This is a genomic window from Humitalea rosea (genome assembly GCF_003253705.1).
GTDB classification, from domain to species: Bacteria; Pseudomonadota; Alphaproteobacteria; order Acetobacterales; family Acetobacteraceae; genus Humitalea; species Humitalea rosea.
The window spans coordinates 1-228,982 of record NZ_QKYU01000002.1 but is presented as its reverse complement, the minus strand read 5'-3'; the positions used below and the strand labels follow the sequence as shown (position 1 = coordinate 228,982).

The window sequence follows — 228,982 nt, the reverse complement described above, 5'->3', positions numbered from 1 at the left end:
GTGGTGTCGCGCCAGGAATGGTTCAGCCGCGGCGTGGTGATTGCGGGCTGGGGTGCGACCAGAACGGCCTTGGGCATCGCCGCCGCGCTATCCCGGCGGTCGAACGACAGATCCGCCCGCTGTGCGCCGATGCGATAGCCATAAAGCGCGTCGCTCCAACGCACATCGCCCAGCAGCATCTTGGCGTAAGGGTCAAGCAGCAGCTTGTTGGGGTTGAAGCGGTGACCCTCCAGCGGGCGGTACGGGCCGTAGACCCGATACCCATACGGCCGCCCCGGCGCGATCCCAGGCAGATAGCCGTGCCAGACACCATCGGTGCATTCCGGCAGGTCGAACCGCTCCATCTCCCTGCGTCCGTTCCGATCGAACAGACACAGCACCACGCGTTCAGCATGCGCCGAGAAGAGCGCGAAATTCGCGCCCGCACCGTCAAATGCCGCGCCGAGCGGATAGGGCCGCCCAGCCTCGAGACGCTCTGGAAATCGTGGCATCGGTGTCAGCCGCCTTCGGGAAGAAGCATGAGGGTGGCGAGGGGCGGGATCGTCAGCAGGACGGATTGCGCATGGCCATGCGCGGGCACCGGTTCCGTCATGACCGCACCACCATTGCCGAGCCCCGAACCACCATATTCCGCCGCATCGGTGTTGATCCTCTCGATCCATCGGCCGGCGCGAGGGACGCCGACGCGATAGGAAATGCGCGGCACCGGGGTCAGGTTGCAGACGACCAGCGCCATCGGATCGGCCGAGGTGCCGTAACGGAAGAAGGCATAGACGCTGTTGGCCCGGTCATCGCCGATCACCCAGCCGAACCCGCCCGGATCAGCGTCGCGGCGATGCAGCGCGGGTGTCGTCGCCATCACACGGTTGAGGTCCCGCACCAGGCGCTGCACACCCAGATGCATCGGGTCCTCCAGCGCCGGCCAGTCGATCGCCGCATCATGGTTCCATTCGCGGTCCTGCGCGATCTCGCAGCCCATGAACAGCAGCTTCTTGCCCGGATGGCCCCACATGAAGCCGTAGTAGGCGCGCAAATTGGCGAAGCGCTGCCAGCGATCGCCCGGCATCTTGGCGATCAGGCTGCCTTTGCCATGCACCACCTCGTCATGCGACAGGGGCAGGATAAAGCGTTCGCTGAAAGCGTAGACAAGGCCGAAGGTCATCGCGTCGTAGTGGAAGCCACGGTGGATCGGGTCACGCTCCATGTAATGCAGCGTGTCGTTCATCCAGCCCATGTTCCACTTGAAGCCGAAGCCGAGCCCCCCTTCGGACACCGGCTTCGACACGCCGGGCCAGGCGGTGGATTCCTCGGCGATCACCGTGGCCCAGGGCGCGTGTTCCGCGACAGCCTCGTTCAGTTCCTTGAGGAAGGAAATCGCCTCAAGATTCTCGCGCCCGCCATGGATGTTCGGGACCCACTCACCAGCCTTGCGCGAGTAGTCGCGGTAGAGCATCGAGGCGACCGCATCCACGCGCAGCCCGTCGCAGCCGAATTCGCGCAGCCAGTGCAGCGCCGAGGCGATCAGGTAGCCCCGGACTTCATGCCGCCCGAAGTTGTAGATCAGCGTGGACCAATCCTGATGGAAGCCCTCCCGCGGATCGGCATGTTCGTAGAGCGCGGTCCCATCGAAATGGCCAAGCCCGTGCGGATCGGTCGGAAAATGCGCCGGAACCCAGTCGAGGATGATGCCGAGGCCAGCTACATGCGCGCGGGCCACGAAACGACGAAAGGCGTCGGGATTGCCGAAGCGCGAGGTCGGCGCAAACATACCGACCGGCTGATAGCCCCAGCTGCCATCGAAGGGATGTTCGGTGATGGGCATCAGTTCGAGATGCGTGAAGCCCATGCCTGTGGCATAGGGCACCAGCCTGTCACCCAACTCATCCCAGCTGAGCTGGCGGCCATCCTCATGCCGCATCCAGGACCCGGCATGAACCTCATAGATGCTGATCGGCGCATCCGGGCTGTGGCTCGGCCCCTGAAGGCCCTCCAGCCGCGGCGGCATCGGGTCCGGCACGACCGAGGCATTGGCCGGCGACTTCTCCGCCTGGCCGCCGCAGGGATCGGCCTTGAGCGGCAGCGTGGCGCCGTCGGGACCGAGCAATTCGTACTTGTAGCGGGTGCCGGGCAGCAGGCGCGGAATGAAGATCTCCCAGACGCCAGCTTCGATCCTGCGGCGCATCGGGTGGCGCCGCCCATCCCAGCCGTTGAAGTCGCCGACCACGGAAACCCGCTGCGCGTTCGGTGCCCAGACGGCGAAACGCACGCCGGGAATCCCCTCAACCTTCATGGCATGCGCGCCGAGCACGCGGCCAAGTTCGCGGTGCCGGCCTTCGGCGATGAGATGCAGGTCGAGCGGCCCCAATAGCGGCGGGAAGGCGTAAGGGTCCTCCGTCTCCGATTCGGCTTTCGGCCAGGTGATGCGAAGGCGATAGGGCGCCGCACGATCCACCGTGCCGACGAAGAGACCCGCCGGATGGGTCTGGGACAGCGCCCCCAGGGTGGCGCCATCCGCCGCGAGCACGGTGACCGCCCGCGCCCCGGGCAGGAAGGCGCGCACGACCTTGCCCTCCGCGGTGTCATGCGGGCCCAGCAGGGCGAAGGGGTCGCCATCGCGCCCCTCCACGAGGCGCGTCATCGCCGGTGTCATCTCAAGCATCCTCCGCCTCCTTCGCTGCCTCCGGCAGGCTCACCCCGGCGAGGGCGAGCAGCGCCGCGATGGGTATGCCGACCCAGGCGGGACGGTTGGTAAGTTCGTAGGTCAACTCATACGCCGCCTTGCCGGCGACGAAGAGATCGACCAGCGCCTGCCGGTCCCGCGCATCCTTCGGCCAGATCGGCGCCTCGCCGATCGTTTCCTCGTAGGCGGCAAGGAAGACCTCGCGCGCCGCGCCGCGCCACCTCGCCACCAGCGCAGGGCGCGGGTCGGGCGGGCCCGGTGGATGCGGGGTGAGATCGCGCATCGCCGCATCCGCCGCGTAGTCGAGGCTGCGGAGCATGCCGGCGACATCGCGTGCCGGTGCGCTCTTGGCGCGGCGCTCGTCGAGCGGGCGCAACGGCTCGCCCTCGAAGTCGACGATCACCGCATCACCCGCCGCGACGAGCACCTGCCCCAGGTGCAGATCGCCATGGATGCGCGTCTTCAACCCGCCTGCCATGGGGCGCCCGGCGGCGCGGATCGCGGCGAGCAGCGGCTCCCGTGAGTCCAGCAACAGGGCCGCGGGCGCTGCCGCCTCGGCCGGCAGGTCGCCGAGGCGCCCGGCCAGCAAGTCCAGCGCCTCCGCGGCCTCCTCCGCCGCATTGGCGGTCCAGGCCTCGACGTCCTTCACCTCCAGCGGCTCGGGCGCGAAGGCAGGATCGTCGCTCTCCCGGGCCAGCGCCAGATGCATCTCGGCGAGACGCCGGCCGAGGGTCGCGAGGAAAGGTGCCAGTGTTTCCAACGGATGTTGGGCGTCTGGGGCGGTTCCGGCCTCATCACCGGAATGGTCATGTACCAGCGCATCATCGAGCAGCCGCTTGAGTTGGCCAAGCGTCCAGGCCCAGGCATCGCCCTGGTTCCGCACGAAGCTCTGGGCCACGGCAAGCAGCCGCTCCTGACCATCCGCGCCCACATGCACGACGTCGCCAAGATAGGCGGGCGTGCCCTCGAAGCCGCCGGGCGCGGTCAAATAGCGTCCCATCTCGGCCTCGGGGTGGATGCCGAGGAAGGTGCGGCGCACGAGCTTGAACATCAGATCGCCGACCATGACGGTGCTGTTGGACTGCTCACCCACGAAGCGCACGATCGGCGCGTCAGCATCCGGCACGAAGTCGGCCATGCGGGCGGCGGGGCGGAAGCGGATTTCGCCGCCGCCTTCCGCGCAGGGCAAGACCGCACCGCTCGCGAGCGAGGACACCATGGCGCGGATGAAGGGATCGCGGGCAAAGGCATCGGTGACCAGCCCGACCCGCCGACCGCGACGGGCGCGGGCAAGGGCCAGCTGTGTCGTCAAGGCCGAGAAGCGCTGATCCTGATCCTCGAAGGCCACACCGAAGGGCAGGAAATAGCGGTCGTCGCTGCCGCTTACCGTCTCGATCTCGCCCAGCACCATCTCGCCTTCGCTGGTGTTCAGCACGGCGGCGGCGACGAGGCGCGCCTCCGACAGCCGCGTGCCCTTGCCGTGATACCAGCGGCGCAGCGGCAGATAGGCCGGCAGCACCTGGGTCTCGAAGACCTTGCGGTCCAGGTCGCCAAAGGCCGTCTTCAGCCCGTCCCGCATCACGAAGGTCACGAGCTCGGGCATCGGCTGCGGCGCCTGCGCGTGCCAGCCCGGCAGCGCTGCCTCCTCGGCCAGCACGAACCAGAAGAAGCCGAAGGGCGGCAGGGTCAGCAGATAGGTCAGGTCGCCGATCGGCGGAAAGGGCGTGCGCCCCATCAACTCGATCGGGATGCGGCCGTGCCAGGCGGAGAGGTCGAGTTCCACCGCCTGCGGCGAGCGCGAGAGGTTGGCGACGCAGAGGATCGCCTCGCCCTCACGTTCGCGGATATAGGCGAGGATCTTGCGGTTGCCGGGATACAGGAAGCGGTATTCGCCACGCCCGAAGGTCGCGGCATGGCTCTGCCGCACCGCGACCATGCGCCGCGTCCAGTTGAGCAGGCTGTATCGGTCGAGCAGCTGCGCCTCGACGTTCACCGTCTCGAAGCCATAGATCGGGTCCATCACCGGCGGAAGCACGAGGCGCGCGAAATCGGCGCGGCTGAACCCGCCGTTGCGGTCGTTCGACCACTGCATCGGCGTCCGCACGCCGTCGCGGTCGCCGAGGAAAATGTTGTCGCCCATGCCGATCTCATCCCCGTAGTAGATGACGGGTGTGCCGGGCATCGACAGCAGCAGGCTGTTCATCAGCTCGACGCGGCGGCGATCGTGTTCCAGCAACGGTGCAAGGCGCCGGCGGATGCCGAGGTTGATGCGCGCACGCCGGTCGGCGGCATAGGTGCTCCAGAGATAGTCGCGTTCCGAATCCGTCACCATCTCGAGCGTCAGCTCATCGTGGTTGCGGAGGAAGATCGCCCATTGGCAGCCGTCCGGGATCGGTGGCGTCTGGCGCAGGATATCTGTGATCGGGTAACGATCTTCCTGTGCGATCGCCATGTACATGCGTGGCATCAGCGGAAAGTGGAAGGCCATGTGGCATTCGTCGCCGTCGCCGAAATACTCCTTCACATCCTCCGGCCACTGGTTGGCTTCGGCCAGCAGCATGCGGTCGGGGTAGTGGGCGTCCAGCTCGGCGCGGATCTTCTTGATGATGTCATGGGTTTGGGGAAGATTCTCGTTGTTGGTGCCCTCCCGCTCGACGAGATAGGGCACGGCGTCGAGCCGCAGCCCGTCCACACCCATCTTCAGCCAGTAGTGCAGCACATCGAGGATCGCCCGCAGCACCCGCGGGTTGTCGAAGTTCAGATCCGGCTGGTGGCTGTAGAAGCGGTGCCAGTAATAAGCCTTGGCAACATCGTCCCAGGCCCAGTTGGATTTTTCGGTATCGCAGAAGATCACGCGGGTCTCGCCAAAACCCTTGTCGTCGTCTCGCCAGACGTAGAAGTCCCGCTGCCAGGACCCCGGCTTGGCGAGGCGGGCGCGCTGGAACCACTCGTGCTGGTCGGAGGTGTGGTTGATGACCAGCTCGGTGACCACGCGCAGGCCGCGCTTATGCGCCTCGGCCACGAAGCGCTTGAAGTCGCGCATGGTCCCGTAATCGGGGTGGATGCCGCGATAATCGGCGATGTCATAGCCATCGTCGCGCCGCGGGGATGGATAGAAGGGCAGCATCCAGACGACCGTCACGCCGAGGCCGGCGATGTAGTCGAGCTTGCGGATCAGCCCTTCGATATCGCCGGTGCCGTCATCGTTCGAATCGAAGAAGGACTTCACATGCACCTGGTAGATGACGGCGTCACGGTACCAGTGCGGATCGGTTTCGGTCATGCGTGACTCCCCGGCGGGGTGATGCGCCAGAGCGCGAAGGGGCGATAGCCCGGATCAAGTCGAAGATGCTGGACCTTGCCCCGCCAGCGCCAGGATCGGCCATCCATCAGATCCTCGACCAGGACCTCAGCGTCGTCCGGCAGCCCGAGTTCCCAGAGCGGAACCTCGAAGCTTGCTTCCTGGGCGTTGAAGGGATCCATGCTGACGGCCGCGACGATGAGGTTGCTGCGGTCGGGCGTCATCTTGCGATAGGCCAGGATGTTGTCGTTCCAGCAATTGAGGAAGCCAAGGCCGAGATGCGTTTGCAGCGCGGGGTTTTCCCGCCGCACGCGGTTCAGGGTCGTCACCTCGGCGATGATGTTGCCAGGCCGGTTCCAGTCCCAGGCGCGGATCTCGTATTTCTCCGAGTCCAGGTAATCCTCCTTGCCCGGCATCGGCGTCGCCTCGCACAGCTCAAAGCCGGAATACACCCCCCAAAGCCCCGACAGCGTCGCCGCCAGTGCCGCGCGGATCAGATGCCCCGCGCGGCCGGAGCGTTGCAGGAACACCGGATTGATATCGGGCGTGTTGACGAAGAAATGCGGGCGGTAGAAATCCGCCGCCTCGGTCTGCGTCAGCTCGGTGAGGTATTCAGTCAGCTCCGCCTTGTTGTTGCGCCAGGTGAAGTAGGTGTAGCTCTGCGTGAAGCCGAGCTTGGCCAGGCGCTTCATCATCTTCGGCCGGGTGAAGGCTTCCGAGAGGAAGATCGCGTCCGGGTACTGCATCTGCACCTCGGCGATCATCCATTCCCAGAAGGGCAGCGGCTTGGTGTGGGGGTTGTCCACGCGGAAGGTGCGAACCCCCTCCCCCGCCCAATGCAGGATCACGTCGCGCAGCGCCAGCCACAGCCCCGGCACCGCATCGGGCGCGTAGAACTCGACGTTGACGATGTCCTCGTATTTCTTCGGCGGGTTCTCGGCATAGCGCAGGCTGCCATCCGGCCGCCAGGCGAACCAGCCGGGGTGATCGGCGAGCCAGGGATGGTCTGGGCTGCACTGGATCGCGAAATCCAATGCGATCTCAAGCCCCTGCAAACGCGCCGCCTCGATCAGCCGGCGGAAGGCATCGACCCCGCCAAGCTCCGGATGCAGGGCATCATGCCCGCCCTCCGGCGTGCCGATGGCATAGGGGCTGCCCGGATCATTCGGCCCCGGCGTCAGCGTGTTGTTGCGGCCCTTGCGGTTGCTCAGGCCGATCGGGTGGATCGGCGTGAAATACAGCACGTCGAAGCCCATCCCACGCACCCGCGGCAAATGCCGCACCACATCGTCGAAGGTGCCGTGCCGGCTCGCGTCGTCGGAGGCCGAGCGGGGGAACATCTCGTACCAGCTCGCGAAAGCGGCGGCGCGCCGATCCGCCATCACCGGATAGAGTTGCTCCGTCCGCACCGCCTGGGTGCGCTCGGCGCAGCGCGCCATCAGCAACAGCGCTTCCTCCGACAGCAGATCATGCAGCCGGTCGCCGTCGCCGCCCGCCTGCAACCGTCGCAGCATGGTGGAGAAACGCTCGGCATCGGCGGCCTCGGCACGGCTTGCCGCATGCTCGACCAGAGCCACGCCCTCACGCAGTTCCAGCGTCACCGGGATGCCGGCGGCATGCTTCTTCTCGACCTCATCCCGCCAGGTGGCGAACAGGTCGCGCCAGGCCTCGATGACGAAGCGATGCACGCCGCGCATCTGAAGCGGCAGATGGCCCGACCAGCGGTCGTTCTCCCCGCGCGTCATCGGCGCTTCGTACCAGATGGCCTTGCCCGGCACCTGCCAGGCGACGACCGCGGCAAGTTTCTCGTGGCCATCGGCAAAGAGGTCGGCGGAGACCTCCACGGCCTCGCCCGCCAGGCGCTTCACGGCGAAGCGGCCGTCATCCACCGCCGGCGCCACGCGCTCGATGGCGATGCGCGGCTGGGCGCGGGCCAGGGCCTCGGTCAGCGGCGCGGCCTCCAACTGTGGGGTCGCGGCGGCGCGGCCGGAGTAAACCCGCACCTCACCCGCGGCGAGCGCCAAGGGGCGGCCGGGCACCAGCAGATCCTCGCTGCCCACGGGAAAGATCTGACGCAGCTCGGGGAAGCGGCCATCGAAGGCGCCCAGCATCCGATCGGGCAGGAACGTCGCCGCGGCATCGGCCGAGGCATTGGCGACGACCAGCGCCGCCGCCTCCGCCACCCGCAGATCGCCGCCGAGGGCGCGGGCGAAGGCCAGCACCGGCGCGCCGGGCCCGGAGAGCGGCAGCATCTGCCCGGGCGCGGTCAGCGCCTCGCAGCCGCGCAACAGGGCGGTGATGGCGGCGACCGGCTGCTCCAGTTGCACGGCACCCGGATCATCCGGCCAGTGCCAGTCGGCGGGGCGGTCGGCGGTGAAATCCATCGGCCGGCGGGCACCATGCTCGGCCCCCATCGGCATCATCAACCCCGCCCCGGTGGTCGCCGCCAGGGCCAAAGCCCGCCGCAACACCCGGCCGCGCGTGGCGATGTCGGGCGCATGCAGCCCGGCGCCGAGGCGCGGGCCGGATGGGTCCTCGACCAGCCCCATCGCCGGCAGCGTCACCCTGCGATCCTCGTATTCCCGCCCAAGCCAGGGGGCGCGGCCATCCCACCAGGGGGTGCTGGCAACGCTGCGGTCGAACCCTGCGCCGGCCAGCGCATCGACCTCGGCGGGGGCGAGCCCGGGCGTCCAGGCAATGGCGGTGAAGGTCGGGCAGGCGGCGCGGGCCGCTGCGATCACACCCTGCCAGACCGGGACCGGGACATGCTGCGGCGCCAAGGCGCGGATGCCCGAGACACCGGCCGCCGCCCAACGCGCGAGCAGGCCGCCGAACAAGGCCACCGCCTGCTCGCGCGCGCCCTGGGTCTCGAATCCGGCAGCGACGGCATCGCCGCGCGGCATGGCCCGCCGCGGATCGGGGGGCATGCCGTCTTCGGCGGGGGAGTGGCGGAACAGCTCGGGCCAAGCATGCAGCATCGGCGAATCCGCCGCGACGTGATCGGTCACGAGATCGACGAACAGCGCCATGCCCTGCGCCGCGGCGAGGCGGGAAAGCGCGGTCAGATAAGCCTCGGCCCCACCCTCACCAAGCAAGGGATGCGCCTGCGCGTAATCCGCGACGTCGAAGAGATTGCCGCTCATGCCGGGCCGGAAGGGGGGGGCGATCAGCAGCGTATCGAAGCCAAGCCCCGCAATGCGCTTCAGATGCGCGGCGGCCGCTTCCCCGCTGCCGAGCAGCAGGGGCGAGGCGTAGTAGATGGCGATCCCAGCCGGCCGCGAGGCCGCGACGGCGGGCGCAACGAGGGCGGTTTTCTGCGGGCCGGTCGGCCGCGCCTTCCGAGCGCCCGACAATTATTCACTCCCCCGGGCAAGCACTGCCGTAATCCGCGTCACCTGAAAAGATGAGAAACCGCGAGGCGTGTGATATATCGCAATATCCATAGCCATAACTCCATTAAATCTCATCAATTCCAAGGAATATCCAGGGGATTTCCCGATTTTATCCAGCATGTATCTGCCGTACCGAGCAAGATGGATCATTCAGTTCATCGAGACTCTAGCGATTTTCTGATGAATGGTCAAAAATGATCACGCGACCCAACGAGTCGGGACGATCCCCCGCAGCCACGATACGACCCCCACCTCCTCCCAGAACGCAGTGAACGGGGGGTCCACAGGGGGGCACCTTCGTTCACAAATCCGTGTGCCGGGGCGTGGGCGGAGGCACCCGGCGCCGCGACCTCGATCGCCGCCATCTCCCCTGCTTGCCAGGGACTTCGGTATGGCTCGGGCGGATGTCCAGGGGTGGGCGGCGCCCTGGCCGGGATGAAGAGGCCCGGCTTTGCCGCAGAAACAGCCAAATCCGGCCAGCATTCCGCAATCTGCCGAGGACCGGGCCGGCCCAGCCTAGGCCATCTACAGGCGGGAGCCGAGCCATGGACCTCCAGACACTGACCACCGTTCACACACTCATCAGCCTGGTGGCGCTGGTGGCCGGCGCGGTCGTGGTGGCGGGGCTCATCGCCGCGCATCCCCGGCCGGGCTGGACCGTCTTCTTCCTGATCACCGCCATCGCGACCAGCACCACGGGCTTCCTCTTCCCCTTCAACGGGGTGTTGCCCTCGCATGTTGTCGGGGTGCTGGCGCTGCTGGTGCTGGTGCTGGTCCTGGCCGCCCGGTACGTCTTCGCCTTTGGCGGCCCCTGGCGCCTGGTCGATGCGCTCGGACTGGTCGCCAGCGAGTATCTGCTGGTCTTCGTCGGCGTCGCCCAGGCCTTCGCCAAGACGCCCTTCCTCCACGCCGCCGCGCCGACACAGTCGGAGCCGCCCTTCGCGGTCGCGCAGCTGGTCGCGCTGCTCGGCTTCGCCGTCCTCGCCTATCTGGTGGCGCGCGCCGCGCGCCGGGGTGGCGGTGTGCTGGCATAGGACGCGCACGCCAGGACGGCCGCGGGCCCGGCCCAGGCGCCGTGGCCGCCCCCTGGACCCATCGCGGGCGGAAAGGGTAAGCCTCACACGCGCAGATGGGGGCGAGTGTGGATGTCGGGACCGATTCCATCGCAAATGAAGGTGGCGCTGGAGACGATCCTCTCTGGTCCGACGGAGGCCCTGGGGTTTGATGCCTTCCTGGTCGCCTGTGCCGATCGCTTTGGCGATGTGGCGGTCGCCGCGGCGATCCCGCGGCTGTGGGAGAAGCAGGCGGGCCGTGAGGCCATCCTCGCCTATCTTCATCGCAGCCACCGCTATGACGAGTACCTCTTTCGCGCACGCGCCTGGCTGGTGGAGAGCGGAACCACGAATGGCCCGCTGATCCGGCAGATCGCGAACGACCATCTGACCATGGGCGCCGGCCGCGCCTTCCTCCGGCTGCTCGACCGCATGCCGGGGCTGCGGCCGCATCTGGGCGGGACGCATACGCGGCTCCTGCTTGCGCAGGGGCGGGAGGCCGAGATCGCCTTGACGGCGGATGAGGCCTATGCCGCCGGGGCCGAGGACCAGCTTTTTGCGTTAGGCTGGCAGGACTTCAAATCCGGCCGCCTGGCCGAGGCCGCGATCATTCGCCAGCGCATCGAGGCGCTGTGGGCGGTCCGGACCCGGCGGCTGCTGAAGGAGCACGACATCGCGGCGCAGGCAGCACGATGGGAGGCGGCACCGCTGCATGACATCCTGCCCTTCACCTTTCCCGGCGCCGCCGACCCTGCGCTGGCGGCGGCGGTCGCCGATATGGCCCTGGCGACCCTGCGCGCCGTCCCGGCCGCGCCCCCCCCGCCGGAGGGCTTGCCCCCGCTCACCGTCAACTACCTCGGCCGCAACGGTGCGGAGGCACGGCAGGCATTGCACGCCCGCGGGATCAACCCCCTGGCCCTGCTCGCCTGCGCCGAGGACCACGAATGGGTCGAGACCGCCGCCGCCACACAGACAGCGCGCGAAGCCACGGCCTGGGCCCTGCCCCGCCTCTCCGACGAGACCTTCTTCTATGGCTACTGGGGAATGAGGAGCCTCTCCGCCGGCCGCGCCGTCAACTGGCTACGCGGATTTTCGGCCCATCGCGGCCTGCGCGCGATCTGCCCTTGGTCGCTGCGCCCGGTGTTGGCCACCGAGAGCCATTGGTTTGAGGCATCTGCGCACTACCGCTTCGAGGGCGAGCACGTCTTCTGGATCAGCAACTTCGGGCACCAGTTTCTGCGCGGCCTGTTCTGGACCGATGACCAGGCGGTGGTCGTGGGGCTGGCGCCCCAGCGCGGCATGGATCAGGCGCGCCCGCTGCTGCGCCGCTTCGCCGAGCATCTGAAGCGCGAGGCTCCCGCCGTGGCGGCCTACCGGTCGGGGCCGCGGCGGATCGCCATCCTATCCGGCGTACATCGTAACATCGGCCACAATTACATGAACGAGGTGTCGGGCCTGCACCGGCTGCGTTCCAGCAGTCTGATGCCCGCCGGCGCGCTCTATATCCGCGGCGCCTATGATTATTACGACGCGCTCGGCCTGTTCGGACTTGCCAAGGATCCGATCAACGGCGGCAACGACGCCGAGCTGACCCGGCGGGTGCTCAGGGATGGCCTGCTCCTGATCTGGCCGACCGATGAGGCCGCCTATCGCGGCGCGAGCCAGACGATCCTGGACGCGGCGGAGAAGGCCCCGGCTTCACCCCGACTCATCGCCGCGCTCTCCGCGCTCGAGGGGGCGGATATCGTCATCATTCTCGGCCTGCGAACCAAGCGGCGGGCCTGGCTCAGCCAGATAGCCGGTTTCTGCGAGCTGTTGTCCCACATCGAGCGGCTCTGCACCGAGGAATGGCAGGCCCGGGTGGCGGTCATCTTCGAGGGCTATACCGGCACCATCGATGGCAACCCGCAGGAGGAGGCGGCCATCGCACATGAGGCCGGGCTGGTCGATGCGCTGCGGGCGCGGGCGGATTTCGACTTCACCGGCCCCGTTGCCGTATCCATCGGCATGACGCTGTTGGAGAAGGCGCGGCTGTTCCGGCACGCCGACATCGCGGTGATGCCGAAAGGCAACGGCCACCTGCCGACCCTGGCCTGGGTGACCAACACCCCCACGGTGATCCACAGCAACTCCGCCGACCTGGCCGGCGTGCTGGTCGAGATTGCCCTGTTCGACGACGGCGTGCCGCCGGTCATGCTGGACCGCGCCCAGTCCATCGACACGCTGGTGCCGGTCATGACCTCCTCCGCCACGCGGCTGCCGATCGCCCAAATGCAGTCAGAATCCTATGACATCGTCCCGGACCGGCTGTGCCTGGAGGTGGAGCGGATGATCCGCCAGCGCCTGCGCGCGAAACGCGGCCGCTGAGCGCCGCTACGGCCGCGCAGCCGCGCCCGCCAGCAGTGCCTCGTATTCCGCGGGCACGCCGCAGAAGATCACGCTGGCCTGCGGCACGAGGTCGTAGTGAATGCGGGCGCCGGCCCGGATAAGGTGGTTGTAGAGCGGCGCCACATACAGCTCCGCCGCGCTGGGTGCCGCGCGCTCCTGCGCCAGCGCATCGAGGAAATCGCCGGCTCGGGCGAAGTGGTAGAGGCCGGTGCAGCAGAGATCGGAGATCGGCCGCTTTTCCGCCGTCTCCAGCGCCAGCGGCTCGGGGCCAGGCGACGGGCGCACGTAGGACCAGTTGGCGCCGGCCCCCCGGAATACCTCCAGATACCCGTCCGACCCCGCCCACCAGGGCGCCGCCGGGAAACGAAAGCCAGGGCGGAAGGTGTCGATGTTGAAGATGCTGATGGGCCCGCCCGGCGCCACCGCGGCCTCCCGCAGCCCGAGTTCGACCGTCTCGGCCTGGCCGGCGGTAGGGGCTTCCAGCAGTTGCACCTCGGCCTGCCGGATGCCCAGCGCCGCGCATTCGGCGGCGATGAAGGCCCCGGTGCCCGCGATGTCGCGGGCGATGAACAGGAAGGGGTGGGTCACGAAACAGGCGCGGAAGCTTTCGACCGCATGCGCGAAGACGCTGCGCCCGGCCAGCGGCAGCATGTATTTCGGCAGGCTGTAGCCGGCCTCGGCGAAGCGCCGGGACTGGCCGGCCATGGGGATGACGATCATGCGGGTGCCGCCTCCATCAGCGCGTGCAGACGCAGCGCATTGGCGATGAAGGCGCGCTGTCGGTCCGGCCGGTCGGCATGCAGCGGCAGCATCGACAGGAACAGCCCAATGGTCAGCGCGCGGACGTCCCGGCTGTCGGCCGCCACGCCGCCGATGACCGTCTCCCGCAGCGCCTGTTCCAACCAGGCGTGATGCGGCGCCGGTTCGAAGCTCAGGGCGAAGCGGGGACCGTCCTGCGCCGGCATGGCATAGCGGCCGGAGATGATGTGGTCGTAGCGGCCGATGATGGAATGCGAGAGCTTGGCCATGTCATACCGGATGTCGCCATACAGGCTCGTCTCGCCCGGCGTCACGTAGCCGCGCGGGTCAATGACGCGGATGCGCTGCACCCGGCTGTCGTAGAGCATGTTGCTGAAGCAGAGATCGCCATGCATCACGGTGGCCGGGCGGCCGGTGCCGAGATCGATCAGACTGTCCAGGCTCTCGGCGATCCGCATCAGCGCGGGCATCGGGCGGCCCTCATAGGACAGCGGAGCCTCCACGTCGAAGCCGCTGGCATCGGCAAATTGCCTGAGCCGGGCGGTGGTCTTGTTGGCCGCGAGCGCGCGCAGCATCGCATCGCCCGAGCCGGGCCCGACGCTGTCCGCGCAGGCCTGCAGGAAGCTGCGGCAGGACTGCATGACCTGCATCCAGCTCGGCCGGCCGAGCGTGCCGAAGACGAAGAGCTCGGCCAGGGTCGGCAGGTATTCGTATTCCGTTTCGTAGTAGCCGCGGCCATCGGCTTCCCCGGAATCGATCAGCCGCGCGCAGTAGGGCCGCAGTCGGGGCGGCACGCCGGCGAACCAGTCCACCTCGGCCCGCATCTTGGCGACATCCTCGCTGGATTTGCGCGCGACCAGCCGGTCGATCTGCAGCGTGTTGAAGCTGCGCGCGGTGACCAGCAGGCGACGGGAGCGGAAGAAGGTGGCGAGGTGGCCGAAATCATACCAGGCCGCGACCGGGGCCGCGCGCAGGGGACGCGCCGCGTTGTAGGCCAGTAGCCCGGCGATGAAATCGCTCCGGGCGCGGGTCAGGGACCGGACCAGCGTGGCGCTGCTGGCAAAGGAGAACACCCCGCAGGCCACCGGGTCCCGGCGCTCGTCGGGCACGCCTGCGACCAGGGTGGTCAGGCCGCTAACATACCTGCCGCTGGCGTCCAGATGCACCTCCGCCCAGGCGTAATCCTCGCGCCCGCCGGCGATGCCCAGGCAGTCGGCATCGATGGCCTCCAGCCCCTCGACGAGGGTGTCTCCGTGCAGGATACGGACCTCCTGGTCCGGCTGGCTGATCAGGTTGAGGGCGAAGACCACGGATTCGCCCAGGCGCAATTCGGCCGGCACCGGCAGGATGGTGACGCCCCGCGCGGCCAGCCGCGCCCGGTCGTGCTCGGGCACGGCATAGGTCTCGGGCAGGGTCATGTAGAGCGGCCATGCATCGCCGAGCAGGTCGAGTTGGTACTCGTACAGGCGCTTCACGCCGACGGGCAGGAAGCAGGGCGGCAGGCGGCCGAACTCGGCCGCCAACTCCTGCCCGACATAGGCGCCGGAGGTGATCAGCCAGCAGCCCTTCGGCGCCGCCGTCATATCGCCGAGGTCCGCCCGATCAATGCCGCGATCTCGCCTGGGTCCAGGCCGAGGAATTCGGCAGGGCGGATGGCACGGTCATCGACGTAGAAGCCCTCCGTCCCGCACCACGGCTTGCCGACATGGATCTCGTCATAGGGAACGTCGTGGCGACGCAGCCATTCGATGATGACAGGCAGGGTATGGGCGTTGATGCGTCCGATCGAATTGTCGAAAGACCGCATGTTGCGGGCGGTCTGGATGATGATGGTGAAGCCCATGTCCCGATAGGCTTGCATCCGGGCGATGATCTCCAGGTTCGGCAGTTTGTCGGCGTATCCCCGACCATCGCCCTCATGGGTGATCGTGCCGTCAAGATCCATGACCAGTCGCTTCATACGCCCCCCGCCCTATCGCCGCGAACCAGCCGGCGGGGGCAGCCTGCCCGTCGCGAGGCCCGCGGTCGACCGGCCCGCGCTTCACATTCGCGGCGGCGGCGCGGTCGTCAGGCGACGGCCGCGGCCGACCGCCGCTGTTCCAGCACCCGCAGCACCGCCCGGACGATGCCGCGATAGCCGGTGCAGCGGCAGAGGTTGCCCGCCATCTCCTCCCGCACCCGCGCCTCATCCGCCTCGGGCAGGCGCAGCACCACATCCCGCGCGGTGATGAGCATCCCCGGCGTGCAATAGCCACATTGCAGCGCATGCTCGGCGGTGAAGGCCGCGCGCAGCGCCGCCATCACCGCATCCTCGGCAAAGCCCTCGATGGTGCGGACGGAGGCGCCGTCGCAGGCTCCGGCATGGGTGATGCAGGACCGCGCCGGGGCGCCATCCAGCTCCACCGTGCAGGCGCCGCAGACGCCATGCTCGCAGCCCAAATGGGTGCCGGTCAGCAGCATGCCGCCGCGCAGAAGATCGGCCAGATGGGTGCGCGGCTCCGCCTCCAGCGTGGTGGCGGCGCCGTTGACGGTCAGGCTGATCGCGGAGCGGTTCATGCGTCCTCCCTCGCGGCCAGGCCGGCGCGCTGCAATGCGGTGCGGGCCAAGGCGGCACGCCAGGGCTCCAGCGGGCCAAGCCCTGCGACGATGCGGGCCGCCTCGGCCTCTGGTGCCGCCAGCAGCAAAGCCCCGGCATCGGCGATCACCAGCGGCGGGGTGTCCAGCGCCGCCAGCACAGCGCGCACGGGCGCGCCCGGCACGGCCAGAACGCAGGCGGTGGCCTTGGAGAATTCGCCGGGCTTGCGGCAGAATTTCCAATGACCCCAACGGGTTCCGGCCGGCAGCAGCGGCAGTTCGATCGCGCGCAACAACTCATCCGGTGCCAGGGCCGTCTCGAACAGCCCGCGCAGGAAGCCATCCAACGGGATGCGGCGCTCACCGGCCGGGCCGAAGGCGATGGCCTCGCCCATGAACACCGGCAGCACCGCGACCCAATCCGCCGCCGGATCGGCATGCGAAAAGCTGCCGCCGATGGTGCCGCGGTTGCGCACGGCGCGATAGGCGATGCGGCGCGCCACCCCGGCCAGGATGCGGCCGAGCAGCCCCGGCACGGCGCCATCCTCGATCGCCGCATGGGTGGTGCCGGCGCCGATGCGGCAGGTCGCTCCGGTGACGGTGACGCCGGCGAAGCCCGGCAGATGGCGCAGATCGGCCACCGCCCCCGGCTGCGCCAGCCGCAGGTTCATCATCGGGCCGAGCGATTGCCCCCCCGCCTGGGCGCGCGCGCCACCGCCGAGCAGGGCCAGCGCCTCCGGCCAATCGGCGGGGCGGGCATAGGTGAAGGCCGCGGGCTTCATCGCGCGGCCTCCAACGCGGCCAGCACCCGCGCGGGGGTGGCCGGCAGGTCCAGCACCTCGGCGCCGAAGCGGTGCAGCGCGTCGTTGATGGCGTTCACGATGGCGGCCGGCGGGCCGATGGCGCCGCTCTCGCCGATGCCCTTCTGGCCGAAGCGGGTCCAGGGGCTCGGCGTTTCCATATGGTCGAGGCGGATATCCGGGACCTCGGTCGCGCCCGGCAGCAGGTAATCCGCGAGCGAGCCCGCCAGCGGCTGGCCGGCGGCATCGAAGGGCATTTCCTCATAGAGCGCGGTGCCGATGCCCTGGGCCACGCCACCCAGCACCTGGCCATCCACGATCATCGGGTTGAGCAAGGTGCCACCATCCTCGACCACGAGGTAATCCTCGATCGCGACCTCGCCGGTGTCGCGATCCACCCGCAGGGTGACGGCGTGGCAGGCATAGGAGTGGGTGCCGGTATCGGGATCGGGGCGGTAGCCGGCGATGACCTCAAGCCCGCCCTTGTCCACGTCACGGGCCAGATTCTGCGGCTGGCGGTACCAGGTGCGGGCGATCTCGGCGAGGGTGACGGCGGCCCCACCGTCCCGCCGCCGGATCGCGCCACCCGACAGTTCCACCGCCCCCGGCTCGGCCTGCAACAGCGCGGCCCCGATCGCCAGCGCCCGCTCGCCGAGCAGCCGGCAGGCCTCGGCCACCGCGCCCCCGGCCATGACGGCGCCGCGGCTGCCCCAGGTGCCGGTGGAATAGGGCGTCAGCGCGGTATCGCCATGCACGACGCGGACGCGCGCCGTCTCCACGCCCAGCACCTCATGCGCGACCTGCGCCAGGGTCGTCTCCATGCCCTGGCCATGGCTGTGCACGCCGGTGCGGATTTCCAGCACGCCATCGGGGGAGAAGCGCGCCGTCGCCTGCTCGAACCCCGGCACGATCGGCACCCCCCAGCCGGCATAGACCGAGGTGCCATGCGCGCCCTGTTCGCAGAACACCGCGAGGCCGAAGCCGACGCATTCGCCGGCGGCCTGCCGCGCCCGGATGCCCGCGAGATCGACGCTGGCCATCGCCCGGCGCAGCGCCTCCGGATAGTCGCCGCTGTCAAAGACCTTGCCGACCAGGTTGCGGTAGGGCATCGCCTCGGGCGGCACGAGATTGGCGAGGCGGATGGCCGTGGCGCTGATGCCGAGCTTGCGCGCCAGCGCATCCATCGTCGTCTCCAGCGCATAGCAGACGCCGGTGCGGGCAACGCCGCGATAGGGCAGGATCGGCGGCTTGTTGGTGCAGGCCGAGACGGTGCGGAAGCTGAACTTCGGCAGGGTATAGGGGCCGGGGAAGATCGAGCCGATCTGTGCCGCTTCCAGACACGCCCCGAAGGGGTAGGAGGAATAGGCGCCGGCATCGACGGTGGCATCCACCTCGGCCCCCAGCAGCCGGCCCCCGGCATCGGCCCAGGCGGTGACGATGTAGTGGTGCTCGCGACAATTCGCGTTCGCGGTCAGATGTTCGAGCCGGTCCTCGATCCAGCGCACCGGGCGGCCGAGGCGGATGGCGAGATGCGCGCAGACCACCTCCTCGGGCAGCAGGATGCCCTTGTAGCCGAAGCCGCCGCCGACATCGGGCGCGATCACCCGCACCTGGCCTTCGTCAAGGCCGAGGATCTCGGCAAGCCCGGTGCGGCTGACATGCGGCATCTGGGTGGAGGTGGTGACGATGAGCTGCTCCAGCCGCGGGTCCCATTCCACCAGCACGCCGCGCCCTTCGAGCGGCGCCATGCATTGGCGGGAGGTGCGCAGGCGGCGCGTGACCTTGGCCGCGGCGATCGCGTCCAGCTCTGACAGATCATCCTGCCGCGTGGTTTCGAGGAAGGCGTTCTGCGACCAATGCTCATGCACCAGCGCCGTACCCGGCAGGCCGGCGGAGAGCATGTCGCTGACCACCGGCAATTCCTCGTAGTCCAGGACACAGGCGGCGACGAGATCCTCGGCGCAGGCACGGCTCGGCGCGACGCAGGCGGCGATCGCCTCGCCGACATGGCGCAGCTTGTCCGTGGCCAGCACCGGCTGTTCGGAGATGCGAAACCCCGGCAGGCCGGAGACGGCGCGGATGTGGCCGACGCCGTCGAGGTCGGCGAAGGTGAAGACGCGCTCAGCCGCACCCTCCGGCTTGGTCATACCAAGCAATCGCGCATGGGCGACCGGGCTGCGGAGGAAGGCGACCTCCAGCATGCCCGGCAAGGTGATATCCGCGACGTAGCGGCCGCGGCCGTGCAGGAAGCGCGCATCCTCCTTGCGGAGTAGGCTGGCCCCGACGCCCTGGGCCCTGACGCCTTGTGGCGAGGTCACGCCGCCTCGGCCAGGATCGGCTGAGGCAGAACCACGGAATCGGAGTCGTACCGGCGACCGGCACGCAGGCAGAAGACCGGGCGCAGCAGGCGTTCGGCGATGACCTGCGTGCCCTCATTGTCCTGCAGCAGGAAACGGCCGCGCTCATCGGCGAGGACGGAGACATCCGCCTCCCGCCCGACATGCAGGCTGCCGATCTCATCGCTCATCCGCAGCATCTCGGCGCAGTTGGAGGTGACCATGCGCACCACCTGCGTGAGATCCAGGCCCAGCGCCAGCATGCTGGTCATCGCCGAGGCCAGCGAGAAATTCTGCTTGCCGGCGAACAGATGCATCTCGTCCTTGTCCGGATGGGACTCCGGCGTGCCGCGCGGCTTGGGGATGGTGGTGTTGTAGCCATGCATGTCGGCGCCGAGGGTGTCGGGCACGATGCCGGCCTCGATCACCAGCCGGGCCATCTTGAACGAGAAATGCGAGCCATGGCCGACATCGGTCTTGAGCCCGCGCGCCATCGCCTCACGCACCAGCGGGTGCAGCTTGCCGTGGCGGTCCACGAAGCCGCCGGGGTGGCGGGTGAAGGGATGCGCCAAAATGTCGCCGGCGCGCATGATCTCGATCATCTCGGGCAGGATGGCGTCGGGGTCGAAGGACTCCTTGTCCTCCGGCAGCGGCCAGAGCTGGCCGAAATGGATGTAGAGCGGCCGGTCCACCGCGCGGGCGATCTCGGCGGCCCGGCGCATCGCCTCATTGCCCCAGCGGGTGAAACCGCCGATCTCGGCATGGCCCTTGATGCCGCGCACCAGATCGGCGTTCTCCCCGGCGCAGCGGATCGTGTCCTGCACGGCGATGCAATCGGGGCGGTAGAGCTCGGGGTAGTAATGCCCCTCCAGCCCGCCGACCATATAGGCCGAGAGGAAGGCGAGCACCCGGCTGGCGGCGGGCTTGACCGCGAATTCCCGGAAGCCCGGGAAGGTCAGCACCGAGGGGCCGCCCTGGTCCACCAGCGTGGTCACGCCGGACTGCACGCCGACCATGTCGGCATCCAGCCCGAAGCGGCCGGTGACGTAGCGATAGACATGGGCATGGGTGTCGATCATCCCCGGCAGCACCAGCCGGCCGGAAACATCGATCACCTCCTTCGCCGGGCCGGGCAGCGAAGGGCCGATGGCGGCGATCCGCCCGTCGCGCACGGCGACATCGAAGATGCCGTCGATGCCCTGGGCGGGGTCGATCACCCGGCCGCCGCGCAGCACGGTGTCATAGGGTCCTGCCTGGGTGAAATCCATGATCGGCCTCCTTCGGACAGGCGGCGCCCGCCAGGTTGGTGTCTGTGCATCCGCATTGGCACAGCGCTGCACAGGGCAGCATGCCGGATCGGAGGCAGGGAGAAAACGCAAAAGCCATGCCACCGCCGCACCAAGCGGCACCCTGGCGAATGGCCGCGGGCGGCCCCCAGGAAATGTGGCTGTAGGCACATTTTTTGGCAACTCCCCCGGCGCACGCTCAATGCATGGGCACTCCCCGGGCCGCGCAGCGCCCTTCGCCGCCGCCAAACCGGCGCTGCCGGGCTGGCACCCTGCTTGCTTCATCGGGATCAGTCGCCGCTGTGCAGAGCCGGAGTCGCCCCCATGTTCACCTCCCCCTTCCGACGTCGTTCGATCCTGGCCGCGGCGCTCTGCCTTGCCGCCCTTCTGCCGGCGCGGTCGGAGGCGCAGACGCCGGCCCCGGCCCCAGTCCGATTCTCCTGGGATTGGGCGCCGCAGGGCTACCACGCCATCTGGGCGCTGGCGGAGGAGCGGGGCCTGTTCCGCGACGCCGGCCTGCGGGTCCAGATGGACCGCGGCTATGGCTCGGGCGACACCATCAGCAAGGTCGCGACCGGCGCCTATGATGTCGGCTTTGCCGATGTGAACGCGCTGGTGCAGTTCAATGCCCGCAACCCCGACCGCCGCGTCATCGCCGTGCAGATGGTGTTCGACACCAACCCCGCCGCCGTGGTCACGCTGCGCCGCAGCGGCATCCGCACCGCCGCCGATCTGCGCGGCCGCAACCTGGGCGCGCCCGAGGGCGAAAGCAGCCGGGTGCTGTTCCCGGTCTTCGCCCGCGCGGCGGGGGTGGACGCCAGCACCATCCGCTGGACCTCGATGACCGCCAATCTGCGGGAGACGATGCTGGCCACCGGCCAGGTCGAGGCCATCACCGGGTTGCAGATGGCCGCGGTGTTCAGCCTGCGCGCCGCCGGCGTGCCAGCGCAGGATATCGTCGTGCTGCCCTATGCGGCGGCGGGCGTGGACCTTTATGGCCATGGCATCATCACCTCGGCCGCCTTCGCCGAGAGCCACCCCGAGGTGCTGCGTGGCTTCCTCCGCGCCTCGCTCGGCGGGCTGCGTGCGGCGCTGGCCGATCCGGCCGCCGGCATGGCGGCGATGAAGCGGCGCGAGCCGCTGTTCGACGAGGCACTGGAGCTGGAGCGCTTCGCCATGGCCCGCGACGTCGCCATCCTGACCGATGGCGTGCGCCAGAAGGGCTTTGGCACCATGGAGCCGGATCGCATGGCCCGCCTCGTCGCGATCAATGCCGAGGTCAACCAGATCGCCAACCCGCCTGCTCCCGAGAGCCTCTACTCGACCGCCTATTTGCCGCCGCTTGCGGACCGCATGCCGTGAGCGAGCCGGCGCTGCTCGGCAAGGTCGCCGTGGTCACGGGCGGTGCCGCCGGCATCGGCTATGCCCTGGCCGAAGGGCTTGCCCGGCGTGGCGCCGCGGTACTGATCGCCGACCGGGACGGCGCCGTGGCCGCCGCGGCCAGGCTGCGCGCCGCAGGCTTCAGCGTCGAGGGCATCGCCGCCGACGTGTCCTCCGAAGACGACACCGCGGCGATGGCCGAGGCCGCCGAGCGCCTCTTCGGCGGCATCGACATCCTGGTGAACAACGCCGGCATCTATGCGACGCTGACGCCGCGCCCCTTCGAGGCGCTGGACGTCGCCGAATGGCGGCGGGTGCTGGATGTGAACGTGATCGGCACCTTCCTCTGCTGCCGCGCGGCGCTGGCGGGGTTCCGGCGGCGCGGGGGCGGGCGGATCGTCAACATCAGCTCCGGCGTCGCCTTCAAGGGCAACCCGTACATGGCGCATTACGTGGCGAGCAAAGGGGCCGTGGTCTCGCTGACCCGGGCGCTGGCGACCGAGCTTGGCCGGCATGGCGTGCTGGTGAACAGCGTCGCGCCGGGCTTCACCCTCAGCGATGGCGTGATGAAGAATCCGGTGCTGGTGGCGGGGGTGAAGGAGCCTTCGCTGCGAAATCGCGTCCTGGCACGCGACATGCTTCCAGAAGACCTGGTCGGCGCCGTCTGCTTCTTCGCGGGCCCCGATGCGGGCTTCATCACCGGCCAGACGCTGGTGGTGGATGGAGGGGCCTATTTCCACTGACGCGAGGGAGCCGAGCCATGTCTGAGATTCCGGTCATCGACCTCAGCGCCGCCCTGGGCGGCAGCCCGGCCGAGCGGCTGCGCGTGGGCCGGGAGATGGATCGCACCTGCCGCGAGATCGGCTTCTTCACCGTCACCGGCCATGGCGTCTCCGCCACCGCGATGGACAACCTCCGCGGCCTCGCCAACACCTTCTTCGCGCTGCCGCTCGACGAGAAGCAACGCGCCCTGCATCCGGTCAAAGGCACCCCGCGCGGCTATATCGCACTGGGGGTCGAGGCGCTGGCCTCCGGCAATGCTGTGGCGACGCCGCCGGATCTGAAGGAATACTACCACTTCGGCCGCGAAACCTGGCCCGAGGAGGCGTATTACACCTCACCAGAAGGGCAGCGGTACTTCCGGCCCAACCTCTGGCCCGAACGGCCGGCGGGTTTTGCCGCCGCCGCCGCCGCCTATTACGCGGCGATGGAGACGCTGACGGTCGAGATGATGCGCCTCGCCTCGCTCGGCCTCGGCATCCCCGAACACTTCTTCGACGACAAGATCGACCGCCACATCACCGCGATGCGGCTGAACCACTACCCGGCGCAGGTGGCGCCGCCGGCGCCGGGCCAGCTTCGGGCCGGGGCGCATACCGATTACGGGCTGCTGACCATCCTGAACGGCGAGAACGTCCCCGGCGGGCTCCAGGCGCAGATGCGGGACGGCCGCTGGCTGGATGTCGAGACCGATCCCAGGACCTTCGTCGTCAATATCGGCGATCTTCTGATGCGCTGGACCAACGACCGCTGGATGTCGAATGTGCATCGCGTGGTCAATCCGCCCGATAGCGCGGCGGCACGCAGCAGCCGGCTGTCGATCGCCTTCTTCCACCATCCCAATTACGACGCGCGCATCGAATGCATCGCGTCGCCGCCAGAATTGGGATCAGAATCGGGATCAGAATTGGGATCGGCGAAATATCCGCCGGTCCTGTCTGGCGCCTATCGGGACGAGAAATACCGCCAGACCCGCGTCGCTGCCGCCTGACACCCCACAAGGAGCCATCCGCATGCTGAACCGACGCACCGCCCTCCTGGCCGGGCTCGCCCTGCCCGCCCTGCAACGCACCGCCTGGGCCGCCGATCCGATCAAGATCGGCATGACGCAGCCGCTGACCGGCGCCGTCGCCGCCTCGGGCAATTATGTCGCCAATGGCGCCAAGATCGCCGTGGAGGTGCTGAACCGCGCCGGCGGCGTGCTCGGCCGTCCGCTGGAGCTGATCCTGGAGGACAACAAGTCCAACCCGCGCGAGGCCGTCGCGGCGGTGGACAAGCTGGTCCTGCGCGACCGCGTGCCGGTGCTGATCGGCGCCTGGAGCTCCACCTACACCCTGGCGATCATGCCGAAGCTGCTGGAATACAAGGTGCCGATGGTGGTCGAGACCTCCTCGGCGTCGCGCATCACCACCTCCGGCAACCCCTATGTCTTCCGCATCGCGCCGACCTCGGCGATGGAGGCCGTGGCCTTCAGCACGCAGCTTGGCAAATTCACCCCGGCGATGCGCAAGGTGGACTTCCTTTCGGTGAACAACGACTTCGGCCGTGGCGCGGCGGAGAAATTCTCCGAGGCGCTGGCCGCCAAGGGCGTCACCATCGGCCGCACCGAGACGATGACGCCGGAAGCAACCGATCTTTCGGCGCAGCTCGCAGCCCTGAAGCAATCCGACGCCGACACCATCTTCCTGACCACCGGCGTCGAGCAGCAGACCCTGGCCTTGCGTCAGGCCGTGGAGCAGCGCCTCGGCAAGCGCTTCGTGACCACCGGCGGCTCCTTCCCCGATGCGCTGATCGCCAACCCGCTGCCGGCCGGCAACACCAGCTTCCACATCCTGTTCTACGCGCCCTGGTTCCCCGAGCGCGCGCCCTACCCCGCGATCGCCGAGGCCTATACCGCCGAGTGGAACAAGAACAACTGGGAGTTCGCCGGGCTGACCGAGGGCTTCCGCGGCTATGACGCGGTGCTGACGGTGGTCGAGGCGATCCGCCTGGCCGGCAAGCCCGAGGCCGAGGCGATCCGCGAGGCGCTGTGGAAGGTCGATATCCATGGCGTGAACGGCGACATCCGTTTCGCCAAGGAAGGCCCCGCGGGGCAGGAGAGCGGCCAGAACCAGCCGAACGTCGCCATCGTCACGCTGTCCGAAGGCAAGACCGGCCTTCTCTGAAAGCATTCGGCCGGGTCGCCACGGCCCGGCCCGACCCCAAGGCGGACGTGATGGACCAGGCTCTGCAACATCTCGTCAACGGGACGGTCCTCGGCGGCACCTATGCGCTGCTGGGGATCGGGCTCACGCTGATCTTCGGCGTCATGCGCGTGGTGAATTTCACCCATGGCGAGCTCTACACCTTCGGCGCCTACATGGCCTACGGGCTGGTGGCGCTGCTGCATGTCGATTTCTTCCTGTCGCTGGTGCTGGCCACGATGCTCGGCCTGGCGCTCGGCGCGCTGATCGAGCTGGTGCTGCTGCGGCCGATGCGGAAGGCGGATATCGATTCCGTCATGCTGGTGATGATCGGCGCGGCGCTGGTGCTGCAGAATGCCGGGCTCTGGGCCTGGGGCGGCGTTGCCAAGCTGGTGCCCACGCCCTTCGCCGGCACGCCGCTGGTCTTCGGTCCGGTATCGGTGCTGCCGCTGCGGCTGTTCGTGCTCGGCGTGGCCGCGACCCTGCTGCTGGTGTTCTGGCTGCTGCTGGAACGCACCCGTGCCGGCATCGCCATGCGCGCGACCTTCCAGGATGCGGAGACGGCATCCCTCATGGGGGTGCGCGTGGGCTGGGTGCATACCGCGACCTTCGCCATCGGCTCGGGGCTTGCCGCCGCGGCGGGGGCGCTGCTGGGGCCGGTGTTCATGGTCTCCCCGGCCATGGGCGATCTGGTCGGGCTGAAGGCCTTCGCCATCGTCATCCTCGGCGGGCTCGGCAACCTGCCGGGTGCGGTGATCGGCGGCTTCGCGCTCGGCTATGTCGAGGAATTCGGCGGCGGCTTCGTCTCCAGCGAATACCGCGACGCCTTCGGCTTCCTGCTGATCATCCTGGTGCTGGCGATCCGCCCGCAGGGGCTGGTCGCGCTGAAGGAGCGCGTCGGGTGAGCGCGGTCTTCGGCTGGCTGTTCGTCGCCGCCATGGCGGCCGTGCCGGTGGTGTTTCCCGACCCCTATGTGCTGTCGGTGCTGACCTCGGCCGGCATCTTCATCATCGGCGCGATCAGCCTGAACCTGCTGCTGGGCTATACCGGGCAGCTCAGCCTCGGCCATGCCGCCTTCTTCGGATTGGGCGCCTATGCCAGCGCGCTGGTCTCGCTCGGCTTCGATATCGGCATCGGCTTCGGGCTGCGGCTGCGGCTGGACCCGCAGCCGGTCTTCGTCGGGTTTCTGGCGGGAATCGCGGTCGCGGGGGCCTTCGGCTGGCTGCTGGGGCGCCTCGCCTTCCGGGTGCGCGGGGCCTATTTCGTCGTCATCACCATCTGCTTCGCCCAGGTGCTGCGGATGGTCGCACTGAACTGGGTGGAGCTGACCCAGGGGCCGATGGCGCTGATCGGCATCCCCCCCGCCTCGCTCTGGCTGCCGGGCCAGGGCGTGGTGCCGCTCTATACCAAGCCGCAGAGCTTCTGGCTGGTGCTCGGCGTGGGCACGCTCGCCTTCCTGCTGGTGCGGCAGGTGGTGCAGTCGCGCATCGGCCGCGCCTTGGTCGCGCTGCGGGAGAATGAGACCCTGGCGCGCTCCGTCGGCATCCGCGTCACGCATTACCTCGTCATCGCGACGGTGCTTTCAGCCGGTATCGCGGGGGCGGCGGGCAGCCTCTTCGCGCATTACGTCCGCATCATCGACCCGGACGTGTTCCTGTTCATCTACACCGTCACCATGGTCATCATGGTGATCACCGGGGGCAAGGGCACCCTCTGGGGGCCGGTGGTGGGCGGGCTGATCTTCGGGCTGATGCCCGACCTGCTGCGCGGCTCAGCCCCGCCCGAGGCGCAGTGGATCGCCTATGGCGTGCTGATGATCCTGCTGGTGATGTTCCTGCCGCGCGGCATCGTGCCGGCGGTGGCGGGGCTGTTGCCCGCGCGCCGCAGGCCCGCGCCGGCCATCGCCGCCATGGTGGAGCCGGCGCCATGACCGCGCTGCTGGAGGTCGAGCATGTCGCGGTGCAGATCGGCGGGCTGGTCGCCGTCGCCGATCTCAGCTTCACGGTGGAGGAGGGTCAGGTCGTCAGCCTGATCGGCCCGAATGGCGCGGGCAAGACCACCGCCTTCAACGCCATCACCGGCTACATGCGCCCCCGCCAGGGCCGCATCCGCTTCCGGGGCCAGGACCTCGCCGGGCTGTCGCCGGAGCGGATCGCCGCCCTGGGGCTGGTCCGCAGCTTCCAGCGCACCAGCATCTTCGGCCCCTGCACGGTCTTCGAGAACGCGCGCATGGCGCTGCACCTGCGGGGCGAATCCGGCCTGCTCGGCGCCTTGCTGCGCCTGCCCGGCATGCGGCGGGAGGAAGCCCGGCTGCGCGAGGAAGCCTTCGCCATGCTCGATTTCGTGGGGCTGACCGCGCGGGCGGAGGTGACCGCGGACTCCCTCGCCTATGGCGAGCAGCGCCGCCTCGGCATCGCCCTGGCCGCCGCCGCCGCTCCGCAACTGCTGCTGCTGGACGAACCCGCCGCCGGGCTGAACCCGTCGGAGACCGCCGAATGCATGGCGCTGATCCGCCAGCTTCGCGACCGCGGCACCACCATCCTGCTGGTGGAGCATGACATGGCCATGGTGATGCGCATCTCCGACCGAATCGTGGTGCTGAACCAGGGCCGCATCATCGCCGATGGCCCCCCCGCCGAAATTCGCGAGGACCCCGAGGTGATCCGTGCCTACCTCGGCACCAGCCGGGAGGTGCCGCATGCTGCGGCTTGAGGGGATCGAGGTCGGCTACGGCCGGGTCGCGGCGCTGCGCGGCGTCTCGCTGGAGGTGCGGCAGGGCGAGCTGGTCAGCCTGATCGGCGCCAATGGCGCGGGCAAATCCACCACGCTGAAGACCATCAGCGGGTTGATGAAGCCAAGTGCCGGCAGCATCACCTGGGACGGGCAGCCGATCACCGGCCTCTCCCCGCGCGAAATCCTGCGCCGCGGCATCGCGCATTGCCCGGAGGGCCGCCGCGTCTTCCCGCATCTGACGGTGCGGGAGAACCTCGCCATGGGCGCGTTGCTGCGCCACGACAAAGCCGGCATCGCCGAGGATCTGGAGGCGATGTACGCACGCTTTCCCCGCTTACGCGAACGCGCCGCCCAGGCCGCCGGCACGCTCTCGGGCGGCGAGCAGCAGATGCTGGCGATCGCCCGCGCGCTGATGTCCCGCCCGCGCCTGGTGATGTTCGACGAGCCCTCGCTCGGCCTCGCGCCGAACCTGGTCGAGCAGGTGTTCGAGATCGTGCAGGAGGTGCGGCGCCAGGGGTTGATGGTGCTGATGGTCGAGCAGAACGCGCTGGCGGCGCTCAGCCTATGCGATCGCGCCTATCTGCTGGAAACTGGGCGCGTGGTCCGCTCCGGCACCGGCGCGGAATTGATGGCGAGCAGCGATGTGCGCGAAGCCTATCTCGGCGGCCGGGCCTTCGCCGCCTGAACCGGAGTGCGAGCAGTGACCAAACCCGAAGACTGGCGTGGCTGGGATCGCGAGACGCTGAGCGCCGCCTACAACAACTCCGCGGCCGTGGCCGGCTCCGCCGCCACCGTCGCCGGCTGGGCCGCCGATTCCAAGGCCTTGCGCACCGCCCGCCCCGCCGGGTTGGACAAGCCCTATGGCGCCACCCAGCGCGAGGGCTGGGATCTGTTCCCCGCCGCCGACCCGGCCGCCCCCTGCCTCGTCTTCATCCATGGCGGCTATTGGCAGCGCAACGCGCGGGAGGGGTTTTCCTGCATCGTGGAGGGGGCGCTGGCCAAGGGCTGGTCGGCCGCCCTGCCCGGCTATGCCATCGCCCCGGATGCGAGCCTGACCGAGATCACCGCCCAACTCCGCAGCGCGATGGACTGGCTCCAGGCCCATGGCGCCGCGAACGGCATCGCCGGGCCGGTGATCGTCTCCGGCTGGTCGGCGGGCGGGCATCTGGCGGCGATGATGGCCGATCATCCGCTGGTGCGCGGGGTGCTGGCGATATCCGGCGTCTTCGATCTGGCGCCGATCCAGGGCACGGCGTTGAACGACGCGCTGTCGCTGACCCAGGCCGAATTGCTGGCGCTGTCGCCCCAGAAACTGCCGCTCAGCGCGACGCCGATCGCCGTCGCCTATGGCGGCGCCGAACTGCCCGAGTTGCAGCGCCAGTCCCGCGAATTCCACGCCCTGCGCGCCGCGGCCGGGGCGCCCGGCCCGCTGCTGCCGGTGCCGGGAGCGGACCACTTCACCATCCTGGCCGAATTGCGCGCGCCCGGCGGCAGCCTGCTGGCTGCCGCCGAGGCGCTGCTGCATGGCTGAGGACGCCGAGCTTCGCACCGATGTGCTGGTCATCGGCGCCGGCGGCGCGGGGCTTTATGCGGCCATCGAGGCCGCGCGCCAGGGGGCGCAGGTGCTGCTGCTGGACCGTTCGCTGATCGGGCGGGGTGGCGCCACGGTGATGGCGCAGATGACCGTGGCCGTGGCGCTGGGGACCGAGCAGCCGGACGATCCGGCCTTCCATCTGCGCGACACCCTTGCCGCCGGGCGCGGGCTCTGCGACCCGGCGCTGGCCCGCCTGCTCTGCGAGGAGGGCGTCGAGGTCATCCAGGAAATGGACGCCTGGAAGACCGGCTGGGCCCGGCATGCGGATGGCCGCATCCGCCAGGCGCATGCGCCGGGGCATGACCGGCCGCGCTGCGTCTATGTCGATTTCCTCAGCACCGGCCCCGCCGTCTCCCGCACCCTGCGCACCCAGGCGCAGCGCCAAGGCGGCATCCGCCGCATGGGCGAGATGCTGGTGACCGACCTCGTGCTGGCCGATGGCCGGGTGCAGGGCGCGGTGGCACTCGACCTCGCGCATGGGCGCGCCGTGCGGATCGCCGCGGGTGCGACCATCATCGCGACCGGCGGGCTGACCCGGCTGTATCGGCGCAACAGCGCCTCGGCCAATATGGCGGGCGATGGCTATGCGCTGGCGCTGCGCGCCGGGGCCACGCTGATCGACATGGAATTCGTGCAGTTCTTCCCAATCGGCCATCTGGCGCCGCGGCTGATCGGGATGGACCCGATCATGTGGGACCCCTTCCGCTACAAGCTTGGCGGCCGGCTGCTGAACAGCGAGCGAGAGGAATTCACCGACCGCTACGGCGCACCGCCCGAGGGCGGGCGCTATGTCGTGACCCGCGACCTCGCGACCTATGCCATCACCAAGGAGGTCGCGGCCGGGCGCGGTTCGCCGGCCGGCGGTGCCTGGCTGAGTTTTGAGCATGTGCCGGAGGCCGAGCTACGTGCCAATTTCGGCCCGGTGATCGACAGGCTGGCGGCCAATGGCATCGACCTGACCAAGACCGCGATCGAGGTCGCGCCCATCGCGCATTACCACATGGGCGGCATCCGCGTGGACACGCGCATGGCGACCGACCTGCCCGGGCTGTTCGCGGCCGGGGAGGCGGTGGGTGGGGCCAATGGCGCCAACCGCCTCTCGGGCAATGCCATCACCGAGGCGCTGGCCTTCGGCCGCGTCGCGGGCCGGCAGGCGTCGGCCTTGGCGAAGCAGGAGGGCATCGCCTGGACCGATCCCCGGGCGCGCGAGGCGCTGGCGCTGGCCGGGCGCGCCGGGGCCGTCCGCCCAGGCTTCAACCCCGCGGCGATGTTCGCCGCCCTTCAGGCGACAATGGCCGAGGAGGTCGGCGCCTTCCGCACCGCCACGGGCCTTGCCCGCGCCGCGACGCGGATCGCCGCTCTGGCCGCCGAGCTGGGTGAGGCCCCGCCCGGCGCGCCGCTGCCGCATGATCTGGCGCGGGCCGATTGGTTCGACCTGCGTGCCGGCCTGCTGGTCGCGCGGGCCGTGGTGCTGGCCGCCACCGCCCGCACCGAAAGCCGCGGCGCGCATCAGCGCGAGGATCATCCCGGCCTGGATGCCGCCTGGACCAGCAACCAGACCGTGACCTTGGCCGGCGGACGCCTCGCCCTCGGCCAGCAACCCGTGGCAGCGGCGGCATGAGCATCGCGATCCTTTCCATCCATCGTGGCGGCCCGGGCGAGGCGCCGCGGCGCGATGTGTTCGAGGTGCCCTTCGAGGCGGGCCAGTCCGTGCTCGACGGGCTGCGCTGGGTGCGGGAGCATACCGACCCGGGGCTTGCGATGCGCTACGCCTGCCTGAATGCGAATGCCTGCAAGGAATGCATGATGCGGCTGGATGGCGCCGTGATCTATGCCTGCACGGCGCGGCTGGAGGCACGCGAAATGCGGCTGGACCCGCTGCCCAACAAGCCGCTGCTGCGCGACCTGGTCACCGCCATCGCGCCGCCGGATGAGCGGCCGCCGGACGCCGCCTAGCGAACCTTCGGCGGCGGATCGCCAACCATGCCGTGGCGGGTCACCAGCTCCCGCAACACCCGCAGGAACGGCCCGCGGCGCCGTTCGGGCAGCGGCTCCACCAGCCGGCTATGGGCGCGGTCCACGCAGGCCTGCATGGCGGTGAAGACCTCGATGCCATGGGTGGTCAGGAAGAGCATCTTGGCGCGGCGGTCCTGCCCGCGTTCGGTCCGCAGCAATCCGGCGGCTTCCAGGCGGCGCACCACATCGGCGGTGGTGAAGCGGTCCAGCCGCAGCCCGATCGCGGCCGCGCCCTGCTCCAGGCCCGGCGCGCCCGCCAGCAGGGTCAACAGGCTGTACTGCACCGGCGTCACCCCGAAGCCGGCGCATTCTTCCTGGAACATCGCCGAATGCACCTGGTGCAGTCGCCGGATCAGCACGCCCGGCCGCTCCATCAGCGCCGCCCCCGGATCGGAAGGGCGCGGTCCGATACCCTGCGGCGTGGCGGCCGGCGATGTTGGGCGACGTGTCATGCGCGGGGCTGCTCCTGACGATGGCCACCAGGATGGTCTTCGTCAGGGCCGTTTAGGCCGCGGGGGCGGCGCGGGGCAATTCCCCGCCCGCGGGTTCAGTCCGGGCGAATGTTGTGCGCGCGGATGATGCCACCCCAGCGGGCGCGATCCGTGCCGATCTGGCGCAGGAAATCCTCCCGCGAGCCACCCAGGCGCTGCAGCCCGTTCTCATCGAAGCGACGCTGCACATCGGGGGCGGCCAAAGCGCGGTTCAGCTCGGTATTCCAGCGCGCCACCAGCTCAGGCGGGGTCTGGCCGGGCAGCACCACGCCGAACCAGTTGGGGATGACGAAATCGGGCAGCCCGTCCTTGGCGATCACCGGCAGCTCCGGCAACAGCGGCGAGGCGGATGCCGCGCCATAGGCGAGCGCGCGCAGGCCGCCACCCCGGATCTGCCCCATGAATTCCGGCATGTTGCCGAACATCACATCGACGCGGCCGGCGGTGATGTCGATGATCGCCGGCGCCCCGCCGCGATAGGGGATCTGGGTGATCTGTGACCCGGTCAGCGAGGCGAAGAGCACGCAGGACAGTTGTTGGCTGGACCCCGCGCCCACCGTGGCGCAGGTCGTGGGGCGGGCGGCATTCTTGCCGGCCTGCGCCAGATCGCGCCAGGAGGTGATCTCCGAGTTCGGGCCGGTGACGAGGACGTTGTAGACCGAAGCCACGGGCACAACCGGGATCACATCGGTTTCCACATTATAAGGCACCGCCTGCATCTGCGGCGTGATGGTCATGATGCCCATCGAGGCCAGCAGGATCGTGTAGCCATCGGGCGCGGCGCGAACCAGCTCCTGCGTCGCGATCACGCCGCCGCCGCCGGTGCGGGTATCGACCACCACATTCTGGCCGAGCTGTTGCGAGAGCTGATCGGCAAGGATGCGCCCGATCAGATCCGAGGTGCCGCCCGGCGAGAACGGGTTGAGGAAGCGGATGGAACGGTTTGGAAACGCCGGGTCGGCGGCATTGGCCGAGGTTGCGAACAAGGTGCCCGCCGCGAAGAGCACGGCTGCGACCCGCCTGTGGAATTGTGTCATGAATGCCTCCTCTCTGGTGATGCGCCGCCCTCTGTCGGGGCGATCGCCGTGAACTCAGATGTAGCCGGGGCCCTCGATCGCGGGATGGGCGAAGAGCCAGTCGTCATCGACCTCCACGCCGATGCCGGGGGTCTCGTTGGGGCGAACGCAGCCATCGGCGCCGATGCGCCAGGGCTCGCTGACCAGCGCGTCGCGGAACAGGTTTTTCCGCGAGACATCCGCTTCGAAATAGCCGGGGTTGTCGATGGCGCAAAGGAAGTGGATCGTTGCCGCCTGGTTCAGCCCGGTCATGGAACTATGCGGGTGGATCGCGATCTTGTAGGCTGAGGCGATGGCGGCGATCCGCAGCGCCTCGGTCAGCCCACCGCATTTGGACAGGTCCGGCTGCCAGATCCCGATGGCGCCATCATCCAGCAGCGGCGCGAATTCGAACCGGGTGAAATGATTCTCGCCCACCGCGAGCGGGGTGCGGCCATAGCTCCGCGCCTGGGCATAGGCGCGGCGATCATGCGGGGGGAAGGGTTCCTCCAGCCAGCCCATGCCGAGCTCGTCCATGACCGGCATGACCCGGCGCACATCCTCCAGCCGATAGGCGGTGTTGGCGTCCGCCAACAGGTCGATGTCCTCGCCGAAGGCCTGGCGCACCGCCCGCATCCGCGCGATGTCGTTGGCCACGGTATCGCCGATCCGCAGCTTCACGGCGCGATAGCCGGCCTCGATATGCGGGCGGGCTTCGGCGACCAGCTCGTCGGGCGGCTGGTAGCCGAGCGCGACACCGCCGGCATAGGCCGGCACCGGCTTCGACGCGCCACCGAGCAGCCGGTACAGCGGCATCCCCGCGGCCTTGGCGCGAATGTCCCACAGCGCCATGTCGAGCCCCGACATCGCCAGCGCGCAGCCCGCACCCATGCCGTGGCTGGCCAACTGACCACGATAGATCTTGTGCCAGACACCAACCGTGTCGGTTGCCTCCATGCCCAGCACCAGCCGCTTCAGCGTGGTCTGCAACAAGGCCGCGACGGCGGTATGGGCGCGGCCATGGTGGCTCTCGCCCCAGCCGATCAGCCCGTCGTCGGTGGTCACCTTCACCACCACCGCATCGCGCTTCACCGCGCGGCCGACGCCGAGGGCGACGCTGCCGCCCTCCGGCACCGGGAAGGAGGTCGGGAAGGCCTCGATATTGGCGATCTTGGTCATGCGCCTGCTCCCGGCTTCTGAGCGTATCGGTCAAGGAAGGATTGGCGCACGGTGATGCCGAGGCCCGGGCGGTCGGGAATCTCGATGTGGCCGTCGAGGACAGGGAAATCCTCCTCGATCAGGTCGTGCAGCATCGGGTTGTGGCCGAGCGAGTATTCCAGGATGAAGCCCGCGCTTTGCGTCGCAGCCAAATGCATGCCGGCAGCGAAGGCCGGCGCGCCGGACCACAGATGCGGCGCGAGCCGCAGGTTGAAGGCCGAGGCCAGCGCCGAGATCCGCAAGCCCTCGGTGAGCCCGCCGGCGATGGCCAGATCCGGTTGCAGCACATCGGCGGCGCGCAGCTCCGCGATCTCCCGGAAATCATGCCGGGTGAATTCACTTTCCCCCGTGCTGATCGGCACGGTCGAGCAGCGTCGCACTTCCGCGAGGCCGTGCTTGTCGTCGGCGCTGACCGGCTCCTCGAACCAGAACAGGTCCTGGTCCTCGACCATGCGGCAGAAGGCGCGAGCCTCGGCCACCGTCCAGGTGCCATGCGCATCGGCCATCAGCTTGATGTCCGGGCCGAGCGTCTTGCGCGCGGCGCGCACCCGTGCGGCGGAGCGCGCGGGCGAGCCATCCATCACCCCCACGCGCATTTTTACCGCGCGGAACCCGGCCTTGTCGCAATAGCCTTGCAGCTGCGCGCCGATGTTGTCCGCATCCGCCCAGCCGCCCGAGGCATAGGCCGGCATCCGCTGCATCCTGCGCCCGCCCAGCAGCCGCCAGACCGGCACGCCGAGCGATTTGCCGAGGATGTCCCATAGCGCCACATCGACGCCGGCGATCGCCGAGATCGACAGGCCGCGCCGCCCGACCTGGGGCAGGCCATGGCCATTGGCAATCGCGAAGCCCTCACGCGGCGTGTTGTACATCACGTCCCAGAGCCGCGAGATGTCGCGCGGGTCCTGGCCGATCAGCAGCGGCGCGTAATCCTGGTTGATGATGGCCGCGAGGCCGGCGCAGGCGGCGGCGCTGCCGACCCCCGCCTTGGCCTCGCCCCAGCCGACCAGACCGGTGTCGCTATCCACCCGCACAATCACGGAATCGAAGGTGGTGACACGGCCGAAGTCGCTGGTGTGCTGGCGATCGAAGGGGATCGGCACGCGGCACCAGGTCGCGTGGATCTGCGAGATCTTCATGCCGAGACCAGCTCCGGGGTGCCCAGGGCGCGGCGCCGGTCGCGCGACGCTTCCCAGGCGGATGGGTTGACGAAGTTGCGCGGGCGCTCACCGCGCAGGATGCGGATGGTGTCCTCGGCGGCGCCGGTGCTCATCCGCACCACCGCCTCCCGGCTGAGCCCAGCGGCATGCGGGGTCAGCAGGACATTGGGCAGGGCGCGGAGCGGATGGTCGGCGGCCAGCGGCTGCTCGTCGTAGACGTCGAGCGCGGCACCACCGATGCGGCCCTCGCGCAGCGCCGCAAGCAGGGCCGTGCCCTCCACCACCGGCCCGCGCGCGAGATTCAGCAGCCAAGCGCCGGGGCGCATGCGCGCGATCCGCGCGGCCGAGGCGAGGCCGCGCGTCTCCGCCGTCAGCGGGCAGGCGAGCGCGATGTAGTCGCTCTCGGAAAAAATCGTGTCCAGATCGGCATAGGTGACGTCGGGCGGCATGGCGGCGCGGTCGCGGCGATGGCCGATGACGCGCATGCGGAAGCCATGCAGCGCGATCTCCGCGAGGCGGCGGCCCACCGCGCCGACGCCGATGATCCCGAGGGTACGGCCGCGCAATTCGCTGGCCGTCGCGGTGCGGCCGCGCGCGATATCCCAGCCCTTGGCGAGCAACTCGGCATACATGCCCTCGGCATGGCGCGCGATCGCCAGCATCTGGGCGATGGCGAATTCGGCCACGGAATCCGCGTTGGCGCCGGGCACATTGGCGACGAGGATGCCATGGGCGGTGCAATCCTCCACCGGGATCATGTCCACACCCACGCCCTGGCGCACGGCGGCGAGCAGGCGCGGCGCGCGGGCGGCCAGGTCATCCGGCAGCTTGCGCCGCACCACCACCGCATCGGCACGGGCCAGCAGCGCATCCAGGCCCGCGGCTCCCGGCAGCTCCACCGCATGCCCGGCGGCGCGCAACAGAGCCTCGCCGGCGGGATCGATCGGATCGGTCAGGGCGACCAGCATCCTCAGGCGACCTTGTATTGCGCGAGCACGGCGCGATCGACTTCGATGCCGAGCCCTGGACCATCGGGCACGCGCACGATGCCGCGGGTCTGCACGATCGGCTCCCGCGCCAGATGGTCGCGCAGCGGGTTCGGCGTCTGCTCGAATTCCAGCATCGGCGGCATTGGGCGGAAGGCCGGCGGCGTGTCGGGCAAGGCCGCCAGGAACTGCACCGTTGCGGCCAGTCCGATCGCGGAGCCCCAGGCATGCGGCACACATTCCACCCCATGCGCCGAAGCCATGGCGGCAATCTTGCGGCATTCGCTGATGCCGCCGGCGGCGCAGACATCGGGCTGCACGATATCCATCGCCTTGCGCGCGATCACGTCCCGAAAACCCCATCGGGTAAAATCATTCTCGCCACCGGCCACCGCCATATCCAGCGCCCGCGTCACCTCGACGTAGCCGTCGTGGTCCTCGGGGCTGATCGGCTCCTCGAACCACAACAGGTCCAGCGGCTCCATGGCACGGCCGAGGCGGATCGCCTGCGGCACGGTGAAGCAATGGTTCGCATCCACCGCGAGCTTCACATCGGGCCCGATCGCCTCACGCACCGCGGCGACGCGCTTGAGGTCGAGGCGCGGATCGCCAAGGCCGATCTTCATCTTGATCGCGGTGAAGCCTTGCGCGACGTATTTTTGCGCCTCCTCCACCGCTTCCTCGACCAGCCGGTCCATGTCGATGAAGTAGAGGCCGGTGGCATAGGCGGTGATCTCGGTGCGGTGCGCGCCGCCGATCAGCTTGTGGATCGGCTTGTTCACCGCGCGGCCGATGATGTCCCACAGCGCGATGTCGATGCCCGACAGCGCCGCGATGGTCATGCCGGTAAGGCCATAATCCTTGATGCGGTTGTAGAGATCCTCCCAGACCACCTCGACATCGAAGGGATCGCGGCCGATCACGCGGCTGCGATACTGCGTCTCGATGATCGCCTTGTTCACCACCGCCGGGCCGTAGCATTCGCCCCAGCCGGTGATCCCTTCATCGGTGGTGATCTCGACGATGCAGGAGGCGCGCGTGGTGTAGAGCCAGCCACGGGCCGAGGTGAAGGGCTGCTCCACCTTGGATTGCAGCACATGGCAGATGACGTCGGTGACCTTCATTTTTTGCTTTCCCCCCAACGCTCCGCAGGTTCAGTCCCCGCGTGATCGTCGCTTCAACAATTCCAGCCAGTAGCCTTCGACACTCTGCAGATGGCTGCCCATCGCCGCCTCGGCCGCATCCGGGTCGCCCGCCGCCACCGCGTCGCGCATGGCGACGTGCTGCTGATGCGAAAGGGGCGCGCGCATCCCATCGGCGAAGTACTGCCAACGCCGGTTCCGCGACATGAGGTAGAAGGCGTTGACCACGCGCAGGAAGACATGATTGCCCGTCGCCTCGACCATCGCGAGATGGAAGGCGGCGTCGTAATCGGCGAGGTTCTCGCCAAGCGCGACAAGCCACGCGCCCTCGGCGAGGATCGTGTCCAGGCGCTGGATGTCGTCGGTGTGGCGGCGGCTGGCGGCGAGGCGCACGCCCTGGATTTCCATGATCCGGCGCAGCTCGACGACCTCGCGCACCTCGGACTCGGCCAGTGGCACGCCAAGCTCGGCTTGCAGCACCATGGCCTCGATCGAGCCCTGGCGCTCCACCGATCGCAGATAGATGCCCGAGTTCGGGCGCCGCTCGACCATGCGCAGGGTTTCCAGCACCGCCAGCGCCTCGCGCACCGCGCCGCGGCCGACGCCGAAGCGTTCGGCCAGTTCACGCTCGGAGGGCAGGCGGTCGCCAGGTTCCAGCCGCCGATGGGCGATGAAGGGCAGCAGCCGGCCGATCAGATTGCCCCGCTCGTCGAGCGGGGCGGCGGGGGGCAGGCTGCGGCGGTCATCCGAACTGGTCATACCAAATTGGTACTACCAGACAGGGACAAGTGGCAAGGGCCTCCTCAGAGGCTGTTCAGCGGCACCTTGAGGAAGCGCTTGCCGCTGTCATCCGGGGGCGGCAGGGCGCCGGCGCGCATGTTGACCTGCAAGGACGGCAGGATCAGCCGCGGCATGGCCAGCGTCTTGTCGCGCGCCTCGCGCATCGCGACGAAGGCATCCTCGCTGATGCCATCCCTGACGTGGATGTTGTGCGCGCGCTGTTCGGCGACGGTGGTTTCCCAACGGATGTCCCGCCCGTTCGGCCCATAGTCGTGGCACATGAACAGCCGCGTCTTCGGCGGCAGGTCCAGCACGCGCCGGATCGAGCGGAACAGCGTGCGCGCGTCCCCACCCGGGAAATCTGCGCGCGCCGAGCCGCCATCGGGCATGAACAGCGTGTCGCCGACGAAGGCGGCATCCCCGATCACATGCGTCATGCAGGCGGGGGTATGGCCGGGGGTATGCATGGCCAAGGCCGGCATGGTGCCGATGCGGTAGGTATCGCCGTCCTTGAACAGCCGGTCGAACTGGCTGCCGTCGCGCTGGAACTCGGTGCCCTCGTTGAACACCTTGCCGAAGGTGTCCTGGACGATGGTGATGTTCTCGCCGATGCCGATCTTCCCGCCGAGCTTGCCCTGGATATAGGGCGCGGCGGAGAGATGGTCCGCGTGGACATGGGTTTCGATCAGCCATTCCAGCCGCAGCCCATGCGCCGTGATGTGCGCGATGATCGCGTCGGCCGATCCGTAGGAAATCCGGCCGGCCGCGTAGTCGATGTCCATCACCGAATCGATCACGGCGCAGGCCTCGGACGCGGGGTCCTTGACCACGTAGCTGACGGTGTTGGTGGGCGCGTCGAAGAAGGCGGTCACCTCGGGCTTCACCGAGAGGGCGAGGGTGTCGGTCATGCGAAGCCTCCTCTGTGTATGTCAGGCCCGGGAATTTGCGCTCCGGGGCAGACTCCGTTGATTGGCCAGCCAGCGGGCGCCGGCCATGCCGGCCAGCATCGCTGCCACAAAGATCGCCGCGGCGCCGCCGCCGGTGCCAAGGGCGGTGAGGGCCGGACCCGGGCAAAACCCCGCAAGCCCCCAGCCGATGCCAAAGATCGCCGGGCCGAGGATGATGCGCGAATCAATCTCCCGCGCCGTTGGCAGATGGAAGGCGGTGTCGAAGACCGGCCGCGCGCGCCGCAGCACCAGCCGGAAGCCGACGAAGGCCACCGCGATCGCGCCCGCCATGACGAAGGCGAGGCTGGCATCCCAGCCGCCGCTGGGGATCGCCGCGACATCCAGGAAGTTCAGCACCTTGGCCGGGTTGGACATGCCGGAGACGACAAGGCCGGTCCCAAACACCAGCCCGACCAGGAATTGCACCAGGATCACCATGGCGTATCTCACAACAAATGGCGGGTGACGAAGACGGTGGCGATGGCGGTCGTCATGAACACCAGCGTCGCCACCAGCGAACGCGGGGACAGCCGCGCCAGGCCACAGACGCCATGGCCCGAGGTGCAGCCATTGCCCCAGACCGAACCGAAGCCGACCAGAAGCCCCGCCACGACCAGCAACGCGGGGCCCGCCTCGATCACCTGGGCCGGGACGGTGCCGGTCAGCAGCATGATGGCGAGCGGTGCGGCGACCAGCCCAAGCACGAAGGCCAGGCGGCCACCAAACCCGTTATCACCATAGGGCGGCAGCAACCGCGAGGCGATGCCGCTGATCCCGGCGATGCGGCCCGTGGCGGCCATCAGCATCACGGCAGACAGGCCGATCAGCGCGCCGCCGAGCAGCGAGGCGAGCGGGGTGAAGGTGGTGAGGGCCATATCGGCGATCCCCTTCCGAGGAAATTGATATTTGCTTCATACATTCGCATATGCTAAAATGTCAAGATGAAATTGGATCTCATGGATACCCCTGTCGCAGCCCTTGAGGCGAAGGCCGAGGAGGCCGCGCGGATGCTGACCGCCATGGCGAACGCCAAGCGGTTGATGGTGCTGTGCCATTTGCTGGAAGGGGAGAAATCCGTCGGCCAGTTGGCGGAGCTTGTCGGCCTGGCCCCCGCCGCGCTGTCGCAGCATCTGGCCCGGATGCGGGATCTGCGGCTGGTCGAGACCCGGCGGGATGGCCAAACGATCTACTACCGCCTCAGCAGCGCCGAGGTGGAGGCGATGCTGGAGACGCTGTATCGCCTCTACTGCGCCCCGGCCGCCTGACGCGCCGGCCCCGGGGCGATATGGCCGAGCTGCTGGGAAATGGCCTGGCTCGCGGCGACGCAGCGGGCGCGGCAGTCGCGCAGCTTGGCCTCGGTCAGCCGCGCCGTCGGGCCGGTGATGCAGAAAGCGCCGGCGACACCGCCCTTGGCGTCATGGATCGAGGCCGCGGCCCCCGCGATGCCGATCTGCCACTCGTCGCGGGATTGCGAACTGCCCTCCGCCCGGATGCGGGCCAGATCCTCCCGCAACTGCGCCTGGGTCTGGATGCCGAAGGCGGTGCGGGGCGCGAATTCGGCGACGGCGGCCTCGATGAAGGCCTCGGGCTGGAAGGCCAGCAGCACTCGGCCGAAGGCAGAGTTGCAGATCGGCAGCCTGGTGCCGAGCGGTGAGAATATCTGGAGGGGGTGCAGCGAGTCGACCTTGTCGATGATCAGCACCTCCCGCTCCTGCACCACGCCCAGCATGGTGGTCTCGCCCGTCTCCAGTGCCGCGGCCTCCAGCAGCGGGCGGGCGACCTGGGGCAGGCTGAGGCCCCGCACCACGCCGATGCCCATTTCCCAGAGTTTCACCGACAGGGCGTAGCGGCCGCTGTCCTCCTCCTGGCAAGCGTAGCCCTGGCGCACCAGCGTATCGAGCAGCCGGTGGACGGTGCTCTTGTTGATCTGCAGGTCCCGCCCGAGCTGGCTGACCCCGACCGGCTTGCCGGCACGGGCCATCGCCTCGATGAGCTGGAGCGCCTTTTCGACCGTGACCGACATGCGCTCAGGCGGCCTGGATCTGGGACAGGCGGGGGTGGGGCATCAAGCGATCCTCGGACAGCGGCGTCATCGCCTGTTCCAAATATAGGCACGGCGTTGCAAATCAACCAGGATGGCAGCATGCTCCACCCCGCAGCACCAACAGGGCCGATGATGCCGCTCGATCCCACGGGGCTCATGGCCCTCTCTATTCCCACACGCAATGTGGCCTATGCCGATCGGGACAGCCTGCTCTACGCCCTGGCGGCGGGGATGGGCGCGGGGGGCGAGGCGGCGGATCTGCCGTTTGTCTGGGAGCGGGGCCAGGGGGAACAAAGCCAGCGCGTGCTGCCCAGCATGGCGACGATGCTCGCCTTCGACGACAGTTGGCTGGAGGCCGGGAAGATCGCCTTGCCGCAGGTGGTGCATGGCGCGCTCGACCTGCGCTTCTTCCACCCCCTCGCCCCTTCCGGCGCGGCGCTGGCGGAGACCGCCATCATCGGGCTGGATGACAAGGGCGCGGGGCGGGGCGGGCTGGTCTTCACCGAGACGCTGCTGCGCCAGGACGGGGCGGTGGCGGCCAGCGTGCTCTCCACCATGTTCGTGCGCGGCGCCGGCGGCTTCGGCGGTGCGGTGGGCCAGGGTGTGACGGCGGCCGGCGTGCCGGAGACCGCCCCCGATGCCCAATCCCGCGTCGCCACAGCGTTGAACCAGGCGCTGTTCTTTCGCCTGCTGGGCGATCGCAATCCGCTGCACGTCGATCCGCGCCTCGCCCGCGAGGTGGGGTTCGAGCGGCCGATCCTGCACGGCGCCTGCACCTTCGCCATCGCCTGCGCCGAGGTGCTGCGGCGCTTCTGCGGGCATGATCCGGCGCGGCTCACGCGCTTCGCCGCGCGCTTCGCGGGGCCGCTTTATCCGGGCGAGACCCTGGCCTTCAGCTTCTGGCGGGTCGCAGGTGGCATCGCCTTCCGCGCGGCCGCGGCGGAACGCGCCGCCCCCGTGCTGGACAATGGCTTCGCCGGTCTGGCCGCCGATGCCTGACGACAGGCGCCCCCTGCTCTTCACCCATTGGGGCGCCTACCGCGCCGAGGTGAAGGATGGCCGGTTGCAGGCCCTGGATGGGCTGGAAGGCGATCCCGACCCCTCCCCCATCGGCCGCTCCATCCCCGGGGCGCTCACCGACGATCTGCGCATCCGCCAGCCCATGGTGCGCGCCGGCTGGCTGGCGCATGGGCCGGCCAGCCGCGCGGCGCGGGGGCAGGAACCCTTCGTGCCGGTGTCGTGGGAAAAGGCCGAGGCGCTGGTGGCGGGGGAGATCCTTCGCGTCGCCGCGGCGCATGGCAATGGCGCCATCTTCGGCGGCTCCTATGGCTGGGCCAGCGCAGGGCGCTTCCATCACGCGCAGAGCCAGCTGCACCGCTTCCTGAACCTGGTCGGCGGCTACACCGCCTCGGTCACCACCCATAGCTATGCGGCGGCCGAGGTGCTGCTGCCGCATATCCTCGGCAGCCAGGACAGCCTGGTGGCGCGGCACACGCCCTGGCCGATCATCGAGCGCCATACCCGGCTGATGGTGATGTTCGGCGGCCTGCCGGTGAAGAACACGCAGATCTCGGCGGGCGGTGTCGGGCATCACACCATCGCGGAGTCGCTGCGGCGCTGCCGCGATGCCGGGACCGCATTCGTGAACATCAGCCCGATCCGCGAGGATACCGCCGCCGAGTTGGGTGCGACCTGGCTGCCGCTGCGGCCGAATACCGACACGGCGCTGATGCTGGCCCTGGCCCATACGCTCTGGGCCGAGGGGTTGCACGACACCGCCTTCCTGGACCGCTGCTGCACGGGCTTCGATCGCGTCCTGCCGTATCTGACCGGCGCGGCCGATGGCCAGCCCAAGGATGCCGATTGGGCCGCGGCGATCTGCGGGATCGAGGCCGAGACCATCCGCGCCTTGGCGCGCCGCATGGCCGCGACCCGTACCATGATCGCCGTCGCCTGGTCGCTGCAACGGGCGGATCATGGCGAGCAGCCGCTGTGGGCCGCGATCACCTTGGCCGCCATGCTGGGGCAGATCGGCCTGCCGGGCGGGGGCTTCGGCTTCGGCTATGGCGGCAGCAACCGCATCGGCAATACGCCGCATCCCTTCTCCTGGCCCGCGCTGCCGCAGGGCAGGAACCTGGTCCGGGACTACATCCCGGTCGCCCGCCTCGCCGACATGCTGCTGAACCCCGGTGGCGCCTATGCGTTCAACGGCGCGCGACGGCGCTACCCGGATATCCGCATGGTCTATTGGGCGGGCGGCAATCCCTTCCATCACCAGCAGGACCTCAACAAACTCGTCCGCGCCTGGCAACGGCCGGAGACGGTGGTGGTGCATGAGCCCTGGTGGAATGCCATGGCCCGGCACGCGGACATCGTGCTGCCCTGCACCACCTCGGCCGAGCGCAACGACCTCGGCATCGCCACGGGCGAGGCGCATCTCTTCGCCATGCGGCAATTGATCGAGCCCGTCGGGGAGGCGCGCAGTGATTTCGCCATCCTGTCCGGCATTGCCGCCACGCTTGGCCTCGGCGAGGCCTTCACCGGCGGGCGGGACGAGATGGGCTGGGTGCGGCACCTTTACGCCCTCGCCCGCCAGCGTGCCGCCTCACATGACCTGAACCTGCCGGATTTCGAGGCGTTCTGGACCGATGGCCATATCCGGCTGCCACCGCCGACGACGGAGAAGAACCTGTTCGAGGACTTCCGCGCCGCGCCGGAAACGGCACCTTTGCCCACGCCATCCGGCCGCATCGAACTCTTCTGCGATGCCATCGCGGGATTCGGCTATGCGGATTGCCCGGGCCATGCGGTTTGGCTGCCGCCGGCGGAATGGCTGGGCGCGGCAGAGGCAGCGCAATTCCCCTTGCACCTCATCTCCAACCAGCCACGCACGCGGCTGCACAGCCAATACGACAATGGCCGTGTCGCCCAGGAGTCGAAGGTGGCGGGGCGCGAGCCGGTCCTGCTGCATCCGGCCGATGCCGCGGCGCGCGGCATCACCGATGGCATGCTGGTGCGGGTCTTCAATACGCGCGGCGCCTGCCTCGCGGGCGCGGTGCTGAGCGATGCGATGATGCCCGGCGTCGTCCAGCTTGCGACCGGTGCCTGGTTCGACCCGGGGCCGGATGGGCTGGAGCTGCATGGCAACGCCAATGTTCTCACGCTGGACAAGGGCACCTCCTCCCTCGCGCAGGCACCCATTGCCCATTCGGCATTGGTCGAGGTCGAGGCCTTCATCGGTGAGGCGCCGCCCCTGCGCGTGATGACCCCGCCCGCGATCCTGGCGCCACGCCGGTGATGCGGCCGGCTCGCGTTTTCCCGTCAACAGCACAAGGTCCACGATGATCGATCAGAGCTACTGGGCATCCAAGCGCGTGCTCATCACCGCGGGGGCCGCCGGGATCGGGCTCGCCATCGCCAAATCCTTCCATGACCTCGGGGCCAAGGTCTGGGTCTGCGATATTTCCGAGGCGAGCCTCGCGACCGCGGCGACCGCCCTTCCCGGCATTGGCACCATGCGCTGCGACGTGTCCGATCCTGTGCAGGTCGATGCCTTCGTCGCCGCCGCGGTGGCGGCGATGGGCGGGCTCGACTTCGTCATCAACAATGCCGGCATCGCGGGGCCGGCCGCGCCGGTCGAGGATATCTCCACCGAGGACTGGCTGCGGACCCAGGCGATCAACGTCAACGGCCAGTTCTTCGTCGCCCGTGCCACGGTGCCGCATCTGAAGGCGAATGGCTGGGGCGTGATGGTCTGCATGGCCTCGGTCGCGGGCAAATACGCCTTCGCGCTGCGCTCGCCCTATTCCAGCAGCAAGGCGGCCGTGATCGCCTTCGCGCGCGGCCTGTCGGTCGAACTTGGCCCGCACAAGATCCGCGTGAATGCCATCGCGCCCGGCGTGGTGAACGGTGATCGCATTCGCCGCGTCTTCACCGACCGCGCCGCGACCAAGGGCATCACCTATGAGGAGATGGAGCAGATCGCGCTGCGCGCCGTCTCGCTCAAGACCGCCGTCGATCCGGAGGAGATCGCCGAGATGGTGCTCTACCTCTGCGCGCCCACCGGCCGCGCCATCACCGGCCAGGTGATGAGCATCTGCGGCGGCCTCGAATACACGGAGTGAAGATCATGGCTGCAAGCAACAAGATCATCATCAGCTGCGCCATCACCGGTGCCACCCATACGCCGACCATGTCGCCCTATCTGCCCGTAACGCCCTCCGCCATCATCGACCAGGCCGCCGAGGCGGCCGAGGCGGGTGCCGCCATCCTGCATCTGCACGCGCGCGACGCGGCGACCAGCCGCCCGACCGGCGACCTCGACACCTGGTTCCATATCCTGCGCAGCCTGAAGCAGCGCACCCCCGCCGTGCTGAACATGACGACCGGCGGCAGCACCTTCATGAGCATCGAGGACCGGCTCGCCGCTCCCCTCGCGGCAAAACCCGAGCTGTGTTCCTGCAACATGGGTTCGATGAACTTCGGCACCTACACCATGATCCCGAAATACAAGGGCAAGTGGAAGCACGATTGGGAGGAGGACTACCTCGAAGCCAGCCGCGGCGCCATCTTCCGCAACACCTTCGCCGATATCGAGGCCATCCTCGACAAGCTCGGCGCCAATGGCACGCGCTTCGAATTCGAATGCTACGATGTCGGCCACCTCTACAACCTCGCGCATATGATGGATCGCGGCTTGGTGAAGCTGCCGATGTTCGTGCAGCTGATCGTCGGCACGCTCGGCGGCATCGGCGCCGAGCCCGAGAACCTGGTCTTCATGAAGAAGACCGCCGACAAGCTCTTCGGGGACCAGTATCGCTGGTCGGTCCTGGCCGGGGGGCGCCACCAGCTCAACATGGGCACCATGGCCGCGACCATGGGTGGCAATGTGCGCGTTGGCATGGAAGACAGCCTCTACGCCGGCAAGGGCAAGATGGCGACCAGCAATGCCGAGCAGGTGCGGTTGATCCGCGAGATCCTGGAGCGCCTGTCACTGGAGATCGCGACGCCGGATGAGGCGCGGGAGATGCTGGGGCTGAAGGGCGGCGACCAGACCGCCTTCTGACGCGACGGCTCAGCCGGCCTTGGCCCATTCGGCCAGATGCAGGCTGCGCCAGTCGATCTTGTTGCTGCCCGAACGCGGCAGGCTGTCGACGAATTCCACGAGGCGCGGCACCTTGTAGGCGGCCATCACGCCCCGCGCCCATTCGATGAGCGCGGGCGCCTCCAATGTGGCCCCGGGGCGCAGCACGACAAAGACCTTCACCGTCTCACCACGATACGGATCGGGTGCGGCGATGACGCAGCATTCGCGGATGGCGGGGTGGTGGTAGAGCGTCGCCTCACATTCCGCCGGCCAGACTTTGAAGCCGCTGACGCTGATCATCCGCTTCAGCCGGTCGGAGATGTAGAAATACCCCTCCTCATCCACCCGCCCCAGATCGCCTGTCCGCAGGAAACGCAGCCCATCGCGTTCGAGGAACACCTCCGCATCGGCATCGGGGCGGTTCCAATAGCCGCGCATGAGCTGCGGGCCGGCGATGATGATCTCGCCGAGTTCACCGACCGGGACCTCATCCAGCGTTTCGGGATCGATGATGCGCGAGACCGTGTCCTGGATCGGGATGCCCAGGCATTGCGGCTTGGGGCGATCCGGCGGGTTGAGATGCGTCGCCGCGATGGTCTCGCTCAAGCCATAGCCTTCGACGAAGCGCAGGCCCCATCGGCGATCCAACTCCGCCGCCACGGCCACCGGCATGGTCGATCCCCCGCCGGTCAGGATACGGAGCTTCGCAAACGCACGTTCATCGAAACCCGGTGCCGCCAGCACATCCACGACCATGGTGGGCGCAGCACTCCAGAGCGTCACCCCGTAGCGCGTGAACAAAGGCGAGATCAGATCTCGATCCCATCGCGCCATGATGACAACCGTCGCGCCCGACACCACGCAGCCATTCAGCGACACCTGCATGCCGGCGACGTGGAACATCGGCATGAAGCCGGTGACCACGGTGTCGTCATCGTAACCATACCACGCTGCCTGGGCGAGGGCGGTGAAGAGCGTGCTCGCATGGGTATGCGCGCAGGCCTTGGGCTTGCCAGTCGTGCCGGACGTATAGGGCATAACGCAAAGATCATCGTGCCCCGCCATATCCGGCAATGGTGCCATCGTCTCGGCAAGCGCTGTCGGCCAGGCGATCGCGCCCTCGGGCAATGCGGCGGGCAGCACGGATTCGGCCATCACCGGCGGCAGATGGAACGGCGAGGGATCGGGCACTTCGTCGGCATAGGCGGCAACGATGACATGGGCGAGCGGTGCCGGCATCAAACCGGCAAACCGGCTCAGGACTTCGCCCCCCACCAGCGCCACCCGCGCGCCGCTATCCTCGCAGAGATAGGCCAGCTCCGGCGCCATGTTCATCGGGTTCACCGGCACCACCACCGCCCCGGCCCGTAGGATGGCGTGGTAGCCGATGGCGAAATGCGGCGAGTTCTGCATGTCCAGCAGCACCCGGTCCCCCCTCCGCACCCCGCAGCGATGCTGCAGGAAAGCCGCGAGCCGTTCCACCCGCGCCAGCATCTCGGCGAAGGTGATCTCGGCGCCATAGAAGACGAGGGCGATATGATCGGGTCGTCGCGCGGCGGAACGGCGCAGCGCCTCACCCAGGCTGCGGGGCATGGTGCCGATGCTGCGGGGCACGCCCTTGGGCCAGAACGGCGATTGCTCTGTCATGCCCGTGTTCCGAATAGAGAAACGCAGTTTCAACCGAACAGCGTCAGCCTGTCCAGCGCGGCGGCCGCTTTTCGGTGAAGGCGCGGGGACCTTCCACACGATTGGGCGAGGCACGCATCCGGGCATAGGCCGGCATGTCACCGCCCCGCATCGTCGCGTAGGCGTCCCGCACCGAAAGATGTGACGTGCGCTGGACAATCTCCATCGTCGCCGCAACGGCGGTGGGCGCCGCGGCACGAATCATCCGGGCCAGGTCAAGCGCCGCCGCCATCACCTCCGGCGCGGGAACCAGGCGGTTGATGAGGCCATGGCGATGCAGATCCTCCGCGCTGGCGAAACGGCCGGTGAGCAGCAGATCCATCGCCAGGGCCGGTGGCAGGCGGCGTGGGGCACGGATGACGCCGCCCCCTTCCGCGACGAGGCCGTGCCGTACCTCGGGCAAGGCAAAGCGCGCCTCGGTGCTTGCCACAACGAGATCGCAGGCCAGAACAAGTTCGAAGCCGCCACCTGCCGCGATGCCATTCACGGCGGCGATGACCGGCTTCACCAGGCTCCACCGCTCCGTCAGCCCCATGTATCCGCCGCTGCCAAAGCCGTCCTCGTCGCCGTGCCCGGCGGCGACCTCCTTCAGATCCCACCCGGCGGAAAAGAAGCGCTCACCGCCCCCGGTCACAATGCAGACACGCAAGGCGTCGTCAGCCTCAAAGCGACTGAAGGCGGCATCCAGCCCTTCGCTCATTGCCTGGTCGATGGCATTGGCCGGCGGGCGGTCCATGGTGATGACGAGGATGTCGTCCTCGACGACCTCGACCCCGATCATGCGGGAAGGGGATCGAACGCCCAGGCCTTGCAGACAATCTTCCAGCCATCGGCGAACTTGACCAGCAGCAGGTCGTCGACAAAGCGGTTGGGTGCGAGCGCATCCCTGACGCGGACATGCGCGGTGCTCGGGCTTGCGATTGCAACGCTCAGCACCTCATCGATGCGCGGATCGTTGCGGCTGGCAGGCGCGGGCCGGCCGGAGACGCGGATCATGTAGCTGTCCAGATCGACGGCATCGGTCGCACCGCCCTCGCTGGTGAACAGCTGCGCCTGCGGATGGAACACCGCGCGAAAGCCCTCCACGCTGCCATCATACAATGCGTCGAAATAGCCCTGCACCGTGGCCAGGACAGCCGCCTTGACATCATGCTCGATCACTTGGCGCTCTCCATCATCCGGTTGTGTTCACGGTCGGCAAGGTCGAGGCTCCTGTCCAGAATGTCGAGCAAGGTTTCCGACTGCGCCTCGGAGATAATCAAAGGCGGCGCCAGGAACAACGAGACCTGTTCGCCGCTGGTGCCGATCACGGCCCCTGCCTCCAGCGCGAGCGCCGCGACGCGGGAGGCGATAGGCGCCTCGGCGGTATCCGCCAGCCAGCCGCGCCAATCGGGGCCGTGCAGTTCGATCGTCCAATGCAGCCCCTGCCCGGCAACGCGACAGACGCTGGGATGGCGCCGCGCGATCTCTTCCAGACGCCGGGCGTAAAGCACTTCCAATCCGCGCACCCGCTCCAGCAAGGCTTCCTCGTGCAGGATGCGCAGATAGGCGCTGACCGCCGCCATGGTCATGGGGTGGCCGCGCAGCGTGCCATAGTTCTGCCAGCTCGTGCCTTCGAGCCTTGCCACCAGATCCTTCGAGAGCAGCACGGCGGCGACGGCCACGGCACCCCCACCCAGCCCCTTGCCCATGGTCACGATATCTGGCCGGCTCTGCCCGCCCTGGAAGGCGAAGGGACGCCCGGAGCGGCCAAGTCCGGTCACCACCTCATCGGCGATCCAGAACGCGCCCTGTGCCCGCGCCATGGCCGCGACAGCATCCTGGTAGGCGCCATCATGGTAGAACCCGCCCTGGGTATAATCGAGGATGACGGCTGCCGAGCCGGCCAGCATCGCCGGCACGCCCGCAAGCCGTTCAGCCAGCGGCGTCACCGGACCGGGCGGGCTCAGATACAACGCGCCCTCTGGCGCCGGCAGTACATGCACGGGCGCGCAGGGAAACGGGCGCCTGGTGCCGCCATTGGGTGCCGCGAGGCCGCCATGCCATTGCGGCTGCACCGTCACGTCCCGCGACAGGCCGACAAGGCCGTGGTAGGCCCGCTCGCGCGTCGCGATCGCGTGCCGGCCCGTCAGCGCCTGGGACAGCGAAAGCGCGATGTCATTCGCCTCGCTCCCACTCAGGCAGAAGCGAACGGCGCCGGCCCAGCTTTCCTCGCCTTGCAAGCCGTAGTCGAAGAAGTCCTCCGCGGCCTGGTCACGGCCAAGCCAGCTCCAGCCCTCGCTGACCACCGGCACGCCGGCGGCCTCACGCAAGGCTTCGACCATACGCGGATGGGCATGACCGAGCGGCCCGCCGGTGTTGCTGCCATCGAGCACACGGCGGCCGTCCTGCAGATGGAAATACACGCCCTGCCCGCCCACCACGCGGGGCGCTTCCGTGCCGGCGTTCAACCCAGTCCGCAGCAGCCTGCCCATCACGCGCCCCTTTACGATCGAAGTACCGAGGCTAGGGTCCGAATCCGCGGGACGACAGCGCCAGTTGCGACGCAAAGCGATGAGCCAGAGGCGGCGTCACGCACGAAGCTTCGCTGCTACGGCAGCAAGACGCGGCATCGCCTCGGCCTCTTGCAACCGGCCATAGCCGATCACGAGGCCCTGCCGGTCAGGCGTTCCGAGATAGCATTGCGACAAGGGCTGGATGAAATTTCCGGCCTGCCGACTGCGCTCTGACGCTTCCCGATCGCTCATGCGTGCGGCCATAGCCGGGGTGAACAGCGCGGTCAGATGCAAGCCCGCGGCCGTGGGCGCCACCTCGAGATCATCGGGCATCAATGTCCGCACAGCATGCAGCACCGCCTGCTGCCGCTCGGCATAGAGCTTCCGCATCCGACGCAGGTAGCGCAGCAAATGGCCCTGGCGCAGGAATTCCGCCAGGGCCGGTTGCGCCGTTCCGGCCGAGTGCACATCGATCCGGGCGCGACCTTGCCCGAAGGCTTCGACAAATCGACGGCTGGCGACGAGATATCCCAGGCGCAGACTCGGCATCATGACCTTGGAGAAGGTGCCGAGGTAGATGACGCGGCCCATGCGGTCGAGCGATTTCAGCGACGCCGCCATGCTGTCGCGGTGACGGAACTCGGAGTTGTAGTCATCCTCGATCACCCAACTTCCCTGGCTGCCGGCCCACTCAAGCAGTTCCAGCCGCCGCTCCAGCCCCATCACGACGCCGAGTGGGAATTGGTGCGATGGTGTCACCACGGCGAGCTTGGCACGCGGCGCCCGACGAATGCCCTCGGCGACGATCATCCCCTTCTCATCGACCGGAACCGGCACCAGCTTCGCGCCCGCAGCCTTGAGACTCCAGCGCGCCTCAATGAAGCCCGGCTCCTCCACCCAGACCTCATCGCCAGGATCGAGCAGCATGCGACAGCAGAGGTCGAGCGCCCCCGAGCTGGCGGGGGTGATGACAACTTCTTCCGGCCGGCAGAGCAGGCCGCGCACGGCGCCGAGGAACTCCGCCGTCGCCTCGCGCAACGGATGCCAGCCGAGCGGCGACATGTCGATGCAGGCGGAGCGCAGCGGGTTGTGCCATGCCTGCCGCAGCAATCGCGCCCAGATATCAAAAGGAAAGTTGCTGATATCCGGCGTGCCGGTGCTGAAGGCAGATCCGGTCTCGAAGACATACTCCGTGCGCAGCAGCGAGGTCCAGCGATCGGACAGGAAGCCGTCCGGCGCATCCGCCTCGGGCATCGGTGCCGCGGCCCCCGGCGCCAAAGCGATATCCGCAACCCGCACCCCGCCGCGCGGAACGGAGACCAGGTAGCCCTCGGCGTAAAGCAGGTCGCAGGCGGCCAATACGATGGCACGCGAACAGCCGAGCTCTGAGGCGATGTCCCGCGAACCGAGCAGCCGCGTGCCCGCCGGCAGACGGCCATCGAGGATGCGCTGGCGCAGATGCGCCGCGAGTTGCTGGTAGAGCGGCAATTCCGCGCGGCGATCCAGATGCATCCCGGCCATCGACATGCGCCGGCCCGCCATCACACCCCCCGCCTCCATCAGCGGGGGAGTCTGCCTATCCCCGGTCGGGAACGCCATAGCCGCCGCCGCCGCAGGCTTCCAGCGTCACCAGATCATCCTGTTGCAGCAGCATGTTGGCCTTGCCCGAAAGGATTTCCACCACACCGTTCCGCTCCAGCGTGATGCGGAAGGGCAGCCCGGGCTTGCCCCCCTGCAGCCCAAAGGGCGGGATGATGTTGCGCTCGACACAGGTGGTCAGCCACATCGAAGGCGCCAACACGCGATAGCGGCGCACCACGCCGTCCCCACCCCTGTGCCGCCCGGCGCCGCCGGCACCGCGGCGGATGGATTGTTCCTCAATACGGATTGCGTAATTGGCCTCGATCATCTCCGCCGGGGTATTGGAGGTATTGGTCAGATGCACGCGCGTCGCGGGAACGCCGTCGCGATCGTGGCGGGCGCCCTCGCCGCCGCCATGGACCTCATACAGCATGCGCCAGGGCAGCCCTTGCCGTGGCTCGGCGAAGGCGAGCAGCCCGGAGGTCGTCGGCCCGCCGGCGGAGAGCCGTTCGGGGATCACATTCTCCATGGCGCGGAATATCGCATCCACGATCCGCATGGAGGTTTCATGATTGCCGGCGGCGACGGCGGCATCCCAGCCGGGCTCCAGGATCGAGCCAGGCCGGGTGATGATGGTGAGTGGCCGCAGCGCGCCGGCATTCTGCTGCATCTCACGCCCGCTGATGATCCGCGCGGAATAGGCGACGGCGGAGCGCGCGATGAAGGGCGTCATGTTGCAAAAATTCGCGACACGATCCGACGACCCGGAAAGGTCAAACAGCGCCTCATCGCCCTTGATCTCGATGCGGACATGGATCCGCGCCGGGGCGCCATCCGGGCCGCCATCGTCGAGGAAATCCTCGCCCTCATAGGTGCCATCGGGCAGATCGAGGATCGCGGCCCGCATCTCGGCCTCCGACAGATCATGCAGGCGCACCATGGCATCGAGGAAGGTCTGCGTGCCATGCTGCGCGCAAAGCTCGTGGATGCGCCGTTCGGCCGCATGGGTGGCGGCGATCTGCGCCAGCAGGTCGCCCTCACAGGCGACCGGGTCGCGTACATTGTGCAGGATGAAATCCAGCACCGGACGATTGATCCCGGCGGCGCTGGCGATCGGCATCGGCGGTATCCGAATCGCCTCCTGGAAGGTATCGAAGGCCTTGGCGAAATAGCTGCCGGGCCAGGTGCCGCCGACATCGGGCCAATGCGCAAGGCTGAGCGCGAAGGCCACGATCTTGCCATCCACGAAGACCGGCCGCGCCACTTTCACATCATTGAGGTGGTTCCCACCCAGCGCGCCAAGATTGTAGATCAGCGCATCACCTTCGCGCATACCCTCGGCCGGGCAGACCTTCAGCAACTCCTTCACCGTATAGGCCATGGCGCCAAGGTGGATCGGGATGTCGCGCCCTTGCCCGACCAGCCCGCCCTCGGCGTCGGTGACGGCCGAGGAGAGGTCCCCCGCCTCGCGCAGCAGCGGCGACCGCGCCGAGCGCGTCATCACCAGGCTCATCTCCTCCGCCGCGGCGGAAAGCCCGTGGCGAATGACCTCGACGACGAAGGGATCGAGCGTGCTCATGCCGCACTCCTGGTCAGGAAGAGGTTTCCGGCCGTGTCGCCTCGTGCCTGCCACCCGGGCGGCACGATGACGGTGGACCAGGCGTCCTCGATGATGGCCGGTCCTTGCACGATGCCGATGAGCGTCTCGCGCGGCAGGATCGCGGTGGCGACGCTGCCCACATCTGGAAAGACGCAATCCCGCGACCGCGGCGGCCGCGGTGGGCGACCGACATCGGGCCGCGCCAGCGCCGTGGTCGAGGCCTTGCGCGCCTGCACCCGCAGCGCCTCGATCACGCAGGGTTCGGAGGTGGCATAGCCAAAAAGTTCGCGATGGCGGCGGTGGAATTCCGCTTCCAGCCCCGCGGGGTCCAACGGAATGGCGAAGGGCACCGGCAGGGAGTCGCTCTGTGCCGCGTAGCGCATCAAGGCGATGTGCTCCATTTCAATGCCCGCAGCCTCGACGCCATTGGCGATCAGCGGGCTGGTCGCCTCGCTTGCCATCTCCGCAACGCGGGTCGCGAAGCCAGCCAGTTCCAGACCATCGAGCGCCAGGCGCACCGTGCGCTGTTGCAGGAAGCTGAAATCGGCGGTGAGGCAACCGAGCGCCGAGAAGGCGCTGGAGGCCGCCGGCACGATGACCTCGGTCAACCCATACATTTCGGCCAAGCCGGCCGCATGCATCGGCCCGCCGCCACCAAAGGCGAGCAACGCGCAGTCGCGCCCATCGACGCCACGTTCCACCGTCACGCGGCGCAGCGCGCGCGCCATCGCGGCATTGGCAACGCGGATGATGCCGAGCGCGGTTTCGGTAAGCCCAAGCTTGAGCTCCGCCGCGATCGGCGCAATGACGGCGCGGGCCGCATCGACGTCGAGGCTGATGGTGTCACCCAACTTCGCATCCGGGTCGAGGTAACCAAGCACGGCATTCGCATCGGTGATGGTCGGCGCCAGGCCGCCACGGCCGTAGCAGGCGGGGCCAGGTTCCGATCCCGCGCTCTCCGGGCCGACGCTCAACCCTCCGGGCCCGAGCTTCACGATGGAACCGCCGCCGGCACCGATGGAATGCACCGCCAACATCGGCTGGCGCAGCGGCCGGCCGCCGATCATGCGCGTATCGGTCATCTCCGCGACGCCATCGACGATCAGGCAGACATCCGTGGTGGTGCCGCCCATGTCGAAGGTCAGCACCCGTGGCCGGCCAAGATCGCGCGCGAGGCGCGCCGAGGCCGATACCCCCGCCGCCGGGCCGGACGCCGCCATGACCAACGGCCGCAGCTTCACCGCCGGCACCGGCACCATCGCCCCCGCCGAGTGGAACACCTGCAAGCCCGCCCCGATCGGCAGCTTCTCCTCCAACTCGGTCAGGTACTCGACCGCGATCGGCATCGCCGCGGCATTGAAGGCGGTGGAGGATGTGCGTTCGTATTCGCGCGCTTCCGGGTTGATCTCGTGGGAGACGCAGACATGCGGCACCACGTCGCGCAGGCGCTCAGCCAGCAGCTTTTCATGCACCGGATTCGCGTAGGAATGCAGGAGGGAAATGGCGACGCTCTGGGCGCCGCTCGCGCGCAGCCAGACCAGCAGGCGCTGGATCTCCGCCTCCTCCAGCGGCTTGAGCACGGCGCCGGTGTGGTCCAGCCGCTCCTGCACGCCGAAGCACAAGGCGGCGGGCACCAGCGGCGGCGCTTTCGGCGGCAGGTCGAGGCGATACAGCTCCTGGCGGCGATAGCGGCCGATCTCCAGAACATCCTCGAAGCCCGCGGTCGCGACCAGCGCAACCTTTGGCAGCCGGCCTTCAACCAAGGCATTGGTGATGCGCGTGGTGCCATGCACGAAGCGGCGCACATCCGCCTGCCCCAGCCCCACTGCCGCCAAGGCTTCCAGCATCGCGCGCACCGGCGCATCGGGGCGCGAGGGCACCTTGGCGATGCGGGTCTCGTCGCTGCCGGGGCGCACGGCGATGATGTCGGTGAAGGTGCCGCCGATATCGGTGCCGATATCCCAGATCCGCTGCTGCACGCGACTCGTCTCCATCAGAACGCCATCCCGCGAAGGCCAGGCCAACGCGGGGTGGTTCGGGGTTGCCTCAGCCGACAAGCGCAGCCTCGGGATCGAAATGCGGAATGGCTGCCAGCAATTCGCGCGTATAGGCCGCCTTGGGGTTCGCGAACAGCGCCTCGCTGGCGCCCTGTTCCACGATGCGGCCCTGGCGCAGCACGATCGTGCGCTCGCACATCATGCGCACGACGTTGAGATCATGGCTGACGAACAGAAAGGCCAGATCCTCCTGCCGCCGCAGATCATCCAGCAGCTTGAGGATGAGCGCCTGCACCGACACATCCAACGCCGCCGTCGGCTCGTCCAGCACCAGCAGCCGCGGCTTCAGCGCAATGGCGCGGGCGATGCCAACCCGTGCCTTCTGCCCGCCCGACAATTGATGTGGGAAGCGCGACAACAAGTCCGGCGGCAGGCCGACGCGATGGGCGCACTCCTCGACGCAATGGCGCAATGCGCCTCCCTCCTTCAGCCCCCCCAAACGCCGCAGCGGATGGGCGATGCTGTCGAAGGCGGAGAAGCGCGGGTTGAGGCTTTCATGCGGGTCCTGAAAGACGATCTGGATCTCCCGCCGGAATGGCGAGGTGTGGAAATCCCGCGCCGGCAGCCCCCCGATATCCTCGCCACGGAACAGCACATCGCCGGCACTGCGGTCGATCAGGCGGCAGATGAGGCGTGAGATGGTGCTCTTGCCCGAGCCGGATTCCCCGACCAGACCCAGGCTCTCGCCGGGCCTGAGGGTGAAGGACACATCATCGACCGCCGTGACCCGCCCGTAGCGCTTCACAAGGCCCTGAACCTCCAGCAGCGGCGGGGTGCCGGCCGGTTCTGGCGCGCGCGTCAGGGGTGGCGCCGGCGCCTCGCCGACCAGCTCCGCGACGGTGGAACGCGGTGTCGGCGATGCGGCGACCAGGCGGCGCGAATAGGGGTGGATGGGGCGTTGAAACAGCGTCACCGCATCGGCGCGCTCGACGATTTCCCCGTCCTGCATCACAGCCACCTGGCCGCAGTATTGCGCGGCGAGGCCGAGGTCGTGGGTGATGAGAATCAGCGCCATGTCGCGCTCCGCCGTCAGCCGCGCCAGGAGGTCCATCACCGTCTTCTGCGTGGTGACGTCGAGGCCCGTGGTCGGCTCATCGGCGATGAGCAAGGCGGGCGCGCGGGCGATCGCCATGGCGATCATCACCCGCTGGCACATGCCGCCCGACATCTCATGCGGATAGGCATCGAAGCGCTGCTCCGGGTCACGGATCAGCACGGCATGCAGCAGCGCCAGCGCCTGGTCGCGCAAGGAACCGGCCCCGCTGCCGGCGCCCAACGCATCCATCACCTGCCGGCCGATGCTGCGGATCGGGTTCAGCGCGGCGCGCGGGTTCTGGAACACCATGGAAATGGCACCACCCCGCAGCGCCTGCATGTCGCCGCCGGTCGCATGGGTGATGTCACGGCCACGAAAGAAGATGCGCCCGCCGGTGATGCGCCCCGCGCGATCGAGCAGCCTCGTGACGGCATAGGCGGTGACGGATTTGCCCGACCCGCTCTCGCCGACAATGCCAAGCGTCGCACCGGGTTCGATCTCCAGCGAGACGCCCCGCACCGCCTTGACCTCACCCGCGCGGGTCGAGAAGCCGACATGCAGATCCTCGATCCGCAACAGGGGCGTGCTCATGTCCGCATCCGCGGGTCGAGGATGTCGCGCAGCCCGTCACCCAGAAGGTTGAAGCACAGCACGGCAAGCATCAGCGCCAGCCCAGGAAACGCCACCAGCCACCATTGCCCCGCGCTGATGAAGCGGGCGCCCTCGGCGACCATGATGCCCCATTCCGGAGTTGGCGCGGTGACGCCGAGACCGAGGAAGGACAGCCCCGCCGCGTTCAGGATGGCCCAGCCGAGGTTCAGCGAGATCTGCACCGCCATGGCCGGCAGGATGTTCGGCAGCAGGAAGCGCAGCACGACCGAGAGATGGCCCTCGCCGCCGGCCCGTGCCGCCTCGACCCATCCGGCATCGCGGCGCACATTCACCTCGGCGCGGGCGAAGCGGATGTAGAAGGGCAGGTTGATGACCGCGGTGGCGATGATGATGTTCTCGACCCGGTTGCCAAGCGCTGCCACCAGCGCCATGGCCAGCACGAACAGCGGGAAGGCCATCAGCACATCCACGACGCGGCCGACCACGCGATCGAGCCGCCCGCCGCGATAGCCGCAGAAGCTGCCGATCACCGCCCCCAGCACGAAGGACACGCCGACCGCCGAGGCGGCGATGGCCAGGTCCAGCCGCGTCGCCGCCATCAGCCGGCTGAGGATGTCGCGCCCAAGCTGGTCGGTGCCGGCCCAATGCGCCGCCGAGGGCGGCTGCAAGGCGCTCGCCACATCCGATTCGATCGGGTCATAGGGCATCAGCCAGGGCGCGAAGGCCGCCAGCATCAGCAACAGCACGGCGCCCAAGGTGGCAACGGCGGTGACGGGATTGCCACGCAACACCCAGCCGGCGTGGCGCAGCGTGGCGATCATGCGACCGAGACCCGCGGATCGGCGATACCGTAGAGCACATCGATCAGCAGGTTCACCATCACGAAAACCGCGGCCATCAAAAGCACGAAGCCCTGCACCGGCGCGTAATCCGATGCGAGCAGCGCATCCAGCGCGTAGGAGCCGATGCCGGGCCAGGAGAACACCTTCTCGACCAGCACATTGGCGCCGAGCATGGTGGAGAACACGATGCCGATGATGGTCAGCACCGGCAGAATCGCATTGCGCAGCCCATAGACCGCAACCACCCGCCAGCGCGACAGCCCGATGGACCGCGCGGTGCGGATGAAGTCGCTGCCCAGCACCGAAAGCATCGACGCCCGCGTCATCCGCGCCAGCGGCGCCAGCACGAACAGCGCCATGGTCAGCGCAGGCAATACGAGTTGCGCGGCCGCCGCTTGCCACCCCTCCCAATCACCGACCAAAGCGAAATCGATCAGCAGGAAGCCGGTGATATCGGGCGGCGAGGCGGCGAAGATGTCGAGCCGCCCGGTCGGATCGGGGGCGATGCCGAACTGCACGTAGAAGACGTAGACCAGCAGCAACCCCGAGACGAAGGTCGGCACGCAGACCCCGAGTGTGCAGACCATCCGCACCGCATGGTCGATCGCCGATCCCGGCCGCACCGCCGCGAGGATGCCGAGCGGGAGCGCGAGCCCGAGGGCCAGCACCAGCGCGCAAAGAGTCAGTTCGAGCGACGCCGGCAACCGCTCCCCCAGATCATGCACGACCGTCTGCCCCGTGGTCAGCGACCGGCCCAGATTGCCGGTGCCGACGTCGTAGAGGTAGCGCAGCAACTGCTCCGGAATGGGCCGGTCCAGGCCCAGATCCTTCCGAACCGCGTCGATCTCCGCCTGCCCCGCATTGGGGCCGGAGGAGAAGAACACCGCCGGATCGCCCGGCAGCACGCGCATCAGCAGGAAGGTGAACACCACCACCCCAAGCAGCGCCGGCAACGAAGCCAGCAGACGCCCGCCGATACGCCGCAGCACCCGCATGCTCAGCCCCGCTTCAGGTCGCGGTAATCGATCTGGCGATGGAACCAGTAGGTGTAGTTGTTGACGTCGGCGGCCATGACCGCGTCGGTATTGGCCTGCCACAGCATGATCTGCGGCACCTGGTCGCCCAGCAGGGTGATCATGCGCTTGCAGGCGGCATCGTATGTCGCGGGATCGGTTTCGAAGCGCGCGGCAGCCGCCAGCGCGTTGACCTCGGGGTTGTTCCAGCTGCTGAAGTTCCAGCGCTGCTCACGGGTGAAGTAGATCCGGAAGAAGTAGTCCGGCGCCGGCAGCCAGGCCGTGCCGCTGTCGGTGAAGAAGGGCACGCGCTTCTCGGTGATCATCGTCGCCATCTGCGAGTCAGGCATCTTCTGGATGGTGACGTCGATGCCGATCTTGGCGAGGGATTCCTTCACCAGCGCGGCCATGGGCTCGGCGAAGGGCGCATAGCTGGTGGCGAAGGAGAAGGTGGTGGCGAAGCCATTGGCATGGCCCGCCTCCGCCATCAGGGACTTGGCACGATCCAGGTCGAGGTTCAGCGGCATCGCCTGCGGAAAATCACTGCTCGGTGCCTCCGTCCAATGCGCACCGAACAGCGCCTTGCCACGGTTGAACTGCGCTGCCTGGAAGATGTCGCCATAGGGGATGGCCGCGGCAATCGCCTGTCGCACCTTCACATTGTCGAAGGGCGCCATCTGGGTATTGAACACGATGGCGTTGAAGGCGTTGGTCGCCGGGATCGAGACCACCTTCACCTTGCCGCGTTGCTGCAACATCGGAATGTCGCTGGAGGCGAGATCGATCGACAGATCGGCATCGCCTCGTTCCATCAGATTGCTGCGGGTCGCCGCTTCCGGCACCGTCTGCAGGATGATGCGCTTGAAGAACGGCAGGTTGCCGCCCGCGCCGCCCTTCCAGGCTTCGTTGCGCTTCAGGATCAGCTGCTGCCCCGGGCGATTGGTCTCGACCATATAGGCGCCGCTGGCGGCGGTGTTCTCCTTCATCCAGGCCAGCGCCCAGGGGTCGTCGCTGGTCGCGTGCTTCTTGGCCAGGGTGCTGTTGACCATGATCGCGAAGGGCACGCAGAGATTAGCCAGTGCCAGTCGGTCAGGCTGATCGAGCTTCACCTCCACGGTGCGCGGGCCGGTGATGCTGAATTGCTCGGCCTTGGTCAGCGAGCCGCTGGAGAGCTGGCTCGGCGCCAGCGAACGGGCGAGGACGGCGCGATCGAGCGACCATTTGATGTCCTCGGCGGTGACCGGCGTGCCGTCATGCCAGGTCGCATCGGGGCGCAGATGGAAGGTCAACGTGCGGCCATCGGCGGAGCGTTCGACCTTCTCGGCCAGCTCACCGCGAATATTGTCCAGGTCGAAGACCCAGTTGCCGTCCAGTTGCTTGCGGCCGAAGCTCGCGAGCCGGTCGTAGACGCTCATGGCGACGCCATAGCTCTCGCGCGTACTGCCCGGCGCCGTCGGATCGAGCGAATTCACCGTGCCGCCCATGACATGGCGCAGCGTTTCGGCGCGGGTCTGCGCCGCTGCCTCCTGCGGCAGTGCGGCGCTGCCCATGGCGCCGCCGACGGCGGCCCCGAGGACGCCCTTGAGACCTTGCCTGCGATTAAATGTCATACCAGCCACCCCCGGCGTTAGCCATGTCGGCGGCACTTCGTCCCTGGTCATTTTTTCTTCCCCTTTGGAGCGCAGTTCACCTGTCCGTGAAAAGTGCCAGATTTCGGCCAAAGCCGTGAGCCAGATCAGGGCCGGCTCAGCAGGATCACCACATGATCGCCGCTGACCACCACCGTGCCATCCGCCTTGAGCAGCGCGCCACGTTCCGTCGCGATGCCACGGCCGGGCTTGGAGCTTGCTCGCTTTTCTACCAGCTCCAGGCGCAGATGCACCACATCGCCGGGCTCCAGCGGGGCCAGGAAGCGCACCTTGTCCCAGCCGAGGGAGGCGATGACGCTGCGGTCGAAGCCGCCCATCTCCGCCTTCAACCCCTCGACCAGCGCCAGGGCGAAGAGCCCATGGGCGATCCGGCCGGAGAACCCCGCCGCGCGCGCAAAGGCGTCGTCCATATGGACGGGGTGGCGCTCTCCGGTCAGTTCGGCATAGCGGTCGATATCGGCCAAAGTGATGGTGCGGGCCGCGCTTTCCAGCACGGTTCCCGGCGTGAAGTCCTCGAACCAGATCTGTTCGGTCATGTGGCCCCCAATGCGCGCTGGCCACGCAGCCGCGGAATGGCCGCGAGCAGGCTGCGGGTATAGTCATGCGCCGGGCGGTTGAAGACCTGCTCGGCGGTGCCGCTCTCGACGATCTTGCCTTTGTACATCACGATAATGCGGTCGCAGAGCAGCCGCACGACGTTGAGATCGTGGCTGACGAACAGCTGCGCCACCCCCTCCTCCCGCCGCAGCCGCGTCAGCAGCCGCAGCACCACCGCCTGCACCGAGACATCGAGCGCGCTGGTCGGCTCATCCAGCACCAGCAGGCGCGGTTCGACCACCATGGCGCGGGCGATGCCGACGCGCGCCTTCTGCCCACCGGAGAGTTGGTGCGGGTAGCGCGGCAGCAGCGCCAGCGGCAGCCCGACCCGTGTCGCCGCGCGCTCCACCCTGGCACGCAGCGCCGCCCTGCCCTCATGCGGCAGCAACTGGCCAACCGGATCGGCGATCGCCTCGAACACGCTGAAGCGGGGGTTGAGGCTCTCGGTCGGGTCCTGGAACACCATCTGGATCAGCCGCCGTTGCGGCAGGCTGGCGAAGCGTCCCGGCGAAATGCGCTGGATCGGCGTGCCCTGCAGCAGAACCTCGCCGGCATCGGCCGCGATCAGACGGTTTATCATGCGCGAGAGCGTCGATTTGCCGCAACCCGATTCCCCGACCAGCCCCACGGCCTCACCAGGGCGGATCACCAGATCGACGCCATCCACCGCGCGCAGCATCGCGGTATCGCGCGGCTTCCAGAAATTCGACAGCCCGCGCGGGCGTGCGAAGGCGTAACTCTTGCTCAGGCCACGCACCTCCAGCACCGGCGCGGCAAGCCGGTCGCCGCGGGGCGGCGCGGGGGGCAGAGGTTCCTCATCCGGTGAAAGATCGTCGATGACATCAACCGAGGATGGCGTGCTGCGCAGCAGGCGGCGGGTATAGGGATGCCGGGGACGCGTAAAAATCTCGGCGACGGGGGCATCCTCCACCACCTCGCCCGACTGCATCACCAGAATGCGGTCGCAGTATTCGGAGGCCAAGGCGAGGTCGTGGGTGATGAAGATGGTGCCGACACCGCCCCGCCTTACCGCGTCGCGGAACACATCCATCACCGCCGCCTGGGTGGTGACGTCGAGCCCCGTGGTCGGCTCATCGGCGATCAGCAGCCGCGGCGCGCAGGCCAGCGCCATGGCGATGCCGATGCGCTGACACATGCCGCCGGACAGCTCGTAGGGATAGGCGCTGGCGCGGCGTTCAGGCTCGGCGATCCGCATCTGGCGCAGCGCATCGAGCACCCGCGCCCGCAAGGTGGCGGTGGAGCCCGCATCATGCCGCGCGATCACATCAGCGATCTGCACGCCAACGGGACGGATGGGATTCAGCGCCGTGCGCGGGTTCTGGAAGACGATGGACATCGCCGCCCCGCGCAACTCGTTCAGCGCCCCCTGCCCCAGCCGCAGCAGATCCTGTCCGCCGAACATCGCCTGGCCGCTGCTGACCCGCCCCGCGCGGTCCAACAGCCCGAGCAAGGTGAAGGCGGTGACGGATTTTCCGGAGCCGCTTTCCCCGACGATGCCAAGCATCTCGCCGGGCGCCAGGTCGAAGGAGACGTGCTTCAGCGCCGGGACGATGCCGGAGCGGGTGCGGAATTCGACCGACAGGTCACGCACCGAAAGCAGCGGCGCCGTCATGTCCGCGTCCGCGGATCGACGACATCCCGCAGCCCGTCGCCCAGCAGGTTGAAGCAGAACACCGCCAGCATCAGCGCGAGGCCGGGAAAGGTTGCGATCCACCAGCGGCCGGAGACGATGAACTGCGCGCCCTCGGCGACCATGATCCCCCATTCCGGCGCCGGCGCCCGCACGCCCAGCCCGATGAAGGACAGCCCCGCCGTATTCAGCACCGCCCAGCCGAGGTTCACCGAGGCCTGCACCACCAGCGCCGGCAGGATGTTCGGCAGCAGGAAGACCCGCAGAATACGCGCATGGCCGGAGCCGCCGACCCGCGCGGCCTCGATATAGCCGAGGCTGCGCCGCACGCTGACCTCCGCCCGTGAAAGCCGGATGTAGAAGGGCAGGTTGATGACCGCCGTGGCATAGACAACGCTGGACACCGAATTGCCCAGCGCCGCCACCATGCCCATCGCCAGCACGAACAGCGGAAACGCCATCAGCACATCGGTGGTGCGGCTGCCGATGGTGTCGAGCGGCCCGCGGAAATACCCCATCGATGCGCCGATCACCGCCCCCACCGCCATGGACAGCAGCACCGCCGCGAAGGCGATGGCCAGATCCAACCGCGCCGCCACGACGACCCGTGAGAACACGTCCCGCCCCAACTGGTCCGTGCCGAACCAATGCAGCGCGGAGGGCGGTTGCAAGGCCACCGCGGTTTCGGTCGCGATGGGATCGAAGGGCACCAGCGCCGGCCCGACCGCGGCACAGCCCAGCAGCAGCACGAGCAGCAGCAGCGCCACCAGATTCACCGGGTTCTCCGCCAGCACATAGCGGAGCAGCAACAGCCGCTCACGCATGGGTCAGCAGGCCGGTACGCGGATCGATCACGGCATAGAGCAGGTCGATCACAAAATTCACCAGCACGAATATCCCGGCCATCACCAGCATGAAGCCCTGCACCGGCGCGTAATCCAGCGAGATCAGCGAATCCAGCGCATAGGAGCCAACCCCCGGCCAGGCGAAGACCCGCTCCACCAGCACATTCGCACCCAGCATATTGGAGAAGATCATGCCGAGCGTGGTGACGATCGGCAGCAAAGCATTGCGCAGCGCATAGGAGACGATGATCGTCCGTCGCCTGAGCCCATTGGCGCGGGCCGTGCGGATGAATTCGCTGCTCAGCACGCCCAGCATGGCCGCACGCGTCATCCGCGCCAGCGGCGCCAGCGCGAACAGCGCCATGGTGACCGCGGGCAGCACGATCTGTCGCGCCGCCATGCCAAACCCCTCGGTATCGCCGGCCAGCAGCGTGTCGATCAGCAGCAGCCCGGTGATGCGCGGGGGCATGATGGCGAAGGGATCGATGCGCCCGATCGGCTCCGGCGCCCAGCCGAGCAGATAATACAGCAGATAGATCAGCAGCAGCCCGCTGACGAAGGTCGGCAGCGAAACGCCGGCCGTGCTCAGCACGCGGCAGACGTGATCCAGCAGCGAACCCGGCCGCAGGGCGGCGGCAATGCCGAGTGGCAAGGCCACCGCGATGGCGATGGCAAAGGCAACCAAGGTCAGTTCCAGCGAGGCCGGCAGGCGTTGCAGCAGATCGGCCGCCACCGGCTGCCCGGTGCTGATCGACTGCCCCAGATCACCGTGCGCAAGCTGGCCGACATAGACGAAGAACTGCTGCCACAGCGGCAGGTCCAGCCCCAGTTTTTGCCGCACCGCCGCGATGGTGGCGGCATCGGCCGTGACGCTGTTGGCGAAGAACACCGCCGGGTCGCCCGGCAGCAGATGCGTCAGCACGAAGGTCACCACGACCACGCCGGCCAGCGTCGGCACCAGGCCGAGCAGGCGGCCGACGAGAAACCCCATGCGTCAGGCCCGTTTCAACGACCGCAGCTCAAGCATCCGGTGGAAGAGGTATTTGTAACCCTCCACCGACTTCTGCATGCCGGTATCCAGCGCCGGCTGCCAGAGCAGGATGATCGGCACCTCCTGCTTCGCCAGGTTGATCATGCGGGTGACATCGGCCTCATAGGCCGCACGGTCGCTCTCGAACCGCGTCTTCTCGACCAGCGCCTGGAACTCGGGGTTGGCGTAGCTGCCGAAGTTCCATCGCGTCGGACCATTGTAGAAAATGCGGAAGAAGTAGTCCGGATCAGCGAAATAGGCGGCCGAGCCCTCGAAGAAGAAGGGCACTTCCTTGTTCTGCAACAGCGTGCCGAGCTGGCCGCCGGGCACCTTGTTGATGGTGACGCGGATGCCGATCTTGGCCAGCGATTCCTGCACCAGCAGCGACACCGGCTCCGCCACCGTCGCCAGCGACAATTCGAAGGAGAATGTGGTCTCGAACCCGACCGGGAAGCCGGCCTCGGTCAGCAGCGCCTTGGCCTTGCCGAGGTCGGTGTCATAGCCCAGCGGCTGCGGGAATTGCGTGCCATCGGCCTCGTTGGGCTTGCCGCCGAACAGCGGCTGGCCGCGTTTGAACAGCGCCGCATCGAACATCTGCTGGTAGGGCAGCGCATAGGCGATGGCCTGGCGCACCTTGACGTTGTCGAAGGGCGCCTTGGTGTTGTTCATCCCGATGAACTGGAAGGCGCCGGACATCGGCACGCCGACGACCTTCACCTTGCCCTCCTGCGCCATCGAGACAGCGTCCTGCGGCGGCAAATCCTGCGCGATATCGGCATCGCCGCGTTCCAGCGAGGTCCGACGCGTCTGCGCATTCGGCACCATTTGCCACAAGACGCGGCGGAAGCCCGGCAGCGCGCCATTCTTCCAGGCATCGAAGCGCGACAGGGTCAGGCTCTGGCCGGGAGTGTGGGTGTCGAGCTTGAACGGCCCGCCGCCCGCGACATTGGTCTTGAGCCATTCGGCGGCCCAGGGATCGGCCGCGGTTGCGTGTTCCTTCGCGAGTTTGGAATTGAAGATGACCGGATAGGTGCCGGCGAGGTTGGGCAAGGTGAAGCGATCGGCCCGCGGCACGGTGATGCGGATGGTGCGCGCATCGACCACGGTGAACTGGTCGGCGCTGGTCATCGAGCCGGTGGAGAACTGCGACTTGCCGACCGGTGTGTTCACCACGCGATCGAGCGACCACTTCACATCCTCGGCCGTGACCGGGCTGCCGTCGTGGAAAGTGGCATCGGGCCGCAGGTGCAAGGTGATGGTCTTGCCGTCGTCCGTGACCTCGTAGCGCTCGGCAAGCTCACCCTCGATCTTGTAGTAGTCGAAGGTGAGCGTCCCATCCGGCCGTGTCTGCGTGCCGAAGCTCAGCAGGCGGTCGTAGGTATTCCAATGCGCCTGAATCGCGCTGCGGTTCACGCCGACGCCGATGGGATCGAAGCTGTTCGGCCCGGCCTCGCTGAGGACCCGCAAGCTCTCCGCGCGGGTCTGGGCATGGGCCCATCGCATCGGGGCCAGGCCCATGAGCCCGGCGGCAGCGGCCAGCTTGCCCAAATCACGACGATTCATCGCTACTCTCCCGTTCGAATGCGGTCGATACCCGGTTTTTCCCCACCATTGACAGGGCCTTTGGCCCCCGGAAATATGGAACAGCGTTTTTAGAATTGAAACAAGTGGAGATCCACATGGATCCGGCGGGCCCTGAGGACCTCAAGCTGCTCGCCCAGGGCGTGCGGTCCTTCGTCGAGGCGGAGTTGCAGCCGCATGAGGCTCTGGTGGAGCGGCTCGACGCCGTTCCGGACGAGTTGTTCCGCGAGATCCAGCGAAAAGCCCTGGCCGCCGGCTTCTATGCCTTGAACATGCCGGAGGAACACGGTGGCGGCGGCCTCACCTCCCCCGAGCGCGCGGTCGCGGAGATCGAATTCGGCCGCGTGAGCCGTGCGCTGGGCGTGATCTGCAACCGCCCCGCGCCGATCCTGAAGGCCTGCGTCGGCGACCAGATCGAGACCTATCTGCGCCCCACCATCCGCGGCGAGCGTTGGGAGTGCTTTGCGCTGACCGAACCCGGCGCCGGATCGGATGCGCGGGCGATCATCACCAAGGCGGTGGGTGACGGCGACGACTACATCATCAACGGCACCAAGCAGTTCATCACCCTGGCGATGCGGGCGGATTACATCATCACCTTCGCCGTCACCGGCGTGGAGGATACACCCCGCGGGCCGCGCAAGCGCATCACCGCCTTCCTGGTGGACAAGGGCACGCCGGGCATCACGGTCACGCCGCTCGACGTGCTGTCGAACCGCGGCATGAAGTCCTGCATCATCTCCTTCGACGATGTGCGGGTGCCGGGACGCAATATCCTGGGCGCGGAGGGCGGCGGCTTCGCCATCGCCAAGACTTGGATTTTTTCGGGCCGGGTGATGCTGGCGGCGAATTGCGTGGGCCTCGCGGAGCGTGCCATGGGCATCGCCGCGCAATGGGCCAATACCCGCGTCGCCTTCGGCAAGCCCATCGGGCAGTTCCAGGGCACCTCCTTCAAGCTCGCCGATATGGCAACCGAGATCCACGCGACCCGGCTGATGGTCTTCGATGCGGCGGCCAAGATGCAGGACGGCACGATCACCCAGCGCGAGGCCTCGCAGGTCAACCTGTTCGGGTCCGAGATGGTCGGGCGGGTGACCGACAATGCGCTGCAAATCCTGGGCGGCATGGGCGTCACCAAGGACCTGCCGCTGGAACGCTTCTGGCGCGATGCGCGGGTGGAACGCATCTGGGAAGGCACCTCGGAGATTCATCGCGACATCATCTCCAAGGATGTGCTGCGGGAGTTCAGCGCATGAGCTCGCGCATCAAGGTTTCCGCCAATGGCCCGATCCTGGAGATCATGTTCGACCACCCGCCGGCGAACGCCATCGACCAGCGCGCGAGCCGGGACCTGGACGCCGCACTCGACAGGCTGCGCGACGACCCCGCGCTCCGGGTCGGCATCGTCTGTGCCAACCCCGAGGGCCGCATCTACTCCGCGGGCTGGGACCTCAAGGCCGTGGCGGCCGGCGATGGCGGCCAGGATTTCGGCAACAACGGCTTCATGTCGCTGGAGCGGTCCGATCTGAACAAGCCGCTGATCGCCGCGGTGCATGGGCTCGCGGTCGGTGGCGGGTTCGAGTTCGCGCTGATGTGCAACATCGTGCTGGCCACGGCGGACACCGAATTTGGCCTGCCCGAGTTGATCCGCGGCTTCCTGCCCGGGGCCGGCGGGCTGTGGCGCGTGCTGCGGCGCCTGCCCACCAACATCGGCTATGAACTGCTGCTGACCGGCCGCCGCCTGACCGCCGCGGAAGGTGAGCGGCACGGCTTCGTCAACCGCATCGTGCCGAAGGACGCGTTGCTGCCCGCCGCCCGCGCCATGGCCGCGCAGATCTGCGCCGGTGCGCCGCTGGCGGTGGAGGCCTTGCTCGAAGTCGCGCGCGCCGTCGAAACCCTGCCGGACAGCGAGGCCTTCGCGATGATGCGCTCGGGCCTGCCGACGCATGAGCGCATGATGGCTTCCGAAGATTTCCATGAAGGCCCACGCGCCTTCGCCGAGAAGCGCCCACCGCGCTGGAAGGGCCTGTAGCATGGACTTCGACCTCAACGACGAACAGCGCGCCATGCGCGACGCGCTGCGTGCCTTCCTCCTCAAGGAATGCCCGATCGAATACGTGCGAGAGTGCGACGAGAAGGAAGCCTACCCCTACGAGCTTTACGAGAAGCTGGCGGCGCAAGGCTGGCTCGGCATCCCCATCGCCGAGGAATATGGCGGCACCGGCGGCTCCTGCATGGACCTCGTGCTGTTCCTGGAAGAACTGGCGCGGCATTTCGAGGCCGCGGCGAACCTCTACTACACCACCATCGTCATCGCCGCCGATGCCATCGGCCATTTCGGCACCGAGGCCCAGAAGCGCGAGCTGCTGCCCAAGCTTGCCGCCGGCAAGCTGCGCTTCGCCTTCTCGCTGTCCGAGCCGAATTCCGGCTCCGATGCCGCCTCGCTGCGGACGCGCGCGGTGATGGATGGCAATGAGTGGCTGATCAACGGCCAGAAGATGTTCTGCTCCGCGGCCCAGGTCGCGGATTACATCCTGCTGATGGCGCGCACGGATACGGAGGCCCCAAAGCACAAGGGCATCACCATGTTCCTGCTCGACCCCAAGGCGCCCGGCGTCGAGATCCGCCGCTTGAAGAAGCTCGGCCTCAAGCCGATGGATCTGAACGAGATTTTCCTGACCGATGTGCGCGTCCCTGCCGATGCCATCATCGGGGAAGCGAACAAGGGCTGGACCAACGTCCTCAAGACCCTGGATTACGAGCGCTGCTGCCTCTCGGGCGTCAATGTCGGCGCGGCGCAATCTGTGCTGGAGAAATGCCTCGCCTATAGCCAGGAGCGCGAGCAATTCGGCCAGAAGATCTCCTCCTTCCAACTCACCCGCGCCAAGCTCGCGGATATGGAGATGGAGATCGATGCCGCCAGGCTGCTGACCTACCGCAGCGCCACGCTGGTGGATAAGGGCATCGCCAACAACAAGGAATCGGCGATCGGCAACCTCGCCTCATCGGAGACCTATGTCCGTGCGGCGCTGAACGGCATGCGGATCATGGGCGGCTGGGGCTACCTCATGGAATACGACATGCAGCGCCACTTCCGCGACAGCAAGCTCGCCGAGATCGGCGGCGGCACCTCGGAAATCCTGCGCATCGTCATCTCGCGCGAGATGCTGAAGGGCTGAACCTTAGCCCGCCAGCAGCGCCAGCCAGCGGCGCTTGCCGGCCAGCACATGGTCCTCGCCAAGCCGGCGCGCCTCGGCCGCGTCGCCCGCGGCGATGGCGGCCATGCAGGCGGCGTGTTCGGCATTGCTGTCCTGGCGGTTGCCGACCGCGACCAGGGATTCCCGCCGCGCCCGCCAGCCCTCGCGCAGCGCGGCATCATAGGCCGCCGCCACCCGGCGATGCCCGGCGGCGGCGAAGATCGCGGCGTGGAAGTCGAGGTTGAGCGTGTAATAGGCCTCGGCGTCGGTCTCCGCCTCCATCGCCACGACGAAGCCATGCAGCGGCGCCAGCAACGCCGGCGTCGCGCGCAGCGCCAGCCGCGCGCAGGCGAAGCCGTTCAGCAGCGCCCGCATGTCATAGACCTCGGCGACATCCTCGGCCTCCAGCACGCGCACCCGCATGCCGCGATGGACCTCGCCCTCCACCAGCCCGGTCTGTTCCAGCGCCCGCAGCGCCTCCCGCACCGGGCCGCGCGAGACGCCGAGGTCGGCCGCCAGCGCGGCCTCGTTCAACCGGGTGCCGGGCGGCAGGCTGCCGTTGAGGATCCGCGCCTCCAGCGAGGAACGGACGACATCGGTCAGGGCGCGGCGCGGCGGGGGGAGGGTATCGGGCACCGGGACAGTGTCGCGGGCGCCAACACCTTTGGTCAACCTATTGTTGACAATCTGTCGGCATACCGAAAATATGAGGCCATGACCGACGCACCCTCCCCCTGCACCGCGCTGTCGCGCTTCACTGTCCTCGATCTGACGCGGGTCCGCTCCGGCCCCACCTGCGTCCGGCAACTCGCCGATTGGGGCGCGAATGTCATCAAGATCGAGATGCCGGAAGGCCTCGACCAGGGCGATCCGATGGGCGGCCCCCGCATGGGTTCGGATTTCCAGAACCTGCACCGCAACAAGCGGGCGCTGACGCTCAACCTGAAGCAGCCCGAAGGCGTCGCGCTGCTGAAGCGCCTGGTGGAAACCGCCGATGTCATCGTCGAGAATTTTCGGCCCGATGTGAAGGAGCGCCTGGGCATCGGCTATGCCGACCTCTCGGCGGTCAACCCGCGGCTGATCTATGCCAGCATCTCCGGCTTCGGCCAGGACGGCCCCTATGCCGGGCGCCCGGGCTTCGACCAGATCGCCCAGGGCATGGGCGGGCTGATGTCCATCACCGGCGAGCCGGGCCACGGCCCCATGCGCGTCGGCATCCCCATCGCCGACCTCACCGCCGGGATCTTCGCGAGCCAGGGCATCATGGTCGCCCTGCTGGAGCGTGAGGTTTCGGGCAAGGGGCAATGGGTGCAGACCAGCCTGTTGCAGGCCCAGGCCTTCATGCTCGACTTCCAGGCCAGCCGCTGGCTGATGCAGGGCCAGGTCGCCAAGCAGGCCGGCAACGACCACCCGACCAGCATCCCGACCGGCGTCTTCCCGACCGCGGACGGCTTCGTCAACATCGCGGCCAGCGGCAATGCGATCTGGGCGCGCTGCGCCAAGGCGCTCGGGCTCGACGCGCTGATCACCGACCCACGGTTTTCCGGCGGCGAGGAACGCTCGGAGAACCGGCATGCGCTGAACGCGCTGATCGCCGAGAAGACCAAGGCCTTCGCCAGCGAGGAGCTGGTCGAGAGCATGAACAAGGCCGGCGTCCCTTGCGGGCCGATCAACACCATCGACAAGGTCTTCGCCGATCCGCAGGTGCAGCATTTGGGCATTGCCCAGACGCTGAACGGCAATCGCACCGCGACCTATGTCGGGCAGCCCTTCACGCTGTCGCGCACGAACTCGGCCATCGTTTCGCATCCCCCGGCGATCGGGGAACACACGGATGCGATCCTGGCCGATCTTGGAATGGATGCGGCCGAGATCGCGCGGCTCCGCGAAGCACAGGTGGTTTGAAGATGGATGGCATGACGAGCCCGATGATGTTGTCGCGCAAGGGCGACGGCATCGGCTGGATGACCTTCAACAATCCGGCGCGGCACAATGCCGTCTCGATGGAGATGTGGGAGGCGGCCGAGGCCATCCTCGCCGACTTCACCGCCGATCCCGCGGTGCGCGTCATCGTCATCAACGGCGCCGGCGGCCGCGCCTTCGTCTCCGGCGCCGATATCTCGAAGTTCGAGAGCGAGCGTTCCTCCGAGGCCGGCGTCGCCGCCTACCAGGCACAGACCGCCCGCGTCTATGACGCGCTGGCCGATTGCCCGAAGCCGACGATCGCGATGATCCAGGGCCATTGCATCGGCGGCGGCACCGCGCTCGCGGTGTGCTGCGACATGCGCATCTGCGAGGAGCGCGCGAGCTTCGGCGTGCCCGCGGCCAAGCTCGGCCTCGGCTATCCGCTGAAGGGCATCCGCCGCCTCGTGGACCTCGTCGGCCCGTCCTTCGCCAAGGAGATCTTCTTCACCGCGAAGAAGTTCACCGCCGAGGATGCGCGGCTCATGGGCCTCGTGAACCGCGTCGTGCCGACCGATGGGCTCGAAGCCTTCGTCACCGACTACGCCGCCACCATCGCCGGCAATGCGCCGCTGACGGTCGGTTCGGTCAAGGCGATCGTGGCCGAGGCGCTGAAGGATCGCGGCCAGGCCGACAACGCGAAATGCGATGCGCTGGTCGCCGGCTGCTTCGCCAGCGCCGATTACATCGAAGGCCGCCGTGCCTTCATGGAAAAGCGCCCGGCCCAATTCCAGGGGCGCTGACACCACAGGACCAGGGTCGCTGACGCGCAGTCGGGGCAACCGCCGCGCGATAATTGGGGAGGCAAACACCATGTTCCAACGTCGCACCATCCTGGGCGCAACCCTGGCCATGCCCGCCATCGCGCGGGCGGAAGAGCCCTTTCCGAACCGGCCGATCCGCGTCGTCGTCGGCTTCGCCGCCGGCGGCAGCACGGATCTGAACACCCGCACCATGGCGCCGAAGCTCAGCGAACTGCTCGGCCAGCCGGTGATCATCGAGAACCGGCCCGGCGCCAGCGGCAATATCGCGACCGAGACCGTCGCCCGCGCGACGCCGGACGGCCATACCCTGCTGATGGGCACCATCGCGGCGCTGGCGGTGAACCCCAGCCTCTTCGCCAACCTCTCCTTCGACCCGCAGACCGATCTGACGCCGATCGTGATGGCCGGCAACGTGCTGAACGTGCTGGTGGTGCCCTCGGACCGCCCCTGGCGCAGCGTCGCCGATCTGATCGCCGCGGCGCGCGCGGCCCCCGATACCATCACCTATGGCAGCAGCGGCGTCGGCGGCGCCGGGCATCTCTCGGGTGCGCTGCTCGACCAGTTGGCGGGAATCAAGACCGTCCATGTGCCGTATCGCGGCGGTGGACCGCTGATGACCGACCTGATTTCCGGCAAGACGGATTATGCCTTCTCCACCGGCCCGACGGCGCTGCCGCAGGTCGAGGGCGGGCGGCTGCGCATCCTCGCAGTCCCCAACATCACCCGCAGCATCCTGCTGCCGGAGGTGCCGACCGTCGCCGAAACCCTGCCGGGCTTCGAGGTGCAGAACTGGAACGCCCTGGTTGGGCCGAAGAACCTGCCGCGCGCCATCGTGGACAAGCTCAACGCCGCGATGCGCGAGACGCTGGCGGACCCGACGGTCGCCGCCAACCTTGGCCGCCATGGCGTGGAGCCGATGCCCTCGACGCCCGAGGAACTCGCCCGCTTCATCCGTGACGAAACCGCGAAATGGGCGCCGATCGTCCGCGCCGCGAACGTCAGCACCAACTGATCACGCAGGCGGCGGGACGGCCTCCACGGTCCTGCCGCCGCCATAGGCGACCAAAGCGGTGATGCGCTGCTCGATGCTCGGATGCGTCGCCCAGAAGCCCGCGCCCGCCTCGCCGGCCGGCCAGTCCAGCATCATCGCCTGCACCTGCTGCGGCAGCGCCTCGATGTTGCTGTGGCCGGCGACCTTCCGCAGCGCCGTGATCATCGCATCCGGGTCCTGCGTCAGCGCGACCGAGCCGGCATCGGCCAGGTATTCGCGGTTGCGGCTGAGCGCCATGCGCAGCAGCGCCCCCAGCACCCCCGCGACGATGATCAGCACCACGCCGACGATCACCGCCCCGCCATTGTTGTTGCGCCGTTGGCCACCGCCGCCCATCGCGCGGAAGCGGATGCCGCGGCCGATGATCTCGGCCAGCAGCGACAGGATGCCGGCGAAGACCGCCGCGATCACCCCCAGCCGGGCATCGCCGTTGCGCAGATGCGTCACCTCATGCGCCAGCACCGCCGATAATTCGCGGTCATCCAGGCTGTCCAGCAGCCCGCGCGTGACGCTGACGCTGCCACGATCGCGCGCGAGGCCGGAGGCGAAGGCGTTGCGCGCCTCGGTCTCGATGATGGCGAGGCGCGGCATCGGCAGGCCACGGCTGATGCACAGCACCTCCATCGCATTCCACAGCCGGGGCTCCTCCAGGCGGGTGACGGCGTGCGAGCCGGTCATCCGGTCCAGCATCCATTGATGCAGCGCCCAGGCAATGAGGAACCAGATCCCCGCCGCCACCAGCGACACCACAAAAATCGCCGGCAGGGCGTTCCAGGCGACGGCGAAACTATCCGCAGAGCCTTTGCCGTTGCCGCCCCCACCCAGGATCAGCACCAGGCCGAACCCCGCCATGGTCAGCAGGACCGGGAAGCCGGCCAGCAAGGCCCAGCCACGCGCGGCGGTGTTCCAGCTCCAGCTCTGAAGCCCGGTCGCGGTCAGCAAGGTGTCAGAACTTCACGGCCGGGGGCGTATAGGCAACCTTCCGCTCATCCTCCGGCATCGAGAAGCTTTCCTGCGCCCGGAACCCCATGGCGCCGGCGAAGAGCACCGCCGGGATCTGCCCGATCGCGGCATTGAACTCGGCGACGCTGTTGTTGAAGAACCGGCGGGAGGCCGCGATCTTGTTCTCCAGATCGGAAAGTTCGCGTTGCAGGCCGAGGAAATTCTCATTGGCGCGCAGGGTCGGATAGGCTTCCGACAGCGCGAAAACCTGCCGCAACGCGCTGCTCAGCGCCCCTTGCGCGACGCCGGCCTCGGCCGGGCCATGGGCGCTGGCGGCGGCGTTGCGGGCGGCGATCACGGCTTCCAGCGTGCCGCGTTCATGGCCGGCGGCCCCCTTCACCGATTCCACGAGGTTCGGCACCAGATCGAGACGCTGCTTCAGCATCACGTCGATGTCGCTCCAGGACTGGGTGACCGTGGTCCGCAGCGACACCAGGCGGTTGTAGATCACGACGAACAGCATCACCGCCGCGGCGATGATGCCGAGCACAACCCAAAGCCCTGTGGACATGCGCCAATCTCCCTGTGCGGTTGGCGGATTTAGGCCCGCCGCCCGAACGATTGGCAAGTCACTCGATTTGCACGACCCCGGCATCCGCCAGCGCCCGCGCGTCGAAACCAAGCTCGGCCAGAAGGGCGGCGGTGTCATGGCCCGACACCGGCGGCTGCGTCCGCAGCGGCAGCGGCCCGTCGCCCATGACGATGGGGGTGACGGGCAGACGCGCCTCAACCTCGGGGGTCAGGGCATGGATCGGCATGCCACCGCCCGCCAGCAGATGCGGGTCGAGGAACAGATCGTCGGGCCGGTTGACCGGGGCGGCGGGGATCAGCGCGGCATTGCAGGCCGCCATCACCTCGCGGATCGTCATGGTCGCGAACAGCGCGGTCAGCCGCGGCATGATCCGGTCCCGATGTGTCACCCGCTGGCTGTTGGTGGCGAGCCCCGGATCATCCCCAAGATCGGACAGTTCCGGGAAGGCCGCGACCAGACGCTGCCAATGCTGGTCGCTGACCACGCCCACAAAGACCTGCCCGTCGGACACCTCGAAGATGTCATAGATCGCCCAGGTCTGGCGCCGCTCCGTCATCGGCGCCAGAGGCGTGCCGGAGATGGCCCCGGCCGCCATGTGCTGCGCGACCAGGAAGGCCACCGTCTCGAACAGGCTGGCGGCGACGGCCTGGCCCTTGCCGGTGATCTCTCGCTGGTGAAGGGCCGCGAGGATGCCGATCACCCCGAACATGCCGCCCATGATATCGACCACGCTGGCGCCCGCGCGCAGCGGCCGCCCCGGCGGGCCGGTCATGAAGGCGAGGCCGCCCTGCATCTGCACGACCTCGTCCAAGGCCGGCAGGTTCTCGTAGGGGCCGGGCAGATAGCCCTTCAGCGAACAATAGACGAGGCGCGGATTGACGCGGGCCAGCGCCGCGGCGTCCAGCCCCAGGCGCTCCATGGTGCCTGGCGCGAAATTCTCGACCACCGCATCGGCGGTCTCCACCAGCTTCAGCACGATCTCCTTCCCGCGCGGGTCCTTCAGATCCACGGCGAGGGACCGCTTGTTGCGGTTGAAGGTGCCGAAGAAGCCGACGCCGAAGCCCCCCAGCCGCCGGGTGCGGTCGCCGCCGGGGGGTTCGACACGGATCACCTCCGCCCCCAGATCCGCCAGGATCACCCCGCAGGAGGGGCCCATGATGGTGTGACCGAAATCAAGGATACGAAGCCCGGCGAGCGGAAGTGACATCAATATGCGACCTGTCCTGCGTGGTGCCGATAGATGGCGCGGCGTTCGGGGGGCACCGGGCAGCGGCCGGCGGCGCGTTCCAGCAAAGCGCGCGCCTCGGCGGCCATCCCCGCCTTCATCGCGCTGTCCAGGAACAACAGTTCCAGCACTGACTGCTGCGCGTGGCTGCCGCCAAGCTCGCCCATGGTGGAGAGCGCGGGGCGCATCGCCGCCACCGCCTCGGCATGTTCGCCGCGCGCGTGGTGCAGCGCGGCGCGGCAGGCGGGCAGCCCGCTGCGGGCCAGGATGCGGGCATTGGTGCCAGTGCCTTGCGCGCCCTCGGCCACCGCATCCAGCAACCGCGACGCCTGCTGGAAGCGCCCGGTGGCGCCCAGCGCCATCACCCAATGCGGCAGGGTGAAGGCCGATTGGGTGTCGCCGATGCGGGCCTCGGCCTTGTCGGCCAGCTCGACCCAGCGATTGCCGACATCGACCCCCTGCAAGCCCAGCCGGAACAGCATCGAGGCGGCGTTCTGCACATCGACGAACATGTCAGGCAGCGCCTCGGTCAGCGGGCTGGCGAGGTCGCGGAAGCCGCGGTCGTAGAGGCCCAGCACCTGCGCCGTATCGCCATGCTCGAAGTGAAAGAGCGCGCGGTGCCACAGCAGATGGTGGCGGATGCTGTTGGCCTGTTCCCAGTTCGGCTCCAGCGCGGCGAGCCAGGTGATGCCCTCGCTGCGCCGCCCCTGCATTTCCAGCACATGGGCGACGCCATGCGCGGCCCAGACATCGGTCGGCACCAGATCGACCGCCTGCCGCCCGGCCGTCTCGGCCTCGGCATAGCGGCCCACTTCCTCGAAGGCGAAGCAGCGGCAGGCGAGCCAGCTTGGCCAATGCGCGAGGTCGCTGCCCCAATGCGGCGCGGTGCGTTCCACCGCCGCCGCCATCTGCGGGCCGCGGCCCAGCCAGAAGGCGACGAAGTGATGCAGCCGGAAGGCCAGGGCATCGGTCGGATGCTCGGCCAGGATCAGCTCCCAGATCGCCAGCGCCTGGTCGCTGTCATCCCGGGTCCAGGCGTCCAGCGCCGCGGCATGGGCGCGTTCGCGCGGGGTGCCGCCCGCCGCCAGCGCAAGTGCGGCGGATTTGCGCGCCGAGGGCAGCGCGCCGGCGTTGTAGGTCAGCATGGCGAAGCTGCCGCGCAGGATGGCGGCGAAGGGCGCCCCCGGGTCCAGCGCCAGGAACGCCTTCAGCTTCGCCGGGGTGTCCTGGCGATAGGCCATATAGGCGGCGATGGCGGCGTCGAAGGCACAGGCGGCCTCCGCGGAGGCCAAGGTGACGGGCAGGCCGTGAGCGTCGGTATGCATGGGCGCAGGATCGGCCGCGCCGCTTACCAGCGCAAGCCGGTCAGGGCGGCGATCGGTGAAACCCCGGCGATCTTCGCCTCCAGCGCCAGGGCTTGCGGATCGGGGCGGCCATGGGCGATGGCGGCAAGCCCGGTCAGCGCCCAGACCGCATCGATCCCCGCCGCCTGCGCCCCGGCCAGATCGGTGCGCGGGCTGTCGCCGATCGCGACCACACGGGACAGGTCGCCGATGCCCAGCAGTTCCAGCACCGGCGGGTAGGAGCGCGGGTCGGGCTTGCCGACCTCGAAGATCTCGCCGCCGCCGAGGGCCGCGTAGCGATCGGCCAGCGCGCCCGCGGCGATCAGCTTGGCGCCGCCGACCATCACCTCGCGGTCCGGGTTGCAGCAGATCATCGGCAGTTTGCGGGCGGCGGCGGCGCGCAGGGCGGGTTCGTAGAAGCGCACGTCATGCGCGCCCAGCACCGGCTCCGGCCCGGTGTTCAGCACGAATTCGGCGCCGGTCGCCGTTTTGATCAATTGCAGGTCCAGCCCCTCGGCGATCGAGAGGTCGCGCTCCGGGCCGATATGGAAGGCGCGGGTGCCGAGCCCCGCGAAGAAGGGCAGGTCCCGCCGCAGCAGATAGCGCCGGGTCAATTCGCCGCTGGTCATGATCCCGTCGTAGAGCGCCGCCCCGATCCCCATGCCCGCCAGCATGTCGGCGATGAACCAGGCGCGGCGGGGGGCGTTGGAGAGGAAGACGACCTGCTTGCCCATCGCCTGCAACTGCGCCAGCGCCTGGGTCACCCCGGCATAAGGCTGCCGCCCGTCATGCACCACGCCCCAAAGGTCGAGGATGAAGCCGTCATATTTCTCGGCCAGGTCGGCGATGCCGTCGAGGATGATCATGCGTCCACTCCCACCGCCGCGGCGGCCGATCCAAACCCATCCCGCCGCAGCAGGGCCGCGAGCCCCTGCTTCATGCGGGGCACCAGCGCCGGCCCGTCATAGGCCAGCGCCGCATAGAACTGCACCAGCGTCGCCCCTGCCCGGATCTTGGCATAGGCATCCTCGGCCGAGCCGACCCCGCCGCAGCCGATCAGGGTGAGACGGCCGGCCGCCAGCCGGAACACCGCGCGGAGCATCGCCGTCGAGGGCGCGAACAGTGGCGGCCCGGACAGGCCACCGGCCTGGACCTTCTGCGGGCTGCGCAGGCTGTCGGGCCGGGCGATGGTGGTATTGGCCACGATCAGCCCCGCCACGCCGCGCGCGACACAGGCCTCGACCAAAGCGGGCAGCGCGTCCTCGGCCAGATCGGGGGCGATCTTCACCAGCACCGGCATGGCGGGGCCGATGGCCTGGATCGAGTCCAGGATGGCGATCAGCCGCGCCTCGCCCTGCAGGTCACGCAGGCCCGGGGTGTTGGGGCTGCTGACATTGACCACGACGTAATCCGCCGCACCCGCCAGCGCCTGCACCATCGCGGCATAGTCGCGGGTGGGCTCGCTGCCGTCCTTGTTGAGCCCGAGGTTGGCGCCCAGCACCGCCGGCAGCGGCCGCTTCAGCGCCAGCAGCCGAGAGCGGAAGGCTTCCAGCCCGTCGTTGTTCATGCCCATCCGGTTGATGACGGCGCGATCCTCCGCAAGCCGGAACAGCCGTGGGCGCGGATTGCCCGGCTGGCCGCGTGGGGTCACGCTGCCGGCCTCGACATGGCCGAAGCCGAGCCGCATCAAAGGCAAGATCGCCACGGCGTTCTTGTCGAAACCGGCGGCGAGGCCCAGCGGATTGCGGAACTCGCGCCCGAAGGCGGTCACCGCCAAAATCGGGTCGTCCGGGGTCCGATCGGTGCCGGCGAGGCCGAGGGCGAGGCCGCGCAAGGCGAGGCCATGGGCCGCCTCCGGGTCCATCCCACGCAGGAGGGGCATCAGGGCGGAGGCAAGGGCGGGTGTCATATCACGCGCTTGTTGCATCGCGGCACCACCTTGGGAAGGTTGACCCGGCGCCCCCACGGCCGCAAAGCCCGCCGGTGCGCGCCCCCCTGACCATGTTGCTCGGCCTTGGGCTCTTCGCGGTGCTCGACGCCAATTCCAAACATCTCTCGGGCGTCTATCCGGTGGCCCAGGTCATCCTGCTGCGCCATCTGGTGCTGCTCGTGGCGCTGGTGGTGGCGCGGCTGGTCTGGCCGGGCGCGGGCGGCGCGTTGCGCTCCTCGGCGCCGGGCCGGCATCTGGCGCGGGCGGGGGGGATGCTCGGGGCCTCGGTCTGCTACTTCCTCGCCTTCCGCTCGCTGGCGCTGGCCGAGGGCTACCTCGTCTTCTTCACCGCCCCCTTCATGACCCTGGGCCTCGCGGCCTGGCTGCTGCGGGAGAAGCTGCCGGCCACGGCCTGGATCTGGGCGGGGGTCGGATTTTCCGGCGTGCTGATCGCCATGGCGCCGGACCTGCGCTCGGGCGGGAATTGGAACGCCTATCTCTTCGCCTTCGGCGGCACCATCTGCCACGCCATCGTCATGACCGCGAACCGCGGGCTGCGGCATGAGGGCGGCTTCGCGCGGCTGGTGGTCTGGCCGGCGGCGCTGGCGGTGCCACTGCTGCTGCCCTTCGCCATCGCCGAATGGCAGCCGCCGCCGGCCTCCGATTTCCTGGCGCTGGCGGCGAACGGGCTGCTGGCGGGGGCGGCGAACCTGTGTCTCGCGGTCGCCTTCCGGCTGGCCAATGCCGCCCGGCTGGCACCGCTGGAATATTCCGCGCTGGTCTGGGCGGTCGGCTTCGACGTGCTGTTCTGGAACGACTGGCCGGGGGTCTGGACCCTGGTGGGGGCCGCGGTGATCGTGCTGGCCTGCGGGATGAGCCAGCGCGGGATCAAGCCGGCGCCCGGTTGAGCCGTTCAGGCTGAGCCGGTCATCCGCGCGACCAGCAGCCGCACGCGCGGGGCCACGATCGTCAGCAGCGGAAAGGCGATCAGCCAGGACATGGCCCAGGCGCGCAGCCAGCGCGGCAGATAGCCCGCAAAATCCGGCGCCATCCCAAGCGCCACCGACACCGCCGAGACGAAGCAGGTCATGATCGCCGAGACGATCAGCCCGAACAGCAGCGGGCCGTGGCGGGGCGGGATCCGCATCAGGCGATGCCCTCGGGGAAGACATGCAGCCCATCCGCGCCGAGCGGCAGCGGCACCACCCGCCGCACCGCCGCCATCGGCAGCGGCCCATAGAGATGCGGGAACAGCCCGGGCCGCGAGCCGCCCGCCGCCGGCTCCCAGACCAGCACCGCCCCCAGCGCCGCCGGGTCCGCGCAGACCAGCAGCAGGTCGGTAATGCCGGCGCGGTGCTTCGCGGCACTGGCCCGGACCTGGTCGGGGTTGGAGAAATGCAGGAAGCCGTCGCGGCGGTCATCCGCGCTGCCGGTATAGGCGCCATCCTGTTCGGCGGCGGTCCAGTCCGGGCGGCGGACGAGGGTGAGGATCATCATGTCCATGGCGGCGGCTGCTACACCGCCGCGGGACGCCGGGCTACCGCTTTTGGGCGTGGTACTGCGCGGCGGCGGCGGCGGCGCTGCGGCTCACCTCGTCCAGCTTCTCCTCGATCCGCAGCAGATGCTGGGTCAGGCGCTGGTCCACGTCCCGGATCAGCGACAACGGCACATAGGTGCGCGCGACCTCGACCTTGAAGGCCGAAAGATCCTCGCGCGTGCGGGCCAGCGCATCGGGTGGCGGGCCGGCTTCGCGGGGCGCCAGGCGCTCCGCCAGCTCCCGCCGCAGCATGTAGATCAGCCAGATCATGGCCGCGACCAAAGGCGTCTGGGCCAGCTGGGTCAGCACTTGCGTATCGGTCATCGGACCCCTCGTGGCGGAATGAGCATTGCGGGGCCATGCCGCCCACCCCATTTTCCGGGTCGGGCAGCATGGAAACGGGACGATGTGGAACGAACCCTATCTTGAGACCTGCTGCCGTTCCGCCCTGCATCGCCTGTCACAGGTGAGCCGCGAGGGCCGGCCCGACGGGCTGAAGGACAATGGCTGCCTGCGCCGGTTGGCCGGCATGGGCTTTTGCGCGCAGGGGGCGGACGACCGCTGGTGGCTGACCGAGGCCGGCGTGGCGCGGCATGCCTCCGAGGTGCTGAAGCTGCGCCCGACGGCGGCCTAACCCCGCCAATCCGGGCGGCGCGGCGCCGGCGGCAGCCCCGGCAGCCGCACCGGCTCGGCCAGCAGGCAGCCAGCCAACGCATCCAGCGCGTCATCATGGCCGCCCGGCGTATCCGGCTGCCATTCGGACATTTCGGCGAAGAAGCGCGGGGTCGCGGCCTGGTCGTGCACATGCAGGCGCCGGGCCGCCATCACCGGATCCAGCGCGCCCAGGATGCGGCGGGATTTGGCCTCGCGCTGGGAGACCTCCACCACCGCGCAGGCCGCACCGGCGCGCGCCATCTCCCGCCGCAGGATCGCGGGCAGGAAGCGGCCGATGCCATTGGTCTCCACCCGCACCGCCGGCAGCAGCAGATCCCGCGCGATCCGCGCCACCGCCGCGCATTGCTGCGTCGCGGGGTCGGTGGCGCTGGCGGGGTCATGCGTCAGCCAATGCAGCCGGTGCAGATAGTGGTTGCCCTCCGCATCCGCGTAGCAGGCCGCCAGCACCGAGCCATCCCCCTGCCCCGGCCGCCCGAAGGCCGGGTCCCAGAACGCCCCGCCCGAGACCATCCGCCGCCCCATCAGCCGCAGCACCGGGCGGCCATTGGCCTCGGCATAATCGGTCTCCTCGGCGTAGCGGACCATCACCGCGGGATCCAGCCGCGCGGCCTGCACCGCGACGGGTTCGAGCTGCATCTGGCGGCGGAACTCGATCGGGCCGACGCGGGTCCGCAACGCCGCGACATGCGCCGCCGAGAACCGTTCCGGCCAGACGCTGGCACCATCGGCATCCAGCAGCGGGATGCGCAGCGCGCGAAACCCGACCGCGAAACCGGCGGGGTCGTAGAGCGTCTCGCTGGTATGCGGCGTGCCGACCAGCAGCATGCTGCCGCCGGGGACGAGGACGAACTCCGCCTCCCGCAGTCTTTCACGCAATGAGTCGCGCTTGCCGGCGGTGTCGCAATTCCCGGCGACCTCGACGTCATCGCCGATGATCACCTCGGCGCGGCTGCCGGTGATGTTGCCCTCGATGCCGGCCGCCAGCATCGACGGGTCGCGCAAGGCGCCCGGGCGTTTGACCGAGAAGCGGTCGGCCGCCCAGGACTCCGGCGCCGCTTCGCGCAGATGCGCGCAGAGCGGATGCCGTTCGATGATGCGCCGCACGTTGGAGACCATCTTCGTCGCCAGCGCGTGATCGGCGGCCAGGACCAGGATGCGCGTATCCGGCCGCCGCGCCAGCAGCCAGGCGCAGTAGAGCCCGACCAGCGTCGATTTGCCGCAGCCGCGAAACGCCATCAGCAGCTGATGGCGCTCCCCGGCCGCCTGGCGCGTCTGCAGCCAGCGCGCGATCCGCCGGTGCAGCGGCGGCAGCGCCAGGCCCTGGCGTTTGTTCCAGACCCAGATGAAGGCATCGAGATCGGGGTCGCCCATGCTTGGCTACTCCTCGTCGTCAGGGGGACCCATGTCGGAGCTGGCCTGGGCCAGAAGATCCTCGCCAGCGGCGACGGCTTCGGCGGCGCCGCCCGTGGGTTTGAGCAGTTTCAACAGATGTTCGAGATGCGCGAGCGCCGCGCGCCCCCCCGCGTGCCAGGCGGTGAAGGCCTTGGGGTCCTCATCCGCCGAGGGCGAGCATCGCCGCAGGTAGTCACTGTACTTCGCGACCACGATGGCCACGGCCTCTTCCAGCTCCTCCTTTCCCCGCAGGTTTGGCGCCGTCACGCCTTGACCACCCGCACCCGGACCGTGCCGGGGTTGAGGTCGATCGCGACGGCGGTGCGGTTCCAGGCGGTGACGGTGACGATATCCGAGGCCCCTACCTGCGCCAGGAACAGCATCCCGCTGGTCGCGAGGCTGAAGGCAGCCTGGCAGTAGTCGCCCGGCCGCGTGCCCGGCACGGTGACGTTGAGCGTGGCCGAGGCCCCGGCGGCAACGCTGGGCGGGTCCCAGGCCAGTTCGGCCCGCAACTCGCGCACGCCATGCGGCATATCCGGCAGCCCATAGAGCACCGGCGGGGAAAACACCGGATCGCAGGCGAGACGCATCGCGCGCACCTCGTAATCCGCGGTCAGCCGGCCAACCCCGATGATGGCGTAAGCCACCTGCGGTTCCAGCCGCACGGTCTGCAACCGCGTCAGCGCCGCATCGGTCATATCCGCCGAGCCCTGCCACCAGCGCGCCCCGGTGGAGTACTGCATGGTCTGGCCGCTGGCGCGCACCAACTGCCCCGCCGCGTCGGTGAGCAGGGCCTTGTCGATATCGAAGCACTGCACGATGAGGCGCGGCGCGTCCGCATCCACGGCCAGCGCGAAATCCCGGCAGGTGCGGCTGTCCACCACGAAGCCGAGTCCGCGCCCGCCGACCAGGATCGCGCCCCGGTCGGTCAAGGTGATGCTGTCCAGCGCCGGGAAGGCAAAATCCGAGACCAGGCTCGGCGTGCCACTGACATTGGTCGAGAGCACGGCCATGCGTTCGAAGCCGACTTCGGTGGTATTCCAACGGATCGATGCGGCCCGCAGGTTCGGCACCGAGGCGAGTTCCCTGACCGCTTCCCGATGCGCGATGGCCTGGTGGTGGCGGCGCACCACCGAGCCAGTGCGTGTGGCGGTGGTGGTGTAGTCCACATCGACAAGGTAGCCCTGGCTCGCCCAGGCGACCTCATAGACATGGTCCTGCGCCGCGGCGGTATGGCGGGCGACGAATGCGTCGCAGCCCTCCATCCGCAGGTTGCGGACGATGACCGCGCGGCTGTTCACCTCGACCAGGAAGGGGATGCCGGTGATCGGCTTGTCCCGCGACTGCAACTCGAAATTCGGTCCGTCGAAGACATGTCGGTTGTGCGCGACATAGGCGCCGGGGGCGGCGGAGAAGCGCACGCCGTAGCGGTCCTTGTCCACATTCACCGACATGCCATGCGCGAAATGCCCGCCGTAGTAACGCACCGATGTGTTCCAGGCCGCCGCCGTCGCCGTCCGCACATCCAAGCCGATGCCGTTGTTCACAAGCCGGTCGAGATGGACCTCGCTATCCTCGAAGCCGCGCTCGACGCCGAGGGTGCGGACGCCGATACAAAAACCCTCGACCTGGCGAACGTCCAGCACGCTGGCATCGAGGTTGCGCGCGACGATGCCGATGTCGTTCTCATCCGACCAGTCGCTGATCGTGGCGCGCAGGACGCGCAGGCCGCGATAGGATTTTTGGGTGTTGCGCACCGCCGCACCGTCGCCAAGCGTCAGCGCCGTGGTCCCGGCCGGGCCCGCATAGATGATCGAGCCCAGCATCACCAGGCCCGCCGCCCCGCCGCCCAGCACCAGCGGCATGGTGGTGCGGTGCGAGCCCTCGCCGATCTCCAGCATCCGGCCGGAGGCGACGGCGGCATTCATCGCCGCCTGCAAGGCCGGCCCGTCGTCGTTCAGCCCATCCGCCATGGCACCGAAATCGCGCGCGGTCAGGCGTTCGGCGAACTTGTCCTCGGCGGTGCGCGGGATGGCGCCGCTGTAGGGGCTGGTCATCACCGCCGCATCGCGCGGGAAGGAGGTGATGCCGCCCAGGCTGTCGAAGCCCAGCAGCCGGTTCGCGCGCATGTCCCGCGGCGGCATCACCATGCCGCCGCTGGGCTCGGAGGGGTCGAGGCGCAGCGTGCCGCCCATCTCCTCGCGCAGATCCTGCAAGGCGGCGACCTGGCGGTCCAGCTCGTCATTCAGCGTATTGGCGCGCAACAACCCGTTCGACTGGTAGTCGGTCACGCGCTCGACTTTTACGCGCCGGCGCAGGGTCACGACAGAGCCCGTTGCGGGCGCCGGGGCGAAGGTGACGCTGCCACCTTCGCTGAGCCCGGCGCCGGAGATGTTGTAGCCCGGGGGCGAGGCGGTGCCTGCGACCAGCACCTCCAGATCCTCGGCGCCGAAAATCGGGAAGGGATAGGTGAAGACGGTCTGGGCGCCATCGGCCGCGTATTGCACGCGCGGTGCGACGTCGCCGATGCGGATGTGCTCGGACATCGGGGGTTCCTGTCGTGTGCGATTGCGAACGGGTGTGTCTGGGTCTCAGTCGAGCAGCGAGCGCACGGTGCCGCCGAAGCTCTGCCCGGCGCGCAGCCAGGTCGTCAGCGAGCCATCGGTGTTCAGCAGCGACCTGCGGCCCGCCGCGAGGCGCGCCTGGAAGCCGGCATTGCTGTCGGCCTGGGCGGCGGCGGCATCCTCCGCCATGCCGGCCGTGATCGCCGCCGCCGAGCCCTGGTCGGGGCTGACGCCGGAGGCCGCAAGGCGGGCGCGGGTGGAGGCCACGGTGCGATCCAGCGTCGCCTGCCGCTCGCGCGCATCGGTCGATGATTGCACGGCGATCTGTTCGGCGCGCTGGAGGGCCTCGGCCTCGGCCTGTTGGCGCTGGGCCTTGGCCTGGGCGGATTGCGTGCTCGCCTGACGGCTGGTGGCGTAGAGCGAGACGCCGGTGCCGACCAGGGTCGCGACGGGGGCGAGTGCGGCCATCAGTCGGGCATCCTTGTTTCGGTGGTGACGGACAGGAGCGTGACGGGCAGCGGCGTGTTGCCGGAGATGCGCCAGAGCGGCTCGGCCAGCGTCCGGCGCCAGCCAAAGGCGCGCAGCGCGATGTCGCCGGTGAAGCGTGGCGGCGCCGCATCCAGCAGCGCCGTGTCCAGCCGCCGGAACGGCACCGGCCGCAGCCCGCGGCCGAGATCGACCTCCAACGCCGCGGTCTCCAACAGGCGGAAGGTGACGGCGACAAGGCGAACGGGGCCGGTCCGCACGCCCATGCTGGTGCTGGCCTCGGGCGGCAGCGGCTCGACCTCATGCGTGAAGGGCAGGCCGACCTGCACCGAGAGGCTCGGCGGATCGACCGCCACCCGGCCATCGGCAACGATCCCGAGGCCGCGCGGCGCGCCATCGGCCAGCACGGTGACGCTGTGGCCCTCCAGGTGCGCGAGGCCCGACCAGACATCCTGTTCGGTCGCCGCCGTGCCGGAGAGTGCGGCATCCGACGAGACATCCGCATCGAAGCGTTCGAGCCTGAGGCTGCCCGCACGCTCGACCGTGACATAGACAGCGCCGTCCAATTCGGCGACGGCGCGAAAGGCGCCCTCCGTCTCCTGCCGGGTCCAGGCGGTGACCTGTTCGGTGCGGTACAGCGTCAGCGTGGACAGCCCGCCATCGGCCATGACCAGATGCAGCAGCCGCGTCACCTGGTCATAGGCCATTGAGACCGGGCGCGCGATCAGATGATGCGCGACCAGCGCGAGGTCGCTCGCCTGATAGGCCTGCTGCACATCGGTATAGGCGAATTCATGCACCGCGCGATTGCTGCGCGCGATGAAGATCGTGCTGCCATCGACATCGACGGGCGGCACGATGCGATCCACCGGGCTGCCCACGCGCGTCTGCCGCGTGAGCTGGATCGAGGAGGGTGTCAGCGGATCGCCGCTCACCATCCATTCCGCGCCGGAGGTGAACACCTGCAGATGCCGGCCGCTGAACACGCCGCGGATCGCATTCACCTGGTCCGACAACAGCGAGAACTCGATCCCCTGGTCGTCGAGACCCGCGCCCAGGTCGAAATCCGACAGATCGCCGGATCGCGACAGCCACAGCCGGTTCGGCAGGTCGCGCGACCCGCCGAGCACCAGCCGGTCCTGATGGAAGCAGGCCGTCACCGGCCAGCCGCGTGCCGCGCAGAAGGCCGATTCCTGCCAGTCCGGCGTCGCATTGGTATCGGTCAGCGTATCGATGACCGTGGCCACGACATGCTGCGCATTGACGAAAGCCGTGATAGCAACTTGCTTCCCCGCGATCAGCAGCCGCGACCCGACATGGGTCGGCAGGAAAATGGGCGCCGCGGCCGTGACCGCGACCGAGCCACTGGTGGCGCTCGCCGCGATCATCAGATCGGGGGGGGCGAAACGCGCCCAAGGGCTGCGGGTGAAGGCGAACTCCTGCACCGTCCAGGCGGTGTGCCCGGTGCGGGTGATGCGCTGCGGCGGCATCTCGGGATGCAGCAGGATCAGCGTATCGGCGTTCTGGGTGAAGGCGAGATGCGGCAGCATCGCCTCAGTCCAGGGCCCCGCCACGCTCACCACCTCGGCGTCGTTCACGAACACCGCCATGCGCTGATGCGTCAGCACCAGCAGATAGGTCTGCTCGGTGTTGAACTCGAAGGCGATGAGGCGCGCGGCCCCCGGCAGCATGGCGAGATGCCGCAGTCCCGGCCTGCGCGCGACGCCGCCGGTCGGCTGGATCACCACATTCCGCAGCCGTCGCGCACCGGCCTCATAGGCGCGCAGATCGGCGCGGCCGAGCAGTTCGGGCGCGAGTTCGCCGGCGGTGAAACTCGTCTTGATGCGGGTGACGCTGGGCATCGGCTCAGCCCCGCGCCGCAATCAGCGGGAAATTGTCGAAGGACTTCGCCGTCGCCTGCTGGCTGTCGGCCAGGCGCGCGGTGCGCAGCGCCTGGTCGGCCAGGCGGTGTAACGCCTCGGCGCGGCTGCTGGCCTCGGTCAGCGGCAGGCAGAACTCCGCGGCCAGGCGCGCGACCAGCGCATCGGCGAAGAAGGGAGGGAAATCCGATTCCTCCGGCCTGAACACATAGGTCAACGTCACCGCCTGGGCATTCGCATGCAGCCGGTTCTCATGGATGCGGTAGCGCAGGCCCCGCCCCGCGCCCGAGGTGCCGGCCGACAGCGCGCGCAGGAATCCGCTGGGAAGCTGGAAGGCAGCATCGAAATCGGCGACCGGGCGGGCCACCAGCCGCGGCAAGGTGGATTGCCCGGTCGCGAAGGACCACGGATGCACGGACAGCATCGAATCCCGCACATGCGGATAGAGATTGGCCGCCACCTCCGCCTCGGCGGTGCCTTCCTCCAGGCTGGCGACGGGCGCGGCACCGAGCTTCAGCAGCGCGCGCGAACACAGAACAAGCGCGGATAGCGCCATGTCGGATTCTCCTGGGGAAAAAGGGCGGGGTTCCCCCGGATGCGGCGCATCCGGGGGGGGCGCATTACTCCGCCGCGCGCATCCGCACGACACCTTCGCCATCCACCAGCACCGCGCCCTGGCTCATCATGTTGAGGACGAAATGCGCGGCACGATCGCCGTGCCAGGTCACGTCGGTCGTCACATCCTGCGCCGAGGCATGGCCGATCGCGGTCTTGTGGTAGAAGTAGCAGAAGCGCGTGCTGCCGCTGAGTGTCAGGCCCGAATGCGGCATCCACATCGCGCCCAGCCAGGACTTGGCCTGCGCGCCCTTCCACGGCAGATCGGTGTCACCGACGTAGCGGCTGTCGGCGAACTCCTGGATCTGCAGCAGCTGGCTCCACTGCTTCCAGCCGACGATGGCGTAGCGCTGGCCGTCATCGGGGATGTCGGCCGCACCCATCATCTCGAAGGCCAGCAGCACCTTCGCCTTGGTCAGCCCATCGGCATCGGTGGTGCCGGCGGCGGTGCCGACGGCTTCGGCGGTGGCGGTGTCGAGGGCCGCGATGATCAGCTCATCGGTCTTGCGGCCGAGCGCATAGGCGCCGGCATTGGCGATGACCTGGCGTTCCTCGATGTTGGTCTTGATCTCGTCGAGCCGGTCGATCCATTCGCCGGCGTAGTAGTCCTGGAGGAAGCATTCAGCGTTGCTGTACTGTAGGTTCATCACCGGCACGACGCCGTTGCGCGCCTTGGCGGCGGCGGTGCCCTTGCCGACGCGCGGGAAGACGGTGCTGGCACCCTTCACCTCGCCGCGGCTGCGGATGGTCGGGCGCAGCTTGCTGCCCTGGCGCTGGTAGGCGTCTTTCACTTCGGACTCGAACTGCTTCACGAAAGCGGCGTCGATCGTCATGCGGAATCTCCGTGGAGAAGGTCAGGGAAAGGGCGCAGCACCGGTTCTCCGCGAACGGACCGATGCGCGCCCAGGGCCCGCGCGCCCGGAACCCCGGGTTCCGCGCAGGCAAACATCGGTCAGCCGCCGACGAGGCGCCGAAAGCCCTCGGTGACGCGGCTGACGAATTCGGGGTCGCGCTTCTGCCAATAGCGCGGGTCGCGCATCATCTTGCGCAGCCCCGCCTCATCCATCGGCCCGGGCGCGTCGGCGTTGCGGCCGAGCGCCGGCTCGCGGCGGTCCATCATGCCGGCGAGCGCGATGACGCCCTCGGCCGTGCCGGACATCGCCTCGAACACCGCGGGCGGCAGGTTGGCGCGGCCCCAGGTGGCGAGCTGGCCGGCGATGGCGCGGAAGCGGTCCTCGCCACCGAAATGCGCGATCAGCTTGTCGCGCTGGCGGGTCGCCTCGTATTCGGCGGCGGCCTCGGCGATGGCGGGCAGCAGCTTCTCGGCAGCGAGGTCATAGACGAGCTGCGCCTGCTCGGGCGTGAAGCCCGCCGCATGCAGCTTGGCATTCACCGCCGCATCGGGGCTGCATTCCGGGCAGGGCGCGGTGATCTCATAGCCATCCGGCGCCTCGGGGATGCCCATGGCGGCGCGAAACCGCGTGATCTCCTCCGCCGTCGCGTCGGTCGCGGGCGGGGCCATGCGCTGGGACAGGCGGCGTTCCAGCTCCAGATAGGATTTCAGCAGCGCATCGACCCGGACGGAGCCCGTCGCCGGGTCCAGGAATTTCTGGGGAATGGCGGGGGCCGGGTCGAGCTCGGCGGTGATCAGATTCTCGCTCATGCGGTCATTCACTCCTTCGCGGTCAGGATCGAAGCCGGCACGTCGAGCGTGCTGGCGAGAAAACGGGCGGCGGCGGCGATATCGATCTGCGCCATGCCCTCGGCCCCCAACGCCGCCGCCTGTTGCAGGAACAGCGCGGTATTGGCGGCATCGGCGCGGGCCTGGAGCCGGGCGAGCGGGCTGCGATAGGCGAGCCGCACCTCCCGCCCATCCAGCAGGATCGGCGGCACCTCCCCCCGCCGGCGCAGCACGCCGAGCGCGCGGGACACCAGCGGCGACAGCAGCTCCGATTGCAGCCGGCCGTAGCAGGCGCCGAGGATGCGGGCGGTCTCGGCACTGCGTTCCAGCACCTCGGTCGCCGTGCGGTCGCGCCCCGGGCGCGGGTTCAGCCGGTCGGCCAGCAGGGCCGAGCGGATACGGGCGCGCAGATCCTCCAGCACCAGGTTCGACACGTCGAAATTGCCTGGTGCCGCGAGCGGCGTGAGCCCGGCCGAGCCCGGTGCCTTGGGGATGATCGCCCCCGGCACCAGCTCCACCGTCGCCGGGTTCAGCACCCCGTCGTCATCGGCCTGCCAGATGCCGGTCGCGGCGATGGAGGCGTTCTTGAGGATCAGCTCGACGACCTTGTTGGCGGTGCGGATGTCGGGCAGCGCCTTCATCACCGGGCCCCGGCCGTAATCCTCGCCCGGGGCGACCAGCCAGCGGAAGGCGATGAAGGGGCTCTCGGAAAAACGCCCCTCGGCCAGCAGCACCGGCGGCGTGTTCGGCGGCGACAGCACCGCGGCGAAGCTGTAGCCGCCACGGCCATCCGGCCAGACCGCCTCCAGCACCGGCAACCGGGCCTGGCTGTCGTCGGAGACCGCCACCGGCGCCTTGGGGAAGCGTTGCAGGATCGCCGCCGGCGTCAGCCGCGCCGAGCGGAACACCGTGTCCAGCCGGCCGCTGCCGCTGTCCTCCAGCACCGCCTCGGCCAGCGGCACGGCGGCGATGCGCAGGGCGGAGGCATCGCCGGGCCGGGCTTCCTCGACCAGCAGCACCCCCGTCCCGCAGACGACGAGGTCCAGGAAGGCCTGGTGCATCGCCAGCGAGAAACCGGCGCGGTCCAAATGCCCGGCGAGCGCCTCCGAGGCGTTTTCCAGCAGATCCGGCAGGCCCGGGACATCCGCCATCTCCCGCGTCGGCTGCAGGCCGAACCAACGGGACCAGGGTGGCGTCAGCTCCGACAACAGGGATGCCGCCAACTCCTCGGCGGCATCGGCGGCGGTGCCGTCATAGAGCGCGGGCCCGCCCTGGCCCGGGGTGCGGGCCAGAACATGGTCGCGGCAATCCTGCCAAACGCTCTCCCACGGGCGGCGCCGGTCGAGTGCGGCCGCATGGCGGTCGAGAAGGGTTTCGGGGGTCATCCTCATTCCCCCAGCAGAGAGCGGCGGGTGCCCAGCGTGGCGCTGGGCGCCGCGTCGAGCACGCCGCGGGCGGAGGTTGCGATGGTGCCCGCCAGACCGCGACGGGCGCGATCGGCATTGGCGACGCGCGCGGCACCCGCGGCCTCCTCGGGCGGCGTGGTATCGACCGGCAGCTCCGTGGGGGCGGTGCTGGCGATCGGCTGCGGGGCTTTGAACAGGCCACCCATACGGCTCGGCGCTCCTTGGGATCGGGGCGACATCCCGCATGGCTCGCCCCTGGGGGGAGAGGCTGAACCATGCGGAGGATCGCGGGAGGGAGGGGGTTGGTGTGCCGCGGAAGGCGCAATGCGCCCCTTGGCGATTGGGGATTTAGCCTAGGGCACGGAATTTGTCAAGAAGTATTTCCTAGGCTTATTATCTTGACGAATCAGACCCTGGAACAGCCCGCGCGGGGTCAACGCGAAGGGGGCGCCGGGGCCCAGCAGCGCCCGGCACACGCCCACGCAGGTCAGCGGCGCCAGGCCCGGCAAGGCGGTGGGGCGGGCCGCCACGGGGCGATACGGGCCAAGCACGGCAAAGCCCGCGCGCAGCCAAAGCCCCGGCAGATCATACTCCGGGCCCGCCGGCAGCCGCGTCACATGCAGCCGCCCGGAGAGCGGGTCCACGATCGTCCAGCCCGCCTCATCGCGCAGCCCGGCGAAGCAATGGCGGAAGCCGGGCGCCAGCAGCCGCTGCCACGGCAAGGTGGCGGCGCCACCAAAGCCGAGGAAAACGGCCGGCTCCGCCGTGCGGAGATGCCGGCTCACCGCAGCGGCACGATCGTGCAGGCCTCTTCCGGCCTGGGGAACACGCCATCGCCCGAGACGATGCCCTTGATCCGCAGCGGCCAGTCCAGGCGCTGCATCGCTTCGGTCCAGAGCTTCGCATCGCCGCGTTCGGGCGCGAAGCGCGCGTCGGGGACGGTGTGCCGCTCCCCCCAGACCCGCATCACGCGGACATGGGCAAGCTGGATGCGGCGCTGGCGATACAGGCGGTCCAGCACCAGGATCACGTCATCCGGCTCGCAGGGGCGCAGCACCTCGCCACGCCCGGCGGCGACGCGGGCGCCGTCGCGCCGGGCGGTCAGGGCGGACATGGTCCAGAACCAGGCCTCCTCCGAGGAGTGGAAGGGCAGCGCCCGGTCCAACGGGTCGAGGCGGCGGGTCGAGCGGGGGGCGGGTTGGGGCATCGGGGGCTCCGGAAAGCGTCCCTGGGGGGTCGGGACAGTTCCGATCTAAACCTTCAGTCCTAGGTGTCAAGACCTTTATAGGTCTTTTATCCTGTTGCAATGGGGGTGATAACCTAGGATACTGAACCCATGAGACATGAAGACGTGTGGCGCGCGCTCGATGCCCTCGCCGCTGAACATGGGATGAGCGCCTCCGGCCTCGCCCGCCGTGCCGGGCTGGACCCGACCGCTTTCAACCCCTCCAAGCGGACGGGGCCGGATGGGCGCGCGCGATGGCCCTCCACCGAAAGCGTCGCCAAGGTGCTGAACGCGATCGGGGCGCCGCTGGAAGCCTTCGCCGCCTTGGTCTCGGGCAATCCCGGCACCGGCGGTGGCGGCCGGCGGCCGATCAGCGGGCGGCGCATTCCCCTGATCGGCATGGCCCAGGCGGGCGGCGAAGGCTTCTTCGACGATGGCGGCTATCCGGTCGGCGGCTCCTGGGACGAGATCAGCGTGCCCGAGGTGCCCGACCCGCATGCCTATGCCCTGGAAATCCACGGCGACAGCATGGAGCCGGTGTTCCGCGACGGCGATCTGGTGATCGTCTCGCCGGGTGCCCCGGTCCGGCGCGGCGACCGCGTCGTGGTCCGCACCCGCAGCGGTGAGGTGATGGCCAAGGAGCTGGTGCGGCAATCGGCCAAGCGGATCGAACTCGCCAGCCTGAACCCCGCGCATCCGAATTATGGCTTCGACCTGCCCGAGGTCGCCTTCATCCACCGGATCGTCTGGGCCACTCAGTGAAGCTCCCGGCCGCGGCGGCGCTGCTGCTGCTCGCCGGCTGCGCCTGGTTCGAGCCCCCGCCGATGCCGGCGCCCCCCGCCATGGGCCCCGATACGGCGGAACCGGAAGGGCCGGCGCTGTCGCTGACGATCGGCGGGCGGCGCTCCGTCGCTTTGCTGGTGCAGCAGAATGGCGAGCAGCGCATCTGGCGCGGCCGCAACGGGGTGGTGGTCGCGACCGATGGGGCGCGGGTGGTCGCGACGGCGGGGCTGCCGGTCTGGGTGACGGCGACGCGCTTCGACGGCGCCGACCCGCTGGATGATCCGCTGCACCTGCTCGGCCAAAGTGCCACGGTGCGGCGTCAGGTGGATCTCTCGGGGCCGCACCGCGATCCGGCGCGGATGCGCTTCGGCGTGGCGCTGGCCTGCACCCTGCGCGGGCGGATGGATGCGGCGCTGCTGCTGATCGAGGAAGGCTGCAACGGCGCGGGCAGCACCGTCCACAACCGCTTCTGGGCCGACCCGCAGACGGGGGCGATCTCTCACAGCGAGCAGTGGATCGGCGGGCCGGATATGCTGGCGATGGACGTGCTCAGGGCGCCGCCGGAGTAGGCGCCCCTATTTGTCGTCCTCCGCATAGGGATTCTCGCTGCCGCGAAGCTGCACCCGGATCGGCACGCCCCCCATGTCGAACTGCTCGCGGAAGGAATTGACCATGTAGCGCTGCCAGTCATCCGGCAGTGCCTCGGCCCGCGTGCCGAAGACCACGATGGTCGGCGGCCGCGCCTTCGGCATGGTCAGATAGCGCAGCTTGATCCGGCGCCCATCGACCAGCGGCGGCTGGTGCTTGTCCTTCACCACCTCGAACCAGCGGTTCAGCTCGCCGGTGCCGATGCGGCGGTTCCAGCGCTCATGCGCGGCGCGCACCGCCGGCATCAACTTGTCCACGCCTTGCCCGGTCGCCGCACTCATCGGCACCACGGTGATGCCCTTGAGCTGCGCCAGCGAGGTTTGCAGCACATCCTCCACACCCTTCCGGGCGGCGTTGCGGTCCGGCACCGCATCCCATTTGTTCAGCGCGAGGACGATCGCCCGCCCCTCCCGCTCCGCCAGCCGGGCGATGTTGATGTCCTGCTGTTCCAGGCCGAGCGTCGCATCCAGCACCAGGATCGCGACCTCGCATTCCTTCAGCGCGCCGATCGAGGCGCCGGTGGACATCTTCTCCAGCTCCAGCTCCACGCGGGCCTTCTTGCGCAGGCCGGCGGTATCGACCAGCCGCACGCGGCCTTCCTCGTCGCTCCACTCGACGGTGACCGCATCGCGGGTCAGGCCGGGTTCGGGGCCGGTGATCATGCGCTCCTCGCCCACCAGCGCGTTCAGCAGCGTGGATTTTCCGGCGTTCGGGCGGCCGACGATGGCCAGGCGCAGCGGCTTCTCGGCGCCCTCCGGCTCTTCCTCCGGCATCTCGGGCAGATGCGCCACGATCTCGTCCAGCAGCCCGCCGAAGCCCTCGCCATGCTCGGCGGAGATCGGGATGGGCGTGCCGAGGCCGAGTTCGAAGGCCTCCATCGCCGCCAGCGCGCCGCCGCGGCCCTCGGCCTTGTTGGCGAGCAGCAGGATCGGCGCCGGCACTTTTCGTAACAGATTGGCGAAGGCGCGGTCGGTCGGCGTCAGCCCCTGGCGGGCGTCGATCACGAACAGGATCAGGTCCGCCTGCCGGATCGCGACCTCGGAGCTGGCCCGCATCCGCCCGGGGATGGTCTCGGGGTCGGCTTCCTCAAGCCCTGCCGTGTCCAGCAGGATCACCGGCCGGCCGCCCATCTGGGTATGGGTTTCCTTGCGGTCGCGGGTGACGCCGGGGGTGTCGTTCACCAGCGCCAGGCGTCGCCCGGCCAGGCGGTTGAAGATGGTGGATTTGCCGACGTTGGGGCGGCCGACGATGGCGATGCGGCTGGCGCCGGCGGTGGGACGGAATTTCATGCGCCCCACCTACCCCGAATCGGCGCCGATGGATAATCCTGAGTTCTACCCGCGATAGGCGACGAGGCTCGCGTCATCCGTCGCGAGGTACAGCGTCGAATTCACCACCGCCCCCGGCAGCGTCACGCCGCCCGGCAGCCGCAGTTGCCCGGTCACCACACCTGCCGCCGGATCGACCAGCAGCGCCTGGCCCTTGCTGCCCGGCACGATGATGCGGCCGCCGGCGAGGATCGGCGCGGTGAAGCTCGCCGCCTGCCAGTCCTTCTCCTCGCCCGCCGGGGCGGGATCGAGCGGCAGAATCCAGCGCACGCGCCCATCGCCGCGCCCCAAAGCCACCAGATCGCCCGTCTGCGACACCAGGAACAGCCAGTCCCCCGCCACCGCCGGGGTTTCGGTGCTGCCAAGGTTGCGCTCCCAGATGCGGCGGCCCGAACGCAGGTCCAGCGCCAAAGTGGTGCCAGCGAGCGAGGAGGCGAAGACCCAATCCTCATGGATCACCGGCAGGCCGCGGATGCCGGAGAAATCGCTCAGGCCCCCGCGCCCGGAGCCGCCGAGGCCCTCGCTCCAGAGCACACGCCCATCGGTCGCGCGCAGCCCGGTCAATTCGCCCGAGGCGAAGCCCGCGACCACCGTCTCGCCCTCGATCGCCGGGGTCGGCAGGCCGAAGGGCACCGCCGGGGTCGGCGGCGCGCGATGGGTCCAGAGCCGGCGCCCATCCTCGGCCGAAACCGCCACAAGCTGGTTCTCGATGGTCGGCACGAACAGCCGCCCGGCGGCGAAGGCCGGGCCGCCGCGGGCCGGGGCCGGCAGGCGCGCGCGCCAGCGGATCTCACCGGTCGCGACATCGAGCGCCAGCACCTCGGCCAGGCCCGTGGTCACATAGACGGTGTTGCCGTCGATGACCGAGCCGGCGCCGATATTGCCGGCGTCATCCTCCTCGGGGCGGGTATCGCGGCGCCAGCGCTGAGCGCCGGTCGCGGGATCGAAGCCGGAGACGATGCCGAAGGCATCGCCGACGACGGCCAGATCGGCGGACAGGACCGGCCCCGCGACCATGCGCTGGCGCCGCCCGGTGCCGCTGCCGAAGCCGCTGCGCCAGACTTCCCGCAGATTGCCCTCAAGCAGCGCATGGCCCGGGGCATGGGCGGCATTGCCGCCGATCACCGGCCAGGAGGCGATGGGGGCGGGTTCGGGCAAGGTGACGGCGCGGCCCGCCAGGGCGGGATCGGCCTCCAGGCTGCGGCGGCTGCCGAGGACCGGCAGGCGTTCGCCCTGCAGCGGCCGCTTCTTCTCGCCGAAGATGTTGTCGATGGTGTCGCAGCCGGCCAGCAAGGCAGCCCCGCCAAGCAGCACGCCACGGCGGCCGTAGGATCGTGTCATCTCGCGGATATCCTTCAACCGCCGTTGGCGGGCGCGGTGCCCCCAACAGGCGGGGCGACGGGAGCGGCGGGGGGGGCCACGGGGCTGCCGACCTGGGCAGCGAGGCGCTGCACCCGGTCGCGCAACCCTTGCGGCGCCGCGGGATCGGCGGCCAGGGCCTGCAGCGCCGTGCGGGCCGCATCCTGGTCGCCGGCACGCAGGGAGACCAGCGCGCCAAGCTCACGCGCGCTGGCGCCCCAGGGCCCATCCCGCAGCGGCGCCAGCCGCGCGGCCAAACTGGCGGGCGGGTCGATCTCGATCCCATGCAGGACCCAAAGCAGGCTGGCCAGATCGCGCCAGAGCGGATCGACCGCGGAATCGGCGGCGACCGTGTTCCATATCTCGCGCGCCCGGGCCTTCTCGCCGGTTTCATCCAGCAAGGCCGCCTCACGCATGCGGATCAGCATCTGATAGCCGGCGGGGGCTTCCGGCAGCAGCCCGGCGAAGCGGCTCGCCATGACCGTCAGATCGGCGCCCTGGACCTGTGAGGCCTGGTGGATTTCGAGGAAGGCGGTCGCGGTCGTGGCGGCCTTGCGGGCCTCATACCAGCGCCAGGCCTGCCAGCCGCCCAGCCCGATCATCGCCGCGATGAAGAAAACCGCGATCGGGCTGCCGTAGCGCAGCCAGAACCGACGCGTCTTTTCCGCCCGAAGATCCTCGGCAACTTCGTCAAAAATATCGGGCAAGTGGGGGTCCGTCCGGGCTTGGGGCGATGCTGAGGCGCGGACCATACAGGGGCCATCACGGTGCGTTAAGCCCGCGCGGGTCTCATGCCCGCGTGATCCGCGCCTCCACCCTGCTGCTGCTCCTGATCCTGGCGGGGTGTGAGGCCGCGATCGGGCCCGCGATGGTGGCGACCGGCGCCTCGGTGGTGCTGACCGGGCGGACCCTGCCGGACATGGTCATCTCGGCGATCAGCGGTCGGGATTGTTCCCTGGCCTATCTGGATGGGGGCGAGGCCTATTGCCGCAGCGACCAGCCGCCCGCGCCGGTGCCCTTCTGCACCCGCAGCCTCGGCAGTGTGGAGTGCTGGCGGGCGCAGCCGCCGCTGGCCATGCCGCCCTCCCGCCAGGTCGCGGACAGCCCCCCGGCCCAGCCGCCCGCGCGGCCCTGGTGGGAACCACAGGGGCGCGGTCAGCTGCCCCAGAGCTGGGCGCCGGCGCGGGCCGCCCCTGCCCGGCCGTAGCGGGCCGGCTCATCGCCCAGCAGCCGCCACCCCGCGCCGGAGAGCGCGCCGAGGGCCGCCGCCTCCTGCGCCCGGTCCCGGGTGTGGATCAGGCACAGGCCGGGGCGCGCGGCGGCGAGGGCCGCCAGCGTCGCGGCGGCGCTGCCCATGTCCAGGATCACCAGATCCCAGGGCGCCCGCCCGAGCAACGCCGCCCCCTCCGTGCCGGTGACCATGGCGGCCCCGTTCAGGCGACGCAGCGGATCGGCCTCGGTCGTCACGATTTGGCCGAGCATCCGGCCCCGCCCGAGCGCCGCGCGAACCGCCGCCTCCACGCCGAGGCCGCAGCCCAGGGCCAGGACATGGAAGGCACCATCCCGTGCCGCGGCCGCGCTCAGCGCCGCGATGACGGGCAGCGAGGGGGCCTCGGCCGCATCCGGCGCGGCGGCGGCGGCCACGGCCACCGAGGCCAGCAGCCCGGCACGCCCCCCGGCGGAGGCACGCCCAAGCAAGGCCAGCACCCCGGTCGATGCCGGGCCGCCAGATGCGGCCGGCGAAAACGCGCGGCCGAGCGCCGCCGCCCATCCCTCGGGCCTGGGCATGGTGGGGGCCGCGGTGCGCGGCCGGCCGGCGGGCACGGCCAGGCGGCCCATGCCGCGCAGCCTGCGCGCCCAGCCCGGCCGGGCCCCGGTGTCAGACACGATGAGTCTCGGCGAAGGGGACCGGCCGGCCGGCCGGGGCGCCCAGCACCGTATCCTCCCGCATCACCGCCTTTCCACGCACCACGGTCGCCACCGGCCAGCCGTGGCAGACGTGGCCCGCGAAGGGCGTCCAGCCGCAGGGGGAGGCGATCCAGCTTTCCTCGATGGTGCGGACCGCGCCCATGTCCACCAGCGTGAAGTCCGCGTCATAGCCCGCCGCCAGCCGGCCCTTGCCGACCGAGCCGTAGATCCGCGCCGGCCCCGCCGCGAGCAGATCCGCCAGCCGCGATAGCGACAGCCGCCCGGCCGAGACATGGTCCAGCATCATCGGCACCAGGGTCTGCACCCCGGTCAGCCCGGCCGCGGTCGCGGGCCAGGGGCGTTCCTTGGCCTCGCGGGAATGCGGGGCGTGGTCGCTGCCGATGGTGTCCACGGTGCCATCGGCGATGGCGCGCCAGGCGGCCTCCATATGCCGCTTGTCGCGGATCGGCGGGTTCATCACGGCATAGCCGCCGAGGCGGTCATAGGCCTCGGGCCCGTATTGGGTGAGGTGGTTCAGCAGCACCTCGACGCTCGCGACGTCGCGGAAATCGCGCAGATAGCCGAGTTCCTCCTCGGTGCTGACATGCAGGATATGCGCGGGGCGCCCGGTCTTGCGCGCCAGCGCCATCAGCCGGCGGGTGCCGAGGAAGGCGCATTCCACGTCGCGCCATTCCGCATGCAGCCGGTGCGGCCCGCCCGCGGCGTAGAGCGGCTTGCGCTCCTGCAGGCGGTACTCATCCTCGGAATGATAGGCGATGCGGCGGCGGCCGGAGCGCATGACCGCCTCCAGGCTCGCGTCATCCTCGACCAGCAGATCGCCGGTGCTGCTGCCGGCAAACACCTTCACGGCGCAGACATTGGGCTCCAGCTCCAGCGCCGCGAGGTCCGGGATGTTGGATTTTCCGGCGCCGACATAGAAGCCGATGTCGCACCAGCTATGCTCCGCCGCATAGCCGCGCTTCCAGTCGAGCTGCGCCTTGCTGGTGATCGAGGGCGCGGTGTTCGGCATGTCGAAGACGGCGGTGATGCCGCCCAGCACGGCGGCCCGGGTGCCCGTCTCCATGGTCTCGACCGCCGGATCGCCGGGGTCGCGCAGATGCACATGCGGGTCGGTCAGGCCGGGCATGACGTGCAGATGGGCGCAGTCGATGGTCTCGGCGGCCTCGGACGTCCGCAGGTCGCCGATGGCGGCGATCTTGCCGTCGCGCACGCCGACATCGGCGGTTTCCACGCCCCAGGGCAGCACGCAGCGGCCGTTCTTCAGGATCAGGTCAAAATGCGTCATGCGGCCCCGCGTGTGGCAGAAAACGAACTGCGGCCTTTGTCGCATCCCGCCGTCGCCTTGCCAAACCCCGGGGTCTATGGAGGGTGCCGCCTCCCTCCCCTTCAGGATTCCGATGACGCCCCCCCCTGTTCCTGCGCGGCCCAGCTACGACCCTTCGCGGCCGATCGCGGTGCTGCTGCTGCTGACCCCGATCCTGGCCGTCATCCAGTTCCGCGGCCTGGCGCCCGCCATCCTGATCGGGCTGCTGGCGACCGTCTTCCTCGCCTGGCGCCGCGATGGGCGGCTGCCCTTGCCGCGCGGGGCGGCGAGCCTGATCCTGCTCGGCTTCTTCGCCTGGGCGCTGCTGGGCGCGGCCTGGGCGATGGATGCCGGGCGGGCGATCGAGACCAGCCTGCGCCTGGGCGCCTTCGCCATGCTGGGGGCGGCGGCGGCAAGCGCGGTGACCGGCGCGGATGAGGCGGCGCGGGCCCGGCTCGGGGCGCATCTGGCCTGGGGCCTGGGGATCGGGGCCGGCTTCGCACTGGCGGATCACCTCAGCGGCAATGCGTTGCGCGGGCTGATGCGCGGGCAATGGACGCCCTCCCCGCATCTCTATGCCGGGCTGAAGCCGGCGGTTTCGGTCATGGCGGTGCTGCTGCCGATCCTGGCCTTCCTGCCCTCGCTGCCCCGTTGGCTTCGGTTGGTGCTGACGATCTTCACCGTCATCGTGGTGCAGAGCCTGATCGCCGATGCCGCCAAGATCGCCGTGCTGGTCGGGCTGGCCGCCGGGGCGCTGGCCTGGTGGCGGCCACGGCTGGTGGCGGCGGGCCTGGGGATCGGGCTCGCGGTGGTGTTCCTGGCGACGCCGCTGGCGATCCGCGGCCTGACCAATGCCGGGCCGGACCTGAGCCATATCCCCCCCAGCGCCGCGCATCGCGTGCTGATCTGGGAGTTCGTGAACAGCCGCATCGCCGAACGGCCGATCTTCGGCTGGGGGCTGGAATCGGGCCGCGCCATGCCGGGCGGCAAGACGCCGGTCGCCACCCCCACCCTGGACCGCTTCGGGCTGAACACCGGGCGCAGCCCGGACTGGCTGCGGACGGCGGCCGAGCAATTGCCGCTGCATCCGCACAATGGGGCGATGGAAGTCTGGCTCGACCTTGGGCTGGTCGGCGCGCTGCTGGCCTCGGCGCTCGCCTGGAGCCTTTCGGGGCTGGCGTTGCGGGTGCTGCCCGCGGCGGCCGGGCTCGGGGCCATGGCCTCGGTCGCGGTGGTGGGGCAGCTCAGCTACGGCATCTGGCAGGCATGGTGGATCGGCTTGCAGATGCTGGTGGTGGTCGCCTTGGCGGCGCTGCTGCCGCGAGGGCCGTCAGCGAGGGGCTGAACACGCATCCCTGACGGAAGGGCCGCGTGAGCTATCGGCCGGTCAGCGCCGCCAGAAATTGCGGCGCGACCTCCGCCCATTGGCGCGGCCCGCGTGCAAAAGCCTGCGCCTTCCGCCCCATTTCGGCGAGCGAGGCCGCATCCCCCAGCAGCCGGCCCAGGGTCGCCGCCACATCCGCCGCATCGGCGCCGTCACAGAGCAGCCCGGTCTCCCCCGCCAGCACGGCATCGCCGGCGCCACCATCCCGCCCCGCGACCGAGGGCAGGCCATGCCATCCGGCCTCAAGGAAAACGAGGCCATAGCCTTCGACCGAATTGCCCTCGCGCCGGTTCGGCATGACGAAAAGATCGGCCGAGCGGTACAGCGCGGCCTTGGCCGCCTCATCCACCCGGCCGAGGAAAAGCACGCGGTCGGAAACCCCCTCGGCCGCCGCCAAAGCGCGCAGCCGGGCCTCATCCTCCCCACCGCCGGCGACCAGGTACAGGATGCCGGGATGGGCCATCCGCAATCCGGGCAAGGCGCGGATCACCTGGTCGATGCCTTTTCGCGCTTCCAGCCGCGCCAGCGTCAGCAGCACCGGCCCCCGCCCCGCCACCTGTGCCGCGACCTCGGCCAGTGCGGTGGCGGAGGGCTCGGGCTGGGGTGGGATCGGCGGGTTGATGATGGCGAGGCGCCCCGGCGGCACATAGGGGCCGACCAGATCGGCGGTGTAGCGCGAGATGGCGATGACGCGGGTGGCACGGCCGAGCGCCGCCTCGATCCGCCGCCGTTTGCGCGCCGTCAGCCGTGCGGGGAATTCGGTGCCATAGGTCAGCACCGCCACCGGCAGGCTGGTGGGGGGGATGAGTTCCAGGCTCTTCCAGGTGTCGGCGATGATCGCGGTGATGTCGCCTTGCCCCAGCCGCCGCCGGATCGCCCAGGCCTTGTGCCAGCGCCGCAGCGGCTTCGGCCCGCCGAAGCGGCGCAGCGCGAAGGGCGGCGCCACCCATTCCGCGCCGCCCTTGCGGATGTGGTCGGCCAGGACCGACACGGGGGCAAGGTGGGTCGCGATGCCGCCCATCAGCGCCTCGATCCCGCCGGGGTCGGGGGGGAAGCACTGGGTGACCAGCAGGATCACGGCTCCGGCGCGCCATGCGCACGGGGTTCCAGCCGCGCCTTGAGGTAGGAGAGCAACGGAAACGCCCCGGTGCAGAAGGCCAGCAGCACGCCCCAGGCGCCCTCCCGATAGCCCTTCCGCGACACGTAGGATTTGAACCCGCGCATCACGAACCGGCGCAGATTGCCACGCAGGGTGCCGATGTTGCCGGAGGCGATGAGATCCTTGGCCTTGGCGGTGGAGTAGCGGTCCAGCCGCTTCAGCATATCGGCGATGTCGCGGTCCACGAGGTGGATCAGCGCCCCGGTCTGCAGCCGCGGGCCTTCCTTGCCGGTCCAGTCCAGCCCCGGATGCACCCGCTGCGCCCGCCACTGCTTGGCCCCGGCCCGGAACAGGCGCGGGACCGAGGTGGTGCCGAAGCTGCCCGCCCAGCCATGCCGCAGCAGCCGGTCGCCGACGTAATTGTCCACCGGCACCTGATGCCAGGCGAAGGGGCTGCTCGCGATCACCCGGCGGATCTCGATGGCGAGGTCGGGGCTGACGCGCTCATCGGCATCGACCTCCAGCACCCAATCGCCGGTGCAGGCGGCGATGCCTTGGTTGCGGCGGGTGCCTTCCAGCTCCCAGGCGCCCTCGATCACCCGGGCGCCGGCGGCGGTGGCGATGGCGGCGCTGGCATCGGTGGTGCGGTCCAGCACGACCACGATCTCATCGGCGAAGCCGAGGGCGGCGAGGCAGTCGGGCAGCCGCTCGGCCTCGTTGCGGGCCACGATCAGGGCGGAGAGGCGAAGGGTCACGCCAGCACCTCATCCAATGGCGCGCGGGCAAGCAGGCCGGTGGCGGCGGCGACCACCGCATCGACCGGCAGATCGGCCATCGGCGCGGCGCCGGGCGGGCCCTCGGCCAGCACCGCCGCGGCACGGCGCCCGACCGGGCCGTATTCGGAGGCGGGTGTGGGGCCGAACAGCCCGATGGTCGGCACGCCCACGGCGGCGGCGAGGTGCATCAGCCCGGAGTCATTGCCGACGAACAGCGCGCAGCGCGCCAGCGCCGCCGCGACCTCGGGCAGGCTGGCCACGCCGACCAGGTCGATGGCGCCGGGCAGCCCGGCCAGCACCGGGGCGGCGGCGGTGCGTTCCTCGGCACCCGGCCCGCCCAGGACCAGGATACGGGCGCCGGCCAGGGAGCCGTCGGGCGCGGTCAGCCGCCGCGCCAGTTCAAGAAACCGCTCGGCCGGCCAGACTTTTCGCACCCAGTTCGCGGTTGGGCCGAGCGCCAGGATCGGGCCGCCGCCAACTCCCAGCAGGGCCGCTGCCTGCGCGACATCCTCCGGCGCGTACCAAGCGACCGGCCGTGGCGCGGGGCTGAGGCCCAGGGTCTGCGCCAGATGCAGCAGCCGATGCCCCGGCCTGCGCCCACCGCGCATCACCGCCCGGCGCCGCGCGAGCAACATCCAGGCGATGGCCGAGCCGCGCAGATCCACCACCAGATCCCAGCGCCGCGTCACCACCTGCGCCCAAAGCCCCAGCCAATGCAGCGACCAGCGTTGCTTGGTCACGGTGATCAGCCGCTCCAGCCCCGGCATCCGGGCGAAGACGCCGGTCGCGACCGGGCCGCAGGCGACGGTGATCCGGGCGCCGGGATGGGCGCGTAACAGATGGTCCAGCAAGGCGGTGGACAGCACCGCATCGCCGATCCGCGTGGAGGAGATGAACAGAATTCGCATCGTCGTGGCGCTTCCCTAGCACGGAAGGATTTTTCCCGCGCGGGGGCGGACTTGTCCGGCAAGGCGCGGCGCATCACGTCCCCAGGATGACGCAGATTTACCCCACCGATCGTGAGGTGCTGGCCCTGACCGGAGAGGACGCCCCGAGCTTCCTGCAAGGCCTGGTGTCGGCGGACATCGCCGCCCTGGCCGATGGCTCGGCCGCCTGGGCCGCGCTGCTGACGCCGCAGGGCAAATGGCTCGCGGATTTTTTCGTGGTGCGGGACGGCGATCGGCTGCTGCTGGATGTGGAGGCCGGGCAGGCGGCGATGATCTCGGCCCGGCTGATGCGGTTCCGCCTGCGCTCGAAGGTGGCGATGGCCCCCGCCGGGCTGGCGGTCACGCTCGGCTGGGAGGGGGCGCCGCCGGCGATGGGGCTCGCCATCGACGACCCCCGTACGCCGGAGGCCGGGTTCCGGCTGCTGCACGAACCCGGCGAAGGCCCCGCCGCCACCGCCGACCGTGACGCCTGGGACCGGCACCGCATTGCCCTCGGACTGCCTGATGGCAGCCGGGACATGGAGCCCGAAAAATCCATCCTGCTCGAAGCGGGCTTCGATGAATTGAGCGGCGTGTCCTGGACCAAGGGCTGCTGGATGGGCCAGGAGCTGACCGCGCGGACGAAATACCGCGGGCTGTTGAAGCGCCGGCTCTGCCCCGTCGCGGTCGAGGGCCCCTTGCCCGCGCCCGGTACGCCGATCCTGGATGCGGAGGGCGCCGAGGCCGGCGAGATGCGCTCCGGCACCGATGGCATCGGGCTGGCGCTGCTGCGCCTGCGTGCCATCGCGGCCGGCGCGGCGCTGCGGGCGGGGGATGCGGTGCTGACCCCTCGCCCCCCCGCCTGGCTGACATTGCCAGAGAACATGCCGCCGAGCGTGCCACCGAGCATGGCTTAGCGCAGCCGGTCCACCAGGCTGCCCTGGAACAGCCGCAGTCCCTGCGACCAGCCCCAGGCGACGGCACCGGATCGGTCCGCCCCGGCCAGCCAGGTTTCGGCGCCGAGGCTCTGGAGGCCGCCCATGGCAGAGACGCTGGCGGGCAGCAGCTCCGACCAGCCCAGCCGCAGCAGCGCCCCCGGCCCCATCGCCTGCAACAGCGCCGGGGTGAGCAGATCCAGCGCCCCGGCCGCCGCAACCTCCAGCGCGACGCGGTAGCCGCGCAGCCCGGCGAAACGCACCGCCATCATCGCCGGACCGGGCGCGCGCAGCAGGTCGCCCAGGTCCAGGCAGAGAATGACGCGCTGGCGCATCGCCTGCGGCAGCGCCTGGTCCATGCGCAGCCAGTCCCCGGTGGCGAGGGCGGCGGGGGCCAGGGGCAGCGAGACCGCCCCGGCGCCAGGGCCGGCCCGGCCCAGCTCCGCCGCCTGCCGCGCCGCGACGGCGGCGCGCAGCGGTGCATCGGGGCGCTCGCCGCTCGCCCCGCCCAGATGCGCGACCAGGGCCGGCCAATTGGGGCGCTCATCCACCCAGGCCGGGCCCGCACCGCCCTCCGGGTCCAGCCGCCGGACCGGCTGGCGCAGCAGATGCGCCGAGAGATCGGCGCGCGCGAGCGCCTGCAGGGTGGCCGGGCCTGTCCGCATCTCCGCGCCATCCGGCGCAATGGCGGGGGCGGCACGGTCGCCGATCAGCGAGGCCTCCAGCAGCGCCAGAAGCCGCGGCGCATCCTCCGGCAACCGCAGGCGATGCAGCGCCACGGCCGCGGCGGCGGGGTCGAGCACGGCGCGCAGGCTCGCCTCGGCCGTTTCCAGCGCCAGGGCCGGCGGCAACACCGCCGCGACCAGCGTGCCATCGGGCAGCGAGAACAGCCGGATGCGCGGGGCCCTGCGCAGTGGCGCCGCGGCTTCGTCGATCAGGCGCCGGTGCAGCGCCCGCGCGCCCCCCGGCACCGCCAGCGCCGGGCGCCAGAGCAGCAGTTCGCGCCGCGCGCCGCCTTCGACCGTCTGGCGGATCAGCGCCGCCAGCTCGGCCGGCCCGCCGGGCTGGGCGGTCAGCGCGGGCGGGGCATCCAGTGTCGCGATCATGGCAGCCACCGCCGCAGCAGCGCGGGATTGTCGCAGCCGGTGGGCTCGACCGCCGCCGCCCGCGCGGCGCAGGCGCCGGCGGTGCAGCCGGTGCTGGCGGGGCAGGCGCCGAGGCGGGTCGCGGCCAGCAGCGCCTCCACCACCGCCCCCGCGTAGCGGCTGACCCCCTGGCGCAGCCCCCAGGCGAGGGCGGCGGGCGTATCGGCCCCGCTCAGTACCACCCGCCCCGGCAGGGTCGGGTCGCGCAGCGCCGGGGCAAGCGCGGCCGGCAGCTCGGCCGACCAGCGCAGCAGCAGCAGATCGGCCGGGATCGCGGAGAGGCGCAGCCACCCGGCCAGCGGGGCGCCGATCGCCCCGATCGCGAGCCGCCCGCCGCCGGCCCGCAGGCCGTCCCGCCATGCCTCCAGCAGCGCGGGGTCCGCCAGCAGCGCGGCGGGGGCGACGGCGGTTCCCCCGAAGCCGGCGGGGGGGCCATCGCCGCGACTCAGCTCCCGCCAATGCAGCGGATCTTCCGAGCCATCCCCCGGCGGCCCGCGCCAGCCCGCGAGGCGCGGATGCGCCCCGCGCGCCAGAATCACCACGGCCTCGCGGCGCATCGGCTGGAGTTGCGCGGCCCTCTTTGGCCCGGGCGCGCCGCCGCTGAACCAAAGCGTGGCGGTCGCGACCAGCGCCTGCGCCTCGGCCGGGACCGCAAACAGCGGCAGCGCCAGCCCGGGGGCGAGCACCGCCGCCGCCTCGCGCACGCCGCGCAGCCCGGGCAGCGTGCCCAGCAGCAGCACCGCCCCCTCCGCGCCCAGCAGCACCTGGCCATGGTGTTCAGCGGCATGCGCCTCGGCCAGGGCTCGTAAAAATCGCGCTAGGACAGCATCTTCGCTCGCCAGCGGCGGCAGCAGCAGCACGCCATTCGCCCCGCCCCGCGCCGCCGACAGCAGCGCGCGCAGGCGCGGCGGCACCCGCGGTTCCAGGCTGGGATGGCCCGGCGGGACAGGGCCGAGCGGGGGCGCGCCGAGGGCCAGAGCCAATGACATGGGCGAGTCTCCGTTCCGGGCAATCCTTGCGGCCGGGCAGCATCCTGCCTGCGTAGCCTGCCGCGCAGACATGAAGGCTTCGCCAACGCGGGTTCTCGGGCCGAACTCCCGCGCGGGCTCCTTGCATGCCCTCCTTCCCTTGGGTTAGGCACAAGCGATGGACCTCCCCGTGGACGCCGTACCCCCCTTGCCCGATGCCGGTCGTGCTCCCGATGAGAACGCCCGTCTCGCCGATGCCGTGCGGGCCCTGAAGCGGACCTCGGTGCTCGTGGTCGGCGACGCCATGCTCGACCGTTACGTCTATGGCCGCGTTACCCGCATCAGCCCGGAGGCGCCGGTCCCGATCCTGACCGTGGAGCGCGAGCTCGCGATGCCCGGGGGGGCGGGCAATGTCGTCCGCAACCTGACGGCGCTCGGCGCCGCAGTCGCCTTCATCACCGTCGTCGGCGACGATGTCGCCGGCAGCGACCTGACCGGGCTTGTTGGCGGCCAGCCTGGGGTTGAGCCCTGGCTGCTGGTCCAGGGCGGCCGCGCCACGACGACCAAAACCCGCTTCATCGCCAGTGGCCAGCAATTGCTGCGCGCGGACCAGGAGGTCGCTAGGCCGATCCATCCGCGCCTCGCGGACCGGCTGGTGAAGATCGCCTCCGACACCATCGCCGCCACCACCGTCATGGTGCTGTCGGACTACGCCAAGGGCGTTCTGGCCGATGACACCGCGGCCAAGCTGATCGCCGCCGGCCGGGCGGCCGGGCGCAAGGTGATCGTCGACCCCAAGGGCATCGACTTCAGCCGCTACCACGGTGCCGACATCGTCACCCCGAATCGGGCGGAGCTTGCCGCCGCCACCGAGATGCCGGTCGATTCGGAGGAGGGGATCGTCGCCGCCGCCCGCGTGCTGCGCGACCGGCACGCCTTCGGCGCCGTGCTGGTGACGCGCAGCGAGGATGGGCTGACCTTGCTCGATGGCGACACCGTCCGCCATTTCCCGGCCGAGGCGCCGGAGGTGCATGACGTCTCCGGCGCCGGGGACACCGTGGTGGCGGTGCTCGCCGCCGCCATCGCCGCCGGGCGGGACCTGCCGACCGCGGCCAGGCTTGCGAACATCGCGGCCGGCATCGTGGTCGGCAAGGTCGGCACCGCCGTCGCGCGGGAAGACGACATGCTGGAGGCGCTGAGCCTGGAGCGCGGCGCCCTGCGCAAGATCATGAGCCGCGCCCAGGCCGCCGAGATGGCCGAACGCTGGCGGCAGCGCGGCTGGCGGGTCGGCTTCACCAATGGCTGCTTCGACCTGCTGCACCCGGGCCATGTGCATCTGCTGGAACAGGCGCGCTCCTGGTGCGACCGGCTGATCGTCGGGCTGAACGCGGATGAAAGCGTGCGCCGCCTGAAGGGCCCGACCCGCCCGGTGCAGGCCGAGGCCGCCCGCGCCGCGGTGCTGGCGAGCCTTGCCACCGTCGATGCCGTCACCCTGTTCGCGGAGGACACGCCGCTCGAACTGCTGAAGGCGCTGCGCCCCGACGTGCTGGTGAAGGGCGCCGATTACTCGGTCTCCGAAGTGGTCGGCGGCGAGCTGCTGGTCGAATGGGGCGGGCAGGTGCGGCTGGCGGAGCTGCTGCCCGGCAATTCCACCACCGCCACCGTCGCCCGCATCCGCGGATAGGGCTGGGCGACATCATGGACTGGGCGACGCTGTTCAACCCGCGCCGCCTGGGCGAGGCCGAGGCCCGCACCGCCCCCAACCGCAACCCCTGGCAGATCGACCAGGACCGCATCGTCTTCAGCCGCCCATTCCGGCGCCTGCAGCAGAAGACCCAGGTCCATCCCTTGCCCTTCAACCCGCATGTGCGGAACCGGCTGGTGCATACGCTGGAGGTCGCCTCGGTCGGGCGGTCCATCGGCTATGCGGTCGGCTCGGCGTTGATCGAAGAGTTGGCGGCGGCCGAGCGCACGCCGGATGACCTGGGCTACCTGGTCCAGGCGGTCTGCCTCGCGCATGACATCGGCAACCCGCCCTTCGGCCATGCCGGCGAGGCGGTGATCGCCGAATGGATGACGCGCTGGCTGGCAACCCATGGCGAGGGGCTCGATGCGGACCTCGGCGCCTTTGACGGCAATGCCCAGGGCTTTCGCATCCTGACCCGGGCCGATGCCTATCGCGATCGCGGCGGGCTGCGGCTGACGCTGGCCTCGCTCGGCGCCTTCCTGAAATACCCCTGGACGGCCGGGGATGCGCGCGCCGCCAAGGGCGGGCTGCCGGCTCAGAAATTCAACGTCTTCGCCACCGAGGCCGCGATCTTCGCCGAGGTCGCCGCCGCCTGCGGGCTGCATGGCCGCCACCCGGCCGTCTGGCTGATGGAGGCGGCGGATGACATCACCTACAGCCTCGCGGATCTGGAGGATGCGGTGGAGATCGGCATCCTCGGCTATCGCGACTATGCCGAATTGGTGAACCCGCTGGCGGGCATTCCCGCCGACCGGCTGGCCGCCGAGGGCAGCGACCCGCAGCGCATTGCCTGGCTGCGCAGCCGCGCCATCGGGGCGATGATCGAGGTGGCGACGCAGACCTTCCTGGCCGACCACGCGGCGATCATGGCCGGAACCGCGACCCGCCGCGACCTCGTGACCGATGTGCCGGGCGAATGGGCCGGGCGTGTCGCCGCCTTCGACGCCATCCGCGCGATGAACCGCGAGCGCGTCTACGTCCATGCCCGCAAGGCGGAGTTCGAGATCGGCGCGGGGGATGTGCTGGGCAAGGCGCTGGAGGTCTTCCTGCCCGCCTGCGTCGAGTATTTCGAACGCGGCGAGGAAGGATGCAGCCTGCGAAGCCGACAGGCGCTGGCGATGATGGGCGACTACCACCCGATCCCGCGGCTGGGGCGCAGCGAGACCCTGCGCTGCGCCGTCGATTTCGTGGCCGGGATGACCGACAACTACGCCTCCTGGCTGGCGGCGCGGCTACGCGGGCTGGACCCGCCGCGGTGATCCGCGGCGGGCCCGTGTCCGCGTCAGGCGCGGGCGGGCGTCCGGCTGGAGCCCAGCAGGCGGCCGAGGTCCAGCGCATAGGCGCCGGCCCCGAGCCCAGCCTGGACCAGCATCGTCGCGATCCAGAACACCGGGTATTCCCAACCGCCGCCGGCGGCACTGAACACCCAGCCATTGCCCGTGTGCTGCAAGGCCGCGCCGATCAGGATCGGAAGGGTCAGCAGGCTGACCGCCGAGACCCAGACGCCGGCGATCAGCGCGAGGCCCGCGGCGATCTCGGCGACGATCACGATGGCGCCGAAGATCGGCGGATAGCCGAGGCTGCCGAAGTATCCCATGGTCCCGGCAACGCCGAAGGTGGCGAGCTTGAGCAGCCCGCCATGGGCCAGGAACATCAGGCCGAGGGACACCCGAAGCAGCAGGGCGGCATAGGGGGCGGTCTTTTTCGTGTCGAACATCGTCATCTCCATTGCGGCGATGATCGCCGCCATCACAGCCTTGATGCCCGGTTCCCGACGCGGCTTCCAAACCTCCTTCGGAACGAGCATCATCACGCCAGTGAATGACAGCAGGGGTAAATGGCGGATCTCGGCTCCCTCGACCTGAACCTGCTGCGGGTTTTCGACGCGGTGGCGCGCGAGCGGCATGTGACCCATGCGGCGGAACGGCTGAACCTGTCCCAGCCCGCCGTCTCCAACGCCCTGTCGCGGCTGCGCGCGGCGCTTGGCGATGAGCTGTTCCTGCGCCGCCCGGGCGGGGTGGAGCCGACCGCACTGGCGCTCTCCCTCGCCACCCCGGTCGCCGATATGCTGGACAAGCTGCGCGAGACCCTGGCGACCCATGCCCCCTTCGACCCCGCCACCGCCACCCGCGTCTTCACCATCGGTTGCAGCGAATACGCCGAGGCGGTGCTGGGCCCACCGCTGCTGGAGCAGATCACGGCCCAGGCGCCGGGCTGCCTGCTCGCCATCCGCCATGCCGACCGCACCAATGCCGAGATGATGCTGGAACGCGGCGAGGCCGGGCTCGCCGTCGCCGTGCTGCCCGAGCCGCCGGCGCTCTACACACGGGTGCGGCTGCTGCCCGAAGCCTTCCTGACCCTGGTCCGCCCCGGCCATCCGCTGGCGGAGGGCGAGTTGACCCTGGCCCGCTTCACCGCCTTCCCGCATCTGCTGCATTCGGCCAATGGCAGCAAGGATGGCGCGCTGGACGAGCCGTTGCGCGCGGCGGGGTTTCCGCGCCGGCTGGGGGCCGTGGTGGCGCATCTCTCGGCGGTGCCGGAGATGCTGCGCCGGACGGATCTGGTGATGACGCTCTCCGCCCGCCTCGCGCAGCAGATGGCCGAGGCGCATGGGCTTTGCATCCGAACCTGCCCGATCGAGATCCGCCACACCCGCCTGTCGATGGTGTTCCACCGGCGGTTCGAGGCCGACCAGGGCCATGCCTGGCTGCGCCGCACCCTGCTCTCCGTCGCGCGCGGGTTGGGGCCGGCGCCGGCATGAGCTTCGACACGGTGATCGTGGGGGCGGGTTCCGCTGGCTCCCTGCTGGCATTGCGCCTGGCCGAGGCAGGGCAGTCGGTCGCGGTGATCGAGGCGGGGGGCTCGGACCGCCACCCTTACGTCCATATCCCCGCCGGCTACGCCCGGATCCTCACGCATCCCCGGCTGACCTGGGGGTTTTCGACCGCGCCCGATGCCGAGCTTGGCCTGCCCGCCTACGACTATCCGCGGGGCAAGGTCTGGGGCGGATCGTCCTCGATCAACGGGCTGGGGCATGTGCGGGGGCATCCCTCGGACTACGACCTCTGGACCCAGCATGGCGCGCTGGGCTGGGGGTGGGAGGCGATGCTGCCCGCCTTCCGGCGCCACGAGGCTTTTCGCGGCCCTGACCCGGACGGCTTGCGCGGGCGGGACGGGCCGATCCCGGTCTCGCCGCTGGCCGAAACGCCGCCGCTGCTGGCGAAGATGATCGCGGCGGCCGAGGCCGTGGGCATCCCGCACAATGAGGATATGAACGGCCCCCGCCGCGAGGGCGTGGCGCTGTTCCAGCAGACGCGGCGCGGGCGGGTGCGGGTTTCCGCCGCGCGCGCCTGCCTGCTGCCGGCGATGAAGACCGGGCGGGTAAAACTGTTCGACCGCTCACTGGCGCTGCGCGTGGTCGTGGAGGACGGCCGCGCCACCGGCGTCGCCATCCGCCGCGATGGGCAGGACCAGGTGGTGTCGGCGCGGCGGGAGGTGGTGCTGGCGGCCGGTGCCATCGGCAGCCCGCATCTGCTGATGCTGTCGGGCCTGGGGCCGGCCGGAGCCTTACAGGCCCAGGGCATCACGCCGCTGCGCGACCTGGACATCCCCGGCATCGGCCAGAACCTCCAGGACCACTTCATCGTCCGGCTGAGTTTCCGGCTCGCCGAGCATCGCTGGTCGGCCAATCGCCGCATCGTCTGGCCGCGGCTGGGGCTGGAGGCGGCGCGCTGGGCGCTGCGCGGCGATGGCGTGCTGACCTGGTCGCCCGGGATGATGGCGGTCTTCGCCGATTCCCGCCGCATCGAGGCCGGGCTGCCACCCGAGGCCGATGGCATCCCCGATGTGCAGTTCAACGCCGGCCCGCTGTCCTGGCGGGAGGGGCAGATCGGCGTGCCGGAGGCCGAGCCCGGCGCCACCGTCGGCGTCTGGCAATGCCGGCCGGAAAGCCGGGGCGAGGTGACGCTGCTCTCGGCCGATCCGGCCGCCGCCCCGCGCATCGCGCCGCGCTACCTGGCGACGCAAGGCGATCGCGACGCGCTGCTGCGCGGGCTGCGGCTGGCGCGGCGCTGGATGGGGGCCGGCCCGCTCGCCGGCATCGTGACCGGCGAGGCGCGGCCGGGGCCCGAGATCGCGACCGATGCGGCGCTGCTGGCGTTCTCGCGGGCCTCGGGCGGCACCGTCTACCACCCCTGCGGCAGCGTCCGCATGGGCGGCGAGGATGCGCCGCTCGACCCGCAGCTGCGTCTGCGCGGGATCGGCGGCTTGCGCGTGGTGGATGCCAGCGTCTTCCCGACCATGCCGGTCTGCAACATCAACGCGACGGTGCTGGCGGTGGCGGAACGGGCGGCGGAGATGATGACGGGCTAGCTCAGCGCCCGCCCCGCCCCTCGAACCGCACCGTCAGCAGGATCGCCGCCCCGATCGCGAGGAACACCACCACGGTCGCCATGCCCGCCCGCTGGCTGCCGGTCGTGGCGGTCACCACCGCCAGCGCCGCCGGACCCAAAAAGCCGGTGATCCGCCCGGACAGGGCAAACAGCCCGAAATAGGCGGTGACCTCCCCGGCCGGCGCCATGCGCGCCATCAGCGTGCGGCTCGCGGCCTGGGCCGGGCCGATGAAGAGGCCCAGCGTCAGCGCCAGCACCCAGAACGCCGCCTGGGTCGTGGTGATCAGCAGCCCGGTGCCACAAATGATCAAGGCGCCGAGTGCCACCAGCACCGTCCGGCGTGAGCCGATCTTGTCCTCGATCAGCCCGAACCCCGCCGCGCCCAGCCCGGCGGTGACGTTCAGCGCGATGCCGAAGATCAGGATCTGTTCCAGGCTCATCCCGAACACCCCGGCCGCATAGATCGCGCCGAAGGCGAAGAGCGTGTTCAGCCCGTCGGTATAGAACAGCCGCGCCAGCAGGAAGCGCAGCAGGGCTGGGTCGGAGGGCAGGCGCTTCAGCACCGTCGCGATCTCGGCCAGGCCCAGCCGCGCCGCCGCCACCCAGCCGGGCCGCGCCCCCTTGGGGTCCGGCAGGGCGATCAGCACCGGCCAGCCGAAGACCAGCATCCAGCCCGCGACCAGCAGCGCCGTGGCGCGGACATGCTCGGCCTGCGAGCGGTCCAGGCCGAAGGGCGAGGGATCGGGCCGGATCAGCAGCACCAGCGCGACGCCGAGGCAGGCGAGCCCCCCGGCATAGCCGAGCCCCCAGGCCAGCCCCGAAATGCGGCCCAGCCGTTCGGGCGGCGCCACCTGCGGCAGCATGGCGTTGTAGAAGACGGTGCCAAGCTCGAACCCCACCGTCGCCACGCCGACGCAGACCAGCGCCCAGAGGGTGGAGTCCACCGAGGGCGTCGCGAACCAGACCAGCCCGGTCGCGACCGCGGTGACGAGGGTGCAGACCAGCAGCATCAGCCGCCGCCGCCCCCCCGCATCGGCCACCGCCCCCAGCAGCGGGCAGGTCAGCGCCAGGGTCAGCCCGGCGATGGTCTGCATCACGCCCCATTGGGCCTGCCCGGTGGCCGGGTCCGGCGCGATGCCTTGCGAGAAATAGGCGGCGATGACGAAGGTCGAGACCACCGTCGGAAAGGCGCTGTTGGCCCAGTCGTAAAGCGCCCAGGCCCAGGCCCTGCGGTTCACGCCGCGAGCCGCGACAGCGCCCGCAGGGCCACGGTGAAGGCGGCGAGTTCCCCGCTCGCCGCCGCCTCCTGTGCCAGGCGCATCGCGCTGCCCACGCCCGGCGCCGCCGCCGGATCGGCGCCGCCGAGGCGTGAGGCGGCCAGGCGGCTCCGCATCGCCATCAGATCATCCAGCAGCGCCGATTTCGCGCGGGTGCCGAAGGTGCCGGGGGCGCGGGCGGCGGCGATGGCGGCGCGCAGCGGGGTGAGGGCGAAGGCCTCGCCGATCTCGGCCCAGGCCTCGGCGGCGGCTTCGGGCTCCACGCCGGCCTCGGTCGCCAGCCGCACGATGCCGGGCGAATCCGCCAGCGCATCGGCGCTGGCGGCCAGATGCGCGGCCTCGGCCGGGATGCCCGCGGCGATCCAGGCGAAGCCCGCGGGCAGGTCGCCGGCCGCGAGCCGCCGGATGCCGGGGGCGAAGGCGGCCTGCGCCGCCTCCAGCGGCAGGCTGCCCTCGGGCAAGGTGAGCAGCAGCCGCGCCGCCGCCTCATGCAGCCGCCGCAGCGCGAGCAGCACGGCATGGCGCGCCTCGGGGGGCGCAGGCGCCGCATCGGCGGCATCGGCGGCGGCGCCGATGCCGAACAGCAGATCCGCCAGCACGGCGGCCCGCGCCGCCCGGGCCGGATCGGAATCCGTGGCCAGCCGGGCGAAGCCCGCGCAGCCGAGCCGGTTCGCGACCTCGTTCGAAAGGATCGTGCCCAGCAATTCGCGCCGCAGCCGGTGCCGCCGCGCCTCATCGCCGAACCGCTCCCGCAGCGCGGGCGGGAAGTAGTCGAGCAGCAGCGCTTCCAGCGCGGGGTCGTCGGGCAGGTCGGAGGCCTCGATCGCCTCGTTCAGCCAGAGCTTGAGATGCGGCAGCAACGCCGCGATCTCCGGCCGGGTCAGCGCATCGCCCGAGAGGCTCCGCGCGGCCAGCGCCTCCGCCCCCGGCAGCCCGGCGGTGACGCGGTCGAGCAGCCCCGCCGCGTCCAGCCGCAGCATCAGCCCGCTTTGGGCGGACAGCGCCTCGGCGCCGGCCATGGCCTCCAGGGTGACGGCGAGGCCCTGCTGCGCATTGTCGCGCAGCACCAGCGCGCCGACGTCATCGGTCATGGCGCGCAAAAAATCCTCGCGCTGGCGCTCGGTCAACGCACCGCTGCGGATCGCATCGGCCAGCGCGATCTTGATGTTGACCTCGTGATCGCTGGTCGAGACGCCGGCCGAATTGTCCAGCGCGTCGGAATTCAGCCGCGTGCCCGTCCGCGCCGCCTCGATCCGCCCGGCCTGGGTAACGCCGAGGTTGGCGCCCTCCCCGATCACCCGCGCGCGAATCTCCCGCCCATCGGCGCGGATCGGGTCATTGGCGCGGTCACCGGCCTCGGCCTGGGTCTCGGTCGAGGCTTTCACATAGGTGCCGATGCCGCCGAAATAGAGCAGGTCGACCGGCAGGCGCAGGATCTTGCGCATGATCTCGGCGGGGGTGGCGCGGTCGGTATCGATGCCGAGCAGCGCCCGCGCCTCGGGCGAGAGCGGCAGGGTCTTGGCGCTGCGCGGCAGGATGGCGCCGCCCGGTGAGAGCAGCAGCGCGTTGTAATCCGTCCAGGACGAACGCGGCAGCGCGAACAGTCGCGCCCGCTCATCGTAGGACACTGCGGGATCGGGGTCGGGGTCGACAAAAATGTGGCGGTGGTCGAAGGCCGCGAGCAGCCGCGTCTGCCGCGACACCAGCAGCCCATTGCCGAAGACATCGCCCGACATGTCGCCCACGCCGGCGCAGGTGAAGGGTGTCGCCTGGATGTCGTGCCCCATCTCGGCGAAGTGGCGGGCGACCATCACCCAGGCCCCCTTGGCCGTGATGCCCATGATCTTGTGGTCGTAGCCCTGGCTGCCGCCCGAGGCGAAGGCATCGCCGAGCCAGAAGCCGCGTTCCAGCGCGATGCCATTGGCGATGTCGCTGAAACTCGCGGTGCCCTTGTCGGCGGCGGCGACGATATAGGGATCGTCGCCATCCCGCCGGCGGCTGCCGAGGCTCGGGATGACGCCCTCCTCCCCGATGTTGTCGGCGAGGTCCAGCATCCCGTGGATCAGGATGCGATAGGCCGCGATCCCCGCCGCCTGGAACGCCGCCCGATCCGTGGGCGGCGCCTTCAGCACGAAGCCGCCCTTGGCCCCGGTCGGCACGATGACGACGTTCTTCAGCCGCTGCGCCTTCATCAGCCCCAGGATCTCGGTCCGAAAGTCCTCGCGCCGGTCGGACCAGCGGATGCCGCCGCGCGCGACCGGGCCCGCGCGCAGATGGCAGCATTCGATGCCGGGCGCGTGGATGAAGATTTCCCGCCAGGGGCGCGGGCGGGGCATCTCGCCGGCCAGCGCGCTGTCGATCTTGATCGCGAGATAGGGCTTGGCCTCGAAAAAATTGGTCCGCAGCACCGCATCGACCAGCACCGACAGCCGTTGCAGGATGCGGTCGGCATCGGGATCGGTGACCGCCTCCAGCGCCTCGGCCCATGCCGCGTCGAGTTCGGTGGTGTCATTCGCCAGCGCCGGGTCGAGCCGCATGCGGAAGCGCCGCACCAGTAGATCGGCGCAGAGCGGATGCAGCGCCAGCGCGGTTTCGATGCTGGCCTGCTCGACGCCGAAGCCGACCTGCTTCAGCCAGCGCGCCATGCTCCGCAGCAGCCAGGCCTCACGCCAGCCGAGCCCGGCACGCAGCACCAGGCGGTTGAAGCCATCGGCCTCGATCCGACCGTCCAGCAGGGCGGCCAGCGCGTCCAGCAGGGCGGCGAACCGTTCGGGCGGGGCCTCGGTGCCAACCTCCAGATGGAAGCGGTGCAGCGCCACCGGCCCAAGCCCCTGGGGCGCCAGACGCCAGCCCTGTTCCTCGATCGCGCGCAGATCCAGGCTCTCGAACAGCGGCAGCATGTCGGCCAGGGGCAAGGCATTGCCGGGGTTGGCCAGGGTCAGCGTCAGGCTGCGCGCGGGCGCGCCGGGGCTGCGTTCCAGGGCGGCGGCGGGGCGGCCCTCGGCGATCGAGCGTTCGGCGAGGGCGATATCGGCCACCGCGCGGCCACCCGGCACGCTTTCGCGATAGGCGGGGGGGAAGGCATCCTGCCAGCGCAGCAGCAGGCTGGCCCCTCCGACCTCGCCCTGCTCGGCGACCAGCGCCTCGGCCAGATGTTCGGAGAAGCCGCGCGCGGATTGCACCACCGCGGCCTCCAGCACCGCGGGATCGACCTCGGCGCGATGGTCCGGGTCGGTGCCGATGACGTAGTGCACGCGGGCCAGCGGCGTGTCGCCAAGGGCGATATAGGTGGCCGAGAGCCGCCCCTGGAAGGCGCCGGCGATCAGCGCGCCGACCCGTTCGCGGGTGCGGGTGTCGAAGGATTCGCGTGGGAACCAGGCGATGACCGTGGCGAAGCGGCCGAAGGGATCACGGCGGACATGGATCGCCGTGCGCGGGCGGATGCCGAGGTCGAGCGCGATCCGCGCGCCGTCCAGGATTTCCGCCTCGGTCGCCTGCACCAGCTCGTCGCGCGGCCAGGTGTCGAGGATGTTGCGCAGCGCGCGGCCGTCATGGCTGCCGGCCTCGACGCCGGCCATGGCCAGGATGCGCTCCACCTTGCCGCGCAGCAGCGGGATCGAGCGCGGGTTGCGGTTATAGGCATCGGCCGCGAAGAGCCCGACGAACAGCCTGACCGCGACCACCCGCCCGTCCGGCCCGAACACCCGCGTGGTGACGACATCGGCATGCTGCGGGCGATGCACGGTGGAGCGCAGATTGGCCTTGGCGACGGTCAGCGGCACCGCGGCCGCGAAGCCCGCCGCCACCGCCGGCGGCACCGCCGCGAGGTCCCGCAGCGCATCGAACACCGGCACGGCGGGATCGCGCAGCAGCCCGAGCCCCGGCTCGATGGCGGAGATGCCGCCATCCGGGGCGATCTCCAGGCGGCGATGGCCCACCAGGACGAAGTTCTCCTCCGCCAGCCAATCCAGCATGGCCACCGCTTCCTCGACATCCTGCGGTGCGGCGCTGACCTCCTGCCGCGCCTGGCGCAGCAGGGCCAGGGTGGCGGGGAAATCGGCGACGGCGAGGCGGACGTCGGACAGGGCGCGGGCCAGGGCGGCCTCGGTCGCCACCCAATCGGTGCGGCCGGCGGGGGCGATCTCGATCCGCATCATGCTCTCGGGCGGCGCCCCGGGGGCGCCGAGTGCCAGCAGCCGCCCATCGGCATCGCGCGTGGCGCCGAGCACCGGATGCAGCAGGCGGCGCACCACCCGCCCCTGCCGCGTCAGCGCGCCAAGGGCGCTGTCCACCAGGAAGGGCATGTCATCGGTGACGATCTCCGCCACCGCCGAGGCGCCGCGCCCGGCCCCAGGGGCCAGCAGCCGCACCCGCGCCGCCCCGCCCGGCGGGCGGTCGGCGGCAAAGGCGTAGAGCGAGGCCGCCGCGGCCGCAGGCTGGTCGGCCGGCATCCCGGCCAGCTCGGCGGTCGGCGCCGAGGCGTAGAGTTTCCGCAGCAACACCGCGGCATCGGCGGGCAGATCGGGCGCGAGGCGGGCCAGGGCCTGTTCGGCGGCGCGGAACAACTCCGCGCGTGTTCCGATATCGGCGTCGGGCATGGCGGTCGCTCCCTGATTGGTTGACCTATCCTTGGCGCGCCCGGCCTGCCGGAGGCAAGCTCAGCCGTGTGTCAGACCCCCCGCAGCCCCGGCTAGCGCGGCGCCTCCACCCCGCCCGAACTGGGAATGCCGGCGCGTTGCAGGCAGGCGCGCAGGGCGCGATTCTCCGCCTCGGCCGCTTCGCGCTCGATGCGGGACTGGTTGCTGACATTGGCCGGGTTGGACTGCTGGCGCAGGGATGCCGCCGCCGGATCGTTCCGGGCCTCGGCGCGGCAGGGCGCCCAGCCGGGCGGGTCCTGGCGGGCGGGGGTGCTGGCGCCGCAGCCTGCGAGCAGGGACAGGGCGAGCAGGGACAGGCCGGGCAGGGAGAGGCCGGGCAGGGAGAGGCCGGGCAGGGAGAGGCCGGGCAGAAGGGTCGCGCGCATCATGATGTGGCCAGCCAGTCCTCGATCAGGCGCCGGGCGATGCTGTCCACACGCGGCAAAGCGAAGCCATGCGCTTCGGGATCGGCCAGTTCGGCGCGGGTGAACCATCGGGCGTCCTGCAATTCCTCAGGATCGATGGTGACGGTATCGGACAGCCCCTGCGCGTAAAATCCCAGCATGATGCTGGCCGGGAAGGGCCAGGGCTGGCTGGAATGGTACTGCACATGGCCGACCTCGATGCCGGATTCCTCACCGACCTCGCGGCGGACGGCCTCTTCCAGGCTCTCGCCGGGTTCGACGAAGCCGGCCAGGGTCGAATACATCCGGCTGTTGGGGAACCGGGTGGAATGGCCGAGCAGGCAGCGGTCGCCGCGCACCACCAGCATGATGACGGCGGGGTCGGTGCGGGGGAAATGCTGGGCGCCGCAGCCAGTGCAGGTCATCGCATTGCCGGCATTGCGCGGCGCGCACAGGCTGCCGCAGACACCGCAGAACTTGTGCCTTGTGCGCCAATGCATCAGCCCGCGGGCATGGGCGAGCACCGAGGCCTCGCCCGGCGGCAGCAGCCCCGCGACGGACCGCAGGTCGGTGAAGGTGCCGATGGTGTCGGTCAGCAGCGGCAGCGGGTCCTCGGCGGCCGAGCAATCGACGGCGAAGACCGGACGGTCCTCCCACAGGCCCAGCAGCGCCCAGGGGCCGCCGGCCATGCGCAACGCATCGGCGGCGGCGGGGGTGAGGAACAGCGCCTCGGGCGTGCCCTCCTCGACCCCGCGCATCAGGCTGCGGCTGCGCCACACCGGGGCGAACAGCGCGCGCGGATCGGCCAGGGCGGCCGCCAGGAAGGCTTCGTCGTCGCGTCGGTTGCTGACGCGGTCGATCGGGCTTCCGGTATAGGCATTGAGGCGGGAGGCGGGGATCGTGAGCATGGCCGCTGTGTTTGACATGGGCGGGCCCCGATGGGGAGGGGGGGTGGCGGCGCCGTGCGCGCCGGGCTCTTATCCCGCCGCATGACCGGCCCCTGGCAAAACTTCATCCCCGCCGCCCCAGCCCCGCTTGGCTATCACGGCTTCTATCCCGCCCCGATGCCGGACGGCTCCTGCTTGGAGCTGCCGCTGCGGGACCGCGGGACCCATGCGGTGGCGGGGCTGATCGTGAACCAGGCCTCCTTCACCGTGCTGCGGGCGCTGGCCGCCTGGATGACGGCGACCGCCCGCAAGCATGGCGCCGAGGTGGTCGTGGGGCTGCCGACCCTGGGCCAGAGCCTGGCCCCGCTGGTCGCCGAGGGGCTCGGCCATACCAACTGGGTGGCGCCCGGCTGGTCGCGGAAGACCTGGTATGACGAGGCGCTGTCGGTCTCCGCGACCTCCTCCACCAGCCCCGACCCGCGCGCGATGTGGCTCGACCCCAATCTGCTGCCGCGCCTCGCGGGGCGGCGGGTGCTGCTGGTCGATGACGTGCTGGCCTCAGGGGTTTCGGCCGCCGCCGGCGTCGCCCTGCTGGCGACGGTGGGGGTGCGGCCGGTGGCGCTGAGCGTCGCGATGATCCAGGGCGACCGCTGGCGCCCGCTCTGGGCCGAGGACATTCCGGTCAGCGCCGCTTTTGCCACCCCCTTGTTCGATCCGCATCCCGCCGGCTGGCTGCCGCGCCCGGAAACGGCACCGCACGCGCTGTGCCGCCCCTGAAGGCCGCCCCGGGCGGTTGACAGCCCCCGGCACCGGCCGGAGCGTGGCGCCTCACCGGAGTCGAATGCATGCGCCTGTTGCCAACCCTCGCCCTTGCTCTTGGCCTGCTGCCGCAGATCACCGGGGCCCAGATCGCGGGCGCCCAGACACTGACGATGGGGGTGCAGTCCACCTTTGGCGTCGATCCGCATTTCCTGTTCCTCGGCCCGAACATGGCGGCGGCGCGGCACATCTACGACAGTCTGATCGGGCGCGACCCGGAGAGCCGCTGGGTCCCGGGCCTTGCCGAATCCTGGGAGGCCGAGGGCGACAACGCCTGGGTCCTGCATCTGAAGCATGACGTCCTGTTCCAGGACGGCAGCCCCTTCACCGCGGCGGATGTCGCCTTCTCGCTCGCCCGCATCCCGAATGTGCCGAACAACCCCGGGCCCTATACGCCGAACCTGCGCACCATCACGGGCGTGGAGGTGGTGGACCCCTACACCATCCGCCTGACCACCGACCGGCCGAACCCGACGTTGCCGGGGCAGTTGACGAATGTCTTCATCGTCTCCGCCAAGGCCGCCGAGGGCGCCACCACCGCCGATTTCGCCTCCGGCCGCGCCGCCATCGGCACCGGGCCGTTTCGTCTGGTCGCGTTTCGCGGCGCGGAGGGCATGAGCCTCACCCGCAACGAGAGCTGGCACGGCGGCCGCGCCCCTTGGGAGAAGGTGGAGGTACGGGTGATGTCGAACGACGCCTCCCGCCTTGCCGCCCTGCTCTCGGGCGATGTCGATCTGGTCGAGGAGATCTCGCCGAGCGATGTCGAGCGGCTGGAGCGCGATCCCCGCGTCTCGGTGTTCAAGCGCCCCTCCGACCGCGTGATGTTCCTCCTGCCCCTGGTCGGGCCGGAGCGCGTGGCGCTGATCACCGATACCGCCGGCCAGCCGCTGGACCGCAACCCGCTGCGCGACCTCAAGGTGCGGCAGGCGATCTCGCTGGCGCTGGACCGGGGGGCGCTGGTCTCCCGCGCCATGGACGGGCAGGCGGTGGCGACCGCGCAGCTGGTGCCGGAGGGCTTCGGCGCCTGGGACCCGAACCTGCCGGCGGCACGGCCCGACCCGGCGGCGGCCCGGCGGCTGCTGGCCGAGGCGGGGTATCCGCAGGGCTTCGGGCTGACCATCGGCTGTTCCAACAACCGCTACGTCAATGATTCGCGGATCTGCCAGGCGGCGGGGCAGATGCTCAGCCGCGCCGGGCTGAAGGTCTCGGTCGAGACCCAGCCGGGCAGCGTCTTCTTCCCCCGCACCGTGGCCGGGCGGAACGACGTGCCGCTGATCCTGTTCGGGCTGTCGCTCTCCTCCTCGCGCGACGCCTCCTACCTGCTCGCCACGGTGATGCACACGCAGAACCGGGCCATGGGCATCGGGCAGGGCAACCGGGGCGGCTTCTCCGACCCCGAGCTGGACGCGATGATCGAAAACTCCGCTGTCATGTCGGGGCCCGAACGCGAGCCGGCGCTGCGGGCCGCCATGCTGGCGGGCATCGCGCGCGGGGCGGCGATCCCGCTCTACAATCAGGTGACCATCGCGGCGGCGCGACGGGGCATCACTTACACGCCGCGCATGGACGAACAGATGGTCGCGACCTACGCAAGCCCCGCCCCGTGAGCACACGCCCCCTGATCGCCGGCAGCCGGCATGCCGTCTCCGCCGGGCATTACCTCGCGGCCAGCGCCGGGCTCGCCATCCTGGAAGCCGGTGGCAATGCGGTGGATGCGGGCTGCGCGGCGGGGCTCGCGCTCGGCGTGCTGCAACCCGATCTGGTCAATGTCGCGGGTGTGGCGCCGATCCTGATCCGCATGGCGGATGGCACGACGGAGACGATCGCCGGGCTCGGCCACTGGCCGGCCTCGATCCCGCCCGATCACTTCATGCGCAACCATGCGGGCAAGATGCCGCCCGGGGTGCAGCGGACGGTGGTGCCGGCCGCCCCCGATGCCTGGATCACGGCGCTGGAACGCCACGGCACCATGGGTTTTGCGGAGATCGCCGAACCGGCCATCCGCTTCGCCGCCGAGGGCTTCTTCGTCTATCCCCTGCTGGCCGAGAGCCTCGCCGGCCACGCCGCCGAATATGCGCGCTGGCCGCAGAATGCCGCGATCTATTTGCCCGGCGGCGCGCCGCCGCCGGTCGGCAGCCGCTTCGTGCAGACCGATCTCGCCGCGATGCTCACCCATATGGCCGATGTGGCGCGCGCCGCCGGCGGGCGGCTGGAGGGGCTGGCCGCCGCCCATGCCGCCTTCTACCGCGGCGACATCGCGGCCAGGATCGTCGATTTCATCCAGGCCGAGGGCGGCTTCCTGTCCCGCTCGGACATGGCCGGCTTCCATTCGCGGATCGAGCCCGTCGTCTCCCGCCGCTGGCGCGGGCATGAGGTGATGGTCTGCGGCCCCTGGTGCCAGGGGCCGACCCTGCTGGAAGCGCTGCTGCTGATGGAGCGGGCGGGCTTCCACGGCATGGCGCACAACTCGGCCGATTATTTGCATCTGATGGCCGAATGCCTGAAGGCCGCGATGGCCGACCGCGAACACCATTTCGCCGATCCCGCGATCTTCGACGTGCCGATCGAGCGGCTGCTGTCGGAGGAGCACATCGCCGCGCGCGTCGCGCTGTTCGACCAGGAGCGCGCGCATCCGGGCGTGCCCGAGCCGCTGTTCGGCCCCGACCTCGCGCCCCGCGTCACCGGCGCCGGGCATCCCACGGTGGAGCCCGACACCTCCTACGTCGCGGTGGTGGACCGCTGGGGCAACGCCTTCAGCGCCACCCCCTCCGATGGATCGTGGAATGCGCCGGTGGTGCCGGGGCTTGGCATCGTCGCCTCCTGCCGCGGCACCCAGTCGCGCCCCGATCCGCTGCATCCCTCCGGCGTCGGCCCCGGGCGGCGGCCGCGGCTGACGCCGAACCCCGCGCTGGTGGTCACGCGCGATGGCGGGGTGATGCCCTTCGGCACCCCGGGCGGGGATGTGCAGATCCAGGCGATGCTGCAGGTGCTGCTCAACCGCTTCCACTTCGGGATGGATCTGCAAACGGCAATCGAGGCGCCGCGCATCGCCTCCTACGCCACGCCCTCCTCCTTCGCGCCTTACGAATCCTATCCCCGGCGCCTGGCGGTGGAGGGGCTGGTGCCCGAGACCGTGCGCCACGCCTTGGCCGCGCGCGGGCACGACATCCGCGACTGGCCCGACCGCACCTGGCTCGCGGGCAGCGTCGAGGCGGTGGAGACCGACCCCGCGACCGGGTTGCGGCTTGCCGGCGCCGATCCGCGCCGCCCGGCCTATGCGGTGGCAATGTAGCGGGGCCGGCAATCCTTCGATAGCGTAACAGGCTCTGACGCCCGGGGGCTGCACGCATGGACCAGACATTCATCGAAGGCACGGTGGCGGCGATCGAGGCCTGGCACGGCATCAGCTTGCCGAACGACCGCGCCCTGGCGGCCCTCTCGGATCTCCAGGCCGCCCTGGCGGAATTCGCCATGATCCGCGACGGCCTGGCCTTCGAGGATGAGCCGGCGAGCTTCGAAGCCGCCTTGGCCGCGACGAAGGAGCCCGGCTGATGCCGATCAGCGAATATCCGACCCTGACCGCCGCCGCCGATGCCTTCGCCGCCGGCGAGGTTTCGGCCGTGGCCCTGACCGAGGCCTGCCTGGCCCGCATCGCCGCGCATGATGCGGCCCTGAACAGCGTGATCCGGCTGGATGCGGAGCTTGCCCGCGAACGCGCCGCCAGCCTGGATGCCGCACGGTCGCGCGGCGAGGCGCTGGGCCCGCTGGCCGGCGTGCCGATGATGCACAAGGACATGTACTACCGCGAAGGCCGGGTCAGCACCTGCGGCAGCCAGATCCGCAAGAATTTCGTGGCGCCGATCACCGCCACCGCGCTGTCCCGCCTGGATGAGGCCGGGGCGATCGACTGCGGCACGCTGAACATGGCCGAATTCGCCCAGAACGCCACTGGTCACAACGCGCATTTCGGCGATTGCAGGAACCCCTGGAACACCGATTACTGCACCGGCGGCTCCTCCTCCGGCTCCGGCGCCGCGGTGGCGGCGGGTTTCGTCTATGCGGCGCTGGGCTCGGATACCGGCGGCTCGATCCGGCTGCCGGCGACCATGTGCGGGATCACCGGGCTGAAGCCGACCCAGACGCGGGTGCCGCGGACCGGGGTGATGCCGCTGTCCTTCTCCTTCGACAATGTCGGGCCGCTGGTCCGCAGCGCCAAGGACGCCGCCCGGCTGCTCAAGGTCATCGCCGGCAGGGATGAGCTGGACCCGACCAGCGCGCGCGAGCCGGTGCCGGATTACGAGGCCGCCCTGACCGGCGACCTGCGCGGCAGCCGGATCGCGGTGATCGAGACCTACTTCCTCGAAGACGCGGATGCCCCGGTGATGGCGGCCTTCGAGGCGGCGCTGGAGGTGCTGCGCGGGCGCGGGGCCGAGGTGACCCGGATCGCGCTTCCCATGATGCGGGCGATCAATGCCTGCACGGCCATGATCTCCCGCGTCGAATCGGCCACCATCCATGCCAATTGGATGCGGGATCGGCCGCAGGATTACGCGACCCACCTCTCGGCGCGCATCTATGCCGGCTATGGCGTGCCGGGGCCGACCTATGTCGCCGCGCTGTCGATGCGCGGGCCACTGCTGCGCGCCTTCGTGGCCGAGGCGCTCTCGGCCTATGATCTGGTCGTCACGCCGACCCTGCGCACCCGGGTCCCCACCCGCGCCGAGACCGATGCGGATGCCGATATGGCCAATTGGGGGCGGATGATGGCGGCCTCGGCCAATACGCGGCCGTTCAACTACCTCGGCCTGCCGACCGTCTCGGTGCCCTGCGGCTTCGACGACCGCGGCCTGCCGGTGGGGCTGCAACTCGCGGGGCGGCCTTTTGCCGAAGCGCGCATCCTTGCGGCAGCGGATGCCTTCCAACGCGACACCGAATGGCACATGCGGGCACCAAACCTCGCCTGATACGGGTTTGCTGCCCTTGCGCCGCATGGCGGGCATGCGGAGACTGACCAACAACCCATCGGGACCCGAAGATCGTCGTGACGGAAACCCCTCCTGCCTTCGATGAGATGAACGACCAGGGGGGCACGCGCGCCCCCTATGCGGGGATCGCCCGCTATCTGGAGGCCGCCGGCGAGGCCGCGCTGGAAAAGAAACGGCTGGACGCCGAGGTCCTGTTCCGCCGCATCGGCATCACCTTCGCCGTCTATGGCGAGGGCGGCGACCCGGAGCGGCTGATCCCTTTCGACATCATCCCGCGCGTCCTCGGCCGCGGGGAATGGGACCGTCTGGCACGCGGGCTGGAACAGCGGGTCCGGGCGCTGAACGCCTTCCTCGCCGATGTCTATGGCCCGGGGGAGATCATCAAGGCCGGCAAGATCCCAGGCCCGCTGGTGTTGGAGAACGAGCTTTACTGCAAGCACATGCGCGGCTTCGTCCCGGCGCGCGGCGTCTATACCCATATCGCCGGGATCGACCTGGTCCGCACCAGCGCCGATGACTTCTATGTGCTGGAAGACAATTGCCGCACGCCCTCCGGCGTCTCCTACATGCTGGAAAACCGCGAGGCGATGCTGCGGCTCTTCCCCGATCTCTGCGCCACCCACCGGCTGCTGCCGGTCAGCGACTACCCCGAGGAACTTCTGGAGACGCTGAAATCCATCGCGCCGGCCAATTGCGCGGGCGATCCGACCGTCGTCGTGCTGACGCCGGGGCCCTACAACTCGGCCTATTACGAGCATTCCTTCCTGGCCGATGAGATGGGCGTGGAACTGGTCGAGGGGCCGGATCTGTTCGTCGAGGACGACATCGTCTTCATGAAGACCACCGCCGGGCCGCAGCGGGTCGATGTCATCTACCGCCGCATCGACGACGACTACCTGGACCCTGAAGTGTTCCTGCCGGACAGCACGCTCGGCGTGGCTGGGCTGATGCGGGCCTACCGGGCCGGGAATGTCTCCCTGACCAATGCCCCCGGTGCCGGGATCGCCGATGACAAGGCGATCTACCCCTATGTGCCCGAGATGGTGCGCTTCTACCTGCACGAGGAGCCGCTGCTCGCGAATGTGCCGACCTACCTCTGCGAGCGGGAGGATGAGCGCGCCTATGTGCTCGACCATTTGCATGAGCTGGTGGTGAAGCTGACGCATGGCTCGGGCGGCTACGGCATGCTGGTCGGGCCGCATAGCACCGCCGAGCAGCGCGCGGATTTCGCCGCCCGCATCCGGGCGCGGCCGAATGACTATATCGCGCAGCCGACCCTGGCGCTGTCCACCGTGCCGACCCTGGTCGATGGCGGCATCGGGCCGCGCCATGTCGATCTGCGGCCCTTCGTGCTGACCGGGCGCGAGGTGCGGATCGTGCCGGGCGGGTTGACGCGGGTGGCGCTGCGGGAGGGCTCGCTGGTGGTCAACTCCTCCCAGGGCGGCGGCACCAAGGATACCTGGGTGGTCGAGGACGAGCCGGACCCGTCGCAATCCCAGTCCCAGTCGCAATCCCGGGGAGGGTTCTGATGCTCTCCCGCACCGCCGACAGCCTCTACTGGCTCGGCCGCTATTCGGAACGCGCGGGCAATGTCGCGCGCGGGCTGCAATCCTCGCTGCGGATGGCCTCCCTCGGCGGCGCCCTGGCCAGCCCCGCGGTGGAATGGCGCGCGCTGGTCATCGCGGCCGGCGGCGAGGAAGGCTTCACCGCCAAGCACAAGGCCTTCACCGGCGAGGCGGCGATCCACTGGCTGACGCTCGACACCTCCAACCCCTCCTCCATCGCCAATTGCATCGAATCCGGGCGCCGCAACGCCCGCGCCGTCCGCACCGCGCTGACCTCCGACATGTGGGAGGCGATCAACGAGACCTGGCTGGAATTCCGCCGCCTCGATGCCGGCACCATCCAGGGCGACCGGCTGCCGGGGTTCCTCGACTGGGTGAAGTCGCGCACGCTGCTGTTCAACGGCGCCGCCGCCGACACCATGCTGCGGGGCGAGGCCTGGCGCTTCACCCATCTCGGCACGATGCTGGAGCGGGCGGACAACACCGCACGGCTGCTGGATGTGCGCCATGCGGTCTTCGCCCCCGGTGCGGCCGAGGATGCGGCCTCCCACGCGCAATGCCAGGCGGTGCTGCGCGCCGTCGCCTCGCTGCGCGCCTACCAGCATGTCTATCGCGCGCGGCTGCGGGCGCCGCTGGTCGCCGAGCTGCTGATCATGCGGCCGGAGCTGCCGCGTTCGTTGATCGCCTGCTACGGCCGCGTCGATCGCGTGCTGCGCGTGATCGAGGCCGATACCGGCGGCCGGCGCGGCAGCGCCAACGACACCGCGGCACGGATGCATGCGCGGCTGCGCGACAATGGCATCGAGACCATTCTTGAACAGGGGCTGCACGCCTTCATCACCGAGACCATCGCCGCCAACATCCGACTCGGCATCGAGATCGCCGACACCTACCTCCATGGCTGACGACCTGGTGGCTGGCGGCCTGGTGGCTGGCGGCTGGGGCCAGTGACCTATTGCGTCGGCCTCTGCCTGGAGGACGGGCTGGTGATGCTGTCCGACACCCGCACCAACGCGGGCGTGGACAACATCTCCACCTTCTCCAAGATGTTCACCGCGACGGCACCGGATGAGCGGATGCTGTGCCTGCTCTCGGCCGGCAATCTGGCGATCACCCAATCGGCGTGGAACCGCCTGCAGGAAGGCATCGCCTTCGACGGCACCACGCATACGCTCTTCACCGTGCCCAGCATGTTCCAGGCGGCACGCCTGGTCGGCGAGGCGATCCGCGAGGTGTATCGCGCCGATGGCCCCACGCTCTCGGCGCAGAACATCGGCTTCGATGTCTCGGTGCTGCTCGGCGGGCAGATCGCGGGCGGGCCGATGCGCCTGTATCTGGTCTATGCCGCGGGCAACTTCATCGAGGCCACGCCGGACAATCCCTTCCTGCAGATCGGCGAGCTCAAATACGGCAAGCCGATCCTGGATCGCGCGCTGGCCTTCGACACCTCGCTGGAGGATGGCGTGAAGCTCGCGCTGATCAGCATGGACAGCACGCTGCGCTCCAACCTCACGGTCGGGTTGCCGCTCGATCTGCTGGTGTCGCGGCAGGGCACGCAAACCATTGCGCTGCAGCGACGGATCAGCGACGAAGATCCCTATCTGCGTCTGGTGCGGGACGGCTGGTCGGCCGCCCTGCGCGAAGCCTGGCAGGCCATGCCACCACCCCCTTGGATGGAGAGCTGACGCAGAGTTCGGGAGGAAAAAAACAATGATCCGACGCCGCGCAACCCTGGCGCTACCGGCCCTTCTGCTCGCCACGCCCGCCCTTGCCCAAGGCTGGCCCAACCGGCCGATCCGCATCGTCGTGCCCTTCGGCGTCGGCGGTTCGGCCGATGTCGCCGCGCGCTTCCTCAGCGAACCCTTGAGTGTGGCACTCGGCCAATCGGTGGTGATCGAGAATCGCCCCGGCGCGGGCGCCGTGATCGGCACCGATGCGGTGACGAAATCGGCCCCCGACGGGCACACGCTGCTGCTGATGAGCAACACGCACACGACCAACGAGACGCTGCTGGCCAACCGGCCCTATGTGCTGATGCGCGACCTCGTCGCCGTCGCCGCCATCAACATCGCGCATCACGTCCTGGTCGTGCATCCGAGCCTGCATGTCAGCACCGTCGCCGAGCTGATCGCGGCGGCCAAGGCGCGGCCGGGGACGATCGACTATGCCTCCTCCGGCCCCGGCACGCCCTATCACATCGCGGCCGAGGTATTCCGGGCCATGGCGGGGATCGACATCACCCATATCCCCTTCCGTGGCTCGAACGAGGCGCGCACGGCGCTGATCGCGGGCACGGTGCCGATGATGTTCGATGCCATCCCGACCATGCGCGAACAGATCACCGGCGGGCGCGTCATCGCGCTGGCCACCACCGGCCCGACCCGAAGCCCGCTGCTGCCCGAGGCGCCGGCCCTGGCCGAGACCCTGCCGGGGTATGAGGCGAATATCTGGCTCGGGCTGATGGCGCCCGCCGGCACCCTGCCCGCGGTGATCGCGCGCATCAATACCGAGGTGAACCGCATCCTGGGGCTGGAGGCGACCAGGCTGGCCCAGGCGCGCATGGGCGCGCAGCCGATGCCGATGACGCCGGCGGAGTTCGACGCCTATATGCGCGCGGATATCGTCAAGCAGGCCGAGGCGATCCGCCTGGCCAACATCCAGGTGCAATGAGCACCGCCTCACCCTCAACGGCGCCGAGACCTACGGCTGCTGCCATGTGCTGGTGGAGGGGGTGAGCCGCCCCTCCCGCACCCTGCCGGTCGAGGCGGTGGCGGGGCGGCACGTCACGACCGTCGAGGGCTCGCATGCCCGAGGCGCCGCATCCGTTGCAGACCGCCTTCCTCGACGAGCAGGCGGGCGATGCGGCTGGTGCCTGCCAGGCCTCCCGATTTCGGCCGCCGCCTTGCTTGCGGCGAACGCCCAGCCCGATGATGCTGCGGTGCGTGCGGCGCTGGAGCCGCACCTCTGCCGTTGCGGCAGCCATAATCGCATCATCAGGGCCGTGCCGCGCGCGGCGCGCGCCGGAGCCCGCCCATGATCCCGATCACACTGGCCAGCACCCTCACCGATCGCACGCGCCCGGTGCTGGACGGACGCTTTCCCATCCCCGGCGTCGCCCTGACCCATCTGCCGGGGGAGCCCGAGGACATCTTCCACCGCGCCCTGCGCGACCAGGCCTTCCACGTCACCGAACTCAGCATGGGCAGCCACATCGTCACCACCGCGCGGGGCGACAGCCCCTATGTCGGGGTGCCGGTCTTCCTGTCGCGTGCCTTCCGCCACAACGCGGTCTGGATCCGGACGGATCGCGGGATCGCGGGGCCGGCGGATCTGGCGGGCAAGACCATCGCATTGCTGGCCTATGAGCAGACCGCCGCCCTTTGGGTGCGGGGGATGCTGCGGGACCAGCATGGCGTCGATACCAGAAGCATCCGCTGGCGCATCGCCGGCGCGCGCATCGCGCTGTCGCCGCCGCCGGGCGTCGATCTGGCACCCCTGGGCGAGTCGGTCGATGTGGCGCTGACGGCGGGGCGGATCGACGCCTATATCGGCCCGCGCCCGCCGAAGGGCGCGCTGGAGGCCGGGGCCCCCGTCGCGCGGCTCTGGGCCGATCCGCGCGCGGCCGAGGCCGCCTACCACGCCGCCACGCATTTCTTCCCGATCATGCATTGCCTGGCGGTGCGCAAGGATGTGGCGGCGGCGCATCCCTGGCTGCCCATGGAGCTGTTCCGCGCCTTCACGGCGGCCAAGAACGCCTCGGTCCATGAGATGCTGATGACCAACGTCCTGCGCGTCTCGCTGCCCTTCGCCGCCTATGACGCGGCGGTGCAGACCCAGGCCATGGGCGGCGACCCCTGGCCCTATGGTTTGGCGCGCAACCGGGTCGAGGTTGAAGCCATGATCCGCTATGCCGTCGAGGACGGCCTGATCGCCGAATCCATCCCGCCAGACGCGCTCTTTCACCCAAGCGTGCTGGATGCCCCCGACCCGGGGCCCTGACCGGAGCAAAGACCTCACCATGCTGCAACCTGCCCCCGCCGAACCTGGAATGCGGGAAGAGGACGTCGAGACCCCGGCGCTGCTGCTGGACCTGGATGCCTTCGAGCATAACCTCGACACCATGGCCGCCTTCCTGGCGCCGACCGGCGCGAAGCTGCGCGCCCATGCCAAGACCCATAAATCGGCGGTGGTCGCCATGGCGCAGATGCGGCGCGGCGCCATCGGCCAATGCGTCCAGAAGGTCGGCGAGGCCGAGGCCCTGGCCTGGGGCGGCATCCCCGACATCCTGGTCTCCAACGAGGTGGTCGGGCCGAAGAAGCTGGCGCGGCTGCTGGCGCTGTCCGGCATCGCCAAACTCGCGCTCTGCGTGGACGGGCTGGAACAGATCGCCGCCGCCGAAGCCGCCGCCGAGGCCGCGAACCATCGCCTGTCGGTGCTGGTCGAGATCGACGTGGGCGGCGCCCGCTGCGGCGTGCGCCCCGGCCCCGAGGCGGTGGCCCTCGCCGAACGCATCGCCGCCAGCCCGCATCTGCGCTTTGGCGGCTTGCAGGCCTATCACGGCTCCGCCCAGCACATCCGGGGGCTGGAGGAACGCGGGGCTGCCATCGCCCAGGCCGCCGAGGACAGCCGCCGCACGGTGGAGCAGCTGCGCCAGCGCGGGCTGGACTGCCCGATCGTCGGCGGCGCCGGCACCGGCACCTTCGGCTTCGAGGTCGCCAGCGGGATCTATACGGAGATCCAGGCCGGTTCCTACGCCTTCATGGATGCGGATTACGCCCGCAACACCACGCCCCCGCCCTTCCGCCATTCCCTGTTCGTGCTGGCGACGGTGATGTCGCGCGCGGTGCCGGGCGTCGCGGTGGTCGATGCGGGCCATAAGGCGATCCCGACCGACAGCGGCTACCCGACCCTCTGGGAGCGCCCCGGGCTGCGCTACACCGGCGCCAGCGACGAACACGGCAAGATCGAGATCGGCGATGGCGCCGCCCCGGCCCTGGGTGAAAAACTGCGGCTGGTGCCGGGGCATTGCGACCCGGCGGTGGACCGCTACGACTGGTATGTCGGCGTGCGGAAGGGCCGGGTGGAATGCCTCTGGCCGATCGCGGCCCGCGGGGCGATGCAGTGAGCAACGATCCGGATCGCATCTGCGGCCCCAACGCCGTCGCTGCCCTGTTCGCCTGCCGGCCGGATGCCGTGCTGCGGCTGTTCTATGTGCCGGAGCGGCGCTTCCAGGCCGGACCCTTTTGCCCGCTGCTGGCGCGCAGCCGCCGCCCCTATCGCGAAGTGCCGCCCGACGAGTTGGCCAAGATCGCCGGCACCCCGCATCACGGTGGGATCGTCGCGGTCGCGGCGCAGCGCATGCTGGAACAGATCGAGGAACCTTTGCCCGATTGGGGACCGCTGCTGCCGGTGCTGGACAGCATCGGCAATCCGCACAACCTCGGCGCCATCGCCCGTTCGGCGGCGTTCTTCGGGGTGAAGGGGATGCTGCTGGGCGGCTCCGGACAGGCCGGGCTGTCCTCCTCGGCCTATCGCGTCTCGGAAGGCGGGCTGGAGCATCTGATGCTGCATCATGCCGATCCGCTGCCGGGGGTGCTGCGCGCCTTGGCGCCACGGATGCTGACCGTGGTCGCCGTCTCCCGCGACGGCATCGCGCCGGAAGCGGTGCCGCGCGACCGGCCGATCGCGCTGGTGCTGGGCAATGAGGAAACCGGCCCGGCGCGCGCGACCATCGAGGCCTGCGCGGTCAAGGTCACTCTGCCGGGGTCGGGCATGGTCGAGAGCCTGAACGTCTCGGCGGCGGCCGCCGTGCTGTTCCACGCGCTGCTCACCCCGTCAGGGCGGTAGGCGCAGCCCGGCATCCAGGCGCAGGACCGATCCGTTCAGCAGCGGATTGTCCAGCACCGCCATCACCAGCCGGGCGAATTCGGCGGGCGTCCCCAGGCGCCCCGCCGGAAACAGCGGCATGGCGCGCAGCGCCTCCAGTGCTGCCGGCGGCAGGGTCGCCAGCAGCGGCGTTTCCATCATCCCCGGTGCGAGGGTCACGACCCGCACGCCACGCGTGGCCATGTCGCGCGCGGCCGGCAGGGTCAGCCCCATGACGCCGGCCTTGCTGGCGGCATAGGCGCATTGGCCGCCCTGCCCCTCGGTCCCGGCGATGGAGGAGGTGAGCACCACCACCCCGCGCTCCTCGCCGTGGAGGTCGTTCGCCGCCATGGCGGCGGCGGCCAGGCGCAGCAGGTTGAAGGTGCCGATCAGGTTCACGCGGATCACCCGCTCGAACAGCGCCAGATCATGCGCGCCATTGCGCCCGACCAGCCGTGCGGCGGGGGCGATGCCGGCGCAGGCCACGGCGGCGCGAAGCGGGCCGAGGGCGGTCGCGGTGGCGACGGCCCGTTCCATCACCGGCCCATCCGCGACATCGCCAGCGATGGCGACCCCACCCAGGCGGGCGGCGGCGGCCTCGGCGGCCTCGGCGTTCAGGTCCAGCACCACGACGCGGGCACCGGCGGCGGCCAGCGCCTCGGCGGTGGCCAGGCCAAGGCCGGAGGCGCCCCCGGTCACCAGAGCGGAGGCACCGTGCAGCATCAGGCGGCGTCCTCGTTGCGAACGAAGATCCAGTAGCGGGGGTGGCGGCCCATGCGATGGGCCTTGGCCTCGTAGCGCGTGCCGGGCCAGCCCTCGGGGCGTTCCTCGGCCACCAGGATCTGGCGGAACAGGCTCTGGTTGGCGAAGGTCTCGGCGACCCAGTCCTGATAGGTCGGGTCGTCCGAGGCGATGCGCCATTCCGCGCCCGGCTTCAGCACCCGCGCCACCAGCGCCAGCGCCGCCGGATGCACGAAGCGGCGCTTGGCATGGCGCGCCTTGGGCCAGGGATCGGGGAACATCAGGTAGAGGCGGTCCAGCGAGGCATCCGGCATCGCCGCCAGCAGATGCCGCGCATCGTCATCCCACAGCCGCAGCGTGTCGGGCAGCGGGGCGGTGGCTTCCGCCTCCTCCGGCACCAGCCGGGTCAGCAGGGAACACAGCCCGTTGGCAAAGACCTCGGAGGCGATCAGCCCGACCTCGGGGTTTTCGGCATGCAGGGCGAGCGCATGCTCGCCGCCGCCGAAGCCGACCTCCAGCCACAGGGCGGAGATCGGGGCGGAGAAGCCGCCGCGCGGATCGGCGGGATCGGCCAGCCGCAGCCGGGGCAGGGTATCGGCCAGCAGCCGTTCCTGCCGCGGACGCAGCGCATGGCCGCGCACGCGGCCATAGAGCCGGTCGGGGATGCCCTCGACCGGCGGGACCGGCCGGCTAGCGGCCGGGTCGCTCACCGCCCGAAGGCGGCCTTCAGCGCATCGGCCAGATCGGTGCGCTCCCAGGTGAAGGTGCCCTTCTCGGGGTCCGGGACGCGGCCGAAGTGGCCATAGGCGCTGGTCGGCACATAGATCGCGCGGTTGAGCTGCAGATGCTCGCGGATGCCGCGCGGCGAGAGGTTCATCATCTCGTTCACGACCTTGGCCAGCCGCGTCTCGTCCACATCCTTGCCGGTGCCGTGCAGGTCGAAATAGACCGACAGCGGCCGCGACACGCCGATCGCGTAGGAGACCTGGATCGTGCACTTTTCCGCGAGACCCGCGGCGACGACGTTCTTGGCCAGATACCGGCAGGCATAGGCGGCCGAACGATCGACCTTGGTCGGGTCCTTGCCGGAGAAGGCGCCGCCGCCATGCGGGGCCGCCCCGCCGTAGGTATCGACGATGATCTTGCGCCCGGTCAGGCCGCAATCGCCATCGGGGCCGCCGATGATGAAGGTGCCGGTCGGGTTCACGTACAGCTCCTCATCCGGGCACATCCAGCCCTCGGGCAGGGAGCTCGTGATGATCGGCAGCAGCATCTGCTTGATCTGGGCCTGATCCAGCCCTTCGGCGTGCTGGGTCGAGACGACGATGGAGGTCGCGCCCACCGGCTTGCCGTTGACGTAGCGCAGGGTGACCTGGCTCTTGGCGTCCGGCAGCAGCCCGGCGACGGCCTTGTCGTTGTTCTTCCGCATCTCGTTGACGCGACGCAGGATCAGATGCGCGTAGTAGAGCGGCGCCGGCATCAGATCCGGGGTTTCCAGGCAGGCGTAGCCGAACATGATGCCCTGGTCGCCGGCACCCTCGTCCTTGTTGCCGGCCGCATCCACGCCCTGCGCGATGTGCACCGACTGGGCGTGCAGGTGGCATTCCACCTTGGCATTCCGCCAGGAGAAGCCGTCCTGGTCATAGCCGATGTCATGCACCGCCATGCGGGCGAGATGGATCAGCAGTTCCGGCGTCACCGTATCCGGGCCGCGGACTTCGCCCGCCAGCACGATGCGGTTGGTCGTCACCAGCGTCTCGCAGGCAACGCGGGAATAGGGATCGGCGGTCAGAAAGGCATCGAGCACCGTGTCGCTGATGCGATCGGCCACCTTGTCGGGATGACCTTCGGACACCGATTCGGAGGTGAACAGATAGTCGCCCTGGTCGCGCATGGCGTGAATTGTCCTCTTGTCGCGGAGCGCCGCGGGAAACCTGGTGGCCGCCGGGCTCGGGGCCTATCGCAAGGCAGGCCGGGGGGGTCAAGTGCCGTGGTGCAGCAGGGCGCCCTAGCCTTGCAGGACATCGGCCATGGAGAACAGCCCAGGCCCCCGCCCCGCCGTCCAAAGCGCCGCCCGCACCGCACCGGTCGCATAGACGCGACGATCGAAGGAGCGGTGGGTCAGCGCGATATGCTCCGACCCCGCGGCGAAGATCAGCGTGTGCTCGCCCACCACCTGCCCGCCGCGGATGGCGGAGAAGCCGATGGCCCCGGGCTTGCGCGCGCCCACATGGCCATCGCGCCCGCTTTCGATGCCGGCCGCCTCCATCGTGGTGCCGCGCCCGCGCGCCACGGCGCGGCCGAGCGCCACCGCCGTGCCGGAGGGTGCGTCCACCTTCTGGCGATGGTGCATCTCGACGATTTCGGCGTCGTATTGCGCGCCGGGTAGTGCCGCCGCCATGCGTTCGGCCAATGCAAACAACAGGTTCACGCCCGGCGCGAAATTGGCGGCATAGACGATGGCCGTGCGGGTCGCGGACTGCGCCACCGCCGCCTCGGCCACCGATGAAAGACCGGAGGAGCCGAGGATCAGGGCCGTGCCGGATTGGGCCGCAAGGCGCGCATGCTCGGTTGCGGCATCGGCATGGGTGAAGTCGATGACCACATCGCAGCCCGCGAACATCGCCGCCGCATCGGCGAAGACGGTGGTGCCGGCCGGCGCCGGGCGCGAGGCGCCGACCGTTCCGCCCGCGAGCGTGCCGCCGGCGGCGGCGACCTCCTCCGCCAGAAGCTGACCCATCCGGCCGGCAATGCCGGCAATTCCGATCCGCATGACCACGCTCCCCGCCCCTCGCAGCGCGACTCTTTGCCGGTCAAATCCGTGCTTGTGAAGCTAAGGGGTTCTTCATGGTCGGGACGGATATTCGGAGATGTCGCAACACTACCCGGAATGGACATTGCCATGAACGCCAAGACCGCTCCTGCCCCGTTGAGCCTGCGCCTGGTTGTCTCCGGCCTTATGGCCCTGCCCTGGGTCGCCCCGATTTCGACGCCGGCCCCCACCAGGCAGGGATGAAAAAAGGGCGCGGCCCTTTCGGACCGCGCCCTCTTTCAGCTGATCACAGCCCGTAGTAGGGCGCGACCTTCCAATACTCATGGAGGCGGCGGCCATAGGCCTCATCCGCCCAGTCCACCGACTCGCCCGCGCTGTAGGAGGGCGCGTCTTCGAGGACGGTGGCATCGATCGCGGCGACGAAGCCATCCAGGCGCGTGTCGTACTTCAGCGCCGCCCAGGGCATCGGATAATACTTCTCCCCGATGCCGAGGAAGCCGCCGAAGGACAGCACCGCATAGGCAACGCGGCCCGAGCTCTTGTCGATCATCACGTCATCGACGGAGCCGACTTTCTTATCGTTCAGGTCATAGACGGAGGTCCCGCTGACCTTGCTGGCGGCGATGAGGTTGCCGTGGGTGCTGCTGCTCGGGCTGGTTTCGGTCACGCCCGACGGGTTGGTCGTAGTATGGCTCATGGCTTTTCTCCTTGTCTGTGCGCGCTGTTCTTGCGCAGTGACAGAAGAACGCCCGACCCTCCCGCCGGTTGCCTGATCAGCGCCCGGCCAGCCCCTCCCAGAACGCCGAGACCTTGGCGAAGAAGCCCTCGGCCTCGGGGCTGCTGCGGCCGCCCTTGGTCGCCTCCGCCTCAAATTGCTCCAGCAACTCACGCTGCTTCGCATTCAGGTTCTGCGGGGTTTCCACCGCCACCTTGACGAACATGTCGCCACGGCTGGCCGAACGCAGCACGGAGAAGCCCTTGCCGCGCAGACGGAACTGGTCGCCCGTCTGGGTGCCGGCGGGGATGGTGACCTTGGCGCGGCCACCATCGATGACCGGCACCTCGACCGCGCCCCCGAGCGCGGCCTGGCTCATCCGCAGCGGCACGTGGACGAAGATGTTGTTCTCCTGCCGCTGGAACAGCTCATGCGGCCGCACGCCGATATCGACGTAGAGATCGCCCGCGGGGGCGCCGCGCAGCCCGGCCTCGCCCTCCCCGGTCAGGCGGATGCGCATCCCGTCATCCACGCCCGGGGGGATGGTGACGGACAGGCTGCGCTCCCGCTGCACGCGGCCGCTGCCGGCGCAGACCTTGCAGGGGTTCTTGATGATCCGGCCCTGGCCGCCGCAGGTCGGGCAGCTGCGCTCGACCAGGAAGAAGCCCTGTTGCTGGCGCACCTTGCCGGCACCCTGGCAGGTGCCGCAGGTCTGGGCCTGGGCCTTGCCGCCCTCCGCACCCGAGCCGGAACAGGTCTCGCATTGCACCGAGCTTGGCACCCGGATGGTCTTCTTCGCGCCGGCGAAGGCCTCTTCCAGGGTGATCTGGATTTCCTGCCGCAGATCGGCGCCGCGGCCGGTGGATTGCCGCTGCCCGCGCCCGCCGAAACGGCCGAACATCTCCTCGAAGATGTCCTCGAAGGCGCCACCGCCGAAGGGGCTGCCCGCGCCGCCGCGACCGGCGGCGTCGAAGGCCGCATGACCGTATTGGTCATAGGCGGCGCGCCGCTCCGGGTCCTTCAGCACATCATAGGCCTCGTTCAATTCCTTGAACTTCGGCTCGGCGTCCTTGTTGCCGTGATTGCGATCGGGGTGCCACTGCATGGCGAGTTTGCGATAGGCCTTCTTCAGGTCCTCATCGCTCGCGTCCCGGCTAGTGCCGAGGATCTCGTAAAAATCGCGCTTGGCCATCATGTTATCCGCAGCAAGGAGGCGCTTCGGCGCCCCGAACAGACAAGCACCCGGCCCCTGTTCGGGAGCCGGGTGCGGCGTCGGTCGGTGTCCAGGCTACTTCTTGGTCTTCGGGTCGAGGTCCTCGAATTCCGCGTCCACCACCTTGTCGTCCGGCTTGGCGCCGGGGGCGGCACCAGGCGGGGGAGCGGCGGCGGCCTCGGCGGCGGCCTGGGCCTTGTAGATCGACTCGCCGAGCTTCAACGACGCGGCCGAAAGGGTTTCGGTCGCAGCCTTTGCGGCGTCGGTGTCGTCGCCTTCCAGCGCCGTGCGGGCGGTGGCAAGGGCGGCCTCGGCCTCGGCCTTCTCGGTCGCGCCGATCTTGTCGGCGTTGTCCTTCAGCGTCTTCTCGGTGCTGTGGACCATGGCATCGAGGGTGTTGCGGGTCTCGACCGCCGCACGCCGGATCTTGTCGGCCTCGGCATTGGCTTCGCCTTCCTTCACCATCCGCTCGATATCGGCATCCGACAGGCCGGATCGCGCCTGGATCTTGATCGCGGTTTCCTTGCCGGTCGCCTTGTCCTTCGCCTGGACGCTGACGATGCCGTTCGCGTCGATGTCGAAGGTCACCTCGATCTGCGGCATGCCACGGGGGGCCGGGGGAATGCCTTGCAGGTCGAAGTTGCCGAGCAGCTTGTTGTCGGCCGCCATCTCGCGCTCGCCCTGGTAGCACTTGATGGTGACGGCGGTCTGGCCGTCATCCGCGGTGCTGAACACCTGGGATTTCTTGGTCGGGATGGTGGTGTTGCGGTCGATCAGGCGGGTGAACACGCCGCCCAGCGTCTCGATGCCGAGCGACAGCGGGGTCACGTCGAGCAGCAGGACGTCCTTGACCTCGCCCTTGAGCACGCCGCCCTGGATCGCGGCGCCGATGGCCACGACCTCATCCGGGTTGACGTTGCGCGCGGGCTCCTTGCCGAAGAACTTCTTCACCTCCTCGATGACCTTGGGCATGCGGGTCATGCCGCCGACCAGGATCACTTCGTCGATCTCATTCGCCGCGAGGCCCGCATCCTTCAGCGCCTGCCGGCAGGGCGCCAGCGTCCGCTGCACCAGGTCATCGACCAACGCTTCGAGCTTGGCGCGCGTGACCTGGAGCACGAGGTGCTTCGGGCCGCTCGCATCGGCGGTGATGAAGGGCAGGTTGATCTCGGTCTGCTTGGCCGAGGACAGCTCGATCTTCGCCTTCTCCGCGGCTTCCTTCAGCCGCTGCAGCGCCAGCTTGTCGCCGCGCAGGTCGATGCCGTTCTCTTTCTTGAACTCGTCCGCGAGGTAGTCGATCACCCGCTGGTCGAAGTCCTCGCCGCCGAGGAAGGTGTCGCCGTTGGTGGACTTCACCTCGAACACGCCGTCGCCGATCTCAAGGATGGACACGTCGAAGGTGCCGCCGCCGAGGTCATAGACCGCGATCGTGCCGGTGTGCTTCTTGTCCATGCCATAGGCGAGGGCGGCCGCGGTCGGCTCGTTGATGATGCGCAGGACCTCAAGGCCCGCGATCGCGCCAGCTTCCTTGGTCGCCTGGCGCTGGGCATCGCTGAAATAGGCGGGGACGGTGATGACGGCCTGCGTCACCTTCTCGCCGAGGAAGGCCTCGGCGGTCTCCTTCATCTTGGTCAGGATGTTGGCGCTGATTTCCTGCGGCGCATATTTCTTGCCGTTCACCTCGACCCAGGCGTCGCCATTGTCCGCCTTGACGATCTCGTAGGGCGCCAAGCCCTTTTCCTTCTGGACCATCGGGTCGTCGAAGCGGCGGCCGATCAGGCGCTTGAAGGCGAAGAGGGTGTTGAACGGGTTGGTGACGGCCTGCCGCTTGGCGGCCTGGCCAACCAGACGCTCACCATTCTTGGCGAAGGCGACCATGCTCGGAGTGGTGCGCGCACCCTCGGCGTTTTCCAGGACCCGCGTCTCGCCGCCATCCATGATGGCCACGCAGGAATTGGTGGTGCCGAGATCGATACCGATGACTTTACTCATGTCCGTCTGCTCCTGTGCGGCGGTCGGCGGCGGCCCGTAGAGGCACCGGACGCGACCCCTCGCGGATCGGGTTGATATAGAGGCGATGTATTCAGGCGGACGCCCGGCGACAAGGCCTCGGCTCAGTTAAACTGCCTCTTTTCCATGCAAGCGGCCATCAAGCCACGTCATTGGCCTGGCTGGGCCGCCACCACCACCATGGCCGGGCGCAACAGGCGTCCGTGCAGGCTCCAGGCCGCGCTATAGGCATGAATCACAGTACCGGGGGCCACGCCCGGGGGGGCGGGCTGTTCGGCCATCGCCTGGTGCAGGGCGGGGTCGAAGGGCTTGCCGGTCGCATCCTCCCGCTTCACGCCATGGCGTTCCAGCATGGCGATGAAGGCCTTCTCGATGCCGGAGAAGCCGCCGCGCATCTTCTGCAGCAGTTCCGGCTCGCCGGGGGCCTCGGCCGGCAAAGCGGCGAGGCCGCGGGCCAGGTTCTCGGCCGCCTCGGCCACGTCGGAGGCGAATTTCTGCACCGCATAGGCGCGGGCGTCCTGGATGTCCTTGGTGGCGCGGGCACGGACATTGGCGGTCTCGGCCTCGGCGCGGAGCCAGCGGTCCTTCATGGTGGCCACCTCCGCCTCAAGCGTCGCAATGCGCTGCTCGGGCGTCTCGATCAGCGCCGTGTGCTCGGCCGAGGCCGCGCCTTCAGGCACCTGGTCGTGGGTCGGATTGGATTCATTATGGGTCATATCGGGATCACATCGATAGTGGTGGCGGGGCGTCGATCCCACCCGCCGTCACCTAGGGGGCACCGCCCCCGGATGCAACTGCCAAGGATCAAGGGCGGCATCGCCAAAACGCGCCTTGACCAAGCCGCGCGCGGTGGCACATCCCCCCCTCATGGACGCCACCCCTCCCCCTTCGCCACACCGCCGCCGCGTCGCGGTGGTCCTGCTCAACCTTGGCGGGCCGGACAGCCCGGCGGCGGTGCGTCCGTTCCTGACCAATCTATTCCGCGACCCGGCCATCCTGCGGGTGCCGGGGCTGGTGCGCCCCTGGCTCGGCTGGCTGATCGCCGCCCTGCGGACCAAGGCGGCAACGGCCAATTACGCCATCCTCGGGGGCAAATCGCCCTTGCTGGAGCTGACCCAGGGGCAGGCCGAGGCGCTGGAGGCCGCCTTGCAGCCGGATCTGGACGCGCGCTGCTTCATCGCCATGCGCTACTGGCACCCCTTCGCCGAGGAGACGCTGCGCGAGGTGATGGCCTGGGCGCCGGAGGAGGTGCTGCTGCTGCCGCTCTATCCGCAGTTCAGCACCACCACGACCGGCTCCTCGGCCGATGACTGGACCACGGCCTGCGCCAAGGCCGGTTTTTCGATCCCGACCACGACACTGTGCTGCTGGCATTCCGACCCGGGCTATGCCCAGGCCACCGCCCGGCTGGTGACGGACTCCTATGCCGCCGCCCGCGCCGCCCTGCCGCCCGAGACCCCGCTGCGAGTGCTGTTCAGCGCCCATGGCCTGCCGGAGAGCATCGTGGAGGCCGGCGATCCCTACCAATGGCAGATCGAGCGGACGGTCGCGCAGGTGGTGTCCAACCTGCACATCGAGGGGCTGGACCACCTCGTCTGCTACCAGTCCCGCGCCACCCCGCAGAAATGGATCACCCCCTCCACCGAGGCCGAGATCGAACGCGCCGGGCACGAGGGCGTGGCCTTGCTGGTCTGCCCGATCGCCTTCGTCTCCGAGCATTCGGAGACGCTGGTGGAGCTGGATGTGGAATACCGCGAGGTCGCGGAGAAGCACGGCGTCCCCGGCTATTTCCGGGTGCCGGCGCAGAACAGCGACCCCGCCTTCATCGCCGCCCTGGCCGGGCTGGCGCGGCGGGCGCTGGAGGGCGGGCGCAGCCTTTGCTCCTTCGCCGGCGGGCGGCAGTGCCCGAAGGTGCATGCCGACTGCCCGCATGGCCGCATCGCCGCCAACGCCCCGGCGCGGGCCGCGGCATGACCCGTCCCTCAGCCGTCCTGTTCGATTGCGACGGCGTCCTGGCGGATACCGAGGGCACGGTGAACCGGCTGGTGGCCGAGGATTTGTCGCTGCGCGGCTGGCCGATGGACGGGGTGGAGGCGCGGGAGACCTTCCTCGGCCTCGCTTTGCCCGACATGGTGCCGCTGATCGAGGCCCGTTGCGGCCCCTTGCCGCGCGGCTGGGGCAGGATGCTCTCGGCCCGGATCGCGACCCGGCTGTCGGTGGGCGTGGACGCCATGCCGGGGGCGGTGGCGGCGGTGATGGTGGTCCATGCGGCCGGGATACCGGTCGCCTGCGCCTCCAACTCCTCCCGCATCGAACTTGCGATCAAGCTGCCCGCGCTGGGGCTGCACGAGGTCTTCCTGGACCGGGCCTTCTCCTTCGAGGATGTGGCGCGGCCCAAGCCCTGGCCCGATCTGTGGATCGCCGCCGCCCGCGCCTGCGGCGCCGCCCCGCGCGACTGCGTGGTGGTGGAGGACAGCCTGGCCGGCGTCCGCTCCGCCCGCGCCGCCGGCTGCCGGGTGCTGGGGCTGGCCCATCCGGGCGAGGGCGATGGCTTGGCCGCGGCGGGCGCGCAGGTGTTCCGCGCCATGGCGGAACTGCCTGGGCTGCTGGGCTTGCAGGAGGCCTGGTGATGGACTGGCTGCTGCCGCTCTACCCTTGGGTGAAGTCGCTGCATGTGATCGCGGTGATCACCTGGATGGCGGGGATCTTCTATCTGCCGCGGCTGTTCATCTACCACATGGCCGAACCGGTGGGTTCCACGACCAGCGAGACCTTCAAGACCATGGAGCGCCGGCTGCTGCGGGCGATCATGAACCCCTCGATGATCGCGGCCTGGGCCATGGGGCTGACCCTGGTCGCCACCCCCGGCGTGATCGATTGGCGGGCCGGCTGGTGGCATACCAAGCTGCTGGCGGTGATCCTGATGACCGCCGTGCATATGCATCAGGCCGCCGGGCGCAGTGCCTTCGCGCGGGACGAGCGGCCCCATACCGAACGTTACTGGCGGATCGCCAATGAAGTGCCGAGCCTGTTGCTGATCATCATTGTCGTCATGGTCATCGCCCGCCCGTTCTGAGAGCCGTTGACGCGGGCAGCGGGGGCACCTAGTTTCAAAGGGCTTCCTATGGGAGCGGCCGTCCGTGCCGCCCTTCTCCTACCTCATCCGCGGGTTCATTCGATCGTCGGCCCCCGCCCGGGGCGAACCGGCGATCCACAGGAAGGCCCCCCGCGCTCCCCCTCCGACCATCCGGACGCGTCAATGCATCTTTCAGACCTCAAGGCGAAGACCCCGGCCGATCTACTGGCCTTCGCCGAAAACCTGCAAATCGAGGGGGCTTCGGCCCTGCGCAAGCAGGACATGATGTTCGCCATCCTCAAGACCCTGGCCGAGAAAGACCAGGCGATCCACGGTGACGGCACCCTCGAAATCCTCCCCGACGGCTTCGGCTACCTCCGCAGCCCGCAGGCAAACTTCCTCCCCGGCCCCGACGACATCTATGTCTCGCCCGCCCAGGTCCGGCGCTTCTCGCTGCGGACCGGCGATACGGTCGAGGGCCAGATCCGCGCGCCCAAGGATGGCGAGCGCTATTTCGCCCTGCTCAAGGTCAATACCGTCAACTTCGAGCCGCCCGACGCGCTGAAGCACCGCATCAACTTCGACAATCTGACGCCGCTCTACCCGACGCGCCGGTTGAAGATGGAGAATGCCGAGGTCGAGAGCGTCGGCAAGGGTCCGACCAAGGACAACACCCACCGCGTCATCGACCTGGTGGCCCCGATCGGCATGGGCCAGCGCGCGCTGATCGTCGCCCCGCCGCGCACCGGCAAGACGGTGATGCTGCAGAACATCGCCAAATCCATCAGCGCCAACCACCCCGAGGTCTTCCTCATGGTGCTGCTGATCGATGAGCGCCCGGAAGAAGTCACCGACATGGCCCGCACCGTGCGCGGCGAGGTCGTGGCCTCCACCTTCGACGAGCCGGCGACCCGCCACGTCCAGGTGACGGAGATGGTGCTGGAAAAGGCCAAGCGGCTGGTCGAGCACAAGCGGGACGTGGTCATCCTGCTGGATTCGATCACCCGGCTCGGGCGCGCCTACAACTCGGTCGTGCCGTCCTCCGGCAAGGTGCTGACCGGTGGTGTGGACGCGAATGCGCTGCAGCGCCCCAAGCGCTTCTTCGGCGCCGCGCGCAATATCGAGGAAGGCGGGTCGCTGACCATCATCGCGACCGCGCTGATCGACACCGGCAGCCGCATGGACGAGGTGATCTTCGAAGAGTTCAAGGGCACCGGCAACTCGGAAATCATCCTGGACCGGAAGCTCTCGGACAAGCGCGTCTTCCCGGCGATCGACATCACCAAGTCCGGCACCCGCAAGGAAGAGCTGCTGGTCGATCGTGGCAGCCTGTCGAAGATGTGGGTGCTGCGCCGCATCCTGAACCCGATGGGCACGCAGGATTCGATGGAGTTCCTGTTGGACAAGCTGAAGTACAGCAAGACCAACCAGGATTTCTTCGACGCGATGAATACCTGAGCGACCAGGGGGCCCGGCGACGGGCCACCGTTCGCGTGGACAGGGGCGCCCGGCGACGGGCGCCCTTTTCCGTCAGCCCGCCGTGGCGCCGCTGGCCCGCACCACCGGCACCCAATCCGCCAACTCCTGATGCAGGAAGGCCGCGAATTGCTCGGGGCTGCCCTCGGCGATGGGGGGCAGGTCCTGCTCCACGAAGCGGGCGGCGGTCGCGGGCTCCAGCAGCGCCGTGCGGGTCACCTCATTCATGCGCGCGACGATCGGCGCGGGGGTGCCGGCCGGGGCGAAGAGGCCGAACCAGGAATAAGCCTTGTAGCCCGGCAGCCCCGCCTCGGCCGCCGTCGGCACATCCGGCATCAGGCCCGAGCGCGCCGCGGTCGCGACCGCGAGGCAGCGCAGCCGCCCGGCCTGATGATGCGGCGCGATCAGCGCCGGCGTGTCGAAACACGCGGCGACCTGACCGCCCAGCATGTCCGACAGCATCGGCCCGCTGCCGCGATAGGGAACATGGGTCGCCTCGGCGCCGATGGCATTCAGGAACGCCACCGCCCCGATATGCGCCGAGCCGCCGGCGCCGCCGGTGCCATAGGCGTATTTCCCCGGATTGGCCCGCAGCAGCGCGATGAAGCCGGCAAGGTCGGTCACCCCCAGCGAGGGGTGCACGGTGATGCAGATCGGCACCATCACGGTCGGCGCGACGGCGATGAAATCCTTCTCCGGGTCATAGGGCAGGCGCGGGCCATAGAGGCCGACCGCCAGCACATGGGTCGAGATCGTCCCCATCAGGAAGGTGTAGCCATCCGGCGCCGCCTTCGCGACCGCGGCCGAGCCGATGGTGCCGCCGGCGCCGGAGCGGTTGTCGATCACCACCGACTGGCCGAGCATCTGCTGCATCTTCGGCGCCAGCATGCGGGTCGAGACATCGGTGCTGCCGCCGGCCGCGAAGGGCACGACGATCTTCACCGCCTGGTTCGGCCAGGGCGCCTGCGCGCGGGCCGCAAGCGGCAGCAAAGCGGCCGGCAGCGCCAAAGCGGAACGGCGGGTGATCTGTGTCATCGGGGGGCCTTGCGAAACGGGACAGGCCCGGACTGTAGGGGAGAATCGCCTGCCTCGCCCCCGGTTTGGCGGCGGGATGAGGATGAGCCGGCCACCCAGAGCGGTTTCCGTTCGCTTGCGCTCACGTCAGCCGCTCTGGCTCGTTGTTTTGTCGCATTTTCCGAGCCGTCGGGTGACTCCACCCGACTTGAAAATGCTCCAACCTCCGCATCCGGCCTCAGCCGGCCATGATGCGGGGCTTCGCCGCCTGCGCGACCGCCGGGGCTGCCAGCTGATCCAGCTTCTGGTTCAGCTCCTCCGGGTCGATCGGCTTGGCAAGGTGCCCATCCATCCCGGCCGCGAGGCAGGCGCGGACTTCCATCGGATGGGTGTGCCCGGTCACCGCGATGATGATGATCCGCGCCGCAGGGCCCGTGAGCTGACGGATCCGCGCCGTGGTCGCGTAGCCATCCATCTGCGGCATATCCAGGTCCATCAGGACCAGATCCGGCACCGGGCCGTCCCGCAGCAGGTCAAGGGCGGCCTCGCCGGAGGCGGCATGGATCACGGCATGACCCTCCCGCGCCAGCAGGGCCTCGACCACCCGCCGGTTGGCGGTGACGTCATCGACCACCAGCACCGTCATCGATGACCGGCGCGACGGGGCCGGCGGCACGATTGGGAAGGCGGCGGCCAGCGGCGAGGTGGGCAGCGGCAGCGACAGCACGAAAACGCTGCCGTGCCCGTTCGGCCCCGGCTCCCAGCCCACGGTGCCGCCCATGGCGCGGGCCAGGGCCGCGGTGATGGACAGGCCAAGGCCGCTGCCCTCGATCCCCCCCGTCCCCACACCGCGGGCGTAATCCTGGAACAGCCGGCCGCGCAGTTCCTCGGCCACGCCGGGCCCGGTATCGGTCACCGCGATCCGGACCACCCCATCCTGGGCGCTGGCGGATAGCGTGACGGCGCCCCCGGCCGGCGTGAACTTCACGGCATTGCCGAGCAGGTTCAGCACCATCTGCCGCACCCGCAGGGGATCGGCATGGACCCCCGCCGGCAGGGCCGCATCCAGCTCGACCGTCAGCAGAAGTCCCTTGGCCTCGGCCTGCACCCCGATCAGCGCCGGGGTCTCGGCCAGAAGCTGCCCGATATCGATGGGCTGGGAGGATAGCTCGATCCGCCCGGTTTCCACCCGCTCGATATCCAGCAGGTCGTTTACGATCCCGAGGAGATGCCGCCCCGCCTGGGTGATGACCGCGGCGCGGGCGCGATGGGTATCGTTCAGGGTCGGGTCGTCGGCCAGCACCTGCGCCATGCCGAGCACCCCGTTGAGCGGGGTCCGCAGCTCGTGGCTCATCCGGGCGAGGAAGCGGGATTTGCGGGCATTGGCCTGGTCGGCGCGGTCGCGGGTTTCGGCGATGGCGGCATGGACCCGGGCCTCGGCCGCTTCCCGCGACAGGGAGATCAGCAGGATGGAGGTGGCGGCCCGCAGCATCAGGATCGGCGCGATCACGGCGTAGAGCCAGACGCTTTCCGGCAGTCCGGAGGGGGCGACCTCAACGGGGAAGACCACCGCCAGCGCCCCGCGGACGCCAAGCCCGGCGGCGGTCAGGATGAGCATCAGGAACAGCGGCCGCCGCGAGGGCAGATTCACCCCCGGCCGAGGGCGGCGCAGATCGGCGGCGGGCAAAGCCGAGAACAGAGCCCCGATCACCGACATCAGCACGATCCGGGCATCGAGGCTCTCGGAGACGAAATCGGTACGGCAGGCGGCAAGCCAGACGAGGGTGGCGAGAAGGGCGGGCACCATGCTCGCCGCGCGTCCCTCGAACCGCCGCACCCCGGTACAGATCAGGCCGTAACCCAGGATGATCATCGCATTGGCGATATCGATCGAAAGAACATCCGGGACCTCGCCACGCAGTGCGATGAGCAGGATGCCCGCAGCGGCCACCAAATGGGCCAGGGTCCAATCCGCGAGCGCCCGCTGCGTCCGATCCTGCCACCAGAACCAGCATTGCACCCCGGCGAGGGTGAGTTCGAGCGACACGGTAATATAGGCGATGGTCGTCGGCACAGCGATCTCCACGGCAGCGGTAACCACCGGGGGCTTAGCCCGGCACCCCGCGCCTTGCCATGTGACGCAGCCTATGGCTGTGGTTGGCGCCCCCTATGTCCTCGCTCCGGGAGTACTCTGTCAACACCTGCCGTAAAGGTTGCAAGGTATTGTAACACCGCCACCAAGACCGACGCGCATTCTGAATAAAAATTACCGTAACGCGAGTTGTGGGCGTGAACACGTAACTTTTCTCGCAACGCTCCGATTGGAGAATGTTGACGGTGACGATTGGCCGGTCGTCGCCTTTCCCCGGCCTTGGCCAGGGCTTGCCGGGCGCGACGCTCAGGCCGCCAGCCATTCGCGCAGCACTTCGCCTGCCGCGGCGGGGGACTCCATGGGCGGCAAATGGCCGCAGTCCGGCAACATGCGAAGCTGCGCCCCGGGGATGAGCGCGGCCATCTCCTCGGCCAACTCGGGCGGGGTCAGGATATCCTGGGCCCCGACGGCAACCAGCGTCGGCAGCGACAGGCCCGGCAGCATCGGCCGGCTATCGGGCCGGGCCAGAATCGCCTCCTGCTGACGCAGGAAGGCATCGCGGCCGACACGGCCGGCCATGGCCAGCACCTCCGCCGCGATCGGGCCATCGGCGTGGCGCGGATGGATCAACTGCGGCAGCAGGCGTGGCGTCACGCCGCGGAACTGCCCGGTGCGGGCGAGGCCGATGAGCCCGCGTCGCCGGCGCGACTGCTCGGGCGTGTCCGGCCGGGCGGAGGTGTCGAACAGCGCCAGGCGCGTCACCCGTTCCGGCGCCTGGCGCAGGATCTCGAAGGCGACGTAGCCGCCCATCGACAGCCCGACCAGCGCGAAACGGGGCGGAGCCTGGGCCAGGGCGCGCATCGCCATGGCAGGGATGCTCGCATCCTGGGTAAGGTCGGCGACCATCGGGGCGGCGAGATGGGCGATGGCGGGGCGGATGGGCGCCCAGAGCGCATCGTCGCAAAGCAGGCCGGGCAGAAGCAGAAGCGGCATCGGATGGATCATGTCGCCGTCCGATGTATCGATCGCGACCGACCTCGGAAACCCCCATGCCGCGCATAGGGGCAACATGTCTGCGGCCATGTGGCGGCAAAACCTTGCGCCAGCACGGGATACGGCGCATATGCCGCTCGGCACGCCGGTGGGTGGTGCCCGCCGTGCGTCGACGGTCTGGTCAAGGAACGCCCTCGTTCCGTGGCTTTGCTGTTGTGTGCCATACGCCCATCCAGGGCGGTGTGTCGCACCATCGTCCCGCCGGCTCTTCTTCGACTGGATACGACACACTTGACCCAGACCCAGGACGCGACCTCCGAGCAGGGGCAGCAGCCCAATGAAAGCATCGCGGGCGCGCCCGCGACCGAGGTTGCGGCGACCGGGACTCCAAAGACGCCAGAGGCCGTGACGCCCGAGCCGGAAACACCCGAGTCGGAAACACCCGAGCCGCTGGTGGCCGAGCCCGTGACGGCCGAAGCCGCGCCGGTTGAGGCTGCCCCGGTCGAGGCGGCCCCGGTTGAGGCTGCCCCGGTCGAGACGGCGCCCATCGAGGCCGCGCCGATCTCCGAGACCCCGGTTGCCGAGACCCTGGTCGCCGAGACCCTGGTCGCCGAGGCCCCGGATGCCGAGGCAGATGAAGCCGAAGAGGCCGCCCCCCGCGTCACCTTCGCCGATCTCGGGCTCTCGGAGCCGATCTTCCATGCCGTGGCCGACGCCGGCTACATCCACCCGACCCCGATCCAGGAACAGGCGATCCCCGTCGTCCTCCAAGGCCGCGATGTGCTCGGCTGCGCCCAGACCGGCACCGGCAAGACCGCCTCCTTCGTGCTGCCGATGCTCGACATCCTGGCCGGCTCGCGGGCCAAGGCGCGGATGCCGCGCAGCCTGATCCTGGAGCCGACCCGCGAACTGGCTCTCCAGGTCGCGGAAAACTTCGTCAAATACGGCAAGCATCTGAAGCTGGTCCACGCGCTGCTGATCGGCGGCGAGAGCATGGACGAGCAGAAGGCCGTGCTGAACGCCGGCGTGGACGTGCTGATCGCGACCCCGGGCCGGCTGCTCGACCTGTTCGAGCGTGGCCGCATCCTGCTCGCGGATTGCAAGGTGCTGGTCATCGACGAGGCCGACCGCATGCTGGACATGGGCTTCATCCCCGATGTCGAGCGCATCGTCTCGCTGTTGCCGCCGCTGCGGCAGACCCTGTTCTTCTCGGCCACCATGGCGCCGGAAATCCGCCGCCTGGCCGATGCCTTCCTGCGCAACCCGCGCGAGATCACCGTCAGCCGCCCCGCCTCGGTCGCCACCACCATCACCGCCGGTGTGGTCTGGGTGCGCGAGACGGAAAAGCGCGAGGCCCTGCGCCGCCTGCTGAAGGGGGAGGTCGTGCAGAACGCCCTGATCTTCTGCAATCGCAAGGTCGAGGTGGACATCCTCTACAAGAGCCTGAAGCGGCACGGCTTCTCGGTCGGCGCCTTGCATGGCGACATGGAGCAATCCGCCCGCTTCGCGACCCTGAACAAGTTCAAGAACAATGAGCTGCAACTGCTGGTCTGCAGCGATGTCGCCGCCCGCGGGCTCGACATCGGCGGGCTCAGCCATGTCTTCAACTTCGACGTGCCCTTCCATGCCGAGGATTACGTCCACCGCATCGGCCGCACCGGCCGCGCGGGGCGTGAGGGCCGCGCCTATTCCATCGCCGGCCCCGGCGATGCCAAGAACATCGCCGCCATCGAGAAGCTGACCGGCGCGCCGATCCCGACCTTGGTGATCGAAGGCATCGAAGCCCCCTCCGAAGAGGAGATGGCGGCGGCGCGCGAGCGTCGAGGTGGCCGTGGCGGCCGCGATGCCGCCCCGGCGCGCGGTGCCGCTGCCGGGCGTGGCCGCGAGGGTGCTCGCGAGGCTGGTCGGGGCCGTGGCGGCGAACGCGCCGCCCGTCCCGCCCCGCGCGAAGCCGTCGCCGCCGCCGAGGAGCCGGCCCGCGAGGAACGGCCCCGTGCCGAGGAGCGCGTCCGCGAGGAGCGCCCCCGTCGCGCGCCCCGCGCCGAGGCCGCCGAGCGCGCCCCCGCCGCCGAGGCGCCCCAGGTGGCCGAGCCGCGCCACCGTCGTGACGAACCCCGGCGCGACGAACCCCGGCGTGACGAGGACAGCCCCCGCGCCCGCCCGCCGCGCGACGACGCCCGCTCACGCGACGAGCGCCGCCGCCAGGACGACCTCGGCCCGAGCGTGCTCGGCTTTGGTGACAGCACCCCGGCCTTCATGCTGATCCCAACACCGAAGCCGCGCCGCAGCGCCGAGCCGGACGCCCCGAACGGGTCCGCCCAGGCGGCCTGAAGCGCCCCCGGCTTCGGCCGGGGATGAGAGTTTTGTGCAGTAGGAGACGCTCCGAATGAATGTGCTCACGCCCGCCGCCAAGCCCGGCAAATCCGCGCCCTTCGTCTGGGATGACGCGCTGCTGCTGAACGACCAGTTGACCGAAGACGAGCGCATGATCCGCGATGCGGCGCATGCCTTCTGCCAGGACAAGCTGATGCCGCGGGTGCTGATGGCGAACCGCAATGAGCACTTCGACCGCGAGATCATGAACGAGTTCGGCGAGCAGGGCTTTCTGGGGGCCACCCTCGACAGCCATGGCTGCGCCGGCGTCGGCTATGTCTCCTATGGGCTGATGGCGCGTGAGGTCGAGCGCGTGGACAGCGGCTACCGCTCGGCGTTCTCCGTGCAATCCTCGCTGGTGATGTTCCCGATCCACGCCTATGGCTCGGACGCCCAGAAGGACAAGTTCCTGCCCAAGCTGCGCAGCGGCGAATGGGTCGGCTGCTTCGGCCTGACCGAGCCCGATGCGGGCTCGGACCCCAATTCCATGCGGACGCGGGCGAAGTCGGTCGATGGCGGCTATCTGCTGTCCGGCTCCAAGACCTGGATCACCAACTCCCCGATCTCCGATGTCTTCGTGGTCTGGGCGAAGGATGACGCGGGCACGCTGCGCGGCTTCCTGCTCGAAAAGGGCATGAAGGGCCTGACCGCGCCGAAGATCGAGGGCAAGTTCTCGCTCCGCGCCTCCATCACCGGCATGATCATGATGGACGACGTCTTCGTCCCCGCCGAGAACATGCTGCCAGGCGTAAAATCGCTGGCCGGTCCTTTCTCCTGCCTCAACCGCGCGCGCTACGGCATCGCCTGGGGTGCGCTGGGGGCGGCCGAGTTCTGCTGGCACGCGGCGCGGGACTACACCATGAACCGCAAGATGTTCGGCAAGCCGCTGGCGCAGACGCAGCTCATCCAGAAGAAGCTCGCGGATATGCAGACCGAGATCACCCTCGGGCTGCAATCGGTGCTGCGGGTCGGGCGGCTGTTCGACGAGCACCGCGCCGCGCCGGAGATGATTTCCCTGGTCAAGCGCAACTCCTGCGGCAAGTCGCTGGATATCGCGCGCATGGCGCGGGACATGCACGGCGGGAATGGCGTGTCGGACGAGTACCACGTCATCCGCCACGTGATGAACCTGGAAGCCGTCAACACCTACGAAGGCACACATGATGTGCATGCCCTGATCCTGGGACGCGCCCAGACCGGGCTCAACGCCTTCGGTTGACTGATGTCGTAGAGGTCGTGATCTCCCGCCTCGGCAGTGCCGGGGACGGGGTGGGCGCGCTGTCCGATGGCACGCCGCTGTTCGTCGCGGGCGCCCTGCCGGGCGAGACCATTCGCGCCGAACCCACCGCGCGGCGCGGCGATGGCGTCTCCGCGACGCTGGTCGAGGTGCTGGTCCCCAGCCCCGACCGCGTCGAGCCGCCCTGCCCGCATTTCGGCATCTGCGGCGGCTGTGCCATCCAGCACATGTCGCTGGAGGCTGGCGTCGCCTGGAAGCGCGGGCGGCTGGACGAAGCCCTGGCCCGAGGCGGCTTCCCCGATTTTCCCATCACGATCGCGCCCCCGACCCCGCCGCTGACGCGGCGCCGGGCCGATCTGGCGCTGCTGCGCATGCCGGATGGCAATGTCGCGATCGGGCTGCATGCCCATGGCAGCGCCACGGTCACCGATCTTCAGGCCTGCATGGTGCTGGACCCGCGGCTGTTTGCCCTGATCGCGCCGTTGCGCGCGGTGCTGAAGCGGATGCAGGCGCTGCGCCGCTCCGGCAGCGCCGTGCTGAACCTGCTGGATACCGGCCCCGACCTGCTGCTGCGCACCGATGGGCCGCTGGATTCCCCCGCCCGCGGCATGCTCGCCGCCTTCGGCCCCGCCAATGGCATCCCCCGCATCGCCTGGGCGCTGGGCAACGGGCCGACCGAGATCGCGGCGCAGACCGGGCCGGTTGCGCTCGACCTCACCGGCACAATCCTCGCCCCGGCGCCGGGCGCCTTCCTCCAGGCCAGCCCGACCGGGGAGGCCGCGATCATCGCCGCCGTGCTCGCCGGGCTGCCGACCAGGCGCATCGGGCGCGGGCGGATCGCGGATCTCTACGCCGGGATCGGCACGCTCTCGGTGCCGCTGTCCACGCGGGGGCCGGTCGCGGCCTTCGAGGGTGAGGCCGAGGCCGTCGCCGCCCTCGGCTCGGCCGCCGGGCGGTCCGGCGCGCGCCTCGCCGCGACCAGGCGGGATCTGGTGCGCCAGCCGCTGCTGCCGGCCGAACTCGACAAATTCGCCGCCGTGGTGCTGGACCCGCCCTTCGCCGGCGCGTTGGAACAGATCGCCATGATCGCGCGCAGCAAGGTCACCTCGGTCGTCTATGTCTCCTGCAACCCCCTGGCGCTGGGGCGGGATATACGGGTGCTGGCCGAGGTCGGTTTCCGGGTCACGCAGGCGACCCTGATCGACCAGTTCCTGTGGTCGTCCCAGGTCGAAGCGGTGGTCGCCCTCTCCCGGGCTTGATCATTCCCGGCGAGCACCGACATGCGCTGGCAACCTAACCGGGAGCCAGACCATGAGCATGGACCGACGCAGCCTTTTCGCCGCCACCGCTTTGGGCGCGCTCGCCGCCCCGGGCCTCGCCGCCGCGCAAGGGGCGGCGCCCACCGCTCAGGCGCCGGGCTTCTACCGGCTCAAGGTTGGGGCCAAGACCGTGACCGTGGTGCATGACGGCTTCGCCCCCCGCCCCAACATCCTGACCGGCTTCGTCCGCAATGCCACGCCGGAGCAGGTCGAGGCGTCGTTGCGCGACTCCTATATGCCGCTCCCCGGGCTGGACATCCCCTTCACCATCACCTTCGTGCAGACCTCGTCGGGGCTGGTGGTGTTCGACACCGGGACGGGCAATCAGCTTGGCGCCCCGACGGCGGGGACCATCGCGGCCAATATGCGCGCGGCGGGGCTGGACCCGGCGGCGGTGACGCGGGTCGTCATCAGCCATTTCCACGGCGACCACATCACCGGCCTGACCACGCCGGACAACACGCCGGTCTTCCCCAATGCCGATCTCTGGGTACCGGAGCCCGAATACGCCTATTGGATGGATGATGCGGTGATGTCGCGCGCGGCCGAGGGCATGCGCGGGGCCTTCCAGAACGTGCGCCGGCGCCTGGGGCCCTATGCCGCCAAGACCGAACGCTACGCCGCCGGCGCCGAGGTCGCCCCCGGCATCCGCGCCGTCGCGACCTATGGCCACACGCCGGGGCACATGTCCTTCACCGTGGAGGATGGCGGCGAGAGCCTGATGATCCTCAGCGACGTCACCAACCACTCCGAGCTGAACCTGAAGAACCCCGGCTGGCACGCGATCTTCGACATGGACCCGGTGCTGGCCGAGGCGACCCGGCGCCGCGTCTTCGACCAGGTGGCGACCGACCGGCTGCGCTGCATCGGCTACCACTTCCCCTTCCCGGCCAATGGCTATGTCGCCAAGACCGAGGGCGGCTACCGCTTCATCCCCGCGACCTGGACGGCCGTGGTCTGACCGCGGCACCCGTAGCCCCCGGCCGCCACGCCGGGTAAGGGGGCGGGATGCTGCTGATCCCCCCCTCGATCCCGCGCGTGGCCCTGGTGACCGGCGGCGCCCAGCGCCTGGGCCGCGCCATCGCGGTGGCGCTGGCCGGTGCCGGCTTCGACATCGCCCTGCATCACGCGACCACCGATGCCGAGGCGGTCGCGGCCGAGATCCGCGCCCTCGGCCGCCGCGTGGTGACGCTGCGCGCCGATCTCGGGCAGGAGGCGGAGGTCGCGGGCCTGGTCCCCGCCGCCATCGCCGCCCTCGGTCCGCTCGGCGTGCTGGTGAACAACGCCAGCACCTTCGAGCGGGACGAGATGGCGGATGCCTCCCGCGCCTCCTGGGACCGGCATATGGAGCCGAACCTGCGCGCGCCCTTCGTGCTGGCCCAGGCCTTCGCCGCCGCTTTGCCGCCGGGCGCGGAGGGGGTGGTGCTGAACATGATCGACCAGCGGGTCTGGTCGCTGACCCCGCATTTCGTTTCCTACACCGTCTCCAAGGCAGGGCTCTGGACCTTGACCCAGACCCTGGCGCTCGCCCTGGCCCCGCGCATCCGGGTGGTGGCGATCGGCCCCGGCCCGGCCATCCCCTCCCCCCGCCAGAGCCAGGCGCAGTTCGACCGCCAATGCGCCTCCACCCCCCTGCGCCGTGGGACCAGCCCTGAGGAGGTGGCAGGGGTGGCGCTGGCGCTGCTGGCCATGCCCTCCGTCACCGGGCAGATGATCGCATTGGACGGCGGGCAGCATTTGCAGTGGTCGCCCGGCACCCCCACTGCGGAGCCCGAGGAATGAGCATCCCCTATACGCCCGATGCCGATGCGGCGATCCGGCGGGTCTTTGTGCGCGGGCTGACGGTGCTGGCGCGGCTGGGCGTCTATCCGCATGAGCAGGCGGCGCCGCAACGGCTGATCCTGGATATCGAGCTTGCCGTGGTGGATGAATTCGCCCCGGATGGAATCGGTCCCGACAAGCTGGCCCGGGTCGTCGATTATGCCGAGGTGGTGGCCAGTGCCCGTCGCATTGTCGCGGAAGGGCACACCCGCCTGGTCGAGACGCTCGCTGAACGAATAGCGGTTGCTGCATTGCAGGATAGCCGGGTCTTGTCGGCCCGCGTTACAGCGGCGAAACCGGATATCCTGCCCGACGCGGTCTCGGTCGGGGTCACGGTGGAGCGGCGACGGCTGTAACCTACTGGTATCAGAGGGGTCAGGGAATTGTCATATCGCATTGCGGTCGGCGCGGCCGTCAGAAAATCATCCACCGCCACCCCCCGCTGCATGCCGACCGGCTGAGCGTCAACATGCGATTACCTCTTGACGCGCATCTTTCCTCGCGGCTTTTATTTTTTCAATAAAAACAATGGCTTAACATTATGCCTATTTTACATGCAAGCCGCTGTGACTGGCGGATGACTGCGGCTGGCGGGCCTTCGCCGACATTCCGCCCACAGAGTTGTCCACAGGGTTCGGGGATAAGGCAATGCGCTTGCCCGACCCATAGCCCACGGCTATCGGCAGCCCATGGACCCTGACGCTCCCCCTTCCCTGGCTGGCGCGCCGCTGCTGCTCGCGGCGCTGGCCAACCTGCCGCAGGGGCCCGGCGTCTACCGGATGCTGGCCGCCGATGGGTCTGCCCTTTATGTTGGCAAAGCCCGCTCGTTACGCAAGCGGGTCGCTGCGTATACGCGCCCGGCCCGGTTGCCGGAGCGTCTGCGACGCATGGTCGCGGACACGAAATCGCTTGAAGTCATCACCACCCAGAGCGAGGCCGAGGCCTTGTTGCTGGAGGCCAACCTCATCAAGCGGCTGCGGCCGCGCTTCAACATCGTCCTGCGCGACGACAAATCCTACCCCTGGCTGGTGCTGACGGAGGGCCACCCCTTCCCCCAGATCGGCAAGCACCGGGGCGAGAAGAAGCCGGGCGCCTCCTACTGGGGTCCCTTTGCCAGCGCCTGGGCGGTCAAGCAGACGGTGACGGCGTTGCAGCGGGTGTTCCTGCTGCGCTCCTGCCGCGACACCGTCTTCGCCTCCCGTTCGCGGCCCTGCCTGCTGTTCCAGATCCGCCGCTGCTCGGCGCCCTGCGTCGGGCGCATCAGCCAGCCGGACTACGCCGACCTCGTGGCCCAGGCGAAGCAGTTCCTCTCCGGCGAAACCCCGTCGATCCAGAAAAAGCTCGCGGCGGAGATGGAGGCCGCGGCCGAGCGCATGGAATATGAACGCGCCGCCGCCCTGCGCGACCGCATCCGCGGCCTCACCCATATCCAGGGGACCGACCGCATCAATCTGGACGGCATGGGGGATGCCGATGTCGTCGCCCTGCACCAGGCGGCCGGGCAATCCTGCGTGCAGGTCTTCTTCTACCGGGGCGGGCGCAACAACGGGAACCGCGCCTTCTTCCCCAGCCATGCCAAGGGCGATGTGCCGCCGGCGCAGGTGATGGGGGCGTTCCTGGCGCAGCTCTACGACGACATCCCCCCGCCACCGCTGGTGCTGGTCAGCCACGACCCCGCCGATGCCGCGCTGATCGCCGAGGCGCTGTCGCTGCGCGCCAATCGCCGGGTCGAGGTCCATCGCCCCCAGCGCGGCGACAAGGCCCGCGCGGTGGACCATGCCGTCACCAATGCGCGCGAGGCGCTGGAGCGGCGGCTCGCGGAAGGCACCGCCCAGACCGCGTTGCTGGAGGGGGTGCAGCGCGTCTTCGACCTGCCCGAGCCCCCTGCCCGCATCGAGATCTACGACAACAGCCACATCCAGGGCACCAGCGCCTATGGCGTGATGGTGGCGGCGGGGCCGGCCGGCTTCATCAAATCCGCCTACCGCAAATACGGGATCAAGGCGGCCGGGCCCATCGGCGGCGGCGATGATTTCGCGATGATGAAGGAGGTCTTCGAGCGCCGTTTTGGTCGCGCGCTCAAGGAAGACCCGGGCCGCGACGGCGAGTCCTGGCCGGACCTCGTGCTGATCGACGGCGGGCTCGGCCAGCTCAATGCCGCGCGGGAGGTGCTGGCGGAGCTGGGCGTGGACGACATCCCCTTGGTCGGCGTCGCCAAGGGGCCGGACCGCGATGCCGGGCGGGAATGGTTCCACATGCCCGGGCGGGCGCCGATCCAGCTGCCGCCGCGCGACCCGGTGCTCTACTATTTGCAACGGCTGCGGGATGAGGCGCATCGCTTCGCCATCACCACCCACCGCGCCGGGCGCTCCAAGGCGATGGTGAAATCCGAGCTGGATGAGGTGCCCGGCGTCGGCCCCGCCACCAAGCGGGCGCTGTTGAACCATTTTGGCAGCGCGCGCGGGGTCAGGCAGTCCTCGCTGGAAGACCTGATGCATTGCCCCGGCATCGGCCCCGCCACGGCCCGGCGTGTGCATGGGCATTTTCACCCCGGGGCTGTTGCCTGAGGGCGAGCCGCACCACGTCGGGGGTCAGGGGGCGCAGCCCTCCCTTGCGTGGGGCGCCCTGGACTTGTCGAACCCGGCGCGGCATTTTCCCGTGCCCGCGCTGGAGTACCTGTTCGTGACCTACGTCGTCACCGAGAATTGCATCAAGTGCAAGTTCATGGACTGCGTGGAAGTGTGTCCGGTGGACTGCTTCTACGTGGGCGAGAACATGCTCGTCATCCATCCGGACGAATGCATCGACTGCGGCGTGTGCGAACCCGAATGCCCGGCCGAGGCCATTCTGCCCGACAGCGACGACAAGGCGGCATCCTGGGTCGAGCAGAACCGCACCTATGCGACGCAATGGCCCAACATCACGCGCAAGGGCGAACCGCCCGCCGATGCGGATGAGTGGAAGGACAAGCCGAACAAGCTCGCGCTGTTCAGCCCGGAACCCGGCGAGCCGTGATCGCCCCCGCGCGGCTTCGCGCGGGATGGGACAGTGTGAGACATTAGAAACGGCCCGCGCCAGGCACGCCTGACAAGGGCCTGTTTTTGTGATAGGGTGCCCCCCTTGGCTCGATCCTGGGCGCCGTTCGGCGGCGCGTGGGACCGGCGTGGAGCTTGGCTCGTTCCAGGGCGGACACCCTCGCATGACAGATAAGGATAAGGGGGGCGCGAGCCCCACCGCCGCAGCGGCGACGAAATCGACCGCGAAGAAGACCCCGAAGGCCACACGGCCCGAGAGCGGAGCCGCCGTGTCGAACGGCACGCCCGCCGGCCAGATGCCACCCACCGCGCCTGCCTCGGCAGCGCCTCCCGCTCCTCCGGCCACCCCGCCCGCCAGCTCCGCTGGGCCGGGTATGGCCGAAACCCAGGCAGCCATTCCCATGACCGACACACCCCCGCCCCCTCCGACCTATACCTCCGCACCCGTGCTGGCACCGACCGGCGTCGCGCGCCCGCCCGTCAGCGGCATGCCGAAGCCCCCGCCGAAGCCGCTCGGCAATGACGGCCGCGACTTCAAGGCGGGCGATCATGTGGTCTACCCGACCCATGGCGTCGGCCAGGTCCAGGGGATCGAGGAGATCATCGTCATGGGTTCGGTGATCGGCATGATCGTCGTGACCTTCGACGAAAACCGCATGACCTTGAAGGTGCCGATCAGCAAGGCCTCGACCGCCGGGCTGCGGATGCTGGCCGATGGGCCGAAGATCGGCGAGGCGCTGGACACGCTGAAGGGCCGCGCCCGCATCAAGCGCACCATGTGGTCCCGCCGGGCGCAGGAATACGAGCAGAAGATCAACTCGGGCGACCCGATCTCGATCGCCGAGGTGGTGCGCGACCTGCACCGCAATTCCGGCCAGCCCGACCAGTCCTTCAGCGAGCGCCAGATCTACGAACAGGCGCTGGACCGTCTGGCGGCCGAGGTCGCGGCGATCGACAAGACCGACAAGCCGACCGCGGTGGAGAAGCTGCTGGCGACCCTGAAGCTCGGCCTCGCCTCCTGATCCTGCCCGCCTGATTCCGTCTTGGCGGCAGACATGAAAAAGGCCCCGCGGAGCGATCCGCGGGGCCTTCTTCTTTGGTGGGGTTGGCGGGATCAGTCCCGGCGGACGCCCATGAACTGCAGCATCAACTGGAACAGGTTGATGAAGTTCAGGTAGAGGCCCAGCGCGTCCATGACGCTGCGCTTGCCGGCTTCATCCGAGCCCTCGGCATAGGCATGCTCGACATAGTCGGCCTTGATCCGCTGCGTGTCGTAGGCGGTGAGGCCGACGAAGACGAGCACGCCGATGACGCTGATGGCGAAGGCCAGCGCGCTGCTGCCCAGGAACATGTTGACGACCGAGGCGATGATGATGCCGATCAGCCCCATCATCATGAAGCTGCCCATCTTCGTCAGGTCGGCCTTGGTCGTGTAGCCGTAGAGGCTGGTCGCGGCGAACATGCCGGAGGTCACGAAGAAGGTGCTGCCGATCGAGGCGCCGGTGTAGATGACGAAGATATTCGCCATGCTGGCGCCCATCGCGGCGCAGAACGCCCAGAACAGCGCCTGCACGGCCGGCCGGCTCAGCTTGTTGATGCCGAAGGACAGCACCAGCACGAAGGCGAGCGGCGAGAACATCGCGATGTAGCCGAGGATCGTCGGCGCCGTGGCATAGCCGCGCGGCGTGCGGACGACGGTGTAGAACAGCTCGGACACGCCCGGGACGCTCGACACGAAATAGGCGACCATGGCGGTCAACAGGAGGCCGGAGGCCATCCAGTTGTAGACGCGCAGCATATAGGCGCGCAGCCCGGCATCGAGCGTCGCGGCATCAAGCCCCGTCGCGGCACGGCCCCAGCCGGCCATCGGTGAGGGCGGTCGGTTGTTGGACCAAGACATGGTGCTGAAATCTCCTGTAGGCGGAAACACTCCGCCGGTTTGGCATTATATGGACGGTCTGTAATCCGGATCAATGCCCCGGACCGGCCGGTTGCTCAGCTTTACATGGGGATGATAGAGCAGGAAGCGGCTTTTCGGAACATGAACTTCCGCTCAGACGGCTGCCTCTTCCGGGGCAAACTGGGCCGCGTGCAGGCGCCCATAGGCCCCACCCGCCGCCAGCAACTCGTGATGCGAGCCCTGCTCCGCAATGCCCTCGGTCGTCACCACGATAATCCGGTCGGCATTGCGGACCGTCGCCAGCCGATGCGCGATGACCAGCGTGGTGCGCCCGGCGGCAAGCTCGGACAGGGAGTGCTGGATGGCGCGCTCCGTTTCCGAATCCAGGGCCGAGGTCGCCTCGTCCAGGATCAGGATGGGCGGGTTGCGCAGGAAGATGCGGGCGATCGCGAGGCGCTGCTTCTGGCCGCCGGAGAGCTTCACCCCACGCTCCCCGATCAGCGTGTCCAACCCTTGCGGCAGCGCCTCGATCACCGCATCCAGCCGGGCGCGACGGGCGGCCTCCAGGATATCGGCCTCCGAGGCGCCGAGGCGGCCATAGGCGATATTGGCGCGGAAGGTCCCGGCGAAGAGGAAGACATCCTGCTGCACGATGCCGATCTGCCCGCGCAGGGAGGCCTGCGTCATGTCGCGGATGTCGATGCCGTCGATGGTGATGCGCCCGGCCTGCACATCGTAGAAGCGCGGCAGCAGCGAGCAGAGCGTGGTCTTGCCCGCCCCCGAGGGGCCGACCAGGGCGATGGTCTGCCCCGCCGCGACCGCCAGATCCAACCCCTTCAGCACCGGCCGGCCGGGGGTATAGCCGAAGCTCACCCCCTCGAACCGCAGATCGCCGCGCAGCTTGCCGACGGCGATGGCGCCGGGGCGGTCCAGGATATCGGGCTCGGTCGCCAGCAGCGCCAGAAAACTGCGGAAGCCGGCGATGCCCTTGGGATAGGTCTCGATGACCTGGCTGATCTTGTCGAGGGGCCGGTAGAACACGCCGACCAGCAGCAGGAAGGCGACGAAATCGCCGATCGAGAGCGATCCGCGCACGATCAGGATCGCGCCGGCCAGCATCACCGCCACCTGCACCAGCCGCATGCCGAGGTAGTTCAGCGCCTGGCTCGTCGCCATGATGCGATAGGCGCCGAGCTTGGTGTCCCGGTACTTCTCATTGTCGGCGGCGAAGAGGTGCCGCTCATGCGCCTCATTGCCGAAGGCCTTGACCACGCGGATGCCGCCGACCGCTTCCTCGATGCGGGCGTTGAAGGCGCCGACGCGGGCGAATTGCACCTGCCAGTTCTGCGTCATCCGCCCGCCGTAGCGCGCCACCACCAGCGCCATCCCCGGCACGATCAGCGCGGTCATGAGCGCCAGGATGGGGCTGACCAGCAGCATCAGCACGAAGGCGCCGAGGAAGGTCAGCAGCGCAATGAGGAGGTCCTCGGGGCCGTGGTGCGCGACCTCGCCGATATCCTCCAGATCCTTGGTGACGCGGCCGACCAGATGCCCGGTCTTCTGGTTGTCGTAGAAGCGGAAGGAGAGCTTCAGCAGATGGTCGAAGGCCCGCGCGCGCAGGGTCGTCTCGATCGCGATGCCGAGCACATGGCCCCAGTAGGTCACCACCAGCATCAGCCCGGCATTGGCGAGATACAGCGCCAGCAGCCCGAACACGGCCAGCCCGATCAACTGCATGTCCTGCTGTGGTAGCAGATGGTCGATGAAGGCGCGCACCGCCATCGGGAAACCTAGCTCCAGCATCCCCGACAGCGCCGCGCAGCCGAAATCGAGCAGCAGCAGCCGCATATGGGGCCGGTAGTAGGCGGCGAATTGCCTCAGCATGGCGATGGGCCTGGGTCCGGGGTGGCAAGACGGCCGCAGCGCGGGCGGCCCTTTCGGGCCCTGCCGCACTGCACCAACGCCGGGGTGCCTAGCGCATCGCCGGCGTCCTCGCCACAGCGGGGGATCGGCTCAGGGGGGGGGATCGGCTCAGGGGGTCCAATAGCCCTGGTGCGGCACCGCGCCCTCCACCTCCAGGCAGGGGCCGAGCACGGCGACGGGCTCGGCGGCGCTGGCCAGGACCTCGGCGCAGGAGAGCGACAGCCCCGCGGTATGCGGCTGCGCGTTCCGCAGATGCAGGATGGCGGCGGCCGAAAGCCCGAACACCACCCGCCCGATGCCGGTGTAGAAGATCGCCGCACTGCACATCGCGCAGGGCTCGCCGGAGGAATAGATCGTGCCCCCGCGCAGGGTCTCGCGCGGGACGGCGGCGGCGATCACGGCCTGGCAGGCGTTCATCTCCGAATGCGCCAGGGTGCCGTCGCCGGAGGCGCCCTGGGTGGACCCCGCCTCGGCCAGCACCCGCCCTTCCGCATCGGCGATGACGGCGGCGAAGGGCCGGTCCCCCCGCGCCCGCGCCGTGGCGGCCAAGGCGAAGGCGCGGCGGAGGAGAGTCTCGTCGGTCCCGGTCATCGGCATCCTCATTCGTTCCGCAGCAGCGGCGCCGGCCGCGCCCGCAGCGCCAGCGAGGTCCCGACATAGCCGAAGCCGAGCGTCAGCAGCAGGCAGAGCCCGACCACGCTCGCCAGGGTGCCCGGCAGGAACACCCAGTCGGCGTGCATGACGAAGCGCACCACGCCCCAGGCGGCGATGGTCCCGGCCACCGCCGCCAGCAGCCCCGAGGCCAGCCCCAGCACCCCGAACTCGACCAGATAGGCCGCGCGGATCTGCGAGCGCAGGGCGCCCACCGTCTTCAGCACCACCGCATCCCGCACCCGCCGCGCCTGCCCGGCCGCGACCGCGCCGGCCAGCACCAGCATCCCCGCGAGCAGGGTCACCGCCGCCGTGGAGGAGAGCGCGGTGCCGAGCCGCCCCAGCAGCGAGGCGACCGCCTCCAGCGCATCCCGCACCCGGATGCCGGAGATGTTAGGAAAGGCATCGGTCAGCGCCCGCAGCACCGCCGTATCCTGCCCCGGCGCGTTGCGGACGGTCGCGATGTTGGTGTGCGGCGCCGAGGACAGCAGCCCGGGCGAGGCGACCAAGGTGAAGTTGATGCCGAGCGACCGCCAGGCCACGTCGCGCAGGCTTGCGACCTTCAGCTCGATATCCCGCCCCAGCACATTCACCGTGATGGTGCCGCCGAGCTGCAGCCCCCAGCCCGCCGCGAGCCCGGCATCGAAGGAGACCAGCGGCGGCCCGGCATACTCCTCCGGCCACCATGCGCCGGCGACCAGCCGGGTGCCCTCCGGCATCTTCGCGGTATAGGTCAGGCCGCGATCCCCGCGCAGCGCCCAGGCGGTTTCGGGGGAGACCACCATCTGCTCCACCGGCACCCCATCCACCGCGACGATGCGGGCGCGCAGGCTGGGGACGCGCTCGACCTCGGTCACCCCGGGCAAGGCGCGGGCGGTGGCGTCGAAGGCCTCTGCCTGATCGGCCTGGATATCGATGAAGTAGAAGGAGGGCGCGGCCTCGGGCAGCGATTCGGCGATCTGGCGGCGCAGATTGCCCTCGATCATCGCCACCGCCGCCAAGGTGGTCAGGCCGATGCCGAGGGCCACCAGCATGATCGGCGTCGGCGCCCCCGGCCGGTGCAGATTGGCCAGCCCGAGCCGCACCGACGGCATCCGCAGCCGTGGCATGGCGCGGGCGGCGGCCATCAGGAGGCTCGCGCCCAGCCGGAACATCCCGAGCGTCGCCAGCGCGCCCAGGCAGAACCAGGCGGCGAACATCGGCCGGTCGGCCGTCGCCACCACCAGCCCCACCAGCGCCAGCGCCGCCGCGGCATTCGCCGCGACCAGCGAGAGCCGCGGCCGCACCGTGGGCGCGGCCAGCCCGGTGCGGAACAGCGCCGCGCCCGGAATGTCCCGCGCCCGGCCCAGCGGCCAGAGCGAGAAGGCCAGCGCCGTCAGCAGCCCATAGATCGCCGCCAGCGCCAGCGGCCAAGGATACAGCCCGAGGCGCGGCGGCACAGGCAGCGCGCCGGCCAGCGCCGAGGCCGCCGCCCAGGTCAACGCATAGCCCGCGACCAGCCCGATCCCGATCCCGATCGCCGCCAGCACCATCACCTGTGCGAAATAGGTCGCGAAGATCAGATTCGCCGGCGCGCCCAGGCAGCGCAGCGTCGCGATGGTCCGGGCCCGCGCCTCCAGCCAGGCCCGCACCCCGGTCGCGACCCCGATGCCGCCGACCAGCAGCGCCGTCAGCCCGGCCAGCACCAGGAAGGAGGCCGCCTGATCGACAAACCGCGTGACCGAGGGCGCGGCCTGGTCGGCCACCCGGATCCGCCAGCCGCCATCGGCGAAGGGCTGCGTCCGCAGCGCCGCCGCGAAGCCGCGCGCATCGGCCCCGGCGGGCAAGGCCACGCGGTATTCATAGGCCACCATGCTGCCCGGCTGGATCAGCGCGGTGCGTTCGACATCGGCCAGCGGGATCATCGCGCGCGGGCCGAAGATGGCCGGGGTCGCGACCTTGTCCGGCTCGGTCACGATCACCGCGCGCAGGGGGAAGCGCGCCTCGCCGATCCGCACCTCGTCGCCCGGCTTGAGGCCCAGGCGCTCGACGATGCTGCGATCCATCATCAGCCCGCCCGGCATCAGCCCGCCCGGCATCAGCCCGCCTTGCGGAACTGGCGGGTCCAGCACCAGCGCGCCATAGAGCGGATAGGCGCCATCCACCGCCTTCAACTCGACGAGGCTGCGCTCGCCGGAGGGGCCGATGGCCATGGCGCGCATCTGCACCACCTCCGACAGCCTGCCCCCGCGCGCGGCGATCCAGGCGCGGCCTTCCGGCGGCAAAGGCTGGTAGGTGGAGCGGATTTCCAGGTCGCCCCCGAGCAGCCGGCTCGCATCCTCGGCCAGCCCCGCCTCGGTCGCCGCCCGCAGCGTGCCGACGGCGGCGATGGCCGCGACGCCGAGTGCCAGGCAGGCGATGACGATCCGAAGCCCGGCAAACCCCCCACGCAGCTCCCGCCGCGCCAGGCGCCAGGCGAGGCCGAGCGTGCCCCGCGCCCCCAGGGCCGCGCCCTCGATCACGCCGCCTCGGCCAACACCGCGCTGTCGGAGGCGATCCGCCCATCCTCGATGCGTATCTGCCGCGCGCAGCGGGCGGCAAGCGCCGCATCATGGGTGATGAGCAGCAGGGTGGTGCCGGAATCGCGCTGCAAGCCGAACAGCAGATCCATCACCGCCGTGCCATTGCCGCGGTCGAGGTTGCCGGTCGGCTCATCGGCCAGGATCAGCTGCGGCTCGCCGACGATGGCCCGCGCCAGGGCGACGCGCTGCTGCTCGCCACCCGAAAGCTGGCCCGGGTAATGGTCCAGCCGGTGGCCGAGGCCGACGGATTGCAGGGCGGCGGCGGCGCGGTCGAAGGCATCGCGGCGGCCGGCGAATTCCAGCGGCACGGCGACATTCTCCAGCGCCGTCATGGTCGGGATCAGATGGAAGGCCTGGAACACGATGCCGAGACGGTCGCGGCGGAAGCGGGCCAGCGCATCCTCGTCCAGCGCGCCAAGGTCCAGCCCGGCCACGCGCAACGCACCGCCGGTCGCGCGCTCCAGCCCCGCCAGCAGCATCAGCAAAGTGGTCTTGCCCGAACCGGAGGGGCCGACGATGCCGACCGACTCTCCCGGACGGATCGTGAGGCTGACACCACGAAGAATATTGACCGGCCCGCCCGCCGTCCCCACCGTGAAGCTCAGGTCGCGCGCATCGATCAGCGGCGGCGTGGAGTCGGTCATGTCTTTCCGTTCGCTTGTGTCTCCTCTCCGATATGGGCGCCGCGCCGCGCTGGTGAAGGCTTTGGCGGGTTTCGCAGTGTTTCCCGGGCTTGCCGCCGCCGCCGTTGCGCCGAACGGCGGGGCGCGTGAGATCGCCATCGCCATGCTGGGCGACTCGATCACGGCCGGCTACGGGCTGGCGCGCGCCGACGGCCCGACCGCGCAGCTCGAATCGCTGCTGCGCGCGGCGGGGAACCCGGTGCGGGTGGTCGATGCCGGCGTCTCGGGCGATACCAGCGCCGGCGGCCGCTCCCGGCTGGACTGGATGCTGGCCGACAAGCCGGATGCGGTGATCCTCGCGCTCGGCGGGAATGACGGGCTGCGCGGGCTGCCGCCCGGGCAGACCTACGTCAACCTCGCCGATATCCTGGACCGTCTGGCGGCGCGCGGCCTGCCCGTGATGATGGCGGGGATGCTGGCCCCGCCCAACCTCGGCGCCGATTACGGGCGGGAGTTCGCGGCAATCTTCACGCGGCTGGCCGCTGAACATCCGGCGGTGATCTTCTATCCCTTCCTGCTGGAGGGCATCGCCGGCGACCCCGCGCTCAACCAGGCCGACCGGATCCACCCCAATCCCCGCGGCGCGGCATTGCTGGCCCGCAACATGCTTGCCCCGGTCGAGCGTCTGCTCGCCCTGATCCCCGACGCCTGACAGGAGGACCCCAGGGCCCGAGGCCTGCCCCGCCGACCAGTCACCCCGCCGCCGCCCTTTTCGCCTGAGGACGACCGCCGATGTTTCGTCTGTTCGTGGCCCTCTCCCTCCCCGCCGTGCTCCGCAGCCAATTGGCCGCCCTGCACGCCGGCATCCCCGGTGCCCGATGGGTGCCGCCGGAGAATTACCATCTGACCCTGCGCTTCATTGGCGAGATCGAGGGGTGGCAAGCGGAGGAGGTGGACCTGGCCCTGGCCGGCATCCGCAGCCGCGGCTTCGACCTGACCCTGCGGGGCATCGGCCTTTACGAGAAGGCTGGGCGCATCCAGGCGATGTGGGTCGGGGTGGAGCGGTCCGACGCGCTCTCGCACCTGCAATCCAAGATCGAAACCGCCTTGCAGCGCAGCGGCATGCCGCCGGAGCGCAAGCGCTTCGCCCCCCACGTCACCATCGCCCGCACCGATCGCGCGGCGCCGGAAAAGCTCGCGGCCTTCGTGCAGGCCCATAATCTTTTCCGCGCCCCGCCGGTCCCGATCGAGGCCTTCACGCTGTTTTCCTCGCGCCTGGGCAAGGAAGCCTCGGTCTATGAGGCCGAGGTCGAGTACGAGCTGGCCTGAGCGCGCGGGTTGCCTATCCCGTCAGGGGCGCCATGCTGCGGCCCTGACTGGGAAACGGAACAGAGCATGAGCTTGCGCGGAACAGCCTGCATCGTCGGTGCCTTCGAGCATCCGACGCGAAAGGCCGATGATCGCAGTGTCGCCCAATTGCATGCCGATGTGGCCTGGGGCGCGCTCCAGGATGCCGGCCTGGCGAAGGATGACATCGACGGCTATTTCTGCGCCGGCGACGCGCCGGGGATGGGGCCGGTCAACATGGCCGACTACCTCGGGCTGGAGAAGCTGCGCCATGCCGACAGCACCGATTTCGGCGGCTCCTCCTACCTCGCCCATGTCGCCCATGCGGCGGCGGCGATCGCGGCCGGGCGCTGCAATGTCGCGCTGATCACCCTGGCCGGGCGCCCGCGGGCCGAGGCGATGGCGACCGGGACCGCGCCGCGCTCCTGGGGCGTGAACGTGCCGGACGACCCCTTCGAGATCCCGATGGGCCGCACCGTGGCCGGGGCCTACGGCCTCTGCGCCATGCGGCACATGCATGAGTTCGGCACCACCTCCGAGCAGCTTGCCTGGATCAAGGTCGCGGCCAGCCACCACGCCTTCCACAACCCGAACGCCATGCTGAAGAAGAAGGTGACGGTCGAGGATGTGGTGAATTCGCCGCTGGTCGCCGATCCGCTGCACCGGCTGGATTGCTGCGTCATCAGCGATGGCGGCGGCGCGCTGATCGTGACCCGGCCGGAGATCGCCAAAACCCTCAAGCGCCCCCTCATCTCGGTGCGCGGCACCGGCGAGATGATCAAGCACCAGGCGGGTGGGACCATCGACCTGACCTATTCCGGGGCGCGTGCCTCGGGGGCCGCGGCCTTCGCGGAAGCGGGCGTGACGCCGGCCGATATCCGCTACGCCAGCATCTACGACAGCTTCACCATCACCGTTCTCATCCAGCTCGAAGACCTCGGCTTCTGCGAGAAGGGCCGCGGTGGCGCTTTCGTCGCCGACGGCAATCTGATCTCGGGGGTGGGGCGGCTTGCCTTCAACACCGATGGCGGCGGGCTTTGCAACAACCACCCGGCCAATCGCGGCGGCATGACCAAGATCATCGAGGCGGTCCGCCAGCTTCGCGGCGAGGCCCATCCGGCGGTGCAGGTGCCCGACCTGACCCTCGCCCTCGCCCATGGCACCGGCGGGCTGCTTGGCACCCGCCATGGCAGCGCCACCCTCATCCTGGAGCGCCTGTGATGTCTGAAAACGCCCCTGGGATCATCAAGGACCGTGACCTCCCCGCCCCGGCCATCGACCCGACCAACAAGCCCTTCTGGGACGCGGCGCGGGAGGGCAGGCTCATGGTCGGCTTCTGCCATGACACCGACCGGCACTTTTTCTACCCGCGCGGCAGCTCGCCCTTCACGCTTTCGCCCAATGTCTCGCTGGTCGAGGCCAAGGGCACCGGGACGATCTACAGCTTCAGCATCATGCGGGTCGCGACCCCCTATGCCATCGCCTATGTCGAGTTGGACGAGGGTCCGCGTATCCTGACAAATATCGTCGATTGCCCGCTCGACAGCATCCGCATCGGCCAAAAGGTGAAGGTTGTGTTCAAGCCGACCACCGCCGAGGGCGCCCCGGTGCCGATGTTTGCGCCAGTCTGAGCGGTTGCCCCGGTTGCCGTTTTGCAACGCGGCGTGCTAAGCGCCGCGCGCGGTCGGGAGGTCAGCCTCCCGGCTTGCCCCTGGCCGCGTCTCGCGGTTGGCGGGAGACCTACTGAAACGGAATCGCCGTGGCCTCCGACGCGCCTCAGATCGCCGCCAACGACACCCCGATGATCGGGGCACCCCAGACGGGGGGTGCCGCCGATCGCTATGCCATCGCCATGCTGGGCCTGACGGACGACCTGCGCGCCACCGACCCGGGTGCGACGGACCGCATCGCCGCCGATATGGAGCGCCTGGCCGCGCTCTACCGCGACGATGCCGGCTTCCGCGCCTTCGTGCAGGACCCCCGCAACGGGCTGGATGTGCAGCGCAACGCCGCTTTCGCCGTGCTGGAGCGGATCGAGATTTCCAAGGAAGTCCACAATCTGGTCGGCGTGCTGATCGCCAACCGCCGCCTGGCGCTGCTGCCGAACGTCGCGGAAGCCTTTGGCGCGGCGCTCGCCGCCCGCCGTGGCCAGCAGCTTGCCCAGGTGACCACCGCCGCGGCGCTGTCCGATGTGCAGAAGGCGTCGCTGGTGGCGCGCCTGACCGAAGCCGGTTTTTCCGGTGTCCGCCTGGTTGAGAAGGTGGATGCCACGATCCTCGGCGGGCTGATCGTTCGGATCGGCTCCCGCCTCTACGACAACAGCATCAAGAGCAAGCTGCAGCGTTTGCAGTACGCGATGAAAGGGGCCGCCTAGACCATGGATATCCGTCCTGCCGAAATCTCGGACATCCTGAAGTCCCAGATCGCGAATTTCGACACCGAGGCGAATGTCGCCGAGGTTGGCACCGTGCTGTCCGTTGGTGACGGCATTGCCCGCGTCTATGGCCTGCAGAATGTCATGGCCGGCGAGCTGGTCGAATTCCCGGGCGCCGGGGTCAAGGGCATGGCCCTGAACCTGGAAAGCGACAATGTCGGCGTCGTCATCTTCGGCGACGACAAGGGCGTGAAGGAAGGCGACACCGTCAGCCGCACCGGCTCGATCGTGGACGTTCCCGTCGGCATGGGCCTGCTCGGCCGCGTGGTCGATGGCCTCGGCAACCCGATCGACGGCAAGGGCCCGATCAGCTTCACCGAGCGCAAGCGGGTGGACGTGAAGGCCCCGGGCATCATCCCGCGCAAGTCGGTGCATGAGCCGATGCAGACCGGCATCAAGGCGATCGACAGCCTGATCCCGATCGGTCGTGGCCAGCGCGAGCTGATCATCGGCGATCGCCAGACCGGCAAGACCGCGGTGATCCTGGACACCATCATCAACCAGAAGGAAGCCCATTCCGGCACGGATGAGGGCCAGAAGCTCTACTGCATCTATGTCGCGATCGGCCAGAAGCGCTCGACCGTCGCCCAGCTGGTCAAGACGCTGGAAGAAAACGGCGCGATGGAATACTCCATCGTCGTTGCCGCCACCGCCTCCGACCCGGCGCCGTTGCAGTTCCTGGCGCCCTTCACCGGCTGCACCATGGGCGAGTTCTTCCGCGACAGCGGCAAGCACGCGGTCATCTTCTATGATGACTTGTCCAAGCAGGCGGTCGCCTATCGCCAGATGTCGCTGCTGCTGCGCCGCCCGCCGGGCCGCGAAGCCTATCCGGGCGACGTGTTCTACCTGCACAGCCGTCTGCTGGAGCGGGCCGCCAAGATGAACGAGGACTTCGGCTCGGGCTCGCTGACGGCGCTGCCGGTGATCGAGACCCAGGCCGGCGACGTCTCGGCCTATATCCCGACCAATGTGATCTCGATCACCGACGGCCAGATCTTCCTGGAGACCGAGCTGTTCTACAAGGGCATCCGCCCGGCGGTGAACGTCGGCATCTCGGTCTCCCGCGTCGGCTCCGCCGCCCAGATCAAGGCGATGAAGCAGGTCGCCGGGCGCATCAAGCTGGAGCTCGCGCAGTATCGCGAAATGGCCGGCTTCGCGCAGTTCGCCTCAGACCTCGACGCCTCGACCCAGGCGCTGCTGGCCCGTGGTTCGCGCCTGACGGAGCTTCTGAAGCAGCCGCAGTTCAAGCCGGTCCCGGTCGAGGAGCAGGTCGTCGCCCTCTTCGCCGGCACCCGCGGCTACCTCGACAAGCTGCCGCTCGGCAAGATCGGCGCCTATGAGAGCCAGTTGCTCGCCGCCCTGAAGTCCCGTGCGCCGGAGATCTTGGCCGGCATCCGCGACACCAAGGAAATCAAGAAGGACAATGAGGCCAAGCTGGTCGCCTTCCTCGAAGATTTCACCAAGTCGTTCGTCTGAGGGCGGGATTAGGGACACCAGCACATGGCGAACCTGAAGAGCCTGCGCCTGCGGATCAACAGCGTGAAATCCACGCGCAAGATCACCCAGGCGATGAAGATGGTCGCGGCCGCCAAGCTCCGCCGCGCCCAGGCGCAGGCGGAATCGGCCAGGCCCTATGCCGAACGCATGGCGGCGATCCTCGGCCGCCTCGGGGCCGCCGTCGCCGGCAGCCCGGATGCGCCGCGGATGCTGGTCGGCACCGGGTCCGACCAGGTGCATCTGCTGGTGGTGGTGACCGCGGATCGCGGCCTCGCCGGCCCGTTCAACACCAACGTCGGCCGTTTTGCCCGCGCCCGGATCAAGGCGCTGGAAGACCAGGGCAAGACGGTCAAGGTGCTGGCGATCGGCCGCAAGGGTGCCGCCTTCCTGCGTCGCGAATACGCCTCGCGCATCATCGGCGAAGTCAGCTACGCCGGGGTGAAGCGCATCGGCTTCGAGCAGGCCGCCGAGATTTCGGCGCGCGTGATCGCGATGCTGGAGGCCGGCGAGTTCGACGTCTGCTCGATGATCTACAACCAGTTCCGCAATGTGGTCAGCCAGATTCCGACCGAACAGGCGCTGATCCCCGCAGCACTTCCGGAAGCGACCACCGAGGTCGAGGTCGGCACCATCCCGCCGCTCTATGAATACGAGCCGGCCGAGGAAGACATCCTGGCGGCGCTGCTGCCGAAGAACCTCGCGATCCAGTTCTACCGCTCGTTGCTCGAATCCGCCGCCGGCGAACATGGCGCGCGCATGTCCGCGATGGACAGCGCGACGCGCAATGCCGGCGAGATGATCAACAAGCTCACGCTGAACTACAACCGCACGCGGCAGGCCAACATCACCAGGGAGCTGATCGAGATCATCTCCGGTGCCGAAGCCCTCTAACGCACACAATGAAGCAAGCATCCGTGCCCGACCGGGCGATGCTCCAGCCAGGGACCTGACCTCATGAAGAACAATGTCGGCAAGATCACCCAGGTCCTCGGCGCCGTCGTGGACGTTCAGTTCAGCGGCGAGCTGCCGGCGATCCTGAACGCCCTGACCACCGGCATGGTCGGTGGCGGCACCATGGTCCTGGAAGTCGCCCAGCACCTCGGCGAACACACCGTCCGCTGCATCTCCATGGACACCACCGAGGGCCTGGTCCGTGGCAATGAGGTCGTGGACACCGGCAAGGGCATTTCGGTGCCCGTCGGCGTCGGCACCCTCGGGCGCATCATGAACGTCATCGGCCAGCCGATCGACGAGCGCGGCCCGGTGCCCCACGACACCACCTACACCATCCACCGCGACGCCCCCCTCTTCGAGGACCAGGCGACCAGCGCGGAGATCCTGGTCACCGGGATCAAGGTCGTCGATCTGCTCGCCCCCTACATGAAGGGCGGCAAGGTCGGCCTGTTCGGCGGCGCCGGCGTCGGCAAGACCGTGCTGATCCAGGAACTGATCAACAACATCGCCAAGGGCCATGGCGGCGTGTCCGTCTTCGCCGGCGTCGGTGAGCGGACCCGCGAGGGCAACGACCTGTATCACGAGATGATCGACGCGGGCGTCATCAAGCTCGGCGAGAACGGGTCCACCGAAGGCTCCAAGGTCGCGCTGGTCTATGGCCAGATGAACGAGCCGCCGGGCGCGCGGTCGCGCGTCGCCCTCTCCGGCCTGTCCATGGCGGAATACTTCCGCGACGAGCAGGGCCAGGACGTGCTGTTCTTCGTGGACAACATCTTCCGCTTCACCCAGGCGGGCGCCGAGGTTTCGGCGCTGCTGGGCCGCATTCCCTCCGCGGTGGGCTATCAGCCGACCCTGTCCACCGACATGGGCGCGCTGCAGGAACGCATCACCAGCACCAAGAAGGGCTCGATCACCTCGGTGCAGGCGATCTACGTGCCCGCGGACGATCTGACCGATCCGGCGCCGGCCACCTCCTTCGCCCACTTGGACGCGACCACGGTGCTGTCGCGCCAGATCGCGGAACTGGGCATCTATCCGGCGGTCGATCCGCTGGACAGCACCTCGCGCGCGCTCGATGCCCGCATCCTCGGCGCCGAGCACTACGACACCGCGCGCGAGGTCCAGCGCATCCTACAGACCTACAAGTCCTTGCAGGACATCATCGCGATCCTGGGCATGGACGAGCTGTCGGAAGAGGACAAGCTGGTCGTGGCCCGCGCCCGGAAGATCCAGCGCTTCCTGTCGCAGCCCTTCCATGTCGCGGAAATCTTCACCGGCTTCCCGGGCGTCTTCGTGAAGATCGAGGACACCGTGCGATCCTTCGCCGCCATCTGCGCCGGCGAATACGATCACTTGCCGGAAGCCGCCTTCTACATGGTCGGCACGATCGAGGACGCGGTGAAGAAGGCCGAAGGCCTCAAGCAGGCGGCCTGATCCATGGCGAGCTTCGATCTCGAACTGGTCTCGCCGGAAAAACTGCTGCTGTCGCGGCCGGTGGAGATGGTCGTCATCCCCGCCGCCGAGGGCGAGATGGGCATCCTGCCCGGCCATGCGCCGATGATCGTCCAGCTTCGCGGCGGCGTCATCAGCGTGACCGAGCAGGGCAAGATCACCGAACGGCTGTTCGTCGCCGGCGGCTTCTGCGAGGTGACGCCGGATCGCGTCACCGTGCTGGCCGATGACGCGACTCCGGTCACCAGCCTGTCCAAGACCGAGGCCGCCGCGCGAGTCGCCACGGCCGAGGCCGCCTATGAGGCCGCCGCGGCCTCCGGCACCCCTGAGGTTCGCGAACTGGCCATGGACAGCCTGTTGTCCGCCCGCGCCATGGCCCAGGTGGCCGAGGCTGCCTGACGAATTTGTGGCTGCGAACAGCTTGCAGCCACACAGCGCTTGAAACCTGCGCCGTCGCGCAGAACATTCGTGGCCGGGCCGCGTTATGGCCCCGGGCGCGTCGCCGTTGGCATCTTGCCGCGGCACGGGTCCGGATCCTGCCCAGGCACACCGCATCCCCGTTGGATGCGCGCCCGTCGCGGGGTTCTGTGACAGGAGGCGCGGTGTGAAGCATTGGACGTTGGATCAAATCGCCTGGGACAGTTTCGATCCCTCCGCCGTTGATCTCTCCCTGGTGCCGCTGGTGAAAGCGGCGGCCATGGTGGAAAAGAACGGCGCCGACTATGCGCTTTACCTGTGCGGCGTGTTCCATGACGACCCTGCCTTCCAGGCCGCCGCGAACCATTGGGCCACCGAAGAAGAACAGCACGGGGATGCCCTGGGCGCCTGGGCCAGCCTCGCCGACCCGGGCTGGGATTTCGCCGCGGCCTTCGCCCGCTACCGCGCGGGCTATCATGTGGACACCAAGGCGGATGCCTCGATTCGCGGATCGCGCACCGGCGAGTTGATCGCCCGCTGCATGGTGGAGACCGGAACCTCCTCCTACTACACCGCCCTCGGCGAACAGACGCGGGAGCCGGTGCTGCGCGAGGTCTGCCGGCTGATCGCCGCCGATGAGTACCGGCATTTCAAGCTCTTTTACGATCATATGAAGCGGTATCTGGCGCGGGAGAACCTCTCCTTCATCCAGCGCCTGCGCGTCGCTGCCGGGCGAATCGGCGAAAGCGAGGATGACGAGCTGGCCTTTGCCTATCATTGCGGCAATGAGGGCCTGCATGTTTCATATGATCATGATCGATGCATCGCTGCCTATATGGCAACGGCGATGGCGGCCTATCGTCCGCGCCACATCCAGCGAGGCATGGGCATGATCTTCAAGTCGGTGGGGCTCGATCCGCGGGGCCGGTTGTCGGATGTGGCGGGCCGGGCGGCCTGGCGCCTGCTGGTGTGGCGGCGCGACCGCTTCCGCCAGACCATGAACCGCGACCTGGAGACGCCGATGGCCGAGGCCGCATGACCGGCACGGCCTACCGGCGCCGGGCGGCCCTCGCCGCGGTGCTTTCCACCACGACCATGGCGCAAGCCGCCGCGCCGGCCTCCACCGCGCCCCCAAGCCCTGGGGCCTTGCCCGGCCTTGGCTCGCTGGGGCGGCTCGCGGGCTTCACCTATGGCTGCGCGGTGCGCAGCGACCGCCTGGCCGAGGACCCGCCCTATGCCGGGGACGTCGCCCGTGAATGCGCGGTCATGGTGCCGGAATGGGAAGCGAAGTTCGAGACCTTGCAGCCGGAGGAGGGCAAGTTCGACTTCGGCCTCCTCGACGAGGTGCTGACCTTCGCCCAAGCCAAGGGCATCGCCGTCCGCGGCCACGCGCTGGTCTGGCACGCGGCCCTGCCCCCCTGGGCGCGGGAGGCGATCGCCAGCGGTGCCGATCGGGCCCGTGGCGTGATGGATGCGCATTTCGAGACGGTGCTCAACCGCACCCGGCCGCGTATCCGCGACTGGGATGTGGTGAATGAGGTGGTGGCCGATCCCCCGGGCAGCGACACCCCCGATGGCGGCCCCGGGCCGCTGCGCGCCACGCCGATGCTGACCGCTCTGGGGCCCGGCTACATTGATCTCGCCTTCCGCAAGGCGCGGGAGATCGACCCGACCCTGCGGCTGACGCTGAACGAATACGGCATCGAGGAGGACACGCCCTCGGCGGATGAGAAGCGGCAGCGTCTGCTCGGGCTGCTCCGGGGCCTGCGCGACCGTGACGTGCCGATCGATGCCGTCGGCATCCAGGGCCATCTGCAGATGCGGAACGCCTTCAGCGCGGAGAAATTCACCGCCTTCGTCCGCGCCATCCGCGCCCTCGGCCTGTCGGTGCTGATCACCGAGCTGGATGTGCGCGAGGATTGGCGCGTGCCCGAGGGCTATCCCGCCCGCGACGATGTGGTGGCGGCACGGGTACGGGATTTCCTGGCATCGGCGGTGGATGGCGGGGTGCGGACGGTCCTGACCTGGGGCCTGGTCGATCGATATTCCTGGCTGGTCACCGACCCGGACGTCGCCCGCAAGGACGGGCTGCATCACCGCGGCCTGCCGCTCGACTGGGAGGGCAGCCGCAAGGCAATGTGGCGGGCGATGGCGCAGGTCATCGGCGGCCAGAGCTGAGACACCGGGGCCGGGTGCCGCGCACGCATGCTTGATGGCCGGCCACAGAGCCGTGTGTTCTCGCGACCATTCCCGAACCGATCGCGTCCCCTTATTGGCAAGGGAGGCTATAATGCTGCTGATTCGTCGCGGCGATCGCGGTCCGCGCGTTGTCATGATCCAAGGGATTCTGCGCGCCCAGGGCGCCCATATCGACATCGATGGCGCCTATGGCCCGAACACCGCCGCGGCGGTTTCGGCCTTCCAGCAGCGGGCCGGCGGGCTGCTGGCGGATGGCACCATCGGCCTGGACACCTGGCGCGCGATCGAGCGCGTCACCGGCTACCGCATCATCAATGTCGTGGATGCCGAGGACAGCGCCCAGCGCCAGCGCGTCTGTTCCGGGCTGACCCGCGCCGGGGGCAATCCGATCATCATGTATGGCATGAGCAATGCCGTGGCGGCGGCGATGGATGAGGTCGTCGCCCGCGCCGGCGCCGGGGGGATGACGGCGATGGTCCGCTTCTACTCGCATGGCGGGCCGGGGATGCAGAACGTCGCCTCGGGCCATGACGGCGGCAACATGGGGCATCTCTCGGGCGTGTCGGTGCAGCATTTCCCGGCGATGCGGGCGCAGTTCGAGCGGTTGAACGACATCCTCGCCCCCTTCGGCTGCGTCGATATGATGGGCTGCTCGGTCGGCGATGGGGCGCAGGGCGATGCGCTGCTGAACGGGATATCGGACGCCGCCAATCGCCCGGCCGAGGCCGGCATCCAGGTCCAGTATTCGCAGGACGAGGGCCATAAGGTCTTCAACTTCGAGGGGCCGGTGAAGGCCTCCTATCCCGGCCGGCGCAGCCGCCAGGCCTGGGGGCGGCATGTGCAGGGCTGGATCGGCCCGCTCCGGCGCACGGGTTGACCAAACCCCATTGGCGTTTGCACGCTGCATCCCAATACTCAGCGGATGCCTGATCTGACACGCCGCGCCACCCTCGCCGTCGCGGCCCTCGCGCCTGCGGTCCTGCCGAGCCTCGCCGCCGCCCAACTGGTGCCGCCGCCGGTGCCGCCGCCCGTGCCCCCGGCACGGCCGCTGTTCGGCGCCGGGCTCTGGACCCTGCCGAATGGCTTGCGGATCGCGCATGTCGAACAGCGCCGGGCGCCGGTGGTGGCGCAGTACCTGTTTGTCGGCGCCGGCGCGGGCGATGATCCGCAGGGGCTGTCGGGCACCGCGCATTTCCTCGAACACATGATGTTCAAGGGCAGCCCGCATGTGCCGTCGGGCGAGTATTCCCTGCGGATCGCGCGGCAGGGCGGCAACGACAATGCCTTCACCTCCCGCGACGTCACCGCCTACTACGCCCAGGTCGAGGCCTCGCGCCTGCCGATGGTCGCGATGCTGGAATCCGACCGCCAGGCGGTCGCGCTGATCCCGGCCGATGAGGTCGCCGCCGAGCAGCTGGTCATCATCGAGGAACGCCGCCAGCGCACCGATGTCTCCCCCCGCGCCCGGTTTCAGGAGGCCTTCAACGCCGCCATGTGGGGCCGCCAGCATTGGCAGGGCCGCCCGGTGATCGGCTGGCCGGATGAGATGCGCGCGATCGACCGGCAGGCGCTGCTCGACTTCCACGCCACCCATTACGCGCCGTCCAACTGCGTGCTCGTGGTGGCCGGTGCGGTGACCGAGGCCGATTTCCGCCGCATCGCCGTCGAGAATTTCGGCGCCGTCCCCGCCCGCCCCGCCACGCCCCGCCTGCGCGCCGCCCCCCCGGCGGCGGCGGCCAGCGCGCGGCTGATCCAGCACGAGCGGGTGGAGGAGGCGATCTTCGCCATGTCCTGGGCCGCCCCCTCGCTCACCTGGGGCGAGACCCGCCACGCCTACCCGCTGGAGGTGCTGGCGCATCTGCTCGGCAGCGGCCCCGGCTCCCGCCTGCACAAGGCGCTGGTGCAGGAGGGGCTTTCGGCCTGGGTCGGGGCGTCCTCCGATGCGGATACCTTCGGCATTTCGGATTTCAGCATCCAGACCGCACCCCGCCGCGGCATCCCGCCCGAACGGGTCGAATCGGCGCTGCGGGCGGAAATCGCCAGGCTGCTCGACCGGGGCGTGACCGAGGCCGAAACCACCCGCAGCACGCGGCAACTGACCGCCGGCGCGCTGCTGGCGCTGGACGGGCTGGGGGCCGCGCCGCGCATGATCGGCCAGGCGCTGTCGATCGGCCTGTCGCTCGACAGCGTGGAATACTGGCCCGCGCATATTGGCGCGGTGACGGCGGCGCAGGTGACGGCGGCGGCCCGCGCGGTGCTCGGCCCGAACCCGATCCACACCACGGGATGGCTGTTGCCCGAGGGCACGGAGGTGCCGGCGTGACCGGCTTCTCGCTGCCGATCCAGGCCGTCTCCGGTGGCGATTTCACCGCCTGGCTGGTCGAGGACCATAGCGTCCCCGTCGTCTCGCTCTCCTGGTCCTGGCCGGGGGGGGCTGCGCTGGACCCGCCGGGGGTGGAGGGCGCGACCTCCCTCGCCATGGGGCTGCTGACCTCCGGCGCCGGCGACCTGCCCGAGACCGCGATGGCCGAGGCGCTGCGCGATGCGGCGATCTCGCTCAACTTCAACGGCGGACGGGATGAGTCCCAGGGCGGCTTCCGCTGCCTGACGAATGCCTTGCCCGAGGCCGTGCGCCTCGCGCGGCTGTGCATGACGGCGCCGCGGCTGGATGCGCAGCCGCTGGAACGTGGCCGGGCGCGGGCGCTGACCCAGGCCCGCGCCGCGCTGGAAACCCCGCGCGGCCGTGCCTCCCGCGCCTTCTGGCCGGCGGCCTTCCCCGGCCACCCCATCGCCCGCCCGACCGGCGGCACCGAGGAGAGCCTGCCCGGCCTGGATGCCGCGGCCCTGCGCGCCGCCCTGGCCCGGCAGCTGCGCCAGGGCGGGCTGCTGGTTACCGCGGCCGGCGCCATCACCCCGGGCCAGCTCGCCGCTTTGCTGCCCGAGCTGTTCGGCGCGCTGCCGGCCGGCGATCCGCCGGGCGTGCCGCCGCTGCCGATGATCGCCGATTTCGGCCTGAAGATCGTGCCGATCGAGGCGCCGCAATCCTTCGCCATCTTCACCCAACAGGGGCTTTTGGTCGCCGACCCGGATTGGGAGGCGGCGCAGGTGGTGCTGCGTATCCTCGGCGGGGGCGGCTTCTCCTCCCGGCTGATGGAGGAGATCCGCACCAAGCGCGGCCTGACCTATGGCATCTACACCGGCTTCGAAACGCTGTTGGGCCAGGGCGTCGTGCTCGGCACCGTCGCGACCGAGAATGCCCGCATGGCCGAGACCATCTCGGTGCTGCGCCAGGAATGGGTCCGCATGGCCGCCGGCGGCCCGACGGCGGAGGAGCTGGCCGATGCCGTCGCCTTCCTGACCGGCAACCAGCCGCTGCAATTCACCGACAGCCTGCGGATCGCATCGGGGCTGCTGGCGCTGCGGCGCAACGGGCGTTCGATGGACTGGCTGGACCGGCGGCCCGAACGCCTGGCGGCGCTGATCCCGGCCGATACCAGCCGGGTCGCGGCGCGGCTGCTGCACCCGCAGGCGCTGTCGGTTCTGGTGGCGGGACAGCCCGTGGGGCTGTAAGCCCGCGCTCCGCCAACCACACGTCTCGCCGCGGCGCCCAAAGCGGGGCAGGCTGCGGCGAAATGACTCGGGGAGAGTACGCCGCGTGACCCATCCTACCGTCGCCACGCTCGCTGCCTGGGTCGCGACGCCGCGCGCGGACGGCACCACACGCCACGGCATCCGCCGGTTGTTCGAGGATGATCCGGCCCGCTTCCGGCGGTACAGCCGCCGGGCCGGGCCGATCCTGATGGATTTCTCCAAGACGTCGCTGGATGACGAGGCGCTGGAGCTGCTGCACCAGATCGCGGTCGAGTCCAACGTCTTCGGCCGCCGCGACGCCATGATCCGGGGCGAGCCGGTGAACGCGACCGAGAATCGGGCCGTGCTGCATATGGCGCTGCGCGCCAAGGGCGGTTTCACGGTGGGGGAGGAGGATGCCTCGGCCGAGGTCGCCAAGACCCTGGCGGCGATGCAGGCCTTCACCGCCAATGTGCATAGCGGGCGCTTGGTCGGCGCCACCGGCAAGCGCTTCACCGATGTCCTCAACATCGGAATCGGCGGCAGCGACCTCGGCCCCTTCATGGCGGTGCGGGCGCTGTGGAGCGATGGCTGCCCGATGCGGCCGCATTTCCTCGCCAATGTCGATGCCCATGCCTGGGAGGCGCTGCGCCCGCGGCTCAATCCTGAAACCACGCTGGTGCTGATCGCTTCCAAGACCTTCACCACCGCCGAGACGCTGTTGAACGCCACCATGGTGCGCGGCTGGCTGCGCGAGGCGCTGGGGCAGGAGGATGTCTCGGCGCATTTCGTGGCACTTTCGACCAACATCCCCGCCACCTCCGCCTTCGGCGTGCCCGTGGGCCAGGTCTTCGGCTTCCGCGACTGGGTGGGCGGGCGGTTCTCGCTCTGGTCGGCGATCGGCCTGGTGATCGCCCTCTCCTGCGGCTGGGCGGCCTTGGCCGGGATGCTGGAGGGCGCCCGGGCGATGGACGAGCATTTCCTGACCGCGCCCGCAGAGGATAATCTGCCGCTGCTGCTGGCGCTGGTGGAGGTCTGGCACGTCAACGGGCTGGGCTACACCGCCCGCGCGGTGCTGCCCTACGACAACCGGCTCGGCCGCCTGCCGGCGCATCTGCAGCAGGTCGAGATGGAGAGCCTCGGCAAGCGCATCCATCTGGACGGGCATCCGGTCGGCCATGCCACCGGCCCGGTGGTCTTCGGCGAGCCGGGCACCAATGCCCAGCATTCCTTCATGCAGTTGCTGCACCAGGGCACCACCCCGGTGCCGGTGGATTTCATCCTGATCGCCCGCCCCGACCATGGCTGGGCCGACAACCACCGCATGCTGCTGGCCAATGGGCTGGCGCAGTCCGAGGCGCTGCTGGCCGGCCGCACCCTGGAGGATGTCCATACCGAGATGGCCGAGACCGGCGCCGATGCCGCCACGATCGAGCGCGTCGCGTTGCATCGGGTCTTCCCCGGCGACCGGCCGAGCGTGACCCTGCTGCTGCCGCATCTGGACCCGGTGACCCTGGGCGCGCTGGTCGCGCTGTATGAGCACAAGGTCTTTTGCCTCGGCGCGCTGTGGCAGGTGAATGCCTTCGACCAATACGGCGTCGAACTCGGCAAGCACCTCGCCGCCGCGCTGTTGCCAGAGGTCGCCTCCGGCGCCGAGCCTGGGCACCATGACGGCTCCACCGCAGGGTTGATCGCGGCGATACGCGGGGCGTGGAACGGCTAGCACCCCGACGTGCTAGCCTGCCCCCCGTGACCCCGCCCCCCCGGATTCGCCTGCTCACCTCCGCCACCGCCGACCGCATCGCGGCCGGTGAGGTGGTCGAGCGCCCCGCCGCCGCGGTGAAGGAGCTGGTCGAGAACGCGCTGGATGCCGGCGCCACCCGGATCGGCGTGGTCATCGAAGGCGGCGGCAGCAGCCGCATCCTGGTCGAGGATGACGGCGCCGGCATGGGGCCGGAGGATCTGGCGCTCGCGGTCGAGCGCCACGCCACCTCCAAGCTGCCCGAGGAAGCCATGCTGTTCCGCATCGGCACGCTGGGGTTCCGGGGCGAGGCGCTGCCCTCGATCGGGGCGGTGGCACGGCTGTCGCTCACCTCTCGCCTGCCCGGCGGCAGCGCGCATCGCATCGAGGTCGAGGGCGGCCGCAAAGGCATCGTGACGCCCTCGGCCGGCGCCCCCGGCACGCGGGTCGAGGTGCGGGACCTGTTCTATGCCACCCCCGCCCGGCGCAAATTCCTCAAGCAGCCGAGCACCGAGGCCGCGGCGGCGGTCGAGGCGGTGCGGCGGCTGGCGCTGGCCTGGCCCGGCGTCGCCTTCCGCGCCGAGGTCGAGGGCCGCGAGGTGCTGGCCCTGCCGGCGCAAGACCGCGACGCGCGGATCGCCGCCTTGCTCGGCCCCGAATTCGCCGCCGCCGCGGTGCCGGTCAGCGCCGATATGGCGGGGCTGCTGGTCAGCGGGCTGACGGCGCTGCCGCTGCATACCCGCGCGACCATGGGTGGGCAGCATCTGGTGGTGAACGGCCGGCCGGTGCGCGACCCGCTGCTGCGGGCGGGGCTCCGCGTCGCCTATCGCGACCAGATCGCCCAGGGGCGGCACCCCGCCTGCGCCCTGTTCCTGACCATCGACCCCGAGGCGGTCGATGTGAACGTGCATCCGATGAAGACGGAGCTTCGCTTCCGCGAGGCGGACCGGGTCCGCAGCCTCGTTATCGGCGCGCTGCGCCGGGCGCTGGGGGTCGGTGCGGGGGCCGCAGGGGGGTGGACGCCCGCGCCGCCCGCCCCTGCCTGGTCCGGCTTCGCCGAGGCGGCGCCGCCCACCCCCACCCTGGCGCAGCCGCCGCTCTCCCTCGCCTTCGCGCCGCGCCGGGCCGAGGTGCCAGACTCGGCATCGGCCCCGGCCGAGGTCGTGATGGACTCGCCGGATGGCCCGCTCGGCCGCCCGCTCGGCCAATTGCTCGACACCTACATCGTCGCCGAAGCCGCCGATGGCGCGCTGGTGCTGGTGGACCAGCATGCGGCGCATGAACGGCTGACGCATGAGCATCTGCGCGCCCAGATCATGGCGGGCGGGGTACGCGCCCAACCGATGCTGCTGCCCGCGGTGGTCGATCTGCCGCAGGCCGAGGCCGCCGCTCTGGCCGCCGCCGCCCCCGCCCTGGCACGGCTGGGGCTGGAGATCGAGGGCTTCGGCCCCGGGGCGATCCTGGTCCGTGCCATGCCCGCCCTGCTGGGGGCCGCCGATCCCGGCCCGATGCTGCGCGACCTGGCCGAGGAGGTCGCCGATTGGGACGCCGCCGGCGATGCCCCGGCGCTGGACCGCAGGCTCGATGCGGCGGTGGCGCGGCTGGCCTGCCACGGCAGCATCCGCGCCGGGCGCCGCCTCGCGGTGCCGGAAATGGCCGCTCTGCTGCGGTCGATGGAGGCAACGCCGCGCGCCGCCACCTGCAGCCATGGCCGCCCGACCTTCCTGCGGCTGGACCGCGCGAGTCTCGAACGCATGTTCGGACGACGATAAACTGGCCCTGGTGTCAGAAATCGGCTAGAAACGCGTCAGGGCAAAGACTTGCCGGGGGACGTTCATGCATCGCCGTATAACGATACTGACCATGCTCCTGGGACTGCTGAGCGCCTGCGCCGGCATTTCCGGTGGCCAGCCGCAGCAACAGGCGCTGGTCGATCGCGCCACGCTGACGGTGCAGGAAATCGCCACAGGGCAAAATAATGGCGATTTCAACAACTTGCTGCGACGATCCCGTGCGGCCATGATTTGCCCGCGCGTCTTCCGCGCCGGCTTCATCTTCGGCGGCGAGGGCGGCGCCTGCGTGCTGGTCGCGCGCGATGGCGCGGGCTCGTGGTCCTCGCCCGCCTTCTACACCATGGGCTCGGGCTCCTTCGGCCTGCAGATCGGCGTGCAGGATGCCCAGATCGTGATGATCGTATTGACCGACCGCGGGCTGAACGCGCTGCTCAACAACCAGTTCAAGGTGGGGGCGGATGCCTCCGTCGCGGTCGCGCAATACGGCGGCGGGATCGAGGGCTCGACCACCGCCAATGTCGGCGCCGACATCGTCGCCTTCGCCCGGGCCAGCGGCCTCTTCGCCGGCCTCACCATCGAAGGCAGCATCCTGACCAGCCGGCCGGAGGCGAACCGCTCCTACTACGGCAACACTGCGGGGGCACGGCAGATCGTGGTCGACATGGCCGCGCATAACCCCGGCGCCGATCCGCTGCGCGCCGCGCTGATGCACTACGGCACCCGCCAGGCCCCGTAACGCCCGGCCGGGCTCAGGCGAAGCGGTCGAGCCCGCCTCGCAGGCGCCCGTCGGGGTCCCCGACCAGCCCCTCGCGCAGGAACAGGTCGATCAGCACGAGGGCGACGTTGAACTTGACGCTGTCCTCGCGCCGCAGCACGTCCAGAACCTCCCGCGCAGGCCAGAGGTCGAACCGTTCGACCTCATCCCCATCGGGCACGGGCATGAATCCCTCGGGCAGGTCCAGATCGAAGACGTGCAGCACATCCCGCCGCAAGCCCTCAGGGGCCGCCATCACATAGCCGAGGCGGGAGGCACGCCGGGATTGGGCGGCCAGTTCGGGGGGGATCGCGGCCTCCTCGCCGGCTTCCTTGATCAGGCAGGCCTCGGGCGTCAGCCCGGCCGAGAGCCCGCCGGCCACCAGATTGTCGAGCATGCCGGGCGCCACCGCCTTATCCGCCGCCCGCAGCCCAAGCCAGACATGCAGCCCATCGGGGCGGCGCACGAGCCCGTTCAGGTGCACCCCCTGCGCCAGCACGCCGAAGACCGGCACCGCGCCCCGGTCCAGCACGCCCAGCACCGGGCCCTCCGGTGTCGCGCGGATGTCGAAGGCCTCGCCACGGATGCGCCCATGCCCCGCCGCTGCCAGCGCGACCGAGGCGGGGCCCAGCGCCGCCGCATCCTGGAAGGTGATGCCCTCGGGCCCCGCCTCGCCACCAAGGCCCGCGAGCAGCCGCGCCACCTCCGGCGAGAGCCAGCCGATCCGCTGCGCGCGCAGCCGGAGCGGCACGCGTCCGCCGGGCAGTTCGGTGTTGTTGCAGGCCCGCAGGTGCCGAAGCAATCCGTCCAAATCCACGCCTCAGCCAAGCCCCTTGCGCAGCGCCCCTATCGCCCGGGCGGAGCGCAGCCGCAACCGCGCCAGGCGAAAGCGCAATGCCGCAAGCCGGTCGCCCTCGGCCATCGCCGCCTCGGCCGAGGCGGCCAGGACGCGGGCCACCCCCTCCCGCGCCGCGGACGGATCGACCGCCGCGACCAGGTCGCGCCAGACCGCGGCGACCCTGCGGGCGGAGGCCATGCGCCGCGCATCCCATGGTTCCGCCGGCCCCTCGGTGAGCGGGCTCGGCAGCCAGCCGACCGGGGCGCATTGCGACAAATGCAGCCACAGGTCCCAATCGGCGGCCGGCCCCACATCCTCGGTGAAGCCGCCGACGGCGCGCACCAAGGCGGTGCGCGCGACGACGGTCGAGGCCTCGATCGGCGCGGCGGCGAAGATCCGCGCCAGCGCATCGCCGGCCAGGACCCGCGCGCCGCCCTCGGACGGGTCGGTGGCGGCCCGGGCGCCATGCGCGCCGAAGGAGAAGCCGATCTCCGGCTGCCGCCGATGCAGCGCGAGTTGCAGCGCGAGCTTGCCCGGCACCCAGCGCTGCCCGGCATCGAGGAAGGCGACCAGCGGCGCCTCGGCCTCGGCGATGCCGAGGTTGCGGGCGGCGGTCAGCCCGCGGGACGGGCCCGGCAGCCAGCGCAGGCGCGGGTCCGCCACCTCGGCCACCCAATCGGCGGTGCCGTCGCTGCCGCAATCGATGATGAGGATTTCCAGCGTCGGGTCATCGCCGATCGAGGCGATGGTCGCGGGCAGCGCCGCCGCGGCATCGCGCGTCGGCACGATGACACTGGCTTCCAGCGTGACAACGTTCACGGATGTATCCTCGCTGTGCCGAGCGTGCCGTTGCACTCCATCGCACAGAAATTCCGCGTTCCGCAGATCTTTGTCGCGTCCTGCGATGCAGCCTGCCTCGGTAAGCCCAAATTCAGCGGCATGGCGGATGCTCTGTGGTCCTGGCCTTCTCGTGGCGTCGCACCCCGCCCCCGGTTCCGCCTTTGCGGCGCCGGGGGGGCGGGTCGCGGCCCGCGGCAGAAGGGCTGGTGACCCCGATGGAGCAGCCGATGCCGTTCGATGCCATGTCCGCCGCCGCCCGTGCCGAGGTCGCCACGCGTCCGCTGCGCCTGTTGTGGCTGACCGAGGACCCGACCGATGCGGGGGTGATGCTGGCGCTGCGGGCGCAGGGCCATGCCGCCATACCCTTCATGCCCGATGCGGGCGGCCTCCTGCGCCCCTTGGCGCCGCCGCTGCGGAACCATGCGCGCGCCCTGGCCTTCGCCTGGCGCCAGAGGGCGCCGATCGCGACCATGGCGGCGGGCTGCCGCGTCGCCCATGCGGCGCTGCGGTCGCACTGCGGCCATGTCCATGCGGCCAGCCCCGGCACCGCGGCGGCGGCGGTCGCGGGCGCGCGGCTCGCCGGGCTGACGGTCTCCATCGCGGTCACCGATCCCGCGCCCCGGTACGGCCGCAAGGCACTGCGCGCGACCCTGGCCGCCGCCGATCTCGTGCTGGCGCCCTCGCATGAGGTCGCCGAGAGCCTGCGCCGGCTCTGCCCCAGGCTGCATCTGCGGCTGGTGCCGCAGGGCGTGGATGCCGCCCGGCTGCTGCCGGCGCCGGAGGCCCAGGGGCGCAACGGCCGCCTGCTCGCCGCCGGGCCGCTGGTGCCGGCCGGGGGGTTCGACGTGCTGCTCTCGGCGATGGCCCGCCTGCCCCCCTCCCGCCGCCCCAGCCTCGACATCGCCGGGGATGGCCCGTTGCGGCATGGGCTGGAGACGCGCGCGCAGGCGCTGGGCCTCGGCGATGCGGTCCGCTTCCTCGGCGCCCGGCCCGAAACCTGGCTGATGCGCCAGGGGCCAGCCTATCTGGGGCTCGTGCTGCCGATGATGGCGGCGGGCGCCGAGGCCGCGCCGCATTTGGCCAAATCGGCCCTGGCGATGGGCCTGCCGGTGATCGCCACCGCGATCGCCGGGCTGGCCGAGGTGGTGTCGCCCGATGTCGGCTACCTGATCCCGCCGGGCAATGCCGCGGCTTTGGCCGAAGCCCTGCTCTGGCTTGGCGGCATGCCGGAGCAGCGGCGCCGGGCGATCGGTGGCGCCGGGCGGGACCGGGCGGAGCTGGTCTATTCCAAGACCGGCGAGGCGCGGGGGCTTGCGGCGGCGGTCGCGGGGTTGGCGCCCATGGCGACGCTGCGCGCCTGGTAAGCCGCGGGCGGGGCCACCTGCCCCGCCCGCGTGACGCTCAGCGGATCGGCGGCGCGTAGATCAGCCCGCCGTGGTTCCACAGGTTGTTCTGTCCGCGCGGCAGGGCGAGCGGCGTGTTCGGGCCCAGATGGCGCTCGAAGATCTCGCCGTAATTGCCCACCGCCTTGATGGCATTGTAGGCCCAGCGCGAATCCAGCCCCATGCTCGGCCCGAAATTGCCGGTCACGCCCAGCAGCCGCTGGATGTCCGGGTTCGTACTGGTCAGCATCTCGTCGACATTGGCCTGGGTGACGCCAAGCTCCTCGGCATTGAACAGCGCGTAGATCGTCCAGCGCATGATGTCGTACCACTGGGCGTCGCCCTTGCGGACGGCGGGGGTCAGCGGCTCCTTGCTGATGATCTCCGGCAGGATCATGTGCTCGCCGCGCGGCAGTGAGCTGAGGAAGCCCGCGAGCTGGCTCGCATCCAGCGTGTAGGAATCGCAGCGGCCGGACAGATAGGCGCGGCGCGTGTCCTCGATGTTCTCGAACACCACCGGGCTCACCTGGATGTGGTTGGTGCGCGCCCAGTCGGCGAGGTTCAGCTCATTGGTCGAGCCGGCGCCGACGCAGACGGTCGCCCCGTTCAGCTCACTCGCATGGTTCACCCCGGCCGCCTTGCGGACGATGAAGCCCTGGCCGTCGAAGAACACCGTCGGGCCGAACTGCAGCCCGGCGGCGACCTCGCGCGCATGGGTCCAGGTGAAGGTGCGCGCCACCATGTCCACCTCGCCCGATTGCAGCGCGGTGATGCGCATCTGGCTGGTCAGCACGGTCCAGCGCACCTTGGCCGGATCGCCCAGCACGGCGGCGGCGACGGCGCGGCAGATGTCGGGGTCCAGCCCCTGCTGTTCGCCCCGGCTGTCCGGCACGCCGAAGCCGGCGGAGCCGACATTGCCGCTGCACGCCAGATAATTCTTGGCGCGGACGCTGGCCAAGGTCGGGCCGGCGTCCACGCTTTGCGCCACCGCTGCCTGCCCGAGGAGCATGGTGCCCAACGCCGCCATGGCGACGAGGCCTGAAATTCTATGATGCATGCGAAACTCTCCATGGTGCGGCGGGCCTGCTTCAGCAGGGCCGCGGGCCCAGGGGCAGGGCAAGCAAACCCCATGCCCCGGCCGCCGTCAGGAGTTGGTGGGGCGCCGGTTCCGCCGGCGCGTGCGCCACAGATGCCAGAGGTAGAGCCCCACGAACCCGGCCATGGCGGCAATGCCCAGCGGTTCCAGCGCGCCCTCGACCAGCGTGTAATTCTCCCGCAGCAGCAGTCCGGCCACGGCCAGCGCCCCCACCCAGACCGCCGATCCGGCCATGGTCGCGGTGTAGAAGACCGGGCGCGACACCCGTGCGAGGCCCGCCGGGACCGAGATCAAGGTCCGCACCCCCGGCAGCATCCGCCCGAAGAACAGCGCGATCGCGCCATGCTTGCGGAGCATCGCCTCGGCCTCCTCCACATCCTCGCGCGCGATGGCGAACCAGCGGCCGTGGCGGTCCACCACGCGCTTCACCGCCTCCGACCCATAGGCGCGCGAGGCCTCGTACCAGACGCCATTGCCGAGCAATGTGCCGATGATCCCGGCCAGCAGGATGCCGGTGAAGGACATCCGCCCGGCGGCGGCGGCGAAGCCCGCGAGCGGCATGATCACCTCCGACGGGATCGGCGGGAACAGGTTCTCGGCCAGCATCAGCGCGAAGACGCCCAAGGACCCGCCGGCGGCGACGATATCGGTGACCCAGTCGATCATGGTTCAACCCTGTAGAGGATCAGCACCACCGGCCGGCCACGCACGTACTGGTAGCCCGAGACCTGGCCCAGTTCACGCAGCCGCAGCCCGGCGGCGGCGGTGCGGAAGGCCGCCTCCTGCCGGTCGGCCACGGCGACTACGCGGCCCGGTGCGCCCTCCAGGAAGGCGACCGCGCCGGGCGCGTCGCGCAGCAGATGCAGCTCGCGCCCGATGGCGAAGATCAGCGAGGGCTCGGCATAGCCCAGCACGCCGAAATCACCCGCCGTCACGCCCGGGGCACTGCGTTCCAGCAGCGCCGCGACATGGGGCGAGATCCAGGGCGCATACAGCCGCGGCAGCACCGCCCCCAGCACCAGCCAATAGACCGGCACCGCGAACAGCACGGCGGCGAGCCCGGCGCGCGCGAAGGCACCGGCGCGGGCGAAGCGCATCACCACCCAGATCATCGCCGCGGCGACCGGCAGCAGCAGGAAGGACCAAAGGTCCGCACCCCCATCGGCCAGCCAGAACAGGACGGGGGCGGCCAGCGCCAGCCCGGCCACGGTGCCGCACAAGGCGGCTGCGGCCAGCCAGAACAGCCACCGCGGCGCCGGGCGGCGCAGCGGGTCCATCGCCCAGCCGCCGGCCAGCAGCATCAGCGCCGGCCAGACCGGCAGGGTGTAATGCGGCAGCTTGGTCGCCACCGCCTCGAACACCAGCCAGCTCGGCGCCGCCCAGGCGAGCAGGAAGCGCGAGGCCGGGCGCAGCCGGTCCCGCCAGGCCGAGGGCAGCGCCATCAGCACCAGGAAGGAGGCCGGGAAGGCCGCTATGCCGAAGGTCGCGAGGTAGTAGCCCGGTGGGCCCCAATGGGCTTCCTCGCCCGAGCCGACCTTGGAGAGCATGTCGCCGCCGATCGCATCGGCGAAGAAGCGGCCCTCGGTCGCGATGCCGATGGCGATGAACCAGGGGGCCGCGACCGCCAGCATCAGCGGGATGCCCCAGCCCGGCCGCAGCCGCGCGAGCCAGGGCGCGTGCAGCAGCCCGCGCGGCGCGGCGCGGCGATCGACGATGGCCAGGGTCAGCCCGGTCAGCAGCGGCACCATGGGCCCGATCGGGCCCTTCAGCAGGATCGCCCCGCCCAGCACCATCCAGAATCCGGCCGCCTGCCGCGCGGTGAAGGCGGCGGGGGTGAGGTAGGCGCGCCCGAACAGCCCCATCGCCACCGTGACCAGCCCGAGCAACGCGGCATCGGTCTTGGCGATATGGGTCTCGACCACCAGCACCATGCCCGAGGCCAGCAGCGCCGCCGCGAGGAAGGCCGACCGCCGGCCGACCAGCGCCCGCCCCCAATGGAAGGTCGCGACCACCGCGAGCAGGGCGCCGAGCAGCCCGGGGATGCGATAGGCCCAGATGTCGGCGCGAGAGCCGAGGCCGGTCGCCTCCAGCACCGTGACGACGCTCGCCTGCGCCCAATGGATGCCGGCGGGCTTCTTGTTGCGCTCTTCCTCGCCGACGCGGATACGGACCCAATCGCCGGTTTCCACCATCTGGCGGCTGGCCTGGGCGAAGCGGCTTTCGTCCCGGTCACCCGCCGGCAGGGTGAAGAATCCCGGCAGCCAGAGCAGCAGGCACAGCGCGATCAGCACGAGCCGGGGGCGTCGCGTTTCGGGCAGGCTGTCCAGGAAGGCGGCGATGGCATTCGGCATGGAGTGCGGCGGCACTAGCACGCGTGCCCCGCGCGGGACATAGGAAGGCGGATGACGATGCCCCCAACTGGTAAGCCTGCTGGCCGCACCCCCGGCCGCCGCCCCGCCGGCCTCCACCGCGACCGCGCCCCCGTGCGCCACCCGAGCGGCCCCGCCCCCGGTGCCAACCCCGCCCGCGCCGCCGCCATGCTGCTGTTGCAGGCCGTGCTGGACCGGCGCCAGGGGCTGGAGGATGCGCTGGACGCCCTGCCCGCCCGCGAGCCGCGCGACCGTGCCTCCGGCCACCGCATCGCGGCGGCGGTGCTGCGGCGCCTCGGCACGCTCGATGCGATCCTGGAACCCTATCTGAAACGTGAACCGCCCTCCGAGGTGCGCGAGGCGCTGCGGATCGGGGTCGCGGAGCTTCTGCTGCTCGGCACGCCGCCGCATGCCGCGGTCTCCGCCGCCGTCGATCTGGTGCCGAAGCCCTTTGCCGGGCTGGTCAATGCCGTGCTGCGCCGGATCGCCCAGGCCGGGGAGAGCGCGCTGGAGGGCATCGACGCCGATCGCATCGACACCCCAGCCTGGCTCTGGACCGCCTGGCATGGCGCCTATGGCGCCGAGGGCGCGCGGGCCATCGCCACCGCTTTGCGGCAGCCGGCGCCGCTCGACCTCAGCCTGATGCCGGGCAGCCCGGTGCCGGAAGGCGCGATTCTGCTGCCCAATGGCAGCGCCCGGCTGCCGGCCGGCACGCGCTTCTCCGACCTGCCGGGGCAGGAGGGGTTCTGGGCCCAGGATGTCGCCGCGACCCTGCCCGCGCGGCTGCTGGCGGTGCGGCCGGGGGAACGGGTGGCGGATCTCTGCGCCGCCCCGGGCGGCAAGACCGCGCAGTTGATCGTGGCCGGCGCCCAGGTCACGGCGGTCGAGAAGGATGCCCGGCGTTGTGAGCGGCTGCGCGAGAACCTCGCCCGCCTCGGCCTCACCGCCGAGGTGGTGCTGGCCGATGCCGCCGGCTGGCGGCCCCCGGCGCCCTTGGATGCGGTGCTGCTGGATGCGCCCTGCACCGCGACCGGCACCATCCGCCGCCATCCGGATGTGGCACGGCTGAAGCGGCCGACCGATCTGGCCAACCTCGTGCCGATCCAGGCGCGGCTGCTGGCGGCCGGGGCGGCGATGCTGCGGCCGGGCGGGCGGCTGGTCTATGCCGTCTGTTCGCTCCAGCCCGAGGAAGGCGAGGGCCATCTGCGCACCGCGGCCGAATGCGGCCTGCTGCCCGACCCGATCCGGGAGGAGGAGATGCCCTGGCTGGAGGAGGCCATCACCGCCGGCGGCAATCTGCGCACCCGGCCGGATTACTGGGGCGAGCAGGGCGGCATGGACGGGTTTTTCGCGGCGCGGTTCATCAAGGCCTGACTAGCGCAGCGGCTTGTCCATCTCGAGGACGGCCGGGGCGAAGCCAGAGCGGCGGTACAGCGCCTCCGCCCCGTCATTGCCCGCCAGCACCCCGATTCGCAGCCGGGCCATGCCTTGCGCCCGCGCGAATCGCTCCGCCTCGGCCAGCAGGGCGCTGCCGATGCCGAGCCCCCGTGCCTCCGCCCTGACGAACAGCTCCAGGACATAGGCGTAGGGGCGCAGCGCCTCCCGCACGAAAACGGCATCCCGGCGCATGACGATGAAGACATGGCCGATGACCCGGCCCGCGCGCTCGGCGACCAGCACGCGGCCGCCGGAGGCTGCGACCTCGCGCTCAGCGGCCTCAAGGCAGGCCTCGGCGCCCGCATGGTCGGTGCGGCGGTTCCCGACGATCGCCTCCTCATGCAGGTTCAGGCCAAGGAATTGCTCGATCAGCGCCGGGCGATCGCCCGCGCCACCGGGGCGGATCATGGCATCCATTGCTGTCCTCGACGCTCCTGCCGGGTCGCGCGGTGCCGGGCCTTGCCGGAAACGGACGACACCGCATGCACGGGATGGCGCCAGCCCGATGTCAAGGCTAGGTTCGCAGTGTGACACGCCCGATCCGCATCGCCCCGAGCCTGCTGGCCGCTGACTTCTCCCGATTGGGTGAGGAAGTGCGCGCCGTTGCCGCCGCCGGGGCCGACTGGCTGCATCTGGACATCATGGACGGCCATTTCGTGCCGAACATCTCCTACGGCCCCGCCGTGGTGAAGGCGATGCGCCGCCACACCGCCATGCCCTTCGACGTGCATCTGATGATCGCCCCGGTCGATCCCTACCTCGCCGCCTTCGCCGAGGCGGGGGCGCAGATCATTTCGCTGCATGCCGAGGCGGGGGCGCATCTGCACCGCTCCTTGCAGGCCATCCGTGCGCTCGGGGTCAAGGCGGGCGTGGTGCTGAACCCCGGCACCCCGGCCGGCGCGGTGGAGGGCGTGATGGATCTCGTGGATCTGATCCTGGTGATGACGGTCAATCCGGGCTTCGGCGGCCAGAGCTTCCTCGACAGCCAATTGCCCAAGATCGCCACCTTGCGCCGCATGATCGGGGCGACCGGCCGCGATATAGCACTTGAGGTCGATGGCGGTGTGACAACCGCCACCGCGCCGCGTTGCATTGCCGCCGGCGCCGATACGCTGGTCGCGGGAACCGCCATCTTCGGCACCTCCGACTACGGGGCCGCGATTCGGAGTCTACGCGGCACCGCCGTTCACGAGGCCGCCTGATGGTCGAAAATCTGTTCCGTGGCGCCCGCCAGATGCTCGCGGGGCTCAAGCCGATCCGGGCACCGGATGCGCCGGCCCGCGCCTTCCGCGACCTCTGGCCCGGGGATGCCGCGCGCGGCAACCGGCTGTTGCAGGGCGAGCTGGAAGTCGCCGGCTCCGCCCGCCCGCTGTCCGAGGAAGCCGGCTGGGATCGCGGCTCGCCGCAGTGGCGGGCCGCCGCACTCGGCTTCGCCTGGGCGCGGGACCTGCGGGCGCTCGGCACCGATGCGGCGCGGCTGCGCGGGCGGGGCCTGGCCACCGCCTTCCTGGAACGCTGGGGCACCGACCCGATGGCGGCGATGCCGGAAGTCGCGGGCGCGCGCATCTCGGCTTGGCTCGGGCATTGGGATTTCTTCTTCGCGACGGCCGAGGATGCGCTGCGCCGCGGCGTGATGCAGCGCCTGGCGCAGGACGTCCGCACCCTGGTCGCCGGGCTGCCGGCCGAGGCCGCCCATCGCGGCGCGCTGGTGGCGCTGAAGGGTGCCATGGCCGGCGCCGTGGCGCTGGATGACGAGACCGCCCTGGCCCGCTGCCTGCGCTTCCTGCCGCAGGAGTTGGAGCGCCAGTTCCTGCCCGATGGCTGCCATGTCGAGCGCAGCCCGGCGCAGCATCTGCTGGCGTTGCAGGACCTCGTGGAGATCCGCAACCTGCTGCATGGCGCGGGGGTCGAAAGCCCGCCGCATATGGCGATGACGATGGACCGCGCCGCCCCGGCGCTGCGGCTGTTCCGCCATGGCGATGGCGGGCTCGCGGGCTTCAACGGCACGCGGGACGAGGCCGCGAGCCTGCTGGACCTGACCCTGACCCAGGCGCAGGCGCGGGGCCGTTCGCCGCTGACCCTGCCCGATGGCGGCTTCCACCGCTTGCAGGCGGCCCGCACCCTGGTCATCGCCGATTGCGGCGCGCCGCCGCCCGGGCGCGGGCTGGTCGGGCTGCTGCCGCGCGGGGCGGACCGCTTCCACCATGCCGGCACCCTGTCCTTCGAGATGTCGGTCGGGCGGGACCGGGTGGTGGTCAATTGCGGCGCGGCCCCGGCCGCCGATCCGGGCTGGCGCGACGCGCTGCGGGCCACGGCGGCGCATTCCACGCTGATCGCCGCCGATACCAACAGTTCGGAATTGCAGGACACCGGCCTCGGCCGCCGGCCGGAGATCGTGGAGACCGATCGGCAGGCCATGGCCGGCGCGCAATGGCTGGAGATGTCGCATGACGGCTATCGCCGCCCCTTCGGCGCCGTCCACCGCCGCCGCATCTATCTGTCGGAAAGCGGCGATGATCTGCGCGGCGAGGACACGCTGGAGGCTGAGAAGCCCACCCCCTTCGTCGTCCGCTTCCATCTGCATCCGGGCGTGAACGCCAGCCTGCAACAGGATGAGCAGGCGGTGCTGCTGCGGCTGCCCTCGGGCGCGGGCTGGCGGGTGCGGGCCAAGGGTGGGCGCGTCGCGGTGGAGGAGAGCATCCATTTGGCCGGCGAACCTCGCCGCACCGTGCAGATCGCGCTCTACGCCGAGGAGGGCGAGCCCACGGTGCAATGGGCGATCAGCCGGATCAGCCTCGGCGCCAATACCCCGGGCACGCCCAGCACCGAAGCGCCCGCCGAACCGCCTCGCGAATCGTCTGGGACGCGGGAGTAGGCACCGCACCCCATGCTGCGTAACGTGATGACGGTCGGCGGCTGGACCATGGCCAGCCGCGTGCTGGGCTTCGCCCGCGATATCCTGATCGCCTCGCGCCTCGGCGCCGGGCCGATCGCCGATGCCTTCTTCGTGGCGCTCAAGCTGCCGAACCTGTTTCGGCGCCTGTTCGGGGAGGGCGCCTTCAACTCCGCCTTCGTGCCCGCCTTCGCCGGCACGCTGGCCGCCGAGGGCCGGGCCGCGGCGCATGCGCTGGCGAACCATCTGGCGGCGCTGATGACCCTGTGGCTCAGCCTGGTCGTGGTGGTCGGCTGGCTGCTGATGCCGCAGGTGATCACCGTGCTGGCGCCGGGCTTCGTCGAGGACCCGCTGCGCTACGGCCTTGCGGTCGAGATGACGCGGATCACCTTCCCCTATCTGCTGTTCATCTGCCTCGCGGCGCTGGTCTCGGGCGTGCTGAACGGGCTGGACCGCTTCGCGGCGGCGGCGGCGGCGCCGGTGCTGTTCAACCTGATGTCGATCGGGGCCCTGATCGGGCTCACGCCCTTCGTCGCCACCGCCGGGCATGCGCTGGCCTGGGGCGTGATGCTCTCGGGCATCGTGCAGCTTGGGCTGGTCTGGTGGGCGGCGCGGCAGGCGGGGATGGCGATCGGGCTGCTCGGGCCGATCCGGCTGACGCCGCCGGTGCGGGCGGTGCTGAAAAAGATGGTGCCGGGGGTGCTGGGGGCGGGGGTGACGCAGCTCAACCTCGCGATCGATGTGATCATCGCCTCGCTGCTGCCGGCCGGGGCGGTGTCCTTCCTCTATTACGCCGACCGGGTGGCGCAGCTGCCGCTGGGCGTGATCGGGGCGGCGATGGGCACGGCGCTGCTGCCGCTGCTGGCGCGGCAGTTGCGGATGGGGCGGCCGCTGGCGGCGCATCGCAGCCTGAACCGGGCGCTGGAACTCTCGCTGCTGCTGACCCTGCCGGCCGCGGGGGCGCTGGCGATGCTGTCCGGGCCGATCATCGAGGGGCTGTTCCAGCGCGGCGCCTTCGACGCGCGGGCGGCGGCGGCGACCTCGGGCGCGCTGCTGGCCTATGCCTTCGGGATGCCCTTCTTCGTGCTGGTGAAGGTGTTTGCGCCTGGGTTTTTCGCCCGTGGCGATACCGGCACGCCGGTGCGGATCGGGATCGGCGTGGTGGTGCTGAACCTGGTGCTGAACCTGATCCTGTCGCGCTGGATCGGGCATGTCGGCATCGCGCTTTCCACCGGGATCGCGGCGATGGTGAATGCGCTGCTGCTGGCGGGGATGCTGATGCGGCGCCGGCATCTGGTCTTCGACCGCCGGCTGCGGCGCAGGGCCTGGCGCATCCTGGGCGCGGTCGCGGTGATGATGGCGGTGCTGGGCCTCGCGCGCTGGGCGCTCTGGCCGGTCGGGCCGGGGTGGCGGGTGCCGGTGCTGGCGGCGATCTGCGTGCTGGGGGCGGTGAGCTACGCGGCGGCGGCGCAGGTCCTGGGGGCGCTGCGGCTTGGGGAAGTGAAGGCGATGATGCGGCGGGGCGGTTAGCTCAACGCACCCCCGCCCCTTCCGCCAGCACCAGCAACCGCCGGAACACCGTGGGCAGGATGCGCGCCGCCTCCGCCAGCGGGCGCCAGTCCTGGTTGGTGCCGGGGATCTCCACCCGCGCCCAGAACAGCCGCATCGTCAGTTGGAAATGGGTGAAGCCATGCAGCGCCACCCCCGGCACCGCGGCCCAGGGGGCGGCGAAGGGGGCCTCGGCCAGCGCCTCGGCATCGGTCCAGGGCGCGCCGGTCCAGGCGGTGCCGGGGATATCCGCCATGCCGCCCAGCAGCCCATGCCCCGGCCTGCGCCCCAACAGCACCCGCCCCGCCCCATCCAGCGCCAGGAAATGCGCGCCATGGCGCATCGGGCGCGGGACCTTCTCCGCCCGGACGGGCAGATCCGCCGCCATCGCCTGCCCGGCGCAGCCTTCCCGCCAGGGGCAGAGCGCGCAGGCGGGGTTTTTCGGCGTGCAGATCGTGGCACCAAGGTCGAACAGCGCCTGGGCAAAATCCCCCGGCCGCGCCCGCATCGCCGGGTCGGACGAAAAGCCTTGGGCCAGCGCGGCCAGGGTCTTTTTCGCGCGCGGCATGGGTTCCGTCACGGCAAAAAGCCGCGCCACCACCCGCTCCACATTGCCATCCACCGGCACCTCCGGCTGGCCAAGCGCGATGGCGGCGACGGCGGCGGCGGTATAGGGGCCGATTCCCGGCAATTCCCGCCACCCCGCCGCATCGGGCGGGAAGGCCCCGGCAGCAGCGATCGCCCGGGCCGCGGCATGGAGCGCGCGGGCGCGGGCGTAGTAGCCAAGCCCGGCCCATTCCTCCATCACCGCCTCGGCCGGGGCCGCGGCCAGGGCCGCAACCGTCGGGAATCGCCCGAGAAAGCGCTGGAAGCGCGGGGCGACGGCGGCGACGGTGGTCTGTTGCAGCATCACCTCCGACAGCCAGACCTGGTAGGGGTCGGGCAAATCTCCGGCCTCGCCCGCTGGCTTGCGAAAGGGCAGACTGCGCCGATGGCGATCGTACCAGGCAAGCAGGGCGGCGGCGGAAGGATGGGTCACGGCAAGGCCGATGCCCCACAAGCATTGGCCCCGTCCAGGCCCAGCTTCCGCACTTATGACCTGCGCGCCCTCGGCGCGCTGATCCCGCATGTCGCGCGGCCGGGCTTGCGGGCACGCGGCGGGCAGGCGGCGCTGCTGATGGCCGATTGGGCGCAGGTGGCGGGGCCGGAGGTCGCGGCCCTCGGCGTGCCGCGCGGCTTGCAGGCCGGCACGCTGACCCTGGCCTGCACCGGCCCTGCCGCCATGCAGTTGCAGATGATGGCCCCGGCGCTGATGGAGCGCATCAATACCCATCTCGGCCGGGCGGTGGTGCAGCGGCTGCGCTTCGTCCAGCAGGTCGTGGCCCGCCCCGCCGGGGTGCCCGCGCGGGCGCCGGCACGCGGCGCGGCCCCGCTGCTGCCGGGGCAGGTCGCGGACAAACTCTCCGGCATCACCGACCCCGGGCTGCGCGCGGCGCTGGAAAATCTGGCGCGCGGGGTCTATCGGACGCGCGACCGGGGCTAGATCCCTCCCCGCCCGCGCCTTGTCGGAGCACTCCCTGAATGACTGTTTCCCGCCGAACCCTTGCCATCGCCAGTGCCGCCGGAGTCGCGGCCCTGGGCGGACTCGCCGTGTTGTTCCAGGCGCCCGAGCACCCCGCGGCCGCCGCGGAGCCCACCGCAACCCCCGCCCCGGCCCCCGCCGCGACGCCCGGCACCGATCCGCGCATGGCCGAACGCGGCATCGGCCGCGCCGATGCCCCGCTCACGGTGATCGAGTATTTCTCCCTCACCTGCAGCCATTGCGCCGCCTTCCACCGCGAGACCTTCCCCCGCGTGAAGTCGGAACTGATCGACACCGGCCGCATCCGCCTGGTGTTCCGCGATTTCCCGCTGGACCAGCTTGCCTTGGCCGCGGCCCAGGTCGCGCGCTCTTTGCCGGGCGAGCGGTATGAGGCCTTCATCGGCACCCTGCTCGGGAGCCAGGACCGCTGGGCCTTCAACCGCCAGGCCGATCCGGCGGCGGAAATCGCCAAGCTCGCGGCCTTCGCCGGCATGGACCAGGCCGCCGTCACCGCGGCGCTGAACGATCGCGGCTTGCAGCGCGCCATCCTGGAAGGCCGGCTGCGCGCGGAGCAGGAATTCCATGTGAACAGCACGCCGACCTTCGTCTTCGGCACCAAGGTCGTGCCCGGCGGCATTCCCTTCGAGCGCTTCGCCGAGCTGGTGCGCGAGAACACGGTTTGAGCGAAGGCGACCCCCCCGCCGCCGAGGAGACCCCGCGCCCGCCGCGCAGCGCGACCCTCGTGCGGCTGCGGATCGCCGGCTTCAAATCCTTCGCGGAACCCACCACGGTCGAGGTGCTGCCGGGGCTGACCGGCATCGTCGGCCCCAATGGCTGCGGCAAGTCCAACGTCGTCGAGGCGCTGCGCTGGGCGATGGGCGAGACCTCGGCCAAATCCCTGCGCGGCGGCGAGATGGAGGATGTCATCTTCGCCGGGACCGCGACCCGGCCGGGGCGGAACCTCGCCGAGGTGACGCTCTCGCTGGAGGATGCGCTGGGCCTCGCCCCGCCGCCGCAGGCCGATGCCGACAGCCTGGAAATCCTGCGCCGCATCGGGCGCGGCGATGGCTCCACCTTCCGGGTGAACGGGCGTGAGGTCCGCGCGCGGGATGTGCAGACCCTGTTCGCCGACATCGGCAGCGGCGCGCGGGCGAGTGCCATGGTCAGCCAGGGCCGGGTCGCGGCGCTGATCGCGGCCAAGCCCGAGGAGCGCCGCGGCGTCATCGAGGAAGCCGCCGGCATCGGCGGCCTGCGGGCGCGCAAGCATGAGGCCGAGCTGAAGCTGCGCGCCGCCGAGGCCAATCTGCTGCGCGCGGATGATCTGAAGGGGCAGCTCGAAACCCAGCGCCAGGCGCTGCAACGCCAGGCCCGCCAGGCCGCGCGCTACCGCAACCTCTCCGGCCTGACGCGGGAGGCCGAGGCGGAGTGGCTCGCCATCCTGGCCGGCCGGGCCGAGGCGGCGCTGACCACCGCCCGCGCCGCGCACGCCCAGGCCCGCGCCGCCACCACCGAGGCCGAGGCCGCCGCCGAGGCCGCGACCCGCCGCGCCTTCGCCGCCGATACCGCGCTGCCGGGCCCGCGTGAGGCCGAGGCCATCGCCCGCACCGCGCTGGAACGCCGCCGCGTGGAGGCCGAGACCCTGGCCGGTGCGGAGCTTTCCGCCCGCGCGGCCCTGGAGGCGGCGCAGCGCCGTCTTGTCCAGATCGAGCAGGACTACGCCCATGCCGAGGCCGCGGGGCGCGATGCCGCCGCCGCCCTGGCCCGCCTGGAGACCGAGGCCGCCGCGCTGGATGCCGCCGAGGCCGAGATGCCCGCCCGCCTCGCCGCCGCCGAGACCGCCCAGGCCGAGGCCGCCAGCACCGCGACGGGGGCCGAGGCCGCCCTGCGCGCCGCCACCGAGGCCGCCGCCGAGGCCGCCGCCCGGGAAGGCGCCTTGGCCGCCGCCCGCGACGTCGCGACCCAGCGTTTGCGGGAGGCCGAGAGCCGCCACGCCGCCCGCGGCCGCGAGCGCGACGCCGCCCGCGCCGAACAGGTGCCGCCCGAAACCCTCGCCGCCGCCACCGGGCGCGTCCAGGCCGCCGAGACCGCGCTGGCCGAGGCCATGGCCGCCCTGACCGCCGCCGAAACCCGCCGTCGCGAGACCATCGCCGCCGCCGAGGCCGCCGTCCGCGCCGCCACCGAGGAAGCCGCCGCCCGCGACCGCGCGACCCAGGCGGTCCAGGCCGCGACCGCCCGCGCCCGGTCGCTGGCCGCCGAGCGCGACCGCATCGCCGCCGACCACGCCCGCGCCTTGGCCGCGCAGATCCCGCCCGAAACCCTCGCCGCCGCCGCCGATGGGCTGGCCGCCGCCGAGGCCGCCCAGGCCAATGCCGCCGCCGCCTTGGAGCAGGCCGCCGCCACCCGCGCCGCCGCCGCCGCCCGCGAGGCCACCGCCCGCACCGCCGGGGCCGAGGCCGAGGCCGCCCGCGCCCGCTCGGCCGCCGAGGTCCAGGGCATGACCGACCTTCTGGCCGCCCGCGAGCCGGGCGCGGCCAGCCCGGTGCTGGATGCCGTGACCCTGCCCGCCGGGCTGGAGGCGGCGCTTGGTGCCGCCCTTGGCGAGGCGCTGGAAAGCCCGGCGGAGGACCCGGCCGCCGTCCGCTGGTGGCATGCGCTGCCGGCGCTGAACCCGGTGCCGCCGCTGCCGATCGGCGCCACCCCGCTGTCACGGCTGGTCGAGGCGCCGCCGGCCCTGTCCCGCGCGCTCTCCCAGGTCGGGCTGCTGGCCGATGACGCCGATGGCGCGGCCTTGCAGCGCGGCCTGCAGCCCGGCCAGATGCTGGTGACCTCCGAGGGCGCGCTATGGCGCTGGGATGGCCATACCGCCCGCGCCGGGGCGCCCACGGCGGGTGCCGTGCGGCTGCGGCAGCGCAACGCCCTGCGCGCCGCCCGCCGCCGCCTGGACCAGGACAGCGCCGCCGCCGCCGAAATGGCGCGCGGCCGCGAGGCCGCCGAGGCCGCCGCCCGCACCGCCACCAGCGCCGAGCAACAGGCCCGCGCCGCCCGCGATGCCGCCGATGCCGCTTTGGCCGAGGCCCGCACCCGCGCGACCCGCCTTGCCGCCACCGCGGCCGAGGTGACCGGGCGCCTGGACGCCCTGACGCCGCAGCGCGAACGCAGCAACCAGGAAGCCGCCGCCGCCGCCGAGGCCGAGGCCCAGGCGCGCGCGACCCTGGCCGCTTTGCCCGACCCCGCCACCACCGCCGCCCGCCGCACCCAGGCCCGCGACGCCGCGCAGACCGCGACCATCGCCGAAACCGCCGCCACCGCCGCGCGCCAGACCGCCGAACGCAGCCTGGCCGAGGCGCGCAGTGCCGCGAGCCGCCTCTCCGCCCAGGCGGCCGGCGCCGAGGCGCGGCTGGCGGCGCTGGAGCCCGAGATCGCCCGCCTCGCCGAGGAAGCCGCGACCGCCCGTGCCGCGCTGGCCGAGGCGGAGGCAGCACTGGCGGCCCTGCCCGACCTTGGCGCCCTGCGCGCCGCCGCCGATGGCATGCGCACCGCCGCGACCGAGGCCCGCGCCGCCGATGCCGCCGCCCGCGGCGCCCTGGCCGATCTGGGCGCGGAAGCACCGCGCCTCGGCGCCCGCCGGCAGGCGCTGGGCAGCGATGCCGAGGGCTGGCGCAGCCGCGCGACCGACGCCGCCGAGCGCATCGACGCCCTGGCCGGCCGCCGTGCCGAGGCGGCCGCCGAGGCCGAGGCCGCCGCCGAAGCCCCCGATGCCGCCGCGACCCGCCGTGCCGAGGCCGGCCGGGGCCTGGCCACCGCCGAGGCCACCCATGCCGAGGCCGCCCGGACGCTTGCCGCCGCCGAGGCCGAGCACCGCGCCGCCGCCGAGGCCCGCCGCGCCGCCGATGCCGGTTTCGCCAAGGCGCGCGAGGCGCAGGTCGCGGCCGACGCCGCCACCCGCGCCGCCGAGGTCCAGGGCCATGCCGCCGCCGCCCGCATCGTCGAGCGCCTGGGCGAGGATGCGACCCTGCCCGAACCGCCTGAGGATTTGTCGGAAGCCGCCGAGGAAAAGGCGCGGCGAAAGGCCGATCGCCTGACCCGCGAGCGGGAGGAGATGGGCCCGGTCAACCTCCGCGCCGAGATCGAGTTGAAGGAGGTCGAGGATCGCGCCGGCGGCATCGAGCGTGAGCGCGACGAAATCGGGGCCGCCATCGCCAAGCTGCGCGGCAGCGTCGGCTGGCTGAACCGGGAGGCGCGGGAAAAGCTGCGCGCGGTGTTCGACCGCGTGGATGTCGAGTTCCGTGCCCTCTTCTCCAAGCTGTTCGGCGGCGGGCGGGCGCATCTGGCGCTGGTCGGCTCGGATGATCCGCTGGAAGCCGGGCTGGAGATTTTTGCCGAACCACCGGGGAAAAAACTCTCCTCGCTGTCGCTGCTGTCGGGCGGGGAGCAGGCGCTGACGGCGCTGTCGCTGATCTTCGCGGTGTTCCGCTGCAACCCCGCACCCGTCTGCGTGCTGGATGAGGTCGATGCGCCGCTGGATGACGCGAATGTCGAACGGCTCTGCGACATGCTTGACCATATGGCGAATGAGGGCGGTACCCGCTTCCTGGTCGTCACCCACCATCCGCTGACCATGGCGCGGATGCACAGGCTCTATGGCGTGACCATGCAGGAACGCGGCGTGTCGCGGCTGCTCAGCGTCGATCTTGGCCGCGCGGTGGAGTTGGCGGAGAGCGGCTGAACCCGTCATGCGGGTTTCGCCGTTCCGCCATCGGATGGTCCCTGCATAGGATTACCCTGCGCCCGCCCCCAAAAAGCCGAAGGCCCTGAGGGCTTAGCGAGCGCTGGGGCGCGGGAGCCTCATTCGACAATTCGCAAAGAAGCTCGCTCGAAACTCACATCAAAATTTGCGCCTGAAAGCTCATCCGAGTCGAGCCTAGCCAGAAGTTGCACCTCGAGAGCCCCACTCTCATCCTGCGGTGCCGCCAATGCCGGCGACCTGAGCACAAGACGATGCGCCACTTCGCTCGGCCAGAGATGCGCGGGACCATCCTCGAAAGCGGTTGCAAGGCGAGGTGGCGTATTCATGCCGTCGAAGGCCGCCAGACGACAGGTGACACCGCGGAGGCCCGTGGCGCCGGATTTGATATGGACGACAGCCATCGCTTCGACGACCCGGCCTGCGGCTGAGCGCGGCACCGACACGCGTGCCCGGATGCCGATGAGGCCGTTGGTACGCGCGAGGGTGGCGCCACGCGCCTTGATCGCGACACCGTTACCGAAACCGCCGAGAGCCCTTTGTGTCGTCGTCTCGATCTGCCCATCGACCGGTGCTGAAGGGTCGAATGCTATCCATCCATCGGGTAGCGCTTGAGCGTTGGTCTCCGACGAATCGATCAGCATCAACCCGTTGGGCAGAAGGGTTCCATGGGGGTTTGTTGCTGCATCAAATCTGTCTCCAGCATCAGCAAGCAGCAATCCCCGTCGCGGCAGATAGGGACGCATGGCATCCGCCAGCAAGGTTCCAACCCGCCAACCGCCCCAGGGAGATGTATGTGTTCCATCGAAATGGAGCAGAGAAAGCGGCTCGGAGGCATGTACACTCATCACTGAAGGCAGCGGATCGATCACATGGATTTTTTCATGCGACGCCGCATAATCGGCAACGAAACGCCGGATGCCAGCCATCCGGGCGTGGAGCCGCGTGAGATCCTCCCCCGCAAAGCCAAATTTCGCCCAAGCCACGGAATTTCGTGGGAGATCCTGGACGATAAACACGCGGATGCCTTCAGCCAAAAGCTGATCCCAGCATCGCGCCATCGCTGTCATTGATCCCTCGAAAGAGACAGGGCCGTTTTCTGGCTTAGGGTCATTTGTTCCTGCCGAGTAAATGCAGGCCCAATATCGTTGCTTTTCGATCAAGCTCGGCACCCGCCCCAGCACTCCATTCGTCGTGCCATCATGGAAGCCGTAGTTATCCGAATGCTGAAAGCCCAGTTCGCCATCCAGCAAGGCGTCCGCCCAGGACGCGAAGCTGTAGGCGGAATGAAACACCGCAGTCCCGGGCTTGACTCGATTCTCGTCAACGTCCTCCGCGTTCAACCGTTGCCCACCGACCCGGGTCGATCCTCCCATCCGGCTATCGCCCAACAAAGCAACTCTATTGCGCAACGTGGGGTGACGAGGAGTCGCAATATGTATTGTCATGTCTTTGATTTCTGTTATCATTATGGGCTCCAAAATTGAAAACGATCCTGATGAGATTTTTTATAGTACGATAATGTAATATCATACCGTAGTGTATTAGGAAGAAGGATTTGGCGCCAGCCTCACGGATAATGACGATGTCGTCGGGCTAGCAGGCTGCTGAAAAAGAACCTTCGCCAGCAAGCGGCGACCGATTGTTTCGCGGTGATCGCGCAACACGAATGAATCCTTCAACACGCAGCGCCTTTGGATTCATTCCTGCCGAACATTGCGGTTTCGCCGGAGCCAAGCGTCGTTCTTCAGCAGCCTGCTAGAGCATCTTGGTCCCGGCCTGCTGCAGGCCGATGCCTGATTCACATCGCGGTCAGGATGGGACGTATACCCGATCAACTTGGGTTCTCCGATGTGTTGCATCGGCTGCGGAGGTGCCAAGGGCGATGACCTTGAGCGGATCGCGGCGCTGGTGGACTTCGCCTAATTCCGGCCGGACCTGACCCGGTGCGGCATGCGAACATGATCTGCCCCCTCCGTGCGGCGCTCACGCGGGCTGGTCGGTAGATCAGGTTTGGCACGGTTAGACAACGTTGTCATCGAATGAGCTTTAATTTTTAGTTGACTTTCTTGATTCCTGGCGCTACTCAAAGAAGGTTTTTATTTCTGGAGGTGCTTTATAATGTTACGTAACCTTGGGTCAAATTACGTATGCCGCCAGAGTAGTTCTGATATCTCTCAGTTTAGTTTAGAAAATGAAATACGCAACGTTTTGGATGGGCCGAAGAATGGCCACTTCGCCTTTCACACGATGGCCGGCGACTCTTCTCCTTGGTGGCAGGTCGATTTTGGCCGATCGATGCCTCTCGAAGCCCTCGTTGTGTTCAATCGCGAAAAGTATCGTGAGCGGGCGACGAGTTTGCAGGCGTGGATGAGTGATGACGGGCAGGCGTGGGAGAAATTTTTCGATAATAAAAATATTGCGGAAGGGGAAAGAATATTTGGCGGTGTGTATACGGGGCCAAGAACAGTTTGGATGCCGGGGCTGAGTGCACGATTTGTGCGGCTTACTGCTGACAAAGGGCATATTTTACATTTAGATGGCGTGGTATTTTATCAGTCTGTCGATGATTGCAATGCTTCTCTATTGGCGGAAGTTGTGCGCCAGGTAGACGGTGGCGCAGATGAAGTTGGCAGGGTAAATCTAACTCGATCCAATGTTAATTTTGCCGAAATTGAGGACTTTGTGGAGCGCAATGGTCCTTTTTCCAAGAAAGTTGGCCTTACTTTTATTCGATATCTTGCCGATTGCGGCTTGGATATCGCTGAAGGATTCCCTGAAAAGCTAGGGCTCGGCAGCATTGAGGATGGCTATGCCGCAATGGTGCGTGGTTATATTTCATCCGATCTGGATAGGGCGCGTAAAGCATATAGAAATTTAGTAAATTTTTCTCCGGATTACTCAGGATTACTCGAACTGCACGAGATGTTGCTTGCGGCATCAGGGGGGGGGGAGCGAGGAGATTATCAAACTGATTATTTGGGATCTGGACGATACCCTCTGGGCCGGCACGCTTGCCGAAGGCGACGATGTCAAAGTTTTCGCGCGTCGGCGTAAAATGCTTGAGACATCGATTCAGCGCGGAATTGTAAATTCTGTCGTTTCCAAAAATGATCCTTTGGTAGCGCGTGCAAAACTCACAGAACTTGGATTAATGGAATTTCTTGTAGCTCCGCGCATTGCCTTCAAACCTAAAGGAGAGATGGTTAAGGCTCAAATAGAGGCCCTCCAACTTCGTGAGCAGAATGTACTTTTTGTTGACGACAATCCAATGAATCTCAATGAGGTAAAATTCTATTGCCCTAAGATTAAGGTGTTGGATGCACGAGATGAATCGACAGATGATTTTATTGAGAATTTAATCTCGAAAAGCAAAGAAGATGGAGGCAAGCGCCACAAAAATTACGAAGTACTGTCCAGAAAGATGAATGATGAGGCGGAGTTTAATGGAGATAACGAGGCTTTTCTTCGCCAATCGGGCATAAAGATCGCAATTGTATCAGGAAATCATAATTTTCGATTTGCTCATCGGATTGAAGAATTGGTAAATCGTTCAAATCAGATGAATTTCTTGAAGAGTCGTATTCCGGAAGGAACCGGCACATTTTTGGTTGGAGATTCGTACACCTATACTCCTTACAGTGTATTTGTTCGAGACCGATTTGGCTCGTATGGCTTGGTTGGCTTTGCTTGCTTGCGAGGAAGAAAGCTGATCCATTTTGCGTTTTCTTGTCGCATCATGAATATGAAGATCGAGAATGTGGTGATGGACATGCTTGTGAAGAAGCATGGCCTTACTGACTGCCCGGTTCGACCGGAAAACCCGGACTACATTACAGTCGTGGGCGACCGGGAATGGGAATTTGCCGCTGACATGGATGGCACCGCGAACGCGTCAGCCAAAGATATTATGGTAATGGCAAATTGTCAGAGCGGGATCATTGCTCACTATCTCGGTGCTCCCGACCGAACCGACGCCGAACAAGCACCTGAGAGCTTTTCCTTGCGCAAATCAGCTCACCTCGCCCACAAGTATGCCGAAAAATATGACACGCTGATATATGGCATATTCGTCGATTACATGGCTGCGTATTGGGGAAACAAATTTACCCTGGCGAGTTTCACATCAAATCTGCAGATTGCTTTTGATGGCTGGGCTGGTGTTAAGGTGTATGTATTGTTGCCGCCCGGGAGTGAGCACGCGGTCGTTGAGCACACTTCTGAACGCACAACGTTTGCGGATTTGAACAACCTTGTGGTGCGTCTCGCCGAAGGCCACAAAAACATACATATCGTTCGCCTCGCAGATTTTGTTGAGGAGGACAATGATGTCACCGCTGATTTACGGCATTATAGCCGTACGCTCCTTAAGCGCGTGTCTGAGCACTTACGTGGCCTCATTCTTGACCCGATCGCGCAACTTGGCCAGCCGGCTTCCCAGAGCCGACAGATGAGCGTGACTTAGGCTCAGGAGTCATTGCCAGAGCCGGAAGGCGACGGCCGCGCTGGGCATCGCCGAACGAACCTTGGCCGAAGCGTGCAGCGCCGCGAACCGCCTCTCCACCCAGGCGGCCGGCGCCGCCGCCCGCATCGTCGGCTGGCTGAACCGGGAGGCGCGGGAAAAGCTGCGCGCCGTGTTCGACCGCGTGGATGCCGAGTTCCGCGGCTTGGCGGCTCTGCAACATGCTCGACCATATGGCGAATGAGGGCGGCACCCGCTTCCTGGTCGTCACCCACCATCCGCTGACCATGCAGGAACGCGGCGTGTCGCGGCTGCTCAGCGTCGATCTTGGCCGCGCGGTGGAGTTGGCGGAGAGCGGCTGAACCCGTCACGCGGGTTTCGCCGTTCCGCCATCCGCCGGGTCACGCGGACGCGCTACCACTGGGCGACCGGGCAAGGGCCCCAGCTGAAAGACCCACGCATGAGCCGCATCGTCTTCCTCTCCGACCTGCATCTGTCGCCGAAGCACGGCTTCTTCTGGAAGAATTTCGCGCTGGCCCGGGACGCGGCCAATGTCTCCGATGCCGATGCGGTGGTGGTCTGCGGCGACCTGTGCATCGACGGGCCGGACAGCGATACGGAGATGGGCTTCGCCGCTCTGGCGCTGGATGGGCTGGAGCCGCCGGTCTTCGCCCTGCCCGGCAACCACGACGTCGGCGACGAGCCCCCCGGCCAGGACGCCCGCCAGATCATCGACGAGGACCGGCTGGCGCGCTGGGACCAGGCTTTCGAGACCGACCGCTTCATGCTGGATGCCGGCGTCTGGCGGCTGATCGGGGTCAACGCCCAGCTCTTCGGCAGCGGCCTGCCGCGCGAGGACGAGCAGGAGGCCTGGCTCGCCCGGGAACTGACCGATGCCGGCGATCGCCCGGTGGCGCTGGTGCTGCACAAGCCGCTGTTCCTGGAACGCGAGGACGAGGACGAGGCGACAGCGGCCACCCTCAACCCCGCCCCCCGGGCGCGGCTGCTGGCCCTGCTGCGGCGCGCGGGCGTGCGGCTCGTGATCAGCGGGCATCTGCATGCCACGCGGGACCGGGAGATCGGGGGCATCCGTCATCTGTGGCTGCCGGCGCTGGCCTTCCTGGGCAAGGGCGGTCATGGCGGTGTCCCGGCGGTCGGCGCGCTGCTGGTGGATTTCGCCGAGGCCGAGGTCCGTATCGAGCCCCTGGCCTTGCCAGGGCTGGAGCCGCATGAGCTGGACGCGATCAAGGGCCATGGCCTCTGGCGCTTCCTGCGGGAGATGCCAGCCTGCCCGCCGGTGCTCGGGCCGCCGGCCTGAGGCGGGCGCGCTCGAACGGGCTGGCGGCGGCAAGGCGCACATCCTAGGCTCCGGCCCGAGGTTTCCAGACCCCCGGGAGGACCACCCCATTATGCTGCCGATCAAGCTGCGACGCGCCCTGTTCGCCTCCGCCCTGACCTTGCCCATGCTGGCCGCCGCCGGCCCCGCCGCGATGGCGCAGGGCAATGTGTTCCGCTGGGCGAACGACGGCGATACCAACTCGATGGACCCGTACACGCGGCAGGAAACCTTCCTGCTGTCGTTCAACAACAACATCTACGAGGGGCTGGTCCGCTACGGCCGCAACCTCGAGGTCGAGCCCGCCCTGGCCGAAAGCTGGGAGCTGCTGGAGCCGACCAAGTGGCGCTTCCATATCCGCCAGGGGGTGAAGTTCTCCGACGGCACGCCGCTGACCGCCGAGGACATCGTCTTCAGCATCGCCCGTTCGCGCGGCCCCGGCAGCAATGTCGCCGGCACCTTCCAGTCGGTGGAGTCGGTGGTGAAGGTCGATGACTTCACCGTGGACATCATCACCAAGGTGCCGAACCCGATCCTGTTGCAGGAACTCACCACCTTCCAGGTGCTGAGCAAGGCCTGGGCCGAGGCGCATGGCGCGACGGCCGTCGCCGACCTCACCTCCCGCGAGGAGAATTTCGCGACCCGCAACGCCATGGGCACCGGCCCCTTCGTGCTGACCAGCCGCGAGCCGGACCGCCGCACCGTGCTGGCGCCGAACCCCAATTGGTGGGACCGCGCGGAGCACAATCTGAGCCGGGTCGAGTTCAACGTCATCGCCAATGACGCGACCCGCGTCGCCGCCTTGCTCTCGGGCGAGATCGACATGCTCTACACCGTGCCGCCGCAGGACATGGCGCGCATCGCCGCCGCCCCGGGGCTACGCATCCTGCAAGGGCCGGAGCTGCGGACCATCTACCTCGGCATGGACCAGCTGCGGCCGGAGCTGCTGAAGAGCGACGTGCATGGCCGCAACCCGTTCCAGGACGTGCGGGTGCGCCGCGCCTTCTACCAGGCGATCGACGTCAATGCGATCCAGCGCAGCGTGATGCGCGGGCAGTCCCGCCCGACCGGGCTGATGTACGGCCCGGGCGTGAACGGCTTCCTGGAGGCCGATGACAAGCGCCTGCCGGTGGATCTGGCCGCCTCCCGCCGGCTGCTGGCCGAGGCGGGCTATCCCAACGGCTTCGGCGTCACGCTCGACTGCCCGAACGACCGCTACGTGAACGACGAGGGCATCTGCACCGCCGTCGTCGCCATGCTGGCCCGCGTCGGCATCCGCGTCACCCTGAACGCCCAGACCCGCGCGCGCTTCTTCGCCGAGGTGAACGGGCCGCGCTACAACACCAGCTTCTACCTGCTGGGCTGGACGCCCTCGACCGGGGATGCCCACAACTCGCTGTTCAACCTGGCGCGGAGCCGGGATGGCAAGTCCAGCGGCATCTTCAACAATGGCGGCTATTCCAACCCGGCCTTCGACACGCTGGTCGATCGCATCGCGGTGGAAACCGATGCGACCGCCCGCCAGCGCCTGATCACCGAGGCGAGCACGGTGCTGCGCGACGACGTCGGCTACATCCCGCTGCACCAGCAGCAGATCGTCTGGGCGGCGCGCAACACCGTGCAGCTCGTGCAGTTGGCCAACAACTACTTCCCGCTGCGCTTCGTGCGCATGGGCGCCAACTGAGCCTGCCGGCCGGGCATGGCGTGACGCTCGGTCACGCCATGCCCAGCCGCGCCACATAACGGCCCGCGGCCTCGGCCAGGGCCGGGGCGTCCAGCCTGTTCGCCCCGAACAGCAGGAAGGGCTGCGACCAGGGCAGGCCGCAGCGATGCGCCGTGGCCTCCAGCGGCCGCAACAGCTCCTCCAGCGAGAACAGGTTCGCGCCCGTGGGCGCATAGGCGGCGGGCGTATTGCCCGCCGTCGCGGCGACCAGCAGCGGCGTGCCTTCGAGCGCCCGGCCCTCCCGCTCATAGGCGATGTAGAACATCCGGGTCAGCACGCTGTCCTGCCACGCCTTCAGCAGCGGCGGCGTCGCATACCACTGCACCGGGAATTGCAGGACGATGCGCCCGGCCGCGAGCAGGCGGGCCACCTCGCGCTCGACGTCGATCTCACCCGTCGGGTAGAGCGCCTGCATATCGACGACCTCCACCCCCGGCAGTTCGGCGGCCGCCGCGGCCAGCGTGGCATTGGCCCGCGAACGGGACGGGTCGGGGTGGAACATCAGGATGGTGGTGGTGGACATCGGGGGCTCTCCTGGGTGGGGTGTGCCCCGACCATCGCCCTCGGCCAAAAATCCTTCCAACAGATAGTTGGTATGATAGATTATCCGTATGGTGAATTTACGCGCGGTCGATCTCAACCTGCTGGTGGTGCTCGACGCGCTGCTGGACGAAGCCCATGTCACCCGCGCCGCCGATCGGCTGGGCCTGTCCCAGCCCGCGACCTCCAGCGCGCTGGACCGCTGCCGCCACCTCTTCGCCGATCCGCTGCTGGAGCGTGGCCGGGGCGTGATGCGGCGCACCGCCAGGGCCGAGGCCTTGCGCGCGCCGCTCAAGACCCTGCTCGGCCAGATGGCGGCGGTGCTGGACCCGCCCGTCCTGGACCTCGCCCAACTGCGCCAGAGCATCCGGATCACCATGGCCGACCACCCCGCCGTGGCGGTGCTGGGGGATCTGCTGCCCCGGCTGGCGGCGACCGCGCCGGGGCTGGACCTGGTCATCCAGCCCTGGCACGGGGCGGCGGCCGCACTGGAGGCGCTGGCCAAGGGGCAGAGCGACCTCGCGCTATCGGTCTTCCCGGCGGTGGAGGCAGCGTTCCGGCGGGAGGAGGTGCTGCGCGAGCACTACCTCGTGGTCATGCGGAAGGACCACCCGGCGGCGGCGTGCTTCGACCTCGACCAATGGCTCGCCTGGCCGCATGTGCTGGTCTCAGGCCGGGGCGAGACCCGGGGGGCGCTGGATGAGGCGCTGTTGCGGCATGGCCGGACCCGCAGGGTGGGGCTGGTGGTGCCTAGCTTCCTGATGGTGCCGCCGCTGCTCGTGGGGTCGGGGCTGATCGCGATGCTGCCGAGCCGCTGCCTGCCGGCGGGGGCGGAGGAGAGCCTGGCCGTCTTCCCCCCGCCGATCGCGGTGGAAGGCTTTCCCTTGCACCTGGCCTGGCATGCCCGCCGCGACGAGGACCGGGCGCTGCGCCATGTCGGCGCCCTGATCCGGCAGATCCTGGCGGGGTGACCCGCGGTCAGGCCGGTTTGCGCCTGGGCAGGCACATCACCGCGGCACCCACCACCGCCGACAGCACCGATCCCGCCAGCACGCCGATCTTCACCTCATCCTGCAACGCCTCGGAGCCCGAGAAGGCGAGCAGCCCGATGAACAGGCTCATGGTGAAGCCGATGCCGCAGAGCAGCGACACGCCATAGAGCTGCATCCACCCCGCCCGCGCGGGCAGGCTGGCCCAGCCCAGCCGCACCGCCGCCCAGACGCAGCCGAACACGCCCACCTGCTTGCCGAGGAACAGGCCGAGCATGATGCCGAGCGGCACCGGCGCCAGCAGCGAGGCGAAGCTCATGCCCGCGAAGGACACGCCGGCATTGGCGAAGCCGAAGATCGGCACCACGCCGAAGGCGACCCATTTGGCCAGCCCGTGTTCCAGGCGGATCAGGGGGGAGTCCTGGGCCTCGGGCGTGCCCGGGGTGCGGCGGATCGGGATGGTCAGCGCCAGCGCGACGCCGGCCAGGGTCGCATGCACCCCGGATTGCAGCACGACATACCAGAGCACCGCCCCCAGCAGCAGATAGGGCCAGAGCCGCTGCACACCCGACAGGTTCAGCGCCACGAGTGCGGCCAGGGTCAGGGCACTCGCCCCCAGCATCGGCACCGAGAGGTCGGCGGTATAGAAGATCGCGATGATGAGCACGGCGCCGAGGTCATCCAGGATCGCCAGCGCGGTCAGGAACACCTTGAGCGAGACCGGCACCCGCGGGCCGAGCAGCGACAGCACACCCAGCGCGAAGGCGATATCCGTGGCCGAGGGGATGGCCCAGCCGCGCAAGGTCCCCGGGCTCGCCAGGTTGAAGCCGGCATAGATCAGCGCCGGCACCACCATGCCGCCGAAGGCCGCGATGCCGGGCAGCACCCGGTCGGACCATTGGCGCAGCTGGCCATCGGTCATCTCGCGTTTGATCTCCAGCCCGACCAGCAGGAAGAACAGCGCCATCAGCGCGTCATTCACCCAATGCTGCACCGAGAGGCCGAGGATGTAGCTCTTGAGCGTGCTGAAATAAGCCGGCGCCAGCGGCGAATTGGCCACCACCAGCGCCAGCACCGCCGTGCCCATCAGGATCAGCCCGCCCGCGGCTTCGGTCCGGAGGAAGTCGCGGAGGGCCGTGGCCAGGCGCTGGGCGGGCTTGGCGATGATCTCAAGCGGTGTCGCCATGCGTCCGGGGTTCCCTCTGGCGGCACGATATCAAACTGGCGGCGCGATATCGAAGGCGCCAATCCTACACGATTTTAATGTTCCTGCCCAGGCTCGCTGCCCAGGCTCGCTGCCCAGGCGCGGCGCCGCAGCGGCCGCACGCTGACGCCGCGCCCGATCCGTGTCAGGCTGCACGCGAACGCCGGACCAAGGGAGAGCCAACATCCCCAGTTCCACGCTGCCCTTCGCGGGCAATCATTTGCAGATGGCGGGGGCCGCGCCCGGATACGCCCCGGCGCCGCCGATGCTGCTGTTGCATGGCGCCGCGGCCGGCGCCTGGGTGTGGGAGCAGGGCTTCTCCGACCGGCTGAACGAGCTGGGCTTCACCACCGCCAGCTTCACCTTCCGCCGCATCGGCCGGGGCGGCGGGCCAGCGGGGCTGGAGGATTTCCTGGCCGAGACCCGCGCCGCCCTCGCCGCCCTGCGCGCAGCCCTGGGGCAACCTGCCCTGCTGGTCGCCCATTCCCTGGGCGGATTGGTCGCGCAACGGCTGCTGGGTGAGCCATCCGTGACCGGGGCGGCGCTGCTGGCGCCGGTCCCGCCCGGGGGGCTCTGGTGGTCCAACATGCGGCTCGCCTTCACCGATCCCTACCTCTGGGGCGATGTGGCGCGGATGTCCGGCCCGATCGGCAAGGCACCGATGGGCGAGCTCGCCGCCGGCCTGTTCGGCGGGCTGACGCCGGAGCAGGCCGCGCCCTTCCTGCTGCATCTGGGCGGAGAATCCCGCACGGCATTGCTGGAGGCACAGGGGCCGCAGCCGGTCTCCCCCCATGTGCTGCACCGCAAGCCGGTGCTGGTGCTGGGCGGGGAGCGCGACCGGCTGATCGCCGCCGATGCCCTGGCCCGCTGCGCCGCCTGGCATGGCACCGTACCGCAATTCATGCCCGGGACCGGCCATCTGATGATGCTGGATGCGAGCTGGCCCGAGGTCGCGGACCGCATCGCCACCTGGGCGCGGGGCCTGCCGGAGCCCGCCCCCTGATCCGGCACACGCCTTGCCTGTCCCGGCGGCCAAGGAGATGCCGATGTCCGACCCAACCGACGCCCTTGCCTATGCCGAGGCAGCCGCGGCCCTGATCGGGCTGCCGCTGGCACCGGCGCATCTGCCCGGTGTCGCGGCCAACCTCGCGGTCGCGGCGCGGATGGCGGCGATCGTCATGGCGGTGCCGCTGACCCCGGCGGATGAGGCAGCGCCCGTCTTCGTGCCGGCGGCGCCACGCGCATGATGACCGCCAGCACGATCGCGGCCGATGTCCGCGCCGGCCGCCGCACCGCCGTCTCCGTCGCCGAGGCGAGCCTGGCCGCCATCGCGGCAGGCGACGCCGCGCTGAACGCCTTCACCCATCTGGACAGCACCCGCGCGCTGCGGACGGCCGCGATGATCGATGCCGTCGTCGCCGCCGGCGGCGATCCGGGCCCGCTCGCGGGCGTGCCCTTCGCGGTGAAGAACCTGTTCGACCTGGACGGGGTCACCACCATCGCCGGCTCGAAGATCGAGGCCGGCCGCCCGCCCGCGACGCGCGATGCCTTCCTGGTGCGGCGGCTGCTGGCGGCCGGGGCGGTGCCGATGGGCGCGCTGAACATGGATGAATACGCCTATGGCTTCACCACCGAGAACGCCCATTACGGCCCCGCCCATAACCCGCATGACCTGAACCGCATGGCCGGGGGCTCGTCCGGCGGCTCCGCCGCGGCGGTGGCGGGCGGGCTGGTGCCGTTGAGCCTGGGCTCGGACACCAATGGTTCGATCCGGGTGCCCTCGGCCATGTGCGGCATCTTCGGGATCAAGCCGACCTACGGGCGGCTGGCGCGGACGGGCTCCTACCTCTTCGCCGCTTCCTTCGACCACCTGGGCCCGTTCGCGCGGAGCCTGGAGGATCTGGCGCTGGCCTATGATGCCTTGCAGGGCCTCGACCCCGAGGACCCGGCGCAGAGCCCAGCACCCGTCACCATGGTCACCGGCCTCACGGGGATCGAGGGGCTGCGCATCGGCGTCGCCGGCGGCCATTTCGCCCGCAACGCCCACCCCGAGGCGCTGGCCGCGGTCGGCATCTTCGCAGCGGCCTTGGGGGCCACCACCACGGTCGATCTGCCCTTGGCGGCGGCCGGGCGGGCGGCCGCCTTCCTCATCACCATGGCCGAGGGCGGCAATCTGCATCTGCCCGACCTGATCTCCCGGGCCGAGGATTTTGACCCCGCCACGCGCGACCGCTTCCTCGCCGGCACGCTGCTGCCGGCGGTCTGGGTGCAGCAGGCCCAGCGCGTGCGCGCCGCCTGGCGCGCCCAGGCGCTGGCCGCCTTCGAGCATGTGGATTGCTTCCTCACCCCCACCCTGCCCTGCGTCGCCCCGCCGATCGGGCAGGCCACGATGGTCGTGGATGGCGAAACGCTGCCGACACGGCCCATGCTCGGCGTCTTCACCCAGCCGATCTCCTGCATCGGGCTGCCGGCCATGGCGGTGCCGCTGGCCCGGCCGGATGGGCTGCCGCTGTCGGTCCAGCTCGTCGCCGCCCCCTGGCGGGAGGACATCCTGTTCCGCGTGGCCGGGGCGCTGGTGGCCGCGGGCGTCGCGGGGGCCCCGGTGGTGCCCGGCCTCGTGGCACCAGGTCCGGTGACGCAATCGTGATGGAGATCGACCGGCCCGAGATTCTCGCCGAAGTGGCGGGGCTGTTTGCAGCCTATGAGACAGCCCTGGTCACAAATGACGTGGCGGTGCTGGATGGGCTGTTCTGGCAGCATGCGAAGGTGGTGCGCTACGGCGCGACCGAAATCCTGCATGGCTATGCCGAAATCGCCGCATTCCGGGCCTCGCGCCCCTCCGCCGGCCTTGCCCGAACCTTGGAGAGGACGGTGATCACCACCTTCGGCCAGGATTTCGCCACCGCCAGCACCACCTTCACCCGCAATGGCCGAACCGGCCGCCAGCAACAAAGCTGGGTGCGGCTGCCCGAGGGGTGGCGCATTGTTGCGGCACATGTCTCGTTTTTAGAACGATTTGGCGCCTAGCAGTAAGATTTACGCTCCGATACCCTCCCGGCATGGCCAGATTTACCCTCACCGAAAACGCCCTGATCACGCCGCAGGTTCCGGGCTTCGCCCGGCTGGACCTGCTGGCCACGATCACCCTGCCGAACGTCTCCGATGCCTATGTCTATGGCGACTTCAGAGCCTCCGGCCAGGCCGCCTATTCGGTGGAGTTCCTCGGCTTCGGCCTGACGGCGGCCAATGGACGGCTCAGCGACGGCACCATCACCGCGCTCAAATATACCTTGAGCGGAATCCAGGTGTTCTACCTGGACCTGTTGCAACTGCCGGTCGCCACGTTCAACGCCTATATCGACAGCCGTGATGAGGCTGGCTTCGCCACCTACCTCTTCTCCGGCAATGACGAGCTGTACGGGACCTCGCGCGCCGATCTGCTGACCGGCTATGGCGGCGACGACGTCATCGGTGGCAAGGACGGCAACGACACTTTGGCCGGCGGCGAGGGCAACGACACGCTGTATGGCGAGGCCGACAACGACGTCCTCTACGGCGCCGGTGGCGCGGATGAGGTGCATGGCGGGACGGGCAACGACTTCATCTACCTTGGTGAAGGCGCCGACAACGGCTTCGGCGAGGCCGGCAACGACACCATCTTCGGCGAGGGCGGCAACGACATCATCGCCGGTGGCGTCGAGAACGACTACATCGACGGCGGCAACGGCGACGACAATCTGCAGGGCGAGGCCGGGAACGACACGCTCCGCGGCGGCGCCGGCAATGATTCGATCTCCGGCGGGGTCGAGGAAGACCTCGTCTATGGCGATGCCGGCAACGACAGCATCTATCTGGATTCCGGGCAGGACACCGCCTATGGCGGCACCGGCGACGATACGATCTTCGGCGATACCGGCGATGATGTGCTGGTCGGCGAGGACGGCGACGACCAGCTGTTCGGCGGCAATGGCAATGACACGATCCTGGGCGGCGCCGGCGCCGACCAGCTGTTCGGCGGCGAGAACCTCGACCTGCTCTATGGCGATATCGGCAACGACACGCTCTATGGCGAAGGCTCCTTCGACACTGCCGGCGTCTCGACCCTGTGGCGCCAGAACACCCTGACCGGCACGGTCGGCAATTTCACCCTCACGGGGCCCGAGGGCGTGGACACGCTCTACTCGATCGAATCGATCCGCAGCCTGGACGGCTGGCTGGAACTGGATGGCGGCGGGCCGGTCTCCCAGGTGGCGCGGCTGTATCTGGCGACCCTGGGGCGCGCATCGGATGCGACGGGGCTTGGCTACTACGTCGCGGCGATCGAGGCCGGCACCCAGACGTTGAACGACATCTCGGCGGGGCTCGTGGCCTCCGCCGAATTCGGCGCCCGCTACGGCAATCCCGGCAACAGCGATTTCGTAACGCTGCTCTACGCCAATGTCCTCAACCGGGCGCCCGATTCCGGGGGCCTCGCCTATTACGTGGCGCGGCTGGACGCGGGCGAGCAGCGCTCCACCATCGTGCTCGATTTCTCCGAAAGCGACGAGTTCATCTACCGCGCCGGCTATCCCGGCGAGGGCGGGATCTTCGCGCCCGATCCGGTGGCGGTGGATGTGGTCCGCTATTACGAGACGGTGCTGGACCGGCTGCCCGATGCCGGCGGCGCCGCCTATTGGATCCAGCTGCGCCATGGCGGCCTCAGCCTGGCCAATATGGGGGCTGCCTTCACCGGCTCGGCCGAGTTCGAGTCGCGCTATGGCGCGCTCTCCAACTCCGGCTTCGTCGAGCAGCTCTACCTGAACGCGCTGGATCGCGCCGGGGACAGCGGCGGCATCGCCTATTGGACCGCGGAGCTGGACCATGGCGCCCTGTCGCGCGCCGGGGTGGCGGACAGCTTCGCCTTCTCCGCCGAGATGACCGCCAAGGTCGAACCCCTGGTGGATGGCGGCATCACCTTCGCCTGATCACCCGCCCCTGAAACGCGAAAAACCCCGGGCGGTCCAGCGGACCACCCGGGGTTTTTCATAGGCGCGCCGGTTCGGCGGATCAGGCGGCGCGCAGCGCCCGCGGCAGGTCGGCGATCGCCGAATCGATCATGGCGGCGGCGGCATCGGCGGTCAGGGACTGGGCCACGACCTCACGGGCGGCAGCGGTCGCAACCTCGGCCGCGGCGGCCCGCACGGCGGCGATGGCGCTGGCCTCGGCGGCGGCGATGCGGTCCATCGCCATGCGTTCACGGCGGGTGGCGGCGGCCTCGGCCTCGGCGGCGGTCGCGGCGGCGCCACGCTCGGCGTCGATCCTGGCCCGGGCCAGCAAGGCGGTGGCTTCCTCGGCGGCGGCCTTCCGGTCGGTCTCGGCCTGGACGAGCATCGCCTCGGCTTCGCTACGCAGGCGGGAGGCCTCGGCCAGGTCGGTGCGGACCTTGGCGGCGCGGGCGTCGAGCGCCCCGGTCGTGATCGCCCAAAGCTTCTTGCCCAGCAGCAGGAAGAAGATGACGAAGGCGACGCCGACCCAGAACTTGGGATCGAGCCAGAAATGTTCGTAGTGATGCATGGCGGGCTCCGATCCGGTCAGGCGGCGCGCTGGGCGAGCGCGTGATCGACGGCGGTGCCGATGGTGCCGGCATCGGCCTGCACCCCGATCCGCGCGACGAGCGCCACGGCGGTTTCGGTCGCAACGTCGCGCAGCGCCGCCATGGCGGCGGTCTGCGAGGCGGTGATGCCGGCCTCGGCGGCGGCGATCCGCTCGGCGAGGCGGGCGGAGGCAGCCTCGGCGCGGGCCTGCGCCTCGGCATTGGCGGCGGCGAGGCTTGCCGCGACCTCGGCCTGGGCGGCGGCGCGGGCCTCGGCGGTCGCCGTGCGGGTCTCGCGGATGGCGGCGTCGGCCTCGGATTTGGTGTCGCGGGCCAGGGTCAGGTCGGCACCGATACGCGCGGCGCGATCGGCCAGAACCTCACCCACCGGCGGCAGGAGATAGCTGGAGACGATATAGTAAAGCGCCCCGAACATCACCACGAGCCAGACGGTCGTGCCGATGAGGCGTTGGTCGCCGAAGCGCAGCTGCGGCATCCCGCCCTCCGCCTCGGCCGCCATCGCGACCAGGGGGAAGAGCAGCATCGCGGCTGCGACCCCGCATGAGGCGAGCTTGCCCGTGATGCGCTTCATCCTCGTCTCCAGAATCTGTTGAGCCAGGGGTAGGCCGGGCGAACCCGGCCCCTCCGGATCAGGCGAACAGGATGAGGAACGCGATCAGCAGCGCGAACAGCGCCACGGCTTCCGTCAGGGCGAAGCCCAGGATGCCGATCGGGAAGACCACGTCGCGGGCGGCGGGATTGCGCGCCACGCTGGTGATCAGCGAGGAGAAGATGTTGCCGATCCCGAGACCGACGCCGAACAGCGCGATGACGGCGATACCGGCCCCGAGGGCCTTGGCGGCGGCGACTTCCATGTGAGTGTCCCTTCAGGGGTGGTGTGGTTGAGACGTAGTCTGTTCGACGAAAAAGATCAGTGCAGGTGCACTGCGTCGTGCAGGTAGATGCAGGTCAGGATCGCGAAGACATAGGCCTGCAGGAAAGCCACGAGGAACTCGAAACCGACGAGCGCCACGTTGATGGACAGCGGCAGCAGTGCCAGCGGCACGCCGACCACGCCGAGCGAGCCGAGCAGCACCACGAAGGTCGCGAAGACCTTCAGCATCACATGCCCCGCGACCATGTTCGCGAAGAGACGGATGGACAGGCTGATCGGGCGCGAAAGGTAGGAGACGACTTCGACCGGGATGATGATGGGCGCCAGCCAGAGCGGCGCCCCTTCCGGGAAGAAATAGCCGAAGAAGTGGCGGCCGTGGATCGAGATGGCCACGATCGTCGTCACCAGGAACACCATGATCGCGAGGGTCAGCGTCGTCGCGATGTGGCTGGTGTAGGTGAAGGCATAGGGCAGCATGCCGAGCATGTTGCCGAAGAGGATGAACATGAACAGCGTGAAGACGAAGGGGAAGTAACGCCGGCCTTCCTCGCCGACCTGGCTCGTCACCAGGCCGAGGACGAATTCATACAGCGTCTCGGCCAGCGCCTGCAGGCGGCCGGGCACCACCGCGCGCGGCTTCATCCCGATCACGAACAACGCCGAGATCAGTCCGATCGCCAGCAGCATGAAGCCGTTGGACTGGGTGAAATTCACGGAACCGCCGATCGGCCCCAGCAGCGGGACCAGCTCGAACTGGCTCAGCGCGTCTATGGTCTTTTCCTCGACGGCCACAGGCGGTCCCCTCAATCCCACTCAACCCAAATCTGGGCGATCACCTGCCGGAGGCTGTTTGGCTGGCATCACCAACCGGTAGATGTTCATCACACCCGCAGCCCCGCCCACCAGGAAGAAGACCAGGAAAAGCCAGGGCGTGGTTCCGAGCCAGCGGTCGAGCACGAAGCCCAACCCGGCACCCACGATCAGCGACGAGACAAGCTCGACGCCTGCGCGCAGGCCAAACCCCCATGATGATTGCGGCAGCCCTCCACCCTGTCCCGGGATGGGGTCAAGACCCTGTCGGGTCCTTGCTTTTCGCAAGCGATCGTCGAAGTCGTCCGGCACGCGTCACCTAGCCTCCTCGGAAACCCTTGGTAGGCGAGGCGGCGGATAGGGGGGCGGTGCCATCGTGTCAACCGCCGAAGGGCATCTTGCGCGTTCCGCGACATCGCTCAAGGCTGCCACCTGGAATGAATGACGCCATATCTCCAGGGATCGATACCCTGGGACCCCCGCCCGGCCCCTGGGGCCTGTTCACCGCCTATGCCAAGGCCGCCTCGCTCGGCTTCGGCGGCGCCAATGCCTGGTGCCGCCGCGTGATCGTCGAGGAACGCCGCTGGATGACCGAGCGCGAATACGCCGAGGTCATGGGCATCGGCCAGGTGCTGCCGGGCCCCAATGTCGGCAATGCGGCGGTGATGATCGGGCGGCGTTTTGCCGGGCTGCCGGGGTCTGTGGCGGCCTGCCTCGGCCTCTACGGCCCGCCGCTGGTCATGCTGATGGGATTCGCACTGGCCTGGGACCAGTTGGGCTCGATCCCGACCGTCGCGGGCTTCATGCATGGCGTGGCGGCGGCGGCGGCGGGCATGGTGATCGGCAATGCCGCGCGGCAGGCGACGCGGCTGCGGCTGCCCTGGGATCTGATCGGGATCGGGCTCTGCGCCGCCGCGGCCGCGGCCTGGTTCCAGATGCCGCTGCTGCTGATCGTCGCGGTGCTGGGGCCGGCCGGCATCGCCGCCGTCGTGGTCCGGGGCCGCCGGGCATGACCGGCGCAGGCTTGACCGGCCAGGGCCCCGACGCCCTCGGCCTGTTCATTTTTTTCGCGCGGCTGTCGCTGTTGGCGGTGGGCGGCGCCAATGCGGCGGTGCCGGAGATGCACCGGCGCATGGTCGATGGCTTCGGCTGGATGACCGATGCGGATTTCGCCAATGCCTATGCGCTGGCCAATGCGGCGCCGGGGCCGAATGTGCTGGTGGTGGCCCTGCTCGGCTGGCGGCTCTACGGCGGGCCCGGGCTGGTTTCGGCGACGCTCGGGATGCTGGGCCCGGCCTGGATCGTCGCCTGGATCGCGGGCGGCTGGACGCAGCGCCTGGCCGGGCGCGCCTGGCTGAAGGCGGCGCGCGCCGGGCTGGTGCCGGTGGCGATCGGGCTGACGCTCGCGACCGGGCTGATCATGAGCGGGGCGGCGGCGATCGGCTGGACCTCCTATGCCGTCACCATCGGCGCGGCCCTGTTCGTGTGGCTGTCGCGCTTCAGCCCCGGCTGGGCGCTGCTGGGCGGCGGGCTGGTCGGAATCCTGTTGCTGTGACACCCGCGGGGCGGGCCCCTGCCCCTCTGCGGTTGCCCTCCGTGGTTGCCCTGGCGGTTGGCGGCGACTAAACCCGCCGCCGATCCCGCGCGTCAGATGCGCGCCCGCTTTTTCACATAACGAACGTCAGGTCCCACCAATGGCAAAGATGCAAGCCAATCAGATGCGCGCCGGCATGGTCATCGAGTTCGAAGGCGCCCGCTACACCATCCTGCGGCAGAACATCATGATCCCGGGCAAGGGCAATGCCATCATCCAGGTGGACATGCGCAACATCAAGACGGGGTCCAAGAAGGACCAGCGCTGGCGCACCGCCGATGTCGTCGAGCGCCTGACGACCGAAGACAAGGAATTCGTCTTCTCCTACCCCGAGGGCGACACGCTGGTCCTGATGGACCCGGAGACCTTCGAGCAGACGGTGGTGCCCAAGGACATCCTGGGCGAGCGCCTGCCGTATCTGCAGGAGAACATGAAGGTCCAGGTCCGGCTGATCGAAGGCGACCCGGTCGCCATGGAACTGCCGGAACTGGTCACCTGCGAAATCGCCGAGGCCGATCCGGTGGTGAAGGGGCAGACCGCCTCCTCCTCCTACAAGCCCGCGCTGCTGGTGAACGGCATCAAGGTGATGGTCCCCCCCTTCGTCACCGCGGGTGAGAAAATCGTCGTCCGCACCGAGGACAGCACCTACATGGAACGGGCGAAGAACTGACCATGGCCGAGGACGAGGCCCCCAAGCCGGAGGCACCAGCCCCCGCCGGCACGCTCCGCGCCCGCCCGGGCACGGTGCGCCCGCCGATGCCCGCGGGCCCCGTCCGTCCCGACGCGCCGCCGCCGACCCGCCCCCGCCGCCCGCGGCTGGAGCGGGGCGAAGGTGCGCCCGCGCCCGAGCCGCTGCACCGCACGACCGCCGTCGGCGGCGGCTCCTCCCGCCTCTCGCCGGCGCTGACCGTGGTGGTCGCGGCCGTGCGCAAGGCCGGCAAGGCCTTGCTGAAGGATTTCGGCGAGGTCGAGAATCTCCAGGTCTCGATGAAGGGCCCCGGCGATTTCGTCAGCCAGGCCGATCTCAAGGCCGAGAAGACCCTGCGCGCCGAACTCGCCCGCGCCCGGCCGAATTTCGGCTTCCTGATGGAAGAGAGCGGGCTCTCGGGCAACGAGGACTGGGAATACCGCTGGGTGGTCGATCCGCTCGACGGCACCACCAACTTCCTGCACGGCATTCCGCATTGGGCGATCTCGGTCGCGGTGGAAAAGCGCGGCAACGACCGCACGCCGGATGAGGTCGTGGCCGGGGTCATCTACAACCCCGCCGCCGATGAGCTGTTCTGGGCCGAGAAGGGCGGTGGCGCCTTCCTCAACGACCGCCGCCTGCGCGTCTCCGGCCGCCGGCAGATGATCGATGCGCTGTTCGCGACGGGGATCCCCTTCGCCTCGGTGCCGCGCAAGGCGGAGTTCTCCTCGATCCTGGCGCGGCTGATGCCGCAGGTTTCCGGCGTGCGGCGCTTCGGTGCCGCGGCGCTCGACCTCGCCTGGGTCGCGGCCGGTCGCTACGACGGCTTCTGGGAACTCGGGCTGAACAAGTGGGACATCGGCGCCGGGCTGCTGATGGTGAAGGAGGCCGGTGGCTTCGTCTCCGACCCCGAGGGCGGCGATGCCTGGACCGATGGCCATGTCGTCGCCGGCAACCCGATCCTGCAGCCGCAGCTGCGCGCCGTGGTGTCGGAGGGCATTGCCGCCGTCGCCGCCGCCCGAGGACGCACCGGCGCCTGACGCTACGCTAAGGGGGCCTGACGCTTCATCCGGGCGCGGCGGCGTGGACGCTCGCCGCCCCGGCGGTTAGGCTGCGCCGCAATATGCGCGCTCCCCTCATCCTGCTCTCCCTGATGCTGGCCGCCGGCCCCGCTTTGGCGGGGGGCGATGCCGCGCGCCCGATCCCGACCGACCCCGCCGCGGCGGCGCCCTCCCCGCCCAACCTCTCGGCGCTGCCCGCCCCCTCCACCACCCCGCCCCCACGCGCCCTGCCCGCCGTGGTGCTGGCGACGGATATGGAGGCGCTGGCGGGCGGCGGCTGGCGCCTGCTCGGCACCCAGGCGGCGCGCGACCAGCTTTCCCCCGCGCAGCGCGCCGCGCTGACCGAAATCGCGGGCCACCTCACCGCCCAGACCCGGGGCCGCGTCACCGTGCTGGCCGAGGTGTCGAGCCCCTCGGATGATGAGTCGATGGCCCGCCGCGCCTCGCTGGCCGCGGCGCTCAGCGTGAAGCGGGCACTGGAAACCGGCGGGCTGGATGGCACGCGAATCGACCTGCGGCCGCTCGGCCGCACGCCCGCCGCCCGCGACGCGGTCGATGTGCTGCCACCGGGCGTGCAGCGCGACGCCACGCCGAGGGCCACCCGATGACCCGCCCGACCACCTTCCTGTGGCGGATGCTGGCCTTCCTGGGGGCGGTCGCGGCCCTGTGCGGCGTGCTGGCGACCGAGCTTCTGGGCGCCTACAGCGCCAATCCGGTGCTGAATTCGGTGATCCTCGGCGTGCTGCTGCTCGGGATCGGCTGGAACATCCGCCAAGTGGTCTCGCTGGAGCGCGAGGTGTCGTGGCTGGAGGGGTTCCGCGCCCCCCGTCCCGGCCAGCCGCCGCGCCCGGCGCCACGGCTGCTGGGGCCGATGGCCTCCATGCTCGCCTCCCGCCGCAGCGAGCGGCTGTCGCTCTCGGCACCCGCCATGCGCTCGGTGCTGGATGGCATCGGCTCGCGGCTGGATGAGAGCCGGGAGCTGTCGCGCTACGTCACCGGGCTCTGCATCTTCCTCGGCCTGCTCGGCACCTTCTGGGGGCTGATCCTGACGATCGGCTCGGTCGCCAATGTCATCAACGACATGTCCGTGGGTTCGGGCGACCTGAACGCGCTGTTCAACCAGCTCAAATCCGGCCTCGCGCGGCCGCTGGCGGGGATGGGGGTGGCGTTTTCCTCCTCCATGCTCGGGCTGGCGGGGGCGCTGGTGCTGGGCTTCCTCGATCTGACCGCGGGGCAGGCGCAGAACCGCTTCTACAACGAGCTTGAGGAATGGCTCGCGGGCCTCACCCGGCTCTCCTCCGGCGCGATGGATGGCGGCATGGGCGGCGAAGGCGGCTCGATCCCCGCCTATGTCCAGGCGCTGCTGGAACAGACCGCCGAGAATATGGAGGGGCTGCAATCCGTCCTGGCGCGGGGCGAGGAATCCCGGATGCAGGGCAACAATGCCCTGCTGACCCTGACCGAACGCCTGACCGTGCTGACCGAGCAGATGCGCGCCAGCCAGGCGCTGATGCAGCGCGTCGCCGAAAGTCAGGCGGGGCTGACCCAGACCCTGGCGCCAGCGCTGAACAAGCTGGCCGCGACCTCCGGCACCGTGACCCTGGATGACGCGAGCCGCGGGCATCTGCGGAACCTGGAGCTGTATCTGGCCCGGCAGCTTGAGGAATCCGCCGCCGGCCGCACCCAGTCCACCAGCGAGATCCGCAACGAGATCAAGATCCTGGCCCGCACCATCGCCGCCTTGGCCGAAGAGCCCCCGCGTTGATGGGGCGGGGCTGACCCATGGCCCGCCGGAGGGAACGGGAGGTCCTGAACCCCTGGCCCGGCTATGTGGACGCGCTGTCCACGCTGCTGATGGTCATCATCTTCGTGCTGCTGGTTTTCGTGCTGGCGCAGGGGTTCCTGTCCGTCACCCTCTCCACCCGCGACCGGGCGCTCGACCGGCTGAACCGGCAGGTCGCCGAACTGGCCGAGTTGCTGTCGCTGGAACGCGGGCAGGTCGGCGAATTGCGCGCCAGCCTCGGCCGCACCCAGGATGAGCTGCGCGCCGCCACCGCCGCGCGGGACCAGGCCCTGGGCCAGATCGCCGCCCTGCGCGATGCGACGGACCGGGCCAGCAACGACCGCGACGCGGCCCGGACCGAGGCGCAGCGCCTCGCCTCCCGCCTCACCGACCTGGAGCTTTCGGCGCGTGGCGGGTCGGACCGCATCGCCTCGCTGGAACAGCGGCTGGCCGAGGCGCTGAGCCGCGCCGAGGCCTCCGGCACCGATGCGACCCAGGTCGCGCGGTCCCTGTCCGAGGCGCGGCGGGCGCTGGCCACCGAACGCAGCGCGCTGGAGCAGGCCCGGCGCGACATCGAGGGCGAGCAGACCGGCCGCACCGCCGCCGAGAACGCCCTGACCACCGAACGCACCAACCGCGCGCGGCTGGAGACGGATCTGACCGGCGCGACCCGCGACCTTGCCGCCGCCCGCCGCGAGATGACCGAGGCCCAGACGCTGATCGCGCGACTGCAGGAGGAAGCCGAAAAGCTGAACCAGCAGGTTTCGGTGGACCGCGAGACGATCGAGGCGCGGCTGGCCGACCTCGCCCGGCTGACCCAGCAGACCCGCGCGCTGACCGCGCTGCGCGACCAGCTCGAAGCCCAGGCCCAGGCGGCCCTGGCCCGCGCCGGCGAGGAGGAGCGCCGCCGCGCCGCCGCCGAGACCGCCGCGACCGAGGCCAACCGCGCCCGTGCGGCCGCCGAGGGGATCTCGGCCGAGGCGGCGCGCGCCCGCACCGCCGCCGAGGCGGTGGCCGCCACCGCCGGCGCCGCCGCGCGCGACGCCGGCGCGGCCCGGGCCGCGGCCGAGGCCAGCACGGCCGAACAGACCCGCCTGGCCGATTCGGCCCGCGCCCAGGTGGCGCTGCTGACCCAGCAGACCGAGGCGCTGCGCCGCGAACTGGCCCGCATCGCCGCCCTGCTGGATGCCGAGGAGGCGACCGGGCGCGACCGCGACGCGCAGATCGCCTTGCTCGGGCAGCGGCTGAATGCGGCGCTGGCCTCCCGCGTCGAGGAATTGCAGCGCTACCGCAGCGATTTCTTCGGCCGGCTGCGGCAGGTGCTCGGCGAACGCTCCGATGTCCGCATCGTCGGCGACCGCTTCGTGTTCCAGTCCGAAGTGCTGTTCCCGGTCGGCTCGGCCGAGATTTCGCCGACCGGCGAACAGCAGATGCGCGACCTCGCCAAGGTACTGCTGGACATCTCCCAGCGCATCCCGCCCGAGCTGCATTGGATGCTGCGGGTCGATGGCCATGCCGACCGCTCGCCCATCCGTGGCGGCGGGCGCTTCGCGACCAATTGGGAGCTGTCCTCGGCGCGGGCCATCGCGGTCGCCAATGTGCTGATGAGCGAGGGGCTGCCGCCCGAGCATGTCGCCGCCACCGCCTTCGCCGAGTTCCAGCCGCTCGATGCCGCCGATACCCCCGAGGCCCGCGCGCGGAACCGGCGCATCGAACTGAGGCTGACCGACCGATGAGATACCGTCACGCTGAGCAAGCGCTTTTTGTGTGGTCCGCAGGCGCGGTCGGCTGCGTTGTGTTGGGACTACGCCGCCCGCGCCTGCTCTG

General features: G+C 69.8%; 209 protein-coding genes and 1 pseudogene (1 of these 210 cut by a window edge). 104 read left to right on the top strand and 106 right to left on the bottom strand.

Annotated features, from left to right (window positions below; all coding sequences use genetic code 11):
- The 4 genes in view from glgX to C8P66_RS03060 are tightly spaced (at most 5 nt apart) and all read right to left on the bottom strand, a layout consistent with a single transcriptional unit that may run on beyond the window.
- Positions 1–491, bottom strand: the 5' end (the start) of a protein-coding gene (gene glgX, locus C8P66_RS03075; RefSeq protein WP_111396660.1) for a glycogen debranching protein GlgX. It extends 1,609 nt beyond the left edge of the window; the window shows 491 of its 2,100 coding nt (coding positions 1–491); it begins with the start codon at positions 489–491; the stop codon falls past the left edge of the window.
- 5 nt (positions 492–496) lie between these two features.
- A complete protein-coding gene (gene glgB, locus C8P66_RS03070; protein WP_408881946.1) occupies positions 497–2,659 on the bottom strand; it encodes a 1,4-alpha-glucan branching protein GlgB in 2,163 nt (720 codons plus the stop codon).
- Positions 2,652–5,963, bottom strand: coding sequence for a maltose alpha-D-glucosyltransferase (gene treS, locus C8P66_RS03065; RefSeq protein WP_111396658.1), 3,312 nt, complete (start codon positions 5,961–5,963; stop codon positions 2,652–2,654). The genes glgB and treS overlap by 8 nt, the downstream gene beginning before the upstream one ends.
- On the bottom strand, positions 5,960–9,334 hold the full coding sequence (locus C8P66_RS03060; protein WP_111396657.1) for a maltotransferase domain-containing protein: 3,375 nt from the start codon (positions 9,332–9,334) through the stop codon (positions 5,960–5,962). The genes treS and C8P66_RS03060 overlap by 4 nt, the downstream gene beginning before the upstream one ends.
- 584 nt (positions 9,335–9,918) lie before the next feature.
- Here C8P66_RS03060 and C8P66_RS03055 point away from each other — a divergent pair.
- Together C8P66_RS03055 and C8P66_RS03050 are read left to right on the top strand one after the other, a co-directional pair.
- A complete protein-coding gene (locus C8P66_RS03055; protein WP_211314009.1) occupies positions 9,919–10,407 on the top strand; it encodes a hypothetical protein in 489 nt (162 codons plus the stop codon).
- Between the two features lie 135 nt (positions 10,408–10,542).
- Positions 10,543–12,792 carry a hypothetical protein gene (locus tag C8P66_RS03050; RefSeq protein ID WP_111396656.1) on the top strand — a complete coding sequence of 750 codons (2,250 nt, stop codon included), beginning with the start codon at positions 10,543–10,545 and terminating at the stop codon, positions 12,790–12,792.
- A gap of 6 nt (positions 12,793–12,798) precedes the next feature.
- Here C8P66_RS03050 and C8P66_RS03045 read toward each other — a convergent pair whose 3' ends face one another.
- The 7 genes from C8P66_RS03045 to C8P66_RS03015 form a co-directional block, all read right to left on the bottom strand.
- Positions 12,799–13,533, bottom strand: a complete 735-nt coding sequence (locus C8P66_RS03045; protein WP_111396655.1) for a glycosyltransferase family 2 protein — start codon at positions 13,531–13,533, stop codon at positions 12,799–12,801.
- Positions 13,530–15,155 carry a phosphotransferase gene (locus C8P66_RS03040; protein ID WP_111396654.1) on the bottom strand — a complete coding sequence of 542 codons (1,626 nt, stop codon included), beginning with the start codon at positions 15,153–15,155 and terminating at the stop codon, positions 13,530–13,532. The genes C8P66_RS03045 and C8P66_RS03040 overlap by 4 nt, the downstream gene beginning before the upstream one ends.
- Positions 15,152–15,532, bottom strand: a complete 381-nt coding sequence (locus C8P66_RS03035) for an HAD family hydrolase (RefSeq protein WP_111396653.1) — start codon at positions 15,530–15,532, stop codon at positions 15,152–15,154. The genes C8P66_RS03040 and C8P66_RS03035 overlap by 4 nt, the downstream gene beginning before the upstream one ends.
- A gap of 107 nt (positions 15,533–15,639) precedes the next feature.
- Positions 15,640–16,128, bottom strand: a complete 489-nt coding sequence (locus C8P66_RS03030) for a (2Fe-2S)-binding protein (RefSeq protein ID WP_111396652.1) — start codon at positions 16,126–16,128, stop codon at positions 15,640–15,642.
- The gene (locus C8P66_RS03025; RefSeq protein ID WP_111396651.1) at positions 16,125–16,928 is read right to left on the bottom strand and encodes an FAD binding domain-containing protein; all 804 of its coding nucleotides are present in this window, start codon (positions 16,926–16,928) and stop codon (positions 16,125–16,127) included. Before C8P66_RS03025 ends, C8P66_RS03030 begins: the two co-directional genes overlap by 4 nt.
- On the bottom strand, positions 16,925–19,264 hold the full coding sequence (locus tag C8P66_RS03020; protein WP_111396650.1) for a xanthine dehydrogenase family protein molybdopterin-binding subunit: 2,340 nt from the start codon (positions 19,262–19,264) through the stop codon (positions 16,925–16,927). Before C8P66_RS03020 ends, C8P66_RS03025 begins: the two co-directional genes overlap by 4 nt.
- The gene (locus tag C8P66_RS03015; protein WP_111396649.1) at positions 19,261–20,550 is read right to left on the bottom strand and encodes an amidohydrolase/deacetylase family metallohydrolase; all 1,290 of its coding nucleotides are present in this window, start codon (positions 20,548–20,550) and stop codon (positions 19,261–19,263) included. Before C8P66_RS03015 ends, C8P66_RS03020 begins: the two co-directional genes overlap by 4 nt.
- A 342-nt stretch (positions 20,551–20,892) precedes the next feature.
- Between C8P66_RS03015 and C8P66_RS03010 the strand changes: the two genes are divergently transcribed.
- From C8P66_RS03010 to C8P66_RS02960, 11 genes are read left to right on the top strand one after another with little or no spacing between them, the layout of a single operon-like run.
- The gene (locus C8P66_RS03010) at positions 20,893–21,930 is read left to right on the top strand and encodes an ABC transporter substrate-binding protein (protein WP_111396648.1); all 1,038 of its coding nucleotides are present in this window, start codon (positions 20,893–20,895) and stop codon (positions 21,928–21,930) included.
- Positions 21,927–22,691, top strand: a complete 765-nt coding sequence (locus tag C8P66_RS03005) for an SDR family NAD(P)-dependent oxidoreductase (protein WP_211314008.1) — start codon at positions 21,927–21,929, stop codon at positions 22,689–22,691. Before C8P66_RS03010 ends, C8P66_RS03005 begins: the two co-directional genes overlap by 4 nt.
- Before the next feature lie 17 nt (positions 22,692–22,708).
- Positions 22,709–23,719 (top strand): isopenicillin N synthase family dioxygenase, encoded by a 1,011-nt coding sequence (locus C8P66_RS03000; protein ID WP_111396647.1) that lies wholly within the window; start codon positions 22,709–22,711, stop codon positions 23,717–23,719.
- 22 nt (positions 23,720–23,741) lie between these two features.
- On the top strand, positions 23,742–24,893 hold the full coding sequence (locus tag C8P66_RS02995) for an ABC transporter substrate-binding protein (RefSeq protein ID WP_111396646.1): 1,152 nt from the start codon (positions 23,742–23,744) through the stop codon (positions 24,891–24,893).
- 50 nt (positions 24,894–24,943) lie between these two features.
- The gene (locus C8P66_RS02990) at positions 24,944–25,816 is read left to right on the top strand and encodes a branched-chain amino acid ABC transporter permease (RefSeq protein WP_111396645.1); all 873 of its coding nucleotides are present in this window, start codon (positions 24,944–24,946) and stop codon (positions 25,814–25,816) included.
- Positions 25,813–26,841 carry a branched-chain amino acid ABC transporter permease gene (locus C8P66_RS02985; protein ID WP_245903176.1) on the top strand — a complete coding sequence of 343 codons (1,029 nt, stop codon included), beginning with the start codon at positions 25,813–25,815 and terminating at the stop codon, positions 26,839–26,841. Before C8P66_RS02990 ends, C8P66_RS02985 begins: the two co-directional genes overlap by 4 nt.
- A complete protein-coding gene (locus C8P66_RS02980; RefSeq protein ID WP_111396644.1) occupies positions 26,838–27,623 on the top strand; it encodes an ABC transporter ATP-binding protein in 786 nt (261 codons plus the stop codon). The genes C8P66_RS02985 and C8P66_RS02980 overlap by 4 nt, the downstream gene beginning before the upstream one ends.
- The gene (locus C8P66_RS02975) at positions 27,610–28,329 is read left to right on the top strand and encodes an ABC transporter ATP-binding protein (protein WP_111396643.1); all 720 of its coding nucleotides are present in this window, start codon (positions 27,610–27,612) and stop codon (positions 28,327–28,329) included. Before C8P66_RS02980 ends, C8P66_RS02975 begins: the two co-directional genes overlap by 14 nt.
- Before the next feature lie 15 nt (positions 28,330–28,344).
- Positions 28,345–29,175 carry an alpha/beta hydrolase gene (locus C8P66_RS02970; RefSeq protein ID WP_281271331.1) on the top strand — a complete coding sequence of 277 codons (831 nt, stop codon included), beginning with the start codon at positions 28,345–28,347 and terminating at the stop codon, positions 29,173–29,175.
- Positions 29,168–30,859, top strand: coding sequence for an FAD-binding protein (locus C8P66_RS02965; protein WP_111396641.1), 1,692 nt, complete (start codon positions 29,168–29,170; stop codon positions 30,857–30,859). Before C8P66_RS02970 ends, C8P66_RS02965 begins: the two co-directional genes overlap by 8 nt.
- On the top strand, positions 30,856–31,194 hold the full coding sequence (locus C8P66_RS02960) for a 2Fe-2S iron-sulfur cluster-binding protein (protein WP_111396640.1): 339 nt from the start codon (positions 30,856–30,858) through the stop codon (positions 31,192–31,194). The genes C8P66_RS02965 and C8P66_RS02960 overlap by 4 nt, the downstream gene beginning before the upstream one ends.
- Here the strand turns inward: C8P66_RS02960 and C8P66_RS02955 are convergent.
- The 10 genes from C8P66_RS02955 to C8P66_RS02910 form a co-directional block, all read right to left on the bottom strand.
- On the bottom strand, positions 31,191–31,706 hold the full coding sequence (locus tag C8P66_RS02955; RefSeq protein WP_111396639.1) for a MarR family winged helix-turn-helix transcriptional regulator: 516 nt from the start codon (positions 31,704–31,706) through the stop codon (positions 31,191–31,193). The genes C8P66_RS02960 and C8P66_RS02955 overlap by 4 nt on opposite strands.
- 95 nt (positions 31,707–31,801) lie before the next feature.
- Entirely contained in the window at positions 31,802–32,782 is a 981-nt protein-coding gene (locus C8P66_RS02950) for a Bug family tripartite tricarboxylate transporter substrate binding protein (protein WP_111396638.1), read from the bottom strand.
- Between the two features lie 54 nt (positions 32,783–32,836).
- Complete coding sequence (locus C8P66_RS02945) at positions 32,837–33,979, bottom strand: mandelate racemase/muconate lactonizing enzyme family protein (RefSeq protein ID WP_111396637.1); 1,143 nt, start codon at positions 33,977–33,979, stop codon at positions 32,837–32,839.
- Complete coding sequence (locus tag C8P66_RS02940) at positions 33,976–35,157, bottom strand: mandelate racemase/muconate lactonizing enzyme family protein (protein WP_111396636.1); 1,182 nt, start codon at positions 35,155–35,157, stop codon at positions 33,976–33,978. The genes C8P66_RS02945 and C8P66_RS02940 overlap by 4 nt, the downstream gene beginning before the upstream one ends.
- Positions 35,154–36,146, bottom strand: coding sequence for an NAD(P)-dependent oxidoreductase (locus tag C8P66_RS02935; RefSeq protein ID WP_111396635.1), 993 nt, complete (start codon positions 36,144–36,146; stop codon positions 35,154–35,156). Before C8P66_RS02935 ends, C8P66_RS02940 begins: the two co-directional genes overlap by 4 nt.
- Positions 36,147–36,148: 2 nt before the next feature.
- A complete protein-coding gene (locus tag C8P66_RS02930; RefSeq protein WP_111396634.1) occupies positions 36,149–37,288 on the bottom strand; it encodes a mandelate racemase/muconate lactonizing enzyme family protein in 1,140 nt (379 codons plus the stop codon).
- Between the two features lie 30 nt (positions 37,289–37,318).
- Positions 37,319–38,065 carry a FadR/GntR family transcriptional regulator gene (locus tag C8P66_RS02925; protein WP_111396633.1) on the bottom strand — a complete coding sequence of 249 codons (747 nt, stop codon included), beginning with the start codon at positions 38,063–38,065 and terminating at the stop codon, positions 37,319–37,321.
- Between the two features lie 44 nt (positions 38,066–38,109).
- On the bottom strand, positions 38,110–38,994 hold the full coding sequence (locus tag C8P66_RS02920; RefSeq protein ID WP_111396632.1) for an MBL fold metallo-hydrolase: 885 nt from the start codon (positions 38,992–38,994) through the stop codon (positions 38,110–38,112).
- 21 nt (positions 38,995–39,015) lie between these two features.
- Positions 39,016–39,471, bottom strand: coding sequence for a DUF6691 family protein (locus tag C8P66_RS02915; protein WP_111396631.1), 456 nt, complete (start codon positions 39,469–39,471; stop codon positions 39,016–39,018).
- 8 nt (positions 39,472–39,479) lie between these two features.
- Positions 39,480–39,908 carry a YeeE/YedE family protein gene (locus C8P66_RS02910; RefSeq protein ID WP_111396630.1) on the bottom strand — a complete coding sequence of 143 codons (429 nt, stop codon included), beginning with the start codon at positions 39,906–39,908 and terminating at the stop codon, positions 39,480–39,482.
- Between the two features lie 66 nt (positions 39,909–39,974).
- On the opposite strand from C8P66_RS02910, the gene C8P66_RS02905 reads away from it, so the two are divergent.
- On the top strand, positions 39,975–40,298 hold the full coding sequence (locus C8P66_RS02905; protein ID WP_111396629.1) for an ArsR/SmtB family transcription factor: 324 nt from the start codon (positions 39,975–39,977) through the stop codon (positions 40,296–40,298).
- On the opposite strand, the gene C8P66_RS02900 is transcribed toward C8P66_RS02905, so the two are convergent.
- Positions 40,277–41,056: an IclR family transcriptional regulator gene (locus C8P66_RS02900; protein ID WP_111396628.1), complete on the bottom strand. Its 780-nt coding sequence runs from the start codon at positions 41,054–41,056 to the stop codon at positions 40,277–40,279. The genes C8P66_RS02905 and C8P66_RS02900 overlap by 22 nt on opposite strands.
- A 150-nt stretch (positions 41,057–41,206) precedes the next feature.
- Between C8P66_RS02900 and C8P66_RS02895 the strand changes: the two genes are divergently transcribed.
- Genes C8P66_RS02895 through C8P66_RS02880 form a run of 4 tightly spaced genes read left to right on the top strand, consistent with a single transcriptional unit; the run spans position 41,207 to position 46,142 of the window.
- On the top strand, positions 41,207–42,076 hold the full coding sequence (locus C8P66_RS02895) for a MaoC/PaaZ C-terminal domain-containing protein (protein WP_158537074.1): 870 nt from the start codon (positions 41,207–41,209) through the stop codon (positions 42,074–42,076).
- Positions 42,069–44,375: a molybdopterin guanine dinucleotide-containing S/N-oxide reductase gene (locus C8P66_RS02890; protein ID WP_211314007.1), complete on the top strand. Its 2,307-nt coding sequence runs from the start codon at positions 42,069–42,071 to the stop codon at positions 44,373–44,375. Before C8P66_RS02895 ends, C8P66_RS02890 begins: the two co-directional genes overlap by 8 nt.
- 43 nt (positions 44,376–44,418) lie before the next feature.
- Entirely contained in the window at positions 44,419–45,201 is a 783-nt protein-coding gene (locus C8P66_RS02885; RefSeq protein WP_111396626.1) for an SDR family oxidoreductase, read from the top strand.
- A gap of 5 nt (positions 45,202–45,206) precedes the next feature.
- A complete protein-coding gene (locus C8P66_RS02880) occupies positions 45,207–46,142 on the top strand; it encodes a BKACE family enzyme (RefSeq protein ID WP_111396697.1) in 936 nt (311 codons plus the stop codon).
- A gap of 9 nt (positions 46,143–46,151) precedes the next feature.
- Here C8P66_RS02880 and C8P66_RS02875 read toward each other — a convergent pair whose 3' ends face one another.
- The 16 genes from C8P66_RS02875 to C8P66_RS02800 form a co-directional block, all read right to left on the bottom strand.
- Entirely contained in the window at positions 46,152–47,810 is a 1,659-nt protein-coding gene (locus tag C8P66_RS02875; RefSeq protein WP_111396625.1) for a long-chain-fatty-acid--CoA ligase, read from the bottom strand.
- Positions 47,811–47,853: 43 nt separating this feature from the next.
- Positions 47,854–48,630 carry an enoyl-CoA hydratase-related protein gene (locus tag C8P66_RS02870; RefSeq protein WP_111396624.1) on the bottom strand — a complete coding sequence of 259 codons (777 nt, stop codon included), beginning with the start codon at positions 48,628–48,630 and terminating at the stop codon, positions 47,854–47,856.
- On the bottom strand, positions 48,627–49,010 hold the full coding sequence (locus tag C8P66_RS02865) for a nuclear transport factor 2 family protein (RefSeq protein ID WP_111396623.1): 384 nt from the start codon (positions 49,008–49,010) through the stop codon (positions 48,627–48,629). Before C8P66_RS02865 ends, C8P66_RS02870 begins: the two co-directional genes overlap by 4 nt.
- The gene (locus tag C8P66_RS02860) at positions 49,007–50,323 is read right to left on the bottom strand and encodes an aminotransferase class III-fold pyridoxal phosphate-dependent enzyme (protein WP_111396622.1); all 1,317 of its coding nucleotides are present in this window, start codon (positions 50,321–50,323) and stop codon (positions 49,007–49,009) included. Before C8P66_RS02860 ends, C8P66_RS02865 begins: the two co-directional genes overlap by 4 nt.
- Before the next feature lie 96 nt (positions 50,324–50,419).
- The gene (gene pdxR, locus C8P66_RS02855) at positions 50,420–51,943 is read right to left on the bottom strand and encodes a MocR-like pyridoxine biosynthesis transcription factor PdxR (RefSeq protein ID WP_245903175.1); all 1,524 of its coding nucleotides are present in this window, start codon (positions 51,941–51,943) and stop codon (positions 50,420–50,422) included.
- Positions 51,921–53,504 carry a hydantoinase B/oxoprolinase family protein gene (locus C8P66_RS02850; RefSeq protein ID WP_111396621.1) on the bottom strand — a complete coding sequence of 528 codons (1,584 nt, stop codon included), beginning with the start codon at positions 53,502–53,504 and terminating at the stop codon, positions 51,921–51,923. Before C8P66_RS02850 ends, pdxR begins: the two co-directional genes overlap by 23 nt.
- Entirely contained in the window at positions 53,501–55,519 is a 2,019-nt protein-coding gene (locus tag C8P66_RS02845; RefSeq protein WP_111396695.1) for a hydantoinase/oxoprolinase family protein, read from the bottom strand. The genes C8P66_RS02850 and C8P66_RS02845 overlap by 4 nt, the downstream gene beginning before the upstream one ends.
- Positions 55,520–55,571: 52 nt before the next feature.
- Complete coding sequence (nikE, locus tag C8P66_RS02840; RefSeq protein WP_111396620.1) at positions 55,572–57,209, bottom strand: nickel ABC transporter ATP-binding protein NikE; 1,638 nt, start codon at positions 57,207–57,209, stop codon at positions 55,572–55,574.
- Positions 57,206–58,051, bottom strand: a complete 846-nt coding sequence (locus C8P66_RS02835; protein WP_111396619.1) for an ABC transporter permease — start codon at positions 58,049–58,051, stop codon at positions 57,206–57,208. Before C8P66_RS02835 ends, nikE begins: the two co-directional genes overlap by 4 nt.
- On the bottom strand, positions 58,048–59,067 hold the full coding sequence (locus C8P66_RS02830) for an ABC transporter permease (RefSeq protein WP_111396618.1): 1,020 nt from the start codon (positions 59,065–59,067) through the stop codon (positions 58,048–58,050). Before C8P66_RS02830 ends, C8P66_RS02835 begins: the two co-directional genes overlap by 4 nt.
- 2 nt (positions 59,068–59,069) lie before the next feature.
- On the bottom strand, positions 59,070–60,695 hold the full coding sequence (locus tag C8P66_RS02825) for an ABC transporter substrate-binding protein (RefSeq protein ID WP_111396617.1): 1,626 nt from the start codon (positions 60,693–60,695) through the stop codon (positions 59,070–59,072).
- A 125-nt stretch (positions 60,696–60,820) separates the two neighbouring features.
- Positions 60,821–61,270 (bottom strand): MaoC family dehydratase, encoded by a 450-nt coding sequence (locus tag C8P66_RS02820; RefSeq protein ID WP_111396616.1) that lies wholly within the window; start codon positions 61,268–61,270, stop codon positions 60,821–60,823.
- Positions 61,267–62,964, bottom strand: a complete 1,698-nt coding sequence (locus C8P66_RS02815; RefSeq protein WP_111396615.1) for a dipeptide ABC transporter ATP-binding protein — start codon at positions 62,962–62,964, stop codon at positions 61,267–61,269. The genes C8P66_RS02820 and C8P66_RS02815 overlap by 4 nt, the downstream gene beginning before the upstream one ends.
- The gene (locus C8P66_RS02810; RefSeq protein WP_111396614.1) at positions 62,961–63,806 is read right to left on the bottom strand and encodes an ABC transporter permease; all 846 of its coding nucleotides are present in this window, start codon (positions 63,804–63,806) and stop codon (positions 62,961–62,963) included. The genes C8P66_RS02815 and C8P66_RS02810 overlap by 4 nt, the downstream gene beginning before the upstream one ends.
- Positions 63,799–64,818 carry an ABC transporter permease gene (locus tag C8P66_RS02805; RefSeq protein ID WP_111396613.1) on the bottom strand — a complete coding sequence of 340 codons (1,020 nt, stop codon included), beginning with the start codon at positions 64,816–64,818 and terminating at the stop codon, positions 63,799–63,801. Before C8P66_RS02805 ends, C8P66_RS02810 begins: the two co-directional genes overlap by 8 nt.
- A 3-nt stretch (positions 64,819–64,821) precedes the next feature.
- Positions 64,822–66,420, bottom strand: coding sequence for an ABC transporter substrate-binding protein (locus tag C8P66_RS02800; protein WP_111396612.1), 1,599 nt, complete (start codon positions 66,418–66,420; stop codon positions 64,822–64,824).
- A gap of 116 nt (positions 66,421–66,536) precedes the next feature.
- Here C8P66_RS02800 and C8P66_RS02795 point away from each other — a divergent pair, with 116 nt between their 5' ends.
- From C8P66_RS02795 to C8P66_RS02785, 3 genes are read left to right on the top strand one after another with little or no spacing between them, the layout of a single operon-like run.
- Positions 66,537–67,694, top strand: coding sequence for an acyl-CoA dehydrogenase family protein (locus C8P66_RS02795; RefSeq protein ID WP_111396694.1), 1,158 nt, complete (start codon positions 66,537–66,539; stop codon positions 67,692–67,694).
- Positions 67,691–68,470 (top strand): enoyl-CoA hydratase-related protein, encoded by a 780-nt coding sequence (locus tag C8P66_RS02790; protein ID WP_111396611.1) that lies wholly within the window; start codon positions 67,691–67,693, stop codon positions 68,468–68,470. The genes C8P66_RS02795 and C8P66_RS02790 overlap by 4 nt, the downstream gene beginning before the upstream one ends.
- A 1-nt stretch (position 68,471) precedes the next feature.
- Positions 68,472–69,617, top strand: a complete 1,146-nt coding sequence (locus tag C8P66_RS02785) for an acyl-CoA dehydrogenase family protein (RefSeq protein ID WP_158537073.1) — start codon at positions 68,472–68,474, stop codon at positions 69,615–69,617.
- Between the two features lie 3 nt (positions 69,618–69,620).
- On the opposite strand, the gene C8P66_RS02780 is transcribed toward C8P66_RS02785, so the two are convergent.
- Positions 69,621–70,271, bottom strand: coding sequence for a GntR family transcriptional regulator (locus C8P66_RS02780; RefSeq protein ID WP_158537072.1), 651 nt, complete (start codon positions 70,269–70,271; stop codon positions 69,621–69,623).
- A gap of 78 nt (positions 70,272–70,349) precedes the next feature.
- On the opposite strand from C8P66_RS02780, the gene C8P66_RS02775 reads away from it, so the two are divergent.
- The 3 genes from C8P66_RS02775 (at position 70,350) to C8P66_RS02765 (ending at position 73,373) form a co-directional block, all read left to right on the top strand.
- Complete coding sequence (locus tag C8P66_RS02775; RefSeq protein ID WP_111396608.1) at positions 70,350–71,540, top strand: CaiB/BaiF CoA transferase family protein; 1,191 nt, start codon at positions 70,350–70,352, stop codon at positions 71,538–71,540.
- An 11-nt stretch (positions 71,541–71,551) separates the two neighbouring features.
- Positions 71,552–72,340 carry an enoyl-CoA hydratase gene (locus C8P66_RS02770; RefSeq protein ID WP_111396693.1) on the top strand — a complete coding sequence of 263 codons (789 nt, stop codon included), beginning with the start codon at positions 71,552–71,554 and terminating at the stop codon, positions 72,338–72,340.
- Between the two features lie 70 nt (positions 72,341–72,410).
- Positions 72,411–73,373, top strand: coding sequence for a Bug family tripartite tricarboxylate transporter substrate binding protein (locus C8P66_RS02765; protein ID WP_158537071.1), 963 nt, complete (start codon positions 72,411–72,413; stop codon positions 73,371–73,373).
- Here the strand turns inward: C8P66_RS02765 and C8P66_RS02760 are convergent, their stop codons facing one another.
- Genes C8P66_RS02760 through C8P66_RS02735 form a run of 6 tightly spaced genes read right to left on the bottom strand, consistent with a single transcriptional unit; the run spans position 73,374 to position 79,423 of the window.
- Complete coding sequence (locus C8P66_RS02760; protein ID WP_111396606.1) at positions 73,374–74,354, bottom strand: M48 family metallopeptidase; 981 nt, start codon at positions 74,352–74,354, stop codon at positions 73,374–73,376. It lies immediately after the preceding gene.
- A 4-nt stretch (positions 74,355–74,358) separates the two neighbouring features.
- Positions 74,359–74,925, bottom strand: a complete 567-nt coding sequence (locus C8P66_RS02755) for a LemA family protein (protein ID WP_111396605.1) — start codon at positions 74,923–74,925, stop codon at positions 74,359–74,361.
- A gap of 58 nt (positions 74,926–74,983) precedes the next feature.
- Positions 74,984–76,153, bottom strand: coding sequence for a CaiB/BaiF CoA transferase family protein (locus C8P66_RS02750; RefSeq protein WP_111396604.1), 1,170 nt, complete (start codon positions 76,151–76,153; stop codon positions 74,984–74,986).
- On the bottom strand, positions 76,153–77,496 hold the full coding sequence (locus C8P66_RS02745; protein ID WP_111396603.1) for a tetratricopeptide repeat protein: 1,344 nt from the start codon (positions 77,494–77,496) through the stop codon (positions 76,153–76,155). The genes C8P66_RS02750 and C8P66_RS02745 overlap by 1 nt, the downstream gene beginning before the upstream one ends.
- Before the next feature lie 23 nt (positions 77,497–77,519).
- Entirely contained in the window at positions 77,520–78,380 is an 861-nt protein-coding gene (locus C8P66_RS02740; RefSeq protein WP_111396602.1) for a TIGR01459 family HAD-type hydrolase, read from the bottom strand.
- A complete protein-coding gene (locus C8P66_RS02735; RefSeq protein ID WP_111396601.1) occupies positions 78,377–79,423 on the bottom strand; it encodes a quinone-dependent dihydroorotate dehydrogenase in 1,047 nt (348 codons plus the stop codon). The genes C8P66_RS02740 and C8P66_RS02735 overlap by 4 nt, the downstream gene beginning before the upstream one ends.
- A gap of 74 nt (positions 79,424–79,497) precedes the next feature.
- Here C8P66_RS02735 and C8P66_RS02730 point away from each other — a divergent pair, with 74 nt between their 5' ends.
- A complete protein-coding gene (locus C8P66_RS02730; protein WP_245903173.1) occupies positions 79,498–80,352 on the top strand; it encodes a DMT family transporter in 855 nt (284 codons plus the stop codon).
- 5 nt (positions 80,353–80,357) lie between these two features.
- Here C8P66_RS02730 and C8P66_RS02725 read toward each other — a convergent pair whose 3' ends face one another.
- The 3 genes from C8P66_RS02725 to C8P66_RS02715 are packed head-to-tail and all read right to left on the bottom strand — an operon-like array spanning position 80,358 to position 81,305.
- A complete protein-coding gene (locus C8P66_RS02725; protein ID WP_111396600.1) occupies positions 80,358–80,591 on the bottom strand; it encodes a DUF2798 domain-containing protein in 234 nt (77 codons plus the stop codon).
- Positions 80,591–80,947, bottom strand: a complete 357-nt coding sequence (locus C8P66_RS02720; protein WP_111396599.1) for a DUF952 domain-containing protein — start codon at positions 80,945–80,947, stop codon at positions 80,591–80,593. Before C8P66_RS02720 ends, C8P66_RS02725 begins: the two co-directional genes overlap by 1 nt.
- A gap of 34 nt (positions 80,948–80,981) precedes the next feature.
- A complete protein-coding gene (locus tag C8P66_RS02715) occupies positions 80,982–81,305 on the bottom strand; it encodes a hypothetical protein (RefSeq protein WP_111396598.1) in 324 nt (107 codons plus the stop codon).
- A gap of 82 nt (positions 81,306–81,387) precedes the next feature.
- On the opposite strand from C8P66_RS02715, the gene C8P66_RS02710 reads away from it, so the two are divergent.
- Positions 81,388–81,615 (top strand): hypothetical protein, encoded by a 228-nt coding sequence (locus tag C8P66_RS02710; protein WP_111396597.1) that lies wholly within the window; start codon positions 81,388–81,390, stop codon positions 81,613–81,615.
- Here C8P66_RS02710 and terL read toward each other — a convergent pair.
- The 12 genes from terL to C8P66_RS02650 all read right to left on the bottom strand — a co-directional run bounded on the left by terL (position 81,612) and on the right by C8P66_RS02650 (position 92,887).
- On the bottom strand, positions 81,612–83,027 hold the full coding sequence (gene terL / locus C8P66_RS02705; protein WP_111396596.1) for a phage terminase large subunit: 1,416 nt from the start codon (positions 83,025–83,027) through the stop codon (positions 81,612–81,614). The genes C8P66_RS02710 and terL overlap by 4 nt on opposite strands.
- A 6-nt stretch (positions 83,028–83,033) precedes the next feature.
- Positions 83,034–83,270: a hypothetical protein gene (locus C8P66_RS02700; protein WP_146422689.1), complete on the bottom strand. Its 237-nt coding sequence runs from the start codon at positions 83,268–83,270 to the stop codon at positions 83,034–83,036.
- Positions 83,271–83,311: 41 nt separating this feature from the next.
- Positions 83,312–85,594 (bottom strand): hydrolase, encoded by a 2,283-nt coding sequence (locus C8P66_RS02695; protein WP_111396594.1) that lies wholly within the window; start codon positions 85,592–85,594, stop codon positions 83,312–83,314.
- 45 nt (positions 85,595–85,639) lie between these two features.
- Entirely contained in the window at positions 85,640–86,080 is a 441-nt protein-coding gene (locus C8P66_RS02690) for a hypothetical protein (protein ID WP_111396593.1), read from the bottom strand.
- The gene (locus C8P66_RS02685; RefSeq protein WP_111396592.1) at positions 86,080–87,960 is read right to left on the bottom strand and encodes a hypothetical protein; all 1,881 of its coding nucleotides are present in this window, start codon (positions 87,958–87,960) and stop codon (positions 86,080–86,082) included. The genes C8P66_RS02690 and C8P66_RS02685 overlap by 1 nt, the downstream gene beginning before the upstream one ends.
- Positions 87,961–87,964: 4 nt before the next feature.
- Positions 87,965–88,534, bottom strand: a complete 570-nt coding sequence (locus tag C8P66_RS02680) for a hypothetical protein (RefSeq protein WP_111396591.1) — start codon at positions 88,532–88,534, stop codon at positions 87,965–87,967.
- A 64-nt stretch (positions 88,535–88,598) separates the two neighbouring features.
- Positions 88,599–89,426, bottom strand: a complete 828-nt coding sequence (locus tag C8P66_RS02675) for a phage capsid protein (protein ID WP_111396590.1) — start codon at positions 89,424–89,426, stop codon at positions 88,599–88,601.
- 119 nt (positions 89,427–89,545) lie between these two features.
- Positions 89,546–90,256: a capsid assembly protein gene (locus tag C8P66_RS02670; protein ID WP_111396691.1), complete on the bottom strand. Its 711-nt coding sequence runs from the start codon at positions 90,254–90,256 to the stop codon at positions 89,546–89,548.
- Between the two features lie 8 nt (positions 90,257–90,264).
- Positions 90,265–91,659, bottom strand: coding sequence for a portal protein (locus C8P66_RS02665; protein WP_111396589.1), 1,395 nt, complete (start codon positions 91,657–91,659; stop codon positions 90,265–90,267).
- Positions 91,660–91,661: 2 nt separating this feature from the next.
- A complete protein-coding gene (locus tag C8P66_RS02660) occupies positions 91,662–91,886 on the bottom strand; it encodes a hypothetical protein (protein WP_111396588.1) in 225 nt (74 codons plus the stop codon).
- A 147-nt stretch (positions 91,887–92,033) separates the two neighbouring features.
- Positions 92,034–92,465, bottom strand: a complete 432-nt coding sequence (locus C8P66_RS02655) for a hypothetical protein (protein WP_111396587.1) — start codon at positions 92,463–92,465, stop codon at positions 92,034–92,036.
- Entirely contained in the window at positions 92,462–92,887 is a 426-nt protein-coding gene (locus C8P66_RS02650; RefSeq protein WP_111396586.1) for a hypothetical protein, read from the bottom strand. The genes C8P66_RS02655 and C8P66_RS02650 overlap by 4 nt, the downstream gene beginning before the upstream one ends.
- Positions 92,888–93,016: 129 nt before the next feature.
- Between C8P66_RS02650 and C8P66_RS02645 the strand changes: the two genes are divergently transcribed.
- Entirely contained in the window at positions 93,017–93,667 is a 651-nt protein-coding gene (locus tag C8P66_RS02645; RefSeq protein WP_111396585.1) for a S24 family peptidase, read from the top strand.
- Positions 93,664–94,257 (top strand): YjbF family lipoprotein, encoded by a 594-nt coding sequence (locus C8P66_RS02640; protein WP_111396584.1) that lies wholly within the window; start codon positions 93,664–93,666, stop codon positions 94,255–94,257. Before C8P66_RS02645 ends, C8P66_RS02640 begins: the two co-directional genes overlap by 4 nt.
- Before the next feature lie 6 nt (positions 94,258–94,263).
- Here C8P66_RS02640 and der read toward each other — a convergent pair whose 3' ends face one another.
- From der to C8P66_RS02625, 3 genes are read right to left on the bottom strand one after another with little or no spacing between them, the layout of a single operon-like run.
- The gene (gene der / locus C8P66_RS02635) at positions 94,264–95,625 is read right to left on the bottom strand and encodes a ribosome biogenesis GTPase Der (RefSeq protein ID WP_111396583.1); all 1,362 of its coding nucleotides are present in this window, start codon (positions 95,623–95,625) and stop codon (positions 94,264–94,266) included.
- Positions 95,626–95,670: 45 nt separating this feature from the next.
- Positions 95,671–97,005, bottom strand: a complete 1,335-nt coding sequence (locus C8P66_RS02630; protein ID WP_111396690.1) for a PQQ-binding-like beta-propeller repeat protein — start codon at positions 97,003–97,005, stop codon at positions 95,671–95,673.
- Between the two features lie 14 nt (positions 97,006–97,019).
- The gene (locus C8P66_RS02625; protein ID WP_111396582.1) at positions 97,020–97,730 is read right to left on the bottom strand and encodes a tetratricopeptide repeat protein; all 711 of its coding nucleotides are present in this window, start codon (positions 97,728–97,730) and stop codon (positions 97,020–97,022) included.
- Positions 97,731–97,822: 92 nt separating this feature from the next.
- Between C8P66_RS02625 and C8P66_RS02620 the strand changes: the two genes are divergently transcribed.
- Positions 97,823–98,230 (top strand): hypothetical protein, encoded by a 408-nt coding sequence (locus C8P66_RS02620; protein WP_111396581.1) that lies wholly within the window; start codon positions 97,823–97,825, stop codon positions 98,228–98,230.
- On the opposite strand, the gene C8P66_RS02615 is transcribed toward C8P66_RS02620, so the two are convergent.
- Positions 98,179–98,910, bottom strand: coding sequence for a hypothetical protein (locus C8P66_RS02615; protein ID WP_146422687.1), 732 nt, complete (start codon positions 98,908–98,910; stop codon positions 98,179–98,181). The two genes, C8P66_RS02620 and C8P66_RS02615, sit on opposite strands and share 52 nt — an antisense overlap.
- Positions 98,903–100,237, bottom strand: a complete 1,335-nt coding sequence (locus tag C8P66_RS02610; protein ID WP_111396579.1) for a dihydroorotase — start codon at positions 100,235–100,237, stop codon at positions 98,903–98,905. Before C8P66_RS02610 ends, C8P66_RS02615 begins: the two co-directional genes overlap by 8 nt.
- A 112-nt stretch (positions 100,238–100,349) precedes the next feature.
- Here C8P66_RS02610 and C8P66_RS02605 point away from each other — a divergent pair, with 112 nt between their 5' ends.
- A complete protein-coding gene (locus C8P66_RS02605) occupies positions 100,350–101,600 on the top strand; it encodes an O-antigen ligase family protein (RefSeq protein ID WP_146422685.1) in 1,251 nt (416 codons plus the stop codon).
- Positions 101,601–101,631: 31 nt separating this feature from the next.
- Here the strand turns inward: C8P66_RS02605 and C8P66_RS02600 are convergent, their stop codons facing one another.
- From C8P66_RS02600 to C8P66_RS02590, 3 genes are read right to left on the bottom strand one after another with little or no spacing between them, the layout of a single operon-like run.
- A complete protein-coding gene (locus C8P66_RS02600; RefSeq protein ID WP_111396577.1) occupies positions 101,632–102,717 on the bottom strand; it encodes a glycosyltransferase family 4 protein in 1,086 nt (361 codons plus the stop codon).
- Positions 102,714–103,493, bottom strand: a complete 780-nt coding sequence (locus C8P66_RS02595; protein ID WP_111396576.1) for a glycosyltransferase family 2 protein — start codon at positions 103,491–103,493, stop codon at positions 102,714–102,716. Before C8P66_RS02595 ends, C8P66_RS02600 begins: the two co-directional genes overlap by 4 nt.
- Positions 103,490–104,422 (bottom strand): glycosyltransferase family 9 protein, encoded by a 933-nt coding sequence (locus tag C8P66_RS02590; RefSeq protein WP_111396575.1) that lies wholly within the window; start codon positions 104,420–104,422, stop codon positions 103,490–103,492. The genes C8P66_RS02595 and C8P66_RS02590 overlap by 4 nt, the downstream gene beginning before the upstream one ends.
- Before the next feature lie 86 nt (positions 104,423–104,508).
- Here C8P66_RS02590 and ygfZ point away from each other — a divergent pair, with 86 nt between their 5' ends.
- Positions 104,509–105,357: a CAF17-like 4Fe-4S cluster assembly/insertion protein YgfZ gene (gene ygfZ / locus C8P66_RS02585; protein ID WP_111396574.1), complete on the top strand. Its 849-nt coding sequence runs from the start codon at positions 104,509–104,511 to the stop codon at positions 105,355–105,357.
- Here ygfZ and C8P66_RS02580 read toward each other — a convergent pair.
- Both C8P66_RS02580 and C8P66_RS02575 read right to left on the bottom strand, forming a co-directional pair.
- Positions 105,354–106,481, bottom strand: coding sequence for a hypothetical protein (locus tag C8P66_RS02580; protein ID WP_111396573.1), 1,128 nt, complete (start codon positions 106,479–106,481; stop codon positions 105,354–105,356). The genes ygfZ and C8P66_RS02580 overlap by 4 nt on opposite strands.
- Positions 106,478–107,509 (bottom strand): hypothetical protein, encoded by a 1,032-nt coding sequence (locus tag C8P66_RS02575; protein ID WP_146422683.1) that lies wholly within the window; start codon positions 107,507–107,509, stop codon positions 106,478–106,480. The genes C8P66_RS02580 and C8P66_RS02575 overlap by 4 nt, the downstream gene beginning before the upstream one ends.
- A 157-nt stretch (positions 107,510–107,666) precedes the next feature.
- Between C8P66_RS02575 and rfaE1 the strand changes: the two genes are divergently transcribed.
- Both rfaE1 and dgt read left to right on the top strand, forming a co-directional pair.
- Entirely contained in the window at positions 107,667–109,172 is a 1,506-nt protein-coding gene (gene rfaE1 / locus C8P66_RS02570; RefSeq protein WP_111396571.1) for a D-glycero-beta-D-manno-heptose-7-phosphate kinase, read from the top strand.
- A 14-nt stretch (positions 109,173–109,186) separates the two neighbouring features.
- Complete coding sequence (dgt, locus tag C8P66_RS02565; protein ID WP_111396570.1) at positions 109,187–110,494, top strand: dGTP triphosphohydrolase; 1,308 nt, start codon at positions 109,187–109,189, stop codon at positions 110,492–110,494.
- 23 nt (positions 110,495–110,517) lie between these two features.
- On the opposite strand, the gene C8P66_RS02560 is transcribed toward dgt, so the two are convergent.
- On the bottom strand, positions 110,518–111,045 hold the full coding sequence (locus tag C8P66_RS02560) for a DoxX family protein (RefSeq protein ID WP_408881941.1): 528 nt from the start codon (positions 111,043–111,045) through the stop codon (positions 110,518–110,520).
- A gap of 27 nt (positions 111,046–111,072) precedes the next feature.
- On the opposite strand from C8P66_RS02560, the gene C8P66_RS02555 reads away from it, so the two are divergent.
- Together C8P66_RS02555 and C8P66_RS02550 are read left to right on the top strand one after the other, a co-directional pair.
- Positions 111,073–111,996: a LysR family transcriptional regulator gene (locus C8P66_RS02555; RefSeq protein WP_111396569.1), complete on the top strand. Its 924-nt coding sequence runs from the start codon at positions 111,073–111,075 to the stop codon at positions 111,994–111,996.
- Positions 111,993–113,606, top strand: a complete 1,614-nt coding sequence (locus C8P66_RS02550) for a GMC family oxidoreductase (protein ID WP_111396568.1) — start codon at positions 111,993–111,995, stop codon at positions 113,604–113,606. The genes C8P66_RS02555 and C8P66_RS02550 overlap by 4 nt, the downstream gene beginning before the upstream one ends.
- A 1-nt stretch (position 113,607) precedes the next feature.
- On the opposite strand, the gene C8P66_RS02545 is transcribed toward C8P66_RS02550, so the two are convergent.
- The 4 genes from C8P66_RS02545 to nudC form a co-directional block, all read right to left on the bottom strand.
- Positions 113,608–114,864, bottom strand: a complete 1,257-nt coding sequence (locus C8P66_RS02545) for an MFS transporter (protein WP_111396567.1) — start codon at positions 114,862–114,864, stop codon at positions 113,608–113,610.
- Entirely contained in the window at positions 114,861–119,501 is a 4,641-nt protein-coding gene (locus C8P66_RS02540; RefSeq protein WP_111396566.1) for an NAD-glutamate dehydrogenase domain-containing protein, read from the bottom strand. Before C8P66_RS02540 ends, C8P66_RS02545 begins: the two co-directional genes overlap by 4 nt.
- A 92-nt stretch (positions 119,502–119,593) precedes the next feature.
- On the bottom strand, positions 119,594–119,929 hold the full coding sequence (locus C8P66_RS23725; RefSeq protein WP_158537070.1) for a phosphoribosylamine--glycine ligase: 336 nt from the start codon (positions 119,927–119,929) through the stop codon (positions 119,594–119,596).
- Positions 119,926–120,852: an NAD(+) diphosphatase gene (gene nudC, locus C8P66_RS02530; protein ID WP_111396565.1), complete on the bottom strand. Its 927-nt coding sequence runs from the start codon at positions 120,850–120,852 to the stop codon at positions 119,926–119,928. The genes C8P66_RS23725 and nudC overlap by 4 nt, the downstream gene beginning before the upstream one ends.
- 81 nt (positions 120,853–120,933) lie before the next feature.
- Between nudC and C8P66_RS02525 the strand changes: the two genes are divergently transcribed.
- From C8P66_RS02525 to C8P66_RS02465, 13 genes are all read left to right on the top strand, one after another.
- Complete coding sequence (locus tag C8P66_RS02525; protein WP_111396564.1) at positions 120,934–121,608, top strand: phosphoribosyltransferase; 675 nt, start codon at positions 120,934–120,936, stop codon at positions 121,606–121,608.
- 68 nt (positions 121,609–121,676) lie between these two features.
- Positions 121,677–123,257, top strand: coding sequence for an ABC transporter substrate-binding protein (locus C8P66_RS02520; RefSeq protein ID WP_111396563.1), 1,581 nt, complete (start codon positions 121,677–121,679; stop codon positions 123,255–123,257).
- Complete coding sequence (locus C8P66_RS02515) at positions 123,254–124,942, top strand: gamma-glutamyltransferase family protein (protein WP_111396562.1); 1,689 nt, start codon at positions 123,254–123,256, stop codon at positions 124,940–124,942. Before C8P66_RS02520 ends, C8P66_RS02515 begins: the two co-directional genes overlap by 4 nt.
- Positions 124,943–124,998: 56 nt before the next feature.
- Positions 124,999–125,202: a hypothetical protein gene (locus tag C8P66_RS02510; protein ID WP_111396561.1), complete on the top strand. Its 204-nt coding sequence runs from the start codon at positions 124,999–125,001 to the stop codon at positions 125,200–125,202.
- Positions 125,202–126,614 (top strand): amidase, encoded by a 1,413-nt coding sequence (locus C8P66_RS02505; protein ID WP_111396560.1) that lies wholly within the window; start codon positions 125,202–125,204, stop codon positions 126,612–126,614. The genes C8P66_RS02510 and C8P66_RS02505 overlap by 1 nt, the downstream gene beginning before the upstream one ends.
- A gap of 107 nt (positions 126,615–126,721) precedes the next feature.
- Positions 126,722–128,164 (top strand): circularly permuted type 2 ATP-grasp protein, encoded by a 1,443-nt coding sequence (locus C8P66_RS02500; RefSeq protein WP_111396559.1) that lies wholly within the window; start codon positions 126,722–126,724, stop codon positions 128,162–128,164.
- On the top strand, positions 128,164–129,105 hold the full coding sequence (locus C8P66_RS02495; protein WP_111396558.1) for an alpha-E domain-containing protein: 942 nt from the start codon (positions 128,164–128,166) through the stop codon (positions 129,103–129,105). The genes C8P66_RS02500 and C8P66_RS02495 overlap by 1 nt, the downstream gene beginning before the upstream one ends.
- Before the next feature lie 42 nt (positions 129,106–129,147).
- Complete coding sequence (locus C8P66_RS02490; protein ID WP_111396557.1) at positions 129,148–129,885, top strand: peptidase; 738 nt, start codon at positions 129,148–129,150, stop codon at positions 129,883–129,885.
- A 25-nt stretch (positions 129,886–129,910) separates the two neighbouring features.
- Positions 129,911–130,870, top strand: a complete 960-nt coding sequence (locus C8P66_RS02485) for a tripartite tricarboxylate transporter substrate binding protein (protein ID WP_111396556.1) — start codon at positions 129,911–129,913, stop codon at positions 130,868–130,870.
- Between the two features lie 46 nt (positions 130,871–130,916).
- Positions 130,917–131,237: a 2Fe-2S iron-sulfur cluster-binding protein gene (locus tag C8P66_RS24800; protein ID WP_408881937.1), complete on the top strand. Its 321-nt coding sequence runs from the start codon at positions 130,917–130,919 to the stop codon at positions 131,235–131,237.
- Positions 131,234–132,199, top strand: coding sequence for a substrate-binding domain-containing protein (locus C8P66_RS02475; RefSeq protein WP_111396554.1), 966 nt, complete (start codon positions 131,234–131,236; stop codon positions 132,197–132,199). Before C8P66_RS24800 ends, C8P66_RS02475 begins: the two co-directional genes overlap by 4 nt.
- A 49-nt stretch (positions 132,200–132,248) precedes the next feature.
- A complete protein-coding gene (locus C8P66_RS02470) occupies positions 132,249–133,325 on the top strand; it encodes a DSD1 family PLP-dependent enzyme (RefSeq protein ID WP_245903172.1) in 1,077 nt (358 codons plus the stop codon).
- Positions 133,322–134,047 (top strand): TrmH family RNA methyltransferase, encoded by a 726-nt coding sequence (locus C8P66_RS02465; protein ID WP_245903171.1) that lies wholly within the window; start codon positions 133,322–133,324, stop codon positions 134,045–134,047. Before C8P66_RS02470 ends, C8P66_RS02465 begins: the two co-directional genes overlap by 4 nt.
- On the opposite strand, the gene C8P66_RS02460 is transcribed toward C8P66_RS02465, so the two are convergent.
- The 8 genes from C8P66_RS02460 to C8P66_RS02425 form a co-directional block, all read right to left on the bottom strand.
- Positions 134,036–134,788, bottom strand: coding sequence for an SDR family NAD(P)-dependent oxidoreductase (locus tag C8P66_RS02460; protein ID WP_111396552.1), 753 nt, complete (start codon positions 134,786–134,788; stop codon positions 134,036–134,038). The genes C8P66_RS02465 and C8P66_RS02460 overlap by 12 nt on opposite strands.
- Positions 134,788–135,516, bottom strand: a complete 729-nt coding sequence (gene trmB, locus C8P66_RS02455; RefSeq protein ID WP_111396551.1) for a tRNA (guanine(46)-N(7))-methyltransferase TrmB — start codon at positions 135,514–135,516, stop codon at positions 134,788–134,790. The genes C8P66_RS02460 and trmB overlap by 1 nt, the downstream gene beginning before the upstream one ends.
- A complete protein-coding gene (gene metK, locus C8P66_RS02450) occupies positions 135,513–136,700 on the bottom strand; it encodes a methionine adenosyltransferase (protein ID WP_111396550.1) in 1,188 nt (395 codons plus the stop codon). The genes trmB and metK overlap by 4 nt, the downstream gene beginning before the upstream one ends.
- Before the next feature lie 114 nt (positions 136,701–136,814).
- The gene (gene dapB / locus C8P66_RS02445; protein WP_111396549.1) at positions 136,815–137,579 is read right to left on the bottom strand and encodes a 4-hydroxy-tetrahydrodipicolinate reductase; all 765 of its coding nucleotides are present in this window, start codon (positions 137,577–137,579) and stop codon (positions 136,815–136,817) included.
- A gap of 286 nt (positions 137,580–137,865) precedes the next feature.
- Positions 137,866–138,276, bottom strand: coding sequence for a PRC-barrel domain-containing protein (locus tag C8P66_RS02440; protein WP_111396548.1), 411 nt, complete (start codon positions 138,274–138,276; stop codon positions 137,866–137,868).
- A gap of 76 nt (positions 138,277–138,352) precedes the next feature.
- Positions 138,353–139,489: a molecular chaperone DnaJ gene (gene dnaJ / locus C8P66_RS02435; RefSeq protein ID WP_456303628.1), complete on the bottom strand. Its 1,137-nt coding sequence runs from the start codon at positions 139,487–139,489 to the stop codon at positions 138,353–138,355.
- A gap of 93 nt (positions 139,490–139,582) precedes the next feature.
- Positions 139,583–141,499, bottom strand: a complete 1,917-nt coding sequence (dnaK, locus tag C8P66_RS02430; RefSeq protein ID WP_111396547.1) for a molecular chaperone DnaK — start codon at positions 141,497–141,499, stop codon at positions 139,583–139,585.
- A gap of 167 nt (positions 141,500–141,666) precedes the next feature.
- On the bottom strand, positions 141,667–142,233 hold the full coding sequence (locus tag C8P66_RS02425; RefSeq protein WP_111396546.1) for a nucleotide exchange factor GrpE: 567 nt from the start codon (positions 142,231–142,233) through the stop codon (positions 141,667–141,669).
- 151 nt (positions 142,234–142,384) lie between these two features.
- Here C8P66_RS02425 and hemH point away from each other — a divergent pair, with 151 nt between their 5' ends.
- The 4 genes from hemH to rho all read left to right on the top strand — a co-directional run bounded on the left by hemH (position 142,385) and on the right by rho (position 146,051).
- Positions 142,385–143,491, top strand: coding sequence for a ferrochelatase (gene hemH, locus C8P66_RS02420; RefSeq protein WP_111396545.1), 1,107 nt, complete (start codon positions 142,385–142,387; stop codon positions 143,489–143,491).
- Positions 143,488–144,147: an HAD family hydrolase gene (locus tag C8P66_RS02415; RefSeq protein ID WP_111396544.1), complete on the top strand. Its 660-nt coding sequence runs from the start codon at positions 143,488–143,490 to the stop codon at positions 144,145–144,147. Before hemH ends, C8P66_RS02415 begins: the two co-directional genes overlap by 4 nt.
- Positions 144,141–144,593 (top strand): protoporphyrinogen oxidase HemJ, encoded by a 453-nt coding sequence (gene hemJ, locus C8P66_RS02410; protein WP_111396686.1) that lies wholly within the window; start codon positions 144,141–144,143, stop codon positions 144,591–144,593. Before C8P66_RS02415 ends, hemJ begins: the two co-directional genes overlap by 7 nt.
- Positions 144,594–144,776: 183 nt before the next feature.
- Entirely contained in the window at positions 144,777–146,051 is a 1,275-nt protein-coding gene (gene rho / locus C8P66_RS02405) for a transcription termination factor Rho (protein ID WP_111396543.1), read from the top strand.
- A gap of 72 nt (positions 146,052–146,123) precedes the next feature.
- On the opposite strand, the gene C8P66_RS02400 is transcribed toward rho, so the two are convergent.
- The 3 genes from C8P66_RS02400 to C8P66_RS02390 all read right to left on the bottom strand — a co-directional run bounded on the left by C8P66_RS02400 (position 146,124) and on the right by C8P66_RS02390 (position 150,168).
- Positions 146,124–147,104, bottom strand: a complete 981-nt coding sequence (locus C8P66_RS02400) for a Bug family tripartite tricarboxylate transporter substrate binding protein (protein WP_111396542.1) — start codon at positions 147,102–147,104, stop codon at positions 146,124–146,126.
- A gap of 217 nt (positions 147,105–147,321) precedes the next feature.
- Entirely contained in the window at positions 147,322–149,157 is a 1,836-nt protein-coding gene (locus C8P66_RS02395; protein ID WP_146422681.1) for a response regulator, read from the bottom strand.
- Positions 149,158–149,481: 324 nt separating this feature from the next.
- Positions 149,482–150,168 (bottom strand): alpha/beta fold hydrolase, encoded by a 687-nt coding sequence (locus C8P66_RS02390; RefSeq protein ID WP_245903170.1) that lies wholly within the window; start codon positions 150,166–150,168, stop codon positions 149,482–149,484.
- Positions 150,169–150,513: 345 nt separating this feature from the next.
- Between C8P66_RS02390 and C8P66_RS02385 the strand changes: the two genes are divergently transcribed.
- From C8P66_RS02385 to C8P66_RS02345, 9 genes are all read left to right on the top strand, one after another.
- Positions 150,514–152,499 (top strand): DEAD/DEAH box helicase, encoded by a 1,986-nt coding sequence (locus C8P66_RS02385; RefSeq protein ID WP_408881948.1) that lies wholly within the window; start codon positions 150,514–150,516, stop codon positions 152,497–152,499.
- Positions 152,500–152,554: 55 nt separating this feature from the next.
- Positions 152,555–153,760: an acyl-CoA dehydrogenase gene (locus tag C8P66_RS02380; protein ID WP_111396539.1), complete on the top strand. Its 1,206-nt coding sequence runs from the start codon at positions 152,555–152,557 to the stop codon at positions 153,758–153,760.
- Positions 153,757–155,037, top strand: a complete 1,281-nt coding sequence (locus tag C8P66_RS02375; RefSeq protein ID WP_111396538.1) for a class I SAM-dependent RNA methyltransferase — start codon at positions 153,757–153,759, stop codon at positions 155,035–155,037. Before C8P66_RS02380 ends, C8P66_RS02375 begins: the two co-directional genes overlap by 4 nt.
- 52 nt (positions 155,038–155,089) lie before the next feature.
- Positions 155,090–156,058 carry an MBL fold metallo-hydrolase gene (locus tag C8P66_RS02370; protein ID WP_111396537.1) on the top strand — a complete coding sequence of 323 codons (969 nt, stop codon included), beginning with the start codon at positions 155,090–155,092 and terminating at the stop codon, positions 156,056–156,058.
- Between the two features lie 47 nt (positions 156,059–156,105).
- On the top strand, positions 156,106–156,879 hold the full coding sequence (locus C8P66_RS02365; protein ID WP_111396536.1) for an SDR family oxidoreductase: 774 nt from the start codon (positions 156,106–156,108) through the stop codon (positions 156,877–156,879).
- Positions 156,876–157,274, top strand: coding sequence for a dihydroneopterin aldolase (folB, locus tag C8P66_RS02360; protein ID WP_111396535.1), 399 nt, complete (start codon positions 156,876–156,878; stop codon positions 157,272–157,274). The genes C8P66_RS02365 and folB overlap by 4 nt, the downstream gene beginning before the upstream one ends.
- 333 nt (positions 157,275–157,607) lie before the next feature.
- A complete protein-coding gene (gene uvrC / locus C8P66_RS02355) occupies positions 157,608–159,485 on the top strand; it encodes an excinuclease ABC subunit UvrC (protein ID WP_111396534.1) in 1,878 nt (625 codons plus the stop codon).
- A 115-nt stretch (positions 159,486–159,600) separates the two neighbouring features.
- On the top strand, positions 159,601–159,933 hold the full coding sequence (gene fdxA / locus C8P66_RS02350; RefSeq protein ID WP_111396684.1) for a ferredoxin FdxA: 333 nt from the start codon (positions 159,601–159,603) through the stop codon (positions 159,931–159,933).
- Positions 159,934–160,354: 421 nt separating this feature from the next.
- Positions 160,355–160,975 (top strand): CarD family transcriptional regulator, encoded by a 621-nt coding sequence (locus C8P66_RS02345; RefSeq protein WP_245903169.1) that lies wholly within the window; start codon positions 160,355–160,357, stop codon positions 160,973–160,975.
- Positions 160,976–161,067: 92 nt separating this feature from the next.
- Here C8P66_RS02345 and C8P66_RS02340 read toward each other — a convergent pair whose 3' ends face one another.
- From C8P66_RS02340 to C8P66_RS02320, 5 genes are all read right to left on the bottom strand, one after another.
- Entirely contained in the window at positions 161,068–161,853 is a 786-nt protein-coding gene (locus C8P66_RS02340) for a Bax inhibitor-1/YccA family protein (RefSeq protein ID WP_111396533.1), read from the bottom strand.
- 153 nt (positions 161,854–162,006) lie between these two features.
- Positions 162,007–163,737, bottom strand: a complete 1,731-nt coding sequence (locus C8P66_RS02335; protein WP_111396532.1) for an ABC transporter ATP-binding protein — start codon at positions 163,735–163,737, stop codon at positions 162,007–162,009.
- Between the two features lie 147 nt (positions 163,738–163,884).
- Positions 163,885–164,367 (bottom strand): nucleoside deaminase, encoded by a 483-nt coding sequence (locus C8P66_RS02330; RefSeq protein ID WP_158537068.1) that lies wholly within the window; start codon positions 164,365–164,367, stop codon positions 163,885–163,887.
- Between the two features lie 8 nt (positions 164,368–164,375).
- On the bottom strand, positions 164,376–166,928 hold the full coding sequence (locus C8P66_RS02325) for an ABC transporter permease (protein WP_111396530.1): 2,553 nt from the start codon (positions 166,926–166,928) through the stop codon (positions 164,376–164,378).
- Complete coding sequence (locus C8P66_RS02320; protein ID WP_111396529.1) at positions 166,925–167,632, bottom strand: ABC transporter ATP-binding protein; 708 nt, start codon at positions 167,630–167,632, stop codon at positions 166,925–166,927. The genes C8P66_RS02325 and C8P66_RS02320 overlap by 4 nt, the downstream gene beginning before the upstream one ends.
- A gap of 16 nt (positions 167,633–167,648) precedes the next feature.
- Between C8P66_RS02320 and C8P66_RS02315 the strand changes: the two genes are divergently transcribed.
- The 17 genes from C8P66_RS02315 to C8P66_RS02235 all read left to right on the top strand — a co-directional run bounded on the left by C8P66_RS02315 (position 167,649) and on the right by C8P66_RS02235 (position 185,751).
- Positions 167,649–168,323, top strand: a complete 675-nt coding sequence (locus C8P66_RS02315; protein ID WP_245903168.1) for an arylesterase — start codon at positions 167,649–167,651, stop codon at positions 168,321–168,323.
- An 80-nt stretch (positions 168,324–168,403) separates the two neighbouring features.
- On the top strand, positions 168,404–168,940 hold the full coding sequence (gene thpR / locus C8P66_RS02310; protein ID WP_111396527.1) for an RNA 2',3'-cyclic phosphodiesterase: 537 nt from the start codon (positions 168,404–168,406) through the stop codon (positions 168,938–168,940).
- A 66-nt stretch (positions 168,941–169,006) separates the two neighbouring features.
- Positions 169,007–170,179, top strand: coding sequence for a thiolase domain-containing protein (locus tag C8P66_RS02305; protein ID WP_111396526.1), 1,173 nt, complete (start codon positions 169,007–169,009; stop codon positions 170,177–170,179).
- Complete coding sequence (locus C8P66_RS02300; RefSeq protein ID WP_111396525.1) at positions 170,179–170,589, top strand: Zn-ribbon domain-containing OB-fold protein; 411 nt, start codon at positions 170,179–170,181, stop codon at positions 170,587–170,589. Before C8P66_RS02305 ends, C8P66_RS02300 begins: the two co-directional genes overlap by 1 nt.
- A 128-nt stretch (positions 170,590–170,717) precedes the next feature.
- Entirely contained in the window at positions 170,718–171,332 is a 615-nt protein-coding gene (atpH, locus tag C8P66_RS02295) for an ATP synthase F1 subunit delta (RefSeq protein ID WP_245903167.1), read from the top strand.
- A gap of 3 nt (positions 171,333–171,335) precedes the next feature.
- Complete coding sequence (gene atpA / locus C8P66_RS02290) at positions 171,336–172,868, top strand: F0F1 ATP synthase subunit alpha (protein ID WP_111396523.1); 1,533 nt, start codon at positions 171,336–171,338, stop codon at positions 172,866–172,868.
- A gap of 24 nt (positions 172,869–172,892) precedes the next feature.
- A complete protein-coding gene (locus C8P66_RS02285; protein ID WP_111396522.1) occupies positions 172,893–173,780 on the top strand; it encodes a F0F1 ATP synthase subunit gamma in 888 nt (295 codons plus the stop codon).
- Between the two features lie 63 nt (positions 173,781–173,843).
- The gene (atpD, locus tag C8P66_RS02280) at positions 173,844–175,277 is read left to right on the top strand and encodes a F0F1 ATP synthase subunit beta (RefSeq protein WP_111396521.1); all 1,434 of its coding nucleotides are present in this window, start codon (positions 173,844–173,846) and stop codon (positions 175,275–175,277) included.
- A 3-nt stretch (positions 175,278–175,280) separates the two neighbouring features.
- Positions 175,281–175,694 (top strand): ATP synthase F1 subunit epsilon, encoded by a 414-nt coding sequence (gene atpC / locus C8P66_RS02275; protein WP_111396520.1) that lies wholly within the window; start codon positions 175,281–175,283, stop codon positions 175,692–175,694.
- A gap of 205 nt (positions 175,695–175,899) precedes the next feature.
- On the top strand, positions 175,900–176,751 hold the full coding sequence (locus C8P66_RS02270) for a ferritin-like domain-containing protein (protein ID WP_111396519.1): 852 nt from the start codon (positions 175,900–175,902) through the stop codon (positions 176,749–176,751).
- On the top strand, positions 176,748–177,890 hold the full coding sequence (locus C8P66_RS02265) for an endo-1,4-beta-xylanase (RefSeq protein ID WP_111396518.1): 1,143 nt from the start codon (positions 176,748–176,750) through the stop codon (positions 177,888–177,890). Before C8P66_RS02270 ends, C8P66_RS02265 begins: the two co-directional genes overlap by 4 nt.
- 34 nt (positions 177,891–177,924) lie before the next feature.
- Complete coding sequence (locus C8P66_RS23470; protein ID WP_342767997.1) at positions 177,925–178,788, top strand: peptidoglycan-binding domain-containing protein; 864 nt, start codon at positions 177,925–177,927, stop codon at positions 178,786–178,788.
- 45 nt (positions 178,789–178,833) lie between these two features.
- Positions 178,834–180,234 (top strand): M16 family metallopeptidase, encoded by a 1,401-nt coding sequence (locus C8P66_RS02255; RefSeq protein WP_111396517.1) that lies wholly within the window; start codon positions 178,834–178,836, stop codon positions 180,232–180,234.
- Positions 180,231–181,481: a M16 family metallopeptidase gene (locus C8P66_RS02250; RefSeq protein WP_245903166.1), complete on the top strand. Its 1,251-nt coding sequence runs from the start codon at positions 180,231–180,233 to the stop codon at positions 181,479–181,481. Before C8P66_RS02255 ends, C8P66_RS02250 begins: the two co-directional genes overlap by 4 nt.
- 85 nt (positions 181,482–181,566) lie before the next feature.
- Positions 181,567–183,204, top strand: a complete 1,638-nt coding sequence (pgi, locus tag C8P66_RS02245) for a glucose-6-phosphate isomerase (RefSeq protein WP_111396515.1) — start codon at positions 181,567–181,569, stop codon at positions 183,202–183,204.
- Positions 183,205–183,230: 26 nt separating this feature from the next.
- On the top strand, positions 183,231–184,994 hold the full coding sequence (mutL, locus tag C8P66_RS02240; protein WP_245903165.1) for a DNA mismatch repair endonuclease MutL: 1,764 nt from the start codon (positions 183,231–183,233) through the stop codon (positions 184,992–184,994).
- A 91-nt stretch (positions 184,995–185,085) separates the two neighbouring features.
- Positions 185,086–185,751: a lipid-binding SYLF domain-containing protein gene (locus C8P66_RS02235; protein WP_245903164.1), complete on the top strand. Its 666-nt coding sequence runs from the start codon at positions 185,086–185,088 to the stop codon at positions 185,749–185,751.
- A gap of 13 nt (positions 185,752–185,764) precedes the next feature.
- On the opposite strand, the gene C8P66_RS02230 is transcribed toward C8P66_RS02235, so the two are convergent.
- Positions 185,765–186,586, bottom strand: coding sequence for an NUDIX hydrolase (locus tag C8P66_RS02230; protein ID WP_408881927.1), 822 nt, complete (start codon positions 186,584–186,586; stop codon positions 185,765–185,767).
- A gap of 3 nt (positions 186,587–186,589) precedes the next feature.
- Positions 186,590–187,426: a glycosyltransferase family 2 protein gene (locus C8P66_RS02225; RefSeq protein WP_146422677.1), complete on the bottom strand. Its 837-nt coding sequence runs from the start codon at positions 187,424–187,426 to the stop codon at positions 186,590–186,592.
- A gap of 248 nt (positions 187,427–187,674) precedes the next feature.
- Here C8P66_RS02225 and C8P66_RS23465 point away from each other — a divergent pair, with 248 nt between their 5' ends.
- Positions 187,675–188,811 (top strand): glycosyltransferase, encoded by a 1,137-nt coding sequence (locus C8P66_RS23465; protein ID WP_158537067.1) that lies wholly within the window; start codon positions 187,675–187,677, stop codon positions 188,809–188,811.
- Between the two features lie 37 nt (positions 188,812–188,848).
- Here the strand turns inward: C8P66_RS23465 and C8P66_RS02215 are convergent, their stop codons facing one another.
- The 3 genes from C8P66_RS02215 to C8P66_RS02205 form a co-directional block, all read right to left on the bottom strand.
- On the bottom strand, positions 188,849–189,886 hold the full coding sequence (locus C8P66_RS02215) for an amino acid ABC transporter substrate-binding protein (protein ID WP_111396512.1): 1,038 nt from the start codon (positions 189,884–189,886) through the stop codon (positions 188,849–188,851).
- A gap of 87 nt (positions 189,887–189,973) precedes the next feature.
- A complete protein-coding gene (locus C8P66_RS02210; RefSeq protein WP_111396511.1) occupies positions 189,974–190,591 on the bottom strand; it encodes a DedA family protein in 618 nt (205 codons plus the stop codon).
- Positions 190,588–192,276 carry a phospholipid carrier-dependent glycosyltransferase gene (locus tag C8P66_RS02205; RefSeq protein ID WP_158537066.1) on the bottom strand — a complete coding sequence of 563 codons (1,689 nt, stop codon included), beginning with the start codon at positions 192,274–192,276 and terminating at the stop codon, positions 190,588–190,590. Before C8P66_RS02205 ends, C8P66_RS02210 begins: the two co-directional genes overlap by 4 nt.
- 57 nt (positions 192,277–192,333) lie before the next feature.
- Between C8P66_RS02205 and C8P66_RS02200 the strand changes: the two genes are divergently transcribed.
- Complete coding sequence (locus C8P66_RS02200) at positions 192,334–193,668, top strand: RsmB/NOP family class I SAM-dependent RNA methyltransferase (protein WP_111396510.1); 1,335 nt, start codon at positions 192,334–192,336, stop codon at positions 193,666–193,668.
- Here C8P66_RS02200 and C8P66_RS02195 read toward each other — a convergent pair whose 3' ends face one another.
- Positions 193,669–194,148, bottom strand: a complete 480-nt coding sequence (locus tag C8P66_RS02195) for a GNAT family N-acetyltransferase (protein WP_111396509.1) — start codon at positions 194,146–194,148, stop codon at positions 193,669–193,671.
- 110 nt (positions 194,149–194,258) lie between these two features.
- Here C8P66_RS02195 and rpe point away from each other — a divergent pair, with 110 nt between their 5' ends.
- The 3 genes from rpe to murJ are packed head-to-tail and all read left to right on the top strand — an operon-like array spanning position 194,259 to position 198,154.
- Entirely contained in the window at positions 194,259–194,933 is a 675-nt protein-coding gene (rpe, locus tag C8P66_RS02190) for a ribulose-phosphate 3-epimerase (protein WP_111396508.1), read from the top strand.
- Positions 194,933–196,606 carry a heparinase II/III family protein gene (locus tag C8P66_RS02185; RefSeq protein WP_111396507.1) on the top strand — a complete coding sequence of 558 codons (1,674 nt, stop codon included), beginning with the start codon at positions 194,933–194,935 and terminating at the stop codon, positions 196,604–196,606. Before rpe ends, C8P66_RS02185 begins: the two co-directional genes overlap by 1 nt.
- Before the next feature lie 12 nt (positions 196,607–196,618).
- Positions 196,619–198,154 (top strand): murein biosynthesis integral membrane protein MurJ, encoded by a 1,536-nt coding sequence (murJ, locus tag C8P66_RS02180; protein ID WP_111396506.1) that lies wholly within the window; start codon positions 196,619–196,621, stop codon positions 198,152–198,154.
- A 1-nt stretch (position 198,155) separates the two neighbouring features.
- Here the strand turns inward: murJ and C8P66_RS02175 are convergent, their stop codons facing one another.
- The gene (locus C8P66_RS02175; RefSeq protein ID WP_245903163.1) at positions 198,156–199,211 is read right to left on the bottom strand and encodes an A/G-specific adenine glycosylase; all 1,056 of its coding nucleotides are present in this window, start codon (positions 199,209–199,211) and stop codon (positions 198,156–198,158) included.
- Between the two features lie 24 nt (positions 199,212–199,235).
- Here C8P66_RS02175 and C8P66_RS02170 point away from each other — a divergent pair, with 24 nt between their 5' ends.
- From C8P66_RS02170 to C8P66_RS02160, 3 genes are read left to right on the top strand one after another with little or no spacing between them, the layout of a single operon-like run.
- Positions 199,236–199,715 (top strand): DUF721 domain-containing protein, encoded by a 480-nt coding sequence (locus C8P66_RS02170; RefSeq protein WP_245903162.1) that lies wholly within the window; start codon positions 199,236–199,238, stop codon positions 199,713–199,715.
- Between the two features lie 38 nt (positions 199,716–199,753).
- Positions 199,754–200,437: a thioredoxin domain-containing protein gene (locus tag C8P66_RS02165; RefSeq protein WP_111396504.1), complete on the top strand. Its 684-nt coding sequence runs from the start codon at positions 199,754–199,756 to the stop codon at positions 200,435–200,437.
- Positions 200,434–204,480, top strand: a complete 4,047-nt coding sequence (locus C8P66_RS02160) for a chromosome segregation SMC family protein (RefSeq protein ID WP_245903161.1) — start codon at positions 200,434–200,436, stop codon at positions 204,478–204,480. The genes C8P66_RS02165 and C8P66_RS02160 overlap by 4 nt, the downstream gene beginning before the upstream one ends.
- Positions 204,481–204,599: 119 nt before the next feature.
- On the opposite strand, the gene C8P66_RS23460 is transcribed toward C8P66_RS02160, so the two are convergent.
- Positions 204,600–205,967, bottom strand: a complete 1,368-nt coding sequence (locus tag C8P66_RS23460; protein ID WP_146422673.1) for an SGNH/GDSL hydrolase family protein — start codon at positions 205,965–205,967, stop codon at positions 204,600–204,602.
- Between the two features lie 652 nt (positions 205,968–206,619).
- On the opposite strand from C8P66_RS23460, the gene C8P66_RS02155 reads away from it, so the two are divergent.
- The 5 genes and pseudogenes from C8P66_RS02155 to C8P66_RS02140 all read left to right on the top strand — a co-directional run bounded on the left by C8P66_RS02155 (position 206,620) and on the right by C8P66_RS02140 (position 211,980).
- Entirely contained in the window at positions 206,620–207,555 is a 936-nt protein-coding gene (locus tag C8P66_RS02155; protein WP_111396503.1) for a discoidin domain-containing protein, read from the top strand.
- A 1,469-nt stretch (positions 207,556–209,024) separates the two neighbouring features.
- Positions 209,025–209,204: a hypothetical protein gene (locus C8P66_RS23980; RefSeq protein ID WP_170141542.1), complete on the top strand. Its 180-nt coding sequence runs from the start codon at positions 209,025–209,027 to the stop codon at positions 209,202–209,204.
- Positions 209,170–209,322 (top strand): annotated as a pseudogene (locus C8P66_RS02150) (chromosome segregation protein SMC); the annotation flags it as partial. The gene C8P66_RS23980 and the pseudogene C8P66_RS02150, both read left to right, overlap by 35 nt.
- A gap of 98 nt (positions 209,323–209,420) precedes the next feature.
- On the top strand, positions 209,421–210,278 hold the full coding sequence (locus C8P66_RS02145) for a metallophosphoesterase family protein (RefSeq protein WP_111396502.1): 858 nt from the start codon (positions 209,421–209,423) through the stop codon (positions 210,276–210,278).
- Between the two features lie 91 nt (positions 210,279–210,369).
- Positions 210,370–211,980 (top strand): ABC transporter substrate-binding protein, encoded by a 1,611-nt coding sequence (locus C8P66_RS02140; protein ID WP_245903160.1) that lies wholly within the window; start codon positions 210,370–210,372, stop codon positions 211,978–211,980.
- A gap of 31 nt (positions 211,981–212,011) precedes the next feature.
- Here the strand turns inward: C8P66_RS02140 and C8P66_RS02135 are convergent, their stop codons facing one another.
- Positions 212,012–212,542 carry an NAD(P)H-dependent oxidoreductase gene (locus C8P66_RS02135; RefSeq protein WP_111396501.1) on the bottom strand — a complete coding sequence of 177 codons (531 nt, stop codon included), beginning with the start codon at positions 212,540–212,542 and terminating at the stop codon, positions 212,012–212,014.
- Positions 212,543–212,630: 88 nt separating this feature from the next.
- Here C8P66_RS02135 and C8P66_RS02130 point away from each other — a divergent pair, with 88 nt between their 5' ends.
- On the top strand, positions 212,631–213,530 hold the full coding sequence (locus tag C8P66_RS02130) for a LysR family transcriptional regulator (protein ID WP_245903159.1): 900 nt from the start codon (positions 212,631–212,633) through the stop codon (positions 213,528–213,530).
- Positions 213,531–213,537: 7 nt separating this feature from the next.
- Here C8P66_RS02130 and nhaA read toward each other — a convergent pair whose 3' ends face one another.
- Positions 213,538–214,734, bottom strand: coding sequence for a Na+/H+ antiporter NhaA (gene nhaA, locus C8P66_RS02125; RefSeq protein WP_111396500.1), 1,197 nt, complete (start codon positions 214,732–214,734; stop codon positions 213,538–213,540).
- A gap of 283 nt (positions 214,735–215,017) precedes the next feature.
- On the opposite strand from nhaA, the gene C8P66_RS02120 reads away from it, so the two are divergent.
- Genes C8P66_RS02120 through C8P66_RS02100 form a run of 5 tightly spaced genes read left to right on the top strand, consistent with a single transcriptional unit; the run spans position 215,018 to position 219,716 of the window.
- A complete protein-coding gene (locus C8P66_RS02120; RefSeq protein WP_158537064.1) occupies positions 215,018–215,755 on the top strand; it encodes an alpha/beta hydrolase in 738 nt (245 codons plus the stop codon).
- Positions 215,756–215,798: 43 nt separating this feature from the next.
- The gene (locus C8P66_RS02115; RefSeq protein ID WP_211314002.1) at positions 215,799–215,999 is read left to right on the top strand and encodes a DUF4089 domain-containing protein; all 201 of its coding nucleotides are present in this window, start codon (positions 215,799–215,801) and stop codon (positions 215,997–215,999) included.
- Entirely contained in the window at positions 215,996–217,399 is a 1,404-nt protein-coding gene (locus C8P66_RS02110) for an AtzE family amidohydrolase (protein WP_211314001.1), read from the top strand. Before C8P66_RS02115 ends, C8P66_RS02110 begins: the two co-directional genes overlap by 4 nt.
- On the top strand, positions 217,399–217,779 hold the full coding sequence (hpxZ, locus tag C8P66_RS02105) for an oxalurate catabolism protein HpxZ (protein ID WP_111396497.1): 381 nt from the start codon (positions 217,399–217,401) through the stop codon (positions 217,777–217,779). Before C8P66_RS02110 ends, hpxZ begins: the two co-directional genes overlap by 1 nt.
- A gap of 32 nt (positions 217,780–217,811) precedes the next feature.
- Entirely contained in the window at positions 217,812–219,716 is a 1,905-nt protein-coding gene (locus tag C8P66_RS02100) for a DUF4214 domain-containing protein (RefSeq protein ID WP_111396496.1), read from the top strand.
- A gap of 82 nt (positions 219,717–219,798) precedes the next feature.
- Here the strand turns inward: C8P66_RS02100 and C8P66_RS02095 are convergent, their stop codons facing one another.
- From C8P66_RS02095 to C8P66_RS02075, 5 genes are read right to left on the bottom strand one after another with little or no spacing between them, the layout of a single operon-like run.
- Positions 219,799–220,305 carry a F0F1 ATP synthase subunit B family protein gene (locus C8P66_RS02095; protein WP_111396495.1) on the bottom strand — a complete coding sequence of 169 codons (507 nt, stop codon included), beginning with the start codon at positions 220,303–220,305 and terminating at the stop codon, positions 219,799–219,801.
- 17 nt (positions 220,306–220,322) lie between these two features.
- Positions 220,323–220,916 carry a F0F1 ATP synthase subunit B family protein gene (locus C8P66_RS02090; protein ID WP_111396494.1) on the bottom strand — a complete coding sequence of 198 codons (594 nt, stop codon included), beginning with the start codon at positions 220,914–220,916 and terminating at the stop codon, positions 220,323–220,325.
- A 58-nt stretch (positions 220,917–220,974) separates the two neighbouring features.
- A complete protein-coding gene (locus C8P66_RS02085; protein WP_111396493.1) occupies positions 220,975–221,199 on the bottom strand; it encodes an ATP synthase subunit C family protein in 225 nt (74 codons plus the stop codon).
- A gap of 56 nt (positions 221,200–221,255) precedes the next feature.
- Complete coding sequence (locus C8P66_RS02080; RefSeq protein ID WP_111396492.1) at positions 221,256–222,011, bottom strand: F0F1 ATP synthase subunit A; 756 nt, start codon at positions 222,009–222,011, stop codon at positions 221,256–221,258.
- Positions 222,012–222,032: 21 nt separating this feature from the next.
- Positions 222,033–222,341, bottom strand: coding sequence for an AtpZ/AtpI family protein (locus C8P66_RS02075; protein ID WP_111396491.1), 309 nt, complete (start codon positions 222,339–222,341; stop codon positions 222,033–222,035).
- 125 nt (positions 222,342–222,466) lie between these two features.
- Here C8P66_RS02075 and C8P66_RS02070 point away from each other — a divergent pair, with 125 nt between their 5' ends.
- From C8P66_RS02070 to C8P66_RS02040, 7 genes are all read left to right on the top strand, one after another.
- Positions 222,467–223,042 (top strand): chromate transporter, encoded by a 576-nt coding sequence (locus tag C8P66_RS02070; RefSeq protein WP_111396490.1) that lies wholly within the window; start codon positions 222,467–222,469, stop codon positions 223,040–223,042.
- Complete coding sequence (locus C8P66_RS02065) at positions 223,039–223,584, top strand: chromate transporter (protein ID WP_111396489.1); 546 nt, start codon at positions 223,039–223,041, stop codon at positions 223,582–223,584. The genes C8P66_RS02070 and C8P66_RS02065 overlap by 4 nt, the downstream gene beginning before the upstream one ends.
- A gap of 139 nt (positions 223,585–223,723) precedes the next feature.
- Positions 223,724–224,293, top strand: a complete 570-nt coding sequence (efp, locus tag C8P66_RS02060) for an elongation factor P (RefSeq protein WP_111396488.1) — start codon at positions 223,724–223,726, stop codon at positions 224,291–224,293.
- Positions 224,294–224,526: 233 nt separating this feature from the next.
- Positions 224,527–225,351 (top strand): inositol monophosphatase family protein, encoded by an 825-nt coding sequence (locus tag C8P66_RS02055; protein ID WP_245903178.1) that lies wholly within the window; start codon positions 224,527–224,529, stop codon positions 225,349–225,351.
- Positions 225,352–225,434: 83 nt separating this feature from the next.
- Positions 225,435–225,980, top strand: coding sequence for a hypothetical protein (locus tag C8P66_RS02050; protein WP_146422667.1), 546 nt, complete (start codon positions 225,435–225,437; stop codon positions 225,978–225,980).
- Positions 225,977–227,137, top strand: a complete 1,161-nt coding sequence (locus C8P66_RS02045) for a flagellar motor protein MotA (RefSeq protein WP_111396486.1) — start codon at positions 225,977–225,979, stop codon at positions 227,135–227,137. Before C8P66_RS02050 ends, C8P66_RS02045 begins: the two co-directional genes overlap by 4 nt.
- Before the next feature lie 17 nt (positions 227,138–227,154).
- Positions 227,155–228,891: a peptidoglycan -binding protein gene (locus tag C8P66_RS02040; RefSeq protein ID WP_111396485.1), complete on the top strand. Its 1,737-nt coding sequence runs from the start codon at positions 227,155–227,157 to the stop codon at positions 228,889–228,891.
- Positions 228,892–228,982 lie beyond the last annotated feature (91 nt).

Bases quoted from the DNA above. Each gene is read 5' to 3' on its own strand.
- C8P66_RS02380 (WP_111396539.1), top strand. From the start codon at position 152,555: ATGAATGTGCTCACGCCCGCCGCCAAGCCCGGCAAATCCGCGCCCTTC.
- C8P66_RS02605 (WP_146422685.1), top strand. From the start codon at position 100,350: ATGACGCCCCCCCCTGTTCCTGCGCGGCCCAGCTACGACCCTTCGCGG.
- dgt (WP_111396570.1), top strand. From the start codon at position 109,187: ATGGACTGGGCGACGCTGTTCAACCCGCGCCGCCTGGGCGAGGCCGAG.
- C8P66_RS02735 (WP_111396601.1), bottom strand. From the start codon at position 79,423: ATGACACCCGCCCTTGCCTCCGCCCTGATGCCCCTCCTGCGTGGGATG.
- C8P66_RS02785 (WP_158537073.1), top strand. From the start codon at position 68,472: ATGGACTTCGACCTCAACGACGAACAGCGCGCCATGCGCGACGCGCTG.
- C8P66_RS02195 (WP_111396509.1), bottom strand. From the start codon at position 194,148: ATGGATGCCATGATCCGCCCCGGTGGCGCGGGCGATCGCCCGGCGCTG.
- C8P66_RS02335 (WP_111396532.1), bottom strand. From the start codon at position 163,737: ATGCTGAGGCAATTCGCCGCCTACTACCGGCCCCATATGCGGCTGCTG.
- C8P66_RS02520 (WP_111396563.1), top strand. From the start codon at position 121,677: ATGCGCCTGTTGCCAACCCTCGCCCTTGCTCTTGGCCTGCTGCCGCAG.
- murJ (WP_111396506.1), top strand. From the start codon at position 196,619: ATGCTGCGTAACGTGATGACGGTCGGCGGCTGGACCATGGCCAGCCGC.
- C8P66_RS02140 (WP_245903160.1), top strand. From the start codon at position 210,370: ATGCTGCCGATCAAGCTGCGACGCGCCCTGTTCGCCTCCGCCCTGACC.
- C8P66_RS02890 (WP_211314007.1), top strand. From the start codon at position 42,069: ATGCCTGACGACAGGCGCCCCCTGCTCTTCACCCATTGGGGCGCCTAC.
- C8P66_RS02660 (WP_111396588.1), bottom strand. From the start codon at position 91,886: ATGGGTGGCCTGTTCAAAGCCCCGCAGCCGATCGCCAGCACCGCCCCC.
- hpxZ (WP_111396497.1), top strand. From the start codon at position 217,399: ATGGAGATCGACCGGCCCGAGATTCTCGCCGAAGTGGCGGGGCTGTTT.
- C8P66_RS02610 (WP_111396579.1), bottom strand. From the start codon at position 100,237: ATGACGCATTTTGACCTGATCCTGAAGAACGGCCGCTGCGTGCTGCCC.
- C8P66_RS02645 (WP_111396585.1), top strand. From the start codon at position 93,017: ATGAGACATGAAGACGTGTGGCGCGCGCTCGATGCCCTCGCCGCTGAA.
- C8P66_RS02845 (WP_111396695.1), bottom strand. From the start codon at position 55,519: ATGGAGACGAGTCGCGTGCAGCAGCGGATCTGGGATATCGGCACCGAT.
- C8P66_RS02065 (WP_111396489.1), top strand. From the start codon at position 223,039: ATGACCGGCGCAGGCTTGACCGGCCAGGGCCCCGACGCCCTCGGCCTG.
- thpR (WP_111396527.1), top strand. From the start codon at position 168,404: ATGTTTCGTCTGTTCGTGGCCCTCTCCCTCCCCGCCGTGCTCCGCAGC.
- folB (WP_111396535.1), top strand. From the start codon at position 156,876: ATGAGCATCCCCTATACGCCCGATGCCGATGCGGCGATCCGGCGGGTC.
- ygfZ (WP_111396574.1), top strand. From the start codon at position 104,509: ATGACGCAGATTTACCCCACCGATCGTGAGGTGCTGGCCCTGACCGGA.
- C8P66_RS02365 (WP_111396536.1), top strand. From the start codon at position 156,106: ATGCTGCTGATCCCCCCCTCGATCCCGCGCGTGGCCCTGGTGACCGGC.
- C8P66_RS02120 (WP_158537064.1), top strand. From the start codon at position 215,018: ATGCTGCTGTTGCATGGCGCCGCGGCCGGCGCCTGGGTGTGGGAGCAG.
- uvrC (WP_111396534.1), top strand. From the start codon at position 157,608: ATGGACCCTGACGCTCCCCCTTCCCTGGCTGGCGCGCCGCTGCTGCTC.
- C8P66_RS02715 (WP_111396598.1), bottom strand. From the start codon at position 81,305: ATGACCGATACGCAAGTGCTGACCCAGCTGGCCCAGACGCCTTTGGTC.
- C8P66_RS02685 (WP_111396592.1), bottom strand. From the start codon at position 87,960: ATGCCCAGCGTCACCCGCATCAAGACGAGTTTCACCGCCGGCGAACTC.
- C8P66_RS03000 (WP_111396647.1), top strand. From the start codon at position 22,709: ATGTCTGAGATTCCGGTCATCGACCTCAGCGCCGCCCTGGGCGGCAGC.
- C8P66_RS02680 (WP_111396591.1), bottom strand. From the start codon at position 88,534: ATGGCGCTATCCGCGCTTGTTCTGTGTTCGCGCGCGCTGCTGAAGCTC.
- C8P66_RS02070 (WP_111396490.1), top strand. From the start codon at position 222,467: ATGAATGACGCCATATCTCCAGGGATCGATACCCTGGGACCCCCGCCC.
- C8P66_RS02090 (WP_111396494.1), bottom strand. From the start codon at position 220,916: ATGAAGCGCATCACGGGCAAGCTCGCCTCATGCGGGGTCGCAGCCGCG.
- C8P66_RS02475 (WP_111396554.1), top strand. From the start codon at position 131,234: ATGATCCCGATCACACTGGCCAGCACCCTCACCGATCGCACGCGCCCG.
- C8P66_RS02745 (WP_111396603.1), bottom strand. From the start codon at position 77,496: ATGCATACCGACGCTCACGGCCTGCCCGTCACCTTGGCCTCCGCGGAG.
- C8P66_RS02870 (WP_111396624.1), bottom strand. From the start codon at position 48,630: ATGATCGGGGTCGAGGTCGTCGAGGACGACATCCTCGTCATCACCATG.
- C8P66_RS02775 (WP_111396608.1), top strand. From the start codon at position 70,350: ATGACCGACGCACCCTCCCCCTGCACCGCGCTGTCGCGCTTCACTGTC.
- hemH (WP_111396545.1), top strand. From the start codon at position 142,385: ATGGACGCCACCCCTCCCCCTTCGCCACACCGCCGCCGCGTCGCGGTG.
- C8P66_RS02905 (WP_111396629.1), top strand. From the start codon at position 39,975: ATGAAATTGGATCTCATGGATACCCCTGTCGCAGCCCTTGAGGCGAAG.
- C8P66_RS03045 (WP_111396655.1), bottom strand. From the start codon at position 13,533: ATGATCGTCATCCCCATGGCCGGCCAGTCCCGGCGCTTCGCCGAGGCC.
- der (WP_111396583.1), bottom strand. From the start codon at position 95,625: ATGAAATTCCGTCCCACCGCCGGCGCCAGCCGCATCGCCATCGTCGGC.
- C8P66_RS02320 (WP_111396529.1), bottom strand. From the start codon at position 167,632: ATGACCGACTCCACGCCGCCGCTGATCGATGCGCGCGACCTGAGCTTC.
- C8P66_RS03050 (WP_111396656.1), top strand. From the start codon at position 10,543: ATGAAGGTGGCGCTGGAGACGATCCTCTCTGGTCCGACGGAGGCCCTG.
- C8P66_RS02215 (WP_111396512.1), bottom strand. From the start codon at position 189,886: ATGCATCATAGAATTTCAGGCCTCGTCGCCATGGCGGCGTTGGGCACC.
- C8P66_RS02630 (WP_111396690.1), bottom strand. From the start codon at position 97,005: ATGACACGATCCTACGGCCGCCGTGGCGTGCTGCTTGGCGGGGCTGCC.
- atpA (WP_111396523.1), top strand. From the start codon at position 171,336: ATGGATATCCGTCCTGCCGAAATCTCGGACATCCTGAAGTCCCAGATC.
- C8P66_RS02165 (WP_111396504.1), top strand. From the start codon at position 199,754: ATGACTGTTTCCCGCCGAACCCTTGCCATCGCCAGTGCCGCCGGAGTC.
- C8P66_RS02285 (WP_111396522.1), top strand. From the start codon at position 172,893: ATGGCGAACCTGAAGAGCCTGCGCCTGCGGATCAACAGCGTGAAATCC.
- C8P66_RS02575 (WP_146422683.1), bottom strand. From the start codon at position 107,509: ATGTCATTGGCTCTGGCCCTCGGCGCGCCCCCGCTCGGCCCTGTCCCG.
- nikE (WP_111396620.1), bottom strand. From the start codon at position 57,209: ATGAGCACGCCCCTGTTGCGGATCGAGGATCTGCATGTCGGCTTCTCG.
- C8P66_RS02040 (WP_111396485.1), top strand. From the start codon at position 227,155: ATGGCCCGCCGGAGGGAACGGGAGGTCCTGAACCCCTGGCCCGGCTAT.
- C8P66_RS02675 (WP_111396590.1), bottom strand. From the start codon at position 89,426: ATGACGATCGACGCCGCTTTCGTGAAGCAGTTCGAGTCCGAAGTGAAA.
- C8P66_RS02740 (WP_111396602.1), bottom strand. From the start codon at position 78,380: ATGATCATCCTCGACGGCATCGCCGACCTGGCCGAGAAATATGACGGC.
- C8P66_RS02210 (WP_111396511.1), bottom strand. From the start codon at position 190,591: ATGATCGACTGGGTCACCGATATCGTCGCCGCCGGCGGGTCCTTGGGC.
- C8P66_RS02800 (WP_111396612.1), bottom strand. From the start codon at position 66,420: ATGAATCGTCGTGATTTGGGCAAGCTGGCCGCTGCCGCCGGGCTCATG.
- C8P66_RS02510 (WP_111396561.1), top strand. From the start codon at position 124,999: ATGGACCAGACATTCATCGAAGGCACGGTGGCGGCGATCGAGGCCTGG.
- C8P66_RS02880 (WP_111396697.1), top strand. From the start codon at position 45,207: ATGGCTGCAAGCAACAAGATCATCATCAGCTGCGCCATCACCGGTGCC.
- C8P66_RS02400 (WP_111396542.1), bottom strand. From the start codon at position 147,104: ATGACACAGATCACCCGCCGTTCCGCTTTGGCGCTGCCGGCCGCTTTG.
- C8P66_RS02995 (WP_111396646.1), top strand. From the start codon at position 23,742: ATGCTGAACCGACGCACCGCCCTCCTGGCCGGGCTCGCCCTGCCCGCC.
- C8P66_RS02345 (WP_245903169.1), top strand. From the start codon at position 160,355: ATGACCGACACACCCCCGCCCCCTCCGACCTATACCTCCGCACCCGTG.
- C8P66_RS02370 (WP_111396537.1), top strand. From the start codon at position 155,090: ATGAGCATGGACCGACGCAGCCTTTTCGCCGCCACCGCTTTGGGCGCG.
- C8P66_RS02340 (WP_111396533.1), bottom strand. From the start codon at position 161,853: ATGTCTTGGTCCAACAACCGACCGCCCTCACCGATGGCCGGCTGGGGC.
- C8P66_RS03035 (WP_111396653.1), bottom strand. From the start codon at position 15,532: ATGAAGCGACTGGTCATGGATCTTGACGGCACGATCACCCATGAGGGC.
- C8P66_RS02425 (WP_111396546.1), bottom strand. From the start codon at position 142,233: ATGACCCATAATGAATCCAATCCGACCCACGACCAGGTGCCTGAAGGC.
- C8P66_RS02155 (WP_111396503.1), top strand. From the start codon at position 206,620: ATGTTACGTAACCTTGGGTCAAATTACGTATGCCGCCAGAGTAGTTCT.
- C8P66_RS02095 (WP_111396495.1), bottom strand. From the start codon at position 220,305: ATGCATCACTACGAACATTTCTGGCTCGATCCCAAGTTCTGGGTCGGC.
- C8P66_RS02200 (WP_111396510.1), top strand. From the start codon at position 192,334: ATGCCCCCAACTGGTAAGCCTGCTGGCCGCACCCCCGGCCGCCGCCCC.
- C8P66_RS23460 (WP_146422673.1), bottom strand. From the start codon at position 205,967: ATGATAACAGAAATCAAAGACATGACAATACATATTGCGACTCCTCGT.
- C8P66_RS02560 (WP_408881941.1), bottom strand. From the start codon at position 111,045: ATGATGCTCGTTCCGAAGGAGGTTTGGAAGCCGCGTCGGGAACCGGGC.
- C8P66_RS02990 (WP_111396645.1), top strand. From the start codon at position 24,944: ATGGACCAGGCTCTGCAACATCTCGTCAACGGGACGGTCCTCGGCGGC.
- C8P66_RS02540 (WP_111396566.1), bottom strand. From the start codon at position 119,501: ATGCCCGACGCCGATATCGGAACACGCGCGGAGTTGTTCCGCGCCGCC.
- C8P66_RS02185 (WP_111396507.1), top strand. From the start codon at position 194,933: ATGGTCGAAAATCTGTTCCGTGGCGCCCGCCAGATGCTCGCGGGGCTC.
- C8P66_RS02100 (WP_111396496.1), top strand. From the start codon at position 217,812: ATGGCCAGATTTACCCTCACCGAAAACGCCCTGATCACGCCGCAGGTT.
- C8P66_RS02900 (WP_111396628.1), bottom strand. From the start codon at position 41,056: ATGTCGGTCACGGTCGAAAAGGCGCTCCAGCTCATCGAGGCGATGGCC.
- C8P66_RS02920 (WP_111396632.1), bottom strand. From the start codon at position 38,994: ATGACCGACACCCTCGCCCTCTCGGTGAAGCCCGAGGTGACCGCCTTC.
- C8P66_RS02955 (WP_111396639.1), bottom strand. From the start codon at position 31,706: ATGACACGTCGCCCAACATCGCCGGCCGCCACGCCGCAGGGTATCGGA.
- C8P66_RS02925 (WP_111396633.1), bottom strand. From the start codon at position 38,065: ATGACCAGTTCGGATGACCGCCGCAGCCTGCCCCCCGCCGCCCCGCTC.
- C8P66_RS02980 (WP_111396644.1), top strand. From the start codon at position 26,838: ATGACCGCGCTGCTGGAGGTCGAGCATGTCGCGGTGCAGATCGGCGGG.
- C8P66_RS03030 (WP_111396652.1), bottom strand. From the start codon at position 16,128: ATGAACCGCTCCGCGATCAGCCTGACCGTCAACGGCGCCGCCACCACG.
- C8P66_RS02940 (WP_111396636.1), bottom strand. From the start codon at position 35,157: ATGAAGATCTCGCAGATCCACGCGACCTGGTGCCGCGTGCCGATCCCC.
- C8P66_RS02755 (WP_111396605.1), bottom strand. From the start codon at position 74,925: ATGTCCACAGGGCTTTGGGTTGTGCTCGGCATCATCGCCGCGGCGGTG.
- C8P66_RS02875 (WP_111396625.1), bottom strand. From the start codon at position 47,810: ATGACAGAGCAATCGCCGTTCTGGCCCAAGGGCGTGCCCCGCAGCATC.
- C8P66_RS02555 (WP_111396569.1), top strand. From the start codon at position 111,073: ATGGCGGATCTCGGCTCCCTCGACCTGAACCTGCTGCGGGTTTTCGAC.
- C8P66_RS02695 (WP_111396594.1), bottom strand. From the start codon at position 85,594: ATGTCCGAGCACATCCGCATCGGCGACGTCGCACCGCGCGTGCAATAC.
- treS (WP_111396658.1), bottom strand. From the start codon at position 5,963: ATGACCGAAACCGATCCGCACTGGTACCGTGACGCCGTCATCTACCAG.
- C8P66_RS02550 (WP_111396568.1), top strand. From the start codon at position 111,993: ATGAGCTTCGACACGGTGATCGTGGGGGCGGGTTCCGCTGGCTCCCTG.
- C8P66_RS02045 (WP_111396486.1), top strand. From the start codon at position 225,977: ATGACCCGCCCGACCACCTTCCTGTGGCGGATGCTGGCCTTCCTGGGG.
- pdxR (WP_245903175.1), bottom strand. From the start codon at position 51,943: ATGGCGTTCCCGACCGGGGATAGGCAGACTCCCCCGCTGATGGAGGCG.
- C8P66_RS02580 (WP_111396573.1), bottom strand. From the start codon at position 106,481: ATGATCGCGACACTGGATGCCCCGCCCGCGCTGACCGCCCAGCCCGGC.
- C8P66_RS02825 (WP_111396617.1), bottom strand. From the start codon at position 60,695: ATGACATTTAATCGCAGGCAAGGTCTCAAGGGCGTCCTCGGGGCCGCC.
- C8P66_RS02690 (WP_111396593.1), bottom strand. From the start codon at position 86,080: ATGGCCGCACTCGCCCCCGTCGCGACCCTGGTCGGCACCGGCGTCTCG.
- C8P66_RS02770 (WP_111396693.1), top strand. From the start codon at position 71,552: ATGACGAGCCCGATGATGTTGTCGCGCAAGGGCGACGGCATCGGCTGG.
- C8P66_RS02790 (WP_111396611.1), top strand. From the start codon at position 67,691: ATGAGCTCGCGCATCAAGGTTTCCGCCAATGGCCCGATCCTGGAGATC.
- C8P66_RS02470 (WP_245903172.1), top strand. From the start codon at position 132,249: ATGCGGGAAGAGGACGTCGAGACCCCGGCGCTGCTGCTGGACCTGGAT.
- C8P66_RS02495 (WP_111396558.1), top strand. From the start codon at position 128,164: ATGCTCTCCCGCACCGCCGACAGCCTCTACTGGCTCGGCCGCTATTCG.
- C8P66_RS02810 (WP_111396614.1), bottom strand. From the start codon at position 63,806: ATGCGTGAGCGGCTGTTGCTGCTCCGCTATGTGCTGGCGGAGAACCCG.
- C8P66_RS03055 (WP_211314009.1), top strand. From the start codon at position 9,919: ATGGACCTCCAGACACTGACCACCGTTCACACACTCATCAGCCTGGTG.
- C8P66_RS02945 (WP_111396637.1), bottom strand. From the start codon at position 33,979: ATGACCAAGATCGCCAATATCGAGGCCTTCCCGACCTCCTTCCCGGTG.
- C8P66_RS02415 (WP_111396544.1), top strand. From the start codon at position 143,488: ATGACCCGTCCCTCAGCCGTCCTGTTCGATTGCGACGGCGTCCTGGCG.
- C8P66_RS02820 (WP_111396616.1), bottom strand. From the start codon at position 61,270: ATGACCGAACAGATCTGGTTCGAGGACTTCACGCCGGGAACCGTGCTG.
- C8P66_RS02710 (WP_111396597.1), top strand. From the start codon at position 81,388: ATGTGGAACGAACCCTATCTTGAGACCTGCTGCCGTTCCGCCCTGCAT.
- C8P66_RS02460 (WP_111396552.1), bottom strand. From the start codon at position 134,788: ATGCTGCACGGTGCCTCCGCTCTGGTGACCGGGGGCGCCTCCGGCCTT.
- C8P66_RS02650 (WP_111396586.1), bottom strand. From the start codon at position 92,887: ATGCCCCAACCCGCCCCCCGCTCGACCCGCCGCCTCGACCCGTTGGAC.
- nhaA (WP_111396500.1), bottom strand. From the start codon at position 214,734: ATGGCGACACCGCTTGAGATCATCGCCAAGCCCGCCCAGCGCCTGGCC.
- C8P66_RS02390 (WP_245903170.1), bottom strand. From the start codon at position 150,168: ATGCCGCTTCTGCTTCTGCCCGGCCTGCTTTGCGACGATGCGCTCTGG.
- dnaK (WP_111396547.1), bottom strand. From the start codon at position 141,499: ATGAGTAAAGTCATCGGTATCGATCTCGGCACCACCAATTCCTGCGTG.
- C8P66_RS02860 (WP_111396622.1), bottom strand. From the start codon at position 50,323: ATGGGCAGGCTGCTGCGGACTGGGTTGAACGCCGGCACGGAAGCGCCC.
- C8P66_RS02720 (WP_111396599.1), bottom strand. From the start codon at position 80,947: ATGGACATGATGATCCTCACCCTCGTCCGCCGCCCGGACTGGACCGCC.
- dnaJ (WP_456303628.1), bottom strand. From the start codon at position 139,489: ATGATGGCCAAGCGCGATTTTTACGAGATCCTCGGCACTAGCCGGGAC.
- C8P66_RS02965 (WP_111396641.1), top strand. From the start codon at position 29,168: ATGGCTGAGGACGCCGAGCTTCGCACCGATGTGCTGGTCATCGGCGCC.
- C8P66_RS02235 (WP_245903164.1), top strand. From the start codon at position 185,086: ATGCTCCTGGGACTGCTGAGCGCCTGCGCCGGCATTTCCGGTGGCCAG.
- C8P66_RS02910 (WP_111396630.1), bottom strand. From the start codon at position 39,908: ATGGCCCTCACCACCTTCACCCCGCTCGCCTCGCTGCTCGGCGGCGCG.
- C8P66_RS02935 (WP_111396635.1), bottom strand. From the start codon at position 36,146: ATGCTGGTCGCCCTGACCGATCCGATCGATCCCGCCGGCGAGGCTCTG.
- C8P66_RS03015 (WP_111396649.1), bottom strand. From the start codon at position 20,550: ATGGATTTCACCCAGGCAGGACCCTATGACACCGTGCTGCGCGGCGGC.
- C8P66_RS02915 (WP_111396631.1), bottom strand. From the start codon at position 39,471: ATGGTGATCCTGGTGCAATTCCTGGTCGGGCTGGTGTTTGGGACCGGC.
- C8P66_RS02135 (WP_111396501.1), bottom strand. From the start codon at position 212,542: ATGTCCACCACCACCATCCTGATGTTCCACCCCGACCCGTCCCGTTCG.
- C8P66_RS03025 (WP_111396651.1), bottom strand. From the start codon at position 16,928: ATGAAGCCCGCGGCCTTCACCTATGCCCGCCCCGCCGATTGGCCGGAG.
- C8P66_RS02805 (WP_111396613.1), bottom strand. From the start codon at position 64,818: ATGGGGTTTCTCGTCGGCCGCCTGCTCGGCCTGGTGCCGACGCTGGCC.
- C8P66_RS02765 (WP_158537071.1), top strand. From the start codon at position 72,411: ATGTTCCAACGTCGCACCATCCTGGGCGCAACCCTGGCCATGCCCGCC.
- C8P66_RS23725 (WP_158537070.1), bottom strand. From the start codon at position 119,929: ATGATGCGCGCGACCCTTCTGCCCGGCCTCTCCCTGCCCGGCCTCTCC.
- C8P66_RS02500 (WP_111396559.1), top strand. From the start codon at position 126,722: ATGAACGACCAGGGGGGCACGCGCGCCCCCTATGCGGGGATCGCCCGC.
- C8P66_RS02670 (WP_111396691.1), bottom strand. From the start codon at position 90,256: ATGAGCGAGAATCTGATCACCGCCGAGCTCGACCCGGCCCCCGCCATT.
- C8P66_RS02590 (WP_111396575.1), bottom strand. From the start codon at position 104,422: ATGCGAATTCTGTTCATCTCCTCCACGCGGATCGGCGATGCGGTGCTG.
- efp (WP_111396488.1), top strand. From the start codon at position 223,724: ATGGCAAAGATGCAAGCCAATCAGATGCGCGCCGGCATGGTCATCGAG.
- C8P66_RS02815 (WP_111396615.1), bottom strand. From the start codon at position 62,964: ATGACGGCGCCGCTGCTTTCGGTGCGTGACCTGTCGGTCGAATTCCGC.
- C8P66_RS02830 (WP_111396618.1), bottom strand. From the start codon at position 59,067: ATGCGGGTGCTGCGGCGTATCGGCGGGCGTCTGCTGGCTTCGTTGCCG.
- C8P66_RS02300 (WP_111396525.1), top strand. From the start codon at position 170,179: ATGTCTGAAAACGCCCCTGGGATCATCAAGGACCGTGACCTCCCCGCC.
- C8P66_RS02795 (WP_111396694.1), top strand. From the start codon at position 66,537: ATGGATCCGGCGGGCCCTGAGGACCTCAAGCTGCTCGCCCAGGGCGTG.
- C8P66_RS02850 (WP_111396621.1), bottom strand. From the start codon at position 53,504: ATGAGCACGCTCGATCCCTTCGTCGTCGAGGTCATTCGCCACGGGCTT.
- C8P66_RS02265 (WP_111396518.1), top strand. From the start codon at position 176,748: ATGACCGGCACGGCCTACCGGCGCCGGGCGGCCCTCGCCGCGGTGCTT.
- C8P66_RS02485 (WP_111396556.1), top strand. From the start codon at position 129,911: ATGATCCGACGCCGCGCAACCCTGGCGCTACCGGCCCTTCTGCTCGCC.
- C8P66_RS02930 (WP_111396634.1), bottom strand. From the start codon at position 37,288: ATGAAGGTCACCGACGTCATCTGCCATGTGCTGCAATCCAAGGTGGAG.
- C8P66_RS02115 (WP_211314002.1), top strand. From the start codon at position 215,799: ATGTCCGACCCAACCGACGCCCTTGCCTATGCCGAGGCAGCCGCGGCC.
- glgB (WP_408881946.1), bottom strand. From the start codon at position 2,659: ATGCTTGAGATGACACCGGCGATGACGCGCCTCGTGGAGGGGCGCGAT.
- dapB (WP_111396549.1), bottom strand. From the start codon at position 137,579: ATGCGGATCGGAATTGCCGGCATTGCCGGCCGGATGGGTCAGCTTCTG.
- C8P66_RS02255 (WP_111396517.1), top strand. From the start codon at position 178,834: ATGCCTGATCTGACACGCCGCGCCACCCTCGCCGTCGCGGCCCTCGCG.
- C8P66_RS02110 (WP_211314001.1), top strand. From the start codon at position 215,996: ATGATGACCGCCAGCACGATCGCGGCCGATGTCCGCGCCGGCCGCCGC.
- C8P66_RS02440 (WP_111396548.1), bottom strand. From the start codon at position 138,276: ATGAGCCATACTACGACCAACCCGTCGGGCGTGACCGAAACCAGCCCG.
- C8P66_RS03010 (WP_111396648.1), top strand. From the start codon at position 20,893: ATGTTCACCTCCCCCTTCCGACGTCGTTCGATCCTGGCCGCGGCGCTC.
- C8P66_RS02305 (WP_111396526.1), top strand. From the start codon at position 169,007: ATGAGCTTGCGCGGAACAGCCTGCATCGTCGGTGCCTTCGAGCATCCG.
- C8P66_RS02960 (WP_111396640.1), top strand. From the start codon at position 30,856: ATGAGCATCGCGATCCTTTCCATCCATCGTGGCGGCCCGGGCGAGGCG.
- C8P66_RS02835 (WP_111396619.1), bottom strand. From the start codon at position 58,051: ATGATCGCCACGCTGCGCCACGCCGGCTGGGTGTTGCGTGGCAATCCC.
- C8P66_RS02205 (WP_158537066.1), bottom strand. From the start codon at position 192,276: ATGCCGAATGCCATCGCCGCCTTCCTGGACAGCCTGCCCGAAACGCGA.
- C8P66_RS02330 (WP_158537068.1), bottom strand. From the start codon at position 164,367: ATGACCGGGACCGACGAGACTCTCCTCCGCCGCGCCTTCGCCTTGGCC.
- nudC (WP_111396565.1), bottom strand. From the start codon at position 120,852: ATGCTCACGATCCCCGCCTCCCGCCTCAATGCCTATACCGGAAGCCCG.
- C8P66_RS03040 (WP_111396654.1), bottom strand. From the start codon at position 15,155: ATGACGGCGGCGCCGAAGGGCTGCTGGCTGATCACCTCCGGCGCCTAT.
- C8P66_RS02145 (WP_111396502.1), top strand. From the start codon at position 209,421: ATGAGCCGCATCGTCTTCCTCTCCGACCTGCATCTGTCGCCGAAGCAC.
- C8P66_RS02505 (WP_111396560.1), top strand. From the start codon at position 125,202: ATGCCGATCAGCGAATATCCGACCCTGACCGCCGCCGCCGATGCCTTC.
- C8P66_RS02725 (WP_111396600.1), bottom strand. From the start codon at position 80,591: ATGCGGATCCCGCCCCGCCACGGCCCGCTGCTGTTCGGGCTGATCGTC.
- terL (WP_111396596.1), bottom strand. From the start codon at position 83,027: ATGGGCGACCCCGATCTCGATGCCTTCATCTGGGTCTGGAACAAACGC.
- C8P66_RS02950 (WP_111396638.1), bottom strand. From the start codon at position 32,782: ATGACACAATTCCACAGGCGGGTCGCAGCCGTGCTCTTCGCGGCGGGC.
- C8P66_RS02885 (WP_111396626.1), top strand. From the start codon at position 44,419: ATGATCGATCAGAGCTACTGGGCATCCAAGCGCGTGCTCATCACCGCG.
- C8P66_RS23470 (WP_342767997.1), top strand. From the start codon at position 177,925: ATGGCCGGCCACAGAGCCGTGTGTTCTCGCGACCATTCCCGAACCGAT.
- C8P66_RS02525 (WP_111396564.1), top strand. From the start codon at position 120,934: ATGACCGGCCCCTGGCAAAACTTCATCCCCGCCGCCCCAGCCCCGCTT.
- metK (WP_111396550.1), bottom strand. From the start codon at position 136,700: ATGCGCGACCAGGGCGACTATCTGTTCACCTCCGAATCGGTGTCCGAA.
- C8P66_RS02085 (WP_111396493.1), bottom strand. From the start codon at position 221,199: ATGGAAGTCGCCGCCGCCAAGGCCCTCGGGGCCGGTATCGCCGTCATC.
- C8P66_RS02130 (WP_245903159.1), top strand. From the start codon at position 212,631: ATGGTGAATTTACGCGCGGTCGATCTCAACCTGCTGGTGGTGCTCGAC.
- atpC (WP_111396520.1), top strand. From the start codon at position 175,281: ATGGCGAGCTTCGATCTCGAACTGGTCTCGCCGGAAAAACTGCTGCTG.
- rfaE1 (WP_111396571.1), top strand. From the start codon at position 107,667: ATGGACCTCCCCGTGGACGCCGTACCCCCCTTGCCCGATGCCGGTCGT.
- C8P66_RS02050 (WP_146422667.1), top strand. From the start codon at position 225,435: ATGCGCGCTCCCCTCATCCTGCTCTCCCTGATGCTGGCCGCCGGCCCC.
- C8P66_RS02665 (WP_111396589.1), bottom strand. From the start codon at position 91,659: ATGACCCCCGAAACCCTTCTCGACCGCCATGCGGCCGCACTCGACCGG.
- C8P66_RS02750 (WP_111396604.1), bottom strand. From the start codon at position 76,153: ATGTCACTTCCGCTCGCCGGGCTTCGTATCCTTGATTTCGGTCACACC.
- rho (WP_111396543.1), top strand. From the start codon at position 144,777: ATGCATCTTTCAGACCTCAAGGCGAAGACCCCGGCCGATCTACTGGCC.
- atpD (WP_111396521.1), top strand. From the start codon at position 173,844: ATGAAGAACAATGTCGGCAAGATCACCCAGGTCCTCGGCGCCGTCGTG.
- C8P66_RS23465 (WP_158537067.1), top strand. From the start codon at position 187,675: ATGCCGTTCGATGCCATGTCCGCCGCCGCCCGTGCCGAGGTCGCCACG.
- C8P66_RS02895 (WP_158537074.1), top strand. From the start codon at position 41,207: ATGATGCCGCTCGATCCCACGGGGCTCATGGCCCTCTCTATTCCCACA.
- C8P66_RS02975 (WP_111396643.1), top strand. From the start codon at position 27,610: ATGCTGCGGCTTGAGGGGATCGAGGTCGGCTACGGCCGGGTCGCGGCG.